General features: G+C 72.2%; 180 protein-coding genes and 6 pseudogenes (2 of these 186 running past the window's edge). 97 read left to right on the top strand and 89 right to left on the bottom strand.

Going from position 1 to position 230686, the window contains the following annotated elements; all coding sequences use genetic code 11:
* Both ACF1BN_RS03545 and ACF1BN_RS03540 read right to left on the bottom strand, forming a co-directional pair.
* On the bottom strand, nucleotides 1-990 hold the 5' portion of the coding sequence (locus ACF1BN_RS03545; RefSeq protein ID WP_392329907.1) for a hypothetical protein. Its footprint begins 120 nt before the window's first position; only the first 990 of its 1110 coding nucleotides appear in the window; the start codon lies at nucleotides 988-990; its stop codon lies beyond the left edge, outside the window.
* Between the two features lie 205 nt (nucleotides 991-1195).
* Entirely contained in the window at nucleotides 1196-1594 is a 399-nt protein-coding gene (locus ACF1BN_RS03540; RefSeq protein WP_392329906.1) for a hypothetical protein, read from the bottom strand.
* 232 nt (nucleotides 1595-1826) lie between these two features.
* Here ACF1BN_RS03540 and ACF1BN_RS03535 point away from each other — a divergent pair, with 232 nt between their 5' ends.
* Complete coding sequence (locus ACF1BN_RS03535; protein ID WP_392329905.1) at nucleotides 1827-2510, top strand: hypothetical protein; 684 nt, start codon at nucleotides 1827-1829, stop codon at nucleotides 2508-2510.
* Nucleotides 2511-2859: 349 nt separating this feature from the next.
* Nucleotides 2860-3249 (top strand): annotated as a pseudogene (locus ACF1BN_RS03530) (HNH endonuclease); the annotation flags it as partial.
* 537 nt (nucleotides 3250-3786) lie between these two features.
* Here the strand turns inward: ACF1BN_RS03530 and ACF1BN_RS03525 are convergent.
* Complete coding sequence (locus ACF1BN_RS03525) at nucleotides 3787-4206, bottom strand: hypothetical protein (RefSeq protein ID WP_392329904.1); 420 nt, start codon at nucleotides 4204-4206, stop codon at nucleotides 3787-3789.
* A gap of 367 nt (nucleotides 4207-4573) precedes the next feature.
* Between ACF1BN_RS03525 and ACF1BN_RS03520 the strand changes: the two genes are divergently transcribed.
* From ACF1BN_RS03520 to ACF1BN_RS03475, 10 genes are all read left to right on the top strand, one after another.
* Nucleotides 4574-4771: a DUF6207 family protein gene (locus ACF1BN_RS03520; protein ID WP_392329903.1), complete on the top strand. Its 198-nt coding sequence runs from the start codon at nucleotides 4574-4576 to the stop codon at nucleotides 4769-4771.
* Between the two features lie 1062 nt (nucleotides 4772-5833).
* Nucleotides 5834-6052 (top strand): hypothetical protein, encoded by a 219-nt coding sequence (locus ACF1BN_RS03515; RefSeq protein WP_392329902.1) that lies wholly within the window; start codon nucleotides 5834-5836, stop codon nucleotides 6050-6052.
* Nucleotides 6053-6057: 5 nt separating this feature from the next.
* Nucleotides 6058-6951 (top strand): sigma-70 family RNA polymerase sigma factor, encoded by an 894-nt coding sequence (locus ACF1BN_RS03510; RefSeq protein ID WP_392329985.1) that lies wholly within the window; start codon nucleotides 6058-6060, stop codon nucleotides 6949-6951.
* On the top strand, nucleotides 6948-7778 hold the full coding sequence (locus ACF1BN_RS03505; protein ID WP_392329901.1) for a hypothetical protein: 831 nt from the start codon (nucleotides 6948-6950) through the stop codon (nucleotides 7776-7778). The genes ACF1BN_RS03510 and ACF1BN_RS03505 overlap by 4 nt, the downstream gene beginning before the upstream one ends.
* Nucleotides 7779-8952: 1174 nt before the next feature.
* Entirely contained in the window at nucleotides 8953-9627 is a 675-nt protein-coding gene (locus tag ACF1BN_RS03500; protein WP_392329900.1) for a hypothetical protein, read from the top strand.
* 90 nt (nucleotides 9628-9717) lie between these two features.
* The gene (locus ACF1BN_RS03495) at nucleotides 9718-10353 is read left to right on the top strand and encodes a hypothetical protein (protein ID WP_392329899.1); all 636 of its coding nucleotides are present in this window, start codon (nucleotides 9718-9720) and stop codon (nucleotides 10351-10353) included.
* Nucleotides 10350-10877 (top strand): hypothetical protein, encoded by a 528-nt coding sequence (locus ACF1BN_RS03490; RefSeq protein ID WP_392329898.1) that lies wholly within the window; start codon nucleotides 10350-10352, stop codon nucleotides 10875-10877. Before ACF1BN_RS03495 ends, ACF1BN_RS03490 begins: the two co-directional genes overlap by 4 nt.
* A 260-nt stretch (nucleotides 10878-11137) precedes the next feature.
* Nucleotides 11138-11949, top strand: a protein-coding gene (locus tag ACF1BN_RS03485; RefSeq protein ID WP_392329984.1) for an IS5 family transposase whose coding sequence is annotated in 2 segments (ribosomal slippage) — nucleotides 11138-11477 and nucleotides 11477-11949 — 813 coding nt in all. Because the reading frame shifts where the segments join, the coding sequence is not laid out codon by codon here.
* Between the two features lie 4 nt (nucleotides 11950-11953).
* Nucleotides 11954-12583: a DUF4291 domain-containing protein gene (locus ACF1BN_RS03480; protein ID WP_392329897.1), complete on the top strand. Its 630-nt coding sequence runs from the start codon at nucleotides 11954-11956 to the stop codon at nucleotides 12581-12583.
* A gap of 199 nt (nucleotides 12584-12782) precedes the next feature.
* Nucleotides 12783-14171: a hypothetical protein gene (locus tag ACF1BN_RS03475; protein WP_392329896.1), complete on the top strand. Its 1389-nt coding sequence runs from the start codon at nucleotides 12783-12785 to the stop codon at nucleotides 14169-14171.
* A gap of 367 nt (nucleotides 14172-14538) precedes the next feature.
* On the opposite strand, the gene ACF1BN_RS03470 is transcribed toward ACF1BN_RS03475, so the two are convergent.
* Nucleotides 14539-14667, bottom strand: a complete 129-nt coding sequence (locus ACF1BN_RS03470; protein WP_392329895.1) for a hypothetical protein — start codon at nucleotides 14665-14667, stop codon at nucleotides 14539-14541.
* A 1211-nt stretch (nucleotides 14668-15878) separates the two neighbouring features.
* Here ACF1BN_RS03470 and ACF1BN_RS03465 point away from each other — a divergent pair.
* The 4 genes from ACF1BN_RS03465 to ACF1BN_RS03450 are packed head-to-tail and all read left to right on the top strand — an operon-like array spanning nucleotide 15879 to nucleotide 24989.
* A complete protein-coding gene (locus ACF1BN_RS03465; protein ID WP_392329894.1) occupies nucleotides 15879-17411 on the top strand; it encodes a DUF2397 family protein in 1533 nt (510 codons plus the stop codon).
* On the top strand, nucleotides 17408-18730 hold the full coding sequence (locus tag ACF1BN_RS03460) for a DUF2398 family protein (protein ID WP_392329893.1): 1323 nt from the start codon (nucleotides 17408-17410) through the stop codon (nucleotides 18728-18730). Before ACF1BN_RS03465 ends, ACF1BN_RS03460 begins: the two co-directional genes overlap by 4 nt.
* On the top strand, nucleotides 18727-23724 hold the full coding sequence (locus tag ACF1BN_RS03455; protein ID WP_392329892.1) for an SbcC/MukB-like Walker B domain-containing protein: 4998 nt from the start codon (nucleotides 18727-18729) through the stop codon (nucleotides 23722-23724). The genes ACF1BN_RS03460 and ACF1BN_RS03455 overlap by 4 nt, the downstream gene beginning before the upstream one ends.
* Nucleotides 23721-24989 (top strand): DUF2399 domain-containing protein, encoded by a 1269-nt coding sequence (locus tag ACF1BN_RS03450; RefSeq protein WP_392329891.1) that lies wholly within the window; start codon nucleotides 23721-23723, stop codon nucleotides 24987-24989. Before ACF1BN_RS03455 ends, ACF1BN_RS03450 begins: the two co-directional genes overlap by 4 nt.
* Nucleotides 24990-25525: 536 nt before the next feature.
* On the opposite strand, the gene ACF1BN_RS03445 is transcribed toward ACF1BN_RS03450, so the two are convergent.
* The 8 genes from ACF1BN_RS03445 to ACF1BN_RS03410 form a co-directional block, all read right to left on the bottom strand.
* Entirely contained in the window at nucleotides 25526-26569 is a 1044-nt protein-coding gene (locus ACF1BN_RS03445) for a serine hydrolase domain-containing protein (RefSeq protein WP_392329890.1), read from the bottom strand.
* 107 nt (nucleotides 26570-26676) lie between these two features.
* A complete protein-coding gene (locus tag ACF1BN_RS03440; RefSeq protein WP_392329889.1) occupies nucleotides 26677-27798 on the bottom strand; it encodes a glycosyltransferase family 4 protein in 1122 nt (373 codons plus the stop codon).
* On the bottom strand, nucleotides 27795-28331 hold the full coding sequence (locus ACF1BN_RS03435) for a deoxycytidine triphosphate deaminase (protein WP_392329888.1): 537 nt from the start codon (nucleotides 28329-28331) through the stop codon (nucleotides 27795-27797). The genes ACF1BN_RS03440 and ACF1BN_RS03435 overlap by 4 nt, the downstream gene beginning before the upstream one ends.
* A complete protein-coding gene (dcd, locus tag ACF1BN_RS03430) occupies nucleotides 28328-28867 on the bottom strand; it encodes a dCTP deaminase (RefSeq protein WP_392329887.1) in 540 nt (179 codons plus the stop codon). The genes ACF1BN_RS03435 and dcd overlap by 4 nt, the downstream gene beginning before the upstream one ends.
* Nucleotides 28864-30084 (bottom strand): metallophosphoesterase, encoded by a 1221-nt coding sequence (locus ACF1BN_RS03425; protein ID WP_392329886.1) that lies wholly within the window; start codon nucleotides 30082-30084, stop codon nucleotides 28864-28866. The genes dcd and ACF1BN_RS03425 overlap by 4 nt, the downstream gene beginning before the upstream one ends.
* Nucleotides 30084-31397 carry a UDP-N-acetylglucosamine 1-carboxyvinyltransferase gene (locus tag ACF1BN_RS03420; RefSeq protein WP_392329885.1) on the bottom strand — a complete coding sequence of 438 codons (1314 nt, stop codon included), beginning with the start codon at nucleotides 31395-31397 and terminating at the stop codon, nucleotides 30084-30086. The genes ACF1BN_RS03425 and ACF1BN_RS03420 overlap by 1 nt, the downstream gene beginning before the upstream one ends.
* Before the next feature lie 297 nt (nucleotides 31398-31694).
* The gene (locus tag ACF1BN_RS03415; protein ID WP_392329884.1) at nucleotides 31695-32141 is read right to left on the bottom strand and encodes a hypothetical protein; all 447 of its coding nucleotides are present in this window, start codon (nucleotides 32139-32141) and stop codon (nucleotides 31695-31697) included.
* Nucleotides 32142-32196: 55 nt separating this feature from the next.
* Nucleotides 32197-33426: a helix-turn-helix domain-containing protein gene (locus ACF1BN_RS03410; protein ID WP_392329883.1), complete on the bottom strand. Its 1230-nt coding sequence runs from the start codon at nucleotides 33424-33426 to the stop codon at nucleotides 32197-32199.
* Between the two features lie 44 nt (nucleotides 33427-33470).
* Between ACF1BN_RS03410 and ACF1BN_RS03405 the strand changes: the two genes are divergently transcribed.
* Nucleotides 33471-33854: an SDR family NAD(P)-dependent oxidoreductase gene (locus tag ACF1BN_RS03405; RefSeq protein ID WP_392329882.1), complete on the top strand. Its 384-nt coding sequence runs from the start codon at nucleotides 33471-33473 to the stop codon at nucleotides 33852-33854.
* Here ACF1BN_RS03405 and ACF1BN_RS03400 read toward each other — a convergent pair.
* A complete protein-coding gene (locus ACF1BN_RS03400) occupies nucleotides 33748-37311 on the bottom strand; it encodes an NACHT domain-containing protein (protein ID WP_392329881.1) in 3564 nt (1187 codons plus the stop codon). The two genes, ACF1BN_RS03405 and ACF1BN_RS03400, sit on opposite strands and share 107 nt — an antisense overlap.
* Before the next feature lie 570 nt (nucleotides 37312-37881).
* On the bottom strand, nucleotides 37882-38085 hold the full coding sequence (locus ACF1BN_RS03395; RefSeq protein WP_392329880.1) for a hypothetical protein: 204 nt from the start codon (nucleotides 38083-38085) through the stop codon (nucleotides 37882-37884).
* Between the two features lie 292 nt (nucleotides 38086-38377).
* Here ACF1BN_RS03395 and ACF1BN_RS03390 point away from each other — a divergent pair, with 292 nt between their 5' ends.
* Together ACF1BN_RS03390 and ACF1BN_RS03385 are read left to right on the top strand one after the other, a co-directional pair.
* Entirely contained in the window at nucleotides 38378-38917 is a 540-nt protein-coding gene (locus tag ACF1BN_RS03390) for a hypothetical protein (protein WP_392329879.1), read from the top strand.
* 414 nt (nucleotides 38918-39331) lie between these two features.
* Nucleotides 39332-40015, top strand: coding sequence for a hypothetical protein (locus tag ACF1BN_RS03385; RefSeq protein ID WP_389167944.1), 684 nt, complete (start codon nucleotides 39332-39334; stop codon nucleotides 40013-40015).
* A 157-nt stretch (nucleotides 40016-40172) separates the two neighbouring features.
* On the opposite strand, the gene ACF1BN_RS03380 is transcribed toward ACF1BN_RS03385, so the two are convergent.
* The 3 genes from ACF1BN_RS03380 to ACF1BN_RS03370 all read right to left on the bottom strand — a co-directional run bounded on the left by ACF1BN_RS03380 (nucleotide 40173) and on the right by ACF1BN_RS03370 (nucleotide 42139).
* Nucleotides 40173-40550 (bottom strand): hypothetical protein, encoded by a 378-nt coding sequence (locus tag ACF1BN_RS03380; protein ID WP_392329878.1) that lies wholly within the window; start codon nucleotides 40548-40550, stop codon nucleotides 40173-40175.
* A gap of 321 nt (nucleotides 40551-40871) precedes the next feature.
* Entirely contained in the window at nucleotides 40872-41513 is a 642-nt protein-coding gene (locus ACF1BN_RS03375; protein ID WP_392329877.1) for a hypothetical protein, read from the bottom strand.
* Nucleotides 41510-42139, bottom strand: a complete 630-nt coding sequence (locus ACF1BN_RS03370; protein ID WP_392329876.1) for a DUF6907 domain-containing protein — start codon at nucleotides 42137-42139, stop codon at nucleotides 41510-41512. The genes ACF1BN_RS03375 and ACF1BN_RS03370 overlap by 4 nt, the downstream gene beginning before the upstream one ends.
* 710 nt (nucleotides 42140-42849) lie before the next feature.
* On the opposite strand from ACF1BN_RS03370, the gene ACF1BN_RS03365 reads away from it, so the two are divergent.
* From ACF1BN_RS03365 to ACF1BN_RS03355, 3 genes are read left to right on the top strand one after another with little or no spacing between them, the layout of a single operon-like run.
* Complete coding sequence (locus ACF1BN_RS03365; RefSeq protein ID WP_392329875.1) at nucleotides 42850-43536, top strand: response regulator; 687 nt, start codon at nucleotides 42850-42852, stop codon at nucleotides 43534-43536.
* 44 nt (nucleotides 43537-43580) lie between these two features.
* Nucleotides 43581-43979, top strand: coding sequence for an OB-fold nucleic acid binding domain-containing protein (locus ACF1BN_RS03360; protein ID WP_376605653.1), 399 nt, complete (start codon nucleotides 43581-43583; stop codon nucleotides 43977-43979).
* Nucleotides 43980-43982: 3 nt separating this feature from the next.
* The gene (locus ACF1BN_RS03355; RefSeq protein ID WP_392329874.1) at nucleotides 43983-44738 is read left to right on the top strand and encodes a DUF3159 domain-containing protein; all 756 of its coding nucleotides are present in this window, start codon (nucleotides 43983-43985) and stop codon (nucleotides 44736-44738) included.
* 129 nt (nucleotides 44739-44867) lie between these two features.
* Here the strand turns inward: ACF1BN_RS03355 and ACF1BN_RS03350 are convergent, their stop codons facing one another.
* Nucleotides 44868-45542 carry a potassium channel family protein gene (locus tag ACF1BN_RS03350; RefSeq protein ID WP_392329873.1) on the bottom strand — a complete coding sequence of 225 codons (675 nt, stop codon included), beginning with the start codon at nucleotides 45540-45542 and terminating at the stop codon, nucleotides 44868-44870.
* The gene (locus ACF1BN_RS03345) at nucleotides 45542-46210 is read right to left on the bottom strand and encodes a TrkA family potassium uptake protein (RefSeq protein ID WP_189852669.1); all 669 of its coding nucleotides are present in this window, start codon (nucleotides 46208-46210) and stop codon (nucleotides 45542-45544) included. Before ACF1BN_RS03345 ends, ACF1BN_RS03350 begins: the two co-directional genes overlap by 1 nt.
* Before the next feature lie 235 nt (nucleotides 46211-46445).
* On the opposite strand from ACF1BN_RS03345, the gene ACF1BN_RS03340 reads away from it, so the two are divergent.
* Both ACF1BN_RS03340 and ACF1BN_RS03335 read left to right on the top strand, forming a co-directional pair.
* Nucleotides 46446-48497 carry an APC family permease gene (locus ACF1BN_RS03340; RefSeq protein ID WP_392329872.1) on the top strand — a complete coding sequence of 684 codons (2052 nt, stop codon included), beginning with the start codon at nucleotides 46446-46448 and terminating at the stop codon, nucleotides 48495-48497.
* A 141-nt stretch (nucleotides 48498-48638) separates the two neighbouring features.
* Nucleotides 48639-49967 carry a class I SAM-dependent RNA methyltransferase gene (locus ACF1BN_RS03335; protein WP_392329871.1) on the top strand — a complete coding sequence of 443 codons (1329 nt, stop codon included), beginning with the start codon at nucleotides 48639-48641 and terminating at the stop codon, nucleotides 49965-49967.
* A gap of 255 nt (nucleotides 49968-50222) precedes the next feature.
* Here the strand turns inward: ACF1BN_RS03335 and ACF1BN_RS03330 are convergent, their stop codons facing one another.
* Nucleotides 50223-51671 (bottom strand): hypothetical protein, encoded by a 1449-nt coding sequence (locus ACF1BN_RS03330; protein WP_392329870.1) that lies wholly within the window; start codon nucleotides 51669-51671, stop codon nucleotides 50223-50225.
* A gap of 358 nt (nucleotides 51672-52029) precedes the next feature.
* Here ACF1BN_RS03330 and ACF1BN_RS03325 point away from each other — a divergent pair, with 358 nt between their 5' ends.
* From ACF1BN_RS03325 to ACF1BN_RS03315, 3 genes are all read left to right on the top strand, one after another.
* Entirely contained in the window at nucleotides 52030-53157 is a 1128-nt protein-coding gene (locus ACF1BN_RS03325; protein WP_392329869.1) for a serine/threonine-protein kinase, read from the top strand.
* 120 nt (nucleotides 53158-53277) lie between these two features.
* Nucleotides 53278-56277: an SNF2-related protein gene (locus ACF1BN_RS03320; protein ID WP_392329983.1), complete on the top strand. Its 3000-nt coding sequence runs from the start codon at nucleotides 53278-53280 to the stop codon at nucleotides 56275-56277.
* A 1-nt stretch (nucleotide 56278) separates the two neighbouring features.
* The gene (locus ACF1BN_RS03315) at nucleotides 56279-61840 is read left to right on the top strand and encodes a class I SAM-dependent DNA methyltransferase (RefSeq protein ID WP_392329868.1); all 5562 of its coding nucleotides are present in this window, start codon (nucleotides 56279-56281) and stop codon (nucleotides 61838-61840) included.
* 50 nt (nucleotides 61841-61890) lie between these two features.
* On the opposite strand, the gene ACF1BN_RS03310 is transcribed toward ACF1BN_RS03315, so the two are convergent.
* Together ACF1BN_RS03310 and ACF1BN_RS03305 are read right to left on the bottom strand one after the other, a co-directional pair.
* Nucleotides 61891-62076 carry a DUF397 domain-containing protein gene (locus ACF1BN_RS03310; RefSeq protein ID WP_392329867.1) on the bottom strand — a complete coding sequence of 62 codons (186 nt, stop codon included), beginning with the start codon at nucleotides 62074-62076 and terminating at the stop codon, nucleotides 61891-61893.
* Nucleotides 62073-62198 (bottom strand): annotated as a pseudogene (locus ACF1BN_RS03305) (transcriptional regulator); the annotation flags it as partial. The pseudogene ACF1BN_RS03305 and the gene ACF1BN_RS03310, both read right to left, overlap by 4 nt.
* 33 nt (nucleotides 62199-62231) lie before the next feature.
* Between ACF1BN_RS03305 and ACF1BN_RS03300 the strand changes: the two are divergent.
* The 6 genes and pseudogenes from ACF1BN_RS03300 (at nucleotide 62232) to ACF1BN_RS03275 (ending at nucleotide 75475) form a co-directional block, all read left to right on the top strand.
* A pseudogene (locus tag ACF1BN_RS03300) lies at nucleotides 62232-62689 on the top strand (ATP-binding protein).
* A 134-nt stretch (nucleotides 62690-62823) separates the two neighbouring features.
* On the top strand, nucleotides 62824-64119 hold the full coding sequence (locus ACF1BN_RS03295) for a DUF262 domain-containing protein (RefSeq protein ID WP_392329866.1): 1296 nt from the start codon (nucleotides 62824-62826) through the stop codon (nucleotides 64117-64119).
* Nucleotides 64116-65306, top strand: coding sequence for a DUF3696 domain-containing protein (locus ACF1BN_RS03290; protein ID WP_392329865.1), 1191 nt, complete (start codon nucleotides 64116-64118; stop codon nucleotides 65304-65306). The genes ACF1BN_RS03295 and ACF1BN_RS03290 overlap by 4 nt, the downstream gene beginning before the upstream one ends.
* Nucleotides 65307-65358: 52 nt before the next feature.
* Nucleotides 65359-66306 carry a hypothetical protein gene (locus tag ACF1BN_RS03285; protein ID WP_392329864.1) on the top strand — a complete coding sequence of 316 codons (948 nt, stop codon included), beginning with the start codon at nucleotides 65359-65361 and terminating at the stop codon, nucleotides 66304-66306.
* Nucleotides 66307-66395: 89 nt separating this feature from the next.
* A complete protein-coding gene (locus ACF1BN_RS03280) occupies nucleotides 66396-73184 on the top strand; it encodes a DEAD/DEAH box helicase (protein WP_392329863.1) in 6789 nt (2262 codons plus the stop codon).
* Nucleotides 73181-75475: a UvrD-helicase domain-containing protein gene (locus tag ACF1BN_RS03275; protein WP_392329862.1), complete on the top strand. Its 2295-nt coding sequence runs from the start codon at nucleotides 73181-73183 to the stop codon at nucleotides 75473-75475. The genes ACF1BN_RS03280 and ACF1BN_RS03275 overlap by 4 nt, the downstream gene beginning before the upstream one ends.
* A gap of 456 nt (nucleotides 75476-75931) precedes the next feature.
* Here the strand turns inward: ACF1BN_RS03275 and ACF1BN_RS03270 are convergent, their stop codons facing one another.
* Nucleotides 75932-77497 carry a CBS domain-containing protein gene (locus ACF1BN_RS03270; protein ID WP_392329861.1) on the bottom strand — a complete coding sequence of 522 codons (1566 nt, stop codon included), beginning with the start codon at nucleotides 77495-77497 and terminating at the stop codon, nucleotides 75932-75934.
* Between the two features lie 740 nt (nucleotides 77498-78237).
* Between ACF1BN_RS03270 and ACF1BN_RS03265 the strand changes: the two genes are divergently transcribed.
* Nucleotides 78238-78507 carry a hypothetical protein gene (locus ACF1BN_RS03265; RefSeq protein ID WP_392329860.1) on the top strand — a complete coding sequence of 90 codons (270 nt, stop codon included), beginning with the start codon at nucleotides 78238-78240 and terminating at the stop codon, nucleotides 78505-78507.
* Nucleotides 78508-78616: 109 nt separating this feature from the next.
* Here ACF1BN_RS03265 and ACF1BN_RS03260 read toward each other — a convergent pair whose 3' ends face one another.
* Nucleotides 78617-79375 (bottom strand): MerR family DNA-binding transcriptional regulator, encoded by a 759-nt coding sequence (locus tag ACF1BN_RS03260; protein WP_392329859.1) that lies wholly within the window; start codon nucleotides 79373-79375, stop codon nucleotides 78617-78619.
* Nucleotides 79376-79512: 137 nt separating this feature from the next.
* On the opposite strand from ACF1BN_RS03260, the gene ACF1BN_RS03255 reads away from it, so the two are divergent.
* The 7 genes and pseudogenes from ACF1BN_RS03255 to ACF1BN_RS03225 form a co-directional block, all read left to right on the top strand.
* A complete protein-coding gene (locus ACF1BN_RS03255; protein WP_392329858.1) occupies nucleotides 79513-80739 on the top strand; it encodes an erythromycin esterase family protein in 1227 nt (408 codons plus the stop codon).
* A gap of 323 nt (nucleotides 80740-81062) precedes the next feature.
* The gene (locus ACF1BN_RS03250; RefSeq protein ID WP_392329857.1) at nucleotides 81063-82115 is read left to right on the top strand and encodes a GHMP kinase; all 1053 of its coding nucleotides are present in this window, start codon (nucleotides 81063-81065) and stop codon (nucleotides 82113-82115) included.
* An 86-nt stretch (nucleotides 82116-82201) separates the two neighbouring features.
* On the top strand, nucleotides 82202-83434 hold the full coding sequence (locus tag ACF1BN_RS03245; protein WP_392329856.1) for a PLP-dependent aminotransferase family protein: 1233 nt from the start codon (nucleotides 82202-82204) through the stop codon (nucleotides 83432-83434).
* A gap of 96 nt (nucleotides 83435-83530) precedes the next feature.
* Complete coding sequence (locus ACF1BN_RS03240) at nucleotides 83531-83974, top strand: cell division protein SepF (protein ID WP_392329855.1); 444 nt, start codon at nucleotides 83531-83533, stop codon at nucleotides 83972-83974.
* A 913-nt stretch (nucleotides 83975-84887) separates the two neighbouring features.
* Nucleotides 84888-86003, top strand: coding sequence for an ATP-binding protein (locus ACF1BN_RS03235; protein WP_392329854.1), 1116 nt, complete (start codon nucleotides 84888-84890; stop codon nucleotides 86001-86003).
* 56 nt (nucleotides 86004-86059) lie between these two features.
* Nucleotides 86060-86452 carry a nucleotide pyrophosphohydrolase gene (locus tag ACF1BN_RS03230; protein ID WP_392329982.1) on the top strand — a complete coding sequence of 131 codons (393 nt, stop codon included), beginning with the start codon at nucleotides 86060-86062 and terminating at the stop codon, nucleotides 86450-86452.
* Nucleotides 86453-86579: 127 nt separating this feature from the next.
* Nucleotides 86580-87050, top strand: a pseudogene (locus ACF1BN_RS03225) (DUF6099 family protein); the annotation flags it as partial.
* Between the two features lie 634 nt (nucleotides 87051-87684).
* On the opposite strand, the pseudogene ACF1BN_RS03220 reads toward ACF1BN_RS03225, so the two are convergent.
* A pseudogene (locus tag ACF1BN_RS03220) lies at nucleotides 87685-87891 on the bottom strand (hypothetical protein); the annotation flags it as partial.
* Between the two features lie 251 nt (nucleotides 87892-88142).
* Between ACF1BN_RS03220 and ACF1BN_RS03215 the strand changes: the two are divergent.
* Entirely contained in the window at nucleotides 88143-89066 is a 924-nt protein-coding gene (locus ACF1BN_RS03215) for an LLM class F420-dependent oxidoreductase (RefSeq protein ID WP_392329853.1), read from the top strand.
* A 7-nt stretch (nucleotides 89067-89073) separates the two neighbouring features.
* A complete protein-coding gene (gene mmuM, locus ACF1BN_RS03210; protein WP_392329852.1) occupies nucleotides 89074-90015 on the top strand; it encodes a homocysteine S-methyltransferase in 942 nt (313 codons plus the stop codon).
* Nucleotides 90016-90019: 4 nt separating this feature from the next.
* Here mmuM and ACF1BN_RS03205 read toward each other — a convergent pair whose 3' ends face one another.
* A complete protein-coding gene (locus tag ACF1BN_RS03205) occupies nucleotides 90020-90538 on the bottom strand; it encodes a hypothetical protein (RefSeq protein ID WP_392329851.1) in 519 nt (172 codons plus the stop codon).
* Between the two features lie 76 nt (nucleotides 90539-90614).
* Between ACF1BN_RS03205 and ACF1BN_RS03200 the strand changes: the two genes are divergently transcribed.
* The 5 genes from ACF1BN_RS03200 (at nucleotide 90615) to ACF1BN_RS03180 (ending at nucleotide 99076) form a co-directional block, all read left to right on the top strand.
* Nucleotides 90615-92096, top strand: a complete 1482-nt coding sequence (locus tag ACF1BN_RS03200; protein WP_392329850.1) for a 3' terminal RNA ribose 2'-O-methyltransferase Hen1 — start codon at nucleotides 90615-90617, stop codon at nucleotides 92094-92096.
* On the top strand, nucleotides 92093-94786 hold the full coding sequence (locus tag ACF1BN_RS03195) for a polynucleotide kinase-phosphatase (protein WP_392329849.1): 2694 nt from the start codon (nucleotides 92093-92095) through the stop codon (nucleotides 94784-94786). The genes ACF1BN_RS03200 and ACF1BN_RS03195 overlap by 4 nt, the downstream gene beginning before the upstream one ends.
* A 402-nt stretch (nucleotides 94787-95188) precedes the next feature.
* The gene (locus ACF1BN_RS03190) at nucleotides 95189-96421 is read left to right on the top strand and encodes an arginine deiminase (protein WP_392329848.1); all 1233 of its coding nucleotides are present in this window, start codon (nucleotides 95189-95191) and stop codon (nucleotides 96419-96421) included.
* 101 nt (nucleotides 96422-96522) lie between these two features.
* Nucleotides 96523-97536, top strand: coding sequence for an ornithine carbamoyltransferase (gene argF / locus ACF1BN_RS03185; protein ID WP_392329847.1), 1014 nt, complete (start codon nucleotides 96523-96525; stop codon nucleotides 97534-97536).
* Between the two features lie 91 nt (nucleotides 97537-97627).
* Nucleotides 97628-99076 (top strand): amino acid permease, encoded by a 1449-nt coding sequence (locus tag ACF1BN_RS03180; protein WP_392329846.1) that lies wholly within the window; start codon nucleotides 97628-97630, stop codon nucleotides 99074-99076.
* On the opposite strand, the gene ACF1BN_RS03175 is transcribed toward ACF1BN_RS03180, so the two are convergent.
* The 3 genes from ACF1BN_RS03175 to ACF1BN_RS03165 form a co-directional block, all read right to left on the bottom strand.
* Entirely contained in the window at nucleotides 99030-99509 is a 480-nt protein-coding gene (locus ACF1BN_RS03175) for an ATP-binding protein (RefSeq protein WP_392329845.1), read from the bottom strand. The genes ACF1BN_RS03180 and ACF1BN_RS03175 overlap by 47 nt on opposite strands.
* A gap of 409 nt (nucleotides 99510-99918) precedes the next feature.
* Entirely contained in the window at nucleotides 99919-100743 is an 825-nt protein-coding gene (locus ACF1BN_RS03170; RefSeq protein WP_392329844.1) for a PaaX family transcriptional regulator C-terminal domain-containing protein, read from the bottom strand.
* A 4-nt stretch (nucleotides 100744-100747) separates the two neighbouring features.
* On the bottom strand, nucleotides 100748-102580 hold the full coding sequence (locus ACF1BN_RS03165) for an AMP-binding protein (protein ID WP_392329843.1): 1833 nt from the start codon (nucleotides 102578-102580) through the stop codon (nucleotides 100748-100750).
* A 673-nt stretch (nucleotides 102581-103253) separates the two neighbouring features.
* Here ACF1BN_RS03165 and ACF1BN_RS03160 point away from each other — a divergent pair.
* The gene (locus ACF1BN_RS03160) at nucleotides 103254-104810 is read left to right on the top strand and encodes an MFS transporter (RefSeq protein WP_392329842.1); all 1557 of its coding nucleotides are present in this window, start codon (nucleotides 103254-103256) and stop codon (nucleotides 104808-104810) included.
* Between the two features lie 152 nt (nucleotides 104811-104962).
* Here ACF1BN_RS03160 and ACF1BN_RS03155 read toward each other — a convergent pair whose 3' ends face one another.
* The 9 genes from ACF1BN_RS03155 to ACF1BN_RS03115 all read right to left on the bottom strand — a co-directional run bounded on the left by ACF1BN_RS03155 (nucleotide 104963) and on the right by ACF1BN_RS03115 (nucleotide 117905).
* Nucleotides 104963-107467 carry an Hsp70 family protein gene (locus ACF1BN_RS03155; protein ID WP_392329841.1) on the bottom strand — a complete coding sequence of 835 codons (2505 nt, stop codon included), beginning with the start codon at nucleotides 107465-107467 and terminating at the stop codon, nucleotides 104963-104965.
* A gap of 102 nt (nucleotides 107468-107569) precedes the next feature.
* Nucleotides 107570-108277 carry a nucleotide exchange factor GrpE gene (grpE, locus tag ACF1BN_RS03150; protein ID WP_392329840.1) on the bottom strand — a complete coding sequence of 236 codons (708 nt, stop codon included), beginning with the start codon at nucleotides 108275-108277 and terminating at the stop codon, nucleotides 107570-107572.
* Nucleotides 108274-108618, bottom strand: a complete 345-nt coding sequence (locus ACF1BN_RS03145; protein ID WP_392329839.1) for a hypothetical protein — start codon at nucleotides 108616-108618, stop codon at nucleotides 108274-108276. The genes grpE and ACF1BN_RS03145 overlap by 4 nt, the downstream gene beginning before the upstream one ends.
* Complete coding sequence (locus tag ACF1BN_RS03140; RefSeq protein ID WP_392329838.1) at nucleotides 108615-110627, bottom strand: hypothetical protein; 2013 nt, start codon at nucleotides 110625-110627, stop codon at nucleotides 108615-108617. Before ACF1BN_RS03140 ends, ACF1BN_RS03145 begins: the two co-directional genes overlap by 4 nt.
* Before the next feature lie 134 nt (nucleotides 110628-110761).
* Entirely contained in the window at nucleotides 110762-111571 is an 810-nt protein-coding gene (gene xdhC / locus ACF1BN_RS03135) for a xanthine dehydrogenase accessory protein XdhC (protein WP_392329837.1), read from the bottom strand.
* A gap of 1 nt (nucleotide 111572) precedes the next feature.
* Nucleotides 111573-113960 carry a xanthine dehydrogenase molybdopterin binding subunit gene (gene xdhB, locus ACF1BN_RS03130; protein WP_392329836.1) on the bottom strand — a complete coding sequence of 796 codons (2388 nt, stop codon included), beginning with the start codon at nucleotides 113958-113960 and terminating at the stop codon, nucleotides 111573-111575.
* The gene (locus ACF1BN_RS03125) at nucleotides 113957-115462 is read right to left on the bottom strand and encodes a xanthine dehydrogenase small subunit (RefSeq protein ID WP_392329835.1); all 1506 of its coding nucleotides are present in this window, start codon (nucleotides 115460-115462) and stop codon (nucleotides 113957-113959) included. Before ACF1BN_RS03125 ends, xdhB begins: the two co-directional genes overlap by 4 nt.
* Before the next feature lie 460 nt (nucleotides 115463-115922).
* Complete coding sequence (locus tag ACF1BN_RS03120; protein ID WP_376598986.1) at nucleotides 115923-117452, bottom strand: helix-turn-helix domain-containing protein; 1530 nt, start codon at nucleotides 117450-117452, stop codon at nucleotides 115923-115925.
* A gap of 72 nt (nucleotides 117453-117524) precedes the next feature.
* Nucleotides 117525-117905, bottom strand: coding sequence for a VOC family protein (locus ACF1BN_RS03115; RefSeq protein ID WP_392329834.1), 381 nt, complete (start codon nucleotides 117903-117905; stop codon nucleotides 117525-117527).
* 549 nt (nucleotides 117906-118454) lie between these two features.
* Here ACF1BN_RS03115 and acnA point away from each other — a divergent pair.
* Nucleotides 118455-121169, top strand: a complete 2715-nt coding sequence (acnA, locus tag ACF1BN_RS03110) for an aconitate hydratase AcnA (protein ID WP_392329833.1) — start codon at nucleotides 118455-118457, stop codon at nucleotides 121167-121169.
* 82 nt (nucleotides 121170-121251) lie between these two features.
* On the opposite strand, the gene ACF1BN_RS03105 is transcribed toward acnA, so the two are convergent.
* Complete coding sequence (locus ACF1BN_RS03105; RefSeq protein WP_392329832.1) at nucleotides 121252-122205, bottom strand: FG-GAP repeat domain-containing protein; 954 nt, start codon at nucleotides 122203-122205, stop codon at nucleotides 121252-121254.
* Between the two features lie 525 nt (nucleotides 122206-122730).
* Here ACF1BN_RS03105 and ngcE point away from each other — a divergent pair.
* The 10 genes from ngcE (at nucleotide 122731) to ACF1BN_RS03055 (ending at nucleotide 136071) form a co-directional block, all read left to right on the top strand.
* The gene (gene ngcE / locus ACF1BN_RS03100) at nucleotides 122731-124179 is read left to right on the top strand and encodes an N-acetylglucosamine/diacetylchitobiose ABC transporter substrate-binding protein (RefSeq protein ID WP_392329831.1); all 1449 of its coding nucleotides are present in this window, start codon (nucleotides 122731-122733) and stop codon (nucleotides 124177-124179) included.
* A gap of 102 nt (nucleotides 124180-124281) precedes the next feature.
* Nucleotides 124282-125211, top strand: coding sequence for a carbohydrate ABC transporter permease (locus ACF1BN_RS03095; RefSeq protein WP_392329830.1), 930 nt, complete (start codon nucleotides 124282-124284; stop codon nucleotides 125209-125211).
* Nucleotides 125211-126143: a carbohydrate ABC transporter permease gene (locus ACF1BN_RS03090; RefSeq protein ID WP_392329829.1), complete on the top strand. Its 933-nt coding sequence runs from the start codon at nucleotides 125211-125213 to the stop codon at nucleotides 126141-126143. Before ACF1BN_RS03095 ends, ACF1BN_RS03090 begins: the two co-directional genes overlap by 1 nt.
* Nucleotides 126144-126301: 158 nt before the next feature.
* On the top strand, nucleotides 126302-127522 hold the full coding sequence (locus tag ACF1BN_RS03085) for an ROK family protein (protein ID WP_392329828.1): 1221 nt from the start codon (nucleotides 126302-126304) through the stop codon (nucleotides 127520-127522).
* Nucleotides 127523-127643: 121 nt separating this feature from the next.
* Nucleotides 127644-128708, top strand: a complete 1065-nt coding sequence (locus tag ACF1BN_RS03080; RefSeq protein WP_392329827.1) for a sugar ABC transporter substrate-binding protein — start codon at nucleotides 127644-127646, stop codon at nucleotides 128706-128708.
* Nucleotides 128709-128942: 234 nt separating this feature from the next.
* A complete protein-coding gene (locus tag ACF1BN_RS03075; RefSeq protein ID WP_392329826.1) occupies nucleotides 128943-129722 on the top strand; it encodes an ATP-binding cassette domain-containing protein in 780 nt (259 codons plus the stop codon).
* The gene (locus ACF1BN_RS03070) at nucleotides 129719-131029 is read left to right on the top strand and encodes a sugar ABC transporter permease (RefSeq protein WP_392329825.1); all 1311 of its coding nucleotides are present in this window, start codon (nucleotides 129719-129721) and stop codon (nucleotides 131027-131029) included. The genes ACF1BN_RS03075 and ACF1BN_RS03070 overlap by 4 nt, the downstream gene beginning before the upstream one ends.
* A 222-nt stretch (nucleotides 131030-131251) precedes the next feature.
* The gene (gene dxs, locus ACF1BN_RS03065) at nucleotides 131252-133174 is read left to right on the top strand and encodes a 1-deoxy-D-xylulose-5-phosphate synthase (protein WP_392329824.1); all 1923 of its coding nucleotides are present in this window, start codon (nucleotides 131252-131254) and stop codon (nucleotides 133172-133174) included.
* 223 nt (nucleotides 133175-133397) lie between these two features.
* Nucleotides 133398-134876: an amino acid permease gene (locus ACF1BN_RS03060; protein WP_392329981.1), complete on the top strand. Its 1479-nt coding sequence runs from the start codon at nucleotides 133398-133400 to the stop codon at nucleotides 134874-134876.
* Nucleotides 134877-134982: 106 nt separating this feature from the next.
* Nucleotides 134983-136071, top strand: coding sequence for a hypothetical protein (locus ACF1BN_RS03055; protein WP_392329823.1), 1089 nt, complete (start codon nucleotides 134983-134985; stop codon nucleotides 136069-136071).
* A gap of 103 nt (nucleotides 136072-136174) precedes the next feature.
* On the opposite strand, the gene ACF1BN_RS03050 is transcribed toward ACF1BN_RS03055, so the two are convergent.
* The 5 genes from ACF1BN_RS03050 to ACF1BN_RS03030 form a co-directional block, all read right to left on the bottom strand.
* A complete protein-coding gene (locus tag ACF1BN_RS03050; RefSeq protein ID WP_392329822.1) occupies nucleotides 136175-138313 on the bottom strand; it encodes a 3-hydroxyacyl-CoA dehydrogenase NAD-binding domain-containing protein in 2139 nt (712 codons plus the stop codon).
* Nucleotides 138310-139524: an acetyl-CoA C-acyltransferase gene (locus ACF1BN_RS03045; protein ID WP_364944522.1), complete on the bottom strand. Its 1215-nt coding sequence runs from the start codon at nucleotides 139522-139524 to the stop codon at nucleotides 138310-138312. The genes ACF1BN_RS03050 and ACF1BN_RS03045 overlap by 4 nt, the downstream gene beginning before the upstream one ends.
* Nucleotides 139525-139721: 197 nt before the next feature.
* Complete coding sequence (locus tag ACF1BN_RS03040) at nucleotides 139722-141005, bottom strand: HRDC domain-containing protein (RefSeq protein ID WP_392329821.1); 1284 nt, start codon at nucleotides 141003-141005, stop codon at nucleotides 139722-139724.
* Between the two features lie 81 nt (nucleotides 141006-141086).
* Complete coding sequence (locus ACF1BN_RS03035; protein WP_015037008.1) at nucleotides 141087-141752, bottom strand: response regulator transcription factor; 666 nt, start codon at nucleotides 141750-141752, stop codon at nucleotides 141087-141089.
* A gap of 274 nt (nucleotides 141753-142026) precedes the next feature.
* The gene (locus tag ACF1BN_RS03030) at nucleotides 142027-142758 is read right to left on the bottom strand and encodes a DUF3000 domain-containing protein (protein ID WP_392329820.1); all 732 of its coding nucleotides are present in this window, start codon (nucleotides 142756-142758) and stop codon (nucleotides 142027-142029) included.
* Between the two features lie 90 nt (nucleotides 142759-142848).
* Between ACF1BN_RS03030 and hemE the strand changes: the two genes are divergently transcribed.
* Nucleotides 142849-143925 (top strand): uroporphyrinogen decarboxylase, encoded by a 1077-nt coding sequence (gene hemE / locus ACF1BN_RS03025; RefSeq protein ID WP_392329819.1) that lies wholly within the window; start codon nucleotides 142849-142851, stop codon nucleotides 143923-143925.
* Between the two features lie 30 nt (nucleotides 143926-143955).
* Here hemE and ACF1BN_RS03020 read toward each other — a convergent pair whose 3' ends face one another.
* The gene (locus tag ACF1BN_RS03020; RefSeq protein WP_392329818.1) at nucleotides 143956-145329 is read right to left on the bottom strand and encodes an FAD-dependent oxidoreductase; all 1374 of its coding nucleotides are present in this window, start codon (nucleotides 145327-145329) and stop codon (nucleotides 143956-143958) included.
* Nucleotides 145330-145339: 10 nt separating this feature from the next.
* Entirely contained in the window at nucleotides 145340-146428 is a 1089-nt protein-coding gene (locus ACF1BN_RS03015; RefSeq protein ID WP_392329817.1) for a DUF4349 domain-containing protein, read from the bottom strand.
* Nucleotides 146429-146563: 135 nt separating this feature from the next.
* Here ACF1BN_RS03015 and hemG point away from each other — a divergent pair, with 135 nt between their 5' ends.
* Nucleotides 146564-148036 (top strand): protoporphyrinogen oxidase, encoded by a 1473-nt coding sequence (gene hemG, locus ACF1BN_RS03010; protein ID WP_392329816.1) that lies wholly within the window; start codon nucleotides 146564-146566, stop codon nucleotides 148034-148036.
* Nucleotides 148037-148053: 17 nt separating this feature from the next.
* Nucleotides 148054-148767: a hydrogen peroxide-dependent heme synthase gene (hemQ, locus tag ACF1BN_RS03005; protein WP_387280172.1), complete on the top strand. Its 714-nt coding sequence runs from the start codon at nucleotides 148054-148056 to the stop codon at nucleotides 148765-148767.
* A gap of 163 nt (nucleotides 148768-148930) precedes the next feature.
* Here the strand turns inward: hemQ and ACF1BN_RS03000 are convergent, their stop codons facing one another.
* The 4 genes from ACF1BN_RS03000 to ACF1BN_RS02985 all read right to left on the bottom strand — a co-directional run bounded on the left by ACF1BN_RS03000 (nucleotide 148931) and on the right by ACF1BN_RS02985 (nucleotide 153184).
* A complete protein-coding gene (locus tag ACF1BN_RS03000) occupies nucleotides 148931-149692 on the bottom strand; it encodes a TIGR04222 domain-containing membrane protein (RefSeq protein WP_392329815.1) in 762 nt (253 codons plus the stop codon).
* 129 nt (nucleotides 149693-149821) lie between these two features.
* Entirely contained in the window at nucleotides 149822-150838 is a 1017-nt protein-coding gene (locus ACF1BN_RS02995; RefSeq protein ID WP_392329814.1) for a TIGR04222 domain-containing membrane protein, read from the bottom strand.
* Nucleotides 150839-150843: 5 nt separating this feature from the next.
* The gene (locus ACF1BN_RS02990) at nucleotides 150844-152382 is read right to left on the bottom strand and encodes a DUF692 domain-containing protein (RefSeq protein ID WP_392329813.1); all 1539 of its coding nucleotides are present in this window, start codon (nucleotides 152380-152382) and stop codon (nucleotides 150844-150846) included.
* Between the two features lie 82 nt (nucleotides 152383-152464).
* Nucleotides 152465-153184, bottom strand: coding sequence for a peptidyl-tRNA hydrolase (locus tag ACF1BN_RS02985; protein WP_392329812.1), 720 nt, complete (start codon nucleotides 153182-153184; stop codon nucleotides 152465-152467).
* Between the two features lie 72 nt (nucleotides 153185-153256).
* Between ACF1BN_RS02985 and ACF1BN_RS02980 the strand changes: the two genes are divergently transcribed.
* From ACF1BN_RS02980 to ACF1BN_RS02965, 4 genes and pseudogenes are all read left to right on the top strand, one after another.
* Nucleotides 153257-154159 (top strand): ATP-binding cassette domain-containing protein, encoded by a 903-nt coding sequence (locus ACF1BN_RS02980; RefSeq protein ID WP_392329811.1) that lies wholly within the window; start codon nucleotides 153257-153259, stop codon nucleotides 154157-154159.
* A complete protein-coding gene (locus tag ACF1BN_RS02975) occupies nucleotides 154156-154800 on the top strand; it encodes an ABC transporter (RefSeq protein ID WP_392329810.1) in 645 nt (214 codons plus the stop codon). The genes ACF1BN_RS02980 and ACF1BN_RS02975 overlap by 4 nt, the downstream gene beginning before the upstream one ends.
* Before the next feature lie 40 nt (nucleotides 154801-154840).
* Nucleotides 154841-155029, top strand: coding sequence for a hypothetical protein (locus ACF1BN_RS02970; RefSeq protein WP_389163188.1), 189 nt, complete (start codon nucleotides 154841-154843; stop codon nucleotides 155027-155029).
* Between the two features lie 72 nt (nucleotides 155030-155101).
* Nucleotides 155102-155836, top strand: a pseudogene (locus ACF1BN_RS02965) (bleomycin resistance protein).
* On the opposite strand, the gene ACF1BN_RS02960 reads toward ACF1BN_RS02965, so the two are convergent.
* The 5 genes from ACF1BN_RS02960 to zapE all read right to left on the bottom strand — a co-directional run bounded on the left by ACF1BN_RS02960 (nucleotide 155794) and on the right by zapE (nucleotide 160850).
* Nucleotides 155794-156639, bottom strand: coding sequence for a polysaccharide deacetylase family protein (locus ACF1BN_RS02960; RefSeq protein ID WP_392329980.1), 846 nt, complete (start codon nucleotides 156637-156639; stop codon nucleotides 155794-155796). The pseudogene ACF1BN_RS02965 and the gene ACF1BN_RS02960 sit on opposite strands and share 43 nt — an antisense overlap.
* A gap of 99 nt (nucleotides 156640-156738) precedes the next feature.
* Complete coding sequence (locus ACF1BN_RS02955) at nucleotides 156739-157710, bottom strand: PPK2 family polyphosphate kinase (protein WP_392329809.1); 972 nt, start codon at nucleotides 157708-157710, stop codon at nucleotides 156739-156741.
* Nucleotides 157711-157794: 84 nt separating this feature from the next.
* A complete protein-coding gene (locus ACF1BN_RS02950) occupies nucleotides 157795-159168 on the bottom strand; it encodes an alkaline phosphatase PhoX (RefSeq protein ID WP_392329808.1) in 1374 nt (457 codons plus the stop codon).
* Between the two features lie 136 nt (nucleotides 159169-159304).
* The gene (locus ACF1BN_RS02945; protein WP_376600629.1) at nucleotides 159305-159730 is read right to left on the bottom strand and encodes an OsmC family protein; all 426 of its coding nucleotides are present in this window, start codon (nucleotides 159728-159730) and stop codon (nucleotides 159305-159307) included.
* A 34-nt stretch (nucleotides 159731-159764) separates the two neighbouring features.
* Complete coding sequence (gene zapE, locus ACF1BN_RS02940) at nucleotides 159765-160850, bottom strand: cell division protein ZapE (protein ID WP_392329807.1); 1086 nt, start codon at nucleotides 160848-160850, stop codon at nucleotides 159765-159767.
* Nucleotides 160851-160886: 36 nt separating this feature from the next.
* Here zapE and ACF1BN_RS02935 point away from each other — a divergent pair, with 36 nt between their 5' ends.
* The 4 genes from ACF1BN_RS02935 (at nucleotide 160887) to msrB (ending at nucleotide 164191) form a co-directional block, all read left to right on the top strand.
* Entirely contained in the window at nucleotides 160887-161666 is a 780-nt protein-coding gene (locus tag ACF1BN_RS02935; RefSeq protein ID WP_392329806.1) for a pyrimidine reductase family protein, read from the top strand.
* A gap of 106 nt (nucleotides 161667-161772) precedes the next feature.
* Nucleotides 161773-162243, top strand: coding sequence for an indole-3-glycerol phosphate synthase (locus ACF1BN_RS02930; RefSeq protein WP_387280023.1), 471 nt, complete (start codon nucleotides 161773-161775; stop codon nucleotides 162241-162243).
* Nucleotides 162244-162370: 127 nt separating this feature from the next.
* On the top strand, nucleotides 162371-163768 hold the full coding sequence (gene murC, locus ACF1BN_RS02925; RefSeq protein ID WP_392329805.1) for a UDP-N-acetylmuramate--L-alanine ligase: 1398 nt from the start codon (nucleotides 162371-162373) through the stop codon (nucleotides 163766-163768).
* 15 nt (nucleotides 163769-163783) lie between these two features.
* Nucleotides 163784-164191 carry a peptide-methionine (R)-S-oxide reductase MsrB gene (gene msrB, locus ACF1BN_RS02920; RefSeq protein ID WP_387280019.1) on the top strand — a complete coding sequence of 136 codons (408 nt, stop codon included), beginning with the start codon at nucleotides 163784-163786 and terminating at the stop codon, nucleotides 164189-164191.
* Nucleotides 164192-164262: 71 nt separating this feature from the next.
* Here msrB and ACF1BN_RS02915 read toward each other — a convergent pair whose 3' ends face one another.
* Nucleotides 164263-165399 (bottom strand): hypothetical protein, encoded by a 1137-nt coding sequence (locus tag ACF1BN_RS02915; RefSeq protein ID WP_392329804.1) that lies wholly within the window; start codon nucleotides 165397-165399, stop codon nucleotides 164263-164265.
* A gap of 150 nt (nucleotides 165400-165549) precedes the next feature.
* Here ACF1BN_RS02915 and ACF1BN_RS02910 point away from each other — a divergent pair, with 150 nt between their 5' ends.
* Nucleotides 165550-166023: a hypothetical protein gene (locus ACF1BN_RS02910; RefSeq protein WP_392329803.1), complete on the top strand. Its 474-nt coding sequence runs from the start codon at nucleotides 165550-165552 to the stop codon at nucleotides 166021-166023.
* A gap of 37 nt (nucleotides 166024-166060) precedes the next feature.
* Here ACF1BN_RS02910 and ACF1BN_RS02905 read toward each other — a convergent pair whose 3' ends face one another.
* The 5 genes from ACF1BN_RS02905 to ACF1BN_RS02885 form a co-directional block, all read right to left on the bottom strand.
* Nucleotides 166061-166579 carry a hypothetical protein gene (locus ACF1BN_RS02905; RefSeq protein WP_392329802.1) on the bottom strand — a complete coding sequence of 173 codons (519 nt, stop codon included), beginning with the start codon at nucleotides 166577-166579 and terminating at the stop codon, nucleotides 166061-166063.
* A 137-nt stretch (nucleotides 166580-166716) separates the two neighbouring features.
* The gene (locus ACF1BN_RS02900) at nucleotides 166717-167109 is read right to left on the bottom strand and encodes an ankyrin repeat domain-containing protein (protein WP_392329801.1); all 393 of its coding nucleotides are present in this window, start codon (nucleotides 167107-167109) and stop codon (nucleotides 166717-166719) included.
* A gap of 49 nt (nucleotides 167110-167158) precedes the next feature.
* The gene (locus ACF1BN_RS02895; protein WP_392329800.1) at nucleotides 167159-167944 is read right to left on the bottom strand and encodes an SDR family NAD(P)-dependent oxidoreductase; all 786 of its coding nucleotides are present in this window, start codon (nucleotides 167942-167944) and stop codon (nucleotides 167159-167161) included.
* Nucleotides 167945-168013: 69 nt separating this feature from the next.
* Nucleotides 168014-168253 (bottom strand): DUF397 domain-containing protein, encoded by a 240-nt coding sequence (locus tag ACF1BN_RS02890; RefSeq protein WP_392329799.1) that lies wholly within the window; start codon nucleotides 168251-168253, stop codon nucleotides 168014-168016.
* The gene (locus tag ACF1BN_RS02885) at nucleotides 168250-169083 is read right to left on the bottom strand and encodes a Scr1 family TA system antitoxin-like transcriptional regulator (protein ID WP_392329798.1); all 834 of its coding nucleotides are present in this window, start codon (nucleotides 169081-169083) and stop codon (nucleotides 168250-168252) included. The genes ACF1BN_RS02890 and ACF1BN_RS02885 overlap by 4 nt, the downstream gene beginning before the upstream one ends.
* 149 nt (nucleotides 169084-169232) lie before the next feature.
* On the opposite strand from ACF1BN_RS02885, the gene ACF1BN_RS02880 reads away from it, so the two are divergent.
* On the top strand, nucleotides 169233-169670 hold the full coding sequence (locus tag ACF1BN_RS02880; RefSeq protein ID WP_392329797.1) for an ATP-binding protein: 438 nt from the start codon (nucleotides 169233-169235) through the stop codon (nucleotides 169668-169670).
* A gap of 25 nt (nucleotides 169671-169695) precedes the next feature.
* On the opposite strand, the gene fusA is transcribed toward ACF1BN_RS02880, so the two are convergent.
* Nucleotides 169696-171702 (bottom strand): elongation factor G, encoded by a 2007-nt coding sequence (gene fusA / locus ACF1BN_RS02875; RefSeq protein ID WP_392329796.1) that lies wholly within the window; start codon nucleotides 171700-171702, stop codon nucleotides 169696-169698.
* A 394-nt stretch (nucleotides 171703-172096) separates the two neighbouring features.
* On the bottom strand, nucleotides 172097-172513 hold the full coding sequence (locus ACF1BN_RS02870; protein ID WP_392329795.1) for a VOC family protein: 417 nt from the start codon (nucleotides 172511-172513) through the stop codon (nucleotides 172097-172099).
* Between the two features lie 155 nt (nucleotides 172514-172668).
* Between ACF1BN_RS02870 and ACF1BN_RS02865 the strand changes: the two genes are divergently transcribed.
* From ACF1BN_RS02865 to ACF1BN_RS02845, 5 genes are all read left to right on the top strand, one after another.
* Nucleotides 172669-173304: a nucleoside/nucleotide kinase family protein gene (locus tag ACF1BN_RS02865; protein ID WP_392329794.1), complete on the top strand. Its 636-nt coding sequence runs from the start codon at nucleotides 172669-172671 to the stop codon at nucleotides 173302-173304.
* A gap of 141 nt (nucleotides 173305-173445) precedes the next feature.
* Nucleotides 173446-174531, top strand: a complete 1086-nt coding sequence (locus ACF1BN_RS02860; RefSeq protein ID WP_392329793.1) for a hypothetical protein — start codon at nucleotides 173446-173448, stop codon at nucleotides 174529-174531.
* A gap of 331 nt (nucleotides 174532-174862) precedes the next feature.
* Complete coding sequence (locus ACF1BN_RS02855; RefSeq protein WP_392329792.1) at nucleotides 174863-175387, top strand: tetratricopeptide repeat protein; 525 nt, start codon at nucleotides 174863-174865, stop codon at nucleotides 175385-175387.
* Between the two features lie 74 nt (nucleotides 175388-175461).
* Nucleotides 175462-176421, top strand: a complete 960-nt coding sequence (locus ACF1BN_RS02850) for a hypothetical protein (RefSeq protein WP_392329791.1) — start codon at nucleotides 175462-175464, stop codon at nucleotides 176419-176421.
* A 99-nt stretch (nucleotides 176422-176520) separates the two neighbouring features.
* Entirely contained in the window at nucleotides 176521-177669 is a 1149-nt protein-coding gene (locus tag ACF1BN_RS02845) for an aminopeptidase P family protein (RefSeq protein WP_392329790.1), read from the top strand.
* 29 nt (nucleotides 177670-177698) lie between these two features.
* Here ACF1BN_RS02845 and ACF1BN_RS02840 read toward each other — a convergent pair whose 3' ends face one another.
* Entirely contained in the window at nucleotides 177699-178964 is a 1266-nt protein-coding gene (locus ACF1BN_RS02840) for a serine hydrolase domain-containing protein (protein ID WP_392329789.1), read from the bottom strand.
* Between the two features lie 183 nt (nucleotides 178965-179147).
* Nucleotides 179148-180899, bottom strand: coding sequence for a malto-oligosyltrehalose trehalohydrolase (treZ, locus tag ACF1BN_RS02835; RefSeq protein WP_392329788.1), 1752 nt, complete (start codon nucleotides 180897-180899; stop codon nucleotides 179148-179150).
* 172 nt (nucleotides 180900-181071) lie between these two features.
* Between treZ and ACF1BN_RS02830 the strand changes: the two genes are divergently transcribed.
* The 3 genes from ACF1BN_RS02830 (at nucleotide 181072) to ACF1BN_RS02820 (ending at nucleotide 183624) form a co-directional block, all read left to right on the top strand.
* The gene (locus ACF1BN_RS02830) at nucleotides 181072-181620 is read left to right on the top strand and encodes an FHA domain-containing protein (protein ID WP_392329787.1); all 549 of its coding nucleotides are present in this window, start codon (nucleotides 181072-181074) and stop codon (nucleotides 181618-181620) included.
* Nucleotides 181621-181969: 349 nt separating this feature from the next.
* Complete coding sequence (locus tag ACF1BN_RS02825; RefSeq protein WP_392329786.1) at nucleotides 181970-183034, top strand: cytochrome P450; 1065 nt, start codon at nucleotides 181970-181972, stop codon at nucleotides 183032-183034.
* Between the two features lie 89 nt (nucleotides 183035-183123).
* A complete protein-coding gene (locus ACF1BN_RS02820; protein WP_392329785.1) occupies nucleotides 183124-183624 on the top strand; it encodes a hypothetical protein in 501 nt (166 codons plus the stop codon).
* Nucleotides 183625-183718: 94 nt separating this feature from the next.
* Here the strand turns inward: ACF1BN_RS02820 and treY are convergent, their stop codons facing one another.
* A complete protein-coding gene (gene treY, locus ACF1BN_RS02815; RefSeq protein WP_392329784.1) occupies nucleotides 183719-186070 on the bottom strand; it encodes a malto-oligosyltrehalose synthase in 2352 nt (783 codons plus the stop codon).
* Between the two features lie 114 nt (nucleotides 186071-186184).
* Between treY and ACF1BN_RS02810 the strand changes: the two genes are divergently transcribed.
* Nucleotides 186185-187438: an MFS transporter gene (locus ACF1BN_RS02810; protein ID WP_392329783.1), complete on the top strand. Its 1254-nt coding sequence runs from the start codon at nucleotides 186185-186187 to the stop codon at nucleotides 187436-187438.
* On the opposite strand, the gene glgX is transcribed toward ACF1BN_RS02810, so the two are convergent.
* Nucleotides 187392-189512: a glycogen debranching protein GlgX gene (gene glgX / locus ACF1BN_RS02805; protein WP_392329782.1), complete on the bottom strand. Its 2121-nt coding sequence runs from the start codon at nucleotides 189510-189512 to the stop codon at nucleotides 187392-187394. The two genes, ACF1BN_RS02810 and glgX, sit on opposite strands and share 47 nt — an antisense overlap.
* 188 nt (nucleotides 189513-189700) lie before the next feature.
* Between glgX and ACF1BN_RS02800 the strand changes: the two genes are divergently transcribed.
* The 4 genes from ACF1BN_RS02800 to ACF1BN_RS02785 all read left to right on the top strand — a co-directional run bounded on the left by ACF1BN_RS02800 (nucleotide 189701) and on the right by ACF1BN_RS02785 (nucleotide 194160).
* Complete coding sequence (locus ACF1BN_RS02800) at nucleotides 189701-190546, top strand: Tat pathway signal sequence domain protein (protein ID WP_392329781.1); 846 nt, start codon at nucleotides 189701-189703, stop codon at nucleotides 190544-190546.
* 68 nt (nucleotides 190547-190614) lie between these two features.
* Complete coding sequence (locus ACF1BN_RS02795) at nucleotides 190615-191952, top strand: copper amine oxidase (RefSeq protein WP_392329780.1); 1338 nt, start codon at nucleotides 190615-190617, stop codon at nucleotides 191950-191952.
* Nucleotides 191953-192060: 108 nt separating this feature from the next.
* The gene (locus ACF1BN_RS02790) at nucleotides 192061-193347 is read left to right on the top strand and encodes an SAV2148 family HEPN domain-containing protein (RefSeq protein WP_392329779.1); all 1287 of its coding nucleotides are present in this window, start codon (nucleotides 192061-192063) and stop codon (nucleotides 193345-193347) included.
* A gap of 87 nt (nucleotides 193348-193434) precedes the next feature.
* On the top strand, nucleotides 193435-194160 hold the full coding sequence (locus ACF1BN_RS02785; protein WP_392329778.1) for a 3'-5' exonuclease: 726 nt from the start codon (nucleotides 193435-193437) through the stop codon (nucleotides 194158-194160).
* Between the two features lie 15 nt (nucleotides 194161-194175).
* Here the strand turns inward: ACF1BN_RS02785 and ACF1BN_RS02780 are convergent, their stop codons facing one another.
* Both ACF1BN_RS02780 and ACF1BN_RS02775 read right to left on the bottom strand, forming a co-directional pair.
* Entirely contained in the window at nucleotides 194176-195006 is an 831-nt protein-coding gene (locus ACF1BN_RS02780) for an alpha/beta fold hydrolase (protein ID WP_392329777.1), read from the bottom strand.
* Between the two features lie 53 nt (nucleotides 195007-195059).
* On the bottom strand, nucleotides 195060-195917 hold the full coding sequence (locus tag ACF1BN_RS02775; protein WP_392329776.1) for a phosphotransferase: 858 nt from the start codon (nucleotides 195915-195917) through the stop codon (nucleotides 195060-195062).
* A gap of 197 nt (nucleotides 195918-196114) precedes the next feature.
* Here ACF1BN_RS02775 and ACF1BN_RS02770 point away from each other — a divergent pair, with 197 nt between their 5' ends.
* Complete coding sequence (locus ACF1BN_RS02770; protein WP_392329775.1) at nucleotides 196115-196663, top strand: DUF1697 domain-containing protein; 549 nt, start codon at nucleotides 196115-196117, stop codon at nucleotides 196661-196663.
* Nucleotides 196664-196698: 35 nt separating this feature from the next.
* Here ACF1BN_RS02770 and ACF1BN_RS02765 read toward each other — a convergent pair whose 3' ends face one another.
* The 14 genes from ACF1BN_RS02765 to ACF1BN_RS02700 all read right to left on the bottom strand — a co-directional run bounded on the left by ACF1BN_RS02765 (nucleotide 196699) and on the right by ACF1BN_RS02700 (nucleotide 210679).
* A complete protein-coding gene (locus ACF1BN_RS02765; RefSeq protein ID WP_392329774.1) occupies nucleotides 196699-197493 on the bottom strand; it encodes a sirohydrochlorin chelatase in 795 nt (264 codons plus the stop codon).
* Between the two features lie 10 nt (nucleotides 197494-197503).
* Nucleotides 197504-198391, bottom strand: a complete 888-nt coding sequence (locus ACF1BN_RS02760; RefSeq protein ID WP_392329773.1) for an ABC transporter permease — start codon at nucleotides 198389-198391, stop codon at nucleotides 197504-197506.
* Nucleotides 198378-199172 (bottom strand): ABC transporter ATP-binding protein, encoded by a 795-nt coding sequence (locus ACF1BN_RS02755; RefSeq protein ID WP_392329772.1) that lies wholly within the window; start codon nucleotides 199170-199172, stop codon nucleotides 198378-198380. The genes ACF1BN_RS02760 and ACF1BN_RS02755 overlap by 14 nt, the downstream gene beginning before the upstream one ends.
* A 34-nt stretch (nucleotides 199173-199206) precedes the next feature.
* Nucleotides 199207-200328, bottom strand: a complete 1122-nt coding sequence (locus ACF1BN_RS02750) for an ABC transporter substrate-binding protein (protein WP_392329771.1) — start codon at nucleotides 200326-200328, stop codon at nucleotides 199207-199209.
* Between the two features lie 206 nt (nucleotides 200329-200534).
* Entirely contained in the window at nucleotides 200535-201878 is a 1344-nt protein-coding gene (locus ACF1BN_RS02745; RefSeq protein WP_392329770.1) for a sulfate adenylyltransferase subunit 1, read from the bottom strand.
* Nucleotides 201879-201880: 2 nt separating this feature from the next.
* Nucleotides 201881-202816 (bottom strand): sulfate adenylyltransferase subunit CysD, encoded by a 936-nt coding sequence (gene cysD / locus ACF1BN_RS02740; RefSeq protein ID WP_392329769.1) that lies wholly within the window; start codon nucleotides 202814-202816, stop codon nucleotides 201881-201883.
* A complete protein-coding gene (cysC, locus tag ACF1BN_RS02735) occupies nucleotides 202813-203379 on the bottom strand; it encodes an adenylyl-sulfate kinase (RefSeq protein ID WP_392329768.1) in 567 nt (188 codons plus the stop codon). Before cysC ends, cysD begins: the two co-directional genes overlap by 4 nt.
* Nucleotides 203379-204122, bottom strand: coding sequence for a phosphoadenylyl-sulfate reductase (locus tag ACF1BN_RS02730; protein WP_392329767.1), 744 nt, complete (start codon nucleotides 204120-204122; stop codon nucleotides 203379-203381). The genes cysC and ACF1BN_RS02730 overlap by 1 nt, the downstream gene beginning before the upstream one ends.
* Complete coding sequence (locus ACF1BN_RS02725) at nucleotides 204119-204298, bottom strand: hypothetical protein (RefSeq protein WP_392329766.1); 180 nt, start codon at nucleotides 204296-204298, stop codon at nucleotides 204119-204121. Before ACF1BN_RS02725 ends, ACF1BN_RS02730 begins: the two co-directional genes overlap by 4 nt.
* Nucleotides 204299-204326: 28 nt before the next feature.
* On the bottom strand, nucleotides 204327-206024 hold the full coding sequence (locus ACF1BN_RS02720) for a nitrite/sulfite reductase (RefSeq protein WP_392329765.1): 1698 nt from the start codon (nucleotides 206022-206024) through the stop codon (nucleotides 204327-204329).
* A 126-nt stretch (nucleotides 206025-206150) separates the two neighbouring features.
* Nucleotides 206151-206234, bottom strand: coding sequence for a putative leader peptide (locus ACF1BN_RS02715; protein ID WP_311136957.1), 84 nt, complete (start codon nucleotides 206232-206234; stop codon nucleotides 206151-206153).
* Nucleotides 206235-206379: 145 nt separating this feature from the next.
* Entirely contained in the window at nucleotides 206380-206949 is a 570-nt protein-coding gene (locus ACF1BN_RS02710) for a GNAT family N-acetyltransferase (RefSeq protein ID WP_392329764.1), read from the bottom strand.
* 346 nt (nucleotides 206950-207295) lie between these two features.
* Entirely contained in the window at nucleotides 207296-208588 is a 1293-nt protein-coding gene (locus ACF1BN_RS02705) for a GAF domain-containing protein (RefSeq protein WP_392329763.1), read from the bottom strand.
* Nucleotides 208589-209041: 453 nt separating this feature from the next.
* Complete coding sequence (locus tag ACF1BN_RS02700; protein WP_392329762.1) at nucleotides 209042-210679, bottom strand: acyl-CoA dehydrogenase family protein; 1638 nt, start codon at nucleotides 210677-210679, stop codon at nucleotides 209042-209044.
* Nucleotides 210680-210696: 17 nt separating this feature from the next.
* On the opposite strand from ACF1BN_RS02700, the gene ACF1BN_RS02695 reads away from it, so the two are divergent.
* Entirely contained in the window at nucleotides 210697-211821 is a 1125-nt protein-coding gene (locus tag ACF1BN_RS02695; protein WP_376596124.1) for a YihY/virulence factor BrkB family protein, read from the top strand.
* Nucleotides 211818-212603 (top strand): helix-turn-helix domain-containing protein, encoded by a 786-nt coding sequence (locus tag ACF1BN_RS02690; RefSeq protein ID WP_392329761.1) that lies wholly within the window; start codon nucleotides 211818-211820, stop codon nucleotides 212601-212603. Before ACF1BN_RS02695 ends, ACF1BN_RS02690 begins: the two co-directional genes overlap by 4 nt.
* Here ACF1BN_RS02690 and ACF1BN_RS02685 read toward each other — a convergent pair.
* The gene (locus tag ACF1BN_RS02685; RefSeq protein ID WP_392329760.1) at nucleotides 212543-212962 is read right to left on the bottom strand and encodes a VOC family protein; all 420 of its coding nucleotides are present in this window, start codon (nucleotides 212960-212962) and stop codon (nucleotides 212543-212545) included. The genes ACF1BN_RS02690 and ACF1BN_RS02685 overlap by 61 nt on opposite strands.
* 18 nt (nucleotides 212963-212980) lie before the next feature.
* The gene (locus ACF1BN_RS02680) at nucleotides 212981-214954 is read right to left on the bottom strand and encodes a BTAD domain-containing putative transcriptional regulator (RefSeq protein WP_392329759.1); all 1974 of its coding nucleotides are present in this window, start codon (nucleotides 214952-214954) and stop codon (nucleotides 212981-212983) included.
* Between the two features lie 294 nt (nucleotides 214955-215248).
* Between ACF1BN_RS02680 and ACF1BN_RS02675 the strand changes: the two genes are divergently transcribed.
* The 3 genes from ACF1BN_RS02675 (at nucleotide 215249) to ACF1BN_RS02665 (ending at nucleotide 218473) form a co-directional block, all read left to right on the top strand.
* Nucleotides 215249-215710 (top strand): phospholipase, encoded by a 462-nt coding sequence (locus ACF1BN_RS02675; RefSeq protein ID WP_392329758.1) that lies wholly within the window; start codon nucleotides 215249-215251, stop codon nucleotides 215708-215710.
* A gap of 237 nt (nucleotides 215711-215947) precedes the next feature.
* The gene (rsgA, locus tag ACF1BN_RS02670) at nucleotides 215948-217060 is read left to right on the top strand and encodes a ribosome small subunit-dependent GTPase A (RefSeq protein WP_392329757.1); all 1113 of its coding nucleotides are present in this window, start codon (nucleotides 215948-215950) and stop codon (nucleotides 217058-217060) included.
* A 60-nt stretch (nucleotides 217061-217120) separates the two neighbouring features.
* Nucleotides 217121-218473, top strand: coding sequence for a DNA-3-methyladenine glycosylase 2 family protein (locus ACF1BN_RS02665; RefSeq protein ID WP_392329756.1), 1353 nt, complete (start codon nucleotides 217121-217123; stop codon nucleotides 218471-218473).
* Here the strand turns inward: ACF1BN_RS02665 and ACF1BN_RS02660 are convergent.
* Together ACF1BN_RS02660 and ACF1BN_RS02655 are read right to left on the bottom strand one after the other, a co-directional pair.
* Nucleotides 218460-218942, bottom strand: a complete 483-nt coding sequence (locus ACF1BN_RS02660; protein ID WP_392329755.1) for a DUF456 domain-containing protein — start codon at nucleotides 218940-218942, stop codon at nucleotides 218460-218462. The genes ACF1BN_RS02665 and ACF1BN_RS02660 overlap by 14 nt on opposite strands.
* Before the next feature lie 106 nt (nucleotides 218943-219048).
* Entirely contained in the window at nucleotides 219049-220029 is a 981-nt protein-coding gene (locus tag ACF1BN_RS02655; RefSeq protein WP_392329754.1) for a helix-turn-helix domain-containing protein, read from the bottom strand.
* A gap of 232 nt (nucleotides 220030-220261) precedes the next feature.
* Between ACF1BN_RS02655 and ACF1BN_RS02650 the strand changes: the two genes are divergently transcribed.
* From ACF1BN_RS02650 to ACF1BN_RS02635, 4 genes are all read left to right on the top strand, one after another.
* The gene (locus ACF1BN_RS02650; RefSeq protein WP_392329753.1) at nucleotides 220262-224068 is read left to right on the top strand and encodes a S8 family serine peptidase; all 3807 of its coding nucleotides are present in this window, start codon (nucleotides 220262-220264) and stop codon (nucleotides 224066-224068) included.
* Between the two features lie 123 nt (nucleotides 224069-224191).
* Nucleotides 224192-225814 carry a protein phosphatase 2C domain-containing protein gene (locus tag ACF1BN_RS02645; RefSeq protein WP_392329752.1) on the top strand — a complete coding sequence of 541 codons (1623 nt, stop codon included), beginning with the start codon at nucleotides 224192-224194 and terminating at the stop codon, nucleotides 225812-225814.
* Between the two features lie 27 nt (nucleotides 225815-225841).
* Complete coding sequence (locus tag ACF1BN_RS02640) at nucleotides 225842-227584, top strand: pyruvate dehydrogenase (protein ID WP_392329751.1); 1743 nt, start codon at nucleotides 225842-225844, stop codon at nucleotides 227582-227584.
* A gap of 115 nt (nucleotides 227585-227699) precedes the next feature.
* A complete protein-coding gene (locus tag ACF1BN_RS02635) occupies nucleotides 227700-228074 on the top strand; it encodes an ATP-binding protein (protein WP_392329750.1) in 375 nt (124 codons plus the stop codon).
* 36 nt (nucleotides 228075-228110) lie between these two features.
* On the opposite strand, the gene ACF1BN_RS02630 is transcribed toward ACF1BN_RS02635, so the two are convergent.
* Together ACF1BN_RS02630 and ACF1BN_RS02625 are read right to left on the bottom strand one after the other, a co-directional pair.
* Complete coding sequence (locus ACF1BN_RS02630) at nucleotides 228111-229223, bottom strand: DUF2637 domain-containing protein (protein WP_392329749.1); 1113 nt, start codon at nucleotides 229221-229223, stop codon at nucleotides 228111-228113.
* 213 nt (nucleotides 229224-229436) lie between these two features.
* Complete coding sequence (locus tag ACF1BN_RS02625; RefSeq protein WP_392329748.1) at nucleotides 229437-230306, bottom strand: (2Fe-2S)-binding protein; 870 nt, start codon at nucleotides 230304-230306, stop codon at nucleotides 229437-229439.
* Between the two features lie 194 nt (nucleotides 230307-230500).
* On the opposite strand from ACF1BN_RS02625, the gene ACF1BN_RS02620 reads away from it, so the two are divergent.
* Nucleotides 230501-230686, top strand: partial view of a GntR family transcriptional regulator gene (locus tag ACF1BN_RS02620; protein WP_392329747.1) — the 5' end (the start) only. The gene runs 687 nt beyond the window's last position; the window shows 186 of its 873 coding nt (coding positions 1-186); it begins with the start codon at nucleotides 230501-230503; the stop codon falls past the right edge of the window.

Genomic DNA, 230686 nt, shown 5'->3' with positions numbered 1-230686 from the left:
GGCGCTGGACGTCAGGAGGTCGGCTGCTCCTGCCTCGCGCAGGCGCCCGCGCAGCACCGCGGCCGCTATCGGCATGAGCTGTGCGTTCGGCAGGTCGGTGGAGTCCAGCCAACCGGCGAGACGGATATGGGCCTGTGCAGCCGTGGAGGGTTCCTCGATGGCGGCCTGCCAGCCGCGGATGAAGAGGTTCTCGATCCCGGTCGCAGCGGGGCCTTCGACGCGTTGTCGCGTAGAGAACAAAGGGAGGGCACTGGTGTCGGTGAGGTCGGTCAGAGCAAGGCAGGTGCTCGCCCCAGCCTTGCGTGTCGCACGGTCCGCCGATTCGGCCCACTGGGCGAGCTCCAGCAGGTGCCGCTCCGGCGCATTCGCCAGGGTCCGCACGGCATCGGCAACCGCCTTGCCAGCCAGGTCATCGTTGCGTTCGGCGAGGATACGCAGCCGTGTCAGAGCGATGCGCGGGTACTTCTCGACCAGCCGTCCGGCGCAGATCTCGGCTACCGCAGCGACCAGTTTCCCGTTGCCGGTTGTCTTCTTCGCCCAGTCGTACAGCCACCTGCGCACACCAGGGCCCGTTTCCGGATGCAGGGCCATGTTCTCCAGAACGCCGATGGCCAGCTGCCGGTGTTGCGTGCGGCCGGTTTCGATCCACTCGCTCATCACGCTCTGTACAGTCGAGCCGCTAGGCAGCAGGGACAGCTGCTCCAGACGGTCGGCGATGCGGCCTATGTGGCGTACAGCGATTCCCTTCGGGGCGCTGAGCTGTGATGCCCACTCCAACAGTGCCTTGCGCAGTTGCGGCCGCTGCTGCCAGACATACTTCAGAACCGCCTCGGCCAGCCCGTGCCGCTCTTCGTCCAGGGAGATGCACTCCTTGCCCACGACGGAGGCCTGGACGGCCTGCAGGCGTGCCCGCAGGTCCCGGCCGGCCAGCGGCCCGCCGGGCGGCAGCTCACCGCCGACCCTCTCGAACAGCTTGTCGGCGGCTTCCACACAATGTCGGCGGGCGAGTCCTCCAGTAGGGCTGCAGCCACCAGCAGCGCCCGCTCACGCAAGTCATCTGGGGACGAGTGCGTCGTGAACCAGTCCTCGAGGTGCTTGCGCCAGTCGGTGAATTGTTGCTTGACCGTGGCTCGTGCTCGGCATGTTCGCCGACACGACCCTCGGACTCGACCCGGACTCCGGAACCGTCTACAGGTCAGCCCGTATGCGGACCAGTGGAGGGCTCCTCACCGCCCGGCCGCTCCGGGCTCGCGGGATCGCTCGGGGTGAACTGCTCGGAGATGTTGTTCCACATGAAGCTGTCCTGCCAGGACGGCGCCGCACCGGCCCAGCCGAGCAGGGCCCCGAGGACCTTCTTCTGGGAGATCGTCTGCGTCTGGAAGTGCAGCTCGGGCACGCCGTCCCGGTATTCGAGCTGGAAGGTGTTGTTCTCGCGGAGCAGGACCTGGATGTACCAGCTTCCGGGCCGTTCCGTGTCCAGCCGCTCCAAGACCAGGTGAGCGTTCCCGCGTTTCAGGTCGGCCAGCATCTTCCCGATGGCAGGCTTGGAGGGCTGCTTCACTACGTGGCCGCGTTCGTTGGTCGCAATCAGCATGGCCCGATCATTCAGCAAGGTTCTGACACCGCTCAGCGGGGGCCTGACCTGGTCAGTCAAGGTTCGATGGCACGAACCGCACAGTGGTCAAACTTCAGTGGCAATCGGTCAAGCTTCGATGGCACAGGGCAGTTGACCTGTCTCACCGAAGTTTGATGAGTCTCATCGGAGTTTGACCACCTGGGATTCGTCTCATCCGACTTTGACGTTGCAGGTCAAGTACGGTGCGGGCATGACCGAGGGTCTTCCTTCCGAAGTTGACGTGCCGGACGAGATGCTGCTCGCCGGCTACTTCGTCGCGGTGCCCAAGCGGCTCACGGGCGAGGGTTTGCCCCGTACGGAGCGGCTGACCACGGCGTCCGACTGCCTGATCGACCGGCTTCCGCAGGATGGCTGCTGGTTCGGCACGGCGCAGGAGGCACTCGCGGCCTGCCTGCCTCTCCAGCTGCCGGTGGAGGCACGCCTGTACGCCCTGCTGGTGCCCGCCGAACATGTCGGCGGCTTCGTCGCCGACATCCGCGCGGCCGGGACGGACGAGCCGGTGCTGCTCGCCCACCTCGACGTTCGGGGCGCTGGCGAGTCCGCCTGGGAGGTGGCCGAAGACGGGCACAAGATCGGCTGGGAGGTACTCGGCTACGACCACGGTCTGCTCCACACCTGGCTCTGCAACGACCTGTACGAGGACGGCAAGCTCGACCTCGGAGTAGGTACCGATGAACGCGGTCTGCTGCCCGACCGGCAGGCCGCCCTACGAGTCGCAGCCTGGGCCAACGCGCGTGGTGACACCAAGCCGGCCACCTGGTTTCCCGGTGCCCTGATCGAGTGGGATACCCCGATCGAGAGCCGCCTCGGCCCCGTCACCACCGAGCCCCCGACGCCCTCGGCATTGCAGCCCTGGTGGCGCCGGATCCTCTAGGGCGCCTGAAACTCAGGCCGAGCTGCGAGTCAGACTTCGATGAGACGGGTCAGCGGTCACACCGACGGCGCACCCCAGGCGCCCGGACGACCGATCCCTACCGTCGCCGCAGCGAGCCATACCCGACGCTCGGCCCGCACATCCGCGGGCTCCCCGGCTCACTCGGGGGTGTGGTGCGCGCGGTGAGGGCGTCCCCCGCACGGGGCGCCGGCCGGTTGTCTCCGTGCGTCAACCTGCGGTGCTGTCGGATCGTTTCGGCGGTGAACCCGCCACCCGGATGACGAACCTGTTTGGTGCGATCCCGCACGTCGCGCGGGCTCCTGGTCGGGCAGGCTCTGCGCTCGTGATCATGAATCTCGCGCGCCGCAGTGCCGCGCTCCTCCTCGTTCTTGCTCCTCTCGCCGTCTCCGTCCCGGCCGCGGCCGCCCCGTCCGCCGCTCCGGCCGCGGGGGTTCTGGCGCTGGCCGATGCCGCTGCACTCCTCCCGGTTGCGGACGAGTCCCGCACGGGCTACAACCGCGACTCCTTCAGGCACTGGAACAAGGGACTCGACCCCGCCGACGGCTGCAACACCCGCGCGGAGGTTCTGCTGGACGAGGCGGTCGAGGCGCCGGCGGTCGAAGCGGGCTGCAAGCTGTCCGCCGGCCGCTGGATCAGCTATTACGACGGGGCCGAGGTCACCGACCCGGGGAAGCTCGACATCGACCACATGGTCCCGCTCGCCGAGGCGTGGGACTCCAAGTAGGCGGAGTTGGCCAGGAACTGCAGCCGTACGCGAGGAAGACCCGTCACCGCAGGTACCGGCCTATAGCTCGTTCGTATGGTCTCTGCCGAGAGTGGCCTGTTCCGCTGGTCACCTGCGGCTACGGTGGATCTTGTCGGGGGAGAGCCGACTGGTCGTTTACTCCTTCCCTGAGTGCCCCCGCCCTGGCGGGGGCACTGTGCGTTTCCCGGTGTATGGCACGGTCCGGTCGCGGTGGTGCCAGTGTCGGTGCAGGCGGGGCCGGAATGCGGGGCCTGCTGTGTGACTGCGGCGGTCTACTGCTACGCGGTGGCCGCGGGGACGGCGTCGGCAATGGTGGCGAGCCGGACCAGACCACCACCGTCGTCGTAGTCCGCGTCGACATGGCTGGTGCACCGCTGTGCTGAACCTTCCGCCCCGCCGCAGGCCCTGAGCACCAGCGTCTTCGGCTGCTGCCAGTTCCGAGGTGGCCGGCGGGAAAGACCCGCAGTCCCTCCCGCTCATGGCCTGCGGGGGAAGACAGGTTGTCTTCGGCTACGGCGTGTACCGGGTGTCGTGGCAGCCGGGATCGACGCGCTTCGGGTTCTGGTGGGCGACGGCGTCCGTCCAGCGCTTGCGCGCGGTCTCGAGCTCGGTGCCGTCGGCGCCGGTGGCGAAGAACGCCCAGCGGCCCGCGACCGGTGAGCCGTCCTCGGCGTGCGAGTTGGGAATGCCGAGGACGTACCGGTGGCCGGGGACGAGCGGCTGCTGCTCGACTTCCGGTCGCGTGGTGTCGCCAGCGGTCTGGTCGATGGGCAGGGTCCCCGGCAGAGAACCTTTGAGGATCCCCACGATCTTGACCTGCACGGTGCCCCGCTGCTCGCCGTCGCTGCCCCGGGCGGGTGCGGACTGCTCTTCGGCCGTCACGACGGCGATGTGGTCGGCGATGCCGGCCTTGTCCCGGTCGGTGTCCATGATCGGCACGCAGACAAAGGCCGAGCCGGCAGGGCCCGCAAGATCGGCGTCAGCTCACGGCCGGCTCGCTGCAGGCCGGGCGTGAGTGAGGACGGATCATCTCCCGCGCAGCGGGTAGCCGGCGACACCACAAGGCAACTGCTTGTCCAAGAAGTAAGCCGCGGGCCCGGCTCCGTGCGCCGACCGTCCCTGGCGAGCTGCTGCACGCCACCCTGACCGAACTCCCGGCCGGCATCAGCGAGGGCCCTGGCCGTGTCCGCGGCCACCGGGGCGCCCTGCAGCGTCAAAGCCGCCGAACGTGCCGCTCATCCTGGTGATCAGGCCGCCATCCCAGAACCCCCCACCTCCACGGGACGTTCAGGCGGGCATGGAAGCCATCGAACCCATCCATCTGACCGAACCCGGCCTCGTCGTCGTGGACATCACCGCCGCCGACGAGGAAACTCTGCAGGCTGCAGCCGAACAGCTCGTTCGGCGCTGGACGACTTCAGGAACCCCGAAGCCGCGCCGTATCCCCGGCGAGCCAGGCGTGACCGTCAGGCTCTACGCGGACCTGCGCCGCTGACATTCATCAAGCGCGGACTGCGTCCAAGATTCGGATGCAGGAGCGGCAGGGGGAGGGGAACCGAAGTGAAGGCGGAGCACCGTTGTCGGTCATGCCGGCATCGGCGACAAACTCATCATGGCCCACTGCTGTGACAGCCCGATCGGTGGGAGCCGCACGGCGCCGAACCTCCGGTTCCTAAGCTCTGGTTGCTGTACCGAGTCTCGACCTCCTCGATCGAAAGGTCGCAGTACGGCAGCGTGAAGCCCGCCGGGGGTCTGATTCCGCTGGCGGCCTCGACCGGGGCCGTCAGCCGACTCTGCGGACGTTCACCATCAAGATCGAAGGCGCCGGTGCGCTGCTACGCCTTGTGATCGATGGCGGGATCATAGATATTCCGAAGATGTCGGGAGTAGGTCGCCCTCTGCAGTGACCGTCAGGTTCGAATCGCTTGCGCAGCAGCAGTCCGACACCCTGGGGTGCGGCAGGTCTTCACGACGAAGTCCGCAAGGTCATCATCGGCAGGGGAGGCGCCGGATGTCGCGCCCTCCGCCAGTCGACCAGCGCGTGATGATCGCCCCCGGCAGCGCACACAGGGGCGCACGGAAGCAACAGCCGGTGGTGCAGGGGCTGTTGTCAGGGTGCTGCGCTACGGTCATGGTCCCCGTCATCGGGGCGTTTCGTCCCGCCCGGCCTCTATCTCAGGCCGGGCGGGAGCGAGTGGCACGTGCTCCCTGGTGGTTCTCGGCACGGGAGCCGGGCCCCTTCCGGATGGAAGGACGACACCAAGGTGTCCTGACTCCAATTTGGGGGTCAGGCCGGTGGGATTGCAAGGAAAATCGGGAACTTCACCCCGCGCAGCAGCGTCAGCAGGCTCGACGTGCACAGGAACGGTCATCTCCGACCGCATGGCGCACCTTCCATGCACCGCAATGTTCCGTAATTCCATGATCACGTGGCGTTAGTGGCATCCATCGGTACATGCTGATGCTCCTTCAGAAGCGGATCGGCACCCGCGAGTTGAAGGGGTCACCTCTGTGTGGCCTTCCGGATGCACAGCACGACGACACGCAAGGAATCACGATGAACAGCAAGCTGATAGCGGCGGCCATGGTGCTGTCGCTGGGAGTCCTCGGCTGGAGCGTGGCGATGGCGGCGATGGGGCACGCCGCCATCATCGCCACGCTGGCCCCGGTCCTCGGTCTCACCGTCACCCACGTCCTGGCCGGCTTCCGCAACAGGACCGCGGCCGTCCCCGGCACCGTCACGACCGTGGCCGACGAGGAGGACAGCGCCCCGTGACCCCCATGCACAACGCGACGGGGTCGGCTTCCGAGCCGGCCCCGCTCCGCCCCGGCCGCAAGCTCGGCCCCATCGCCTCCACCGTCGGCAGTGCCCACCGCGCATGGCTCACCCCCACCCGCGAGCACTACCTCCTCAGCGGCCGCACCCTCGCCGACCTCAGCGCACGCGTACTCGCAAAATCGAAGCTCTCCGAGCTCCTGCGCGGAGTCGGCCACTACCCCCGCTGGGAAGTCATCCACCGCCTGGCCGAAGAACTGAACATCCCCACCTGGCCCCTCCACCGGCTCTGGAAGCAGGCAGCCATGGACGCTGGCAAAAGCCGCGACTGGGTCGACCGCTCCACCGCAGGCCGGCTCACCGTCACCACCCAGCCCGGACCGCCCATCGAACACGGCGCCCTGCGCTCCATGGTCGAAGACGGCTACCGCCGCTACGCCGGCGTCTTCCTGACCGACACCGTCCTCGACGCCGCCGTCGAGGAAACCTTCGCCATCCTGTGGCTCTCCTTCGACGACGCCCTGGCCAGCCCCGACATCCGCCGCTACGCCTGGAACATCCTCAGCGCCACCGTCAAGGCCAAGGCCGACCACCGCGACCAGCGGCCCGTCCTCGCCGACGCCGCCTTCGACACCGCCGCCCTGCACGCCCAGGACTCCCTCGACCACCAGGCGGCCCAGCTGGCCGAGTCCCTGGAGATGTTCGCCGCCATCAGCAAACTGCCTCTCACCCAGCTCGACGTCATGGTGCTCAGGCGCCTGTGCGGCTTCACCACCGAGAAGGTCTCCGACCTCCTCGGCATCCCGCTGGCCCACGTACGGTCCAGCGAACGCCACGCCGACCGGTTCCTCGCCGACACCGTCGAGCCGCCGGCCCACACCGGGGGAACCACCTCATGAACAAGACCCACCTCGACAACCTCCTCGCCCGAACCCTCCTCGTCTTCGAACGAACCGTGCCACGAGACACCGTCCCCGCCCGCGACCCGGACCCGAAAACCCCCAGGCCCGTCGCCCCTCGCACCCCCACCGACCAGAACACCGCATCGGCCGCCGAGGACCTGCGCACCTTGTGCGAGGCCCTCGTCACCCACACCCCCGCCGACGCCGTCGCCGACTTCCTCACCGACCAGGTCCCTGAGCCCCGCAGCGCCATGGTCCTAGCCTGCGTCCTCCAGCTCACCGACACCGACGACGGCGCCCGGTTCTGGTGGCAGTACGCCGCCGGCGCCGGGCACGCCGCGGCCGCCTACTGCCTCTACCTCCACCACCTCGCCCTCGGCGAGACCCACGCCGCCCGCTGGTGGCACAAGCAGACCGACGACGACACCCCCGCAGCGAAGATCGTCCGCACCACAGTCCACCGCGACAACAAAACCGTCGCCCTCTTTCACGAGGAGGAGGCCTCCGCCGCCACCCTCCTGAGGCTCCTCCGCCGCCTGGGCAGGCCCACCCCCCGGCCCCGCTCCGCCGCCCTCACCGAACTGATGGCCTACATGCCCACCGCCGTCGCCGTCGGCTACCTCCGCGAACCCGACAGCGAAATCCCCCTGCCAGGAGACAAATTCGCCCACGAAATCCACACCCTGCTCACTGCCAGCGCCAGCGGGCCCGACCACCCCAGCAATCTCCCCGCCCGCATCCGCACCCGCACCGGACCACGCCATGCAACAGTCGCCACCGGAGCGAGGATCCTGCAGGCCCTCGACGAAGCTGCGTCGCGCTGACAACCCTGAACTCTGTAGATCGTCGCCCGATCCGACGATCACGGGAGTCCGTCGTAGGCGGGCAAGGCAGACGATGCGGAGCGCGTGGCCCGTGAAGCCGCGGCCCACCTCTACCTATTCCCTCTGGCAGCCCTGGCTGGCATGCGGGAGAAGGCCGGGCAGCGCGCTGACGCCGAGCGGTTGGCCTGGGAACTGGCCCGTAACGGAAACGCCGAGACTCTCTCCGACCTGACCCTGAGCCGGCAGACAGCCCAGACCAGCCGACTGGCACGTGAGGCTGCAGCCCGGGGCTGCCCCGCGCGCTTAAGGAGTTGGCCCTGCAGGCAGAGGATCACCAGTTACTTGCCTATGGATTGGACAGCGACGGAACTCCGTCCCTGCCCTGGACGGTAGCCGACATCATTTCCGAGTGCGAAAGGCGTCGGGCCCGGTGACTGACGTCGATCCGGTCCCCACACCGCCGTGCCCTTGTCCAGACCCTGTGTCGCCGATGAGACCGAGCCCTCGAGCGGCCATCCGTGCCCGCAGGGCCGCCCGCGGCGGCCCCACCCACAGGCTCCGCATCGGCGGAGCCGACCGTATGTGGGCGCCTTGGCCGTCTGGCCGCCCCGGGAGGGCGGGCCGGCATCTCAGCCGCGTCCGCGTCATCTGCTGACCATCCTGGCCAGCCGCCGATTTACACCGCCGGCCCTGAACTCCGTTACCCGTGGGGCTTGATGCTGCAGCGGCCCTGCCCGGTTGTTCGGATCTTGCATTGCTTGCCCCCGGGTATCCTGGGCGCTATCTCGGCTACCGTCGGCGCGGTGACGCTCCAGCCATCTTCCATGAGCCGGCCGCTCTGGACATCTGGCGGAACCCGATGTCGACCGGATCGGCGGCTGATCGCCGTGACGCCCGCCCGCACGTGCCTCGACGCCGGGGGACTGGCATGGATCGACCGCCACCTTTACTTCTGCAACGGCACCACTCCCGCCGGAGCACGCCCTCATCCGTATGAAGCAACTACACGATCCTCCCCGGTCTCACCCCAACGCGTGCTGGAACCATGACAGAGCGGAGAGTCATACGGTGCGCTGCTGCGATAGATCTGTCTCCATTTGGGATGAGAGACTGAACACTGCGGGTGGGCATCAAGCGCGGCCTCCAGGGGGCGTGCGGGGGACGGAGGCACTCGGTGAGCCGCTGGTATCAGCCGGAAGAGCGGTGGCCCAGGCACTCAAAACCGTGGTGGAGAGAAACCCTCGACATGGCGCGGTCCGCAGGCTGGCGCCTGCTGGCCATCGAGGGACATACCTGGGGTCGCCTCGTCTGCGACCCGGACATTGACGAGCCGTGCAGCATCCCGATCTTCAGCACGGGGATCGGTGGAGAGTCCGTGGCGAAGACCGCGCGGAGGACCGTTCACCGCTGCGCCCACCTCAAGGCCGACGAAGCCGGCCAGATTCTTCTCAGGGCCACCGCCTTGCTTGACCTCGCAGAAGCCCAGCTGGAGGCAGCGAGCCGCTGTCTGGAAGCAGCGGACAAGCGAGCCGAAGCAGAGGAGCTGCTCCGCAGTGCGGCATCGGCGGCCGATGAAGCCGAGAAGCAGCTGCAGGAGGCTCTCGGGTGCGAGGAGCACAGCGAAAAGCTGGTTGTATCTGCTTTCGAGGTCCTCCCCGAGGGCAGCGAGCTGGGTTTTCCACCCACGGATGCGCAGGTCGTCACCCTGATCGGCGGTGCTGCAGCGCACGTCGACCAGGCCCACGAGCTCGTCGGTGATCTTCCCGCAGGAGACGACGGGGATGCTTTGCGGCAAAGAATCGAGCAGGTCAGGGTACGTGTGACAGATCTCTCCGGTCGCTTCGGGTGAGGCTGGAATGCAGACGACTCACCCTGTGCTTAATCTGTTGGAGACGTCCAACAAGCGGGTATGGTGATTCTAAGGAGGAGGGGGCATTCCGTGGAGACGCACATTCCGCTCGTCGTACGCAACGTCAGTCTCGATGACGACGCGATCCTCGAGCAGCTTGCACTGAACCTGTCCGACCTCGGATGGCACGAGACCGGCGGACAGGTCATCGCAACCTTCTACACGAAGTCCAATGATCCGGTGGCCGCTGCCGCGGCAGCAGTCGCCAGCATCAAGCGCGCTCTACCTCAGGCGTGTGTAGAGCGCGTGGACGAGCAGTTCGTCTCGCTGGCCGACATCGCCACGCGTACAGGCATGAGCCATGAGGCCGTGCGGCTGTGGGCAGGTGGCAAGAGGCGAACCGACGGTGAACCGTTCCCCGCGCCCCGTGCCCAGGTAGGGCAGGGACGCACGCCGATCAAGATCTGGGCGTGGCCCGACGTGCTTGCCTGGCTCCGGGAGCACTACTGCCTGGACCTGGAACCCGGCACCGCCTACCTCACTGCGCCGCAGGTCGCGCACCTCAATGCACTCCTGCAGAAGCGTCGCCAGTCTTCCTGGCAGCCCCTGGTGGTTGCCGGCGTCCCGCGGGTCCTCGCTTCGGTGGCCGCAGTGCTGGAGCTGGAAGAATCGATCTCTTCCACTCCAGCAGGACGGCGCTTCACAACTACCGGCGGATCGCAGTGAACACAGGCGACGACCTCAACCTGCCATCAGACACTTCGCAGGACGACCTGATGAAGCAGGTCACGGACTTCCACAACCGACTTCACCTGGCCAACGTTCGCCTCCAGCGGCTGCGCGCGGAGACGATGGAAGAACCCCCGCTCGACGTCCACAGCATCCAGATCCAGGGCGGGCCCTGCGAAATTCTCGTCGAGCCTCCCCGTTTCGCTGTACGCGTGAACCAAGCCGTTGCGTTGCGCGACGCGGACGGGACAACCACCGCTGAAGTCGATGCCACATTCGTCATCGACTACACCCTGGACGAGGGCCCCGAGCCCTCCGAGGAAGCCGTCACCACCTACGTGGAGAACAACACCTACTTCACCGCCCACCCCTACCTGCGTGAAGTCCTCCAGAACGCTACTCTCCGACTTGGGCTGGAGCCCGTCGTTCTTGGCGTTTTGAGCAGGGACCAGCCCAGACCTACAGAGGTCACTCTGGTGCGCCGCGCTCCTGCGCCGGAGCCGGAAACGGCGAGTGACTGACACAGCTGTGAAGCCTCGGTCGCGACAGCCCGAAGTTCCGGATTCCGACGACGGACAGCACCTCAAACGGATCACACAGGGTGCATCCTCCAGCGACAAGTTCCGGCCGCATGAGGTGCCCGCTTTCTCCCGGTCCACGAGCATGCGTCGTGGACCGGCTTCGGCCTGCCGGACCTGATGGCTGACGCCAAGTCTTTCCTCGACAACCTTTAGAGGTCATCTCATTTGGTTGAGTAGGTAGCCTGTCGGTCGTGGCGGGAATTGTTGAGCGGCTGGTGCCCGACGAGTTGTGGGAGCTGTTCCAGCGGGTGGTGCCGGAGGCGCCGTCGCGGCCTCAGGGCGGTGGCCGACGGCGACATGGTGACCGAGAGGTGCTGGCCGCGATCGTGTTCGTGGCCACGTCGGGCTGCACGTGGCAGCAGTTGCCGTCCGCGTCGTTCGGGCCGTCGGGAGCGACAGCCCACCGGCGCTTCTCGGAGTGGACGAAGGCCCGCGTGTGGGCCAAGCTCTACCGCCTGGTCCTCGACGAGCTCGGCTCCCGGGGTGAGCTGGACTGGTCTCGCTGCGCGATCGACTCGGTGAACATGCGGGCCATGAAAAGGGGGACCTGACAGGCCCGAATCCTGTCGACCGGGGCAAGTACGGCTCGAAAATCCACTTGATCACCGAGCGGACCGGTCTGCCCATCTCTGTCGGAATCTCGGCAGCGAACCTGCACGACAGCCGGGCCCTGATCCCGCTGGTGAAAGGCATACCGCCGATCCGGTCCCGCCGCGGGCCCCGGCGGCGCAAGCCGGGCAAGCTCCACGGCGACAAAGGCTACGACTACTCCCACCTGCGGCGATGGTTACGCGAACGCGGTATCACCCACCGCATCGCCCGCAAGGGCGTCGAGTCCTCGCAGCGGCTGGGCCGTCATCGCTGGACCGTCGAACGCACCATGGCCTGGCTCGCCGGCTGCCGCCGGCTCCACCGACGCTACGAGCGCAAGGCCGACCACTTCCTGGCCTTCGCCGCCATCGCATGCACCCTCATCTGCTACCGCAGACTCGGCGGTCTCCCGTCTCGGTAATTCGATGGCGCCCGTGAAGTGGGGTGATCACCCTGATCCAGTGACAGAACCCAAGCATCAGATCCGAGCCCTTCACACGGACGCCACGGTCACTGTCTACCAGGCGTACTCGCCGGAGATCGGTCTGGCGGCGGCCCGGGACGGCCGCTTCCCAGCAGTGTGGCAGCGGGACCGGATGACGTGGATCAAGCCGTCATTCCTGTGGATGATGTACCGCTGCGGTTGGGGCACCAAGGAAGGTCAGGAACACGTCCTCGCCGTCGAGATCGCCCGGGAAGGCTTCGAGTGGGCGCTGCGGCACTCCTGCCTGTCGCACTACGAGCGCGGACTCCACACCGACCGCAACACATGGAGACGCCAGCTGAAGCGGGCCCCCGCCCGCGTGCAATGGGACCCGGAACGCGACCTGCACCTTCAGCCGCTTCCCCACCGAACACTCCAGCTGGGCCTGGCTGATGAAGCCGCCCACCTTTACGCCGACGAGTGGATCGTCTCCATCACCGATGTCACAGCGTTGGCCCGCCTGGTGCATGCCCGTGTGCAGGGCGGAGAGCTGGACGCTGCCCAGCAACTTCTACCGCCTGAACGTCCCTACCCTGTGAGTGATGAGGTTCTGGCTCACCTATACCGGTAGCTACAAACCACCAAATGAGATGACCTCTTAGCCCTTGTGTACTGCGGCTTCGTCGTGAGATCACGCGCACGGGGTTCTTCCGCGTCTCCGCAGAACAGAAGAGGCTGATTCTCGCGGAAGGAGGGTGTCGTTGCTGTCGTGCCACTCGTTGTCAGTGCCTGCCCCGCAGAGCGGGGAACTGACACAGGAAGGCAGCGGAGTGGCGGACATGACGGCGCAAGTGCGCGAGGCGTGGCCCCAGGTTCTTGAAGCCGTCAGAGCGCGACGTCGGTTCACCTGGATCCTGCTGAACCACAATGCGCGTGTCCGCTTCTACGGCGGCGACGCGGTGACGCTGTGCTGGGGAAACCATGGAGCCCTGGACAACTTTGTCAGCTCGGGTTCCGTCGGCTTGCTCGAACAGGCGTTGAAAGACGTCCTCGCCCATCCCGTCTCAGTCGAGTCGGTCGTCGAGTGCGCACCACCTGGCTCAAGCTCTGAGACGGGAGAGCCGGCGGAGCAGGGCCAAACTACCGGCACCATCCCCTACAGCCTGCCCCTCCAGCCGGAAGAGACGATGCCTCCTTTGCAGCGGGTGCTCGGCCAGACGGCGTTTTTGGCCCACGAGCAGGGGGACGACCAGGCGGCAGCCCTCCTGGGAGCGGTGGAAGACGTGGAACTGAGAACGAAGGACCATCCTGGACAGGGGCATGAGGCTCTCCTGGTTACTCCTTCTCATCTTGTTCCCAGGTTCACCGAGGACGTCATTGCGACCATCCGGCCCGTCTTCGAGAACGTGGCGAGGCGCCATGGCCTGAGAATTCATGGTGTCACCGCCGTCCCCGCGCTTCCTGCCATCGGCCACGACTGGCGCCAGACTCTGCAGACGAAGCTGTCCCAGCGAACAGAAGACGGTCCGGCATCTCCGGCCGAACCCGCGGGGAACGCCCTGCACCTGAACGAAGACTCCTCTGCACAGGACACGAGGTCATGGTGTACCCGCCAGGGAAAGAGCACAGGCCGGCGCTGCCGCCGTGAAACTGCCGTATGGCCCGCCTACGACGACTTGCCTCCCCCAGTGCAGGCTTGTGCCGGTCACCTCACTCCCCAGGAATGGTCGGACTGCAAGAAAGCGCGTGACCGGTCCAGAACAGAACTTGTGTCCGCCCAGGAGAAACCACGCACCACACGCGATGTTCTCAGCGGCATGCCGAAGCCTGCGTCCCTGACTGAACGGGTGACCAGGCCGTGCACCGGAGCCTGCGTGAGGCCGGCAGCCCAAGTTCACAATGCCGACCAAGCCTCGACTGCGTGTGCGAGCTGCAGCGGATACGTATGCCTGCGCTGTGGCATTCAACGGGCCGATCAAAGCATGGAGTTGTGCGAAGGATGCGAGGAACGCGAAGTACAGGGGGAGGACGTCCCGGATCCTCGCACTCGGCTGCTGTCCATGGTCAACGCACTGGTCAAGGCGACCGGAACCACGCACCGACAGGTGAATGCGGAACTCAACCGAACCATTGGCGTAGCCAGCAGGTCCGGGGCCGGCGAGCAGGTAATCCTTCGTGCTGCAGATGCGGCACAGGCGTGGCTTGACCAACTTGGCTGACCGAAGCCGGCGAGCCCGGATCTGAGACGTCAGCATCCCAGGACGGGCAGTTTTCATGCCTTACTTGTCACCGCGGGCGGCACGATGCGAGTGATTTCCCCGCTCCAGCCTCGGCACCCCCGAGTGTTCGGCTCGACCAGCGGCGGCGATGAACCTGGCAACGCGGAAACGTCCATGCCGAAACCCACCTTGGCACATCAGCACAACACCGCAGCCGGCTCTGAGACGAGCCGGCCCCGGCATACCACGGGCTGCGGCTGTGCGGCCGGCGATCAGTGAGGCTTGCGCCGCCTGCCACTGGAACGTGGCCGCATGCTGGAAGAGGTACCGAAGGCTTTCAGGAACGCAGCTTCCCACTCGTCCTTCTTCACCCCACAGCGTCGTCCGTGACCAGCAGGAGCCCGCGCGAGCCGCCGTCGCCCTCAAGGGCGCCATGCTCGGGGTACCAGGCCTTCTTCTTCTCCCGTTTCGAGGCATAGCCGGGATCGCCGAGCATGCCCAGGTGCTCCCAGATGATGGGACGGGCGGGGGACGTCGGTTGTGATGGCGAAGTCGGGGAACTTGCTCTGGCCATCCGTGCCGACCACTGCTGCTCATCCAGCGCTGACTCACGCTGCCGTAGCTGCTTGCAGAGACCTGTCGTCAAGGCAGGCAGCCTGGCGCCACAGAGAGCCAGCCCGGCCCGCGCCCAGCAAGGGTTATCACGCCGGCATGAACGCAATCGCAAGCTGAGCGGCCCCCCTCGTGCGCCTGTCGCCCAGAGCTCAGCTGCGGCCACTGAGGGATTCGTGTGCGTGATCGTGGCGCATGTAGGCACTGAGAAGAATGTGGTGGGGACGCAGCCTCCAACGAGTGCGTCGGAGCTGGCGAACTCGGCCACGGGCAGCAGCAGCTTGCCCGGGTCGATCGGCTGGCGGGCCTGTGACGGCACGTTGCCTCGGCCAACGGGCTGGGCCTCTGCTCGGACACGGCCGCACCTGCGGGAGGCCTTGGTGGTGAAGCCGTCAGGGACCGACCCAGGCGTCATCGTCCCGCTCAGTGTGGATGTCGGCGTGCCTAGTCTGCCGACGGCACGGTTTCAGCACCAAAGGCAGTGGCGGGCAGGATGCTGTCGGGTCGGGCGAGCCGTCATGGCGCCGCGTATCCCTACGGCTGCACCAGTCCCGGCCTTGCTTCCCCGTCGCAACCCTCTCGGTCATGGATCGCATGGTCCACAAGACTCCCGCAAAATATCGAACGAGAATCGAATGCCTGGCCCTTGCCGTTACAGAAAGTGTGCGACCCTGCGTCTCTTTCCTAGCCTCATCAAACTGTCTTGAACTGGATATCCGAAGACGGCGAGCAGCATAGGGAGGAAGCCCGCCCTCAGTACGTCTCTCGCGATCTTTCCAGGTGACGTTTTCCCAGCCTGTGCGCCTGTCGCAGGGCCTCTCCGCTGATCGGAAGTCGGCTCGCGGAACGTCGTGATCAGCTTCAAACACAGGGGGCACAAACTCGGCAGACGGACGGTATTTCGCCACTCAGATCTGGATAACTGACCCAGAATCCGGAGTTCCCGCAGGCTGTTGTCAGTGGCGGTCTCTAACTTTTCGAGCGTGAGTGGGTGGAGCGTCCTTGAGCAGGATGCCTGTGCCCTGGCTGCTGCTGTGGCGCCCGAGGCGCAGGGAGGGGAACGGGTTGCGTTTGCAGATGTGGTGGCAGGAGGTCATGCCCGACGACTGGTCCGTGTTCGGCACGTCCGAGGATCTGACGCGTGAGCGGTACCTCGCACTGCTGGCCGCCCTCGAAGAGCTTTCCACGCGCGGACCGATGTCGACACTCTCCGACATCACCCTCCAACTGAAGGCAGTCGGCTACCACGACCCGCTGCCTCCAACCGAACTCCGCACATCATTGGACGAGTTGGCAAAGCGAGGCTTCGTCGAGCCGTTCCATGACTACGCGGCTCCGCTGCGTACTCTCCACGGCCTGACGGCGCGAGAGGAGGCATGGGCGCTCACCCGCCGCGGACGCGGCATCGTGGCCGCCGTCCGGACCGCCGTTGTCGACGTAGTACGTGCACTGCAACTGCCCAGCCGACTGCTCGACGGAGTGGAACGAACCCTGCGAGACATTCTCGCCCACCTCAGCCAGGACCCCGGCCTGCTGCCGGGTGACCTGGAAGACGTGCGCACCCGTATCGACGAACTGCAAAGGGTGACGGCCGACTTCTACGCGGCGCTCGCGAAGATGGTGCAGGCAGACGTCACCGACAACGAGGTGTTCGGCGAGAACCGGGACCGTGTCGTGGAGGCCTTGCGGCAGTTCCCCCGCGAATACGGCCGGGGCCTGCCAAGAGTCGAGACCGCCATGACAGAGCTGCGCGAGGCCGGCTTCGCCCGCACCGTAGAAGCCGCCGCCGAACACGCCGGTCTCGTCGACGCGGCCGACCAGCAGCGCTGGATCGACGAACGCATGCGCCGCCTGGCCGACCTGGAGTCGTGGTTCCAGCCAGACGGCAGCGTCCACCGGCTGATCGACTCAGCCAGCGGCGCTGTACACACGCTGCTCGTCGCCATCGACCGCCGCTACATGGCCCGCCGACGCGGAAGCGACCTCGGAGTCGACTTCAGGACCCTGGCTCGCAGCCTCCACCAGCAGCCGGACGAGAACGACGCCCGCCGTGTCTACGCGGCTGCCTTCGGAGACTGGCCGTCCTGGCACGCCGTCATCGGAGCCGGGGAAGAGGACGTCGCCCATGGCACCGCCGCCGAGGCCGGCGTCGCCCGCCACCATGTCGAGGTGACCCTGCGGGAACACGAACGGCACGGGCCCGTGACCGGAAGACCCCGCAAAGTGCCCGACACCACCGCAGAGCGTGCCGCCGCCCACGCGGAAGCCCGAGCTGCCGCACAGCACCGCCGCCACCTTCTCGCGGTACTGGCCACCGACGGCGAAGTCGGCCTCGAGCACTTCGCCGGACTGCCCTCGCAGGCCGCCTCCGTCCTGCTGAACGCCATCGAGATCGCCCTCAGTCAGTACCAGCCAGGTCGCGGATCAGGACAGGCCGTCATCGACGACGCCGGCCTCCAGGTGACCGTCCGCCCTGGGCGGCCCCGCACCACAGTCACGGTCGAGCTTGCCGAAGGCAGGCTCACCGGACCCGATCTGCGGGTGTCCGTCGCCGCCATCGGCCAGACACCCGCCCTGCCCCGCCAAGCCGCCGGCAATACGGCGGGATCGACCTGGAGCGTCGCGTGAACGAGCCCCTGCTGCTTGACGCCGATCTACGCGAGAGCGCCCAGCTGCTCATGGCATCGGGCCGCCTGAGACTGGAGAGCGACCCAGAACAGTACCGAGCGGCTCTCAAAGACCATCAGGCCCTTGCCGAATTCTTCCGGACGGAACTGAACTGGCCGCTGGAGGTCCACGAGGTCGCAGGACTCATCCGGCTGCACAAACGCCGCAGCGACGCTCCCGCCGACCGCGGCCCCCGGCTCGTCCGCGACCGAAAGCCACTGGCCGGCACCCTCGTGATGATCCTCATCTCTCTGGCCTGCGAACAGCTTTGGCGACGCCCGCGGATGGGAGTACGCGAACTCATGCAAGCCATCGCCCAAGTCTGCGCCGCTGAGTCCGCCGACGGCCGCCTGCCCCGATTCCCGGTCGTCACCTCCCAGGAAGTCAGCAAGAAGGAAGCCCGCCACAATCGGCAGAGCCTGGCCGACGCCCTGAAAGTCCTCGTGGCAGAAGGCACGATCACCGTCGACGCCGACCTGGACCGGGCCTTGGCCGACGACGAAGCCGGCGACCTCGTCGTCACCGCCTCCCGCGACCGCCTGGCCACCAAGTTCTCCTCCCTGTCGCCGACCCTCCTTCAGCTGGATGACCTGCCCCCCGACCAACACACCGCTGCACTGTCCGCAGACTCCCTCCTCGACCACGAGCCCTCCTCCAGCGCGCCCACGCTCGAACAACGACGTCTGAACGCCATACGCCGTCTGGTCGACGACCCAGGCAGTGACCCACTCGAGGACCCCACCGACACCACCGCCTACCTGCACACCCTCACCGGCCGCGAACGAGCACTCAACGTCGTCGCCGCCATCGGACTGACCGCGACCGTACGCCGGGACTGGTGGCAGGTCACCGATCCCACCGGCCAGGCCAGCGGCATCGACTTTCCCCATGGCCGCCGCATGGAACGCCAGGCCGCACTCGCTCTGCTGGCCACGCTGCCCGACCGGGACGACCCCGTCGCCGCAGTGACCCTCACCGACATCGCTGACCTGTTCACCCAGCTCCGCGCCCGCCAGCCCCGCTGGGCCGCCTCCTACGACCGCATGACGACCCTGGCCCGTGCTGCGACCCGCGAACTCACCAGCGCAGGCCTGCTGAAGGCCGATCCCAGCGCCCGTGACCAATGGTGGCCCACCCCGGGCGTGCACCTCTGGCGCATCCGCGTCCACCAGCCCGACCCGCCACCCGGCTCTCAAACACCACTGCCCCAGCAGCCCGCCGCCGACCACCCCGGCGAGCAGCCTTCCCCGCACACCCCCTCCCCGGGAGAGCACGCATGAGCCTCATCGAACACCCCGCCCGGCATCTGACCCCCGCCGCGGCAGACGAACTGGACCTGGGAACGCCCACCGCGAGCGGCCGCTGGCAGCCCACCCGCGCCGGCATCGTCAACTCCTGGGCCTGGGCCAGCGAACAACTGTTCTTCTCCGGCGGCTGGCTTGCGCTGGTCGGCCCCAACGGATCCGGCAAGTCCCTCACCGCCTCCATGCTGATCACGGTGCTACTGGACGCCGACACCTCCCAGACCGCCCTGTCAGTGTCCGGGAAAGCAGCCGGAACCCTCACCAGCCGCCACACCGACTTCAAGGACCGCGAAGACCGCACCGGCATCTGGTGGCTCGAATACGGCCTGCGCAACGAAACCGACGGCAGCATCACCTACCTGACAACCGGCCTGTGGCTGCGAGCCACCGCAGGCCACCTCCACCGCGTGTTCTTCATCGCTCCCGGCCGGGTGGGCAGCGAACTGACCCTGGAGAACGACCGGGAACCCGTACGCCTGGACGCCCTGGCCAAGCAACTCGCCGCCTGCCACGGCGAAGTGTTCACCAACTCCAAAACCCTGCACAGCTCTCTCGCCCAGCTCACCGTCCAAGACGAGCGCTCCTACAGCCAGGCCGTCCGCACCCGGCTGTTCGCCCCGCTCAACGAGGTCCAGTTCGACGCACTGCTCGCCGTGCTGCGCTCACTGCGTTCCCTGCGCACCGCCGAAGCCATCTCCCTCACCCGGATGCGGCAGGTCCTCACCGACGCCCTGCCCGCCCTGGACACCGAGAACCTCACCCAGATCGCCGACGCGATGGAACGCATCGCCGAACTCGAAGACAAACTGCAACGCACCCGCCAGGAAACCAAGCTCCTGGAAACCACCGACCGCAGCTACCGCCGCTACCTGCGTACCCTCGCCCAGACAGAGGCCGCCGCCCTGACCGCGGCCAACACCGACTTCGACAACCAGGCACGCCATACCAAGCAGGCCACCGACCAACTCGACACCGCCCAGAAAACGTCCGAGGAAGCAGGCGAGCAGTACGCCCAGAACCAGGACGAGATCTCCCGCATCGAGGGACGCCTGTCCGCAGAAGAGACACTGCTTCGCGACCACGCCGGAGCCGAACTCCACCTCCGAGAAGAACGTGCCCGAGACCTTGCTACCGAAGCACACGCCGCTGCCGAGCGGGCCGAAGTAGCCGAAACCGACGCCGACGAGGCCGCCCGCAAGGCCGCCGACAGCCTCAGCAACGCCCACGCCGCACAACAGCAGCTCACCAGGGTCGCCACCGACATGCAGGCCGGCGTCACCGACCTGGAAGCCCAAGCCGCGTTCGAACACCTCCTGACTGCCACCAGCACCCTCGCCGCGGCCCGCACCGGAACCGATTGCGCACTCGAGCCGCAGCAACTGCTCAGCCACCCCCTGGCTTGGACGGAGGACCGCCTGAGCCAGATCCAAGCCGTCGAACACGCCCTCACCACACACCGGCACGCCCAGGAATCCGAGCGTGCCGTCATGGACGAGCGCCGCACCACCGAGAATCAGGAGGACATCCGTCGCGACGCGGCCCACCAGGCCACCGGCCACCGCCGCGCCGCAGAGCAGGAACTGGCCACCCGCCTGCAGCACTGGCAGGACCAAGCCCCCCTCCTCGGCCCGATGCCCCAGGACCTGACCGACACCAGCGGCAGCGCGGACCGTACCGATACAGGTCGGATGATCGGCTGGCTCACGTCGGCCGCCGCTGCGGCCAGCTCACGCATCGACCTTCCCGGCCACCAGCAGACCGCAGCCGCCGATTCCGCGCGAGCCAAGGACGCCGCCTACCGGGCAGACCAGGCCCACGCAGAACACACCACCGCCGCAGCCGCCCAGGCCGAAGCCGCCGCCACACACGACGCCGCCCGCGCCCAGGCGGACGCCGAAGCAGCCGCCGACGAACAACAACGCGCCGATGCCCACCACACCTACGAGAAGGCCCGGCACCACGCCCAATCTGTACTCGACGCCGCCGAACAGGCCCGCAGCGAAGCCGAAGCCACCGCCGTCGAGACAGCCCGCGACTGGCTCGGTGAACTTCATCACTGGCGCGACGGCCTGACCCACCTGGACGCCGCGGACATCCCACTGCCCGACACGACCACCCCTGCGTCCAGCCTCGACACCCTCCAGCCCGCCGACCTCATCGCCGCAGCGGCCCACGCGCACTCCAAGGCCCTGCCGCGACTGCAGCACCACGCCGAAGCCGCCGCCCACCAGGTGACCACCGCAACCGACAACGTCACCACCCTGGAAAACGCCCTGGACGAAAGCCGCCGCGCCGCGCCGGTGCCACAGCCACCCGCCTGGCGTACCCGCGCCCACCCCGACGGTGCACCCCTGTGGGCCCTGGTCGACTTCCACCCCAGCCTGACGGACACCGAGGCAGACCACATCGAGGGAGCACTGCTGGTCGCCGGCCTGCTCGACGCCCGGGTCACCTCCGACGGCCGCCTGTGCGACGGCGACCTCACCTTCACCCCCGCCGCCCCGGCCACAGGCCGCACCCTGGCCGACCTGCTGGTCGTTGATCCCGCCCCGGCCATCGACGCCCACCGCGTACGCCAGGTGCTCGCCGCCATCCCCGTCGACGGCCCCGGCAGCGACATGACGGCCGGGCACCTGTCACACGGAGTCCTCACCGCCAGCGCCCCTGACGGCTACCAGGCAGCCTTCATCGGCCGCACCAACCGGGAGCGGGCCCGCCAGGAGCGCGTCGCCCGCCTCGAACAGAACCTGCATGCCGCCCGCTGCATCAGGAACGAGGCACAACAGCAACTGGCCCAATGCCACCAGAACCTCACGGACGCGACCACAGAACGAGACAGCCTGCCCACCGCCAATCACGTGAAGACCGCCCGAGCCCAGGCCGCACACCGACGTGAGCAAGCCCAGGCCCAGCACCGCCACACCGCGACCCTCCTGGCCGACGCCCAGCTGGTCCTGCACCAGGCGCTGGCCGGTCTTGAGGCCGCCGCGGCCACCCGCACCCAGCGCCTCGAAACCGCCGCCCTCACTCATCAGCACGCTCAGCAGACCACCGCCCGAGCCGCTCATGCAGCCGACGCCGCCAAGGCTGTCGCCGCCGACCTGACGGCCACAGCCCTCGCCAGCCAGGAACAACGGGCACGGGCCGTCGCCGCCCAGCATGCCGCCGACGACGAACACGCGGCCTTCCCTCGCGATGCGATCGAAACGGTCCAGGCGGCCCAGCAGGCCGAGAACACAGCCGAAGAGGACCTGACCCGGGCACAGACGGACGTCATCAAAGTCACCCGCCGCCACGAGGCAGCCGGCCAGGCCGTCAGCGAGGCCCTGCGCGCACTCAACCGGGCTGCAACCCTTCCCACAGGAGGCCTGCTGCCCACCGAGCCACGCCAGCTGAAGACGCACCGCGCCGTCTTGTCCCAGCTCGCCGGACATCTCCAGGCATGGCAGCCCGCCGCACTGCGGGTCACCGACCTCCTTACCCGGGCGGACGGCGACCAGCACTCTGCCGACGTCCGTCGCCAGCGCCATGAACGCGCAACGAAGGACGCCGACAAGGCGCGGCGGCGAGCCGATAAGGAAGCCACCTCGGTCGCCGAGATCCGCGCGCTGCACGGAGCCGAATACCAGCAGCTCGTGGCGCGGCACGACGCCACGAAACAGCAGCGGCGGCAAGCCGAGGAAAACGCCGAGCGGCTCCGGATCCGCGAGCGGGACGCCGACAACGCCGCCAGCGCCGCCCGCGCCGTGCTGGAGACGGTCACCCCGCTGCGAGAAGCCGCCGAAGGCAAACGGGATTCCTGCCTGGGCCGACTCGGCCGACTGGTCGACGAGCGCCTGGCCGTCCTTCCTGACGACCTCCCGGCAGACACCGCAGGCCGTCCCGCCAACCTCACCGCAGGCCTCACCTGGGCCCGCCGGCTGCTCACCGACGTGGCAGGCGGCGACCGCCTCACCACCTTGGCCCGCCAGCGCGACCGGGACCTGCAGACACTGGAGAACACCGCCCGCAAGGCGAGCACCGCCCTGGCCCGCTTCGACCGGCAGGTCACCCTCCTCGGCATCGAAGACACCCCCTGGCGGCGAGCCGTCGTCGCCGACCCCGCCGCCCTGCGCGGCGAAGACCTCCCCACCGTCCTCCAAGACCTGACCGCCACGGCCACACAACTCGAAGACGACCTCCGAGCCGACGTCAAGCAGACCCTCAAAACCAGCCTGTTCACCCGCCTTCAGCGGGACATCCAGCTCCGCCGACAAGCAGCCTACGAACTCGTCAGCAAGATCAGCTCCACACTCAACGGCGTCCGCACCGGCGTGGCCGACGTCGGCGTGCAGGTCGAGTGGAACGTCCGGGAAGAACCCGACGCCCAGCACATGATGAACCTCATCGACCAGCCCGCCTCCGACGACACCTTCGAGCAGATGTATGACGCCCTGCGGCAGCGCATGAACGAAAAGGCCGGTGAGCCCTGGCCCGACCGCGTCGCCCACACCTTCGACTACCGCGCCTGGCACGACTGGAAAATCTACGTCACCCACGCCTCCTTCGAGGCCGCCGGCAAGGCGAAATTCCGCGAAGTCTCCGCCCGCGCCAATCCCCTCGAAGCCCTCTCTACCGGAGAACGACGCCTGGCCACCATGCTCCCGCTGCTCGCCGCAGCGTGGTCGACCTACTCCACCCCCAACTACGCCGGACCCCGCCTGCTGTCCATCGACGAGATTGACGCCGCCTTCGACGACCCCAACCTGCGCCAGATCCTCACCCTCCTGCGCTCCTGGGACTTCGACGTGCTGGCCACCGCCCCCTTCATGACCCCCCTGATCAAGAAAGAGACCCAGCGCGCCATGGTCCACCAGGTCATCACCACCGGCCGCCACCGGGTCACCGTCCCCTGGCTGTGGCAGGGCCGCGGAGAACCCCAGCCCCTCACCCTCGACTTCACCCCCACCCCGACACAGGACACACCGTGACCGCCGACGTCGACATCCTCGCCACCGACCCCGACCTCACCCCGCTCTGGCAGGCCATCCACGACCGCCTCAGCGCCGGCACCGACCCAGCCCACATCACCAACATCACCGTGCCCACCCCCACCCCCGGCACGGTGGCCGCACTGCGGTCGTGGCTCGACACCACCGCCCAGCGCCGCCAGAACCGCACATCAGTCCCCCACACCCCCAAGGGCCTCAAAGTCCCCCTGGCCCCCCTCCTCAAAGCCCTCGGCCTGCCCGAACGCGACCTGCAGCCCCTGGCCGAGCGCGCCGTCGGCCACCCCGTCATCAACCGCAAAGAGCGCCGCCTCACCACAGCCCAGCTGCGCCAGGACCTCAAGGACTACAGCGCCCACCGACTGCCCCACCTGCCAGGGCTGCAAGCCCGGCTGGCCATCGGCGCCGACCACGACACAGCATCCGACACGCGCAGACTCATCGACACCATCGCCTCCCTCACCCGCCAACTGCCCCACCAGCCGCCCCGCACCCTGGCCAAACTCGCCCACGACCACGCAGGCGACCCCCACTACTTCGACCTCGCGACCCTGCCCGGACAACGCCTCGTCGCCGCCGTCGCCGAATTGGCCGGCCGCCCCGAACCCACCCGCCCCGACCACATCCGCGCCCTCCTCACCGAGCAAGGCATCATCGCCGACCGGCTCTGGGCCACCGTCCTGCTTCACCAGGTCCGTGCCACCGGCGATGGCCCCATCGACCGCCGCCTCAACGAAGCCAACAGCCCCGTAGCACTCAACCTCCGCGACCTCACCCACAGCCCACCCCGCCTGGGCCCCGAGCCGCTCATCGTCGTCGAGAACCCCTCCGTCCTCGAAGCGGCGATGGAGCACGCCACCACACAGCCGATGGCCTGCACCAGCGGCCAACTCCGCGCTGTCGACCACGCACTTCTCCAGCTCGCCGTCGACCAGGGCATCCCTCTCTACTACGCAGGCGACCTCGATGCCGCCGGCATCCAGATCGCTGCCACCGTGAGACAGCTGTACGGAGCCGAACTCATTGCCATGGACCAGGAAATTGTCCAAACCACAGGCAGCGATCCCTCTGTCACCCCCCTCAGCATTCTCCCCGAAGGATGCGACCCCACCCTCGCCGACGCCCTGCGCGCAGGCGGGCGGGCCATCTACCAGGAGCACGACGCCATCCTCGCCCGCCTACTCCGCCACCAGTGCCGAGAACCGTATGAGAGACGGGGCAACAGAATGCCGCCGATCTCGACGTGATCTGCACAGACGCAGCAGCGCATGCCGGTTGGTCACTGCGAAAGCCGGTAATCACGGCACCGCGTCCACGCCGGGTCAACATGGGGATGAGGGTGAGCTTGCGCCAGTGGACCACATGCCTGCGGAGGACTCTCGTCCTTCTCGCTGCCCCAACGCCGGTCCTAGTCGTACGGCAGGAAGCCCTCGGTGTCGGCCGCCCGCAGAAACGTCCTCGCAGACCCTGACGGGCAGGGCGTCGGGATGGACAGGACCGCGAGTCGGCACGATCGGCGCGTTCAGGTGGGGCCGGAGTCAGTCCCAGCGGAAGAACATGAGCGGCTCGGGCTCGTAAAGGACTCGGCTGCGCAGGTCATCCGCGCGGGAGCTCGGGGTACCGGTTGTAGGCGGGATCGCCGGGGGACACGTGGACTCGATCCGCTGGGGCGGGATCGGCGATGTGTAGAAGACATCAGCGTCGGCCGGCTCGTGCCCCAGGGCCAGGTACGGCTGCACCCTGATCAACGGCTCGGTGAGGGGCGGAGGCGGCGCCAGGTGCGTCAGGTGAACGCCAGCTCTCGGAAGGCGTTGCGGACGTCGGTGAGAGGCTGGCGGTCGCGGGTGTAGTAGAGCTTGTTGGTCAGCAGCACCGCCCACCTGTCCTGGGTGGGGGAGATCCACATGCCGGTGCCGGTGAAGCCGTAGTGGACCCAGAGGTCTTGTTCGGCGGTGGTGCCGGGGGCCGGGTGCCAGAACAGGCCGCGTTCGGGTTGGAGGCCGCCGGTCTGCACGGTGAGGGAGTGGGTGCTCCACTCGGCTCCGAAGCCGGCCTGGGCGGGGGCTGTGGTGGGGGCGAGCATGTAGCGCAGGAAGACGGCCAGGTCGTTGAGGACGGTGAAGGTGCCGGCGATGCCGCACACTCCGCCGAGGAGCCGGGCGGAGAAGTCGTGGGCGGTGCCTTTGAGGTGGGTGCCGGTGTCCTGGTCGAGCTCGGTGGGAGCGCAGCGGGACGCGATGTTGGCGGGCAGCGGGCCGAAGCGGGTCGAGTCCATGCCGAGTGGGCGCCAGGTCCTCGTCTCGCAGAGCTGGTCGAGGGGCAGGCCGGAGAGGTGTTCGGCGAGGTAGCCGAGGATGAGGGCGGCGCGGTCGGTGTACTCGACGGCTTCGCCGGGCGGTCGGTTGAGGGCCTCGTGCAGGACTCCGCGGCGGATGGCGGCGGGGTCGGTGCCGTAGAGGTCCTTCAGCTGGGCCCGGAGGGGGAGGCCGGCGGTGTGGGTCAGGAGCTGCCGGGCGGTCACGGTGCCGAGGGGGTGGCCGGTGACCTCGTCCCAGAAGGTGCCGAGCGGGGCGTCGAGGTCGAGGACGCTGTCCTCCCACAGGGCTCCGATGGATGCCCAGACCGCGAGGATCTTGGTGAGGCTGGCGGCGTCGAAGACGGTGTCCGGCCGCATCCTCACGTCCGGCTCGTCGGGGTCGAGGACGCCGGTGGTGCCCGTCGCCCGTACGCCTGCGGAGTCGCCGACGGCCCACACCGCGCCCGGGTAGACCTTGTCGCGGACGCCTTCGCTCAGCAGGTTCTCGATGTGCTCGGTGCGGTACGGCATGGTCTCCCTCTTCGTGTGGGCATCCCAGCGGCCAGCGTAGTGACGTGGGCCGGTCGGGCCGAGCAACGGCGTGCCGGTGGTCGCGGAGGGCTCGGCCCGGGTGGTCCTCAGGTGAGCTGGCTGCCTAGGCCGGCCAGTTCTCGGGCGGTCTTCGACAGGGGATACCGGGCGGCGTTGGCGTACCCGGCCTGCGTGAAGACCGGGAGGAGACCGGGTTCTGTTCGCAGGCGGTCCAGATCCCGGGTGAGCGCCGAGGGGCGGGTGAAGTCGGTCGCCATACCGGTGCGGGCGAGGGCTTCGCTGAGGCCGGGGACGGGCTGGTAGAGGACGGGGAGGCCGCAGGCTTGGGCTTCCAGGGCGACCAGGCCCATGGCCTCCAGGGTCGTGGAGGGCATGACGAGCACGTCGTGCTCGGCGAACGTCTTCCACAGCTGAGGGCGGCTGAGCCAGCCGAGATAGCGGGCCCTCACCCCGGCCCGTTGCAGCCGGGGGGCCAACGCGCGGAACTGGGCTGTGGGTGCGGCGATCGAGAGTTCGACGCCTTGGAGCGGGGCCACGCTTCGGAGCAGGGCCTCGACGCCCTTCTCTGCGGTCAGGCGGCCCGCGTAGAGCAGGCGGAGGTGGCTCTTGGACGTGCGGGTGGTACGGAGGGGCGGGTGGGTGAGGAGGCGGTCGGGGATGCCCCAGGGGATGTGGGTGATCTTGCGGCGGTCGGTCTGCGGGGCGAGCTTGAGGAGGTGGTCTGCCATGGTGCCGGTGGGGACGACGATGGCGTCGGCGGCCCGGGCGGTCGCCCGCAGGACCTGGAGCTGGTCGCGGTGGGCTTCGGCGAAGAGCAGGTCAGTGCCGTGGACCAGGGCGATTCGGGGGTGCGCGGGCAGGGCCCTCATCAGGGCGGGAGTCGCGCCGAAGGCGAGGTGGTGCAGGTGAAGGACGTCGATCCCGGAGTGAGCGAGCGCGGCCGTCAGGGCTCTGCGCAGCTGAGCGACGTACCGGCTGAAGGCCGGTCCCTCCAGGCACTTGCCGGCCACGCTGAGCAGGTCGAGGCCGGCTGGAGTCCTGGGGCGGGGCCCGGTCGGGGTGAGCATGAAGGCCCTTGCGGGGATGAGGGGTTTCTCGCCGGTGTAGAGGTCGAGGAAGAGTTCGACGCTGCCGCCGGGACTGTCGGCGGGCAGGTCCAGGAAGGTGGCCGTCAGCGGCCCCGGGGCGGGACTGGCGAGGGAGTTCATCGGCTGCCTCCGGCGATCTCCTCGTAGAGGCGGGAGATGTCGATTCCCTCGGTGGTGGCGTACTTCGCCAGCTGCCGCTGGTAGCTGGCCGGTGTGCCCTGGGTGGTCAGGAAGACCAGCTTGCCGAACGTCATGCCCCGATAGACGCGGACAGGCCGGGCGGCCCGGATCTCCAAGGTCCAGCGGATCGCATGCCCCTGGTGCCCGAGCGGGGCGGAGACGTGGACCCAGATGCCCAGGGTGCCGATGGTCCGGTCGCCGTTGAGCATCTGCGCGTACGCCTCAGAGCCGGTGCGCTCGTGGGTGACGCCGAGGTAGAGCACTCCGGGCTGGAGGACCAGACCGGTGCTGGGGATCGTCTGCTCGGTGTAGGGGGTGGGGGCGGCGGCGTCGAGGTCGCCGGCGCAGACGCGGAGGGTGGCGCCGAGGCTCCAGTCGTAGGCGTTCGGGGAGACGCGGTCGGGGTCGTACGGGTCGATGGTGATCTCGCCGGCGCGGACGGCGGCGGTGATCGCGGGGCCGGTGAGGATCACGAGGTGACCGCCCCGATGCAGGCGAGGTCCCGCCAGTAGCGGGAGGGCTGGGGGCCGTCGGCGGCCTGGTACTTGCCCGCGTACAGGTCGATGACTCCGGTGGAGACGAAGAACATGATCTGTCCGATCTTCATGCCCGCGTATACGCGCAGGGGGCGGATCGGGGAGAGCATCAGGGTCCACTGGCCGTGGAAGCCGATGTCGCCGATGGGGGCGGTGATCTCGACGAACAGGCCGAGCCGGCCGACGGAGGAGCGGCCGAACAGCAGCGGGACGAAGGTGTCGGAGCCGACCTGTTCGAGGGTGTGGCCGAGGTAGAGCTCGCCGGGCTGGAGGACGTACCCGTCCTGGCCGATCTCGACCGTGGCGGTCGGGTTGGGCTGGTGGGCGTCGATGACCGAGGCTGTGTAGGTCAGCAGGGTGGGGCCGAGGCGGACGTTGTAGCTGTTGGGGTTGACCTGCCCGGGTTCGAACGGGCTGATCGTCAGGCGGCCGTCGTGGGCGGCGGCGGTGATCTCGGGGCCGGTGAGGATCATCGTGCGCCTTCCTGGTCGGGCAGCGGGGTGGCGAGGGCGCGGCGGACGACCTCACCGAGCCGGAGGCCGGCCTGGTGGGTATGCCCGCCGAGGTAGGTGTCGGCGAGATAGCCGGTCGTCAGTACGGACCGGATGTCCGGTGGCAGAGGCCACGGGGAGATGGCCAGGGGGCCGGTTTGCTTGGTCAGGTGCGAGAGCAGTCCGGCCGGGGTTCGCGTGTGTCGGTCCGCGAGGACGGTGTGAACGAGCTGGTTGCCGAACGGCTCGATGGCCAGCAGGTTTCCGAGCGTCAGAACGTCGCTGAGGTAGGCGGGCCGTAGGGCGGTGTCGTTCAGGACGACAGCATCAGCGCCGAGGCCAGTGTGAAGGCGGGATGCGACGTCCTGGAGAAGCCGGTGACGGTCGAGGACGGCGCCGCGGTAGGGCTCCTTGACGGTACCGAGGGGAGTGCCGAGTGTTCGGCAGATGGAGTCGATCTTCTTGCCCAGGGCGGCGAGCTCGTCCGGGACCATCGCGGGGGCGGGGAAGACGGCGGTACGGGCGGCCCAGCCGGAGCCGACGGGTTCGGCTGCGGCGTATCCGTCGGCCAGCTCACGGCCCTTGACCACGAGGGTGTCGCCGACGTGCACGGGGCCATAGGTGTCGCTGTGGCAGTGGCCGGCGAAAACGACGTCCACGAACGGGCAGGCTTCGGCGAGCTTGAGATCCTCGTCGAAGCCGGAGTGGGACAGCACGATCCAGGAGTCCACGTAATGGTGGTGCGCCAGCATCAGCTCACGCAGCGCTGCCACGGGGTCGGTGACACGATGTCCTACCCGCTGATTGAGGGGGACAGTCAGGAACACGCTGACGCCGATGACTGCGGTGACGGCGACCCGGCGGCCGTGCATCTCTACGACACGGAGGCGGTCGAAGAGCGGCCGCCCGGTGGAATCGATGGCGTTGGCGCAGACCGTCATCTCGCGCAGACCGGGCTCAAAGTAGTGGGGCCAGCCGTGGTTGCCGGGTGCCAGCACGTCGTACAGCGACGTGAGGATCTCCCGCTCGATAGTGCCCTGGCCCAGCTGGTAGTAGCCGGTGCCCTCGAAGAAGTCGCCACAGTCGGCGATGAGCGAGGTCGCCTTGAGCTGGTGCAGGTGCGGCAGGAGCCTGCTGGCCTCGTCGAGAGCGGAGTGCAGGTCGGTGGTGGCCACGATCTGGCCATACGTCCTGCTCATCACGGCACGTCGGTGAGGTCGGCACCGAGGGCACGGAGCTTGGCGGGCAGGTCGGCGTGACCGCGACGCAGCTGATCGAGCCCACTGACAATAGTGGCGCCCCGGGCACCGAGGCCGGCGATCAGAAGAGCGGAGCCGGTGCGGATGTCGGTGGCCTTCACGGTGGTGCCGTTCAGGCGCTGTGGTCCGTCCAAGCGGCACTGCGTGGGAGAGAGTTCCTCGATCACCGCTCCGAGCCGGGCGAGCTGGGAGAGTAGGTTTCCATGGCGGCCAGGGTTGATGCCGTCCGCGAACAGATGGGTGCCCGGCAGAGTAAGGGCCAGGGCCACCAACGCGGGCTCGAAGTCGGCGTCCAAGCCGTCCGGGGCCAAGGAAGCAACCGCCTGCAGCGGCCGTCCGCTCACGGTGCGGGCCCGGTAGACGGTGATCGCGTCGGGGGCGAGGCAGACCGGGATACCGGCCCAGTCCAGCAGGCCGGCCAGCACCTTGAGATCCGCTCCAGCCACGCCTTCGATGCACCCTTCACCACCAGTGGCAGCGATCGCGCAGGCCAGGGTTCCCGCCTCGATCTTGTCGCCGGGAACCGTCCAGGCGACGGTCCCGGCCGGGACGCCCGGCGGCGGGGCCAGCGTGATCGTGCCGCTGTCGGCCTGGGCCGTCCACCCGGCGGACTGTAAGGAGGCGAGCACGCCCGTGGTCTCCGGGGACAGGTTGGGGTTCCCCAGTTCCAGACAGCAGCCGGCCACGACCGCCCGGCAGATCGCGGCGATGCTCGCTCCCCGCGAGCGGAACGGCAGCGCCAGGACGACCTTGTCGCGGGCCCGGTCGGCGGCAAGGATCCGGTATCCGGTGTCATCGAGCAGGACGATGTCACCGAATGCCTCGTAGACGGTGAAGTGCAGCTCCATCCCGCGGTCACCGATCTGACAGCCACCCGGCCAGGGAAGGGCCGCCTGCCCGTAGGCGGCCAGCAGAGGAGCCACCAGGTAGTAGGAGGCCCTGATCTGCCCGGCGTCGGTCAGATCGGGCGCGGCGGCCAGGTGCTCCTTGGGCACCACGATCACGGCTCCCGGTTCGGCGACCGGGCGGGCGACGCGGTAGCCGCATTGTTCCAGTAGGCCGAGCATCCTCTGGACGTCGGCGCTGGCCGGGATGCCGGACAGGCGGACTCCGCGGCCCAGGGACGCGGCGGCGGCTAACAGCGGCAGAGCCGCGTTCTTCGAGCCGTCCACCCGGACCGTCCCGGCGAGCGGACGGCCGGGGCGGACGGTGACGGCGTCGACGCCTCTAGCAGGGGCGGGGACAAGATCCATCAGAACCTCCTGATCGCAGGTGGTCGGGGTGGTGTGGCTGCAAGAGGCGGTACGACCGAGCCGCTGCTCACCACGCGCTTCGCTGTTCAGCGGTCGGTGGTGAGGGCGCCGAGATACGGTTCGGTGTGACCACGACCGGTTGGTGGACCGTGACATCGAGGAGCTGACCGGCGTGGGTACGCAGCGTCCAGATCGGTCCGGCCAGGCTGGCGAAGGCGAGGAACGCCAGGGCGATCCGGCCGCTGTGGTCCGCCCGTACGAAGGACGTGGAGCGAGGAGTACGGTGTCGGGCCCCGCTCACGAGGTCTCCCCGAGGGCGTTCTCGTGTGCGGCGAGGAGGCGGCTGGTCTGCGCGTACAGCCGTTCCAGCTCGGCCGAGGTGAGGACGAGGGCTCCCTCGCGAGACGAGCCGTCCTCGAAGTAGATCTCGACGGGCACCGAACCTTGGCGAGCGCGCGGGTCGTAGACCGCGTCGCGGCCGGGCAGCAGCGTGACGTGGGTGGCCTGCACCGGCACCGGCCGCAGTGTCGTGCCGTCCGCCGGCGCCGACCAGGCGGGCCCGCCGCCGGGCGGCCGCAAGTGGAAGGTGGTGGCGGAGTCCTCACCGGGAAGGTTGACCACGACGCCAACCCGGCCCTCGCGGGCGGTGTCGGCGGCGAGGTCGCCGAGCTGAGGGAAGAAGGGAGCCGCTGTTCCTAACTCGGCTCCCTGCGATGGGAGATGGGCAGAACGTCGTCCGGTCATGCCCCGAAGCTAGGAACCACCGCCACCCCGAATATGAGCCGGAGGAATACGGCCCCTATCCGTCCAGGTGAAAACGGTCGGACATGCGCCGCAACTTCTCCCGCGTGGCTGCCCGTTCGGCGTAGACGATGCTACGGAGCGTGGAGCGGGCGATGGGGTGGTTGCGTACGAGCTGGGGGGCGATCCGCTCGGCGGTCTCCAGCTCGCCGAGGGCCTTGTCCCGGTTGCCATCCCACAGCCACGCCCGCGCGATGTCCATGTGATGGTGACCCTGACGCGAGTTGGGAAGAGCGCCCACCAGCTCGGGGCTGGTGCGACGGTTGATCTCCAGAGCCTTGCCCTGCTCGCCCATCTCCAGGGCCACGCTGATCGCGTGGATCTGCACGTTCCCCGCGGAGAACGTCAACGAGTGCCGGTCGTACACCGGCACCCCGGTGTACGCGTCCATCCGCTCGGCGGCATCCTTCGCGTACCCGATCCGGTCCTCCGCCTCAGACGCCCGGCCGGCGCGGGCAGCCGAGACCGCCGCCCGGAGCTGGAGCGTTCCCCAGGCCCGTACAGCCAGCGGGTCACCGTCCTCGTACGCCTGCTGCACCGAGCCGAGGGCCTTGTCCGAGAGCGTGAGCGCGTCCGACCAGTCGGCCGTGGCCCACATGTCCCACACCCGCATCCAGTCCGCGACCGCGGGCAGCACCGGGTCCCCGGAAAGGCGGGCCGACCACGCGGCCCGCTCGCAGGCCATCGCGACCAGTTCGGGGTGGCCGAGAGAGTGGGCGGCCGTGTGGGCGAACTTGCAGCACACCGCGTAGATCGCGTACGCCTCCTCCCGCTCGTGCCCCTCCGACACCTCGGCCAGAGCCCGCGCCTCGCGGAACAGGTCCGGCAGGACCCGCAGGATCGCCACGTTCGACGCAGTGTCGCGCAGCCGATGCAGGCGGGTCACCTCACCCCACAGCTGTGGGGCCGCCCGCGGCGTCCCGTCGAAGACCGGTGTGAGGTCGTAGCGGCGCAGCTCCCGCAGGATCGAAGAGGCGGCCACCCGCCACTGGTTGTCGTCCGGGGAGCTGCTGTACGGGCGCCCGATCAGGTCGTTCGGGTGGACGTGCAGCTCCGCAGCCATTTGGTTGAGCAGTCCGACTCGGTCCAGCTCGATCAGGCCCCGCTCCATCTTCGACACCCAGCCCTGCGACTTCCCCAGGGCCGTCGCGAGATCCGCCTGGGGCATACAGAGGCGCAGCCTCGCCCTGCGGACGCGTCGGCCGATCTCCTCGGCTTCCTCCAGCATCAGGACACCTCCCAAACCGTCGGACCACCGGGCTGATCACCGGGGTGTCCGTACGGTGTTCGTCAGCAGCACGGTACCCAGGAGACTGCGTGAGTGGGGGCAGTTATGGTTCCGACCGAACGCCGTTGGGGCCCCGGATCGTGAACATCGACAGCGTCAATATCTGCCCCGGCTGGCTGAACCTCGTCACCTACAGCACCGCGAAGGCCGGACTGCTGGGTCTGCCCCGCTCTCTCGCCCGGGAACTGGACCCGTACGGCATCATCCCTGTGCGTGCTGGGAGCACCCCTGCTGACGGGAGAGACAACGTAGACCACCCACTCAAGCCTGCGGCCGTGCGCCGTCGTCACATCCGCGACACTCCTCGATATCGAGGTCCTGGACCGTTCGGCAATGATCGCAACTCCAGTGTGCCGGGGCGGGCGTGACCTGATGCGCGTCCTTTGGACGGACGGACAGGTCGATGTCCTGGCGCAGGGCCTTCCTGATCGAACCGTTGGGGTCGAGATGCGGCGCGATGGAGGTCAGCATCATCGCTGCCCACCGGTGATCCGCCGATGCCGAGGAAGCGGCTCGTGCCAGGAGCGAAGGGCTGTCGCCTGAGGTCATGATGGCGACGGCGTGGAACAGACCGGCCCGGGGGCGAAACCAATGCGTCCGGTCCCTGTCGAACAGTTCCTGCCCGTCCCACGGAACGCAACCTCCGTCCAGGTTGATCAGCACTTTCGCTGCCGACCACGCCACCCACGAGGACTTGGCTTCCAGGCATGTCAGCAACGCCGTCTTCTGGGCATCGGTGAGGACTTGTGTCACTCCTGGCAGCAGCGAGGGTGTGACCAGCGGCGGTGTGCTTGCAACGAGCCATTCGTCCGTCAGTGAATCGGGCGCGATGGTCTTCTCTAGACGATGGGCCTGGGCAGCCACGGCCGCCTTGCCGATGCCGTATGCGTCCGCCGTCGCGTCAAGCCATGCCCGGCGTTCCGCAGGGCCGTCGTGGGCGAGTGCGCGAGCGATCTCGCTGACTGAAGAACTTGAGTACTCGGTCGCTGCGAGAAGGTCGCCGAGGGCGGTGAGCGACCAGTAGTCGTCCTCCGCAGACTCCGGACACGGGTCGTGAAGGGACACAAAGTCGGAGAGGAACGCAGCCCTGTCGTCCCGCACGCTGGAGGTCCAGTCCCACAGCGAGGCGAGATACTCCCAACGTCGACGCACGTCGAATCCCGCGCGCGCGAGCGCGATGTAGATCCTCTCGGCCATGCGCCCTGGCGCGTGCATCGCCAAGGCGAACAGACGCTCACCCGCATCCTCGGGAAGCTCATCAAGGCGCTCTGCCGCACGCAGGGCGATGTGTTCCAAACCCAAAGCGAGACGTACCCCGCCGATTATCTCTATGTTATGCCGTCTCCTACGAACGACTTCGGGGTCCTGCGGCAGGGGGAGGGCCAACACTGCGCGGAGCGCTTCCATCTCTGCCTCGCCCAGGGGAGACGCGTCCGTTCGTGCGTCCGTCAGCGCGCACAGGGCCCGGGCAATCGACTGCGCCCTGCCATTGAGCTTGGCCAGCCCCACGAGGTCCTCACGGTGCTGCCGCGATTCCGACGGCAGGGCCAACAGGCAGGCGGCCTCGACGAAGGGCCAGGGGCCCGCGGCGCGCGTCTTATCCCACAACGCCGGGAGGAATTCCAGCGGCTTGCCTGGGCCGCGTGGGGGGATCGGCTCGCCCGCGAGCGCGCCGAGGACTCCGTCCCTCAATTGGCCCAAGGCTCGTGCTGCCTCGCTGCCGGAAAGAGTTACGACACCGCGCTCTGCGAGGTCGGCCACCATAAGGGTGGCCTCCCGCTGTGTCTCGCCGACATCGAGCAGAGCCCCGACCGTGCGGGGATCGAGTCCGGCAGCGAGCGCGATGGCTCCGTCCGAGTCCGTGTGGACGAGGGCGTTGCCCAGCCAGTCCCGCAGGTCCTCGGCCCCGCACGACCGCGCCCACATCGCCGTGGCGATCTCGGCGAACACCTTGCTTCGGGTGGTGAGTTCACCCGCCCCGTTCACTACGAACACGGCAACGTGCTCGTCCCAGAATCGGAGCACGTGCTTCGCCGCCTCCCCGGCCGCGGCCGGGGACATGGCCCAGCGCACAGGGTCTTGCAGCATGCCTGTCAGCGACTCGAGGGCACGTTCGGCGGACGGGGTCGCCTCGCCGTCGAGGAGCCGGCCGAGCGTGACGAACCCGTTGAGGAGCATGCCCGTCGTGAGTGCGGGTGCCCAGGGCCGGGACGGCGTCAGCGTCCCGCGCAGCCGCTCCTGCTCCCAGCGGTCCACGGACTGTTCCACCGCGCGGTGCAACAGCGCTGCGCGGCCTTTGGGGAGGTCGTCGTCGCGCGCGTTCGCGCAGACGAGGGCAAGCAGAGCGGCAAGCAACGGCACCTCGAGAAGGTGTGCGTGCTCATCCTTCGCATGCCTGATCCAGGCGCGTCGCGTGGTGAGGAAGGCCGCTCGGTCAGGTTCGGGAATCCGCGCCTCGGCACAGGCGACCAGGATGGTGTCGACCGTCGCGCCAAGATCCCGTGGAGGAGCGAGCTCGACGCGGGGCAGGCCGAGCCGCTTCGCGGCCCCTTGCCTGTTTGCCCGGGTCGTCACCACGAACCCGCAGGAGGCAGGCAGTGACGTGAGGATCTCTTCGAGCTGCTGCGCGACCCAAGCGGCGCGGTCCCCGCATTCGTCGAGCCCGTCGCAGAGGATCAGCGCGCGGCCCCGGTCGATCTCCTCGTGGAGAAACGCGGCGAGTGGCGCCCGGTCCGTGTCCGGCGCATAGCAGGTTGCGGCGTTGTCGACCAGGCCGTCGACAGTCAGGCGTTCCGGTTGTGCCTTCACCAGACGCGGCAGCGACACGAGGACCGGGATGGGGGCGGCGGTGTTGCCGGCGCAGTGGGCTGCGATTTCCCGCACTGCTACTGACTTTCCCGAGCCTGGTTGTCCCACGATGAGCATGCGGCGCCAGCGTCGCAGGCGGGGGAGGAGGAAATGGGAAGTCCGCTCGCCCTCCATGTCGATCTGGAGGCCGCCGATGAGGTCGTCGACAACAAGGGGTGGGAGGTCATCGGCGAGCAGGCTGAGGTCGATCCGCCCGGTCTCCGCCGTGAGCCGGGTGCGGTACACGCTGACGGCGTTTCGACGGGAAACCAGACGCATGGCCGTCGGACCTCCCGGGTTCGGGAGCACGGTCACCTCAGCGGCGGCCAGGGCTGCGACCCACTCCTCGGCGGAACTTCCGAGCGCTTCGCCTGCCTGCCGGTGGAAGAAGTCAGCCAGGGCACTTACAGCCTGAGGTCCTTGCGCGTCCGCGACCACGAAGTCCATCAGAGCGGCCAGCAGGGCCCGGTGCAGTGCCGGTCCGGTCGATCCGGGCAGATGAAGGACACGCGCCCGGTCGAGGACGATCCCACTGACCTCCGGTGCAAGCCGGGCGGTGAGGAGTGCGAGGGCGTCGATCTCGTCAGCGGTCTCCATGGGCAGGCCCGCACGATGGCGTCGCAGAGCCCGGTCGAGGTTCTTTACATCGCCGACGAGTTCCTCACCGGCGATGACCAGCAGATCGTCAGGACCGAGCGTCGGGACCTGGCCTACCCACCCCTTCAGTGTCTCCTCCAGCGGACGCCCTCGGTCGATCTTCCGCTTCGCGGACACGTAGGCACGACGCCCGTCGGAGAAGGTGACACGGATGTCGTCGGTCGGGTCTCTGGTCTCGAAGTCCAGCCGGACGGGCCATACTTCTGGCGGCAGACCCAGCCCTGGCACCGTACGGCTGCGGAGCCCGTGCACGGCCAGGTGCGTGGCCAGCTCGCACCGAAAGACACTGCCGACCTCTCCGGCCTGCCCTGCCCTGCTCACTCCGACCGCACCCCCGCCCGCCCCGTATTGCCTGCCCCGGACCTCCGACAGAGCACCGCCTCATGCTAAGGCGTCACACGGAGAAGCCAGGACGATGCGCGGCCGAGCGATTGAGCCCTCATGGCCTTGCTCGGGGACAGTCCGCCACCACGTTCAGGAGCGATGACTCCCGCCGTCCTGCCGGCCCAAGTACAGTCTGCGTACTGCACGATGCCGTGCCCCCACTCCAGGCCGTAGCCCTCACCGCCAGGAACGCCGCCAGTTAGCCGGGACGTCTTCCCGGCCGACCAGCCCCTCAGCCGGACCGCCACAGTTCCCGCCGATCCGCCCCCGCTCATGGTGCCGCGGTTTCCAGGTGGGCGCGGGTGGTCGGCGTGTCAGGGATGCTGAGGCAGGTGCCGCTGATAGCTACCACCAGAAGGCCAAAGCGCCCCGGCAGGAGGGACCGCGCTCGAAGAGCACGAAGTAGGTCGAACAAGGCAGGGAGCGGCCGTACACCGATTCGGCACTGGGCATGACACAGTCCGGTTGAAGTGCGTTTCGGCACCGGCAGGTCTCCCCGTGCCCCGGTCAGCGTGGCGTCCGTGAGCCGGTTGAGCTGCTCGGTCGGCGCCGCTCCGCGATAAGCAGCGCCGGCAGCAGTGGAGGGAGCGCCCACTCGTCGCCCTCGGAGTACTCCTCGTAGACGCGGATGACGGAGTCGGAGAGCACTGCGTCGAGGTCGTCCATGGTCAGCCGCAGGAGGACGGCGTCGGCCTGGGTGAGCGCGAGCACACCCCGCTCATCGGACTCCTCTCGGACTCCTCGCGGACCTCCATCAGGACGTCCTCCACGCTCCCCGGCGCTGTCGCCATCCAAGAGACGGTGAACGCGATCCACCCCTCAATCCGCACCAGGACATCGCGCCGGCACCTACCGCACATCTTTCCCACTCGAAACTGCCTCCTGCTGAGGCATCGCAGCGACGATGACATGCGCAGAAGCACCTGCGAAGCGCCGTCAAGGGGCGCAGGCAGCCAGCACCGCCCCGGAACGCCAGGACCGACCAGAATGAAGGAGCTCATACATGTACGACTGCGCGGAATGCGGTCAGCCCCGGCACGGCGGGCTGTTCTTCGGCGCCTGTATCGGAGACGCACAATGGTGTTGCCTACGCTGCCAGAGCCCCAGTCACAGGAACCTGATCACCGACCTGGACAACCGGGCACGGGACATCCTCAGGCGCGACACCGACGGGGTGCACTGGCCCTACGGGCCGAACATCTACGTGCAGATGCGCGCTGACCTACTGGACTGGGCTGACCAGCACAAGCTCCGCAGCGGTGACACACGCTGCTCCTCCGGACTTCACTGGCTGGACAAAGGCCGCTGCGCCAAACGGGACTGTCACAGCAAACCGGACTTCTACGACCACACGACGATGTGGCTTTCGCGGAACACCGGCCGGCCAGCTCTGGTCTTCACCCAGCCCTACCGCTCCGTCGACCCTGCCGAGATCGACCCGGCCATCAGCGACCACCCCTCTCTCACAGCGGAGATCAGCCCGGAGAGCTGGTACGGCGGAGGCACCACCGGCGTCTACATCTGGAACGACAACAACCGCTGAGTGGCCTCCTGTGTCCGTCTCTCGTCTCAGCAGACCCGTAGGAGACGGACTGCCACCTGCGCCGGTACTTCCACCACGCGAGATGCGTCCCACGATCGACAAACCCGCCCAATCGAAGGACTTGGTGCGCCCCTACGTCTTAATATCGAAACCAGAGAGGAAAAATATCCATTGAGATGAAGGCAAAGGATGCTGTTGAAGACACTGAGAGAGGCCATGAAGCCTCCCTTGACCAGACGTGCGCCAGCGCCGCTATGAGGTAGGCGCCCATCAAGCCGTCACTGTCGACGGCTACGCCTACCTGCGGACTGGTCCAGGCCGTGCAAAGTCGCGGTCCGGACCACGCGACAGCAGGGCGCCGAACGCGCGGGACGTACGGACCCCGCTGTCAGACGCTGTCGGTAGCGTCAACGCATGGACCACCTCAGAGCCCTCAGCACCGACGGCTGGACAGTCATCGTCGCCGTCGTCGCCGCCCTCATCGCCGTATGGCAGGCGTCTATCGCCCGTGGCACCGCCAAGAGGCAACTGAAGCTCTCTGAACGCATTCACCGGGAACAGAACGAACCGTACGTCATCGTGGACATCCAGCCGGATCCCCTGCACGGGGCCCTGCTGCTCGTCATCGAGAACACCGGCCCCACTGTCGCGCGTGATGTCCGCATCTCCTGCGACCCGCCCCTGGAGTCCGGATGGGCCCCCAGACAGGGAGAACCAGACCTGACCCAGGTCATGCAGGAGGTTCTCGGCCGGCGCATCCCCATCCTGCCGCCGCATCGCCGGCTCACCTTCCTCTTCGACAACAACGATCGATTCCAGAACGACCTCCTGCCCCGCGTCTACACCTTCACGGTCGACGCGAACGGCCCGGAAGGCAAAGTCGAGACGGCGCAGTACATCGTCGACCTGGATGCAGTGAAGTGGATCCTCATCGAGGCCCGGCCCACCAAGCACCTCGAAGACAAGCTGGTCAAGATCGAAAAGGCGATCCGCGGACCAGGTCACACGGCCCGGCGAAGTCCCCTTCCCGGAGGATCCCCGCTTCCAGACGGAGTCCCGGTACAGGTCCAGCAGCCGACGCCCGCCAGCCAAGAGTGATCCGATCTCAGGCTCGGGCCGTCAGCCCCCGTACCCCATGGCATCGACAGACCAGCCGATACAGAGATGGCGCCGCACGACCAGGACGCCACTGCAGAGAAGCAGGGCAACCGCACAGGCAGCAGACACCGCGAGGGGCCGCGGCCGCTGCGCCTTATCAGGCAGCCAGAAGTCTGCCGGGCCGGCCGAAGACGTCCTCGAACGGCATGGACTGGCCGGCGGGGACGAGGAGGTAGGGCGTGCCGGAGCCGGCAGTGGTCCGTGGGCCTTCCTGCCCGTAGCTGAGGGCGTCATAGGGGGTGAGGAGGTCGAGGTTGTCGAAGATGTAGTACAGGGGGAGCTGGGTCCAGGCGACGAGCTGAAGGTGGGCGGTGATGGCAGCCCGTTCGATCACGTGCCGCCGGCTGGCCCGGCTGGTCATCCGGCTCTTGCAGTCGATCAGCACGACCTGCCGTCCCTGTGCGGCGATGAGGTCGGGCATCCAGCGCAGCGAGCTGCTGGTGTGGTGCAGGGCGAGCCGTACGGGCTCGCCCATGACTCCTTGCCCCCAGGGGCTGACGTGCCATCCGCGGCGGTTGAGTTCCTGGGCGACGCGTTGTTCGTGAGCGTCACCGATAGCCTTCCTTGTCTGAAAGCTCGGCATACGGGGGAGTGTGGCGCACCCCGGCCTGGATGAAACAACGACCGCTCCCAGGCCCCGTATGGTTCGGCCACACCCCTCCCACGTACGCGGACGTCCGTCCTTGTCCGTGAGTGTCCGACCACGTCCGCCGGTGTCCGACCAGGTCCGGCTGTCACCGGCTGGAACTTGGCCGGATCACCACCCCGCTGCAATCCGCCGGCACGAGCCCCGGGGTCAGGCCCCCCCCGGCGGCGCTGGCGCCCCGACCGTAGCCGTGACAGCCGTCCTGTCCTCCAGGCCGTCCAGGCGCGCTGCCAGGACATCGGCGTCATCTGCCATCCGGCGCAGCCGCCTGGCGAACGCCCGAGTCTGATCAGCGTCCAGATCCGCCGAGAATCCCGGGCAGAAGAACGAGACGACAGGCCCGCACGACGGGCTGTCCCCCCAAAACAGCTGCGCCGTCACGACTCCGGCGCCATCACCCGGTGCCCGGGCACAGTGCTCCTGGCCGAAGAATCGAGCCCCCCAGTTCGCATCCCGCATCGGGTCCGAGCCGGCCTGCATGTCTGCCAGCCGCGCAGCCAGGGGCGCCAGCCCCTGGAGGAACGCGTGCACCTGTTCCTGAAGCCCAGCGATCTCACCGGGGCTCGTCAGTTCCAGGCACGAGCCGGCGATGTCCGCCCAGACCTCCCACGCCCGCGGGTACTTCTCCTCAGGATCCAGCTCCACCAGCTCGGCACCCGCCTGCACCCCGCCACGCTCATCGAGCGTCACCGCGAACCCGAACGCACGATGTGGAGCTCCCGGGAACTTCACGTGATCAACCACGCAGGCACCCTCCAGCCCCACACAGCCGTCGCCTACCTCACTGCTCACGCCCCCGCTCCCTTGTACACGCGCCGGGCCTCGGCAAGCCGCCCGCACAGACCGTCCAGTACGTCCAGGTGCGCCCGCAAGGTCTGAATCACGTTCGCGCGCTCGCCGGGGCCGAGGCACTCCATCCACTCGTCCATGAATACCTCCAGACTCACGTAGGGCACTCGGCGTGAGGCCTGACTGGAATGCGGTTCAACGCGGATTGAGCCCGACAGCACCCGCGAGTCGGCGGTTCCCTCCTTGGCATCCCAGACGGGAAGCTCAAGGGCCGCACCTGCACCGATGTCGTGGGAGATGTCCTCGAGCATGGTCCCCTCCCGCATGGCGCTGGTGTGGTCGCTCACGCACCCTTGCGGGCACCAGGTGAGGAAGGGCTCCTTGGAGTGCCGATCTCGCCGCAGCACGACGAGGGGCCGCTCCGCGGGGACACCAAGCTCCCGGGCGAAGAGAGCGGACACGATCCGCTCACGTTCGGCCGTGGCCAGCCCCGACGGAAGCGAAATCACCCACTGGCTGTCCCCGATGTGCAGCACCCGGCTCACCGCGCCGTCACCCAGGGCCGCTTCACGTGCCAGGTGGACGCCAGACCGAAGAGAGCACACCCACCAACCGGCGAGCAGGTACAAGTCTCAAGACGTCCGGCAGCACCACGAGTCCGCCAGGACGAGAAGAAGAGAAGCGACAGGGACTCTCCCGAGCAGCAAAGCAACCCTGCCTCATCAAGCGTGAGCCCACCACACCCCGCCACGCACAGAGCCGGCCTCAACACCATCCATTAGACGGAAGCCAGACACCACCACGTTTGAAACAACCAGGCCCACCCCACCACCCAAGCAACCCACCACTCCCCGCCAGGGGAGGAGGTGGCAGCCAATCAAATCACTGCCCAAAAAACCCACATGACATCAAGGCGCCGGCAGGCGCCCCCACAAGCCACCCCTTCCCGCCAGGGAAGGGCAACACCCAACCCCCTCATGCCGCCAGGCATGACACCCCATCAACCCTCCGGCCGCCAGGCCGGAGCTGACAACCACCCCACGTTGGGCCGCCAGGCCCAACCCCCCCCCCCCCCCGTGCCCCCCCCCGCGGGGGGGGGGCCCCCCCGGCCGCCGCCGGGGGGGGGGGGGGGGGGGGCCCCCCCCCCCCCGCCGCCGACCTGCCGGCCCACGTGGTGAGCTGAACCCCCGCCCCGCGCCCGTGCCGCCCCCGCCGTACCGCCGCCCACCGCTTGCCCTGCCGCCCCCGCCGTACCGCCGCCTCCGCCGTACCGCCGCCCGCCGCTCGCCCCGCCAGCTCCCCGCATCCGCTCCCGTACAGCAGAAGGAAGGCCCCCGACATGACCCGGGTCCTCGTGGTCGACGACGAGCCGCAGATCGTCCGCGCCCTGGTGATCAACCTCAAGGCGCGGAAGTACGAGGTCGACTCCGCCCCCGACGGCGCCACCGCCCTCAAGCTGGCCGCCGAACGCCATCCCGACGTCGTCGTCCTCGACCTCGGCCTGCCCGACATCGACGGCGTCGACGTCATCAAGGGACTGCGCGGCTGGACCCGGGTCCCGATCATCGTCCTCTCCGCGCGGCACACCTCCGACGAGAAGGTCGAGGCGCTCGACGCCGGCGCCGACGACTACGTCACCAAGCCCTTCGGCATGGACGAGCTCCTCGCCCGGCTGCGCGCCGCCGTCCGCCGTGCCGAGCCCGTCGGCGGCGCCGAGGACGGCGTCGTCGTGGTCGAGACCGAGGACTTCACCGTCGACCTGGCCGCCAAGAAGGTCCACCGCGACGGCAGGGACGTCCGCCTCACCCCCACCGAGTGGCACCTCCTGGAGGTCCTGGTGCGCAACGGCGGCCGCCTGGTGAGCCAGAAGCAGCTCCTCCAGGAGGTCTGGGGCCCCTCGTACGGCACCGAGACCAACTACCTCCGGGTCTACATGGCGCAGCTGCGCCGCAAGCTGGAGACCGACCCCTCGCACCCGCGCCACTTCGTCACCGAACCCGGCATGGGGTACCGCTTCGAACGTTGAACCGGGGATCTTCCGGCCGGAGCGGTGACCGGTACGCTTTCGGTATGAGTGCTGCACCCCGTACCGACAAGCCGGCGGGCCGGTTCCGCCGGATGCTCGACCGGCTCTCCTCCTCGCCGGAGGACCTGGAGTCGGAGGAGCTCCAGGAGGACTCGGCGGCCTCGGGCTGCACGCGGATCTGCGACTGTTCCGACCGCCAGATAGTCAAGGTGACTGGTACCTTGCGCACGGTCACCCTGCGCCCCCGGGCCGGTGTCCCCGCCCTGGAGGCCGAGCTCTTCGACGGCACCGCGCCGCTCGACGTGGTCTGGCTGGGACGGCGCTCCATCGTGGGCATCGAACCCGGCCGCAAGCTGATCGCCTCCGGCCGGATCTCCATGAGCCACGGCCGGCGGGTCCTCTTCAACCCCAAATACGAGCTCCGACCGCTCGGACAGGAGTAGCCGGTGACGTCCGTCGACAAGCCGACCACCGCACCGCCGACCCCGGACCAGGACGCCCGGACCGACAAGGCGGTGACCGAGGCCGCGCTCTTCGAGGCGTTCGGCGGCATCCGGGGCATGGTCGAGACCGTCCTGCCCGGACTGCTCTTCGTCACGATCTACACGATCAACAAGAACCTGCAGCTCTCGGCCATCGCCGCGCTCGCCGTCTCCCTCGTGCTCGTCGCCGTCCGGCTGCTGCGCCGCGACACCGTCAAGCACGCCTTCAGCGGCGTCTTTGGCGTCGGCTTCGGCGTCGTCTTCGCGATGATGACCGGCAACGCCAAGGACTTCTACCTCCCCGGCATGATCTACACGCTCGGCCTCGGCCTCGCGTACATCATCACCACGCTCGCCGGCGTCCCGCTGATCGGCCTCATCCTCGGCCCGGTCTTCAAGGAGAACCTCTCCTGGCGGACCCGGAACCCGGGACGGAAGAAGGCGTACGCGAAGGCCAGCTGGGCCTGGGGCCTGATCCTGCTCGCCAAGTGCGCGATCCTCTTCCCGCTCTACTGGTGGGCCGACACCACCCAGCTCGGCTGGGTCCTCGTTGCGCTGAAGATCCCCCCCTTCCTGCTCGCCGTCTACCTGACCTGGGTCTTCCTCGCCAAGGCGCCGCCGCCGATCGACGTCTTCGCCGAGATGGAGGCGGAGGAGAAGGCCGAGAAGGAGCGCGAGGCAGCTGCCCGCGCCGCCGGCGGACAGGACGCCTCCTCCTAGAGGAGCGCCGGCCCACGGCGAAGGGCCCGGGACCTGTGAGGTCCCGCGGCAAACTGCAAACGGCGAACGGCAGACCGAGAAGGGCCCGGGACCTCAAAGGTCCCGGGCCCTTCCGCGTACCGTACGGCTCTACTCCGCCGGCTCCCGGCGGACCTGGAGCAGATCCTCCAGCTGCTCCTCGCGGGCCTGCGCCGCCACGAACAGCAGCTCGTCGCCGGCCTCCAGGGTCTCCTCCGGGCTCGGCGTCAGCACCCGCGAACCGCGGATGATCGTCACCAGGGAGGTGTCCTGCGGCCAGTCGACCTCGCCCACCTGCGTACCGGCCACCGCCGACTCCGGCGGCAGCGTCAGCTCCACCAGGTTGGCGTCGCCGTGGCTGAAGCGGAGCAGCCGGACCAGATCGCCGACGCTCACCGCCTCCTCCACCAGGGCCGACATCAGACGCGGCGTCGAGACGGCGACGTCCACGCCCCACGCCTCGTTGAACAGCCACTCGTTCTTCGGGTTGTTCACCCGGGCGACCACCCGCGGCACGCCGTACTCGGTCTTCGCCAGCAGCGAGACGACCAGGTTCACCTTGTCGTCACCGGTGGCCGCGATGACCACGTTGCAGCGCTGCAGCGCCGCCTCGTCCAGCGAGGTGATCTCACAGGCGTCGGCCAGCAGCCACTCCGCCTGCGGCACCCGCTCCACCGAGATGGCCGTCGGCGCCTTGTCGACCAGCAGGACCTCGTGGCCGTTCTCCAGGAGCTCGCCCGCGATGGAACGGCCCACCGCACCCGCGCCCGCGATCGCGACACGCATCAGTGACCGCCCTCCTCAGGACCCTCGGCGAAGGCCGCCTCGACCTTCGCGATCTCGTCCGTCCGCATCATCACGTGCACCAGATCCCCCTCCTGGAGCACCGTCTGCGAGGACGGGATGACCGCCTCGCCCAGCCGGGTGAGGAAGGCGACCCGCACGCCGGTCTCGTCCTGGAGCCGGCTGATCTTGTGTCCGATCCACGCCGGGGAGGTGTGCACCTCGGCGAGCTGGACGCCACCGCTCGGATCGCTCCACAGCGGCTCCGCGCCCGAGGGCAGCAGCCGGCGCAGCATCTGGTCGGCGGTCCAGCGGACCGTCGCCACGGTCGGGATGCCCAGACGCTGGTAGACCTCGGCGCGCCGGGGGTCGTAGATCCGTGCCGCCACGTTTTCGATGCCGAACATCTCGCGGGCCACCCGGGCGGCGATGATGTTCGAGTTGTCGCCGCTGCTCACCGCGGCGAAGGCACCGGCCTCCTCGATCCCCGCCTCACGGAGCGTGTCCTGGTCGAAGCCCACACCGGTGACACGCCGACCACCGAAACCGGAGCCCAGACGGCGGAAAGCCGTCGGGTCCTGGTCGACGACGGCGACCGTGTGCCCCTGCTGCTCCAGGGTCTGCGCGAGAGCGGCTCCCACTCGCCCGCAGCCCATGATGACGATGTGCACGTCCCCGCTACCCCGCACTCCTGATCGCCTTGCTGACCTGCGAAAACACCCTGCTCACAACTTTCCTCGCCCGATCGGCCCGGGCCGTGGCGGACAACACCCTGCCGGGTTGTCCGGTCCGAGCTTAAGCGGCAACGCTGGCGGGGACCGCATCCGAGGTGATACCCAGGGAGATTCGGTGCCTATCGGGGGTGCCGGTGCGCGTGGCTCTTTTCGAACGCTTACGATCCTCTGCGTGTCCAAACTGACCGACGTGCCCAAACGGATCCTGATCGGGCGGGCCCTGCGCAGCGACAAGCTGGGGGAGACCCTCCTCCCCAAGCGGGTCGCCCTCCCCGTCTTCGCCTCCGACCCGCTCTCCTCGGTGGCGTACGCACCGGGCGAGGTCCTCCTCGTCCTCTCCGTCGCCGGTCTGTCGGCCTACCACTTCAGCCCGTGGATCGCGCTGGCCGTCGTCGTCCTGATGTTCACCGTCGTCGCCTCGTACCGGCAGAACGTGCACGCGTACCCCAGCGGCGGCGGCGACTACGAGGTCGCGACGACCAACCTCGGGCCGAGGGCCGGACTCACCGTCGCGAGCGCCCTGCTCGTCGACTACGTCCTCACCGTCGCCGTGTCGATCTCCTCCGGCATCGAGAACCTCGGCTCCGCGATCCCCTTCGTCGTCGAGCACAAGGTCGCCTGCGCCGTCGCCGTGATCATCCTCCTCACCGTGATGAACCTCCGCGGCGTCAAGGAGTCCGGCAGCCTCTTCGCCATCCCGACGTACGTCTTCGTCTTCGGCGTCTTCTGCATGATCGCCTGGGGCGCCTGGCGCGGCCTCGTCCTCGACGACACCATGAAGGCCCCCACGGCCGACTTCGAGATCAAGCCCGAACACCCGGGACTCGCCGGCTTCGCCCTGATCTTCCTGCTGCTGCGCGCCTTCTCCTCCGGCTGCGCCGCCCTCACCGGCGTCGAGGCCATCTCCAACGGCGTCCCCGCCTTCCGCAAGCCGAAGTCGAGGAACGCCGCCACCACCCTCGCGCTCATGGGCGGCCTCGCCGTCACCATGTTCTGCGGCATCATCTTCCTCGCCGAGGCCACCGACGTCCGGATGGCCGAGAAGCCCGCCCAGGACCTGCTGCTCAACGGCGTCCCCGTCGGCGAGGGCTACGTCCAGGACCCGGTCATCTCCCAGGTCGCGGCCGCCGTCTTCGGCGACGGGACCTTCTTCTTCATCCTTCTCGCCGCCGCCACCGCGCTCGTCCTCTTCCTGGCCGCCAACACGGCGTACAACGGCTTCCCGCTCCTCGGCTCGATCCTCGCCCAGGACCGCTACCTGCCGCGCCAGCTGCACACCCGCGGAGACCGCCTCGCCTTCTCCAACGGCATCGTGCTCCTCGCCGGCGCCGCCGCCCTGCTCGTCGTGGTCTACGGCGCGGACTCCACCCGCCTCATCCAGCTGTACATCGTCGGAGTCTTCGTCTCCTTCACGCTCAGCCAGATCGGCATGGTCCGGCACTGGAACCGGCACCTGAAGACCCAGAAGGACCCCGCCAAGCGCCGCCACATGATCCGCTCCCGCGCGATCAACGCCTTCGGCGCCTTCTTCACCGGCCTCGTCCTCGTCGTCGTCCTCGCCACCAAGTTCACCCACGGCGCCTGGGTCGCGCTCCTAGGCATGGTGATCTTCTACGTGACGATGACCGCGATCCGCCGCCACTACGACTCCGTCGCCGAGGAGATCGCCGCCGCCGAGCAGCGCCCCGACGAGTACGTGCGCCCCTCCCGCGTCCGCTCGATCGTCCTCGTCTCCAAGCTCCACAAGCCCACCCTCCGGGCCCTCGCCTACGCGAAGCTCCTCCACGCCAGCGAGCTGGAGGCGCTCACCGTCAACGTCGACCCGGCGGAGACCAAGGCGCTCAAGGAGGAGTGGGAGCGGCGCGGCATCAACGTGCCGCTGAAGATCCTCGACTCGCCGTACCGCGAGATCACCCGCCCGGTCATCGAGTACGTGAAGAACCTCCGCAAGGAGAGCCCCCGCGACGCCGTCTCGGTCTACATCCCCGAGTACGTCGTCGGCCACTGGTACGAGCACCTGCTCCACAACCAGTCCGCGCTCCGCCTCAAGGGCCGGCTCCTCTTCACCCCCGGCGTCATGGTGACCTCCGTCCCGTACCAGCTCCAGTCCTCCGAGGCCGCGAAGAAGCGGGCACGGAAGCGCCAGGACTGGAACGCGCCGGGCTCGGTGCGCCGCGGCCCGGTCGAGAAGGCCAAGAAGGAACCGTCCGCGAAGAGCGACTGAAGGAACCGCTCGCGAAGAGCGACTGAAGGAACCGCCCGCGAAGAGCGACGGGCGGAGAGTGTCCGGCGAAGTGCAACTAGACTGGTGGGCTGCTGTGCGAACAGCGGCCCATCTCTCTTCTTCGCTACGGAGCCCCCGATCATGCAGAACACCCCTGTGACGTCACTGATCGGGGAGGAGTACGAGGTCGAGGTCGGCCCGGTGGCCCACGGCGGCCACTGCATCGCGCGTACGGAGGAGGGCCGGGTCCTCTTCGTCCGCCACGCCCTGCCGGGCGAGCGCGTCACGGCCCGCGTCACCGAGGGTGACGAGACCAGCCGCTTCCTGCGCGCGGACGCCGTCGCGATCCTGGACGCCTCCAAGGACCGCGTCGAGGCCCCGTGCCCCTTCGCCGGCCCCGGCAAATGCGGCGGCTGCGACTGGCAGCACGCCAAGCCCGGCGCCCAGCGCCGCCTCAAGGGCGAGGTCGTCGCCGAGCAGCTGAAGCGGCTCGCCGGTCTCACCCCCGAGGAGGCCGGCTGGGACGGCACCGTCGTCCCCGCGGAGGGCGACAAGCTCCCCGCGGGCGAGGTCCCGCAGTGGCGCACCCGCGTCCAGTACGCCGTCGACACCGAGGGCCGCGCCGGACTGCGCAAGCACCGCTCGCACGACGTCGAGGTCGTCGACCACTGCATGATCGCGGCCCAGGGCGTCTCCGAGCTCGGCATCGAGGCCCGTACGTGGGAGGGCATGGCGACCGTCGAGGCGATCGCCGCCTCCGGCTCGAACGACCGCCAGGTCATCCTGACCCCCCGCCCCGGCGCCCGCCTCCCGCTCGTCGAGCTCGACAAGCCGGTCTCCGTGATGCGCGTCGACGAGAAGGACGGCGGCGTCCACCGCGTCCACGGCCGCGCCTTCGTCCGCGAGCGCGCCGACGAGCGCACCCACCGCGTCGGCAGCGGCGGCTTCTGGCAGGTCCACCCGAAGGCCGCCGACACCCTGATGAAGGCCGTCATGCAGGGCCTCCTCCCGCGCAAGGGCGACACCGCCCTCGACCTCTACTGCGGCGTCGGCCTCTTCGCGGGCGCACTCGCGGACCGGGTCGGCGAACAGGGTGCCGTCCTCGGCATCGAGTCCGGCAAGCGCGCCGTCGAGGACGCCCGCCACAACCTCGCCGACTTCCCCCGCGTCCGCGTCGAGCAGGGCAAGGTCGAGTCCGTCCTCCCGCGCACCGGCATCACCGAGGTCGACCTCATCGTCCTCGACCCCCCGCGCGCCGGCGCCGGCAAGCAGACCGTCCACCACCTCGCCGGCCTCGGCGCCCGCCGCATCGCCTACGTCGCCTGCGACCCGGCCGCCCTCGCCCGCGACATCTCCTACTTCGCGGATCGCGGCTACCGGGTACGGACGCTGCGGGCGTTCGATCTGTTCCCGATGACCCACCACGTGGAGTGCGTGGCGATCCTTGAGCCCGTTGGGAAGGGCCTCTGACCTGCAGGTTAGGCCAGTGTGCGTTATGGGCGATATCTTGACGCTGATTCGACGCTCGTGACGCACGTTTTACGCACGCCGTCGGTGAATCCTGACGTGCCGTCAGTAATGGATTGGAGCCTCCCGCGGCAGTTTGTGATCTTGCCGAGGGAGGCGCCTTTCTTGGTGTTGGGGAGGCGAGTCGGTCCGTGTTGGAACAAGATTCCGGCCGACCTCGCCGAACACACTCCGTGACAACGTCAGGGCGTCTCGGTTCTAGAAGCCGGGCCCGTAGGGGTTCCATCCGTGCAGGAACGGCTGGAGATCATCGGGGCGGGGTTCGGGAATATCCGGAAGGCGGAGCGCCCCGTTGAGTGGGTTGAGCCGCCGCACGTGGCCCGACGCCCACGCGATCCATGCCTCGGCTCCGTCCCTCTCCGTGCCAGCCGGCAGGTTCTTTGTGTGGAGGCGGAGGGCATCGATGTACTCGGCCAGGTCCGCTGAGCGACGCCATGCCTTTTCTTGCGCTTCGAGTCGCTGGACACGGACTGCCTCGGCGTAGTCGCTCTTTGCCTGTTCCATTGCGGCTTCCCACCGGTGCCGCTTCTCTCGTGTGGCCTCCAGGTCGACCAGCCGTTTCCGTTCGGCAGCTTCGCCGCGGAGTCCCACTTCCTGCACGATCTCGGGGAGCTGGCGCTCAAGAGGGCGTGCGGCTGTGTCGGCCCACTCGTCGGCCCTGTGTCGTGACCCGCCGCTGATGCAGATCCTCAGGCGTTCAGTAGGGGAGTAGTCGTACCGAGGGATCCGGACCCAGGAGTGCTTCTCAGCTTCCGAGAGCTCCTTCTTCGTGGGAATGTGGTCGGCCCGGTCCTGTTCCTGCAGGATGAGGAAATCGCATCGCTGGCCCTGGGCTGTGATGGTGAAGTGGAGAGAGCCGCCGCGCCGGCGATGAGGGGCGGGTGCACTCTCGGCCGTACCGAACGCGCTGGCATACCCCAGCTTCTGCGTTGCGGTGAGCAGCGCGTGGATGAGGCGGAAGGCTCTGCCTTGCACGGCTTTGGTCAGTGCGATGGGCTGGGGGTGCGCCTGCAGAGCTCTGACCACGGGGTGCGGCGTGGGGAGCCGTGCCGGTACGGGAACGGGTGACAGCACGGCCAACCGCCAGGCTGGGGTGTCGACAAGCCGGATTTCGTATCCGTCGCGGCACCAGCCTGCGTGCAATTCCTTGGTTGCAGGGATCTTTCCCGACCGCCGTGCTGCGGCAACACGGATCGGCCATTTCTCGGTCTCCCGACCGTTGGCTTCGCGTTTCACGATTCGGCCACCGGCTTCGGCGAGCTCCTCCAGGAGCTGCTCGGTGACGGTTTTGGCCTTCTTCCGCGGGACGGGGCTGGTTCCCGACGATGGCACAGGCGCGGCTGCCTGGACGCTGGACTTCTTGCCCTCGGCTACATCAGGTGACTGGGTTCCAGCCCGTGGCGCGGACACGGTGTCTCCACTGCGAGGCTGATCGAGGGGAGGGGATCTGTGGTCCAGGTATTGCTGGCCGGCCTTGGTGAGGGCGACGGACCATTGCCCCTGGCGCCTGGAGACTTTGACCAGTCCCCGGCTTTGAAGGGCTTGGCAGCTGAGTTTGTGCGCGGTCCCCTCCCACACGCCATCAGGGCAGCCTTGACCAACCCATTGCAGCACCAGTTGCTGCCGTTCGTTTAGCTCTCGCTTCACCTGAACTCCCCACCGTGCGGGCGTTCCTGCCCTTGCCGTACTCCGGCAGCCATGTACGGGGGTCGGCGAAGGCCTCTTCCCGGTAGCCCTGGTTCTCGTTGTGGATCCCTGTCCACATTTTGTGGCAAGCGTGGCCGTCGACCATGACGACCGTCGCGCCTGTGGGCGCCTCCGGGGAAGCCGGTACAGCAAGATAGGGGACCTGCATAGACTGCCTCCCGGTCCAAATTGGTCCACCGCGTGGAATCGTGGGGTGCGGACCGCAAGGGGGAGGCGTGACACCGTGGAACCACTGAGGGATGACGACCCGAAGGAGATCGGGGGTTTCGCCCTCGTATGCCGGATCGGCTCCGGCGGCATGGGACAGGTGTTTCTGGGCGAGTCCGCGGCCGGCCACCAGGCCGCGGTGAAGGTCATCAAGCCCTCCGTGCTCGACGAGGACACCCGGGCGCGCTTCCTGTCCGAGGTGGAGAGCCTGCGCACCGTCTACGGGCCTTTCGTCGCAGCCTTCGTCGGCGCCGACGCGACAGCCGAGCAGCCGTGGCTCGCAGTCGAGTACGTCCCCGGACCCGATCTGCGCACCCTGGTCGCCGGTCAGGGGCCCCTGCCGCTCGCCGAGACCGCCAGCCTCGGAGCGCTGCTGGCCGAGGGCCTCGGCACCGTCCACGAGGCAGGGCTGCTCCACCGCGACCTGAAGCCGCAGAACATCCTGCTCTCCCCCTACGGCCCCAAGGTGATCGACTTCGGACTCGCCGTGCTCGCGGAACGCCGCACCGCCCTGACGGCCACCGGCTTCGTCGTCGGCAGCGTGCTCTGCATGCCTCCGGAGCAGGCCCGGGGCGAGCAACAGCTGGACCGGTCCGCCGACGTGTACGCGCTGGGCGCGGTGCTGCTCTTCGCTGCGACCGGGCACTACCCGTACGAGGGACCGACGTGGCAGGCCGTCGCCCTGAAGATCGAGGACCCGGCGACCCCTCCCGATCTGACGGGCGCCCCACCGGAACTCGTGCCGCTGATTACGGACATGCTGGCACTGGATCCGGATGCCAGGCCGGTACTGCCCGAAGTCACCGAGCGGCTGGTGCGCGTCATCCGTGAACAGGGTCTGACCGCCCTCCAGGCCAAGCGCCGCCTCGCAGACCTGACGCCCGAGATCAGCGTGCCCCAGCTTCCTGCGCCGGCTCCCGAACCTCCGGCGGGAGCCGACGCACCCGCCTACACACCCGCCGTCATCGACCAGGCGGCGGTCGAGGACGACGAGCAGGCGGGTCCGGCTGGTCTCACAGGGGCCAGGCAGCACACCTCGGAAGGAGAGCCCGACGCAGATGATCCGGACAACGGCACCTCCACCCCAGTAGAGTCCTCGCCCGCGCCGGAGGAAGCCCATCCGCGCCCGCGAGGCAGGACGACCGCTGTCCGGCCCTCCGCGCCCTTGAGGATCGCCGAGCAGATTCGTGCCGGCTACGCCCGCGAGGCTCGCTTCTGAGCAGGCGCGGCCCCGTGCCCGATCTCGTACGTCCCGTTTCCTGCCCGTGACACACTTGCGGATGGCGAGAGCGACGACACACGCAAGACGAAGGGGCCGTGAGTGACCGACCAGGGGGCGATGCAGGAGGGGACCCGGTTCCCGCCGGGCGCGCAGATCCTCGTACGGGACGAGGAGTGGCTGGTCCGCAACACCACCACGACCGATCACGACGGGGAGAGGATCGAGGCGGTCGGCATCTCCGAGTTCGTGCGGGACGAGGAGGCCGTCTTCTTCAGCGGCATCGACACGGTGGAGCTCCTGGACCCGGAGAAGACCGTCCCCGTACCGGACACCTCCTCGTACTTCCGGCGCAGCCGCCTGTTCCTCGAAGCCGTCCTGCGCAAGACGCCGCTGCCCCAGTCGGAGCGGGGCCTCGCCCTCGCGGACCGCTTCCTCCTGGACCCGCTCGTCTACCAGCAGCGCCCGGCCGAGCTCGCCCTTTCCATGCGCAACCTCCGCCCTCGGGTCCTCATCGCCGATGTCGTCGGTCTCGGCAAGACCCTGGAGATCGGCCTGACCCTTGCCGAGCTCATCCGGCGAGGCCGCGGCGAGCGCATCCTGGTCGTGACCCCACAGAGCATCCTGGAGCAGTTCCAGCACGAGCTGTGGACGCGCTTCTCGATCCCGCTCGTACGGCTCGACTCGCTCGGCATCCAGCGTGTGCAGCGCGAGCTTCCGGCCGGGCGGAACCCGTTCACGCACTACAAGCGCGTGATCATCTCTGTAGACACCCTCAAGAACATCGGCCAGTACCGGCACCACCTGGAGCGGATCCGCTGGGACGCCGTCGTCATCGACGAGTCCCACAACCTGATCAACCCCGGCAGCCAGCGCCGCGCCCTCGCCGAGATCCTCGCGCCGCGCACGGACGCGCTGCTGCTCGCCAGCGCCACGCCGCACAACGGCGACAAGCGGTCCTTCGCCGACCTCATCTCCCTGCTCGACCCGGCTGCCATCGCCGACCGCGACCACTACGACCCGGCGGTGGATCTCGGCCACCTCTTCATCCGGCGCACCAAGATCAGCCCAGAGGTCCGGGACGAGATGGGCACCGAATGGCCGGACCGGGGTCCCACTGTCTCCCTTCACTGTTCGGCCACCGAGGCGGAGGAGCGGGTCTTCGCCGAACTGGCCGAGCACTGGATTCCCGCCCCGTCGACGAGCACGGAGTTCGGCACCGCGGGTCAGGACCCCGTCTCGGTCGCCGTCGAGCCGGTATTCGCCTACAACCTGCTCAAGACGTTCCTGTCCTCGCACGTCGCCCTGGGCGAGACGGTCGCGAACCGCATCGCCTCCCTGACGGACCGGGTCCGCAAGGCAGAGGAGAAGGGGCTGCGGCCCGACCCCGCCATCGCCACCGAGCAGGCCGCCCTCGCCCGGCTCCGGGAGATCGTGTCCGGCATGGGCGACGGCACCGCGCCCGGCGACTCCGCCAAGCTGGACGCCCTCGTCGCCCAGCTCAAGGAGATCGGTGTCGGCCCCCGGTCCACCACGCGGGCCGTGGTCTTCTCCGAACGCGTCCGCACCCTGACCTGGCTGGCCGAGGTCGTGCCCGCCCGCTTGGGCTTCCCGGTCGGGGCGGACGGCACGTCGAAGGCCGTGGCCGTGATGCACGGCGGCCTCAGTGACGAGGAGCAGGGCAAGGTCATCGAGGCGTTCGGCCTCGCCGACACCCCTGTTCGGCTGCTGTTCACCGGAGACGTGGCCTCCGAGGGCGTCAACCTGCACCGCCAGTGCCACCACCTCGTCCACTACGACATCCCGTGGTCCCTGATCCGCATCGAGCAGCGCAACGGCCGTATCGACCGGTACGGGCAGAAGCACGAGCCCCGGTTCCACGCGCTGATCATCAACTCGGCCGTCCCGGGCGCCAAGGACGACCGCACGGTCGCCGAGAAGCTGCTCCTGCGGGAGGAGGAGGCACACAAGCTGGACGGCACGGCCGAGGCCGTCTCCGGTCTCTACCGGGCCGAGGAGGAAGAGCGCCGGCTCATCAGGGAACTGGTCAGGGGCGGCACGGTCGAGGAGTTCCTGGACTCCGCCCCCGCCGACGACACGGCACTCGCCGACCTGTTCGGCCAGGTGGACACGATCACCGAGCAGGAGCTGCCCGCGCGCGCCGAGCTGATCTCGCTGTTCGACGGCGACACCGCCGACTTCGTCGCCACCGCCCTCGACGAGGTGTACGAGGAGCACGCCGAGGACCAGATCGGCCTGTCCTCCGGCACCGACGCCCAGGGCGGGGCCTACTTCTCCCTCTCCCCGGCCCTGGCGCCCGACCTGCTCCACCGCCTCAAGGCGCTGCCCCCGTCCTACCTCAAGGAACAGCGTGTCGCCGAACGGATGCTGGTCACCTTCGACCGGGCTCTCGCGCAGCGCAAGCTCACCGAGGCCAGGGACAGCAGCACCACGATGTGGCCGGACGTCTCTTTCCTGACCGACATCCATCCGGTGGTGGAGTGGCTGACGGACAAGGTCCTGGTCGAGTTCGGCCGGCAGGAGGCCCCGGTCATCACCACGCCGCACGTCGACGGCCCGGTCTTCCTCGTCCAGGGCATCCACTCCAACGCCCTCGGCCGCCCGACCGTGGTCCGCTGGATGGCCGTGACCGGGATCCGGCCCGACGGCACCGGGACGCCCGAGGTGCGCCCCATGGCCGACGCGCTGCGCGACGCGAAGGTCGGCCCGAGGCTCGCCCGGACCGGAGACCCGCAGGACCTGGACCGGCTCCAGAGGCTCGTCCCGGCCGCCGTCGCCGCCGCCCGGCAGCACCTGGACGCGGGCAGGGCCGCGTGGGAGGAGCAGATCAGCGGGCCACTCGCCGCCTACCGCGAGCATGTGGCCCGATGGCGTGCCGACTCCCTGCTGCCCGGCGCCACCGGCCGTCCCGAGCGCGACGTCGAGCGAACCGCCGACGAACTGGCCCGGCTCCTCGACCAACTCCACACCACCGGACGCCCGTTGCTGCGGGTCCTCGCCGTCCTGGACCGCCCCGGCACCCCGGACGCCTCAGGATCCCGGGAGCCGGCCCCCGCATCCGGCGCCGCCCACCCGTCCGACGCCCAGGCGGAGAACTGACGTGACGTACGACTCGCTGATCAACCACGGCGACTACCTCTCGCCGCACTATCTCGCCGAAGTCCTCCCCAAGGACCTCAAGGCGAAGGACGGTCTCCTCACCCGCTGGGCGGCCTTCGAGGAGACCGAACGCCGCCGCCACGCCGACGCCGTCGCCGACGCCGCCCGCCAGGGCCTCGGCCCCGACTCCGTCCCGCCGCGCGTCCGCACTCCCCGCGAGGGACTGCGTGCCCTGTACGGCCCCTACTTCGCGGGCCGCGCTGCGCTCGCCGAGGACGCGGCGGTGCTCGCGGGCCCCGACGCCCTCGAACCCGAGGGATGGCGGAAGCGCTGCACCGAAAGCCACCTCGACACGCTGCGCGCTCTCGGCTACGCCGACGCCCACGAGCAGACGGTGACGGTCCACCGCGCCGACCGCGAGTACGCCGTCCGGGTCCTCCACGCCGAACCCGGCCTGTACGCGGTCGCCTGCGGCTGGACCACGGAACCCGACGCCGCCCTCGACCCGGACGGCGCCGGCCGCCTGCTCCACCCGATGGAGACCGAAACCTCGGCGCCGGACCTCTTGGACGCGAAGGCCCTCACCGATTTCCTCTTCACCTGCGACGCACCGCCGCGCCACGTCCTGCTCCTCGTCGGCGGCGTCATCGTCCTCGCCGACCGTCTCGCCTGGCCCGAGGGCCGCTATCTGTCCGCCGACCTCGACGCGGCCCTGCACCGCCGCGACGACCGCCACGGCGGCGAACTCGACATCCTGGCCGCGCTGTTCGGCGCCGACGCGCTCCGGGTCCCCGCCGAGGGCGGCACCGCCCCGCTCGTCGCCTTCCTCGACCGGTCCTCCAAGCACGCCGTCGGCGTCTCGACCGAACTCCGCGAGGGCCTGCGCCTGAGCGTCGAGTGGATCGCCAACGAGGTCCTGGACCGTCTGCGTGAACCGGAGAACGGCATCACCCCGGCCGATCTGGACGACCCGGCCCGCCTCGCCAAGGAACTCAGCCGCGAGTCGCTGCGCTACCTGTACCGCATCCTGTTCCTCCTGTACGCGGAGGCCAGCCCCACCCTCGGCATCCTGCCCTCCGACTACCCCGAGTACGAGCAGGGCTACGGCCTCCAGCGCCTCGGCGACCTCGTCCTGCGCGACCTCGTCGGCGAGCGCTCCCGGAAGGGCTTCCACCTGTACGAGTCCCTCGACCTGCTCTTCGAGAAGGTCGAGAAGGGGCACCGCCGTTACGGCACCGAGCCCGAGGACCTCGTGGCGGAGGCGGCGGCCCGGGAGGCGACGGACGCCGAGAACGAGGCGGCGAGGCTGCTCGCCGACGGCGAGATCACCCAGGCCGAGTACACCGAACGGGTCCGCGAGGCCGACCGCGCCCGCCGCGCCGCCGCCCGCAGCACGAGCGCCGGCCTGCGCTTCGAGGCCCTGCACTCCGAGCTGTTCACCAAGGACGCCGTCCGGCTCATCTCGGACGACCAGATCGAGAACCCGGCGTACGAGGGCGGAAAGGGCGAGAAGCGTCGCCCCTTCCTGGACACCCGGCTGCGCAACGAGACCCTGCACAAGGTGCTGCGCCGCCTGATGCTCACCAAGGGCAAGGGGCGCGAGCGCGGCGGCTTCATCTCGTACGCCCAGCTCGGCATCAACCAGCTCGGCGCGGTGTACGAGGGCCTGATGTCCTACACCGGTTTCATCGCCGATGAGGAGCTGTACGAGGTCGCCAAGGGCGGCGACCCGTCGGGCGGCAGCTGGATGGTCCCCGAATCCCGTGTCCGCACCGGGGACTACGACGACGCCCTCTTCGTGAAGCGGACGAACGAGGAGACGGGCCGCCTGGAGCGGGTGCCCCACCCCAAGGGCTCGTTCGTCTACCGCCTGGCGGGCCGCGACCGCCAGACCTCCGCCTCCTACTACACCCCCAAGTCCCTCACCGAGGTCACCGTCGAACTCGCCCTCAGGTACCGCCTCGACCAGGACGGCACCACCACTCCGGCGAGGGAGCTCCTGGAGTGGAAGATCTGCGAACCCGCCCTCGGCTCGGGCGCGTTCCTCAACGAGGCCATCGACCAGGTGGCCGCCGAGTACCTGCGGCGCCGCGAACGCGAGCTGGGCCGCCGGATCGACCCCGAACTGCGGCAGGTCGAGCTCCAGAAGGCTAAGGCGTACATCGCCCTGCACAACGCCTACGGGGTGGACCTCAACGCCACGGCGGTGGAACTCGCCGAGGTCTCCCTCTGGCTCAACTCCATGCACCCCGGCATGCGGGCCCCCTGGTTCGGCCTTCACCTGCGGCGCGGCAACTCGCTGATCGGCGCGGGCCGCAAGGTCTACGCGGCGGACGTTCTGCCGGGCGGGGGATGGCTGGCCAAGAAGAACACCCTCCCGCCGAAGGACCTGCCCTTCCGGGACGGGCCCCTGCCCGAGGGCGCGGTGCACCAGTTCCTGCTGCCCGCGATCGGCTGGGGCGCGGTCGCCGGCGAGCCGGAGGCGAAGAAGCTCGCCGAGGACGAAGCCAAGGCGCTGGGCCAGTGGCGCAAGGGCGTCCAGAAGGCCCCGAAGGGACCGAAGCCGTTCCAGGAGCGCGGCGACGAGACCGCCGAGGCACGGCAGAAGCGCTATGACCGCTGGCGCAAGGCGGCCGACAAGACCGAACTGGGCCGCCTCCAGGGCGTGGCCCGGCGCGCCGAGTTCCTGTGGTCGCTGGTCGCGACCCGCCTCGAACTCTCCGAACGGGCGGTGTCCCGCCGCGTCGACGTGTGGGGTGCGGACTGGCTGGAGCAGTCCACGGAGGCGGAGGACAAGCAGAAGGTCCTCGACGACCTGACCCGGCACGGCACGCCGTACTGGCGGCTGAAGACGGTCATGGACGCCTGGTGCGCCCTGTGGTTCTGGCCGCTGGACAAGACCGGCGAACTCGACGGTACGGACCCGGTATACGGCACGGGCGGCGCGCTCGTCGACGAGTCGTCGGTGCCGGGAATGCTGCGCGGCGGGCCGCTGGAGTCCGTCGCCCCGGTCACGTCGGCGGCGCCCGTGGAGCCGCCGTCCGGCCCGGCGCCGGGGGACCAGCTGTGGCGGACGGCCGGCCTGTTCGACGACCCGGACGGGGAGCAGGAGGAGCTGGGCGAGGGCCTGAGCGCCGACGCCTCCCAGCGGAGCGTCCCGGCCGGCGCCCGCAAGGCGGTCAGCCGCGAGCCTGAGCGGACGACGGTTCCGCTCCAGAACCTCGGCGACTGGCTGGACTTCCTGGAGGGCCTGCTGGGCAAGGCCGACATGCCCGAGCAGTCACTGCTCTCAGGCATCGAGAACCTCAGCCCCGACGAGGCGCTGGAACTCCTCGCCGACGTGGAGGACCGCCTGGAGGGCTTCCTCGGCATGCGCCCGGCGACGCAACTCCCATTCCGCTACCCGTGGCTGAACACGGTTGAGGACATCGCGGGGACGACGGAGAAGGACATAAAGGCGGAGGACGGCCACGGCTTTTTCCACTGGGAACTGCACTTCGCGCATGTGTTCCGGGGGCCGGGGGGCGGGTTCGATCTGCAGGTGGGGAATCCACCGTGGGTGCGGCCGGACTGGGACGAGGCCATGGTGCTGGCCGAGTTCGACCCAAGGTTCAAATTGAGCGATAAGCTGTCGGCGGAGCAGTGGCGGGAGCGTAAGGCCGCGGTATTGGCGGAAGCGTCTAGCCATATGTCGTACTTCATGGAACTGTCGGCGACAGTTGGCGTGGCGACGTTCTTGAGTGAGTCGGCTACTTACCCGCTGATTGCGGGGACGCGGCCGGACCTTTATCGAGCGTTCATGTGTCGGGTGTGGGGCCATCTAGGAAGGGCGGGGTCGGCGGGTCTCATTCATCCGGATACCCACTTCGGCGGTGTCAAAGAGGGACGGCTCCGTGAATCGGCATATCGGCATCTGCGCCTGCATGCCGGGTTCATCAACGTAGGTAACTGGGCTTTCGAGGCCAGCCGGAATGCAGAGTTCGGCGTGCACATCTACAGCACCCCTCAAGATTCTATCCAATTTAGCAATCTCAGTCGCCTTTACGGGGTGGAGCCGCTCGTGGCGTCCCTCGACCATGATGGGTCCGGCGAAGTTCCAGGGATGCGGCATGCCGGGGAATGGGATCTCCGTCCTCATCGCGCACGCGTAGTCGAGGTGGACGAAGAAGTACTCTCGGAATGGAGGCGGCTGACCGGCCAGCTGGATGTTTCGCCTCAGCAATCAGTCCTGCTCTACCCTGCTACCACGGAGGAGCAGGGGGCCATCACCGCCCTGTCGGGCGTCAGTGAGCGCCTGGGTTCCTACGAGCCAAGAATCACCATCGGCATGTTCGAGAACCTGGCGACGAAGAAGCTCGGGCTCTACCGCTGGAATACGAGCACACCCGAAGACATCTCTGAAGTGATCCTCCAGGGGCCGCACTTCGGAATTGCGACCCCCTTCAGTAAGCAGCCAAAGGTTCCATGCAGGACTAACCAGGATTGGGTGAAGTGGGACCTGACTGCGGTGCCTGTGAATGCGGTGCCGCGCACGAATTACGTTCGGGATTGCGAATTGGGTCGTTACAAGGGTGTCCAGGACCGCTGGTTGGACTATGCGAGAGTGAATAGCGACTGGCAGCCCACTGCGGAGGAGTGGGATAGTCGGGGTGACCTGCTCTCCGGGGTTGAGCTGCAACTTGCCGATGATGAGCAGCGGGAACTGATGCGGCAACGAGTGTGGCTATCTCGACCGTATACAGCGTTCTATCGACTGGCTTGGCGGGCCATGATTCCTTTCAATACGGAACGGAGTTTGTTCGCTGCTCTCGTTCCTCCGGGGCCGGCCCACCTGCACACGGTGCAATCCATGGCGCTGAAAGATAACACTGCCACGGCTTTGAATGCTGGCTTTTGGGCATCCTTGCCGTTCGATTATCTGCTACGTATTACCGGCCGTTCACACTTGCAGGTCGCCGAAGCGCACAAGATGCCCTACGCCGACCCTGCCCACCCCCTCGCTGGCCCGCTTCTCCTCCGCACCCTGCGCCTCAACTGCCTTACCAACGCCTACGCGCCGCTCTGGGCAGAGCTGTACGACATGACCTGGCCGGGTTACGAGGACTGGGCCGTGAGGTGGCCCGGCCTTTCGCCACTCGCCAGCGGAATCCAAAAGACCTGGGAGTGCGGCACCCCGCTCCGTACCGAGTATGAGCGCCGTGCCGCCCTCGTGGAGATCGACGCCCTGGTGGCGGTATGGCTCGGCATGAGCGCCGACGAGCTCATCGCCATTCACAAGGCGCGGTACGCGATCCTCGCGGACCGCGAGTCGAACATGTGGTTCGACGTCAAGGGGCGGCAGTTGGCACAGGACTCGTACGCGCACGGGCACGGCCAGACCAAGGAGCACTATGAGCACTTCCTCGCCTACCTGAAGAAGGAGCGGCCCGAGCCCCCCGAGGGCTACACCGCGCCCTTCTACAAGGCGAACCGTGAGGAGGAGATGTGTGCGGCGCATGTGTACTTCTCGGCGCGGCTCCACGAGGCCATCGACAAGGGGAAGTGGACGCCTCCCACAGCATGAACGACAGCGCCCCGCGCCGGATCCGACCGGCGCGGGGCGCTGTGTGAGGCTCAGCCTCGGGCGGCGTACGTGATGAAGTCGCTCCACGCGGTGGGGGAAAGGGCGAGTTCGGGGCTGCGCTGGTCCTTGGAGTCCCGGACGTGGATTGCCTGCGTGCCCCTGGCCACCTCGACGCAGTCGTCACCGTCGGAACCGCTGTAGCTGCTCTTGAACCCTCGTTCGTCGATGCTGCTCATAGCGCTCCTCGAAGTTGCTTCAGCAGGCTCCTGGAGTCCTCGGAGGTGAGAGTCTGTGAGCGCAGTTTCGCATACCGCTGGAGCATGATGCTGACCTCCTTCGGGTCCACGATCAGCATCCCGTGAACCCGACGTGCCACCGGCACCCTGGGCATATGGCAGCACCGTCCACCCCCACCGCCCACGCGGCACTCGTCACCGTACGTGTGTTCACCCAGCGTTTCAGCTCCACCCCGCGCGGCGCCCGGCTCGCCCGCCGGCTGGCTCTGTAGCAGCTCGACGCCTGGGGTGTGCCGTACGGCAGCCTGACGTCCGACATCGCTGCCCTGCTCGTCGCTGAACTCGCCGCCAACGCCGTCACGCACGGCCGCGTCCCCGGCCGGGACTTCGAGCTCGCCGTCAAGCTCCTCGGCCGGACCCTGCGCGTCGAGGTCTCCGACACCCGGGGCGAGCGGCGGCCCCCGGCCCTGGAGCATCCTGACCCGTACTCCGACCCCTTGCCGAGAACGGCCGGGGCCTGATCCTGGTCGAGGCGCTCGCCGACCGGTGGGACGTGCTCGACCGCGTCCCCGTCGGCAAGACTGTCATCGCAGAGCTGGACCTGACCCACTGACCGCACCGACGGCAGGACACGTCGGACACCCCGAGCGGCCGTCGGGTGCGAGCGCTGACAGCCGCCCGTGCCGTCTATAGGCTGAGCCGGGCATGGCATCGGGCCGTGGCAGGCGACGGAGGGTGACGGGCGGCATGGCGGAGGCCGAGGAGGACGGGGGCGGCCGGGGCCCCGGAGAGAGCCGTTCGGCGGAACCGCGGGGCTACGCCGTGGCGGAGGACATCGACCAGTTGGACTCGCTCTTCCTGCCACTGGGGCCGCCGCTCGAAATCGGGTCCGACGGCCGGCCGACCGGAGTCGAGCTGGAACTCCCCGCCGACGAGGAAGACGAGGGGTACGACCAGTACCGGGACGCGGACGGAATCTCCGCCCCCTTCCGGCCCGAGAGCATCAGCATCCGCACCGAGACCACCACGGTGGACCTGCTGCTGTCCCGGCTGCGGGAGGGCATGCTCGACCTCGCGCCGGACTTCCAGCGCCGGTCCGGCATCTGGAGTGACCGCGCGCAGAGCCGGCTCATCGAGTCGCTGCTGCTGCGCATCCCGATCTCCAACTTCCACATGGCGCAGGGCGACGAGGACAAGTGGGCCGTGGTGGACGGAGTCCAGCGGCTCACCGCCATCGCCCGGTTCATGGAGCCCAAGCTCACCGGCCTGGCGCCGCTGGCGCTCCGGGGCATGGACTACCTCTGGCGGCTCGACGGCAACACGTACCAGGACCTCACCGGCCGACTGAAGATCCGGCTGCGCGAGACCCAGCTCACCGTCCACATCATGCAGCAGGGCACTCCGGAGGCGGTCAAGTACAACGTCTTCTCCCGGATCAACACCGGTGGCATGCCGCTGAAGCCGCAGGAGCTGCGGCACGCTCTGGTGAGCGGAGCCGTACGGACCTTCCTCGCGGACCTGGCCGAGGACCCGGCGTTCGGCGAGGCCACCCGGCGGAGCGTGTCCGACGAACGCATGGACGACCGGGAGATGGTGCTGCGCTTCCTCGCCTTCCGCCTGACCAACCCGGCCGAGCACACCGAGAAGGACTTCGGTAAGTTCCTCATCGACGCCATGTACCGGATCAACTCGCTCACCGAGGAACGGCGGGAGCAGCTGGCACGGGAGTTCCGGGTGGCCATGAGATGCGCGTGGGACCTGTTCGGCGAGCACGCCTTCCGTAAGTGGCGTGGAGGGAAGCGCAGCTCTTCCGTCATCAACAAGGCGCTGTTCGAGACCATCTCCGTCAATCTCGCGCTACTCGACGATCATGAGCGGAACAGACTGGTAGCGTCGCGGGCGAGGGTGCACGACCGCTTCTTCGACCTCATGGCCGACTGGGACTTCGACCGTTCGATCTCCGTGGGCACCGGGGCCCCGGCAAGGGTCCGCACCCGTTTCCAGGAAGTGGCACGACTGTTCCGAGGGGTGGCCGAACAGTGATCGACCGGTTGACGCTGCACAACTACAAGGCGTTCCAGCACGCGGAGCTCCCGCTCGGGCCCCTCACTCTCCTCACCGGGCTCAACTCGTCCGGCAAGAGCAGCGTCCTTCAGTCCCTCGCACTGCTTCGCCAGTCCTACGAGGCGGGCGGCCTTAAGGCCGCCGAGCTGCTGCGCGAGGCGCAACGCCTCGGACTCCGCGATGCCCTGGTGAACCAGGGCTTCCTGCTCAACGGCGAGCTCGTGCGCCTCGGCACCGGAGAGGACGTCCTCCACGAGGACTTCGCGGAGGACGAGCCCCGGATCGGCTTTGCCGTCGATGAGGGGCCGTATCACTACGGGTGGAGCGCCGTGTACGAGCCAGAGCAGAACCTCCTGCCGCTGCTCGACGTGGAGCTTCCCGATACCTCCGAGGGCGGACGGGAGCGGCCTACCGGGCCCGAGGCGGTGACCCCGGCGTTCCTCACCGCCCCCTTCCAGTATCTGCACGCCGACCGAATCTCGCCCGCCGAGTTCTACCCGCGCGACCATCAGGCGGCCGTCGGCCGAGGCTTTCTCGGCGTGAGGGGCGAACACGCCGTCAACTTCCTTCGCCATCACCGCGAGGACCCGGTTCCGGCCGGCCCGTTGCGCCACCCGAAGGCTGCCTCGGACCTCCTGATCGACCAGGCCGCCGCCTGGATGGGCGACCTTTGCCCAGGGGTGGACATCCAGGCCGAGGCCATCAAGGGCGCGGACGCTGTGAGTCTTTCGTACGGCTTCCAGGGCACGCTGGGGCCCACGCGGCGTCGTCGCCCCAGCAACGTCGGCTTCGGCCTCACCTACGTCCTGCCCATCGTCGTGGCTTGCCTGAGCGCCCGCCCCGGTTCCCTGATCCTCCTGGAGAACCCGGAGGCGCACCTGCACCCGCAGGGGCAGACCCGGATGGCCACGCTCGCCGCCTCGGCCGCCGCCCAGGGCGCGCAGGTGATCATGGAGACGCACAGCGACCACGTCATCAACGGGGCGCGGCTCGCCGTCAAGAAGGAGCTGCTCGCTCCGGAGCAGACGGTCTTCCACTACTTCCGGGGCGATGGCACGGGCGTGGACTTCGTTAGTCCCCGGATCGACGCGGACGGCATGCTCGATCAGTGGCCCTCGGGCTTCTTCGACGAGCTGGAGAACACGCTCGAACAGCTCATCGACTGAGGCTCGCCTGGGGAGGCGGGGGAGACGCACAGTTCGTCGCGGAGGGGGAGACATGCCACAGCTTTTCCTTAACCAGAAGTCCTGCGAGACGACGGCTGATCCGGAAAGGGTCAACCGCGCCATGACCGAGCTGGCGAAGGCCATCATGGCCGTTGCCAAGTTGGACCGACCAGGTACGGAACTCGTCATGCGGGAGTCCCTGAAGGCGCTGCAGCTGGCCCAAGGGCACCACGTGAGCAAGTGGGCGGGGACGCCCAGCGCCAAGAACGGTCTGTGGGCGTTCCTGCTCAAGATGCAGACGAAGTGGCCCCACCAGAAGGTGTTTCCCGACGGGGAGACGTTCTCCGACGTCGCGCACAGCCACGAGGGTGTGCCCACGCCCGAGCTGGGCTTCGCCCATCTGATGGGCGGTGTCGGCATCTCCCTGCCCGTGGAGGAACGTTGGGACGCCGACCGTCTCACCCTGGTCCAGGAACAACTCGTGGACGAGGACGACGTCGGCATCGTGACCACCGAGGTCGAACTCCGGCACGTGGCGTCTCGGGAGCATGCGGAGAAGCACCGCCCGTGGATCCGCGAGCAGGCCGAAGCAGCGCTGCGCGGCGACCTGAGCTCCATCCGGACCGGGGCCGAGCTGTGGGAACGGTGCGCCGATCTCTTCCCTCATCTCCTCTTCCTGCCTCACGTCGAAACGCAGCTGCGGCAGCTGAGGCAGTACTGGGTTCATCCCGTCCGCAAGCGGCTCGCGGAGATGGAACGCGCGGTCCTGGTCTGGGACGCCGCGACCCAGCCGGACGGGCCGCAGTGGGAATCGAAGGTGACGCCGGAGCACTCGGGCCGCAAGCGCGACTACTGCAAGTTCATCGACCTCGACGGCACGGAGCAGTACTTCGACACCCACCTGCGCTTCACGCCTGGCGTTGGACGGCTGCACTTCCGGTTCCTGAAAGAGATCCGCAGGGTCCACATCGCCCACATCGGATTCAAGCTCGGCGAGTGAGGTGCACGGAGCCCTCCCGGCCGCCCCGGCTAACGTAGGCCAGTGACCGGTCACTCACCGGCTCCACCAGCACCAAGGAGGAACCGCGCGTGCGTCCCACCCTCGCCGCCGAGCAGGTACGGGCCAGTCTGAGCCAGTACCTCGCGACGACGTACGCGCTGGCCGACGAGTCCACCCGCCGCGCCCTGGAGGGCTTCCTCGGCGACGCCGAGGACGGCATCTTCCGAGGCCCCTACCTCCGAGTCCGCACGCCATTCAGGACAGCCGCGGGCGAGGACTGGAAATGGCACCTGGCCTGGCACCCGGACATCACCCCGTACCGCCACCAGGAGCGGGCCTGGGAGCGGCTGTCCACCCTGCACGGCCCGGCACGGCCCACCCTCGTCACCACCGGAACCGGATCGGGCAAGACCGAGTCGTTCCTGGTCCCTATCCTCGACCACTGCCTCCGGGAGCGCGCGGCCGGCCGGGAGGGCGTCAAGGCGATCCTGCTCTACCCCATGAACGCCCTCGCCACCGACCAGGCCCACCGGATCGGCAAGCGCCTCGACGACCGCAAGGACACCCGGCTGCGCGACGCCGGCGTGCGGGCCGCGCTCTACATCGGCGACAAGCCGTCCCAGGAGTTCAAGCAGGCCAACCCCGCGATCGCCGTCGACCGGGACGAGATCCGCCGCACCCGGCCCGACATCCTGATCACCAACTACAAGATGCTCGACCTGCTCCTCCAGCGGCCCGAGGACCAGCGGCTGTGGCAGGACTCCCCGCTCGCGTACGTCGTACTCGACGAGTTCCACACCTACGACGGCGCCCAGGGCACGGACGTCGCCATGCTGCTGCGCCGCCTCGGATCGGTCACCGGCCTGGCCGAACCCGGCCGGCCCCTGGGGCCTGTCTGCCCCGTCGCCACCTCCGCCACCCTCGGCGAGAGCGGTCCCGACGACAGCGGTTCCGCGGCGGCCAGGAGGGGCGAAGCCGGGCGGCCCGGCATGCTGGAGGTCGCCGAGCAGGTCTTCGGCGTGCCGTTCCCGCCCGACGCGGTCGTCGGCGAGGACCGGCGCTCGGCGAAGGACTTCACCGGCGAGAGCGACTTCTCCCTGCCGTTCCCCTCGCCGCAGGAGGTCGACATCCTCGGCGACCCCACCCGCGACCCGGGAGCCATGGACGACCTCGTCGCCGCGTTCACCGGTCTGAGCGGACCCACCCCCGAGGAGCTCGGGGACGTCCTGCGCCGCCACCGGCTCACCTCCGCCGTCCTGGAGATCCTCGACGGCACCCCCAGGACCCTCGCCGAGATCACCGAGGTGCTGCCCCGCTACGCCTACCACTGGGGCATGGACGTACAGCGGCGGCCGGGTCTCGCCGCCCGGGCTCTCGCCCGCTACCTCGCCCTCCTATCGCACGCCCGCGACCCGGAGCACCCCGGGCGGCCCCTGCTGTCCATCGAGATCCACCACTGGGTCCGCTCGGTCTCCCGTGTGCTGCGCGGCATCAGCGCCGCACGTGCCGAGTTCCGCTGGGATGACGAACGGGTGACCTCCGGCGGAGCGCTGGCCCGTGCGGGTCGGACCCCCGAGGCCAGGCCGTCGCCGTACGACGGGGAGGGCCCGTCCGTGCCGCTCGACGCCGCCGGGCAGGCTCCCGCCCCGGCCGACGACAGCGCGCCGCCGCCGGCGCAGGTCTTCCTGCCCGCCGTGTTCTGCCGCGAATGCGGACGCTCCGGATGGGCCGCGTACTCGCCGGAAGTCGACCCCACCCACCTCGACCTGAACGCTACGAAGATCCGCCGGGCCTCCGTCGGCCGCGACAAGCGCCGGGTGCGCAACATGATCGCCGCGACCCCCCGGGAGGTGTACGAGGCCGCCTTCGCCGCCGGACCGGACCGCCGGCGCGGCGGACCCGCCGTCATGGTCCTGGAAGGCATGGCAGGACAGCTCCGGCCGCTGGCGCCCGAAACCGACTTCACCGCCCCCGACGACGGCGACGGAACGAGCAGGCCCAAACCCCTGCACAACGCTGCCTTCGTCCACGCCGACCTCGACGGTGACCGGGCGGCCGAACGCGACCAGTGCCCGGCCTGCCGCACCTTCAACTCCATCCGCTACCTCGGAACCGGCCTCGCCGCGCTCGCCGCCGCCGCCGTCACCCAGCTCTTCACCGGCGGTGAACTGGACAAGATCCTGGGGGAGGACAAGACCCTCCTCTTCAACGACTCCGTCCAGGACGCCGCCCATCGCGCCGGATACGTCGCCAGCCGTTCGTACACCTTCTCCCTGCGCGCCCTGCTCGCCAGCCGCATCGGCGAGGACGAGCCGGTCGGCCTGAACGACCTCGCCGCCGACCTCATTGCGGACGTCGTTGACAGCAAGGCCGTGCAAGCCGCCGTCATCCCGCCGGACCTCCACCTCGTCCGGGGTGTGGACACCCTGCTCTCCGGGCGCAGCCGCGGGTCCCGCGCCACCTGGGAACTGATCGCGCAGCGGCTGGCGTTCGCCACGGTCATGGAGTTCGGCCTCCGCTCCCGGCAGGGCCGCACCCTGGAACTCACCCGCACCGTCGCCGCCGACGTGCCGCTCCAGGACCCGGACGCCGTGGCCGATCTCGTACGGGAGATCCTCCTCACCACCCCCGGCGAGATCGCGTTGCCCGACGGCTCGGCGCCCGGACCCGACCAGTACACCGGATTCGTCCGGGGCCTGCTGGAGCGGATGCGGATCCGGGGAGCCGTCCGGCACGCCTGGCTGGACCCCTGGCTGGACCAGGCCGGCGTGCGCCGGTGGGCCATCTGGGGCGGGCGGGATACCGGGATGCCGGCCTTCCCCCGCGGCGTTTCCGCCCCCGCCTTCCTGCTCGGCACCCCCAAACAGGGCAGCGAGGACTTCGACGTCCTCACCGGCCGGCTTGGCTGGTACCAGGACTGGGCCGTACGCTCCCTCGGACTGCGCCCCGAGGCGGCCGGCATCTTCCTGACCCGGCTGCTGCCCGAGCTCGCCGACACGGGCGTCGTCTCCGCACGCACGGCGCTCGACGGAGCCACCCGCGTGTACGGACTCCAGCCCGGCCACATCCAGGTCCGTGCCCTCACCGACGACACGCTGCCCGACGCCACCGCGCACTGCCCCCGGTGCTTCTGGGAACAGACCATCCACCCCGATCTCGCCGACCAGTGGCACGGGCAGCCGTGCCCCCGCTACCGGTGCGGCGGCACCCTCGGCACCGGCCGCGACCTGGACAGCGGACTGCGGCAGCGGGACTTCACGGACGACTTCTACCGCCGCATGTACCGTGGGGCCGGCGTCTTCACCATCAACACCGCCGAGCACACCGGAACCCTCAGCCGCGCCAAGCGGGAGGCAGTGGAGAAGGCGTTCCGCGAGGGCACCCGCGTCCACTACGCCAACCCGCAGGTGCTGTCCTGCACCCCCACCCTCGAACTCGGCATCGACATCGGCGACCTGTCGGCCGTCGTCCTCGCCTCGCTGCCGAAGGGACCGGCCAACTACATCCAGCGGGTGGGCCGTGCGGGGCGTTCCACCGGCAACGCCTACCTGCTCACGATGGTCGACCGCGGCCCGCGCGACCGGTACTACCTCGAAGAACCCCGGCTCATGATCGCCGGAGAGGTCCTGCCCCCCGGCTGCTACCTGTCCGCCGCCGAGATCCTGCGACGCCAGTACCTGGCCCACCTCCTCGACCTCGCCGGCGCCGGACGACTGACCGCGCCCGACGGGACACCCCTGCGGCCCCTGCCGGGACGTGCCACCGAACTCTTCGGCGCCTCGGCGTGGCAGGCCGAGTTCGCCGAAGCCGCGCTCGCCTCCGGCCCACAGCTCGTGCAGGGCTTCCTGGACCTGTTCCCTCCCCACGACGAGAGCCGGGGCACCGGAGTCAGCCCCCAGGCCCGCGCCGCCCTCGTCGCCTACGCGACCGACTCCGGCGAGGACGGACTCGGCGCGGCCCTCGACGCGGCACGCAGGCGCTGGGAGGACCGCCGTACCGAACTCCAGGGCCGTATCGAAGCCATCGACCGGGCCCACGGGCTGCTCGTCGCCGGCGACCCCGACCACGAGCGGCAGGGACGCGAGCTGCGGGCCGAGCGCCGGGACGTGTCACGCGTGTCCCGAGAGATCAGCCGCACCACCGCCCACGGGGCCCTGGTCGACCTCGGCCTGCTGCCGAACTACAGCCTGATCGACTCGACCACCGAACTGGAGGCCACGCTCACCTGGACGGAGAAGGCGGCCGACGACGGCCGCACCAACCACAGCAAGACGCTGCGGCACAGCCGCCCCGCCCGCCTCGCCCTCTCCGAGTTCGCCCCCGGCAACCACTACTACGTCCAGGGATACAAACACCGCGTCACCGGACTCGACATCGGCAGCCCCGGACGGCCGGCCTGGCTCTGGTGGCGCGTCTGCCCCGACTGCGGACACGTTCGCACCCACCGCGCCGAAAACGACCCCTCCCCGTGCCCCCGCTGCCGGTCCGCGGCCATCGGCGACATCGGCTGCCTGCACAAGGTCCTCGTACCGCGCCGCGTCACCTCCCGCGACGAACGCGACGACGTCCGCGTACGCGACGACAGTGACGAGCGCGAGAGACGGCACTACACCGTCGTCCCGGCCGTCGACATCGCCGCGCACGACATCGAACAGGCCTGGAAGCACGAACACGCCACCTTCGGATGGGAGTTCACCCGTCAGGCGCTGGTCCGGCACATCAACGTCGGAGCCACCCGGGTGGACGGGGGAACCGACTCGACCTTTGCCGGGCAGGAAGTCCGCCTCAACCCGTTCTGGGTCTGCGACGCGTGCGGCTTCGCCGACCCGGACGGCGGCCCCACCGCCCACGACGCCTCCGACACGACGGCCCATGCCCGGTACCACCGGCCCTGGTGCCCCCGGCGACGAGCAGGAGCCGACGTCGCACGCCGAGGAGAGCGGGTGCTGCTCGCCCACGAGCTGCGCACCGACGCGCTGCGCATCCTCATCCCCGCCGTCACCGCCCACACCAGGGAACGGCTCGCGTCCTTCAAGGCACTGCTGCTGGCAGGAATCGCCCGCAGTTACGGCGGCGACCCCGACCACCTCGCGGTCGTCACCGACTCCATGCCCGAGGAAGGCGGCGAGAGCCCGCTCCGCCGTCACTTCCTCGTCCTGTACGACACGCTGCCCGGCGGCACCGGATACCTGCACCGCCTAGCCGGCCGTGACGGTCTGCGGAGCGTCTTGGAGGACGCACGGCAGGTGATCGAGACCTGCGTGTGCGCGGGCCAGGGTCGGCCCGCCTGCCACCGCTGCCTGCTCCGCCACGTCACCGACGGAGAGTACGAACTCGTGAGCCGGGAGCACGCCCTCGACATGCTCGGCGAGCTGTTCGGCCGCACGGCCGACCGCTGGAGCACCGAACCCGTGGCCACCACGGGGGACATCACCCTCGTGCACCAGGTGGAGAGCGAACTGGAGGCCCTCTTCCGGCGCGGGCTGCTGGAATGGGCCGAGCGCGTGGACGACGTCAGCGTCCGCACCGCGCTCACCGCCGACGGCACCAGGGACACCAACCTGCGCTTCACCGCGCCCGACGGGACCGTCCGCGGCTGGGAGATGGAGACCCAGACCCCGCTCGGCTACACCCGGCCGGACGTGGTCTTCCGTAGCACGGACGACGACCGCAAGGCGGCCGTCTACCTCGACGGCTACCGCTACCACGCGAGCCCCGTCCACCTCACCGCCGAGGAGGACGCGGCGAAGCGCACCCGGCTGCGCGCCGACGGGTGGCAGGTCTTCCAGCTCACGTGGGACGACGTACAGGCCTGGACGGGACGCTCCGGTCCGCAGGCCGACCCGGTGTGGAAGCCCTACCCGAACACCGCGCAGAAGACCGCCATGGACGTCCACCGGCGCATGCACGCGGGCGACACCCGCGACCTGACACGCCTGGTATGGGCCAACCCAGTCGAGACGCTGATCGGATACCTCACCGACCCGGACCCCGACGCCTGGCGGCGCCGTGTCCAGAGCGCCCTCGCGGGCTTCGCGGCCGTTTCGGCGACCAGCCGGGCGCTGGCCGACGGCGCGGAGATCGGGCGCAGGATCAGCGAGGCCCTGCACGGGCGACGGCTGGCAGGCGGGCAGGGAGCCGTCCAGGTCATGGCGACCCGGGACGCCTCGGGATGCCCGCTCACGATCGCGCTCGACCTGAGGAGGGGGCAGAGCGGAGCGGTCTGGACGGCTCTGACCGTCCTCGACGACAGCCCCGACACGGTCGCGTCCGACGAGACCGCCCATCGCCGGCGCTGGCAGGCGTGGCTCTACTGGAGCAACCTGATCCAGTTCCTCGACGCGGGGGAGGGGGACGGGGTCCAGCTCACGACCGGCATGCTGCCCGGATTCGAACCGGCCGAACTGGCGGTCACCGGCGGAGCCGGATGGCTCACCTCCCAGCGGCGCGCGCACACGCCGGCACCGGAGGCCCCCGAGCCGACGGTGGACCGGCAGGAGACCGCTGCCGCCTCGCTCGCCCGTGATCCCGGCTGGGACGAGGTCATCGAGTTCCTCGTCGAGGATCCGGGGCTCGACGGGCTCGCCCGCGTTCTGGCCGACCGGGGGGTTCCCGCTCCCGAGGCCGGCTACGAGCTCGGAGCGGGCGCCTGGCCCGCCGAACTCGCCTGGCCCGCCCGGCGTGTGGGCGTCGTCCTCGCCCACCGCCCGGCCCCAGGGAGCAGCCGGGACATCGATGCGGAACAACGGGACGAGGCCTACCGCGACGCGGGCTGGCAGGTCCGCACAGCCACAGAATGGAACGCCGACGAGCTCGCCACGCTGGTGCGGGGCGACGCGGCCGGAACCACGAACGACCCTGGGGAGAACGAGCGATGACGGTCACCAGCACGCCGCGGACGGGCGTGACCCTGCGCCTGCTCGACAAGGCGGACAAGGAGATCGTCAAGCTGGACCGCGCGGTCCTCGGGGCGTTCTACAAGTTCCAGCACGACTTCCGCCGCAATCCCGACGCCGGAGGCTTTCACCTCAAGCAGCTGGAGGGCCACGACCGCCTCTGGTCGGCGCGCGTCAACCGGGAGTGGCGGGCGCTGATGATCCGCCTCGGCGGTGACGACTGGCTGCTCGTCTCGGTCAAGCACCGCGGGCATGTCCACAAGAACCTGGACCGGTTCAACTACGGCATCAACCACATCACCGGCGCCATCGAGTACGTAGACCTCCAGGTCGTCGAGGAGAGCCTGCTGCGCCGCGGCCTCACACCGCCCGCCGCGCCCGCGCCGGTGTCGGCGCCGCCCTCTGTTCCCACCCCCGAACCGGTCGGATCACAGCCGCCGGAGGAGCCGCTCTTCGGTGCCTACACCGACCGGCAGCTCTCCGACCTCGGCGTTACCGAGCCACTCATCCCCATCGTCCGCAAGCTCACCACGGACGACGAACTGCTCGGCCTGGCCGAGTACGCGCCCCGCCACACCGGGGAGGTCCTCCTCCGGCTGCGCGACGGTGTCCCGTACGAAGAGGTCATGGAGCAAGTGACCGCGCCCGTCGCGGTGACCGAGCCCGAACGGAACCTCGACGCAGGCGACTGGCAGGCGGCCGTCGACCGCTCCCAGACCGTGGTGATCACCGACGACGAGTCCCTGCAGAGCATCCTGGAGGAGCGCGATTTCGGCCGCTGGAAGATCTTCCTCCACCCCACCCAGGAAAAACTCGTCCGACGGCGGTACTCCGGTCCCGCCCGGGTCGGCGGTGGGCCCGGAACGGGCAAGACGATCGTCGCCCTCCACCGCGTCTGCCATCTGGTGAGCCAACTTCCCCCAGGCCACACCAAGCCCGTCCTCCTCACCACCTTCAACCGGAACCTCGCTGTCGACCTGCGGGCCCGGCTGCTCTCCCTGGGCGGACCCGACGTCCTGGCGCGGGTCGACATCGCTCATGTCGACCAGCTCGCCACCCGCATCGTCAGCGAGGCCGATCCGGGCAGCACGAAGCGACGGATCGACGACACGGCGGCCCTCCGTGAGTGGCGTGAACTGCTGGTGGAGACGGGGGAGACCCGCTGGAGCGCCGAGTTTCTCAGCGACGAGTGGAACCAGGTCATCCTCGGCCAGGCCGTGACCTCCCGGAGCGACTACTTCCAGGCCCGCCGCGCGGGGCGCGGTCGCAGCGTCACCCGCGCCGAACGGGCCGGGATCTGGCAGCTGACCGAGCGCTTCACCCAGCGGCTGGAGACCAAGGGACTGGAGACCCACCGCCAAGTCGCCGAGCGGGCCGCGCGGTTGGAGATCGCCCGCAAGGCCCGCATCGACCGGCGTGCGGAGGAGCGTGAGGAGCGGGGCGGCCTGCACAACCTCCACGTCGAGGCCGGCTCCGGTGCCTGGCTGCGCTACAGGTACCGGCACATCGTGGTCGACGAAGCGCAGGACCTCAGCGCCGCCCACTGGAAGATGCTGCGGGCCATGGTGCCGTCCGAGCCCGACGACATCTTCCTCGTCGGCGACACCCACCAGCGGATCTACGACAACCAGGTCACCCTCGGCAGCCTCGGCGTCCACATCCGGGGCAGGTCCTCCCGGCTGACCCTCAGCTACCGTACGACCCGGGAGATCCTGAGCGACGCCGTCCGGGTTCTGGGTGACGCTGACTACGACGACCTCGACGGTGACACCGACACTCTCGCCGGCTACCGCTCGGTCCTCCACGGCACGGAGCCATCGCTCCGCGGCGCACGCAGCTGGGACGAGGAGATGGACCTCGTTGTCGAGCAGTTGCGAGCCTGGCACGACGTGCCCCGGGAGGCCACGGCGATCTGCGTCCCGACCAACGACATGGTCACCCAGCTCGGCGACCGTCTCGCGCGAAGCGGGATCACGTCTTCGGAGATCACCCAGGACGGGCCGCGCGGCGACCAGGGCGTCCACATCGGCACCATGTACCGCTTCAAGGGGCTGGAATACCGCTGCCTGATCATCGCCGGAGCGGCCGAGGGGCTTGTACCCCGGGCCTCTGTCGATGCGTGGAAGCACACGGATCCGAGCCGCCACCGGCGAGAACTGCACCGAGCTCGGTCGCTGCTCTTCGTCGCGGCGACCCGCGCCCGCGACGCGCTCGCGATCACCTGGCACGGTGAGCCGAGCCGCTTCCTCGCACCTCTTCTCCCACCGAAGTGAGAAGAGGCCTTGTCTGTCTCGCTTCAGGCTGGGCAGGTCGGCGGCGTCGAAGCAGTGCATCAGGGACGGGTGACCGGGGTGGTTCGCGCGCGGCGCGCCGCCCGGTCCTCGCAGGCGCTGCGCTTCCCTCACGGGAGTGGATCTCGTGCAGGTCGGTGAGCAGGGCTACCGCGAGGGCGTGCGGGTTGGCCTTCTTATCCACGATCGCCGGTCGCTGTCCTGCTGTGCCCGCTCGACGTGCTGGACGATCTCGCAACCGAGTCGAAGAGAGGCCCTGACGGTAGGCCACCGGCCCCTACGAGGTGGCGCCGGTTGTGCCCCCTGGGTGTGAGATGACCTTGGTGTAGGCCACCGACGCGGTTTCCGGGAAGTGCCCTGCCGCCACCGCCTGACGAGGAGCGGACTGGCGGTCCCACGTGTTCCCCGTGGAGCCGCCCGAGCATGCCGGGAGAGGCATCAGACGGCCGGGTCGTGATCCACGAGCTTCAGGAGTTTGAGCAACCCGCCTGTAGCGGCCAGAGCCGCGGCATCCTCGGCAGGCGCGTCCACCGCCCAGTGGGCGAGGTCATTGCGGTAGTCCCGCACGGTGGCCAGCCGCTGGCTGATGTCCTGCTGCTCGAAGGGCCACCGCAACTTGTTCCAGCAATGGGCGTCTTCCACGAGGAAGACGTACTGGCCGAGGCTGAGATGCTGACCGCGTTCCATCGTCCTGCGGATCTCTCTCGGCAGTTCGTCGGGGGAGAAGTGTCTGATCAGGCGGCGCAGCCGCCGTTCCAGCTCCTCCAGGAGAATGAACGGCTCGATGCGCTGCTTCAGTTGCCCCGCGAGGTCGGTCGAGGTCAGAATCCCGATCACCACGTTCTCGCCATCCACGATAATCGTGAAGCCACTCCGCTGGATCCGGTCCATCCGGTCGAAAAGAGCATGCTCCACCCGGGCGGTCTCGGGATGCGGATCCAGGGCGTTGGCCACTGTGGCAGCCCTGCCGCCGAGCTGCGCCCGTGCGATTCCCTCCCAGGTCACGACCCCACGCAGCACGTTGTTGTGGTCCACGACCGGAAGCTGGGAGAAGTCGCTCTCGATCATCGGGGTGATCGCCCGGCTCAGCGCATCGCCCATCCGCACCGTCACAACCTCCCGAACGAACGGAAGGTTGCCGATCCGCCAGGTCAGGTCACGGTCACGCGGGCCATCGGCCTTCGAATGCGCCTGCTGCTGCTCGTCCCCTCGGACCTGGTCATGGGTACCTTCTCCAAGGCCGGTGGACCCTGCCGCGGACACGGTCACGAGGCCGTCCAACTGCACGTCGTTGAAGTGAGGATCCACCCGCAGACCGAGCTCCGCGAGGTTCTGGTCCACCAGGTCGATGACATCAGAGGTCCGCCGCTTCCACCCCCACAAGCCGATCAGGTCACGGGCGGTCAACTGCCTGGTGCCGCTGTCCCGGACATCGCTCACCAAGCCCTCCGGGCCGTTGGGCGGCTCGCCGTCACCCACGTAACCCGGGTCCGCACCCGTCTCTGCGAGAGCCTGCACGCGTACCGCGGCGTCGCGCCGACTCAACTCGCTGACCGTGAGGAAGGCCCCCATGCTGTCCCGCAGATCACCCCGAACAGCAGCTCGCTCCAGGGCCGGGCGTACCCAGTCCGTCCTCCTCACGTGTCGGAAGCCAGGCGGCGCCGCGGCCCGGTACTCGTACGGCCCGGTCAGCAGGCCCAGGGCCACGACCGACAGATGCTTGCGCGGCATGACGACGTAGTCGCCGATCTCCATCGCGATGAAGCGCCAGAGCTGGCGCTTCCAGTTATCGATGGTGCCAACCGCCTCACCGGGGTACGCCTTGGCCAGCAGATCACCGATGTCGTCGGATGAAGAGCAGTCGCTGAGGTCGCCGAGCTCCTCCCAGCCCACGATCGCCAGCCCCTCGGAGAGTGCGGCCTGCTCCCGTTCTCCTGACTGTCCGCCCCGTACCGTCCATGCCCGCACCATGCCCGCCCCCTCGTCAACCATCCAGATGCGCATCCGAGTTTTCCTGGTCAGCGGACTTGGTACAAGCGAGATCACAGCCAGACGTCCGCGCATGAGCCTTACCGAGAGGCTTCCAAGCCGGCCGGGGCATCGCCGACGGGCGATGCCGCAGGGGAACTCGACCCTGGGAGACCGTCTGTGCAAGGCACGACTCGCACCCGGGGACTCGAGGGGAGCTCGACATACGAGGTGCGCTGTGAGATTCCGCGCGGGACGCGGGGCTCTGTACCTGTGCCGCGTTCCGAGCCCTCGTCGGCGCCTCGGCGGGACGGCTACAGCAGCATCAGACCTTGATCACGGTGGCGCTACCGCCACATCGGCGGCCGGTCTGGGAGCCCCCGGGGATGCTGCGACGTGCGTCAAGACCCGCCCGTAGTGCCCGTAACGCACGCAGTGCACATTGATCTTGAGTCCGATTTGCGCCATGCGTGGCTCTGACCTGCGAATTTATTCCACATGTTTTCTGTTGACGTGTTTCCGATGACTCACCACGTGGAGTGCGTGGCGATTCTGGAGCGGGTGAAGTAGAGGCTCTCTGACCTGCGAATTTTGGGGCGGGCCGGTGGCGGGTGGGGCGGGGTCGTCGCTGCTCGTTTGCACGGCGGCTGTCGGGTGGTCGAGGCCCGGGCCCGGGCCTGGGGCGGGGCTTCGACCGGGGCCTGGGGGACGTGAGAGGGCTTCAAGTGAGTGAGGCAGGGCGCGGGTCCGGTGCGGGTCGCGGGTCGTGGACGGTCGTGCTCGCCCTGGTGAACCTGATCGGCTGTTACCTGGGCTACGGCGCCCTGTTCATCCGGCCCGAGGGCGATGGGGACTCGGCCGCGATCGACGGGATCGCTGCGGCCGCCGTGTTCCTGTGCGTCCTCGGCGCGGTCGGTCTTCTCGTTTCGGCCATGCTTGTGCGGCGCGGTGGCCTCACCCGCTGGTGGCTGGTGACCCCCGCGGTGTTTCTGCTGTGCGGTGTCGCGCGGCTGGTTCGTATCACTTACGCCTATCCGGTCTCCTGACGATGGGACGATGGGACGACGGGACGACGGGGTGTGAGGGGCTCGATCGCCGCTGCACAGTGCTGATCGCCGGCCGCTATGCGGCTCCCGGCTGTTGTAGGGCCTCCGGTCAGGGCCGGACGTCATCGCCCTCCTTGTCGGGGGTGTCGTCGGGGTCGTCCGTCATGGCGAGGTAGTCGGACAGGAGGGCCGCCGCCCGCAGCATCGCCGTGCCTCTCGCCGTGACGCGGTGGCGCCAGTCCTCCAGGGCCGCCTCCAGGGCCTGCGTGTCGCCGGCCGTCCGGACCTGCCGTACGACGGTGGCGATCAGTTCCAGCGGGTAGCGGCCGCGGCGCAGGAAGTGGGCCAGTTCGGCGTCGCGCACGTCGTCGGCGTCGTAGGTGCGGTGGTTGGTGTCGGGGCGGCGGCCGGGTACGAGGACGCCTGCCTGCTCCCACTTGCGGATGGTCGCCACGCTGACGCCGAGCCGGTGGGCCAGTTCGCCGCTGCTGAAGGGCTGGGTGCTTCGCGGGGCCCGCCAGGCGGAGCCGCCCGCGCGTTTCCTGAGGTGGGCCAGGACCTCGCCCACCGCGTCCAGGGTGCCCCGGTCCCGGAGGAGTTCCGCGTGGCTCCGGTCGACAGCCGCGAGGGCGTCGTCCAGGCGGCCCTCGGTCATCGCCCGCATGATCGTGCCGCCCTCGGCGTATCCGTGGGCCGGGACCACGGCGAGGTACGCCCGCAGGGCCGCCGCGTGGCGGTCGGTGTAGCGGCGGTACCCGGTCGCGGTGCGCTCGGCCGGCGGCAGGAAACCGTCGCGCTCGTAGTTGCGCACCGTCTGCGGAGAGATGCCGTGCTCCTGGGCGAGATCGACCGGTCGCAGATGAGCCATGTTTGAGACTATAGGGCGCCGGATGGCAGCTGGGATGGGGTGATTGATGTCTGAAGTTTCAACCGTGTGTTCAGGTATAGCTTCCACCCCACGGAGCCCAGGGGGTCACCCCTCCCAGCCCGAGGAAGGTGGATCGCATGACCGTCACCCTCAAGGACGCCGTCCGGACGATCGGCGCGGCAAGCATCGTCGAACTGCTCGGGAGCCGGCCGCGGGTCCTCGCCCTCGGAGAGCCCACCCACGGCGAGGACTCCCTGCTCGACGTGCGCAACGACCTCTTCCGCCGACTCGTCGAGGAGGACGGGTACCGCTTCATCGCGCTCGAGAGCGACTGTCTGGCGGGTCTGATCGTCGACGATCACGTCACCTCCGGGGCCGGCGAACTCGATGACGTGATGGCCCGCGGATTCAGTCACGGCTTCGGCGCTGCCCCCGCGAATCGTGCGCTGGTGCGTTGGATGCGCGCGTTCAACGAGGGCCGGCCCGCGGCGGACCAGGTGCGGTTCGCCGGGTTCGACGGCCCGCTGGAGACGGCCGGGGCGTACAGCCCCCGGCAGGCCCTCACCGCACTCCACGCCCACCTCGCCGCCCGGTGCGACACCGCTTCGATGCTGCCCTGCACCGCCGCCACCCTCGACGGACTCCTCGGCGACGACGCCCGCTGGACCGAACCCGCCGCGATGCGCGACCCGTCCCGCTCCGTGGGGCGGACCCCCGACGCCGAGCGGCTGCGGCGGATCACCGACGACCTGACCGTCCTGCTCGACGCGCAAGCCCCTGACCTGCGGGAACCGGGCGAGCGTGAGACATGGGAGCGAGCGCGGCTCCACGCCCGTACCGCAGCCGGCCTGCTGCGGTACCACTCCTGGACGGCCGACACCTCGCCCGCCCGCCTGACCGGCCTGCTCACCCTCCGCGCCGCCATGATGGCCGCCAACCTGCTCGCGCTCGCCGAGCGCGGTCCCGTCCTCGCCCACGGCCACAACGCCCACCTCCAGCGCGTCCGGGGGACCATAAAGATGGGCGGGGAGCAGGCCGAGTGGTGGCCCACCGGGGCGATCGTCGGCTCCCGCCTCGGCGAGGAGTACGCCTTCGCCGCCACCGCCCTCGGCACGATCCGCCACCGTGGGGTGCAGGCCCCACCCCCGGACACCCTCGAAGGGCTCCTCTACGGGCTCCCCGAGGACCGGTACGTGGTCGACGTACGCCTGCTGGCCGAAGCCCTCAGGGACGCACCGCCCGCTCCCCGGGAATCCCCCTGGTTCGGCTACGCGCCCCTCGACCCCGCACAGCTGGCGGACCAGGACGCGCTCGTCTTCGTGAGGGACGCCCCTGAGGGGCCGAGGTGGTGGCCCTTCGGCTGAGGGGCGGACGGGCTGACGGGCGGAGGACGGGCGGGCTGACGGCGGAGGTCAGACGGGTGATGGGTGGAGGTCAGGCGGGCTGATGGGCGGGCGGGCGGGCGGACAGGCAGGTGCACGGCCGGTGAGGGAGGGGCTCGGTCTCCCGCAGGTCCGTACGGGTACGGGTTGCTGGGCCCCGCACTCGTATCCGCTCCCGTACCCGCTCCCGTACCCGCACCCTTCCCCGCACCCTTCCCCGTACGCCTCCGGCCGCCCTCACGCCTCCGTACCGTTCCCCACCCCGCCGCCGCGGCGCCCCCACCCCTGAAGCCACAATCTCCCCCGTGACCACCAGCACCCCGACCCTGCCCACCACTCCCCGTAAGGGCATCGGCTGCGGCACCGGTCACGCCCCCTCCCACCACGGCGAACTCCTCCAGGGCTTCTTCCGCGGGGCCGACGGGCGTCCGCGTGCCGGCCTCGTCACCCTCCCCGTCGCCACCCCCGGCACCCGCGCCGACTTCACCCTCTGGCCCGGCACCCCGCCCGGCGCCGTCACCGTCGTACCCGACGGCCGCGCCAAGGCCGCCCGCGCCGCCCGGCTCGCCATCGCCGCCTGCGCGGCCCGCACCGGCCGGCCCGCCCACGGCGGCATCCTGCACCTGACCGGCGCGATCCCGATCGGGCTCGGCATGGGCAGCTCCACCAGCGACGTCCTCGCCGCCGTGCGTGCCGTCGCCGACGCGTACGGGCTCCGCCTCGATCCCGGCACCACCGCCCGGCTCGCCGTCCGCGCCGAACGCGCCAGCGACCCGCTCATGCTCGACGCCGACGCCCGGCCCGTCCTCTTCGCCCAGCGCGAGGGACGCGTCCTCGAAGTCCTCGGACCCGCCCTGCCCCCGCTCCTCGTCGTCGGCTGCCTCCTCGGCGGCGGCGCCCCGGTCGACACCCTGGCGCTGGCCGTGCCCGCGCCCACCGAGGCCGACCTCCGTGCCTACGGCCTTCTCCGCGACCAGCTCCGCCGTGCCGTCACCGACGGCGACACCGCGCTCCTCGGCCGGGTGGCCACGGCCAGCGCCCGACGCGCCCAACGCGTCCTGTGTCACCCGGAGTTCGATGAACTCATCACCCTCGCCCGCGAGACCGGCGCCGTCGGCGTGCAGATCGCCCACAGCGGCTCCGTCGCCGGCGTCCTCCACGACCCGGCCATCCCCGGAGCCGAGGCGCGCGCCGACGCCACCCGCCGAGCCCTCGACGCCCACCGCATCCCCTGCACCCGCACGTTCGCCGCGGGCGGCTCCGATCCGTACACCCGCACGCCGCCCCCACCGCCTCCGCAACCCCCGTCCGATGTCCATGACACCGACCCCAACTCTGCCCGATCGCAAGGCCTTTGAGTCAGGAGTCAGACCAGGAGTCAGACCATGAGCCGGACCATGAGACAACCCTGGACAGAGGACGGTTGCTCCCTACACTGATCCGCATGCCTTCTGCCGCCGTCCCGGTCTCCGCGTCCGCCGCTCCGGTCTCCGCGTCCGCCGCCCCCACGCCCCCCGTCGCCTCCCGGCTGGGGAACGTCGCCTCCTCCCCGGTACGCGAGATCCTGGCGCTCACGGCACGGCCCGAGGTCATCTCGTTCGCCGGTGGTCTGCCCGCCCCCGAACTCTTCGACATCGAAGGCATCAAGGCCGCCTACGAGGCCGTCCTGACGGACAACCCGCGTGCCGCCCTCCAGTACTCCACCACCGAGGGCGACCCCGCGCTCCGACGCGCCGTCGCCGCCCGGCTCGACGCCCGCGGACTGCCCACCGACCCCGACGACCTCCTCGTCACCACCGGCTCCCAGCAGGCGCTCACCCTCCTCGCGACCGCGCTCCTCGAACCCGGCAGTGTCGTCCTCGTCGAGGACCCCTGCTACCTCGCCGCGCTCCAGACCTTCGGTTTCGCCGGCGCCCGCGTCGTCCCGGTGCCCACCGACGACGACGGCATCGTCCCGGAGGCCCTGGACGAGATCGCCGCCCGCGAGAAGCCCGCCCTGCTCTACATCATCCCCACCTTCCAGAACCCCACCGGCCGCACGCTCCCCGCCGGGCGCCGCGCCGCCGTCGCCGAAGCCGCCGCCCGGCACGGCTTCTGGATCGCCGAGGACGACCCGTACGGCGAACTGCGCTTCGAGGGCGAACCCGTCCCGAACCTCGCCCGCCACCCCGCCGCCGCCGATCGCACCGTGCTCCTCGGCTCCTTCTCCAAGGTCATGGCCCCCGGCCTGCGCCTCGGGTACCTCCGCGCCCCGGCCGCCCTCCGCCGCGCCTGCGTGATCGCCAAGCAGGCCGCCGACCTGCACACCTCCACCGTCGACCAGGCCGCGGCGGCCCGCTACCTCCGTGACAGCGACCTCGACGCCCACGTCGCCGGCATGCGCGCCGCCTACCGGGCCCGCCGGGACGCGATGCTCGGCGGTCTGCCCGCCGCCCTCCCCGAAGGCAGCCGCTGGAACCGGCCCGAGGGCGGCATGTTCGTCTGGGCCACCCTCCCCGACGGCCACGACGCCACCGCACTCCTCGCCACCGCCATCGGTCACGACGTCGCCTACGTCCCCGGCGCCCCCTTCTTCTCCGGCACCCCCGACCAGGCCTCCCTCCGCCTCTCGTTCACCACCCACGCTCCCGACGAGATCGCCGAGGGGCTGCGCCGCCTGGCCAAGACCTTCGCGTGAGGCCCGGGGCGCGCGGACGGCCCGTCCCCGACCGGTTCACCCGTGTCGCTCGTGTCGTTGTTGGGCCGAACGGGTGAGGAGCGGGAGGATGGGTCCATGAGTAGGTACGAGAGGTACGACGTCACCGACGAGCAGTGGGAGGGCCTGGCCCAGGTCCTGCCGCTGCGCGGGCGTGACGAATGGCCGTCCAGGGTCGATCACCGCATGATCCCCGAGCAGTACGAATCCGTCGAACAGCGCCGCATGGTCGTGCTGCGGGTCCAGGTCTTCGCCGACGCCCGCGAGGTCGCCGAGTACCTCATCGCCCAGATCCCGGTCCTGCTCGACCTGACCAGCGCCGACCCCGAAGTGGCCAAGCGCGTTCTCGACTTCAGCAGCGGCGTCGTCTTCGGGCTCGGCAGCGGCATGCACCGCGTCGACCGCAACGTCTTCCTGCTCGCCCCGCCCGGGACCGAGGTCGAGAGCACCGGCGACGGCCCGGCGGGCGAGGAGGACGACGAGCCCGTCGGCGCCCCCCGCGCGAGCGTCCCCCGATCGTAGGAAGGTCATCTCGCCGTAACGGTTCGTCAGCGTCACCCCCGCGTACGTTCCGATCATGGACCTCACCGGCGGCCCCGCCCTCGCCCGCACCCCCGGCCCCCGCACCCCTGACGCCCACGCGTCCGACCCTCGTACGCCCGGCGTGCGCACCCCCGAAACCCGTACGTCCGACCCTGGTGGCCCTGACAGCCACACGCCCGACCCCCGCACGTCCGACCCTCGTGTTCCTGACACCCGTACGCCTGAGACCCACACGCCCGATCCCCGTGTCCCTGACACCCGTACGTCCGACCCTCGCATGTCCGACCCTCGTGTCCCTGGCACCCGTACGCCCGACACCCGTACACCCGACACCCGTTTGTCGGGCCTCCGTACCCCAGTCGCTCGCGTACCGCGCCCGGACACCGTCCCTCACCCCCGCCCGACGCCGGCGGCCCCGGGTGAGGGGCCCGGCTCGGGCGGTGGCTTCGGTGTGAGGTCGGGCGAGGGGTCCGGGGCGGGTTCCGGGACCCGCCCCGGGTCCTGGGCGAGCGCCGGGGTGGGGACTGAGGCGGGGGCCCGAGCGGGGGCCGGAGCGGGGGCCGGAGCGAGGTCCGGTACGGGATCCACTGCGGGCTCGGGTGAGGGTTCCCGTACGGGATCCACTGCGGGGTCGGGTGCGGGATCCGGGAGGGAGGCGGGATCCGGGACGAGGGCGGGTGCGGGATCCGGTACGGGCGTTGCCGGCGCCGGAGCCCGTACGAGCGTGCCCACCCGTACTCCCACCACCCCTGCCCCCACCACCCCTGCCTCCACCACCCCTGCCTCCACCACCCCTACCCTCACCCGCACTCCAGCCTCGGCATCGGCCCCGACGCCCGCCCCCACGCCTCCTGGCCGGGGAGCCCCGTCCGGGGCCGAGGCGCAGGTCGTCGTGCGGCCCGTCGTGAGCGAGCTGCGCCTCTCGGCCTACGCCGGGCTCCGGCGTGCCGTCCACCCGCTGGGTCCCGTCACCCTCTTCGCCGGACCGAGCGGCAGCGGCAAGTCCACCGTCCTCGGCGCGTACGAGGCGCTGGCCCGGCTCGGCGCGGGGGAGCCACTCGGGGAGGTGTTCCCCGACCCTGCCTCCTGCGTCCCCGAGAGCGCGCAGCCCGACGCGCAGGGGCGCCGTGGCTTCCGCATCGGCTGCACGGTCGACGGACCTGTCGGCCCCGTTCGGCTCGACCTCGCCGTCCAGGCCGAACCCGAACTCCGCATCGTCGGCGAACGCCTCACCCGCCACGGCCGCACCCTCCTCACCACCGCTCTCAGGGATCCGGGCCGTACCACCGTCCAGGCCGCCTGGCTGACCGCCGGCAGCACCCCCGTCACCCGCGCCCCGTTCCCCGACGACCTCCTCGGCACCGCTCTCCTTCCGCTGCGCGTCGCGGGCGCCACCGAGGGGCAGCGCGAAGTGCTCGCCGCCGCCGAACAGACCTTGGTCGGCCTCCGCTCGCTCTTCCCCTGCGTCCCCGCGCCGGGCAGGATGCGTGCTCCCGTCCTCCCCGGTGAGGGCCGGCTGCTGCGCGACTGCTCGAACCTCGCCGGGGTCCTGCACCGCACCCACAACGCCTGCCCGCGCCGTCATCAGCGCCTGGCGGGCGTCGCCTCGGCGGGCTGCGCCGGTCCGGTCACCGGCATCGGCGTGCGGGAGCTGCCCGACGGAACCGTCCAGGCACTCCTCGCCCGTGGCGAGCGCCCCGCCACCCCGCTCGACCGGCTCGGCGACGGTGAACTCCGGTATCTCGCACTCGCGTTGACGCTACTCACCGGTCCGGGCGTCTACGCCATGGACCGGATCGCCGAGGTCCCGGACGCCATGCAGTGCCTCACCCTCCTCACCGACGACCTCGACAGGGGACTCGACTCCCGTCAGGTCGCCGCCCTCCTCGAGCTCACCGCGACCATCGCGGCCGACGGCCACATCCGGCTTGTTGGCTCGGTCGGGGAGAACGCGGCGGCGCAGGGCAGGCGGACGGCCGGGGTCGCGGTGGTAGACCTGACGTCGTGACGGACACCGAGCACGAGCACAGGCATGAGGACGTCGGCGGGCGCGAGGGCGGCTGCGTGGACGAGGGCGGTGGCGGGCACGACGTCGCCGGGCTCCAGCGTCGGCTCGCCGACTTCGCGGCGGCGCGCGACTGGCAGCCGTACCACACGCCCAAGAACCTGGCGGCGGCGCTCAGCGTCGAGGCGGCCGAACTCCTGGAGATCTTCCAGTGGTTGACGCCCGAGGAGGCGGAGAAGGTGATGGAGGACCCGGACTCCGCGTACCGGGTCGCCGACGAGGTCGCCGATGTCCTCGCCTACCTCCTCCAGTTCTGTCAGGGGCTGGGGATCGATCCGCTCGCCGCTCTCGCCGCCAAGATCGACCGGAACGAGCTCCGTTTCCCGGCCCGCAGAAGGGGCGGAACGGACGAGTCGGACAGGAATAGCGTTGATCGTCACTCTTCGGAGTGATCGCTTTCGCTCGATCGAGCTGCCTGTCCACAGATTTCCGAATTCCTCTGGTGCGGGGGCTCAGGCGGCCTCACTCTGGGTAGTGGACTGAAGGGAACAGCAAGTCGCACGAACGGGGCCGGAGTTGATGGAAGCGGAGCGACTCGTCCTGGCCGGCCTGCACGCGCTGGCCGAGAGCGGGACAGCACACGACATCGTGGCGGAGGCCTGGCAGGCGCGGGCCCTCGCCCAGGCGATAGGAAGTCACCTCGCGCTCTGCGGACCGCTGGAGCTGCGCGGTGAGGCACGGGGGCTCAGCGAGGCCGGGGAGTACCCGGCGTGGGGCACGGCCGGGCCCCGCGCCGCCCGGCTCACAGAGGTCGGTGACCCGCGCTCGGCGCTCACCGCTCTCGGTGAGCTCCTGGGGGAGGTCGGCATCGCCCTCGTCGGCGTGGCCTCGGTCACCGACGACGAGGGCCTGTACTGGCAGTGCATGGAGGCCATCGACGCGGCGGACGAAGCGGGCGACCGTGTCCGCGGCATGCTCCGGCGCCTCGAGGTCCGAGAACAGGGCCGGGCCCGCCCTCCCGACCCGCCCCCGAGCCGCGTCGGCCCCCCGTCGACCACCTCACACCCGAGGAACCCGACACCCCGCACGGCCCCCGAGCCCGAGCGGGACCCGTATCCATATCCGGATCCGAATACGGGTGCCGGCCTGGGGCCGGGGTCGGGGCGGAGACCGGGATCGGACCTCGGCCCGGCCTTGGGGACGGGCCCAGACCCGGACCCGCACCCGTCCTCGTCCCCCTACTCAGGCCCGTCCTCGTCCTCGTCCCCGTACTCAGACCCGTCCTCGTCCCCGGGCTCCGGGACGGATCCGGATCCGGATCGGCAGACCGGTGGAGCGAGGCAGACGGAGCGGGACGGGGCCCGAGACCAGGAGGAGGAGCGGGAGCGGGAGCGGGGACGCGACCGGGCCCGGGACCGTTGAGGGTCCCGGGCCCGGGCAGCGAGGGAGGGGAGGATCAGCGCTGCGGCTCGCCGTATCCTCCGGGGGCGCGGCCCTCACGACTGTCGCGGCCCTCATGACCATCGCGGTCCGCATGATTGCCACGGACCGCACCACGGTCACGGTCCTCGTGGCCGGCACGGCCTTCACGGACCTCATGGCCTTCACGGACCTCACGGCCCTCGTCGTCGGCGGGACGGCCGAGGGTCGCCTCCGGCTCGGGAGAGGCCTCAGGTTCGGGCGCCGCCTCCGGCTCCAGTCGGTCGACCGAGGACTGGAGGTCGGCGTCCAGCTGGGAGAGGTCGGCGGAGAGCGCCGCCATCAGCTCCTCCATCTGCTGGAGCAGTCCCTTCGGGGCTCCGGTCGGGGTTCCGGGGCCCGGCTGGTCGGGCACGGACTGCGGCACCGGCTGCTCGGGCAGCGCCTGCTCCGGCGCGGCTTCCTGGGACATCGCGGCCTCCTCGCCCCGGGCCCCGGCCGGCGTGGGCGGGAACACGGGAGAAGAACGACGCACCGGCTGCTGCCGCCGGCACGCGGGCCGGGCGGTCCGGCTCCGCCCCGGCAAACGACGAGCCCCGGTCACGGTCACTGGCCAGCGGTGACGCGTCCCGCCAGGGGGGACGGATATTCACCCGACCGAGCCGGACGGCACCGCGCGCTGACGCGCGGCTTGACACGCACCCTTCGGTGCAGGATGGAGGTATGGATCTTCGCATCTTCACGGAACCCCAGCAGGGCGCCGACTACGACACCCTCCTCCGGGTGGCCCGCGCCACGGAGGAGCTCGGCTTCGACGCCTTCTTCCGCTCCGACCACTACCTGCGCATGGGCTCGTCCGACGGGCTGCCCGGCCCCACCGACGCCTGGATCACGCTGGCGGGCCTCGCCCGCGAGACCCGGCGGATCCGTCTCGGCACCCTGATGACCGCCGGCACCTTCCGACTGCCGGGCGTCCTCGCCATCCAGGTCGCCCAGGTCGACCAGATGTCCGGCGGACGGATCGAACTCGGCCTCGGCGCCGGCTGGTTCGAGGAGGAGCACACCGCGTACGGCATCCCGTTCCCGAAGGAGAAGTTCGGCCGGCTGGAGGAGCAGCTGGCGATCGTCACGGGCCTGTGGGAGACCGAGGTCGGCAAGACCTTCTCCTACGAGGGGAAGCACTACCGCCTCACCGACTCGCCCGCCCTGCCCAAGCCCGCCCAGAACAAGATCCCGGTCCTCGTCGGAGGCCACGGCGCGACCCGCACGCCCCGGCTGGCGGCGCGGTACGCGGACGAGTTCAACATCCCGTTCGCCTCCCTGGAGGACACCCGGCGGCAGTTCGGACGCGTCCGGGCCGCCGCCGAGGAGGCCGGCCGGCGCGCCGACGACCTCGTGTACTCCAACGCTCTGGTCGTCTGCGTCGGCAAGGACGACGCCGAGGTGGCGCGCAGGGCCGCCGCCATCGGCCGGGAGGTGGAGGAACTCAAGGCCAACGGCCTCGCGGGCTCGCCCGCCGAGGTCGCCGACAAGCTCGGGCGGTACGCGGCGGTCGGCTCCTCCCGGGTCTACCTCCAGGTCCTCGACCTGGACGACCTGGACCACCTGGAGCTGATCTCCGCGCAGGTCGCGCCGCAGCTGGGGTGAGCAGCCGATGACACCGGCCCGGACGTTCACGCAGGCGCTCGCCGACGGCGTGCTCGTCCTCGACGGCGGGCTCTCCAACCAACTGGAGGCCCAGGGCCGCGACCTGTCGGACGCGCTCTGGTCGGCGCGGCTGCTGGCCGACGCGCCCGACCAGATCGAGGCGGCCCACACCGCCTACGTCCGGGCCGGTGCCCAGGTGCTGATCACCTCCAGCTACCAGGCCACCTACGAGGGCTTCGCCCGCCGGGGCCTCGGCCGCGAGGCCACGACGGCGCTCCTGCGCCGGAGCGTGTCGCTGGCTCGCGTGGCGGGGCGGGGCGAGGTCTGGGTGGCGGCCTCCGTCGGGCCGTACGGGGCGATGCGGGCCGACGGGAGCGAGTACCGGGGACGGTACGGGCTGTCGGTGCGGGCGCTGGAGCGCTTCCACCGTCCGAGGGTGGCGGCGCTCGCGGAGGCGGGGCCGGACGTCCTGGCCCTGGAGACGGTGCCGGACGCCGACGAAGCGGAGGCGCTGCTGCGGGCGGTCGCCGGGTGCGGGGTGCCGGTGTGGCTCTCGTACACGGTGGAAGGCGGTCGTACGAGGGCCGGCCAGGACCTGGCCGAGGCCTTCGCGGTGGCGGCCGGGAACGATCAGGTGGCGGCGGTCGGCGTCAACTGCTGCGACCCGGCCGAGGCCGCGGAGGCGGTGGCCCTCGGGGTCGCGGTCAGTGGCAAACCAGGGCTCGCCTACCCGAACAGCGGCGAGTTCTGGGACGCCCGGGCCGGCGGCTGGCGCGGCCCGGCGGTCTTCGGCCCGGCCGAGGCCCCCGCCCTCGCCGCCACGTGGGTCACGGCCGGCGCCAGGCTCGTGGGCGGCTGCTGTCGGGTCGGGCCGGAGACGATCGCCGCCCTCGCCGGAGCGAGGGGAGAGGGGGAGGGGGAGGCGGGAGAGGGTGGGGGTGGGGGGTGAACGGCTAGGGCCTCGGCGCCGGGGTGGGTGCCTGGACGTGGGTTCCCGGGGGGCACGGGCAGGGCCTGGGGGTGATCGTCGCGTTGTCGATGTGGAGGAGGACGGTGCCGTCGTCCGCGCAGCGGAGGGCCAGGGAGAGACGGCGGGGTTCGTCGGGCGGGGTGGTGGTGAGGGCGAGGGCGGCCTCGAAGAGGTCGTGGCCGTCGGGGCAGGTGAGGACAGGGGAGGGCTGGGAGGAGGAGGGGTGGGCGGAGGAGGGGTGGGCCGGGGAGGTGGGGGAGGGGTGGGGGTGGGCGGGGGAGAGGCGCCAGGGGTAGCCGTTCGGGTGGACGCCGCCGTCCTCGATGCCGAGAGGGAGGCAGCAGCCCTCGCAGAAGCATTCGTCGGCGACGACCTCGAAGCGGTTCCAGTCGCAGGCCGGGCAGACGAGGGGCGTGATCGCGGTCCGCTCGTCGGGGTGGCGGGCGGTGATCGTCGCCCGCAGGAGGGCCAAGAGCTCGTCGTCCGTCGCGGTGTCGTCCATGCAGGCATCCTCGCAGTCGCCGAGACCCCGGAAAATGCCTGGTGGGCGGGGTGGGGGCGTGTTCATACTCGGAAGCGTGTTCCTGACGATCAGTACCACCGGCACCCCGGAGCGACCCGCGACCGATCTCGGATTCCTGCTGCACAAGCATCCCGAGCGGGCACAGGCGTTCTCGACCTCGCACGGCACCGCGCACGTGCTCTACCCCGAGGCCACCGCGGAGCATTGCACCGCGGCGCTGCTCCTGGAGGTGGACCCCGTGGCGCTGGTGCGCCGCGGCAAGGGCAAGGGCCGGGGCGGCGCCCCGGACGCGGCCCTCGCGCAGTACGTGAACGACCGGCCCTACGCGGCGTCCTCGCTGCTCGCGGTCGCCCTCGCGCAGGTCTTCAAGACGGCGCTGCACGGCGTGTGCCGGGCGCTGCCCGAGCGGGCGGCGGAACCTCTGCCGCTGCGGATCGAGGTGCCGGTGCTGCCCGCGCGGGGTGGCGCGGAGCTGGTCCGGGCGCTCTTCGGGCCGCTGGGCTGGTCGACGGTGGAGGCCGAACCGGTCGTGCTGGACGCGGAGTTCCCCGAGTGGGGCGACTCGCGGTACGTGCGGCTGGTGCTGGAGGGCGACGGACTGCGGCTCGCGGACGCGTTGAACCAGCTCTACGTCCTGCTGCCGGTCCTCGACGACGCCAAGCACTACTGGGTGGCGCCCGACGAGGTGGACAAGCTGCTGCGGGCCGGCGAGGGCTGGCTGGCGGCGCACCCCCGGCGGGAGCTGATCACCACCCGCTACCTGTCGCGCCGCCGAGGTCTCGCGCGGGAGGCGTCGGAGCGGCTGGAGCTGCTCCGGCTGGCCGAGGTCGACGGGCTCGACGTCGAGGACGTCGACAACGCTGTGGACGAGACGAGTGACACGGAGGAGCGGCCGGTGCCGCTCGCCGAGCAGCGGCGTACCGCGATCCTGGCCGCCCTGCGGTCGGCCGGTGCCGCCCGGGTCCTCGATCTGGGCTGCGGGCAGGGGCAGTTGGTGCAGGCGCTGCTGAAGGACGTCCGGTTCACGGAGATCGTGGGCGTGGACGTGTCGGTACGGGCCTTGACCGTGGCCGCGCGCCGGATGCGGCTGGACCGGATGGGGGAGCGGCAGGCCGCCCGGGTCTCACTGGTGCAGGGCTCGCTCGCGTACACGGACAAGCGGTTGACCGGGTACGACGCGGCCGTGCTGAGCGAGGTGATCGAGCACCTGGATCTGCCGAGGCTGCCGGCCCTGGAGTTCGCGGTGTTCGGTTCGGCCCGGCCCCGGACGGTCGTCGTGACCACGCCGAACGTCGAGTACAACGTGCGCTGGGAATCGCTGCCCGCCGGGCACGTCCGGCACGGCGACCACCGCTTCGAGTGGACCCGGGCGGAGTTCCGGGAGTGGGCCGAGGGCGTGGCCGGACGGTACGGGTACGGCGTGGCGTACGCGCCGGTCGGGCCGGACGACCCCGAGGTCGGTCCGCCGACGCAGATGGCCGTGTTCACGCGCACGGGAACGGAAGACGACGAGAAGGCGAAGGGGGACCGGGCATGAGCGCCGACACGACCGACACGACCGACACGACCGACACGGGCGATGTGATCGACACGGGTGATGCGATCGACGGGGCTGATGCCGCCGAGACGGCCGGTACGAGCGGCGGAGCCGGTGCGGCCGGCGCGACCGGCGCGGCCGAGGGTGACGCCGTCGGCGGGAGGCGGCGGGTGCTGCCCGTCACCGATCTGTCCCTCGTCGTGCTCGTCGGCGCGACCGGCTCCGGCAAGTCGTCCTTCGCGCGGCGGCACTTCAAGCCGACCGAGGTGGTGTCCTCGGACTTCTGCCGAGGGCTCGTCGCGGACGACGAGAACGACCAGTCGGCGTCCCGCGATGCCTTCGACGTGCTGCACTACATCGTCGGCAAGCGGCTCGCGGCCGGCCGGCTGACCGTCGTCGACGCCACCAACGTGCAGCGCGAGGCGCGCCGGCAGCTGGTGGAGCTGGCGCGGGCGCACGACGTGCTGCCGATCGCGATCGTGCTCGACCTGCCCGAGTCGGTCTGCCGGGCGCGGAACGCGCTGCGGCCCGACCGGGCCGGCCTGCCCGATCACGTGATCCCCCGTCACCGCCGCGAACTGCACCGCGGGTTGAAGGGTCTTGAGCGGGAGGGGTTCCGCAAGGTCCACGTGCTGCGCTCGGCCGAGGAGGTGGACGCGGCGGAGGTGCGTACGGAGCGCCGGTTCAACGACCTGCGGCACCTGGCCGGTCCGTTCGACATCATCGGTGACATCCACGGCTGCCGGAGCGAGCTGGAGACGCTGCTCGGCCGGCTCGGCTACGTGGACGGCGCGCACCCGGAGGGGCGTACGGCGGTCTTCGTCGGCGACCTCGTCGACCGGGGGCCGGACTCGCCGGGCGTGCTGCGCCGGGTGATGGGCATGGTGGCGGCCGGGAACGCGCTCTGCGTGCCGGGCAACCACGAGAACAAGCTCGGGCGCTGGTTGAAGGGCAGGAAGGTCCAGCTGACCCACGGGCTCGCCGAGACCGTCGAGCAGCTGGAGCGCGAGCCCGCCGAATTCCACGACGAGGTGCGGAAGTTCATCGACGGACTGGTGAGCCACTACGTCCTGGACGACGGGAGGCTGGTGGTCTGCCACGCGGGTCTGCCGGAGAAGTACCACGGGCGTACGTCGGGCCGGGTCCGTTCCCACGCGCTGTACGGTGACACCACCGGCGAGACGGACGAGTTCGGGCTTCCGGTGCGGTACCCGTGGGCGGAGGAGTACCGGGGCCGGGCCACGGTCGTGTACGGGCACACGCCGGTGCCGACGACGTCCTGGATCAACAACACGATCTGCCTGGACACGGGTGCCGTGTTCGGCGGGCGGATGACCGCGCTGCGGTGGCCGGAGCGCGAGCTCGTCGACGTGCCCGCGGAGAAGGTCTGGTACGAGCCGGCCCGCCCCCTGACGTCGGACGCGCCGGGCGGGCACGAGGGCCGGCCGCTCGACCTGGCCGACGTCCACGGGCGGCGGACGGTGGAGACCCGGCACATGGGCCGCGTGGCGGTGCGGGAGGAGAACGCGGCGGCGGCCCTGGAGGTCATGAGCCGGTTCGCGGTCGATCCCCGGCTGCTCGCCTACCTGCCGCCGACGATGGCGCCGACTCCGACCGCGAGCGCGGAGGGCTACCTGGAGCACCCCGCGGAGGCCTTCGCGCAGTACCGGGCGGACGGTGTCGGGCGGGTCGTGTGCGAGGAGAAGCACATGGGTTCGCGGGCGGTGGCGCTGGTCTGCCGGGACGCGGACGCGGCCCGGGAGCGGTTCGGCGTCGACGGGCCGACGGGCGCGCTGCACACCCGTACCGGACGCCCGTTCTTCGACGACGGGGACGCCACCGAGCAGGTCCTCGCCCGGCTGCGGACGGCTGTCGGCGCGGCGGGGCTGTGGGAGGAGCTCGACACGGACTGGCTGCTGCTCGACGGCGAACTCATGCCGTGGTCGCTGAAGTCGGGCGGGCTGCTGCGCCACCAGTACGCGGCGGTCGGCGCGGCGTCCGGGGCCGTGCTCCCGCAGGCCGTACGGGCGCTGGAGGCGGCGGTCGCGCGCGGGGTCGAGGGGCTCGACGTCCTGCTGGCCGCGCAGCGCGAACGGGCGGTGGACGCGGGGGCGTTCACCGAGGCGTACCGGCGCTACTGCTGGCCGACGAAGGGCCTGGAGGGGGTGCGGTTCGCGCCGTTCCAGGTGCTCGCGGGGCGCGGGCGGTCGCTCGCGGACGTACCGCACGACACGCAGCTGGGGTGGCTGGACCGGCTGGTGGAGCACGATCCGACCGGACTGCTCCAGGTGACGCGGCGGATCGTGGTCGACACCGGCGACGAGGCGTCCGTCCGAGCGGGCACCGACTGGTGGCTCGGGCTGACCGGCGCAGGCGGCGAGGGCATGGTCGTGAAGCCGCTGGCCGCGCTCGTCCAGGACGGCTCGGGCCGCCCGGTGCAGCCGGGAGTGAAGGTGCGGGGCCGGGAGTACCTGCGGATCGTGTACGGCCCCGAGTACACCCGTCCGGAGAACCTGGCGCGGCTGCGGCAGCGCCACCTCGGCCACAAGCGTTCGCTGGCCCTGCGCGAGTACGCGCTCGGCCTTGAGGCGCTGGACCGGCTGGCGGCCGGCGAGCCGCTGTGGCGCGTGCACGAGGCGGTCTTCGCGGTGCTGGCGCTGGAGTCGGAGCCGGTGGACCCGAGGCTGTAGGCCCCCGGCGGCCGGGCGCCCGGCCTCGGGCCCGGCCTCGGGCCCGGCCTCGGGCCTCGGGCCCCGGGCCCGGCTCCGGGCTCCGGGCTCCGGCCCACGGCCCCTCGGGCCCCGGGCCACAGCCCCCGGGCCGCGGCCCCCGGCCCCGGGCCCCGGCCTCGGGCCTCGGGCCCCGGCCTTGGGCCCCGGCCTTGGGCCCCGGCCTCGGGCCCCGCCCCCCGGGCCCCCGGCCCCGGGCCCCGCCCCCCGGGCCCCCGCCCCCGGCCACGGGCCCCGCTCCCCGTAGGTGCGTGACAGGTCCCCGATGCCGGGGGAGGAGAAGGGTCACGGCCCGGGCGGTTCGCCGGAATTCGGTCGTGCGTGGGTCACGCGTCCGGCGGTTCGCTCCGTCAGGATGGGGCCATGGGATTCCATGTCGACTCCGAGACCGGCCGGCTCCGCCGCGTGATCCTCCACCGCCCCGATCTGGAGCTCAAGCGGCTGACCCCGACCAACAAGGACGCCCTGCTCTTCGACGACGTGCTGTGGGTGCGGAGGGCCCGTCAGGAGCACGACGGGTTCGCGGACGTGCTGCGCGACCGGGGGGTCGAGGTGCACCTCTTCGGCGATCTGCTGAGGGAGGTGCTCGACGTGCCGGCGGCGCGGGCGCTGGTCCTGGACCGGGTCTTCGACGAGAAGGAGTACGGGCCGCTCGCCGCCGACCATCTGCGGGCGGCGTTCGACTCGCTCGACACCGGGGTCCTGGTGGAGGCCCTGGTCGGCGGGATGACGAAGCGGGAGTTCCTGGCGGAGCACCGGGAGCCGACGTCGGTCCGGTTCCACGCGCTGGACCTCGACGACTTCGTGCTCGGTCCGCTGCCGAACCACCTGTTCACCCGGGACACCTCGGCGTGGATCTACGACGGGGTGTCGATCAACGCGATGCGGTGGCCGGCGCGGCAGCGGGAGACGGTCCACTTCGAGGCGATCTACAAGCACCATCCGCTCTTCACGGGCCCGGAGGCGGGGCCGTTCCACCACTGGTCGGAGGGGCAGGCGGACTATCCGTCGACGATCGAGGGCGGTGACGTGCTGGTCATCGGCAACGGCGCGGTGCTGATCGGGATGAGCGAGCGGACCACCCCGCAGGCGGTGGAGATGCTGGCGCGGGGGCTGTTCGCGGCGGGTTCGGCGCGGTCGATCGTGGCCCTGGACATGCCGAAGCGGCGGGCCTTCATGCATCTGGACACGGTGATGACGATGGTGGACGGCGACACGTTCACCCAGTACGCGGGGCTCGGGATGCTGCGCTCGTACACGATCGAGCCGGGTGACGAGGGGCAGGCACTGCGGGTGACCGACCATCCGCCGGAGCAGATGCACAGCGCCATCGCGGCGGCGCTGGGGCTCCAGGACGTGCGGGTGCTGACGGCGACGCAGGACGTGCACGCGGCGGAGCGTGAGCAGTGGGACGACGGCTGCAACGTGCTGGCGGTGGAGCCGGGGGTGGTGGTGGCGTACGAGCGGAACGTGACGACCAACACGCATCTGCGGAAGCGGGGCATCGAGGTGATCGAGATCCCGGGGAGCGAACTGGGGCGCGGGAGGGGCGGTCCGCGCTGCATGAGCTGCCCGGTGGTGCGGGATCCGGTGTGAGCGGAGGGACACCCGGAGGGCTGTATAAGCATGCTGTGTTATGTATACACTTCCAAGGTCTCTCCCCGTACCCGCCCGACCGCATCTCAGGAGCGCCCCTCATGGCCCTTCACCTCTCCGGCCGCCACTTCCTCAAGGAGCTGGACTTCACCGCCGAGGAGTTCCGCGGCCTGGTCGACCTCGCCGCCGAGCTGAAGGCCGCGAAGAAGGCGGGGAACGAGACGCAGCGGCTGCGCGGCAGGAACATCGCCCTGATCTTCGAGAAGACCTCCACCCGCACCCGCTGCGCCTTCGAGGTCGCCGCCGCCGACCAGGGGGCCACCACCACCTACCTCGACCCCTCCGGCTCCCAGATGGGGCACAAGGAGTCGGTGAAGGACACCGCCCGGGTGCTCGGCCGCATGTTCGACGGCATCGAGTACCGGGGCGACAGCCAGGCCACCGTGGAGGAGCTGGCCGCCTTCGCCGGCGTCCCCGTCTTCAACGGTCTGACCGACGACTGGCACCCCACCCAGATGCTCGCCGACGTGCTCACCATGGCCGAGCACACGGAGAAGCCGCTGGACGGCATCACCTTCGCCTACCTCGGCGACGCCCGCTTCAACATGGGCAACTCCTACCTCGTCACCGGCGCCCTGCTCGGCATGGACGTGCGGATCGTCGCCCCCGAGGCGTACTGGCCGGCCGAGGAGGTCGTCGCCGCCGCCCGCGAGCTCGCCGACGCGAGCGGCGCCACGCTCACCCTCACCGAGTCCGTCGCCGACGGTGTCCGGGGCGCCGACTTCGTCGTCACCGACGTGTGGGTCTCGATGGGCGAGCCCAAGGAGGTGTGGGACGAGCGGATCGCCGCCCTCGCCCCGTACTCCGTCACCATGGACGTCCTGCGTGCCACCGGGAACCCGGACGTGAAGTTCCTGCACTGCCTGCCCGCCTTCCACGACCTGGGCACGAAGGTCGCCCGCGAGGTGCACGACCGGCACGGGCTGACCGAGCTGGAGGTCTCCGACGAGGTCTTCGAGTCGGAGCACTCCGTCGTCTTCGACGAGGCCGAGAACCGGCTCCACACCATCAAGGCCGTCCTCGTCGCGACCATGGCGGGGTCCGCTGGAGCGTAGGATCGTCCTGCTTCAGGGGGGTCCGGGCACATATGCCCGGACCCCCCTGACGCATGTACGGCCAAGAACGGCACCACCGGCAAGACCAGAGATGAGAGCAGTGCCGATGTTCTCGCGGATCAAGTCCCCCCAGCAGCTGATCGCCGAATCCGGCGGTGACCTCGAAGGCCACAGCCTCAGACGCACCATGGGCCTCTTCCAGCTCGTGTGCTTCGGCGTGGGGGCGATCGTCGGCACCGGCATCTTCGTCGGCCTCGCCGACAGCGTCGCCGAGGCCGGACCCGCGGTCGTCGTCTCCTTCGTCCTCGCCGCGATCACCTGCGTGTTCACCGCCTTCTCCTTCGCGGAACTCGGCGGCGCGATCCCCGTCTCGGGCTCCTCCTACTCCTTCGCCTACGCGAGCCTCGGCGAGCGGGCCGCCTTCCTCGTCGGCTGGTGCCTGCTCCTGGAGTACGGCGTCTCCGTCTCCGCGGTCGCCGTCGGCTGGAGCCAGTACCTCGACGAGCTCCTCCACAGCCTCACCGGCCTCCGGCTGCCCGACGCGCTGGCCGCCGGCCCCACCGAGGGCGGGGTGGTCAACCTCCCGGCCGTCGTCGTCATCCTGATGGCCGCGACCCTCCTGGTCAGGGGCGTGCGCGAGAGCGCCCGCGCCACCGCCGCCATGTCGGTCCTCAAGATCGGCATCCTGATCGCCTTCTGCGCGATCGGCTTCTCCGCCTTCCAGGCCGGGCACCTCTCGCCGTTCGCCACCGAGGGCGTCGGCGGCATCACCGCCGGAGCCTCGGTCGCCTTCTTCTCGTACATCGGCTTCGACGCCATCACCACCGCCGGCGAGGAGGTGAAGAACCCGCGCCGGAACATCCCGCTCGCCATCCTCGTCTGCATCGGCGTCGTCACCGTGCTCTACTGCGCGGTCGCCCTCGCCGCGATCGGCGCGCTCGGCGCCGACGAGGTCGCGGACAAGCCGGCCGCGCTCTCCCTCGTCGTCGACCAGGTCACCGGTTCCTCGGTCGGCGGCGGGATCATCGCCTTCGGCGCGGTCGTCGCCATCGCCTCCGTCGTCCTCGCCGTCATGTACGGCCAGACCCGCATCCTGATGGCGATGTCCCGCGACGGCCTGATGCCCCGGGTCCTCGAACGGGTCTCCCCGAAGACCTCCACCCCCGTCGCCAACACGTGGATCGTGGCCGGGGTCTTCGCCGTCCCGGCCGCCTTCGCCCCGCTCGACGTGGTCGTCGGCCTCACCACCATCGGCACCCTCGCGATCATGGCCGTGGTCAACCTCGCGGTGATGGTGCTGCGCCGCCGCGAGCCCGGCCTCGCCCGCTCGTTCAAGGTGCCGCTGTACCCGCTGAGCCCGGTCCTCGGCATCGGCTTCTGCCTCTACCTCGTCTGGGGCACCGGCTGGCGCACCTGGCTCGTCTTCGCCTGCTTCCTCGTGGCCGGCGCCGTGCTGTACGCCGTCTACGGGCGCCGCCGCTCCCGCCTCGCGCTCACGCCCGCCGAAGGCTCCGCCGGGCGGGCACCCGGGGGAGCGTGAACCACACCGCCTTGCCGCCCGCGGTCGGTCGGTGGCCGCAGTCGCTGCTGAGCGCCCGGATCAGCAGCAGCCCCCGGCCGTGCTCCTGCCAGGGATCCACCTCGGCCTCCGGATCCGGGCAGACCAGCCGGCCGGGTCGGGCGGGATCGGGGTCGTGCACCTCGATCTGGCAGCCGTCCGGCGCGGCCAGCAGCTCCACGACCAGCTCGATGGGCCCGTCGCCCGAGGTGTGCTCGACCGCGTTGGCCACCAGTTCGGCGGTGAGCAGCTCCGCCGTGTCGCGGTCGGGCCGGTCGGCGACGGCGGCGTCGCTCCCGTCGAGGGCGTCGCGGACCAGGGCCCGGGCGAGCGGGACGGCGGCGGTCGTACGGGGCAGCCGGATCCGCCAACAGGCTCCTGGCGCGGCGGGTGAGGCACCGGTGACTTCGGGCATGGGGGCAGGCTCCCTGGGCCGGGGGGCGGACGGGCGACGGGGGAACGGAGCGGGACGACCCGAGACGTCCTGGTTTTAACCTTAGAGGGGGGTCGATTCCCGGCCACAGAGGCCCCCCTCCCGACCTCGCGGGACCCCCCTCCCGGCTCCGCGGGACCCAAGTCACCGCCGGGGCGGGACCTTCGGGGCCGCCCGTGCGGCGCGGGACGCGTGCCGCGGACCGGCGGGTGCGGCTTGCCGGCGGTGCCGCGGGCCGGTGGGTGCCGCTTGCCGGCGGTGCCGCGGGCCGGCGCGTGTCGTGGCCGTGGTTCTGGCCCGTGGCCCGTGCGTCGGGGGTGGTGGGGGCGATCGGGTGACCGGGCGCCGGGCGCCGGAGGCGGTACGTCGTGTGCCGCCGCGACGGTCCGCCCTACAGGTCCTTCTCCACCGCCCGTACGTGCTCCGCGCCCCGCTCCCACAGCAGCGCGTGCAGCTCCGCGAAGACCTCGGCCGACCGCCGCCCCGGCCAGCCGGCGGGCAGCAGCTCGGCCGGCAGCACCGGGTCCGCGTACGGAAGCCGGCGCCACGCGTCCAGGGTGAGGAGGTAGTCCCGGTAGGCGTCCTCCGCCGGGCGCCCCGGCGCCGCCCGCCAGGCCGCGAGGACCGGCTCGTGGCCGGCCAGGAACTCCTCGTGCAGCCGGGCGATCGCCGGCAGGTCCCACCAGCGGGCCACCGCCTCCGCCGTCGCCGTGTACCCCAGGTGCTCGCCGCGGAAGAAGTCCACGTACGCGGAGAGCTCCAGGCGCTCCAGGGCGTTGCGGGTCTCCTCGTACAGCCGGGCCGGCGCGATCCAGACGCCCGGCGCCGCCGTCCCGAAGCCGAGCCGGCCGAGCCGGGAGCGCAGCAGGTGCCGCTTGTGCCGCTCCTGCTCCGGGACCGAGAAGACGGCGAGGACCCAGCCGTCCGCCAGGGAGGGTTCCGTACGGGCGTAGATCCGCCGGTCGCCGTCCTCCAGGAGGCGTCGGGCGTCGTCGGAGAGGGCGTATCCGGCCGAGCCGTCGGGGGTCCGGCGGGGCAGCAGCAGTCCGCGCCGCTTCAGCCGGGACACCGAGGAGCGCACCGAGGGCGCGTCCACGCCGACCGCCGCGAGCAGCCGGATCAGCGCGGCGACCGGCATCGGCGTCTCCTCGGACGGTCGGCCGTAGGCGCCGTAGAGCGAGACGATCAGGGAACGGGGAGTGTGCTGCTCGGCCACGTGATCACTTTAGGCCGTGCGGGGCGGCCCGGCGGCTCCGGTCCGCCCCCGGTTCCGTGCCGCGCGCGTCCGGTTCCGTGCCGCGCCGCCTCGGGTCCGCTTCTCGCCGCCCCGGTTCCGTGCCGCGCGGGTCCGGTTCCGCTCCGCGGTCCGGTTCCGCGTCTCGTCGCCCCGGCTCCGCTCCGCGCCGGTCCGGCTCCGGGCTGGGGCCGGGGGCGTCGTCGCGCAGGCGGTGGCGCTGGAGCTTGCCGGTGGCGGTACGGGGGAGGGCGTCGACGAAGACGACCGCGCGGGGGGACTTGTACGGGGCGAGCCGGGCGCGGACGAAGGCGCGCAGCGCGGCGGCGGTGGCGGCGTCGCGCGCCACCCCCTCGCGTACCACCGCGTAGGCGGTGACGGCCTCGCCCCGCACCGGGTCCGGCCGGCCGACGACCGCCGTCTCGACGACGTCCGGATGGGCGAGCAGGACCTCCTCCACCTGGGGGCCGGCGATGGTGTGCCCGGCCGAGATGATCATGTCGTCGGCGCGGGAGACGTAGCGGAACCGGCCGCCGGGCTCGCGGACGTACCGGTCGCCGGTGAGGTTCCAGCCGTGCCGGACGTACTCGGTCTGGCGGCCGTCGGCCAGATAGCGGCAGCCGACCGGCCCGCGGACGGCGAGCAGTCCCTCCCGCCCGTCCGGCACCGGCCGCCCGTCCGGGCCCAGGACGGCGGCCTGCCAGCCGGGCACCGGCCGGCCGGTGGTGCCGGGGCGGCTGTCGGAGTCGGCGGCGGCGACGAAGATGTGCAGCAGCTCGGTGGCGCCGATGCCGTTGATGAGCCGGAGGCCGGTCCGGGCGTACCAGGCGGTCCACACCGCCTCCGGGAGGTTCTCGCCGGCGGAGACGCAGCGCCGCAGCGAGGAGAGGTCGGCGCCGGACCCCGCGTCGAGGAGGCGGAGCATCAGCCGGTAGACGGTGGGGCCGCTGAAGAGCACCGAGACCCGGTGCCGGCCGATCGCCGCGAGCAGCTGCTGGGGCCCGGCCCGGTCCAGCAGGACGGCGCTGGCCCCGGCGCGCAGCGGGAAGAACAGCAGCCCGCCGAGGCCGAAGGTGAAGGCGAGCTGCGGGGAGCCGGCGAAGACGTCGTCCGGGCGGGGCCGCAGGACGTGCGCGGAGAAGGTGTCGGCGACGGCCAGGACGTCGCGGTGGAAGTGGACACAGCCCTTGGGGCGGCCGGTGGTGCCGGAGGTGAAGGCGATCAGGGCCACGTCGTCGGCGGCGGTGTCGGCCGCCCGGTAGGGGCGGCCGGTCCGGCGGGCGGCGAGGGCGAGGAGGTCGTCGGGGCCGTCGCCGCCGTACGGGACGACGGTCAGGCCCGGTATGCCGGCGGCCCGCAGCTCGTCGAGGGCCTCCGCGGCGCAGAGTGCCAGGGAACAGGCGGCCGTCCCGGCGGCGAAGGCGAGTTCGGCGGCCCGCTGCTGGGGCGGGACGGAGACGGCGATCCCCCCGGCCTTCACGACCGCGAGCCAGCAGGCGGCGAGCCAGGGGGTGGTCGGCCCGCGCAGCAGCACCCGGTTGCCGGGTCGCAGGCCGAGGTCGCCGGTGAGCACGTGGGCGATCCGGTCCACGTGCGCGCGCAGCTCGCCGTAGCTCCAGACGCCGCCGTCCCCGTCGTGGAGGGCCGGCCGGCCGGCGCCGAACCGTTCCGTCGTGGTGTCGAGGAGTTCGGCGGCGCAGTTGAGCCGTTCGGGGTAGGCGAGACCGGGCAGCCCGAAGACCAGCCGGGGCCACTGGGCGGCGGGCGGCAGCCGCTCCCGGGCGAAGGCGTCGGTGTGTCCGGAGGGGGTCAGCTCCATGGTCCCTGCCCTCCGCCGTCGGCCCGGGGGCCGATACCAGGACGTATCGAATGCATGACGTACGTCATCAGTCCGCGACAAGGCGGGGTCGCGGCACCGCCAGGTCCGGGCCGGGGACGGCGACCGGGACGCCCGAGGGCGTCGAAGAGAGCCCACATGCCCGCATTCTCACCCGAACCCGACCGAAGCACCTGGCGGGGGAGGGCCGAGGGCGGGGCGCCGCCGGGGCGCCCCGGGGCGCCGCCGGGTGCGAGGGGTGCGGGGGTGCGAGGGTGCGGGTGCGGGCGGGCAGGGGTGCGGAGGTGCGGGAGTGCGGGCGTGCGGGAGTGCAGGGGTGCAGGGGTGTGGGGGCGTGGAGGCACGGTAGTGCGGAGGTGCGGTCTCGGGCTTCAGGCGTACGATGCGCGGCCGCACGCGTACGGCGTCGAGTGGCGGGGACGAGGCACCGGACCGGCATGGCCGTCGATGGCCGTCGATGGCGGTCGTACGGCTCGAGAACGTCTCTGCGCGGAGGGTCGTACCGGCCGAACTGGGCCCCGTCCGGCGCCTGGTGGCGACGGATGCGGGCGGTGCTTGATCGACTGGTCGTCAGCGGGGGCCGGGCTTAGGGTCGAAAGGTGGACCGACCGGCCCACGGCTCCTGCGGTGAGGGCGCTTGCGCCATGAACGAATCATGAGTAGCACACCGAAGCCGAAGACTCCGGCGGTGAACCCGACTTCCACCGGCTCGGGCGACGGCAAGGGCATCGCGCTCTTCGTCATCGCCTCCTGCCAGCTGATGGTCGTCCTCGACATCACCATCGTCAACATCGCGCTTCCGGACATCCAGCGCTCGTTGGACTTCTCGACCACGAGCCTGGCCTGGGTGGTCAACGCGTACACGCTGACCTTCGGCGGTCTCCTCCTGCTGGGCGGCCGCGCCGGCGACATCCTCGGCAGGCGCCGGGTCTTCATCTTCGGCGTCCTGCTCTTCGGGCTCGCCTCCCTGCTCTGCGGCCTGGCCCAGAGCGAGTGGCAACTCCTCGCCGCCCGGGCCCTCCAGGGTGTCGGCGGCGCCATCTCCTCGCCGACCTCGCTGGCCCTCATCACCTCGAACTTCGACGAAGGCCCCGAGCGCAACCGTGCCTTCGGGGTCTTCGCGGGCGTCTCGGCCGGCGGCGGCGCGATCGGACTGGTCGCCGGCGGCATGCTGGTGGAGTGGCTCGACTGGCGCTGGATCTTCTTCGTCAACGTGCCGATCGCCCTGGTCATCGCACTGCTGACACCTCGTCATGTCAAGGAGTCCGAACGCCATCCCGGCCACTTCGACCTCTTCGGTGCCCTGACGGCCACCCTCGGCATGGTCGCCCTCGTGTACGGCTTCATCCGAGCCGCCCAGGAGGGCTGGCGCGATGTGCTCACGATCGGCTCGTTCGTCGCGGCGGTGGTCCTCCTCACGGCCTTCATCCTGATCGAGCGCCGCTCGCAACAGCCCATCACGCCCCTGCACATGTTCGCCGACCGGAACCGCTCGGGCACCTACGCGATCATGCTCTGCCTCGCGGCGGCGATCTTCGGGATGTTCTTCTTCCTGACCCTCTTCGTCCAACAGGTTCTGGACTTCAGCCCGTTGCGCACGGGCCTCGCCTTCCTGCCGGTCAGCGCGATCATCGCGGTGGGCGCGGGCCTGACCTCCAACCTGCTGCCCCGCTACGGGCCGAAGCCCTTCATGGTGACGGGTTCGCTCCTCGCCGCGGCGGGACTCGCCTGGCTGACCCTCACCGACGTGCACTCGACCTACAGCGGCAGCATCCTCGGGCCGATCCTGGTCTTCGGCCTCGGCATGGGCCTGATGTTCGTCTCGCTGACCATCATGGCGCTGTCCAACGTCGAGCAGCGGGAGGCCGGCGCCGCGTCGGGCATCCTCAACGCGACCCAGCAGGTGGGCGGTTCGCTGGGCCTGTCGATCCTGGTCACCGTCTTCGGCACGTACAGCCGCGACGAGGCCGAGGTGCAGGTGCCCGCCTTCCTGTCCCAGGCGGGCCCCCTGGAGAAGGCCGAGTTCGCCCGTACCGGCGAGCTCCCGCCGCCCTACGCCGACCAGGTCCTCACCTCCGGCGTCTCCGCGGGCTTCGTCACGGCGGCGATCTTCGCCGTCGTCGCCGCCCTGATCGCCCTCTTCGTCATCGAGACCCGCGCATCCGACCTCGAACGCCTCAAGGGCGGCGGGGTCATGCCCGGCGGCGGATAGCGATGCCGGGCGCCTGACCGCCCGCGCCCCCGCGAGGGGACGGCCGGCGGCCCGCGCCCCCCGGCGGCCCGCGCCCTACCCGCTGGGACGGCTGACCGCCCACGCCCCCCGGGGAGCGGGCGGCCGGCGACCCCGCGCCCCCGACGAGCGCCCTACCGCTGGGACGGCAGGACGCTCGTCGGCGTCGTGAGGTCCCGGTCCTCCGCGAACTGGCCGCGACCCTGCTCGCCGAGCCGGCCGAGGCGGACCAGCTGGGTGTCCTGGGCCGCGCGGTCACCGCGGGCCATGGCGCCGCGCAGCGCGTCCCGGGCGGCGAGGACCTCGGTGCGCAGGGTGGCCGGGTAGGAGTTCTGCTCGGCGAAGCGGATCGCGTAGAGCGCGGTGCGGACCGTCGGGTCGATGCCGGGCCACAGGGCCTCCACCCGCTCCGTGGCCTTCCGCATGGCGGGGATGTCCATGGCCTCGCGGGCGTCCTTCACCGCCTCGCCCGCGCTCCGCAGGTCCTCCAGGAGCGCGGCCGGCAGCAGCCCGCGCCCGCCCCGGGAGATGATCCGCGCCCCCGCCTGGGCGCTCCTGGCCCGGGTGCACAGGTCCAGGGTGTCGCGGGCGGTGTCGAGGAAGCCGTCGAGGGACCGGCTCACGGGCTCGCCCCGGCCGAGGGCCGCGAGGTCGTCCGTGATCTCGGTGAGCGCGTCGAGCTCGGCGTGGGTCAGCTCCTGCCGCCAGGTGTCCAGGAAGTCGGCGTAACCGGCCCGCAGTGCCGAGGCCTTCCGGCCGACGGAGGCGGAGACCATGCTGCGCCGCAGCGCCGCCCCCTGCTCCTCACCGCCGCCGATGCGGAACTTGAGCGCGATGGTCCGGTCGCCGTCGAGCCGTACGTACAGGGTCAGCGGCAGCTCGCCCCGCAGCCCTTCGGAGTGCTCGTGGAGGAAGCCGCCGCAGAAGTCGTTGCGCTGTGCGGAGCGCAGGTGCCGCCCCTCCCAGAGGTTGAACCGCACGGACGTGCCGCCGTCGCCGCGGATCGCGAGGTCCTCCACCCGGTGCCACTCGGTCGGGTACGGGGTGCCCCCGGGGAACAGCACCTTCACGGTGCCGTCCTGGAGCTCGATCCCGATGTGCTGGGCGGTGATCTGCTCGGGGAGCGCGGTGCCGAAATCGCTGCCGCAGTTCGAACAACCGCTCAGGCCGGGCGCGTTGACCATGCCGCAGCCCGGGCACTTCAGGCCGCCGGTGTCCAGGGGTGCGTCGCAGTCCCCGCACACCGTCGCGGTCGCCGGGTTGTCGTCCCGACCGCACTCCGGGCAGGTGACGAGCGTGACCGTCGGGGCGGCGGCGCGCAGCCCCGACAGGTCCGCGGCGCACACCGGGCAGGCGGTGGTGGACTCCGGGGCCGGTACGTGGCAGCCCGGGCAGTCGACCGTGGCCGCGCCCAGCAGCGGGGTGGCGCAGCCCGGACAGGCCTCGGAGTCCACGGGGATGCGCTCGACGGTGCAGACGGCCGACGGGCAGTCGAGCGCGTCGAGGAGACCGGCCTCCACGGCGGCGCCGTGGGCGACGGCCGTCATCGGGTCCACCGCGTCGGACACGGTCTCCGCGCCGAAGAGCTCCTGGAGCTCGCGCCGGACGGCCGGGACGAGGGTGGAGCCGCCGACCAGCAGGACCCGCTGGACGTCCTCGGGCATCGCGCTGTAGTCGGTGAGGACGGTCTCGACCGTCTCCCGCATCCGGCGCAGGTGGTCGCCGATGAGCTTCTCGAACTCGGCTCGCCGGACCGTCCCCGACCAGGAGCCGCCCTGCCGCCCGAGCGGCGAGAGGACCACCTCGGAGGCGTCCTGCCCGGACAGTTCGATCTTCGTCCGCTCGGCCGCGCCGCGGATCCGGAAGGCGTCGCCGTCCCCGTCGTGGTCCCGTCCCGCGAACCGCTCCCGCAGGTGCCCGTCGAGCAGCGCGTCGAAGTCGGCGCCGCCGAGGAGGTTGTCCCCGCCGAGCCCCGCCACCGAGAAGTGGCCGGGACCCAGCGTCAGGAGCGACACGTCGAAGGTGCCGCCGCCCAGGTCGAAGACGAGCACCGTGGCGTACTCCTTGAGCCCGTCCTCGCCCGTCCGCACCCCGAACGCGTGCGCGGCGGCGGTCGGTTCCTGCACGATCCGCGCCACGTGGAAACCGGCGAGCCGGCCGGCCTCGCGCACCGCCGCGAACTGCGGCTCGGCGAAGTATGCCGGCACGGTGATCACCGCGCGCCGGAACGACACTCCCGCCGCGTCCTCGGCGTCCTTCCTGAGCCTCCGCAGCAGCACGGCCGAGACCTGCACGGGGGAGAGCCAGTGCGCCCCGAGCCGGACCTGCACCCCGCCGTCGGGGCCCTCCCGGACCGGCGGAGCGTCGGCGGGCCGGGTCTTCAGCGCCTTCTGGACGAGCTCGTCGTCCCAGCGCCGCCCGATCAGCCGCTTCACCTCCGTGATCACCGAACCGGGCTCGCCGGAACGCCAGTTGAGTGCCTCCTGGCCGACGAGCAGGGTGCCGAGGGGGTCGACGCCGACGGCCGACGGGGTCGCCTGCCCGCCGTCGCGGTTGCGCAGGACGACGGGGACGCCGTCACGCATCCAGGCCGCGACGGAGTTGGTGGTGCCGAGATCGATGCCGAGGGTCCGGTGCATGAGGGGTGCTTCCTGATCGTCGGGGCGGAGGCGGAGGCGGAGGCGGGGCGAGGGCAGGGGTGGAGGAGGGGGTGCGGCCGGAGGCTCGGGAGGGTGTACGGGTCAGCCGGCGCGGCGGGGCCGGCGGGCCCGCCGTACCGACGGCTTGCGCAGGAGCCGCCGCTGCGCCCGGGTGGTGCGCCGCGGCTGCTCCCGTACCGATGTGGACGCGGCGCCGGGAGCGTCGTCGCCGCCGGGAGCCGCTTCGGTGTCTGGGGCGGTGTCGGCCTCGGTGCCGGGAGCCGGATCGGTCACGGCGTCGGGTACGCGTGCGTGGTCGGGTACGGGCTCCGGCGCGGGACCCGGCACCGAGACGACCACCTGCGCCGGCCGCAGCGTGGCGGAACCCAGCCGGAAGCCGGTGACCGTCTCCCGCAGCACGGTGCCGTCCGGGCGGCCCGGGTGGGGCTCCGTACCGACGACGCGCATCTCCGCCGGGTCGAGCGCCCGGCCCACGACGTCCATCGGGGTGACGTCGTGCCGCTCGAACTCGACCCGCAGCATCTGGTGGGCCGCCCCGATCTGCTCGCCCAGCGCGAGGGCCGCCGAGGCCGTCTCCCGGGCGGACCGCGCCTCGTGCAGCACACCGGCCCGGAGCCGGGTGTCGGCCAGGACGTCGTCGAGCGAGAGCAGCGAGCCCAGCAGGGCCTGGAGCCGGGCCTCGGCCTCGTCGCGCTTCTCGGACAGGGCGGCGACCCTGCGGCGCAGCTTGTCGAGCTCGGACGGCGGGCCGCCGCCGGCGTCGGCGGGGAGGGGACCAGGACCGGTCACGGACGCTCCTCGGAGTCGGAGTCGGGGTCGGGGTCGGAGTGGGGATCAAGGTCGGGGTCGGGGTGGGGATCGGGGCGCGGCAGGGGCGGGGTGAGCATCTCGGCGACGAGCGCGGCGACGGGCGTGCGCGAGTTCTGGTTGGCCCGGTGGACCAGGGCGTGCCGGACCGGGTCCACCCGGGCCGCGGCGGCCGACAGCTCCGGCGCGGCCCGTCTGCGGAGATCCACGGGCCGGGTCCCGAGCGGAGCGTCGGGCAGGAGCTCGTGGAGCGTGGGGCCGAACCAGGGGAGCGGCGGCGGCTCGGCACCGGTGCTGTCGTCGTCGTTCACGTTCACGTTCACCAGAGGGTGTCCCGTCCCGCGTCGCTGCCGGAGCCGTTACCGGTACCGGCGTCGTGGGAGCCGGTACCCGCACCGGAGCCGGAGCCGGGACCGCCGGGGCGGCTGCCCGGGGGCCGCTGCCGGAAGACGAGCGCCCCCGCCGGCTTCCCCGCGCGGACCGCCTCCGCGCACGCGCGGTCGTGCGCCGCCCCCGCCGCGTCGCCGGCCTCCTCGCGGGCCCCCGCGCGGCACCGGTACGCGAGCTGCACGATCCGGTCGAGGGCGGGGTCGGCGCCGGTCCGTATCCGGCCCCGGAGGAACAGCCCGACGATGTCCGACCAGGCCGCCTCCGCCTGGAGGTAGAGGGCGAGGTGGTGCACCGCCTCGTCGGCCCGCTCGACGAGCCGCTCCGAGGGCGGGCCCGGGATGGCCGCCGCCGCGGCCAGCAGCTCGGCCCGGCGCTCCGCGTCGGCGCGGCGGGCCAGGAGGACCCCGCGGTCCCGGGCGGCGGCGATCTCCAGGGCGACCCGCCGCTCCAGCTCGACGCGGCGCCCCCGCTCCGTGCCGCGTCCCGTGAGCGGCAGCGGTATCCCCGTGCCGACGTCCCCGGCCGCTTCGACGAGCAGGGCCCTGAGCCGGTCGTCGACGCGGTCCGCGTCGTACGCCCCCACCGCGTTCTCCTGGTGCAGCAGCGCGCGGACCGCCCCCCGCGCCTCGTCCGTGCGCCCGCGCACGGCGGCCGTCACGGCGTGCTCCGCGTAGTGGTTCTCCAGCCACCGCCGGGCCGCGGCGTCGCCCGGATGGCGGCCGAGCAGCCCCCGCACCTCGTCGGCGCTGATCGGATCCCCCCGGTACGCACCCCGGTCCGCCCGCTCCAGGTCCGCCCGCACCTGCTCGTCGAGGCCCGCGAGGGCGGCCGGGTCGCCCGGGGTCACGGCCAGGGCGCGCGCGTAGCGCCTCCGGCTCTCCCCGGGGTCGGTGTCGGAGGTCCGCCGGGCCTGGCGGACCAGCTCGGCGGTCAGTTCGGCGGCGAGGTGTCCGTCCTGCGGCAGGAGGACGAGGGCCTGTTCGAGGCCGTCGATGCGGACCAGGGGGGAGTAGTCGCGCCCGGTACGGCTCCGGCCGACGTTCCTCCCCGCCCGCAGGACGTCCGCCCGCTCGTCGGTCACGAGGGTGTGCCCGAGCCGCACCGCCGCGCCGAAGTCGGCCAGCGCCTCGGCCCACGCACCGGCCCGCACCCGGTCCCCGCCCCGGTCCGTGAGCGCCCGCCGCAGGAACGGCGCGCACGCCCGGTGCTCGGCGGAGTCCCCCGTCCAGGCGCCGACCTCGGGGTGGCGGGCGGTCCACACCGCGAGGAGGTCGGCGCCGCGCCCGTGGTGGGCGAGCTGCCGGGCGGCCTCCTCCAGGGAGACCAGGGCGTGCGGCCCGGCGTCCGTGGGCACGTCGTCGACGAAGACGGCGCCGACCTGGCACTCCGCCTCCCACGCCGTGTGCCAGGCGGAGAGGGCGTCCCTCCCGGCCCGCGCGTCCTGCGCGCGCAGCAGATCCGCGACCCGTCCCCGCAGTTGGGCCAGCCCCTGCTCCCAGAGCTCGTCGGGGACCGGCGCGCCCCGCCGCTCGCCGAGCAGGTCGCGGAAGCCGCCCAGGTCCTCCTCCTCCAGGAGGTAGGCCCACAGCACGATCACGACCGCCGCCGTGCCCGCGTCGGTGTGCCGCCCCTCGCGGGCCAGTTCGCGCAGGGCGCTCACCGCGAGGTGGTGGACGATCCCGGTCTCCGCCCCGTAGGGCGCGTCCGGGCACCGCCGTACCGTCTCCCGCCAGTTTCCGGCCCGCGCGGCCAGCGCGCCGAGGAGCACGTCGTACCGCACCCTGGCCGGATCCGCCTCGGGCACCCCGAACTCGCCCCGGAGCCGCTGCAACAGCGGTCGCACGATGTCGAACTCGGCCCGCAGAAAAGCCTCCGCGGCGGCGTCCAGCAGGGATTCCGCCGTGGCGGCCCGCCCCGCTCCCCCGTCCCGCTCCACCCGCACGCGCGTCGCCCCCTCGCTCCCCCGGCGCAGCAGGAACCACGGTAGGGAGGCGGGTGGGAGAGGTCAACGAACGCCTTGCGGAGAGGCCGACGTTGGCGCGATCTCGTCTTGGAGGGGGCGGGACCGGGGCGCCTTCAGCGACCGTCCCGCTCGAAGGCGCGGAGCAGGTCCGCCGCGATGCTCACGGCGATCGTGGCGGGTTCCTTGCCGGTGATCTCACGGATGCCGACCGGGGTCTTGATCCGTTCGACGGCGGTGCTGTCATGCCCGCCCTCGGTGGTCAGACGATGCCGGAACCGGGACCACTTGACGGCCGAGCCGATCAACCCGATCGAGCCCAGACCGTCGGTGCGGAGCGCGGCGTCGCACAGGGCGGCGTCCTCGGCGTGGTCATGAGTCATGATCAGGACGTGGGATCCGGGCGGGAGTTCCGCCAGCACCTCCTCGGGCAGGAGCGGTGTGTGGTGCACGTGGACCTGTGCCACCGCGTCCGCGAGGACTCCGAGCCGCGCGTCGGTGAGCATGTCGGGCCGGCTGTCGACCAGATGCAGGTCGAGGTCGTGGCGGGCCAGGATGCGGGCCAGTTCGAGACCGACGTGCCCGACGCCGAAGACCGCGACCGCCTCGACCACCGGCAGCGGTTCGAGCAGGACCGAGACGGCGCCGCCGCAGCACTGCACCCCGTGCGGGCCGGTGACCTTGTCGTTCAGGGCGAACTCGATGAGTTCCGGCTCCGCTCCCGGCACGCCGTTCAGCTCGCGCGAGCGGTCGATCGCCACGGCCTCGATGTTGCCGCCGCCGATCGAACCCCAGGTCTCGGTCAGGCCCACGACGAGCTTGGCGCCGGCCCGCCGGGGCGCGTGGCCGCGCACGGTCGCGACGGTCACCAGCACGCCGGGTTCCCGGCGTGCCCGCAACCGCGCGACCGCGGAGACCCAGGTCATGTCAGGCATGGCTCAGGGCGCCGGTGTCGAGGGGGCTCCCGTCGCCGCGCCGCACACCGCCCGCGCGGGCGGCCTCGATCGCCCAGTACACCGCCTCCGGGGTGGCGGGGGAGGCGAGTTCCACGCTGACGCCGTCCGGTCCGAACGCGGCGGCGGCCTGGCGCAGGGCCTCCCGTACCGAGAACGCGAGCATCAGCGGAGGCTCGCCCACCGCCTTGGAGCCGTAGACCGCGCCCTCCTCGGTGGCCCGCTCCATCAGCCGGACGTGGAACTCCTCGGGCATCTCCGAGAAGCTCGGCAGCTTGTACGTGCTCGCCGCCTGCGTCAGCAGCCGGCCCCGGTGCGGTCCCTCTCCGGTGTCCCAGCGCAGGTCCTCCAGCGTGAGCCAGCCCGCGCCCTGTACGAATCCGCCCTCGACCTGGCCGATGTCGATCAGCGGGGAGAGGCTGTCGCCGACGTCGTGCACGATGTCGACCCGCCGGATGCGGTACGCGCCGGTGAAGCCGTCCACCTCCACCTCGGTCGCGGCCACGCCGTAGGAGAAGTACTTGAACGGCGAGCCCCGGAACGTCTTCGCGTCCCAGTGCAGACCCTCGGTCCGGTAGAAGCCGGCCGCCGACAGCTGGACCCGCTGGAAGTACGCGGTGCGCACCAGCTCGTCCCAGGCCAGCTCCTGCTCGCCGCCCAGGACGCGGGCGACGCCGTCCACGATCCGCACGTCCGCGGCGCTCGCCCCCAGCCGGGTCGCGGCGACCTGGAGCAGCCGCTCGCGCAACTGCTCGCAGGCGTTCTTCACCGCCCCGCCGTTGAGGTCCGCGCCGGCGCTCGCCGCGGTGGCGGAGGTGTTGGGGACCTTGTCGGTACGGGTCGGGGCCAGCCGCACCTTGTGCAGCGGGATGCCCAGGGTGGTCGCGGCCACCTGGAGCATCTTGGTGTGCAGGCCCTGGCCCATCTCGGTGCCGCCGTGGTTGATCAGGACCGAGCCGTCCTTGTAGATCAGCACCAGTGCGCCGCCCTGGTTGAAGGCGGTGAGGTTGAACGAGATCCCGAACTTGATCCCGGTGACCGCGAGCGCCCGCCTGGTGTGCGGGTGGGCGGTGTTGAAGGCCGCGATCTCGCGCTGCCGGTCGGCGACGCCGGCGTCGTCCTGGACCTGCCGCCAGAGGGCGGAGATCCGTTCGGCCTGGGTGACGGGCTGGCCGTACGGGGTGGTCTGGCCCTGGCCCGGCCGGTAGAAGTTCCGCTCCCGCAGTTCCATCGGGTCCAGGCCGAGCAGGGGCGCGCACCGGCCGAGGATGTCCTCGATCACCAGCATGCCCTGGGGGCCGCCGAAGCCGCGGAAGGCGGTGTTGGACACCTTGTGGGTGCGGGCGACCCGGCCGGCGACGCGCGCGTGGGGGATCCAGTACGTGTTGTCGATGTGGCAGAGCGCGCGGGCGACCACCGGTTCGGACAGGTCCAGGCTCCAGCCGCCGTCGGCGGTCAGGGTCGCGTCCAGGGCCTGGATGCGGCCCTGGGCGTCGAAGCCGATCCTCCACTCGGCGTGGAAGCCGTGGCGCTTGCCGGACATGGTCAGGTCCTGGGTCCGGTTGAGCCGGACCCGGACCGGCCTGCCGGTCAGCCGGGCGCCGAGCGCGGCGACGGCCGCGAAGCCGTGCGGCTGCATCTCCTTGCCGCCGAAGCCGCCGCCCATGCGCAGGCACTGCACGGTGACCTCGTGGCTGTGCAGCCCGAGCACGTGCGCGACGATCTCCTGCGTCTCCGAGGGATGCTGGGTGCTGCTCTGCACGAACAGCTGGCCGTTCTCGTCGACGAGCGCCAGGGCGGCGTGCGTCTCCAGGTAGAAGTGCTCCTGGTCGGAGAAGGTGAACGTGCCGGTGAACACGTGGGCGGAGTCGGCGAATCCGGCGTCGACGTCACCGGTGGTCATCACGGGGCGGGCGCCGTGGAAGCTCTCGGCCGCGATGGCGTCCCGCAGCGAGATCAGGGAAGGCAGCTCGTCGATCTCCACCTCGACGGCCGCGGCGCCGAGCCTGGCCGCCTCCAGGGTCTCGCCCAGCACCCACGCGACCGCGTGGCCGTGGAACATGACCTCGTCGGGGAAGAGCGGCTCGTCGTGCTTCATGCCGGCGTCGTTGACCCCGGGCACGTCCGCCCCGGTGAGCACGCGGACCACACCGGGCACGGCGAGCGCGGCGGCGGTGCGCAGCGCGGTGATCCGGCCGTGCGCCGTCATGGCCTGGACCGGGTAGGCGTGCAGGACGTCCTTGGTGCGGTGGACCAGGTCGTCGGTGTACAGCGCGGCCCCGGTGACGTGCAGGCCGGCGCTCTCGTGCGGCAGCGGGAGGCCGACGACGGGCTTGTGGGGGCGTTCGGACAGGTGACTCATGACGACACCGCCTCGGTGGTCTGGGCGTACAGCTTCGGCAGGCTCCGGCCGAGCATCGCGGCGCGGTACGCGGCGCTGGCGCGGTGGTCGTCCATCGGCGTCCCCTGGGCGGAGAGCACCTCGGCCGCCGCCTCGACGGTCCGCGCCGTCCACGGCCGGCCCTCCAGGGCCGCCTCGGCGGCCAGGGCGCGGATCGGGGTCGCGGCGACGCCTCCGAGGCCGATGCGCGCCGTCCGGACGACGCCGTCCCGGATGTCGAGGGCGAAGGCGACGGCCACGCTGGAGATGTCGTCGAAGCGCCGCTTGGCGATCTTGTGGAAGGCCGTGACCGGCGCCAGGGGCAGCGGGACGCGGACCGAGCGGATCAGCTCGCCGGGGCGGCGCACGCTCTGCCGGTACCCGGTGAAGTAGTCGGCCAGCGGCACCACGCGCTCGCCATCGGCGCCGGCGAGCACCACCGACGCCTCCAGGGCCAGCAGCACCGGCGGGCTGTCGCCGATGGGGGAGCCCGTGCCCAGATTGCCGCCCAGGGTGGCGCTGTTGCGGATGAGCCGGGAGGCGAACTGCGGGAACAGCCCGGCGAGCAGCGGGACCCGGCCGTCGAGGCGCCGCTCGATCTCGGTGAGGGTGAGCCCCGCACCGATCTCGATGTGGTCCGACGCGACGCGCAGCTCCCGCAGTTCGGGCAGGCGGTCGACCGCGATCACGCAGGCCGCCCGGCGGGACCGGATGTTCACCTCGACGCCCCAGTCGGTGCCGCCGGCGACCACCACCGCGTCGGGCCGCTCCCGCAGCGCGCGCAGTGCCCCGTCGAGCGTGTCCGGCCGCAGGAAGGTGCTGCCGTCGCGGGTGTACGAGGTGGCCACCGGCGCGGGCGGCGCCTGATCGCGGCGCAGCGCCAACCGGTCGTCCTCGGCGGGCGATCCGACGGCGTACGCGGCGTCGCGGATCGGGCGGTAGCCGGTGCAGCGGCAGAGGTTCCCGCTGAGGGCGTGCAGGTCGAAGCCGTTGGGCCCGTGCTCGGGGTCCCCGGCCGGAGGGTTCCCGGCCGGAGGGTCCATGGCCGGCGGGTTCCCGGCGGGCGGGTGCGCGGTCGCGCAGCGCTCGGGCCGGTAGTACTCGGCCGCCATGCTGCAGACGAAGCCGGGTGTGCAGTAGCCGCACTGGGAGCCGCCGCGGACGGCCATCTCCTCCTGTACGGGGTGCAGCACGGGCGGCGCGCCGTCCTCGCCGCCGCCGGCGAGGCCCTCGGAGGTGACGACCTCCTGCCCGTCGAGCGCCGCGACCGGCACCAGGCACGCGTTGACCGCCACCCAGTCCGTGGGCCTGGTCACCCCGGGCCTGGCCACGAGCACGGAACACGCCCCGCACTCGCCCTCGGCGCAGCCTTCCTTGGTACCGGTGAGCCCGCGCTCGCGCAGGAAGTCCAGCGCCGTGGTGTGGGGCGCGGCCGGTTCGATCGGCGTCTCTTTCCCATTGACCGTGATCCGTGGCGTCACCATGTCGGTCCCTCGTCTCGGAGCACGGTGGTTGTGATCGTCGCAGTCGCCATGTGCAGGAGCTTTCTCTTTCGGTGGCGCAGCTCGGGAAACCGGCGGTGCGCGGGCGCGCGAGAGGCGCCGGCGGCCGGTGAAGAAGAAAACGAAAGACCCCGGGGCCGGGATTCGGCACACCGGAGAAGGGACGGCCGCGTCAGCAGCCGTGCGCGACACGACCCGGGGTCCAGGCGGTCTCGTGAGCGAGGCGGGGCGTCGCGGAGAGGATGGACATCATCCGGACTTCGCCTCCTTTCAGAACTCTCACCGACCAGTGCGCGCTCGAAGCTACGTCGCCGCAGGTCCCGCGGTCAAGAGCCTTCGCGGACACGCCGGGGGAGACGACGACACCCCTCCCGCCCGGCGGGTGCGCGGGGCGGGAGGGGTGCGGCGGTGCTGTTCCGCGAGGTGTCGCGGAGGGTCTCGGTCAGATGTCGCGGAAGATCTCGATCTGCGCGCCGATCGAGTTCAGCCGCTCGGCCAGGTCCTCGTAACCGCGGTTGATGACATAGACGTTGCGCAGGACGGAGGTGCCTTCGGCGGCCATCATGGCGAGGAGGACGACCACGGCGGGGCGGAGGGCGGGCGGGCACATCATCTCGGCGGCGCGCCAGCGGGTGGGGCCCTCGACCAGGACGCGGTGGGGGTCGAGGAGCTGGAGGCGGCCGCCGAGGCGGTTGAGGTCGGTGAGGTAGATGGCGCGGTTGTCGTAGACCCAGTCGTGGATGAGGGTCTGGCCCTGGGCGGTGGCCGCGATCGCCGCGAAGAAGGGGACGTTGTCGATGTTGAGGCCCGGGAAGGGCATCGGGTGGATCTTGTCGATCGGCGCCTCCAGCTTGGAGGGGCGGACCGTCAGGTCGACGAGGCGGGTGCGGCCGTTGTCGGCGGCGTACTCGGCGGAGCGGTCGTGGTCGAGGCCCATCTCCTCCAGGACCGCCAGCTCGATCTCCAGGAACTCGATCGGGACGCGGCGGATGGTCAGTTCGGACTCGGTGACGACGGCGGCGGCGAGGAGGCTCATCGCCTCGACCGGGTCCTCGGAGGGGGAGTAGTCGACGTCGACGTCGATCTCCGGGACGCCGTGGACGGTGAGGGTGGTGGTGCCGACGCCGTCGACCCGTACGCCGAGGGCCTCCAGGAAGAAGCAGAGGTCCTGGACCATGTAGTTGGAGGAGGCGTTGCGGATGACCGTCACGCCGTCGTGGCGGGCGGCGGCGAGCAGCGCGTTCTCGGTCACGGTGTCGCCGCGCTCGGTCAGCACGATCGGGCGGTCCGGGGCCACCGCCTTCTCGACCTGCGCGTGGTAGAGGCCCTCGGTGGCGGTGATGTCCAGACCGAAGCGGCGCAGCGCGATCATGTGCGGCTCGATCGTGCGCGTGCCGAGGTCGCAGCCGCCGGCGTAGGGCAGCCGGAAGCGGTCCAGGCGGTGCAGCAGCGGGCCGAGGAACATGATGATGGAGCGGGTGCGGATGGCGGCCTCGGCGTCGATGGCCTCCATGTCCAGCTCGGCGGGCGGGACGATCTCCAGGTCCACGCCGTCGTTGATCCAGCGGGTGCGGACGCCGATGGAGTTCAGCACCTCCAGGAGGCGGAAGACCTCCTCGATCCGCGCCACCCGGCGCAGCACCGTGCGGCCCTTGTTGAGGAGGGTGGCGCAGAGCAGGGCGACGCAGGCGTTCTTGCTGGTCTTGACGTCGATGGAGCCGGAGAGCCGGCGGCGGCCGACGACGCGGAGGTGCATGGGTCCGGCGTAGCCGAGGGAGACGATCTCGCTGTCGAGCGCCTCGCCGATGCGGGCGATCATCTCAAGGCTGATGTTCTGGTTGCCGCGCTCGATGCGATTGACGGCGCTCTGGCTGGTGGCCAGGGCTTCGGCGAGCTGCGTCTGGGTCCAGCCGCGATGCTGCCGCGCGTCACGGATGAGCTTGCCGATGCGTACGAGGTAGTCGTCTGCCATGGCGTCACGTTATCTCAGATATGAGATGCGTTGATCACTGGGGTAGGCCGAACGGGTGAGGTGTCGCTACGTTTACGCCCTTGCGCCCGGTTCGGGGCGTTCCGGGAGGTCGAGCGCCGTGGGGTGGCGCGGCTCGTACAGCGGCAGTTCCGTGCCGCTCGGCAGTCGTACCGCCGCGAGCAGTCCCCAGCCCTGGTCGCTGATGGCCCGTGAGATCTCCGCGCCCTTGTCCTCCAGTGCGGTGAGGGTGCGGGTGAGGTCCTCGCACATCAGGTAGAGCTCGTGCTTCGGCTCGTCCTCCGTCGGATGGACCGCGACCTCGGCCGGCGGCAGCCGGAACACCAGCCAGCCCCGCCCCGCGTCCACGTGCGGAAAGCCGGCGACGTCCCGGAGGAAGGCGCGGTCGGCCTCCGCGTCCGGGGTGTACAGGATGACGTGCGCGCCAGTGAACATGCCCCGATCCTCGGCCCGCCCCGGGCCCCCGGCAACGCGTGCGCCGCCGGACGAGTGGGCCGGCGCGGCGCCGGGCAGGCGGGTACGTACCCGCCTGCCCGGCCGCCGGGCGGGGGGCGGGGGGCCCCCCCCGCGCGCCCCGCCCGGGGCGCCGGCGCCCCCGCCCGTCGCCGGGGGCCCCCGGCGGGCCCGGGCCCGGGTCCGCGGCCCGGCCGGGGCCCCCGGCCACGCGGGCGCCGCCCGCCGCCTGGCCCGGCCCGCCGCCGCGCCGGCGGCCCCGGCCCCCCCGGCCCGGCGCCGGGCGGACGGGTACGCACCCGCGCGCGGCGCGCGCGGGTCGCGGGCGCCACGGCAGATCGCGGGGCGCCCGGGCATGACCGACGGCCGGGGATGCACTAGAGTTATCTCGACATCGAGATAACTGCTTACGGCGCACTACGGCCGCCTGAACGGTAAGGGCTACCTAACTTAGCCTTACCTTAGCGGATCGGCGAGGAGCCGTGGCGGCAGCATGACGGTAGTACGCGCACATTGATGAAGGAGACTGTCGTGTCGGCGAACAGCTTCGACGCCCGCAGCACGCTGCGCGTGGGCGACGAGTCGTACGAGATCTTCAAGCTGGACAAGGTCGAGGGCTCCGCGCGCCTCCCTTACAGCCTGAAGGTCCTCCTGGAGAACCTGCTCCGCACCGAGGACGGCGCGAACATCACCGCCGACCACATCCGGGCGCTCGGCAACTGGGACTCGCAGGCCCAGCCGAGCCAGGAGATCCAGTTCACGCCGGCGCGCGTGATCATGCAGGACTTCACCGGTGTGCCCTGTGTCGTCGACCTCGCCACCATGCGCGAGGCCGTCGCGGCGCTCGGCGGCGACCCGGCGAAGATCAACCCCCTCTCCCCGGCCGAGATGGTCATCGACCACTCCGTCATCGCCGACAAGTTCGGCACCAACGACGCGTTCGCGCAGAACGTCGAGCTGGAGTACGGCCGCAACAAGGAGCGCTACCAGTTCCTGCGCTGGGGCCAGACCGCCTTCGACGACTTCAAGGTCGTCCCCCCGGGCACCGGCATCGTCCACCAGGTGAACATCGAGCACCTGGCCCGCACCGTCATGGTCCGCAACGGCCAGGCGTACCCCGACACCCTCGTCGGCACCGACTCCCACACCACCATGGTCAACGGCCTCGGTGTGCTCGGCTGGGGCGTCGGCGGCATCGAGGCCGAGGCCGCCATGCTCGGCCAGCCGGTCTCCATGCTGATCCCGCGCGTCGTCGGCTTCAAGCTGACCGGCGAGCTGCCCACCGGCACCACCGCCACCGACCTCGTGCTGACCATCACCGAGATGCTGCGCAAGCACGGCGTCGTCGGCAAGTTCGTCGAGTTCTACGGCGAGGGCGTCGCCGCCACCTCGCTGGCGAACCGCGCCACCATCGGCAACATGTCGCCGGAGTTCGGCTCCACCGCCGCGGTCTTCCCGATCGACGACGAGACCCTGAACTACCTCAAGCTCACCGGCCGCTCCGCGCAGCAGGTCGCGCTCGTCGAGGCGTACGCCAAGGAGCAGGGCCTCTGGCTGGACCCGAAGGCCGAGCCCGACTTCTCCGAGAAGCTGGAGCTCGACCTCTCCACGGTCGTCCCGTCGATCGCCGGCCCGAAGCGCCCGCAGGACCGCATCATCCTCGCGAACGCCGCCCAGCAGTTCGCCCAGGACGTGCGCAACTACGTCGACTCGGTCGACGAGGCGGGCCAGGAGTCCTTCCCGGCCTCCGACGCCCCGGCCGTCTCCAGCGCGGTCCCGTCGAACCCGGTCGTGGTCACCGCCCCCGACGGCTCGACCTACACCCTCGACCACGGTGCGGTGACGGTCGCGGCCATCACCTCCTGCACCAACACGTCGAACCCGTACGTCATGGTCGCCGCCGCGCTCGTCGCGAAGAAGGCCGTGGAGAAGGGCCTGACCCGCAAGCCGTGGGTCAAGACCACCCTCGCCCCGGGCTCGAAGGTCGTCACCGACTACTTCGACAAGGCGGGCCTCACCCCGTACCTCGACAAGGTCGGCTTCAACCTCGTCGGCTACGGCTGCACCACCTGCATCGGCAACTCCGGCCCGCTGCCGGAGGAGGTCTCCAAGGCGGTCAACGACCACGACCTCGCCGTGACCTCGGTCCTCTCGGGCAACCGCAACTTCGAGGGCCGCATCAACCCCGACGTCAAGATGAACTACCTGGCCTCCCCGCCGCTGGTCGTCGCGTACGCCATCGCGGGCTCCATGAAGGTGGACATCACCACGGAGGCGCTCGGCACCGACACCGAGGGCAACCCGGTCTTCCTCAAGGACATCTGGCCCTCCGAGGCCGAGGTGAACGACGTCGTCGCGCACGCGATCGGCGAGGACATGTTCGCCAAGTCCTACCAGGACGTCTTCGCCGGCGACGCCCAGTGGCAGGCGCTGTCGATCCCGACCGGCAACACCTTCGAGTGGGACACCGAGTCCACCTACGTCCGCAAGCCCCCGTACTTCGAGGGCATGACGATGGAGACCACCCCGGTCACCGACATCACGGGCGCCCGCGTGCTCGCGAAGCTCGGCGACTCGGTCACCACCGACCACATCTCCCCGGCCGGCGCCATCAAGGCCGACACCCCGGCCGGCAAGTACCTCACCGAGCACGGTGTGGAGCGTCGTGACTTCAACTCCTACGGCTCGCGCCGAGGCAACCACGAGGTCATGATCCGCGGCACCTTCGCCAACATCCGCCTGCGCAACCAGATCGCGCCGGGCACCGAGGGCGGCTACACCCGCGACTTCACCGTCGAGGGCGCGCCGGTGTCGTTCATCTACGACGCCTCGCAGAACTACCAGGCCGCCGGCACCCCGCTGGTCATCCTGGGCGGCAAGGAGTACGGCTCCGGCTCGTCCCGCGACTGGGCCGCCAAGGGCACCGCGCTCCTCGGCGTCAAGGCCGTCATCACCGAGTCGTACGAGCGCATCCACCGCTCGAACCTCATCGGCATGGGCGTCCTCCCGCTCCAGTTCCCGGCCGGCCAGTCGGCCGACTCGCTCGGCCTGACCGGCGAGGAGACCTTCTCCATCGCGGGCATCACCGAGCTGAACGAGGGCACCACCCCGAGCACGGTGAAGGTCACCACCGACACCGGTGTCGAGTTCGACGCGGTCGTCCGCATCGACACCCCCGGCGAGGCGGACTACTACCGCAACGGCGGCATCATGCAGTACGTGCTCCGCAACCTGATCCGCGGCTGAACACCCCGCTGATCCGGTGGCAAGCGGGAAGGGCCCCGCTCCTCGTCACGAGGAGCGGGGCCCTTCCGTGTCACCGGGGTGATCAGAACATCATGCGGAAGCCGTTCCAGCCCGACGTGCCGATCTTGCTGCGGGTGGTGTACGGCGAGGACGAGCTGCCCTTGCCCTTGTACAGCCACAGCGCGCCGGCGCCGTCGCGGGCGACGAGGTCCGCGCGGCCGTCACCGGTCAGGTCGCCGGGGGAGAACAGGTAGTTGTACGTGTTCCACCCGGAGCCGACGCGGATACGGGACGAGAAGGGCGCGCGGTAGTTGCCGGTGCCCTTGTACAGCCACAGGGTGCCGCCGCTGTCACGGGCCACGATGTCGGCGCGGCCGTCGCCGGTCACGTCGCCCTTGCCCGCGATCTGGTTGTAGGCGTTCCAGCCGGAGCCCACGCGGTAGCGCTGGGTCAGGGAGGCGTTGCCGTTGCCCAGGTAGTGCCAGAGGACACCGGCGCTGTCGCGGGCCAGGACGTCGTCCGGGGCGCCGCCGCCGGTGTTGCCGGCCGACACGACCTTGTTGTAGATGTTCCAGCCGCCGCCGAGGTCGCGGACCGGGCCGTCGCTCGCGTAGTGCAGGCGGCCGCCGGTGGTGATGCCGTACCAGCCGTCGGAGTGGTACCAGTCGCCCTCCAGGCGGCCGTCCGTGTCCGCCTGGTTCATGTGCTTGTAGTTCACCCAGCCGGTGCCGGACTTGCCGGCGATGCGCTGGATGGCGTCACCGGGGACGGGCGTGTAGCCGATGACGTCACCGTTGCTGTGCACGCCGTACAGGTTGTTGAGCGCCGCCGGAGCGGCCGCGGCGGCCGCTCCGGCCGCCGAGGCGGCACCCGCGGAGGGCGCGAGGCCGCCCGCCTGCTGCGCCGGCTTGAACGTCGGGCCGACCGGCTCCGCCGCCACCGCGGCCGTCGTGGTGCCCACCAGGGCGGCGGTCACCGCGGCGACCGTGACACGGGCGAGGACACCCGTGCGGTTCAGGCCAGAAGTCTTGGCCACGTAAATCTCCAGATCCATATTGAGAACGGGACAGTACGGACAGCCACCGAACTCGGCCCGGTTCGGCGGGATTTCCCCCGTTTCCGCCCACCCGGCGGCGAGTCCGTACATGACAGGAAGACGGTGTCGGTGCCCGGGCGGTTCCGGTCATCCGGAACTTCCTTCGGGAGGCGTCCCGTTCGCCGGATTTCGAATGGACCATTCACTTTGTGAAGGCGGGCCGGAGGGGTGCACTCCGACATGGCCGGGCAGGCTTCCGCGGGAAGCTCCCGGGAAAACCCCGAGGTCTCAACTCGGGAAAGATGCCTGACGAATGCTGCTTTCGATCTTGCTCCGGTCGAGGGAAGTGGACTATACCTGTCGGCGTCCAGCCCGTCGGATTCTTCCGGCGACGGCCCGACGCCTGCACGACCCAGCTGCACCTGCTGCAAATGACCGCGGTGGCGGGGCCCTTCGCCGGTGGCGAGACGAAGTACGGGCGACCGGTACACCGCCTGAGTCCTGAATGAAGGCGAGGACTTGAGCATGGGATCCACCTCCGCCCACTCGAACGAGGGCGGCCTCGGCCGTCGTGATCTGATCAAGCGTTCCGCCGCTCTCGGTCTGGTCTCCGTCCCGGCCATGGGCTTTCTCTCCGCCTGCGCCAGCGGTGGCGGCGAGAGCAACGACAAGGTCGAGAAGGGCGTCAAGTCCGACAAGAACCCGCTCGCGGTGAACGAGTCGGCCGAGCTCGACTTCGTTCTCTTCGACGGCGGTTTCGGCCAGCAGTACGCGAAGGACGCGATCAAGCTCTACGAGCAGGCCTACCCGAAGGCCAAAGTCAAGTTCACCCCGACCCAGAAGATCACCACCGCGCTCCAGCCCCGCTTCAACGGCGGCACCCCGCCGGACCTCATCGACAACTCCGGTGCCGAGCAGATGGACATGGGCGTCCTCGTCGGGCAGAAGCAGCTGACCGACCTGACCCCGCTCCTGGACGCGCCCTCCGTCGACGACCCGAGCAAGAAGGTCCGCGACACCCTGCGCCCGGGCATCGTCGAGATGGGCCAGTTCGACGGCGAGCCCTGCTGGATGATCAACTACGCCTACACGGTCTACGGCGTGTGGTACTCGCAGAAGGCGCTCGACTCGCTCGACGCCGAGTACCCCGAGACCTGGGACCAGATGCTGGCCGTCTGCGAGAAGGCCAAGAAGAAGAACATCGCGCCCTGGACGTACGCGGGCAAGCACCCGTACTACCTCCCCTTCTCGCTCTACCCGATGATCGGCAAGGTCGGCGGCCGCGAGGTCCTCGACGCCATCGACAACCTGGAGCCGAAGGCCTGGGAGCACCCCGCGGTCAAGGCGTGTTTCGAGGCGTACTACGAGCTCTTCAAGAAGGGCTACATCCTCCAGGGCACCACCGGCCTCGACCACATCCAGTCGCAGACCGCCTGGACCGAGGGCAAGGCGCTGTTCCTCCCCAACGGCTCCTGGGTCGAGAACGAGGCCGCGCCGACGATGCCGGACGACTTCGGCCTCGCCGTCTCCGCGCCGACCGGCCTCGACTCCTCCGACAAGATGCCGTTCGGCACCATCTGGGCGGCCGGCGGCGAGCCCTTCATCGTCCCGGCGAAGGCGAAGAACCCCGAGGGCGCCATGGAGCAGCTGCGCATCATGCTCAGCGAGGCGTCCTCCAAGAACTTCACCCAGTCCGTGAAGTCGCTCAGCGCGCTCAACGGCGGCACCGACGGCATCGAGCTCTCCCCGGGCCTCAAGTCCGGTGTCGCGGCCCTGGAGAAGGCCGGCGCCAACGTGGTCAACCCGCGGCTCCAGGACTGGTACGTGGCCCTCCAGAAGGAGAAGATCGGCGTCGCCGGCATCGGCGAGATGATGGCCGGCCGCGCCACCCCGGTCGAGACGATCAAGAAGATCCAGAAGTTCGCCGACGAGGCGGCCAAGGACCCGAACATCAAGCACTACAAGCACCAGTGAGCAGTGCCGGGGCCCCTTCCCGCCGACCGGGAGCGGGCCCCGGCCCCTCGGCGCGCGGCGCCGCGGCGCGCGTCCTTCGCCGGAGATCGGGGTCGGTTCGGAATGCAGCACGGCAAGTACCGTTTCATCGTGGGGTTCCTGGCCGCACCCCTGGCGCTGTACGCGCTCTTCGTCATCTGGCCGTTCATCCAGTCCATCTACTACTCGCTCACGGACTGGACGGGACTGAGTCCCGAATTCGGGTTCGTCGGGTTCGCCAACTACACCAGGCTGTTCGAGGACGAGATCTTCTGGAAATCGCTCCAGCACAGCCTGACCTTCGCCGTCGTGCTTCCGCTGGTGACGGTCGGATTCGCCCTCTTCCTGGCGTTCATGCTGAATGTGGGCGGAAAGCGGCGCAAGGGCGCGGCGATCGCGGGCGTCCGCGGATCCTCGTTCTACAAGATCGTCTATTTCTTCCCGCAGGTGCTGTCGATCGTCATCGTCGCGCTGCTCTTCCAGTTCGCCTACAACCCGAACAGCGGGGCGATCAATTCGTTCCTGAAGGCGATCGGACTCGGCAGTATCCAGCCGGACTGGCTCGGTGACCCGAACCTCGCCCTCATCTGCGTGATGGTGGTCCTCGTCTGGTCCACGGTCGGATTCTTCGTGGTGCTCTTCTCGGCCGGCATGGCGTCCATTCCGCGCGACTTCTACGAGGCCGCGCTGCTCGACGGCGCCAACCGCTTCACCACCTTCTTCAAGATCACCCTGCCGCTGCTCTGGGACACGGTGCAGTCGGGCTGGATCTACATGGGCATCCTCGCGCTCGGCGCGGAGTCCTTCGCGGTCGTGCAGATCATGACCGTCGGCCCCAGCGGCGGCGGGCCCGACTACTCGACCATCGTCATGCCGCTGTACGTGTACCAGAAGGCGTTCCGGGACGGTCAGGCCGCCTACGCCACGACCATCGGTGTCGCGCTCCTCCTCGTCACGCTCGCCTTCGCCGCGGTCGTGATGAAGCTGGGCCGGCGCGAGCGGCTGGAGTTCTGATGAAGACCACCGACACCCCGCCCACCGGGGACGCGCGGATCCCCGCCCCCCGCGCCGGTCAGGCCCCCGAGGTCCGGAAGGCGGCGGCCCCCGTGAAGGAGAAGCGCGAGGGCGGCGTCCTCAACGTCTTCTCGCACGGCGTCCTGATCATCTGGGCGATCATGGTGGTGATGCCGCTGCTCTGGGCGGTGATGACCTCCTTCAAGACCGACCGGGCGATCTTCACCTCGCCCTGGTCGCTGCCGGACGCGCTGCACTTCGAGAACTGGTCGCGCGCCTGGACCCAGGCGCACATGAGCGAGTACTTCCTGAACACGCTCGTGGTGGTCGGCGGCTCGCTCGTCGGCACCCTGCTGTTCGGCTCGATGGCGGCGTACGTGCTGGCCCGCTTCGAGTTCCCGGGGAACCGCTTCCTCTACTTCCTCTTCATCGGAGGGATGAGCTTCCCGATCATCCTGGCGCTGGTGCCGCTCTTCTACGTGATGCAGAACATGGCCCTGCTGAACACCCTGCACGGCCTGATCCTGGTCTACATCGCGTACTCGCTGCCCTTCACCGTCTTCTTCCTGACCGCCTTCTTCCGGACGCTGCCGACCTCCGTGGCGGAGGCGGCCTGCATCGACGGCGCCTCGCACACCCGCACGTTCTTCCAGGTCATGCTGCCGATGGCCCGGCCGGGCCTGATCAGCGTCGGCATCTTCAACTTCCTGGGGCAGTGGAACCAGTACCTGCTGCCGACGGTGCTCAACACCGACCCCGACAACAAGGTGCTCTCCCAGGGCCTGGTGCAGCTCGCGGTCAGCCAGGGCTACAAGGGCGACTGGTCCGGGCTCTTCGCCGGCCTCGTGATGGCGATGCTGCCGGTGCTCGCCGCGTACATCGTCTTCCAGCGGCAGGTGGTGGCCGGCCTTACGGCCGGAGCCGTGAAATAGCCTGAAAGCGCTCCCAAGCCCCCGCACGCCCGCGTGCGGGGGCTTTCGCGTGCCCGCCGCGCATCCCCCGCCCCTGCTCCGGGTCTTGACGGGAGCGAAGCCGAAAGCGTCCCCTTAGAGTTCACATGTTGGAGAAAACGGTGGGAGTGAAAGAGTCGATGGAGACTCCGGGGTCGCAGACGTCTCTGCACAGGGCCAATCTCGAGCGGGTCGTCCGGGCGGTCCGGATGGCCGGTTCGCTGACCCAGGCCGAGATCGCCCGGTCGACGGGGCTGTCCGCCGCGACGGTGTCGAACATCGTTCGGGAGCTGAAGGACGGCGGCACGGTCGATGTCACCCCCACCTCCGCGGGCGGCCGGCGGGCCCGCAGCGTCTCGCTCTCCGGTGACGCCGGCATCGTCATCGGCGTGGACTTCGGCCACACCCACCTGCGGGTCGCCGTGGGCAACCTCGCCCACCAGGTCCTCGCCGAGGAGGCCGAGCCGCTCGACGTGGACGCCTCCGCCGCGGAGGGCTTCGACCGGGCCGAGCAGCTGGTCAACCGGCTGATCGAGGCCACCGGCATCGGCCGCGACAAGGTGATCGGCGTCGGCCTCGGCGTCCCCGGCCCCATCGACGTCTCCTCCGGGACGCTCGGCTCGACGTCGATCCTGCCGGGCTGGAGCGGCATCAACCCGGCCGAGGAACTGTCGGCCCGCCTCGGGGTCCCGGTCCACGTCGACAACGACGCCAACCTCGGCGCGCTCGGCGAACTGGTGTGGGGGAGCGGCAGGGGCGTCAAGGACCTGGCGTACATCAAGGTGGCGAGCGGCGTGGGCGCCGGTCTCGTGATCGACGGGCGGGTCTACCGCGGGCCGGGCGGCACGGCCGGCGAGATCGGCCACATCACCCTCGACGAGTCGGGACCCGTCTGCCGCTGCGGCAACCGCGGCTGCCTGGAGACCTTCACCGCCGCCCGGTACGTGCTGCCGCTGCTCCAGCCGAGCCACGGAGCCGACCTCACCATGGAGCGGGTGGTGCAGCTGGCCCGCGAGGGCGACCCGGGCTGCCGGCGCGTCATCGCCGACGTCGGGCGCCACATCGGCAGCGGTGTCGCCAACCTTTGCAATCTCTTGAACCCGAGCCGGGTCGTGCTCGGCGGCGATCTCGCGGAGGCGGGCGAGCTGGTCCTCGCGCCCATCCGGGACTCGGTCGGCCGGTACGCCATCCCGAGCGCCGCACGCCAGCTCTCCCTTGCGCAGGGGGCCCTCGGGGGCCGTGCGGAGGTGCTGGGGGCGCTCGCGCTGGTGCTCAGCGAGATGGGCGACTCGACGCTGCTCAACGGGACAGAGAGCACATTTCCGGCGGCCGCTCCGGCCTCCGTTCCTGCCTTCACTTAGAGAACGCTAACCACCGTTGTCATCTCGTTAAGTTTTCACTTCTTGACGACGGTGTTGCGGCCGAGTTGACTTCGTGGCACCTCGGCCGCACCGTCGCGGCCTCGTCAGGGAGGCACCTCACATGAACGCAATGACCCGTCGCGTCGTCATAGGCACGGCCGCGGTCTCCATGGCCCTCACCCTCTCCGCCTGCGGCCAGGCCGGCGGCGACGAGAGCGGTGACAAGGGCAGCTCGACCAAGATCGGTCTCCTCCTGCCGGAGAACAAGACCGCGCGGTACGAGGCGCTGGACAAGCCGCAGTTCGAGAAGGCCGTCAAGGACGCCTGCGGCGACTGCGAGGTCGTGTACAACAACGCCGTCTCCGACGTCGTGAAGCAGAAGCAGCAGTTCGACCAGCTCATCGCCGACGGCGTGAAGGTCATCGCGCTCGGCTCGGTCGACGCCGCCAAGTCCGCCGGCTGGGTCAAGGAGGCGCAGGGCAAGGGCGTCAAGGTCGTCGCGTACGACCGCGCGATCGAGGGCGCGGACGCCTACGTCAGCCACGACAACAACAAGGTCGGCGAGCTCCAGGGCCAGGCCCTCCTCGCCGCGCTCGGCGGCAAGGCCGCCTCCGCCCAGATCGTCATGATCAACGGCGACGAGAAGGACCCGAACGCCGGTCTCTTCAAGAAGGGCGCCCACGCCGCCCTCGACGGCAAGGTCGGCAAGATCGCCTACGAGGCGTCCGGCGAGTGGGACCCGAAGGTCGCGGGCGAGAAGATGGCCGCCGCCATCTCCTCCGTCGGCAAGGACAAGATCGGCGCCGTCTACTCCGCCAACGACGGCATGGCGGGCGGCATCATCACCTCCTTGGAGAACGCCGGCATCAAGAACATCCCGGTCGGCGGCCAGGACGCCGAGGTCGCGGGCATCCAGCGGATCGTCGCCGGCACCCAGACCTTCACCATCTACAAGTCGCCGCTCCAGCTGGCCCCCGAGGCCGCCAAGTTCGCGGTCAACCTGCTCCAGGGCAAGGACCTCGGCGCCCAGGGCGAGACCGACGGCGTCAAGTCCACCCTCTTCGCCCCGGTGGTCGTCGACAAGGCCAACATCCAGTCCACGGTGATCAAGGACGGCATCTACGCCGCCGCCGACATCTGCTCCGCGGACCTCGCCGCCAAGTGCGCCGAGCTGGGCATCAAGTAAGCCCTCCGGGGCCGACTCCTCGGCCCCGCCCTCCCTGCCGGACCGTCAGCCCCGGCAGGCAGCGGAACGCGCCGCCCCCCGTGCCGCGGCTCCGCCCCCCTCGCCGTCCGGCCCCGGCCGACCCAGACCCCGCTGTCGGTCCGGGGCCGGACGAGCACAGCCCCCCTCGAACTCGGCGCCGCACGGCGCGACATGCCGCCGTCCCCCGCACGGGCGGCGAAGGAGTTGGTTCACGTGTCCCAGACGCCTGTCCTGGCGTTGCGCGGGATCTTCAAGCGATTCGGAGCGGTCCAGGTCCTCTCCGGTGTCGACCTCGAAGTCCACGCCGGTGAAGTCGTCGCCCTGGTCGGCGACAACGGCGCCGGAAAGTCCACCCTGGTCAAGACGATCGCCGGCGTCCACCCGATCGACGAGGGCGTCATCGAGTGGGAGGGCCGCCAGGTCGAGATCTCCCGCCCGCAGGACTCGCAGGCCCTCGGCGTGGCCACCGTCTACCAGGACCTCGCCCTCTGCGACAACCTCGACGTCGTCGCCAACCTCTTCCTCGGCCGCGAGCTCAAGAAGGGCGGCGTCCTCGACGAGGTCGCCATGGAGAAGCGGGCCAAGGACCTCCTCTCCACGCTCTCCATCCGCATCCCCAGCGTCCGCATCCCCGTCGCCGCCCTCTCCGGCGGTCAGCGGCAGGTCGTCGCGATCGCCCGCGCCCTGGTCGGCGACCCCAAGATCGTGATCCTGGACGAGCCCACCGCCGCCCTCGGCGTCGAGCAGACCGCCCAGGTCCTCGACCTCGTCGAGCGGCTCCGCGAGCAGGGCCTCGGCGTCATCCTCATCAGCCACAACATGGCCGACGTCAAGGCCGTCGCCGACACCGTCGCCGTGCTCCGCCTCGGCCGCAACAACGGCACCTTCCCGGTCGCCACCACCACGCACGAAGAGATCATCGCCGCGATCACCGGTGCCACGGACAACGCCGTGACCCGCCGGCAGGCCCGCACCGCGGAGGTAGCCCAGTGAGCACGACCCCCAAGGCGACCGACGAGGCGCCCGTGCCCGAGCCCCGCACCGCCGAGGACGCCGCCGCCGCGACCCCGGCCGCCGCCGCCGTCCCCGCCGTCGACCCCCGCCTCCTCGTCCGCGAGCAGGGCTTCAAGGGCTACGTCGAGGAGTTCAAGCGCAAGATCCGCTCCGGCGAGATCGGCTCCCTCCCCGTCGTCATCGGCCTGATCGTCATCGGCATCGTCTTCCAGGCGCTGACCGGCAACTTCATCACCTCGTACAACCTCGACCAGATCACCCTGTACGCGGCCGGCCCCGGCATCATGGCCGTCGGCATCGTCTTCGTGCTGCTCCTCGGCGAGATCGACCTCGCCGTCGGCTCCGTCGCCGGCCTCGCGGGCTCCGTCTGGGGCGTCCTCGCCACCGACATGCCGGACTCCCTCGCGATCCTCCTCGGCATCCTCTCCGGCACCCTCCTCGGCGCCTTCCACGGCCTGGTCTTCGCCAAGATCGGCGTCCCCGCCTTCGTCGTCACCCTCGCCGGCTTCCTCGGCTGGGCCGGCCTCCAGACCTGGGTGATGGGCGAGCGGTCCACCATCCCCACCCCCATCGGCAGCTTCGTCGGCGACCTCACCAAGTTCTACTTCTCCGACGTCGCCGCCGCCTACGGCCTCGCCGCGGTCGTGATCGCCGCCTTCTACCTCGCCCAGCTGCGCGACTCCCGCCGCCGCAAGGCCGCCGAGCTGCCGAGCCGCCCGCACAGCGAGATCCTGCTGCGCACCGGTGTCCTCGCGGTCCTCGTCCTCGTCGCCGCGTACGGCTTCAACCAGGAGAAGGGCCTGCCCCTCTCCCTGGTGATCTTCCTGGTGATCCTGCTCGTCACCGACTTCGTGCTGCGCCGCACCACCTACGGCCGCCAGGTCTTCGCGGTCGGCGGTGGCATCGAGGCGGCCCGCCGCGCCGGTATCAACGTGGCCTGGATCCGTACCTCGGTCTTCATGATCTCCGGCACCCTGGGCGCCGTCGGCGGCCTCTTCCTGGCCTCCGCCACCGGCGGCGCCGACCGCTCCCTCGGCGGCGGCAACCAGCTCATGATGTGCATCGCCGCGGCGGTCATCGGCGGCACCAGCCTCTTCGGCGGCCGCGGCAAGGTCTGGTCGGCGCTCCTGGGCATCCTGGTGCTCCAGTCCATCGTCCAGGGCCTCAACCAGCTCAACCTGGAGTCCAACGCCATCCAGTACATGATCACCGGCGCGGTGCTCCTCATCGCCGTGATCATCGACTCCGTCTCCCGCAAGACGCAGAAGTCCGCGGGACGGGCGTGACACGCGCGACGCGTGTGACGCCCTTCGGGTAAGACGCGCCACATTCGCCCGGCACCGGAGAACCGGTGCCGGGCACCGTCGCGTCCGGAGCAGTGTCCGGAGCGGTACATCCCCCGTCCGGGTGATGCCACTCCGCCTGGCCCGATGCCCACGATCCAAGACGGAACATTAGACTCGGCAAAATCGGCAAGCTCGACCAGCTCAGAACGCAAGGAGGCACGGGTGGCCCTGCTGACCCGTATCAGGACACCGCGCGACCTGGACCGGCTCTCCCCGGAACAGCTGGACCAGCTGGCCGCGGAGGTCAGGACCTTCCTCGTCGACGCCGTCTCCAAGACCGGTGGACACCTCGGCCCCAACCTCGGTGTGGTCGAACTGACCATCGCCCTGCACCGCGTCTTCGACTCCCCGAAGGACAAGGTCCTCTGGGACACCGGCCACCAGAGCTACGTCCACAAGCTCCTCACCGGCCGCCAGGACTTCTCCAAGCTGAAGATGAAGGGCGGCCTCTCCGGCTACCCCTCGCAGGCGGAGTCCGAGCACGACGTGATCGAGAACTCGCACGCCTCGACCGTCCTCGGCTGGGCCGACGGCCTCGCCAAGGCCAACCAGATCCTGAAGAAGGACGACCACGTCGTCGCCGTCATCGGCGACGGGGCCCTCACCGGCGGCATGGCCTGGGAGGCGCTCAACAACATCGCCACGGCCAAGGACCGCCCGCTCGTCATCGTCGTCAACGACAACGAGCGCTCCTACGCGCCCACCATCGGCGGCCTCGCCAACCACCTGGCGACCCTGCGCACCACCGACGGCTACGAGCGCTTCCTCGCCCGCGGCAAGGACATCCTGGAGCGCACCCCGGTCGTCGGGAAGCCGCTCTACGAGACCCTGCACGGCGCCAAGAAGGGCCTCAAGGACTTCATCGCCCCCCAGGGCATGTTCGAGGACCTCGGCCTCAAGTACGTCGGCCCCATCGACGGACACGACATCGAGGCCCTGGAGTCCGCGCTCACCCGCGCCAAGCGCTTCGGCGGCCCGGTGATCGTCCACTGCCTCACCGAGAAGGGCCGCGGCTACCAGCCCGCCCTCCAGGACGAGGCCGACCGCTTCCACGCCGTCGGCAAGATCCACCCCGACACCGGCCTCCCGATCGCCACCTCCGGCGCCGACTGGACCGGCGTCTTCGCCGACGAGATGGTCGCGCTCGGCAAGGAGCGCGCCGACATCGTCGCCATCACCGCGGCCATGCTCCAGCCGGTCGGCCTGGACAGGTTCGCCAAGGAGTTCCCGGAGCGCGTCTTCGACGTCGGCATCGCCGAGCAGCACGGCGCCGTCTCCGCCGCCGGCCTCGCCACCGGCGGCCTCCACCCGGTCTTCGCCGTCTACGCGACCTTCCTCAACCGCGCCTTCGACCAGGTCCTGATGGACGTGGCCCTGCACAGGTGCGGCGTCACCTTCGTCCTCGACCGGGCGGGCGTCACCGGCACCGACGGCGCCTCCCACAACGGCATGTGGGACATGTCGATCCTCCAGGTCGTCCCCGGCCTGCGGCTCGCCGCCCCGCGCGACGCCGACCAGGTCCGCGCCCAGCTCCGCGAGGCCGTGGAGGTCACCGACGCGCCCACCGTGGTCCGCTTCTCCAAGGGCGCGGTCGGCCCCGCCGTCCCCGCCGTGGGCCGGATCGGCGGCATGGACGTGCTCCGCGAGCCCGGCACGGACCGGCCGGACGTCCTCCTGGTCTCCGTCGGCGCCCTCGCGCCCATGTGCCTGGAGATCGCCAACCTCCTGGACAACCAGGGCATCTCCACCACCGTGGTCGACCCCCGCTGGGTCAAGCCGGTCGACGAGGCCCTCGCCCCGCTCGCCGCCGACCACCGGGTCGTCGTCACCGTCGAGGACAACAGCCGCGTCGGCGGCGTCGGCTCGGCCGTCGCCCAGGCACTGCGCGACGCGGGCGTCGACGTGCCGCTGCGCGACTTCGGCATCCCGCCGGTCTTCCTCGACCACGCCTCCCGCGGCGAGGTCATGGCCGAGATCGGCCTGACCGCCCCCGACATCGCCCGCCAGGTCACCGGCCTGGTCTCGCGCCTCGACGGACGGTACGAGGCGCCGGCGCGGCCGGCCGCGGAACCCGCCCGCGACTGACACCCCGTGGACCGGCCCACCCGGGCCGCTCACTCCGCGTCACCATTGGGCCGGTCGGCTCACCCTCCCGGGTGCCGACCGGCCCTTTCGCGTGCATTCTGGGCTCACTGCGGGCAGCCGTCCCCTGGGGCCTTCCGGCCGGGGGCCCGAGACCCGACGTCACGGACGACGCGGAGGTACCACGGTGAGTACGGATCAGCGCCCCTCGCGGGGCAACTCCGGGATGTTCCGGACCAAATCGGTCGAGCAGTCGATCCGGGACACCGAGGAGCCGGAGCACGCGCTCCGGAAATCCCTCTCCGCCTGGGACCTCACGGTCTTCGGCGTGGGTGTCATCATCGGCACCGGCATCTTCGTCCTGACCGGCAAGGTCGCGAAGGAGAACGCCGGCCCCGCCACCGCCCTCGCCTTCGTCGCCGCCGGCATCGTCTGCGCCCTGGCCGCCCTGTGCTACGCCGAGTTCGCCTCGACGGTGCCGGTGGCCGGATCGGCGTACACCTTCGCGTACGCCTCCATCGGCGAGCTGCCGGCCTGGATCATCGGCTGGGACCTCGTCCTGGAGTTCGCGCTGGGCACGGCGGTGGTGGCCGTCGGCTGGTCCGGGTACGTGCGCTCGCTGATGGACAACATCGGCTGGCATCTGCCCGCGGCGCTCGAAGGACCCGACGCGCCGGGCGGCACCTTCGACATCCTGGCCTTCCTGCTGGTCCTGGTGCTCACCGTGATCCTCGTCGTCGGCATGAAGCTGTCCGCCCGGATCACCGCCGTCGTGGTCGCCATCAAGGTCACGGTCGTCATGATCGTGATCATCGCGGGCCTCTTCTTCATCGTCGGCGACAACTACTCGCCCTTCATCCCGCCGGCCGTGACCCCGGAGGGCGGCGGCTCCAACTGGGACTCCCCGCTCGTCCAGCTCCTCTTCGGGTACGAGCCCACCAACTTCGGCGTCATGGGCATCTTCACCGCCGCCTCCATCGTCTTCTTCGCCTTCATCGGCTTCGACGTGGTCGCCACCGCCGCGGAGGAGACCAAGCTGCCGCAGCGGGACATGCCCCGCGGCATCCTCGGCTCGCTCCTCATCTGCACCGTGCTGTACGTGGCGGTCGCCCTGGTCGTCACGGGCATGCAGCACTACACCGAACTGTCCGTCAGCGCCCCGCTCGCCGACGCCTTCAAATCCGTCGGCCACCCCTTCTACGCCGGTGTGATCAGCTTCGGCGCGGCCGTCGGCCTCACCACCGTCTGCCTCATCCTGCTGCTCGGCCAGACCCGCGTCTTCTTCGCGATGAGCCGGGACGGACTGCTGCCCCGCTTCTTCTCGGTCACGCACCCGCGCTTCAAGACCCCGTACCGGCCGACCATCCTGCTCGGCGTGATCATCGCGATCGTCGCCGGCTTCACCAGCATCAACGAGCTGGCGACCCTGGTGAACATCGGCACCCTCTTCGCCTTCGTCATGGTCGCCGCCGGCGTCATCGTCCTCCGCCGCACCCGCCCCGACCTGCACCGCGCCTTCCGCACCCCGTGGGTCCCGGTGCTGCCGATCATCTCGATCGCCGCCTCCTTCTGGCTGATGCTCAACCTGCCGGGCGAGACCTGGTTCCGCTTCGCGGTCTGGATGGCGCTCGGCGTCATCGTGTACTTCCTGTACGGACGCGGGCACAGCCGGCTGGGCAAGGAGGGCCGGGAAGCCCGGTACTAGACCCCGCGGCGCGGAAGTACCCACGGGCGCGGGGAAGGCGGCCGGGCCGGGCGGATACAGTCGGTGGGAACCGACCCCCACTCGACCCGGAGCGCTGGATCCCCCCATGGTGAACCGACCGTCCCAGGCCCCCGCCGCCCCCTCCCACGGCTCCCCGAGCGCCCCCAGAATGCACGGCGGCTGGCTGGCCAGGGGCGCCGAAGGACGCTTCAGCGTCTACGTCCCCCGGGACGGCGAGGTGGTCCGCTGGACCGAGGGCCCCGACGGCCGGTTCACCGGACCCGAGCCGCTCGGCGGCGGCGGGCTGCTGCCCTTCCTGGCGGCCGCTCAGGGCCCCGACCGCTATGTCCACCTGATCGGCCTGCGGCCCACCGCGACCGGCGCGGAGGCGGGCGAGGACCACGTCGAGCTGGTGCACAGCGTCCAGTTCCAGACCGGCCGGCCCAACGTGGAGTGGAAGGGCATCGGCCACGCCAACGGCAAGGGCGAGTGGTGCGGCAACCCGGCCCTCGCCGTCGACGGCAAGGGCCGCGCCCACGTCTTCGTCCGCAACCGCGGCGGCGGCGTCAGCGCCCGCGTCCAGAAGGACGCCGGCGGCTGGCACCCCTGGTGGGACCTGAAGGGCGGCCGCACCGACCAGAACCCGGTCGCCGCGGTCAACGGCGACGGACTCGTCGAGCTGTACACCGCCACCGACCGCGGACTGCTCCGCTACGTGCAGAAGGAGCCGGGCGCCCGCCCGGTCGTCGAGCCGCTGCTGACCACCCCCGTCGTCCAGGGCACCCTCGCCGCGGTGACCGGCACCTCCGGGCACGTGACCCTCTTCTACGCCGACGGCGAGGGCCGGATCAGGGCCTGGTCCCCGGGCCGGGGCCTGGAGCCCACCCCCTTCGCCGACGCGGTCGGCTCCGGCCCGCTGACCGCCGGCCGCTGCGTGATCGACGGCTACGACTGCACCCTGCTCGCCCAGTGCGACGACAAGGGCGGCGCCACCCTCGCGGCCTGTCTCACGGAGCGCGAGGACACCGGCTTGCACTGGACCCCGTCCGGCCCGCCGGTGCTCGGCCCGCCGGCCCTGGCGGCCGACACCGAGGGCGCCGCGGCGGTCGCCGCGCTGACCTCCGACGGCGGTGTGGTCGTCACCCGGCAGAAGGACGAGTCCGGCCTCGCCCTGGCCGCCTGGACGCGCCTCTGAGACCGTCCGGGCCCCCGCCGCGCGGCGGGGGCCCGGGAGAACGCCGAAGGCGCTGCCCGGCCCCTGGAGAGGGGGCCGGGCAGCGCCTTTCGTACGGGGTGCGTCAGGCCGGGACGCTCGCCACGCCCTGCGCCAGGAAACGCTTGCCGTTGACGCGCTCGGAGACGCCCTCGCGGTCCAGGTACGGCGTGATGCCGCCCAGGTGGAAGGGCCAGCCGGCACCGGTGATCAGGCAGAGGTCGATGTCCTGCGCCTCGGCGACGACACCCTCCTCCAGCATGAGGCCGATCTCCTGCGCCACCGCGTCGAGGACGCGGTCGCGGACCTGCTGCTCGGTCAGGACGGTGTCGCCCTGCTGGAGCAGCGCGGCGACCTCGGGGTCGAGCTCCGGCTTGAAGCCGTTCTCCGGCTTGTAGACGTAGAAGCCGCGCTTGCCGGCCTCGACGACGGCCTTCAGGTTCGGGGAGACGGTGAAGCGCTCCGGGAAGGCGCGGTTCAGGGTCTCGGAGACGTGCAGGCCGATGGCCGGGCCCACGAGCTCCAGGAGGACGAGCGGTGACATCGGCAGACCGAGGGGCTCGATGGCCTTCTCGGCCGTCTCGACCGAGGTGCCCTCGTCGATGACGTTCTGGATCTCGCCCATGAAGCGGGTCAGGATGCGGTTCACGACGAACGCCGGGGCGTCCTTCGTCAGGACCGCGGTCTTCTTCAGCTTCTTCGCCACGCCGAAGGCGGTGGCGAGCGAGGCGTCGTCCGTCTGCTCGCCTCGGACGATCTCCAGGAGCGGGAGGATCGCGACCGGGTTGAAGAAGTGGAAGCCGACCACGCGCTCCGGGTGCCGGAGCTGGGACGCCATCTCGGAGACCGACAGCGAGGAGGTGTTGGTGGCGAGGATCGCGTGCGCCGGGGCGACCGCCTCGACCTCCGCGAACACCTTCTGCTTGACGGACATCTCCTCGAACACGGCCTCGATGATGAAGTCCGCGTCCGCGAAGCCCTCGGCCTTGTCGAGGACACCGGAGACCAGGCCCTTGAGGCGGTTGGCCTTGTCCTGGTCGATGCGGCCCTTGCCGAGCAGCTTCTCGATCTCGCCGTGGACGTAGCCGACGCCCTTGTCCACGCGCTCCTGGTCGATGTCGGTCAGGACGACCGGCACCTCCAGGCGGCGCAGGAAGAGCAGGGCGAGCTGGGAGGCCATCAGACCGGCGCCGACGACGCCGACCTTGGTGACCGGGCGGGCCAGGGACTTGTCCGGGGCGCCGGCGGGGCGCTTGCCGCGCTTCTGCACCAGGTTGAAGGCGTAGATGCCGGAGCGGAGCTCGCCGCCCATGATCAGGTCCGCGAGGGCCTGGTCCTCGGCGTCGAAGCCCTTCTGCAGGTCGCCGTCCTTGGCGGCCTCGATGATGTCGAGGGCGCGGTAGGCGGCGGGGGCGGCGCCGTGCACCTTGGAGTCGGCGACGGCACGGCCCTTGGCGACGGCGGCGTCCCAGCCCTCGCCGCGGTCGATCTCCGGGCGCTCGACGGCGACGGAGCCGTTGAGCACGCCGGCGGTCCAGATGAGCGACTGCTCCAGGAAGTCGGCGCCCTCGAAGATCGCGTCGGCGATGCCGAGCTCGAAGACCTGCTTGCCCTTGAGCTGACGGTTCTGGTTCAGCGAGTTCTCGATGATGACCTGGACGGCCTTCTCGGCGCCGATCAGGTTCGGGAGGATCGCGCAGCCGCCCCAGCCGGGCACCAGGCCGAGGAAGACCTCGGGGAGCGAGAAGGCCGGGAGGGCCTTCGACACGGTGCGGTAGGTGCAGTGCAGGCCGACCTCGACGCCGCCGCCCATGGCCGCGCCGTTGTAGTACGCGAAGGTCGGCACGGCGAGCGCGGAGAGGCGCTTGAAGACGTCGTGGCCGCCCTTGCCGATGGCGAGGGCCTCGTCGTGCTTCTTCAGCAGCTCGACGCCCTTGAGGTCGGCGCCGACCGCGAAGATGAACGGCTTGCCGGTGAGGCCGGCGGCGACGATCTCGCCGTTGGCGGCCTCGGCCTCGACCTGGTCGATCGCCGTGTTCAGGTTGGCGAGGGACTGCGGGCCGAAGGTGGTCGGCTTGGTGTGGTCGAAGCCGTTGTCCAGGGTGATCAGCGCGAACCGGCCGGCCCCGGAGGGCAGCTCGAAGTGGCGCACGTGGGCCTGGGTGACGACCTCGTCGGGGAAGAGCTCGGCGGCGCCCTTCAGAAGCTCGGCGGTGGTGCTCACTTGCCCTCCCAGTGGGGGTTCTCCCAGATGACCGTCGCGCCCATGCCGAAGCCGACGCACATGGTGTTGAGGCCGTAACGGACCTGCGGGTTCTCCTCGAACTGGCGCGCCAGCTGCGTCATCAGACGGACGCCGGAGGAGGCCAGCGGGTGACCGTAGGCGATGGCGCCGCCGTACTGGTTGACGCGCGCGTCGTCGTCGGCGATGCCGTAGTGCTCGAGGAAGGCGAGGACCTGTACGGCGAAGGCCTCGTTGATCTCGAAGAGGCCGATGTCGTCGATCGAGAGGCCGGCCTGGGCCAGGGCCTTCTCGGTCGCCGGGATCGGGCCGTAGCCCATGACCTCGGGCTCGACGCCGGCGAAGGCGTACGAGACGAGGCGCATCTTGACCGGGAGGTCGTTCTCCCGGGCGAAGTCCTCGGAGGCGATGATCGAGGCGGTGGCGCCGTCGTTCAGGCCGGCCGCGTTGCCCGCGGTGACGTTGCCGTGGACGCGGAAGGGCGTCTTCAGGCCGGCCAGCGACTCCAGGGTGGTGCCCGGGCGCATCGGCTCGTCGGCGGTGACCAGGCCCCAGCCGGTCTCGCCGGCCTCGGCGTTGGTACGGCGGACGGAGATCGGCACCAGATCGGGCTGGATCTTGTTGTCCGCGTAGGCCTTGGCGGCCTTCTCCTGCGAGCGCACGGCGTACTCGTCGGCGCGCTGCTTGGTGATGCTCGGGTAGCGGTCGTGCAGGTTCTCGGCGGTCATGCCCATGAAGAGGGCGGACTCGTCGACCAGCTTCTCGCTGACGAAGCGCGGGTTCGGGTCGACGCCCTCGCCCATGGGGTGGCGGCCCATGTGCTCGACACCGCCGGCGATGACGGCGTCGTAGGCGCCGAAGGCGATGGAGCCGGCGACCGAGGTGACGGCGGTGAGGGCACCGGCGCACATGCGGTCGATGGAGTAGCCGGGCACGGACTGCGGCAGACCGGCGAGGATGCCGGCGGTGCGGCCGAGGGTGAGGCCCTGGTCGCCGATCTGGGTCGTCGCGGCGATCGCGACCTCGTCGATCTTCGCCGGGTCGAGGGCCGGGTTGCGGCGCAGCAGCTCCCGGATGGCCTTCACGACGAGGTCGTCGGCGCGGGTCTCGTGGTAGATGCCCTTCGGGCCCGCCTTGCCGAACGGGGTGCGGACGCCGTCGACGAAGACGACGTCCCTGACGGTACGAGGCACGATGGCTCTCCTCCAGGTGCGGGACGGCACTGCTGCGGCGCACCACTAAGCGTGCGCTTGCTTCCCCCATGCTACTTGTGGGTAACCAAGCTGCCCACCCCCTGACGGCCAAGCGACGGAGGTCACACCCTCACGGACGCGCCGAAGCCCCCGGCGCCGGGGCGCGGGGGGCTTCGGAACGCGGTCGGCCGACGGGCTCAGGCACGGGCGGCCAGGGCCTCGGTGAGGAGCGGGGCGACCAGGCCGATCTGCCAGGACCGGGCGCCGTGGGCGCCCAGCGCCGCGGCGACGGCGTCCCGGTCGGCGGGGGCCGGCGGTTCCCAGCAGATCCGGCGGACGGTGTCCGGGGTGATCAAATTCTCCTGCGGGAGGTTCAGCTCCTCGGCGAGCGCCGAGACGCCGGCCCGGGCGGCCGAGAGGCGGGCGGCGGCCGCCGGGTCCTTGTCCGCCCAGGCGCGCGGCGGGGGCGGGCCGGCCACCTGCGCGCCCGGCTGGGGCAGCTCGTTCTCGGGGAGGGCGCGGGCCCGGTCCACGGCCGCCTGCCACTGCTCCAGCTGGCGCCGGCCCATCCGGTGGCCGAAACCGGGCAGGGCGGTGAGGGCGGCGACGTTCACCGGGACGGCGAGCGCCGCCTCGACGATCGCCGCGTCGCTCAGCACCTTGCCGGGGGAGACGTCCCGCCGCTGGGCGACCCGGTCGCGGGCCGTCCACAGTTCGCGTACGACCGCCATCTGGCGGCGGCGGCGCACCTTGTGCATGCCGGAGGTGCGGCGCCAGGGGTCCTTGCGCGGCGGGGCGGGCGGGGCGAGGGCGATGGACTCGAACTCCTCGTGGGCCCACTCCAGCTTCCCCTGCCGGTCGAGCTCCTTCTCCAGCGCGTCGCGCAGGTCGACGAGGAGCTCGACGTCGAGGGCCGCGTACCGCAGCCAGGGTTCGGGGAGCGGGCGGGTGGACCAGTCGACCGCCGAGTGGCCCTTCTCCAGGGCGAAGCCGAGGACGGACTCGACCATCGCGCCGAGGCCGACGCGCGGGAAGCCGGCGAGCCGCCCGGCCAGCTCGGTGTCGAAGAGCGAGGAGGGGCGCATGCCTATGTCGCGGAGGCAGGGGAGGTCCTGGGTGGCGGCGTGCAGGATCCACTCGGTGCCGTCCAGGGCCTCGCCGAGGCCGGAGAGGTCGGGGCAGCCGACCGGGTCGATCAGCGCGGTGCCCGCGCCCTCGCGGCGCAGCTGGACGAGGTAGGCGCGCTGGCCGTAGCGGTAGCCGGAGGCGCGCTCGGCGTCGACGGCGACGGGGCCGCGTCCGGCGGCGAAGGCGGCGATCACCCCGGCGAGTTCCGGGTCGCTCGCGACGACCGGCGGGACGCCCTCGCGGGGCTCCAGCAATGGGGTCGGAAGCCCATTCGCAGGGACGTTCTCGTCCGGGGGGCCGCCCCCGGTGGTGCGCAGTGCGGTGTCTGCTGCGGTCTCTTGGGCGTCGGTCACCTGTCAAGGGTATCCGCCGACGGCAAGCGCCTGCCGACGGAACGTTCCGTCGACAGGCGCCGCGTTTCCGTCGAGGCCGCGTCAGTGGATGATCCCGGTCCGCAGCGCGACGGCGACCATGCCGGCCCGGTCGCCGGTGCCCAGCTTGCGGGCGATCCGGGCGAGGTGGCTCTTCACGGTGAGCGCCGAGAGCCCCATGGAGACGCCGATGGCCTTGTTGGACTGGCCCTCGGCGACCAGGCGGAGCACCTCGACCTCGCGGCCGGAGAGCTCGCGGTAGCCGCCCGGGTGGCTCGGGGCACCCGGGGGGCGGCGGTGGCCGAGCCGGGCGGCCGCGGCGCCGATGGGCGCGGCGCCGGGACGCGTCGGGTGGCCGATATTGGTCCGCGTGCCGGTGACGACGTAGCCCTTGACGCCGCCGGCGAGCGCGTTGCGCACCGCGCCGATGTCGTCGGCGGCCGAGAGGGCGAGGCCGTTGGGCCAGCCGGCGGCGCGGGTCTCGGACAGCAGGGTGAGGCCGCTGCCGTCGGGAAGGTGGACGTCGGCCACGCAGATGTCGCGCGGGTTGCCGACGCGGGGACGGGCCTCCGCGATGGACGACGCCTCGATCACGTCCCGTACGCCGAGCGCCCACAGGTGGCGGGTGACGGTGGAGCGGACGCGCGGGTCGGCCACGACGACCATGGCGGTCGGCTTGTTCGGGCGGTAGGCGACCAGGCTAGCGGGCTGCTCGAGCAGAACGGACACTCGGCCTCCTGGGGGGAAGGGTGCGGGACGGAGCCGGCTCGGGGAAGAAGCCGGGGGCGAACCCGTGCTCTGAAGGGGGTCAATCACTCCTTCGGCAATTCGGGCGCCCGCCTTTAGGGAAAGATCACGATTTAGTGAGTAACAATTGGGGCAATTCGGACGAGCGATCGATCATCCTACGAGCGGACCCCGTTCCCTCACCCCCACGGGGGACCCCCGTACGAACGTGAGAAGGGGCCCCGAAGGACCCCTCGCGAACAGGTGAGCGGACCGCTCAGGCGCCCTGCGGCCCCCGGCGCTGGGGAAGCGAGACGATCCCCGCGCCCGACACCGTCCCCGTCCCCGTCCCGCCGGGCTCGCCGGCCGGTCCCGCCGTCCCGGAGGACTCCGCCGGCGCCGGCGGCAGCCCCGCGATCTGGCACAGCAGGTCCGACCAGGCCGCCAGGTGCGCCGCCGTGTCCGGCACCCCGCCGATCCCCTCCCGGGGCGTCCACGACGCCCGGATCTCGATCTGGGTGGCCGGACGGCGCTCCGCGAGCCCCCCGAAGTAGTGCGAGCCCGCCATCGTCACCGTCCCGCTCGCCTCCCCGTAGGCGAGCCCGCGCGCCTCCAGCGCGCCGGTCAGCCACGACCAGCACACCTCCGGCAGCAGCGGATCCGCCGCCATCTCCGGCTCCAGCTCCGCCCGCACCAGCGTCACCAGCCGGAAGGAGCCCTTCCAGGCGTCGTGCCCCGCCGGATCGTGCAGCAGCACCAGCCGCCCGTCCGCGAGGTCCTCCTCGCCGTCCACGACGGCCGCCTCCACCGCGTACGCGAACGGGGCGAGCCGCTGCGGCGGCCGGGTCGGCTCGATCTCCATCTCCGACCGCAGCCGCGCCGTCCGCAGGGCGTCCACCGCCCGCCGGAACGCCGTCGGCACCGGGGTCCCCGCCGTACTGTCCGCCTTGTCGCCCGTCCCTCGAATGCCGTCGGAATGATCGGAAAAATGTCCCTGAGCCGCAGCCATGCGGGGAAGAGTAGGCGGAACGGGGCCGCCATGCGGGGAGGGACACCCGCCCGGCACGGGCGGCTTCCGGTCACATGCGAAGATTTGGGCGTGAGCGCCATCAACAGCCCGACGGGCCAGCAGACGAAGCAGCAGTCGCGGACGTACGACTCCGCGTTCCTCAAGGCGTGCCGGCGCGAGCCCGTGCCCCACACCCCCGTCTGGTTCATGCGCCAGGCCGGGCGCTCCCTCCCCGAGTACCTGAAGGTCCGCGAGGGCATCCCCATGCTGGAGTCCTGCATGCGGCCCGAGCTGGTCAAGGAGATCACGCTCCAGCCCGTCCGCCGCCACAAGGTCGACGCCGCGATCTTCTTCAGCGACATCGTCGTCCCGCTCAAGGCCATCGGCGTCGACCTCGACATCAAGCCCGGCGTCGGCCCCGTCGTCGCCGAGCCGATCCGCACCCGCGCCGACCTCGACCGGCTCCGCGACCTCACCCCCGACGACGTCCGGTACGTCACCGAGGCCATCGGCATGCTCACCGAGGAGCTCGGCGACACCCCGCTGATCGGCTTCGCCGGCGCGCCCTTCACCCTCGCGAGCTACCTCGTGGAGGGCGGCCCGTCCCGCAACCACGAGCACACCAAGGCGCTCATGTACGGCGACCCGCAGCTCTGGGCCGACCTGCTCGACCGCCTCGCCGAGATCACCTCCGCCTTCCTCACGGTGCAGATCGAGGCCGGCGCCTCCGCGATCCAGCTCTTCGACTCCTGGGTCGGCGCCCTGGCCCCCGCCGACTACCGCCGCTCGATCCTCCCCGCCTCCGCGAAGGTCTTCGACGCGGTCGCCGGCCACGGCGTCCCCCGCATCCACTTCGGCGTCGGCACCGGCGAGCTCCTCGGCCTCATGGGCGAGGCAGGCGCGGACGTCGTGGGCGTCGACTGGCGCGTCCCGCTCGACGAGGCCGCCCGCCGCGTCGGCCCCGGCAAGGCGCTCCAGGGCAACCTCGACCCCGCCGTCCTCTTCGCCGCCACCGAGGTCGTGGAGGCCAAGACCGACGAGGTCCTGGCCGCCGCCGCGGGCCTGGAGGGCCACATCTTCAACCTGGGCCACGGCGTCATGCCCTCGATGGACCCGGACGCCCTCACCCGCCTCGTCGCCCACGTCCACGAGCGCACCGCCGTCTGACACCACGGGGCGGGCGGTACGGCGGCGGGGTCAGCCCTCCGCCCGTACCGCCGCCACCGCCTTCCGCGCCGCGACGAGCACCGGGTCCCACACCGGCGAGAACGGCGGCGCGTACCCGAGGTCCAGCGCCGCCACCTGCTCCACCGTCATCCGGGCGGTCAGCGCCACCGCCGCGACGTCCACCCGCTTCGCCGCGCCCTCACGGCCCACGATCTGCACGCCCAGCAGCCGCCCGGTCCGCTTCTCGGCCAGCATCTTCACCGTCATCGGCGCCGCCCCGGGGTAGTAGCCGGCCCGGCTCGTCGACTCCACGGTCACCGTCACGAAGCGCAGACCGACCTCCCGGGCGTCCTTCTCCCGCAGCCCCGTCCTGGCGATCTCCAGGTCGCAGACCTTCGACACCGCCGTCCCCACCACCCCGGGGAAGGTCGCGTAGTCGCCGCCCACGTTCGAGCCGATGACCTGGCCCTGCTTGTTGGCGTGGGTGCCGAGCGGCACGTGCCGCTCCCGGCCCGACACCAGGTCCAGGACCTCCACGCAGTCCCCGCCGGCCCACACGTTCCCCTGCCCCCGCACCCGCATCGACAGGTCCGTGAGCAGTCCGCCGTGCGTGCCGAGCGGCAGCCCCGCCGCCTCCGCGAGCGAGGTCTCCGGCACCACGCCCGTCCCGAGGACCACCACGTCCGCCGGATACTCCTCGTCGACCGTCGCCACCGCCCGGACCCGCCCGTCGTCGCCCGTGAGGATCTTCCGCACCTCGGCCGAGCCGACCGTACGGATCCCCAGGCCGTCCATCGCCGCGTGCACGAGCCGGCCCATGTCCGGGTCGAGCGTGGACATCGGCTGCTCGCCCCGGTTGAGGACCGTCACCTCGTAGCCGCGGTTCAGCAGCGCCTCGGCCATCTCCACCCCGATGTACCCGGCGCCGACCACCACCGCCCGCCGCCCGGCCGTCCCGGCCAGCGAGTCCAGCAGCGCCTGCCCGTCCTCCAGGGTCTGCACCCCGTGCACGCCCCGCGCGTCGATCCCCGGCAGCGGCGGGCGGTCCGGGCGCGCCCCGGTCGCGATGACCAGCTTGTCGTAGCCCGTCCACGCCTCCGTACCGGCCGCCAGGTCCCTGGCCAGAACCCTCTGCCCGGCGAGGTCGATCTCCGTCACCTCGGTCCGGGTCCGCAGCCCGATCCCACGTGCCCGGTGCTCCTCGGGGGAGCGGGCGATCAGCTCCTCCCGCCCGCCCACGTCCCCGCCCACCCAGTAGGGGATCCCGCAGGCCGAGTACGAGGAGAACCGGCCCCGCTCGAAGGCCGTGATCTCCAGCTCCCCCGGCCCCTTGAGCCTGCGCGCCTGCGACGCGGCGGACATGCCCGCCGCGTCGCCCCCGATGACCACCAGTCGTTCGCTCATGCGCCCCACGCTACGGCGCCGGGGTCTCCTCGTCAGGCTCCTCCCCGGCCACCGGCAGCCCGGCCGCGTTCGTCCGCCCCCGCTGCGCCGGCACGGCGTCCGGGGCGGGGCCGGGCCCCGGCGCCGCGGCGGCCGCGCGGACGCGGCGGCGCGGACGCACCACCCACCGCCACACCGCGTACGCGCCCAGCGCCACCGCCAGCCACGGGGCGAGCGCCGCGAGGACCACCAGGGCCCAGGCGACGACGGCGGCCAGCGCGCTCCAGCCGCCGGACAGCGCCTCCTGGAGGCCCGGCCGGCTGTCGTCCGTCCGCTCGTCCCCGACGGCCGGCCGCTCCTTCTCGGTGAGGCTCAGCGTGATCGTCGCCAGCGAGGTCCGGTCCTTCAGCGACGACTGCTGGGCCAGCAGCGCCTCCAGGTCCGCCTGCCGCCTGCTCAGCTCCCCCTCCAGCGTCACCACGTCGGCCAGCCGCTCCGCCCGGTCCATCAGCGCCCGCACCCGCGCCACGCTCGCCCGCTGCGTGGCGATCCGGCTCTCCACGTCCACCACCTGATCGGTGACGTCCTGAGCCTCCGCCTTGCGCGCGAGCAGCTTTCCGGTGCCGGCCAGCTCGGAGAGGACCTCGTCGTACCGGTCCTGCGGCACCCGCAGCACCATCGTCGAGTGGCCGTACCGGTCGTCGACGCGCTCGGTCGTCTCCGACTCCACCCGGCCGCCCGCGGACGACGCCACGGCCCGCACCCGGTCGGCGGTCTCCGCCACCCGGTCGACCTCCACCGACAGCGAGGCCGTCCGGATGACGTGCTGCGCGGCCGGGGCCTTCGACCCGCCCGGCTTCGCCGCGTCCGCCTTCGCACCGGCCGAGCCCGCCGTGCCCGAGCCCCCCGTCGTCCCGTCCTGCCGTGCCGCCTCGTCGGCGGCCTCGCCCGCGGCGGGGGCGGCCTTCGACCCCGCCGCGTCGGAGGCGCCGCCGGCGCATCCCGCCGTCAGCGCCAGGGAGGCGGCGAGCAGCAGCGCCGCCCCCGCCCTCCGCCCGACGGCCGCCCTGCCCGCCCTACCCGCTCCGCCCGTTCCGACCGTTCCGCTCGTCGTGCGCACCGAACCCCCCAGGGTCGCCGGAAGTGATGTCCGTAGGACGTACGCCGGCCCCCGCGGGTTTGCGTCCGCCGGTAGCGATGCGGTCACGTTCCGGCCTCGGAACGGGAGCGCGGGGCGATTTGAGAGAGTGGCCCCATGAACGCGGACACCACGGGACCCCCCACCGGACGCCACGCCGTCGTCGTCGGCGGCGGCATCACCGGCCTCGCCGCCGCCCGCCGGCTGCTCGCCGCCGGCGCGCGCGTCACCCTCCTGGAGGCCGGCGGCCGGCTCGGCGGGAAGCTCCTCGCGGGGGAGATCGCCGGCGCCCCCGTGGACCTCGGGGCCGAGTCCCTGCTGGCCCGCCGCCCCGAGGCCGTCGCGCTCGCCGAGGCCGTCGGCCTCGGCGACCGGCTCCAGGCCCCCGGCACCACCACCGCCTCCGTCTGGTCCCGCGACCGGCTCGTCCCGATGCCCAAGGGCCACGTCATGGGCGTCCCCGGCGACGCCGCGGCCGTCGCCGGGCTCCTCTCCGAGGAAGGACTGCGCCGGATCGGCCGGGACGCGGAGCTGCCGCCCACCGAGATCGGCGACGACACCGCCATCGGCGCGTACGTGGCCGAGCGCATGGGCCGCGAGGTCGTCGACCGGCTCGTCGAACCCCTCCTCGGCGGCGTCTACGCCGGCGACGCCTACCGCATCTCGATGCGCGCCGCCGTCCCCGCCCTCTTCGAGGCCGCCCGCCGCCACCCCACCCTCACCGCCGCCGTCCGCGCCGTCCAGGCCGCCGGCGCCGCCGTCCCCGCCGACGCGGCGGGCGCCGCCACCGGACTCGGCGGAGCCGCCTTCGCCGGCATCTCCGGCGGCATCGGCACCCTCCCCGGCGCCGTCGCCGACGCCGTCCGCGCCGCCGGCGGCACGATCCTCACCGGCACCCCCGCGACCGCGCTGCTCCGCGCCGGGACCGGCTGGCGGGTCGTCACCCCGGAGCGGACCCTCGACGCGGACGCCGTCGTCCTCGCCGCGCCCGCCCCCGCCGCCGCCCGCCTCCTCGGCGACCACGCCCCCGAGGCCGCCGCCCTCCTCGGCGAGATCGCGTACGCCTCCATGGCCCTGGTGACGCTCGCCTTCCGCCGCGCCGACCTGCCCGCACTGCCCGGCTCCGGCTTCCTCGTCCCGCCCGTCGACGGGCACACCATCAAGGCGTCCACCTTCTCCAGCCAGAAGTGGCGCTGGGTCGGCGAGGAGGCCCCGGACCTCTTCGTGCTCCGCACCTCCGTCGGCCGGTACGGCGAGGAGGCCTCGCTGCACCGGGACGACGAGGACCTCGTGGCCGCCTCCCTCAAGGACCTCGGCGCCGCCACCGGCCTCGCCGCCCGCCCCGTCGCCACCACCGTCACCCGCTGGACCGACGGCCTGCCCCAGTACCCCGTCGGCCACCCGGACCGCGTCGCCCGGGCCCGGGCCGCCCTCGCCGGCCTGCCCGGACTGCGCCTCGCCGGGGCCGCGTACGACGGCGTCGGCATCCCCGCCTGCGTCGCCTCGGCGCACCGCGCGGCCGACGCCGTCGCGGACGAGATGATCGCCACGCCGGAAACGGGGCACCCCGGTGCGGGGCACTCCTCGTGACGGGCGAGAATAGGCGTATGAGTGCGCCCGAAAAGATCCCGAACGCCGGTAAGAAGGCGAAGGACCTCAACGAGGTCATCCGCTACACCCTGTGGTCCGTCTTCAAGCTGCGCGACGTCCTGCCCGCCGACCGAGCCGGCTACGCCGAAGAGGTCCAGGAGCTGTTCGACAAGCTGGCGGCGGAGGACGTCACCGTCCGCGGCACGTACGACCTGTCCGGTCTGCGCGCCGACGCCGACGTCATGATCTGGTGGCACGCCGAGACGAGCGACGAGCTCCAGACGGCGTACAACCTCTTCCGCCGTACGAAGCTGGGCCGCGCCCTGGAGCCGGTCTGGTCGAACATGGCGCTGCACCGCCCCGCCGAGTTCAACAAGTCGCACATCCCGGCCTTCCTCGCCGACGAGAACCCCCGCGACTACGTCTCGGTCTACCCCTTCGTCCGCTCCTACGACTGGTACCTGCTGCCGGACGAGGACCGCCGCCGGATGCTCGCCGACCACGGCAAGATGGCCCGCGGCTACCCGGACGTCCGCGCCAACACCGTCGCCTCCTTCTCGCTGGGCGACTACGAGTGGCTGCTCGCCTTCGAGGCCGACGAGCTGCACCGCATCGTGGACCTCATGCGCCACCTGCGCGCCTCCGAGGCGCGGATGCACGTCCGCGAGGAGGTCCCCTTCTACACCGGCCGCCGCAAGAGCGTCGCGGAGCTGGTGGCGGGCCTGGCCTGACGGCCGCCCCCCTGCCCGGCGGCTCCCCGGCTCCCCGCCGGGGCGTCCGCCCCTCGACCCGGAAGATCAGACGGCGGCCACGCCATGGCCCGCCGCCCAGCGACACCGGGTCCGGCACCGGGTGCGGCGCGCGCGAGCGCGCCGCACCGGCGTCCTTCCCCCCTCACCCCCGCGCGGTACCCAGCGCCGCCCGCAGCTCCGGCTCCAGGACCGACGGGCCCCGAGTGGCGAGCGCCGTGAGCGGATCGTCCGCCGAGAGCCCCGCGAGCAGCCGCTGACCGGCGTGCGAGGCCCACCGGCCGCGCGGGAGCAGCCCGATCGCCAGGCACAGCCCCGAGGCCGTCAGCGGCAGCGTGAACCCGGCGACCGTCCGCGTCCACTCGGCTTCCGGCACCAGCGGCACCGCGACCACCCCCAGCGCCGCCGTCAGCAGGAACGCGCCCCGCACCGCCCGCAGTCCCGCCGCGACCTCCCGCCGCCCCGCCGCCGGCACCGCGAGCCCCCGCGCCACCAGACCCTCCTCGATCCGCCGTACGCACGCGGCGGCGGCGACCACCGGACGCAGCCGCGGCACCGGCGCCTGCCCGGCGGGCCCGATCGCGCCCAGCACGGCCCGCTCCAGCTCGTCCCCGCCGCCGGAGGCGTCGACGACCGTCGCCCAGCCGGTGCGCGCGAGCAGCAGCCGCCGCGCCCGGTGCATCGAGACCAGCGTCAGATCGGTCACCCGCCCCGGCCCGCCCGAGAGGAACGCGGCCTCGCCCAGGGTGAGTTCCCCCTCCCCGGGCGCCCCGCCGCCGTGCTCGGCCGCGGCGGTCGCGGCCCGGCACAGCCGGGCGCAGGCGACGGCGCTCACGACGCACGCGACGAGCAGGAGCGGGAACCAGACCATGATCGAGTTGTACGGCAGGACCGGCGGTCCCGCCACCCGAACGGCTCAGCCGGAACGGGCCCGGGACGGTCGCACCGCCCCGGGCCCGCCCTCGTCCGCCGGCCCTCGTCCGCCGGCCCTCGTCCGCCGGCCCCCGTCCGCCGGCTCCCGGCCCCCGCCCGCCGGTCAGCCGCTCGATCCGCAGGAGGAGGACGACGAGGAGCCGCAGGACGAGGAGGAGGAACCGCACGAGGAGGACGACGAGGAACCGCACGAGGAGGACGACGAGCCGCAGGACGAGCCGCTCGACCCGCAGCCCGACCCCCCGCCGGAGTCCCAGTTGTCCCCGCCTCCCGGGGCCGCGCCCGCGCACCACATCACGAAGGCCGCGGCGGCCGTGGTGTCCGAGGACGACGAGTGGTGCGTGGAGGAGCCGCGCCGGCCGCCGCCCGACGGGGACGGGCCCTGGAGCCGGGACGCGTTCCGCAGCCGCTCGCGCAGCTCGGGGTCGGGGAGCGCGCGGATCCCGCCGAGTGCCACGGCGTGCGCCGGGCCGCCGCCGCCGAACCCGTACGACCGGCGGAACGCGGCCAGCGCCGTCTGCCCCGCGGAGCCCAGCTGCCGCCCGTAGGCGCTGCCGCAGATGATCGCCGTCAGGAGGCAGGCGAAGAAGAGCGGCAGGACCAACACGACGAACGGGATCATCGCCCCGTCCGGGTCGGAGAACTGCACGACGGTGACCACCACGGCGACCGGCAGCATCAGGATGGCCGCCAGGGCCGTCCCGACGCACCAGCGCCGCACCGCCCTGCGCCGCTCCGGCAGGACCAGCAGACCGCGCGCGGCGAGCCCGTCGCCGATCTCCTGCACCACCGGGTGGGTCATCACCCCGAGGCGCAGGTGGTGCAGGGCCCCGCTGGGGGCGGCGGCGTGGACGTCGAGCACCGCCCGCTCCACCGGGTCGTGGGCGACCGCGCGGACGACGGCGACCACACCGGGCCCGCCGATCGCGAGCCGCCCGTCGACGTGCATGGTGGCGAGCGCCGTGTCGGCGACCCTGCCGGGCCCGCCGCTCAGGAACGCGGCCTCGTAGACGTCCTGGAGAGGACCGGAGCTGCCGGCGCGACCCCGGCGGCCGAGCATGACGGTCCGCGCGATCGCGGCGGCGCCGGCGGCGTAGAAGAGGACGAGCAGGAGGTTCATGCGGGTCACCGCCCCTGGAAGAAGTCTCGTGCGGTCCGCGCGACGCGGCCCGCGAGGGTCGTCGGACGGCTGTCCGACCGTTCCCGCCACCAGCGGGTCAGCTCCCGCCGCTCGGGCCGCCCGTCCAGCAGCAGCCCCTCGACGAAGTCGAGCGCGTCCCGCCGGTAGCTCCCCGGCATCGGCTTCCGGCGCGCGTACGCCAGGAACGCGGGCCGGAACTCCGCGCCGAGGATCTTCGGCAGCTCGGGCGCGATCCGCGCCACCACCGAGGCCCGCTTGGCGGCCAGCGCCCGGCTCTGCACCCCGATCCGCCGCACGTCGAACCCCTCCGGCACCGGGGTCCCCGCCACCAGCGCCGACAGCAGCGCCGCCTGCCCGACCCCGACGCGCTGCCGCACGGAGTCGGGGACGGCGGGGCCGTCGTCCCCGGTGGCGGTGGAGGCGGCGGTCTCCGGCCGGGCCAGGACGGCCACCGGGCCGCCGGGCGCGGCCGTGCCGCCGCCGGCCCGCACGGGCGCCTGTCCGGGCTCCGGAGCCGGGGGCGCCGGCCGGGCGGCCGGCATCGAGCCGCCCGAGACGCGCGCTCCGGCGCCGATGTGCAGCGGGTCGCCGCCCGTGAGGGCGCGGCCCGCCCGCAGCGCGGCGGCGCCGACGCCGTGGCGCGCGGCGAGCCGGTCGGCCGCGTCCGCGCCGCCGGCCGCCGGGGCCGGGCGCGGGGTCCTGCGGGCCGTCGTCAGGGTGGCGCGGATTGTGGCCAGTTCCGCGGCCAGCTCCGTCGCCGCGGGGAAGCGGTCGTCACGCTCCAGGAGGACGCCCGGCGGGGAGACCCGGCCGGCGAGGTCGGCCAGGATGTCCAGGACGGGCTCCGGCACCGGGTGCGCGTGGGTGTCGTGCCAGACGCCGTCGCGCTCGACGCCGCCCGCCACGTGCACGTACGCGATGGCCTCCACCGGCAGTTCGGCCAGGGCCTTCGCCGGGTCCTCGCCCCGGTTGCGGTGGTTGGTGTGCAGGTTCGCGACGTCGATCAGGAGCCGTACCCCCGTACGCTCCACCAGCTCCGCCAGGAACCGCCCCTCGGACAGCTCCTCGCCCGGCCAGGAGAACAGCGCGGCGATGTTCTCCAGTGCCAGCGGCACCGGCAGCGCCTCCTGCGCGATGCGCACGTTCTCGCAGAGCACGTCGAGGGCGTCCCGGGTGCGGGGGACCGGCAGCAGGTGCCCGGCCTCCAGACGCGGGGTCGCCGTCAGCGGCCCGCCGGCCCGGACGAACGCGATGTGCTCGGTGACGAGCGGCGCGCCCAGCGCCTCCGCCTTGGCCGCGAGCGACGCCAGCCGTTCCGGGTCCGGCCGGTCCGCCCCGCCGAGCCCCAGCGACACCCCGTGCGGCACGACCGTGACGCCCCGCGCCCGCAGCCGGTTCAGCGATTCGGGCAGATGGCCGACGCACACGTTCTCCGCGACGACCTCCACCCAGTCGACGGGCAGCTCCTCGACCGCGTCCGCGATCTCGGGACGCCAGCCGATGCCGATGCCGAGTTCCGTCATGTCCCCCTCCTTCGGTCCTCAGTCACCCACGTGATGACCCCGGCGATTCCGGTCGAACCCCTGAAGGAGGAGGTTCAGAGCTTCATTTGAGGTTCCCGGCCACGGGCGCCCCCGGCGCCCCCAGAACACCGGGGAACGCCGACACCACCGTCGCGCTGCCCGGCGCGATCTCCGTGAAGCCGGCGTCGCGGACGACCGGGAGACCGCTCGCGGCCAGCGCGGGCCACTCGGCCTCGCCCGCCGTGCGGACCGCGAGCGGGAAACCGGCCGCCCGCCAGGCCTCGCGGGCGGCCCCGTCGAGCGCCCACCACAGCAGCTGGGCGCCGTGCCCGGCCTGCGCCATCGCCTTGCCGGCCGACATCTCCAGGCCCGGGTTGAGCCAGAGCACGGCCGCCCCGTCGGGGACCGGCCCGGGCGCCGCCGGGTCGTCGAGGTCGGTGCCCGAGACCTGGAGCTTGGCCAGCTCCTTGGGCCAGCCGTCGAGCGGCACGGGCGGGAAGACCCGCACCTCCGCCTTCGCGCCGGTCACGGTGAGGCCGGGCAGCGCCCCGGCGCGCCGCCACTCCGCGCCGCGCGCCCGCCGGACCACCTTGCGGATGCGGGCGTCCTCCCAGTCGGCGACGGCCCGTGCCCATTTCCCCTCGCCGAGCGCGCGCTCGTCGGTCAGGAGGCTGAGCACGGCCCGGGCCGCGGTCTCCAGGGCGTCGGTACGGGCCGGGGGCGCGTCGCGCTCGATGCGCACCACCAGGGGCAGGACGTACTGCGGCTTCTCGTCGCGGGGATCGGTGTCGTTGCTGCTCACCCGGCAAGTCTGCCACCGCCCCCGGGGGCCGGATCTTGCGGCCGGGTCGGCGGCCGGGCGAGGATCGGCGTCATGACGACGAGGGTGGGGGCCCGGGAGCGCGGGCCGGTGCGGCTCGCGGGGGTCGGGCGCCGGTACGGACCGCGCGGCCCGTGGGTGCTGCGCGGTGTCGACCTGGACCTGCCCGCCGGCCGGCTGGTGCGGGCCACCGGCGCCAACGGCACCGGCAAGTCGACGCTGCTGCGGCTGGTCGCCGGGGTCGACGCCCCCGCCGAGGGCCGGATCACCGGCCGCCCGGCCCGGACCGCGTACGTCCCCGAGCGCTTTCCGCCCGCCCTGCCGTTCACAGCCCTCGACTACCTCGTCCACCTCGGCCGCCTCCAGGGCCTCGGTACCGGAGCGGCGCGGGCGAGGGCGGGGGAGTGGCTGGAGCGGTTCGGGGCGTCCGGGTACGCCGGGGCGGCCCTCGCGGGCCTCTCCAAGGGCAGCGCCCAGAAGGTGGCCGTCGCCCAGGCCCTCCTCGCAGAGCCGGAGCTGCTGGTCCTCGACGAGGCGTGGACGGGCCTCGACGCCGGGGCCCGCGCCGAGCTCGACCGGGCGGTGGGGGAGCGGGTCGCCGCCGGCGCCACGGTCCTCTTCGTCGACCACGACCCGCGCCGCCTCGCGGGCGAACCGGTCACGACCGTGTCCGTGGACAACGGCCGACTCCGGACGGAGGAGCCGCAGGCGGCGCCGCCGGACACCGCCCCGGTCCGAGGCGCCGCCCCGCCGGGGGCCGTCACCGTGCGGATCGTCGCCTCGGGGGATCGGACGTTGCCCGGCGGTCTGCCCGGTGGGGCGGCCGGGGTGCCGCGCGCGGACGGTGGCGGTGAGGTGTTCCGGGTCGGGCACGCGGACTCCGACGACCTGCTGCGGGTGCTGCTCGGTGCCGGCTGGCACGTCCACCGGGTCGAGGACGAAGGGGAGCGGGTGTGACGGCGCTCCTGCGGTACCACTCCGCGCTCTTCCTCCGGTCCCAGCGGTGGCTCGCCCCACTGCTCCTGTACGCGGCCGTCGTCGCCGTCGGCGTCCGTCCGGGCGATCCGGTGTCCGGCTCGCTCGGCATCGCGGCGGCCGGGCTGCTTCCGGTCTCCGCCTGGGCGGCGCGGATCTGCCTGACGCAGGAGCCGGCCGCCGCCCGGGCCGTGACCGCCGCCGCCGGCGGCCCGGCCCGCGCCCATCTGGCCGCCCTCCTCACCGGCGCCGGCTGGCCCGTGCTCGCGGGCGCGGTGGCGGCCGGCGCGGTGACGGCGACCGGCGACCTGGCGGGCACGAGCGGCCCGGCCGCCCTGCTCGCCGGAGTCCTGGCCGGCACCGCCTGCGCGCTCACCGGCGTGGCGGTGGGCGCGCTCGTCTCCCGGCCGTTCGTGAGGGCGCCGGGCTGGTCGGTGGCCGCGCTGCTGCTGGGCTCGCTGCTCGCCCTGGTGACCACCGGCTCGCCCGCGAAGCACGCGGTCACCGCCCTGGTCGCGGCCGAGGGCGCGGCCCGCCCGCCCTGGGCCGCCTGCGCCGCCGCCGTCGTCCTCGCCGCCGTGACGGCCGCCGCGTCCTGCCGGGCCGCCGCCCGCCTGGAATGAGGCCCCGGGGACGAGCCCGTACCGGAGTAGCCTCGGTGTCATGACCACGGAATCCGGAGCTCTCTGCGCCCCCGACCCCGCGCCCCGCCCGCCGAAGGCGGCCGAGGGTCCGTACGCGCGCTGCGTCCTGTGCCTGGAGCCGACCGAGTACGCGGAGTCGGCCAAGGGCGTCGTGCTCTGCCCGGTCTGCGAGTGGCAGGAGGCCCAGCGCAACTCCTGCTCCGGCTGAGGGCGGCAAGGGGGGAACGGCGGACGCCGGAAAGCCTCCCCCTGGTAGTCAAATTTGAGTAGCCTGGAGGGCATGACCGAACGGACGATCCCGATCCTGCCCTGCCGGACCCTCCAGCCCGTCCTGGACTTCTACACCGCCCTCGGCTTCGAGGTCACGTTCCGGCAGAAGAGCCCCAACCCTTACGCCTCCGTCGCACGCGGTTCCCTGGAGCTCCAGTTCTTCGGTGTGAAGCACCACGACCCCGACGCCTCCATGAGCACCTGCTACGTCGTCACCGACGACGTCGACCGGCTGTACGCGGCCTTCCGCGCGGGCCTCAAGGAGGCGTACGGCCGGATCCCGACCCGGGGGCTGCCGCGTCTCGGGGCGCTCCGGGACACCACCTACGGGATGCGGTAGTTCCTCCTGACCGACCCCGGAGGCAACTGCGTCCGCGTCGGGCAGCGGATCCGCGAGGACCTGCGCCACGACCCCGCCCCCGCCGGCACCTTCGCCCGAGCCCTTCATCACGCCGCTCTCCTCGCCGACTCGCGCGAGGACCCGGCCGCCGCGGCCAAGGTGATCGACCACGCCCTCGGCCCGCGGGAGGAGCGCCCCGGCCCGGTCGAGCACCTGCGGCTCCTGGTCCTCCGCGCGGACGTCGCGGGACGCCTCGGCGACGAGGCCACCGCCGCGACGGCCCTCGCCGAGGCCGCCGCCGTCCCGCTCGCCCCCGAGGAGCGCGAGGCGGTCCGGGACGACCTCGCGAGGCTGGAGGAGCTTCAGGCCGGCCGCATCAGTGCGGAGACCTTCACGAAGCGGTAGCCGCGGGCGCGGAGTTCGGGGACGATCCGGCGGATCGCGCGCTCGGTGGCGGGGGCGGCGCTGCGGGTGCAGTGGAGGACGACGAGGGAGCCTGGGCGGACGCCGGAGAGGACCTGCTCCGCCACCGCGTCGGGGTCCTTCGCGAAGGCGTCGCCGCCGACCACGTCCCACTGCACGGCGGTGACCCGGGCCGGGGCGAGGGCGTGCAGCGCGGTGTCGTCGTAGCAGCCGCCGGGGAAGCGGAAGTAGGGCACGACGTTGACCGCCCCGGCGTCGCGGAAGGAGTCGAAGGCGCGTTCCACGTCGGAGGCCATGTCCGGCGCGGCGACCTTCGGCAGGCCGTAGCAGGGCTCGGCGAAGGCGTAGTGGCTGTAGGAGTGGTTGGCGATCTCGAAGCGGGGGTCGCCGCCGATCGAGCGGACCTGTTCGGGGTACTCCTCCGCCCAGCGGCCGGTCATGAAGATCGTCGCGTCCACCTCCAGCCGGCGCAGGGTCGCGATGAGCTCGGGGTTGTCGAAGCGCTCGCCGCGTGCGGCGCGGGGGCCCTGGTCGGCGGTCATGTCGGCGTCGAAGGTGAGCGCGACGACCTTCTCGGCGCTCCGGCCGGTCCGCCGCTCGTAGACCGGGGTGCGGCCCTGGGGCCCGGCCGCCATCGTGGGCGCCGCCCCGGGCGCGGGCTTCGCGCCCGGGGCGGCCGTCGGGGCTGCCGTGGGCTTCGCCGGCGGCGCGGGAGGGGGTGAGGCGGTGTCGGCGCCCCCGCCGCAGCCGACGAGAACGGCGCCCAGAAGACCGAGCGCCGCCACTTTGCGTACAGAAATGGTCACAAATGGAAGTTATCTGATCGAATGTGAAGCTCCGTCGTCGCGGCCCGGGGCGGCGCGCGGCGCGTCACCCGTCAGGGCTCAGGTCGCGAGCAGCAGGCGCCGGCACTCCTCCACGTCGAAGCCGCCCGGCGGATAGCGCGGGTCCAGCGCCTCCAGGTGCTCCACGAGCAGCCTGCTGACCGCCCAGTTCCGGTACCACTTGCGGTCCGCCGGGACGACGTACCAGGGCGCCTCGGGCGACGAGCAGCGCTCCAGGGCCAGCTCGTACGCCTCCTGGTAGGCGGGCCAGCGGGCCCGGTCCTCGATGTCGCCCGGGGAGAACTTCCAGTGCTTGTCCGGGTTGTCGAGCCGTTCGAGCAGCCGGGCGCGCTGCTCCTCGTACGACACGTGCAGGAAGACCTTCACGAGCGTCACGCCGTCCTCGGCGAGCGCGCGCTCGAAGCGGCCGATCTCCTCGTACCTCCGCGTCACCTCCTCGCGCGGGACCAGCTCCCTCACCCGGGCGACGAGCACGTCCTCGTAGTGGGAGCGGTCGAAGATGCCGATCTCACCGGCCGCCGGCAGCGCCCGGGTGATCCGCCACAGGAACGGGTGGGCGCTCTCCTCCGGTGTGGGCGCCTTGAAGGCGCGGACCCGGCAGCCGGACGGGTTGAAGTACCGGATGACGTGCTTGACCGTGCCGCCCTTGCCGCTGGTGTCCATGCCCTGGAGGACCAGCAGAAGCCGGCGTCGGTCGCCCGCCGTGCTCGCCGCGTACAGGCGTTCCTGGAGCGCGGCGAGCCGGGGTGCGAGGAGCGCGGTGGCGGCGAGTCCCGCGGCCTTCCCGGCCGGGGCGTCCGGCCCGCCGGGCATCGCGCGGGGGGCGTACGCGGAGAGGTCGACGGGCTCGCCGGGCGGCAGCCGCAGCGCCTCGCCCAGGGACGCCGGGCCCGCCCCGGCGCCCCGGTGCTGCCCGCCGTCCCCGCTCCTCCCGGAGTCGGTGTGCCTCCCGCCGTCCTCCCGCTCCCCGGCGCGCCGCCCGTCGTGCGTCTTCCGTGCCTTCTTCGCCACCGCCCGCGTCCCTTCCGCCGTGCCGCTCGCCTCCCCCGATCCTGCGCCGGATCGGGGCGGCCCGCGAGCGCACGCGGGCGGCGGTCAGCGCCAGGGGCCGGTGACCGCGAACGTGGTGCCGGGGGTGTAGCAGTTCACGAACATCGTGGTGCCGTCGGGGGAGAAGGTGACGCCCGCGAACTCGCCCCACTCGGGCGCGCCGGGCTTCCCGATGTCCTGCCGGCCCCGGGCGACCGCGTACACCTCGCCGGACCGGTTCACCCCGAAGACGTGCTGCGCGCCGGCGCCGTCCTCGCACACCATCAGGCCGCCGGTGGGGGCCAGGCAGATGTTGTCGGGGGACTCGCCGGGCAGCCGGACGTCGGTGTCCGGGCCGAAGACGACGGCGAGGGTGAGCCGCCGGGTGAGCGGCTCGTACTTCCACACCTGCCCGAAGTGGGTGGCGCCGGAGCCGTCGGAGGTGCGGGCGTAGGAGGAGACGAAGTAGACGCAGTCGCCGCCCCAGTAGCAGCCCTCCAGCTTCTGCGCGTGGGTGATCCCGCGCGGCCCGAAGTCCTGGAAGCGGATGGGCGTCCCGGCCGCCTGCGGGTCCGGCACCGGCACCCATTCGACGCGGCGGAAGACCGTCCCGGGCTCCCGCACCACCGACAGGTCGGGGACGCCGGGCACCCGCATCGCCTGGAGGGTGCCGCCCGCGCGCAGGGAGCCGGTGCCGCCGAGCGGCGCCACGGGCAGGAAGCGGTAGAAGAGGCCGAAGGGGTGCTCGAAGGCGTCCTCCGTCTCGTACACGACCCCGGTGTACGGGTCCACGGCGACGGCCTCGTGCGCGAAGCGCCCCAGGGCGGTGAGCGGGACGGCGCCGGTGCGGTGCGGGTCCGTCGGGTCCACCTCGAAGACGAAGCCGTGGTCCTTCTCGTACCCCTTGGTCCCGGCCTTGTCCTCGGTCTCCTCGCAGGTCAGCCAGGTGCCCCAGGGGGTGGGCCCGCCGGCGCAGTTGACCGCCGTGCCCGCGACGCCGACCCGTTCGCCGGCGACGCCGTCCAGGACCTCGCCGTCCGGGCCGAGGCCGAGGACGGTGCAGCCGCCCTTGGCGCCCGGGTCGTAGGTGAGGCCGGGGACGGTGGGGACGCCGAGGCGGGCGTCGGAGCGGTTCTCGTGGTTGCGGACCAGGTGGAGGGCGCCGAGCGCGGCGGGGAAGGCGCTCATGCCGTCGAAGTGGCTCGGGACCCGGCCCTCGCCGGAGCGCAGGGAGTCGCCCTCGCGGGAGAGGACCCGGTAGGAGAAGCCGGCGGGGAGGTCGAGCAGGCCGTCCGGGTCGGGGACGAGCGGGCCGTAGCCGCCGAGGGGTTCGGCGGCGGCGGGGGAGCCGGCGAAGAGGTCGGCCAGCGCGCCGGTGAAGGCGATCCCGGCGACGGACGCGCCGGTGCGGGCCAGGATCTGACGTCGTGTCACGGACATGGGGTCGGCCTTCCCGCCGGAGACAGGTGTGGACCCGCTGTGTGTACCACGCACCGGAGTGCGTGATGCCACGACGCGGGTCCACGACGCCTCGGATGGCGTAATTCCGCCTCCGGGGCGGCCGTCTGGGCGGACGTCAGGCGAGCTCGGCCGTCAGCGTGATCGTCGTGCCGGTGAGGGCCTGGCTGACCGGGCAGTTCTTCTTGGCGCCCTCGGCGGCCTCCTGGAACTGGCCGGCGTCCAGGCCGGGGACCTCGCCGCGCACGGTGAGGTGGATGCCGGTGATGCCCTCGCCCGGCTGGAAGGTGACGTCCGCCTTGGTCTCCAGACGGGTGGGCGGGTTGCCCGCACCGGCCAGGGCGTGCGAGAGCGCCATCGAGAAGCAGGAGGAGTGCGCGGCGGCGATGAGCTCCTCGGGGCTGGTCTTTCCGTTCGGCTCCTCGGAGCGGGCCGGCCAGGAGACGTCGTAGGAGCCGAGACCGGAGGAGTCGAGGCTGACGACGCCGGAGCCCTTGAGGAGGTCGCCCTGCCAGACGGTGTGGGCGTGACGGACGGTGGCCATGGTGGATCCCTTTCGATCGGGTATGGCCCCCAACCTACTGCGCCACGAGCTCCTTTGCGTCCCGCGCCAGGGCGGTGAGCCGGGAGATGGCCCGGAAGTACTTCTTCTTGTAGCCGCCGTTCAGCATCTCGTCGCTGAACAGTTGGTCGAACGGACGTCCGGAGGCGAGCACGGGTATCTCGCGGTCGTAGAGGCGGTCGGCGAGCACGACGAGCCGCAGCGCGGTCGACTGGTCCGGGACCGGGCCCACGTCGGTGAGGCAGACCGCCGTCAGGTCGTCGGTGAGGGCGCCGTACCGGCTCGGGTGGACCTTGGCCAGGTGTTCGAGCAGATGCGGGAAGTCGTCCAGCGAGGAGCCCGGGACGCGGTACGCGGTCTCCGTGACGACCTGGTCGGAGTACGGGGCGGGTGCCTCGGGCAGGCCCCGGTGGCGGTAGTCCTCGCCGTCGATCCGCAGCGGCCGGAAGTGCGCGGAGAGGCCCTGGATCTCGCGGAGGAAGTCGGCGGCGGCGAAGCGGCCCTCGCCGAGCTTGCCCGGCAGGGTGTTCGAGGTGGCGGCGAGCGCCACGCCGGCCTCGACCAGCTTGCCGAGCAGGCTGGAGACGAGGACGGTGTCGCCCGGGTCGTCCAGCTCGAACTCGTCGATGCAGAGGAGGCGGTGCCCGCTCAGCGTCTTCACGGTCTGCTGGAAGCCGAGCGCGCCGACCAGGTTCGTCAGCTCGACGAAGGTGCCGAAGGCCTTCAGCGCGGGCTCGGCGGGCGTGGCGTGCCAGAGCGAGGCGAGCAGGTGGGTCTTGCCGACGCCGTACCCGCCGTCGAGGTAGACCCCGCGCGGGCCGGTCGGGGCGGCCGGCTTGCGGGCGAACCAGCGGCGCTTGCCGGCGCCGCTCGCGTGCGCCCCGCCGAGGCCCCCGGCGAAGCCGGAGAGCACCTTGACCGCCTCGCACTGGCTCGGCTGGTTCGGGTCGGGGAGGTAGGTGTCGAAGCGCACCGAGTCGAAGCGCGGCGGCGGGACCATCTCCGCGACCAGCCGGTCGGCGGGGACGTGGGGCTCGCGCGAGCACAGCGAGAGCGGGGCCGCCGCTGCGGAGGCGGCTTCATTCAGGGCACGGGTCGACACAGTTCCCCACTGTAAGCGCCATGTCAGACTGCGAGAATGCGACGCCTGTTTCCTGTGACGGACATGACAGCCCCGAAGCCCCAGGTCAGCGAGGCCGACCGGGAGTGGTCCCTCGACGAGCTGGCCGACGCCTACGCGTACCCGGAGGGCGAGGAGCGCTGGCTGCGGGCCAACATGGTCTCCTCGCTGGACGGCGCCGGCCAGCACGGGGGCCGCTCCCAGCCGCTCTCCTCCGACACCGACATGCGGATCTTCGGCACCCTCCGGGGGCTCGCCGACGTCGTCGTGGTCGGTGCGGAAACGGTCCGCCTGGAGGGGTACCGGCCCGCCCGCGCCCGGGAGGCCTTCGCCGCCCGCCGGGCCGCCGCCGGCCAGGGTCCGGCCCCCGCGATCGCGGTCGTCACCGCCTCCCTCGACCTGGATCTCGCCCTCCCGCTCTTCACCTCCCCGCTGGTCCCGACGCTGATCGTCACCGGCGCGGGCGCCCCCGCCGACCGGATCACCGCCGCGCGGGACGCCGGTGTCGAGGTGCTGCTCGCCGGGGACGGGGCCGGCGTGGACCCGGCCCGCGCGGTCGCCCTCCTCGCCGGACGCGGGCTGCGCCGCCAGCTCACCGAGGGCGGCCCCCGGCTCCTCGGCCAGTTCACCGCCGCCGGGGTGCTCGACGAGCTGTGCCTGACGGTCTCCCCGACGATGACGGCGGGTGACGCCCAGCGCATCGCCCACGGCCCTTCGCTCGTTGACCCGACACGCTTTGGCCTGGCTTCACTGCTGGAGCAGGACGGGTTCCTCTTCAGCCGCTACCGTCGGATCTGACAATCAGCGGAATTTCCCGTTCCGCTTAGCGTCGGCTGGGCACAATCACAGTCGCAGTCCCCGTGTGAACACGGGGAAGGATGGTTTCCGCAGAAGGGCTCCTGAGGTGTTCACAAGCGTTCTGATGATCGAGAAGCCCCTGACGTCCGTGGACGTGGAATTCGTCACCACCCTGCACGGCGACGAGGCCGTGTCCTTCATCGTGCTGATGCAGCCGCGCGGTGACCAGGCCGATCTGTTGCTGCGCGCCATCGACGACGTGGCCATGGGCGAACTCAAGGAGGCGACCCGCGAGGGCGAGGAACCGGAGGGCAAGGAAGCCCGCGAACCGGCCGAGCTGGCCCTGGAGCACTCGCTCCGGGCCCTGAGAGAAGCCGGCTGCGAAGCGGTCGGACAGGTGGTCGAGGACCACCCCCTCGACAAGATGAAGGCGGTCGTCGAGGAGTCGGCGGCGGACGAGGTGATCGTCCTCACCGCCCCGCACTACGTGGAGGAGTTCTTCCACCGGGACTGGGCCTCCCGCGCCCGCCACAAGGTCGGCGTCCCCGTCCTGAAGCTGTTCGCGCACAGCGAGTGACCCCGGGCGGGCGGCCCGGGGCCGGGGACGCGGGCGGATCCGTGTCCCCGGCCGCGTTCCCGGGCCGCCCCGCCGCAGCCACTACGCTGGGGTGGTCACGACCACGCACACCCGGGGAGAGATCCGCATGGCACCCGCCATCCCTGCCGCCATGGAACGGCCGCACTTCATCGGCATCGGCGGTGCCGGAATGTCGGGCATCGCGAAGATCCTCGCCCAGCGCGGCGCCAAGGTCGCCGGCAGCGACGCCAAGGACTCCCCGACCGTCGAGGCACTCCGCGCCCACGGCGTCACCGTGCACATCGGCCACGCCGCCGACCACCTCGCCGACGACGCCTCCGCCGTCGTCGTCTCCAGCGCCATCCGCGCCGACAACCCCGAGCTGGCCCGCGCCGCCGAGCTCGGCATCCCCGTCGTGCACCGCTCCGACGCCCTCGCCTCCCTCATGGACGGGCTGAACGCGATCGCCGTCGCCGGCACCCACGGCAAGACCACCACCACCTCGATGCTGGCCGTCGCCCTCACCGAGCTCGGCGCCGACCCCTCGTACGCGATCGGCGGCGACCTCTCGGGCCCCGGCACCAACGCCCGGCACGGCGACGGCGAGGTCTTCGTCGCCGAGGCCGACGAGAGCGACCGCAGCTTCCAGAAGTACGACCCCCAGGTCGCGATCGTCCTCAACGTCGAGCTCGACCACCACGCGAACTACGCCTCCATGGACGAGATCTACGAGTCCTTCGAGAAGTTCGCCGCGAAGATCCGCCCCGGCGGCACCCTCGTCGTCGGCGAGCACTCCGGCGCCCGCGAGCTGGCCCGCCGCGTCGCCGCCGTCGGCCGCGACGACCTCGCCGTCGTCACCGTCGGCGAGGGCGAGGACTCCGACGCCCGCATCATCGAGATCGTCCCGAACGGGATGAGGAGCGAGGTCACCGTCGCCCTCGACGGCGCCGAGCACACCTTCACCGTCTCGGTCCCCGGCCGCCACTACGCCCACAACGCCGCCGCGGCCCTCGCCGCCGGCGCCCGCGCGGGACTCGACCCGGCCGCCCTCGCCCAGGCGCTCACCGCCTACACCGGCGTCGGCCGCCGCCTCCAGCTCAAGGGCGAGGCCGCCGGCGTCCAGGTCATCGACTCGTACGCGCACCACCCCACCGAGATGACCGCCGACCTGGAGGCCATGCGCGGCGCCGCCGGAGGCTCCCGCCTCCTCGTCGTCTTCCAGCCGCACCTCTTCTCCCGCACCCAGGAGCTGGGCAAGGAGATGGGCGACGCCCTCGCCCTCGCGGACGCCTCCGTCGTCCTCGACATCTACCCGGCCCGCGAGGACCCGATCCCCGGCGTCACCAGCGAGCTGATCCTCGACGCGGCCCGCGCCGCCGGCGCCGACGTCACCCCCGTCCACGACAAGGCGACCGTCCCCGAGGTGATCGCGGGAATGACCCGCCCCGGCGACTTCGTTCTGACCATGGGCGCGGGAGACGTCACGGACCTCGGTCCGGCGATCCTGGCCCGCCTGGCGAACTGAGGGAGTGGACGGACGATGGCGTACGAGGTCGAGAAGTCGGACGCGGAGTGGCAGGCGCAGCTGACCCCGTCGGAGTACCAGGTGCTCCGGCTGGCCGGCACGGAGCCCGCCTTCCGCGGTGAGTACACGGACACCAAGACGCGGGGCGTGTACTCCTGCCGCGCCTGCGGGGCCGAGCTCTTCACGTCGAACGAGAAGTTCGAGTCGCACTGCGGCTGGCCGTCCTTCTTCGACCCGAAGGACAGCGAGGCCGTCGAGCTGGTCGCGGACACCTCCCACGGCATGGTCCGCACCGAGGTCCTCTGCTCCCGCTGCGGCTCGCACCTGGGCCACGTCTTCGAGGGCGAGGGCTACCCGACCCCCACGGACCAGCGCTACTGCATCAACTCGATCTCGCTCCGGCTGGAGCCGCAGGAGGACTGAGCGGGGCGTGAGCCACGCGGAGACCGTGCCGGTCGCGGCCGTCGAAGGAGGTCGCGACCGGCACGCGCGTCTCAGCGGCGGACGCCCGCGTACGCCGACGGGGAGATGCCGCCCTCGGCGCCCGCCGCGCCGCCGACGGTCCACACCCGGCCGGCCGCGTCGGTCGCGGCGCCGTACAGGAACCCGGCGCCGGGCGGCTCCTCGGTGCGGGTGAGGACGCCCCGCGGGCCGGGGGTCAGGACGTAGCTGCCGCTCGGGTTGACCTCCGGGTTCATGGTCTCGCCCACGACCACCGGGCTCCCGGAGCCGTCGAAGGCGATGTCGAAGAGCTGGCCCGTCTCGGCGGGGGTGCGGACCGTGCGCCAGGCACGCCCGTCGTAGCGCACGATCACGGGCCGCCGCCACAGGTTCTCGTCCCGGATGTGGCCGACGGCCCAGATGTCCTTCGCCGTCCTGAACTCGATGCCGTCGTACATCGCCCCGTCGAGCGCGGGCGGCAGCGTCTGCCGGGTCCACGCGGTGCCGTCGAAGCGGGAGACGCCGTCGCCGATCGCGAGGACCGTGCCGCCGGGGCCGGCCTCCAGCTGGGAGACCCAGGTCAGCCCGGTGTCCGCCGGCAGCGAGGTCCAGCCGCCGCTCCCGTCCGCCTTCCCGCGGAACAGGACCGGGAGGTACGCGCCGGACGCGTCGACGTAGGCGCCGTGCACCCACACCGAGCCGCGCGCGTCGACGTCGACGGCGGAGAGCGACGAGTGCTCCGCCTCCTCCGGGAAGGGCAGGGTGACCTCGCGCCACGCGGTGCCGTTCCAGTGCTGGAGCAGCGCGCGGTCCCTGCTCCAGTCCGTCTCGCCGACGGGGTCGTTCCGGGAGCCGACGGCCCACACCTGGTCGGGGGCGCCGACGGCGAGGTCGTCGAGGCGGCCGTGCTCGGCGGGCTGCGGGGGCGCCTGCCAGCCCCGGCCCGTCCAGCGCATCGCCACCGGCGTGAAGGGGCGGGTGGTCGGGTCGCTGTGCAGGCCGACCGCCCACGTGGCGCCGCCCGCCGTCTCGACGTCGAACAGGACGCTGCCCTCGCTGTGCGACGGGCTGACGTTCCGCCAGCGGGCCGTGTCGGCGGTGGCGGGCGCGGCGGCCAGGGTGACGACCGCCGTTAAGCCCAGGGCCAGGGCCGTCGCGGCCCGGGGGAGGGTGAGAAGCATGAAGGGCATCCTCGGATCGGAGTGGAAGAGCGGGAGCGGCGCCGAGCGCGCTCCTCTCCCTCCGATGCGCCGAACCCCCGGAAATGTTTCACCCACCTCGCGCCGGGGCCCGGAAAACCGGTGGGCGGCGGCTTCCGCGCGGCCCTACTGTCGCCCGTGATGGAGATGACCTTCCGGAAGCTGCCGGACAACCAGCACGAGATCCTGGTCCGGGCCCGCAAGGGTCCCGACGTCCGACTGCCCGCCCAGCCGGTCGGCCCGACGATGCCGCACGACCTCGTCCACGCCGTGGTGGAGACCGCCCTCGGCATCGACGACGGTTTCTGGGGCGCGACGGCGCGCGGCGCCACCTTCGAGGGCTTCGAGCCGGTCACCCCCGGCCGGCACCGCCGCTCGGGGATGAAGGTGCTGCGCCGGGGCGGCGACGCCGTGATGGCCGCCGAGCTCTCCGTGAACTGGGCCTACCGGGCGTGGCGCGGCCTGCCCACCGAGGGCCGGGGCGTCGGCCGGCCGCTCCTGGACGAGGCGGCCCTGGCCCTTACGGGCCCCCGTCTGGACGCCGCCGCCGCCCGCTGGGCCGCCGTCCCCGAGGGCGGCGAGCTCGTGTGGCGCTGGGGCGTCGACGAGGTGTAGGCGACCCCGTCCGCGAGCACGGGGACGGTACGGGCTGTCAGCCGGCCGTCGCGCCGCCGGGCACGTACGCGTCGACGCCGACCGCGTAGGCGGCTCCGGCCGTGAGGTCGGGACGGCTGCCGAGACCGGCCTCCGCGAGGCCCTCGGCGGTGAGGAAGGCGACCGACAGCGCCATGCCGTCCCGGGTGAAGCGCAGGTCGCCGGGCGGGGCTTCGGAGTCCGGCTTCCATCCGTCCCGTACCGCCGCCGTCCGGTAGTGCGCGGCCACTTCGGCCCGTGTGCCGGGGAAGGTGTACGTCCGCTCGGCGTACACCACGACATCACCGCTGTCCGCCCAGCACCCGGCGTCCATCTCCTCGAAGCCCCGGGCGAAGGCGGCCCCCTCGGGCCGGGAGCCGAGGATGCCGAGCGCCGCCACCTCCTTCACCCGGTCGCCGGTCCCCTCGCAGTCCCTGGCGAGTTCCCACGGCACACACCCGGCGAGGGCCGCGAACGCGAGTGCGATCGCGGCCAGGAGCGGGGACAGCGGGCGCGTGGTTCGTGGCCGCAGGGGCAAAGGGGGCTCCGTCGTGAAGGCGGGGGTGGTGGGAGGGCGTGGCCTGTCGGGCGCGGGGGCGGCCGTGACGACTCCAGCGCGGGGTACGGCCCCGATCCACGGGCAGCCACGGTTGTCCGGCCGGTCATCGGCGGAAGCTACCGTCGGCGGCCCCCTCCGAATCGGGCTTTCGGCTTGCCGGCCTGCCGGGTGCTGAACCGGTCCATCAGCCTGATCGCCATGTCGTGGTGGTACTTGCGGGCCCAGGTGTAGGCGGTTTCGCCGTCGACCGCGAGATGCGGATCGGCACCGTACGCCAGGAGGATCGCGGTCAGCGCGCTGTCGAGCGGCTCCCCCGACTGATGGGCGCCGTCGGCCTCCAGGTCGACAGCGTGCATCAGCAGGGTCACGCGGCAGCAGACCTCGTCGGCGTCGGCTCCCTCGTCGAGGATGCGCGTGAGCACGGCGTGGTCGCTCGATTCCACCGCTTGGTGAGCGGGCGTCCAGGGGCTCTCACGATTCAGGGCGTCCCTCATGGTCAGGGCGTTCACCCGGGGCATTCTGCCCGAGGGGACGCGACCTGGACAGGCTGGACAGGCCCTAGTGGACCGAGAAGCCGCCGTCCACGAAGAGGGAGTGGCCCGTGACGTAGGCGGAGGCGGCGCTCGCGAGGAAGACGGCGGCGCCGGCGAAGTCCCCGGGCAGGCCGTTGCGCCCGATCAGGGTGCGCTCGGCGAGCGCGGCGACCTTGTCCGGCGCGGAGGAGAGCCGCTGGTTCAGCGGGGTCATCACGAAGCCCGGCACCAGGGTGTTGGCGGTGACGCCGTACGGGGACCACGCCTCGGCCTGTGAGCGGGCCAGCGACTCCAGGCCGCCCTTGGACACCCCGTACGCCCCGCTCTGCACGAACGCGCGGTGCGCCTGCTGGGAGGTGACGTGGATGAGCCGGCCGAAGCCGCGCTCGGCCATCCCCGGCCCGAACCGCTGCCCGAGCAGGAACGGCGCCTCCAGGTTCACCGTCATCGTCGTGTCCCAGACGTCCTCGCCCAGTTCGCCGAAAGGCGGGCGGAGGTTGATCCCGGCGGAGTTCACCACGATGTCCGGCTCGCCGAACACCCCGGCCGCCGCCTCCGCGCCCGCCTTGATGCCGTCCCGGGTGCTGAGGTCGGCGCTCACCCAGGCCGCCCGGCAGCCCTCGGCCTCCAGCTCCTCGACGGTCGCCGCCAGCTCCGCCTCCTTGCGGGCGAGCACCACCGTGTTCGCCCCGGCGCGGGCGATCGCACCCGCGATGGCCTTGCCGATGCCGGAACTGCCGCCGGTGACGAGGGCGGTGCGGCCCGCGAGGGAGAAGAGGCCGGAGAGGTACGGGGCGGGGTCGGTGTGCATGGCACGCATCCTGGCACACGCGGACGCCCGGCGCCGGGGGCGTCCGGCACCGGGCGTCACGGTCGTCGTTCAGACGAGCCGGCTGACGAACTCCGTCCAGGCGCCGGGCGCCACGGTGAAGTGCGGGCCCTCCGGGACCTTGGAGTCGCGGACGTGGACGGTGGAGGGGCAGGTGGCGACCTCGACGCAGTTGTCGCCGTCGCCGCTGCTGTAGCTGGACTTGTGCCAGGAGAGGGCGACTTCCACACAGTTGTCGCCACTGCCGCTGCTGTAGCTGCTCTTGAACCAGGCCAGGTCAGTGGTGCTCATAGTGCTCCTCGGATCTCCCGCAACAGGCCCACGGATGCCTCGGCAGGCAGAGCCTGTGCTCGCATCCTGGCATACCGTTGCTGGAAGGTGCTGACCTCTTTGGTGTCGGAGATGAGCTGTCCGGTTCCCTGGCCTTCGCAGTAGGCGTACCAGGCGTTCTCATCAGTCTCCAGGAGACACAAAGGGCCGCCGAGTCCCGCGTGGTACCCCCGTGACTGCGGCATGATCTGGATGTCGATGTTGCGACGCCTGCCGAGGTCGAGAATGTGGTCGATCTGCTCGCGCATGACATCCGCGTCGGCCACCTGGCGGCTCAGGGCGTGTTCCTCGACGACGAAGCTGAAGATCGTCTCCGGACGCTCGGTGAGGATGCCCGCCCGGTCCACGCGGGTGACCAGGCTCGACTCGATCTTGTCGTCGCTCATCGCAGGGATCTGCTCCTCGAAGAGCGTCCTGGCGTAAGCCGGCGTCTGGAACAAGCCCGGCACCAGCCGGTTCTCGTACGTGTACAGCGTCACCGCCTGCGGCTCCAGCGCCGCCCACTTCTCGAACCACTTCGCCAGCCCCGCCCTCCGCGTCAGGTGCTTCGCCGCCGCCCGGATCACCCCGAACGCGTCCAGCAGTTCCTCCGCCCGCTCCACGAACTCCTTCGACGGCAGGCGCCTGCCCTGTTCGATGGAGGCGACCATGGGGAGCGAGTAGCCCACCAGCGGTGCGAACTCCTCCTGCGTCAGGCCCGCTCGTCTCCGGAAGACCTTGACCACTTCCCCGAAAGCCTTCAGGCTCTCCGACGTCTCCGGTTCGCTGCCCTTCGGGACCTCGTCCGTCACCCCGCCACCTCCCGCACCCGTGTGCTCGCGCTGAACGCGTCCATGCTTACGGATCGTGACCGGTACCGTCCAGAGAGTGAACCCGTACTGAGCGCAGCGTACGGGTCGCCCACCTGGCAACACGCCCCGGTGGCCGCCACATTGGCCCCATGACCTCCCTCCCGACCCGCCAAAGGCCCGTCACCGTACGTATGTTCGCGCAGCGGTTCAGCTCCACACCGCGCGGCGCCCGGCTCGCCCGCAGACTGGCGCTCCATCGGCTGGACGTGTGGGGGGTTCCGTACGACTCCGGTCTCTCCGAGACCACCGGGCTGCTCGTCGCGGAGCTGGCCGCCAACGCCGTGACCCACGGGCGGGTGCCCGGCCGGGACTGCGAGCTGGCGCTGCTGTACGCGCCGGGGCTGCATCTGCGGATCGACGTCTCCGACACGCGGGGCGAGTGCCGGCCGGTTCCCTCCGCGTCGGGGCCGCTGGACGAGGGCGGGCGGGGGCTGCTGCTCGTCGGCGCGCTGGCCACGCGGTGGGAGGTGCTCGACCGCGTACCGGTCGGGAAGACGGTACGGGCCGAGCTGGACCTCAGGAGGTGAGGTCCGGCCCGGCCCGTCACCGGGCTCAGCCGCGCGCCGGCTCGTAGCCGGCCGGGCGGGTGGTGAAGGTGCCCCGGCCCTGGGTGCGGCCGCGCAGGCGGGTCGCGTAGCCGAAGAGTTCGGCCAGCGGGACCGTCGCCGTCACCACCGACGTACCGCCCCGGACCGAGGAGTCCGTGACCCGGCCCCGGCGGGCCGCGAGGTCGCCGAGGACCGTGCCGACGGACTCGGCGGGGACCGTGACCGTCACCTCGGCCACCGGTTCGAGCAGCGTCATCGCGCTCGACCGGAGCGCCTCGCGCACCGCGAAGCGGCCGGCCGCGCGGAACGCCATCTCCGACGAGTCCTTCGGATGGGTCGCCCCGTCCGTCAGCGTGACCCTGACGCCCGTCACCGGGTGCCCGCCGAGGGGGCCCTCGGCGAGCGCGTCCCGGCAGCCGGCCTCGACCGCCCGCACGTACTCCTGCGGCACCCGCCCGCCGGTGACGACGGACGCGAACGCGAACTCCTCCTCCCCGCCCTCCAGGGGTGCGACGTCGAGGACGACGTGGGCGAACTGGCCCGCGCCGCCGTCCTGTTTGACGTGCCGGTACAGCAGGCCCGTCACGCCCTTCACCACCGTCTCGCGGTACGCGACCCGGGGACGCCCGACCGCGACCTCCAGGCCCCGGTCGCGCCGCAGCCGCTCCACCGCGACCTCCAGGTGCAGCTCGCCGAGGCCCGACAGCACGGTCTGGCCCGTCTCCGGGTCGGTCCGCACCACCAGCGACGGATCCTCCTCGGCGAGCCGGGCGAGGGCCGTCGCCAGCCGGTCCGTGTCGGTGGACCGGCGCGCCTCCACGGCCACCGAGACCACCGGTTCGGCGGTCACCGGCGGTTCGAGGACGACCGGCGCGGACGGAGCGCACAGCGTGGCCCCGGCGCGGACGGCCTTCGGCCCGACGACGGCGACGATCTCCCCGGCGGGACCGGCGGCCACGTCGACCGTGCGGTCCGCCTGCACCCGCAGGATCCGGGAGATCCGCTCCGTGCGGCCGGTGGCGGTGTCCAGGATGGTGGCCCCCGGCACGAGCGTGCCCGCGTAGACGCGGACGTACGTCATGCGGCCGGTGGCCGCCGCGTTCACCTTGAAGGCGAGCGCGACCAGCGGCGCGTCCGGGTCCGCCGGCCGCTCGCCGCCGCCGACCGGAGGCCGGTCGACCGGGGCGGGCAGGTAGGAGACGATCGCGTCCAGGAGCGGTTCCACCCCCCGGTCGCGGTACGCCGAACCGCACAGCACGACCACGGCCGAGCCCGCCAGGGTCAGCGCGCGCAGGGCCCCCGCGAGGCTCGCGTCGGCGAGCGCGCCGTCCGCGCAGAACTCCTCCAGGGCGCCGGGATGCAGCTCCGCCACCGCCTCCTCCAGGGCCCGCCTGCGGCGTACCGCCTCCTCGCGGAGCCCGGCGGGCACGTCGGTCTCGGTGCGCCCGTCGCCGTCCCACACGTACGCCCGCATGCGGACCAGGTCCACGACTCCCCGGAAGCCGTCCTCCCGCCCGACGGGCAGCTGGACGGGGAGCGGGACGGCGCCGAGACGGGTGCGGATCGACTCCACGGCCGCGTCGAGGTCGGCGCCCGCCCGGTCCATCTTGTTGACGAACGCGATCCGCGGCACGCCGTGCCGGTCGGCCTGCCGCCACACCGACTCGCTCTGCGGCTCGACGCCCGCGACCGCGTCGAAGACGGCCACGGCGCCGTCGAGGACGCGGAGCGCCCGCTCGACCTCGTCGGAGAAGTCGACGTGGCCGGGCGTGTCGATCAGGGTGATCCGGTGGTCCGCCCACGCGCAGCTGACGGCGGCCGCGGAGATCGTGATGCCCCGCTCCCGCTCCTGCGGGTCGAAGTCGGTGACGGTGGTGCCGTCGTGGACCTCCCCCTGCTTGTGGACGGCGCCGGTCAGGAAGAGGATCCGCTCGGTGACGGTGGTCTTGCCCGCGTCGACGTGGGCGAGGATGCCGAGGTTGCGGACACGGGAGTTCTGGGAGACGCGCACGGTGTCGTGCCTTTCGCTGCTGCGTGGAGGAACGGGCAGCGCGATTCCCGGACGCGCGAAGGCGTCAGCGGGCCTGCGATGACGGGCGCGCAGCCGTCACCGGCAGGCGGGAGAGGCGAGGATCACGTCGAACCGGCGGGCGCGGGGGAAGTCGGCGACGGCGGCGTACTGGTGACGCACGGTCGGCTCCCCTCCGGTCGGACACGGTGACGGCACCGCACACCCGGTGGTGCGCGGTGCCGCGAGTCTAGGGAGCGGGCCCGGCCGGCCGACAGCGAATTTCGGGGGCGTCCGTCGGGCGGTGAGGTCCGTCGGGCGGTGAGGTCCGTCCGGCGGTGGCGTCCGCCTGAGGGTGGGTCTGTCGGGCGGTGGGTCCGTCGGGCGGTGACGTCCGTCAGGCGGTGGGGTCCGCCGGCTGGAGGAGGTCCCAGCGGTTGCCGTACAGGTCCTCGAAGACGGCGACGGAGCCGTACGGCTCGTGCCGGGGCTCCTCCAGGAACTTCACCCCCGCCTCCGTCATCCGCGCGTGGTCGCGGGCGAAGTCGTCGGTGTGCAGGAAGAAGGCGACCCGGCCGCCGCTCTGGTTGCCGACGGCCTCTTCCTCCTCCTCGTTCTTGGCGCGGGCCAGCAGCAGGCCCGCGTTCCCGATCCCGCCGACGCCGCCGGCGCCGTTCGGGCGGACGACGACCCAGCGGGTGCCGTTGCCCCGGTCGGTGTCCTCGACGAGGTCGAAGCCGAGGGCGTCGGTGTAGAAGGCGAGGGCCTCGTCGTAATCACGGACGACGAGCGTGACGAGTGCGATGGACGGCATCACCCCAACGTAATGCCCGGACCGTCCCCGCCCCACCCGCGTAGACCCGCGTCGTCCCCCGTTCCGACCCTAGAACCGGCCCGGCCCCGGTGAGGGTCGGTACGAGGGTCGGGGGAGGGGCGGGCCCTGGGGGCGCGGGGGCGGGCGGTGGCAGAATGCGGCGCATGGAAGCGCAGGGGCTCGACCGGCTCGCCGCACGCGCCCGGGCGCTCGCCCGGCCCGGCACGCGCCGGCTGCTGGGACTCGCGGGGCCGCCCGGAGCGGGGAAGTCGACGCTCGCCGCGCGGCTCGTGGAGCGGCTGGACGGGCTCGCCGTGCTCGTCCCCATGGACGGCTTCCACCTGGCGGGAGCCGAGCTGGCGCGGCTGGGGCGATCCGACCGCAAGGGCGCCCCCGACACCTTCGACGCCGCCGGGTACGCCGCCCTGCTCGCCCGCCTCCGCGCCCCTGAGCCCGGCACCGTCGTCCGCGCCCCGGCCTTCGACCGGGCCCTGGAGGAGCCCGTCGCCGGCGCGGTCACCGTGCCGCCGGAGATCCCGCTCGTCATCACCGAGGGCAACTACCTCCTCCACGACGAGGACGGCTGGGCGGCGGTCGGGCCGCTCCTCGACGAGGTCTGGTACCTCGACCTCCCCGACGCCGTCCGTGTCCCCCGGCTCGTCGCCCGCCACGTCCGCTTCGGCCGGACCGAGGCCGAGGCCGAGGCGTGGGTGGCGCGCTCCGACGAGGCCAACGCCCGCCTGATCGCCCGGGGCCGGGGGCGTGCCGACCTCGTGGTGCCGGTCGACTGACGCCGGGGGCGCCGGGTGGCGCCGGGTGTGACGCGGGCCGCGGGGCCCGGCCGCCGGACTGGCACAGGACGGTGACACGGGCTCCCTGTCGCCCGGCCGTACCCGTCCGTCACCATGGTCCTGAACACGACAGGGGGATGGATGACGGAGATCCTTTACGCCGAGAGGTCGCGGAACCCGCTGGCCAGGACGGTCGAGCTGACCGAGGACGGCATTCGGAGAGGCGGCCGGACCACGCCGCTGGGCGAACTGAACCTGGCCGCGATCGCGGAGGCGTACCAGCGCGGGCAGTGGCTCGGCGGCGGCGGTTCCGAGCGCCCGCTGGTGTGGCTGGACGAAGGCGCCGGCACGGTGCCGGTCGTCCGCGCCTCCGGCACCAGTACCCCGCTGAAGGTGCGCAGGAGCGGCGAGTTCGCCGAGGCGCTGGGCCGGCTCGCGGTCCGGCTGAGCGGCGGCCCGGAGTGGGTCGCGGAGCTGGGCCGGCGGGCCGGCGTCGAGGGCGTGCCGCTGTGGATCGCCCGGCGGAACGCCCCGGGACCGGCCGGAGACATCACCGTCGCCGTGGACCGGCGGCTCGCGCGCGTCGACGTCTGGGGCCCGCACGCCCCCGTCGTACGGATCCGGGCACCGTACGGCTTCCACGCCGACGAGCCCGACCCGTCCCGCGGTCTCACGCTCACCGTCGGCACCGCGCGGGCTGAGCTCCGGCTCGACCACCGGAAGCTGCGCAGGTCCAAGAGCGTGGTGGAGGCCCGAGTCGGCGGACAGGTCTGGGAGTTGCGTCGCGACAGCGCCACCAGCTCGTGGCTGCTCCGCGACGGCCTGCGGGTCGCCCTGCTGGCCCGGCCGGCGCGCCGCAGGACCTCCGAGGCGCTGACGACGTTCCTGCTGCCGCTCGGCCCGGTCGGGCACGAGACCTCCGACCCGCTGGACGCGGTCATGGCCCACGCCTTCGCCGCCGCGTTCGGCCTCGGCGACACCACGGGCCTCGCCCGCTTCCCGAACCAGTGGCGCCCGAGGGAGGGGTACGAGCCGGCCGCCGGGGACGACGACTGGAACCGCCCCTGGTACACCAACATCGGCACCCGCCGCGACGACAACGAACCCGGCGGCAGTGACGGCTGGGGCTCCGACGGCGGCGACGCCGGCGACTCGGGCGGCGGCGGCGGTGGCGACAGCGGCGGCGGTGGCGGGGACGGCGGCGGTGGCGGAGGTGGCGGCGACTGAGCCCCCCGCGCCTGGGCCGCCCGGCCCGGTACGGCCGTCCGGCCGTCCGGCGCGGCCCGGCTGTCCGGCGCGGCCCGGCTGTCCGGCGCGGCCCGGCTGTCCGGCCCGGTACGGTCGCCCGGTCCGGAGGCGGTCGTGCTCGGCGCCGGGCCGCCGTCCCTGGCTGCCGTCCCGGGCTGCCGTCCCGTGGCGACGTCCCTGGCGGGTGTCCCCGGCCGAGTCCCGGGCCGCGTGCCCGGCCGAGTCCCGGGCCGCGTCCCCGGCCGAGTCCCCGGCCGCGCGCCCGGCGCTTGCCGGGCCCCGGGCGGTGGTGCCTGAGTAGGGTGACGGCATGGACGACGAGCGGGCCGGGAGCGCCGGGTGGGAGGAGCGGGTCGCCGCCCTCTGGGAGACGATCGACGCGTACGGGCCCGAGGACTTCCGGGCCCGGATCGCCGAGCGGGGCGACGGCGACGCCCCCGCCCTCTTCGAGCTGGGCGCGGCCCACGACTCCACCGGGCTGCCCGCCGAGGCCGTCACGTACTACCGGCGGGCGCTGGAGCTCGGACTCACCGGGCTGCGCCGGCGGCGGGCCGTCATCCAGCTGGCGAGCAGTCTGCGCAACCTCGGCCGCCCCGACCGGAGCGTCGAACTCCTCACCACCGAGCGGGACCTCCCCGACGCGCGGCTCGACGCCGACGAGCGGGCGCTCGCCCCCGCCGTGGACGCCTTCCTCGCCCTCGCGCTCGCCGACACCGGCCGCGACCGGGAGGCCGCCTCGCTCGCCCTCGGCGCGCTCGCCCCGCTGCTGCCCCGCTACAACCGCTCCCTCGCCCACTACGCCCGCGCCCTGCTCACCGCCCCCGACGGCTCCTGACTTCGCCGGGCGGCCGGTGCGCGCACCACCCCACTCGCTAGGCTGAACGCAACGGCGACGGAAGGCGGGCTGACGTGGGGTGGCTGCGCAGGAGACCCAAGCGGGACGGCGAGGACGCGCCGAGGGATCCGGAGTTCGCCTACTTCTCCGAGCGCGAGGCCGCGCTCTTCCGGGCCACCGTCCGCGAGGCCTTCGCCGAAGTCGGCCTGGAGGTCACCGTCTTCGCGTCCTCCGTGCAGGATGACAAGCAGCGCCGCTTCGGCCTCGGCAACCTCGCCGCCGTCTGCCACCGGGATCCGCGCGGCTCCCGCGTCTGGCCCGACCTGATCCGCCGTCACGTCACCCTGGTGGTCAGGACCCTGGACGGCCCCTCCGCCCTCGACACGCTGCCGCCCGAGCAGATCAGGTCCCAGCTCTACCCCCGGGTCGTCAACGGCGAGGGCATCGACCCCGGCGCCTTCGGCTACGCCCGGACACTCGCCCCCGGCCTGTACGAGGTGCTGGCGCTCGACCTGCCGGAGAGCGTCATGATGCTCACCGACGACGCCCTCGACCGGCTCGGCGACCCCGCGCAGCTGCGCGACCGCGCGCTCAAGAACCTGCGCGGGCTGCCCGTCGAGGAGCACGAGACCGTCCGGGACGCCGACGGCATGTCCTTCGAGGTCGTCCTCGGCGACTCCTTCTACACCGCCAGCCGGGTCCTCGACCTCGACGCCCTCGCCCAGCGGGTCACCGGGACGCCCCTCGGCGAGCACGGCGCCCTGGTCGCGGTGCCCTTCCGGCACCAGATCGCCTTCCACCCCATCCGGGACACCACGATCATCCCGGCGCTCGGCGCGATGGCCTCCTTCGCCGCCTCCGAGTACGAGGACACCCCGGGTGCCATCAGCCCGTACGTCTTCTGGTGGCGGGGCGGCACCCTCACCCAGCTCAGCGAGCACGACGAGGAGGGCGGCGAGCTGCGGATCGTCGTCGGCGACGACTTCCACGACCTGCTCGAACGGCTGATCGCGCAGGGGCCCGGGCCCCGCTGAAGGGCCCGCGCGCGGTCGCGGCGGCCGGGCCGGGCGGGCAGGATGCTGGAGGACCGCCCCGGAGGTCGTACCGCCCGCGCCGCCGCGAAGGAGAGACCCATGCCGAGCACCCCCGCCGCAGCCGACGACGCCCCCACGCCCTTCACCGCCGACGACTACCGGGCGCGGATGGACCGGGCGGCCTCCGCCGCCGCCGACGCGGGGCTCGCCGGGGTGCTCGTCGCCCCCGGCCCCGATCTGGTGCACCTCACCGGCTACCGGCCGACCGCGATCACCGAACGGCTCACCCTCCTCGTCATCGCCCCCGGCCAGGACCCGGTCCTCGTCGTCCCCAAGCTGGAGGCCCCCGACGCCGAGAAGGCCGTCGGCGCGCCCGCGCTGACCCTCCGCGACTGGACCGACGGCACGGACCCGTACGCCGTCACCGCGCCGCTGCTGGATGTCGCCGGGCGGTTCGGCGTCAGCGACAACGCCTGGGCCATGCACCTGCTCGGGCTCCAGCGGGCCGTGCCGTCCAGCTCGTACGTCTCCCTCACCGACGCCCTGCCGATGCTGCGGGCCGTGAAGGACGCGCACGAGCTGTCGCGGATCGCCGCCGCCGGTGCCGCCGCCGACCGGGCGTACGAGGAGATCCTGAAGGTGCGGTTCGCCGGGCGTCGCGAGACCGAGGTGGCCGCCGACCTCGCCCGGCTGCTGCGGGAGTTCGGCCACTCCCAGGTCGACTTCACCGTCGTCGGCTCGGGACCCAACGGCGCCGATCCGCACCACGAGGCCGGCGAGCGGGTCATCGAGCGCGGCGACATGGTCGTCCTCGACTTCGGCGGGCTCAAGCACGGCTACGGCTCCGACACCACCCGGACCGTCCACGTCGGCGAACCGACCGACGAGGAGCGGCGGGTCCACGACCTGGTCCGCGAGGCCCAGCAGGCCGGGTTCGAGGCGGTGCGGGCCGGCATCGCCTGCCAGGACGTGGACCGCGCCGCGCGCGCGGTGATCACGGACGCCGGGTACGGCGAGTACTTCATCCACCGCACCGGCCACGGCATCGGGGTCACCACCCACGAGCCGCCCTACATGATCGAGGGCGAGGAGCGCCCGGTCGTCCCCGGCATGTGCTTCTCCATCGAACCGGGCGTCTACCTCCCGGGCCGCTTCGGCGTCCGCATCGAGGACATCGTGACGATGACCGAGGACGGCACCGGCCGCCGCTTCAACGCCACCCCGCACGAGATGGCGATCGTCGGGTAGCGGCGGGGCCGGCACCGCCCCGCCGGGCCTCAGGGCACCAGCGGGTCCTCCGGGGCCAGCGCGGCCGCGATCCGGCCCGCGACCACCTGGGCCATGTTCCCCTCGCCGGTCGACGCCGTCTTCGTCGCCGAGACCGCGATCGCGAGCCGCTTCTCCGGCAGGTACGCCTGGAGCGCCGCGTAACCCGAGAAGGACGGGTTCTGGAGCAGCCAGCCGCCGGAGACGATCACCCCGAGCCCGAAGTGCCGCTCCTCGGTCTGCTTCAGACAGATGGTGGCCGGGCAGGTGCTCGTCGGCGTGCCGAGGCCCACCGTGCCGGGGTCGAGCAGGATCCGGTACGAGCGCGGGCCGATCAGCTCGCCGCTGCCGATGCCCTGCGCCGAGCGGGCCATGTCGCAGACGGTGCTGGTGATGACGGCGCCGGGACCGGTGGTCCAGGAGGGGTTCCAGAAGGTGGACTCCTCGTAGAGGCCCCGGTCCGAGGTGAAGGCGTGCAGCACCGGCTCCGGGATCTCGGGCGTGAAGGAGTTCCGGGTCTCCCGCAGGCCCAGCGGGCCGGTCACCAGCTCCCGTACCAGACGGTCGATGGGTGTGCCGGTGATCCGCTCCAGGGCGCGGATCAGCAGCAGGTAGTTGGCGTGCGAATAGCTCCAGTTGGTGCCCGGGTCGTACCAGAAGTCGTGGCTGAACGGGAAGGCGAGCAGCTCGTCCGGGGTCCACTGCTTGAAGGGGTGCGGGGTGAGCTCGGCGCCGAACGCCGGGTCGGTGACGTAGTCGTGCAGGCCCGAGGTGTTGTTCGCCAGCATCCGCAGGGTGATCTCGCGGGCCCTGGGCACCTCCGGCAGCCAGCGCTCCACCGTGTCGTCGAGCCCGACCCGGCGCTGCTCGACCAGCCGCAGCAGGGCCGTCCCGATGTGGGCGAAGGCGACGGAACCGGCCCGGAAGTGCATGTCCGGCCGGGCCGGGACGCCCGTCATGGACTCGCCGAGCGCGCCGGTGACGAGCTCCCGCCCGTCCACGGTGACCCGCAGCAGCACGGCGTTGAGCCTGAGGTCCTTCCTGGCCTTCCGCGCGATGTCCAGGACGCGCCGGGCGTCCCCGGTGAGCGGTCCCGGCGTGCGGTCGCACGTCTCGGCCCCGTGGCGGGTCGCGGCCTCCCGCGGTGCGGCCGGCTTCGGCGCGGCCTCCCGCGGTGCGGCGACGGAGGTCGACGGGAGGGCGAGCGCGAGCAGCGCGGCGCCCAGGGCCGCCGCGCGGGCGCGGGTGCGGCGGCGCGGGGGAGTGGGGGGTGTCATGCGGGGCACTATGGCGCCCCGCCCGGCGTCGGGCGGCGGAACACTCCGCCGCACGCCCATGTGGGTCCCTCCGGTGGCCCGAGCGGCGGAGCCGGACGCCCGACGGGGATCAGCCGTCGGTCAGGACTACCGCGGACCGACGGGGTTCAGCCGTCGGTCAGGACGACCGCCGGGCGACGGGGATCAGCCGTCGGTCAGGACGACCGCCGACTCGGCGCCGAGGCGCAGCAGGCCGTCGCGGCCGGGCGGCTCGACCGGCTCCCAGGCGGCGAGGACCCGGTCGCGGCCGTTCGAGCCCAGCGGGATCTCGGCCGGCTCCTTGCCGAGGTTGACCGCCACCCGGACGTCACCGCGTCGGAAGACCAGCCAGCGGGCCTCCTCGTCGAAGGCCGCCTTCACCGCGCCGAGGTCCGGATCGGTGAGGTCGGGCAGGGTGCGGCGGAGCGCGATCAGCTCGCGGTGCCAGGCGAGGAGCCGCCGGTGCGGGTCGCGCTCGCGCTCCGCGCGGTCGAGGACCGAGCGGTCCCGGGTCGCCGGGTCCTGCGGATCGGGCACGTCGCCCTCCGCCCAGCCGTGCGCCGCGAACTCCCGCCGCCTGCCCCGCCGCACGGCCTCCGCGAGCTCCGTGTCGGTGTGGTCGGTGAAGTACTGCCACGGGGTGCGGGCGCCCCACTCCTCGCCCATGAACAGCATCGGCACCGACGGGCCGGTGAGCACCAGCGTGGCCGCGCAGGCGAGCAGGCCGGGGGAGAGGGAGGCCGAGAGACGGTCGCCCAGCGCCCGGTTGCCGATCTGGTCATGGGTCTGGGCGTAGCCGAGGAAGCGGTGGGCGGGGGTGCGCTCCCGGTCGACGGGCCGGCCGTGGTGGCGGCCCCGGAAGGACGACCAGGTGCCGTCGTGGAAGAAGACCCGGGTCAGGGTCTTGGCGAGCGCGGCCATCGGGGCGCGCGCGAAGTCGGCGTAGTACCCCTGGGCCTCGCCGGTCAGCGCGGTGTGCAGGGCGTGGTGGAAGTCGTCGTTCCACTGGGCGTGCAGGCCGAGGCCGCCGTGGGCGCGGGGGGTGGTGGAGCGCGGGTCGGCCATGTCGGACTCGGCGATCAGGAAGTGCAGACGGCCCTGCTCCCTGGCCAACTCGTCGACGGCCGCCGAGAGTTCCTCCAGGAAGGTGAGGGCCCGGTCGTCGGCGAGCGCGTGCACCGCGTCGAGCCGCAGCCCGTCGATCCGGTAGTCCCGCAGCCAGGCGAGCGCGCTGCCGAGGAAGTACGCCCGCACCTCGTCCGAGCCGGGCGCGTCCAGGTTGACCGCCGCGCCCCACGGGGTGTGGTGGGTGTCGGTGAAGTACGGTCCGAAGACCGGGAGATGGTTGCCGGACGGGCCCAGGTGGTTGTGGACCACGTCGAGCACCACGCCCATGCCCAGGCCGTGCGCGGTGTCGGTGAACCGCTTCAGCGCCTCGGGCCCGCCGTACGGCTCGTGCACCGCCCACGGCGCGACCCCGTCGTACCCCCAGCCCCGGACGCCGGGGAAGGGGCAGAGCGGCATCAGCTCCACATGGGTGATGCCGAGCCCGGCGAGCTCCCCGAGCCGGGCCGCGGCCGCGTCGAGGGTGCCCTCCGGGGTGAAGGTGCCGACGTGCAGCTCGTAGAGGACCGCGCCGCGCAGCCGGAGCCGGGGCGGCTCGTGGCGCCAGGGGTGGGCCGAGTGGTCGACGACGGCGCTGAGCCCGTCCGGCCCGTCCGGCAGCCGGCGGCCGCGCGGATCGGGGCGGACGGGACCGTCGTCGAGGCGGAAGCCGTAGCGGTCGCCGTCGGCGGCCGGCACGGTCCCGGTCCACCAGCCGTCCCGCAGCGGGTCCCGGTCGAGGGGGTGCCCGGCCCCGTTCAGCTCCAGGGTCACCCGGTCGCGGGCGTGCGGCGCCCAGACCTCGAAGAGCACGGCGGTTCTCCTCGCAGACGTCGGTACGTACGGTCGGCTACGTCGTCCCCATCCTGGCAGCCGGGGCGGCGACGCGCCCGGGGGATTCCGTGCCCGAGCCGGTACGTCCCCGCTACGTCCCCGGGACGGCCGCTTCTGGACAGCCCGGCCCGGACACCCGGACAATCACCGTGTGACGACCCCTTACGAGCCCCCGGCGCACTCCCCCCGGCTGACCGACGCCGAGCGGGACCGCGCGCTGGGCATGCTCCGGGAGGGCGCCGCCCAGGGCCGTCTCTCGCACGACACCTTCCTCTTCCGCATGGAGCGCGCGCTCCAGGCCCGCCGGCCCGACGAACTCGCCGTGCTCACCGCCGACCTGCGCGGCGAGGGCGGCTGGACCCGGCGGGTGGTCGGCGCGGTCGAGCGGATGTCGGCCTTCACCGCGCGCGTCGGCCGCGCCTGGCACGCCGAGCGGCTGCCGAAGCTGCTGCTGCCGCAGCCGGGGCCGTACCCGCTGCGGATAGGCCGCGATCCGGTGAACGGGCTGCGGCTCAGCCACGAGACGGCCTCCCGGCTGCACGCCGAGCTCTCCCTCCAGGGCGGGCTGTGGGTGCTGCGCGACCTCGGCTCCACCAACGGCACGACCGTCAACGGGCGCCGGGTCGTCGGCGCGGTCGTGGTCCGCGACGGCGACGTCGTCGGCTTCGGCGAGATGACCTTCCGGCTGTCCCGCGACTGAGCGTCCGGCCCCGGCTCACCGCCCCTCGCCCCCGGCTCACCGCCGATCGCCCCCGGCTCACCGCCCCTCGGCCCCGGCTCACCGCCGATCGCCCCCGGCTCACCGCCCCCGGCCCGCCGCCCGCCCCGCCCGCCCCGTGCGGAGGCACCGGGTCGCTTCCGCCGGTCGGGCTCCGCAGGGCGGCGGCGCGTGTCCCGGCGGGTCCTCCGAGGTCAGCGGCCTGTCCGCTCACCCGTTCGGCGGCATGTGGCGGGCGGGGGGACGACCCCGGTGGTGGGGTGGGGGCACGCGCGCCGCGATCCCCGGCGCGGCCGGCACCGCCGGACCAGCCGAACGACATGGGGGCGCGATGCGCGACGAGCCGAACCGCCGGGCGGGGGACCCCGGGACGAGCGACGACCCCTGGCGGCGCCTGCCCGCCATGACGCCCCTCGGGCCGGCCGCCGCGACCGTGCCCGGACGCGTCAGGACCGTCGCCGAGCCGTCCCCGGCGCCCGGCGGGCGGACGGTCGCCCCCAGCCCGCTCGACCCCGGCGCCGCCCTCGACCCGTACCCCGTCCACCGCCGGCTGCGCGAGGAGTTCCCGCTCACCTACGACCCGCTGCTGCGCGCCTGGGTCCTCAGCCGGTACGCGGACGTGGCCACCGCCCTCACCGACCGGCGCTTCACCCACGGGCACCGGCCCGGCGACCCGGCCTGCGCCCGCGCCCACACCGACGTCGACCTCGCCGAACTCCGGTCCGTCGTGGAGCGCACCGCGCACGTCCTGGCCCGCCGGATCGCCGGCCGGGACCGGGCCGACCTCGTGGCCGACTTCTGCCACTGGCTGCCGGCCGGGACCGTCGCCGCCGCCGTCGGCGTCCCGTACCGGGACATGATGCGGCTGGTGCGGGGCCGGGCCGCGACCGCGCTCGCCGGCGAGTGCGGCGGGCAGATCGCGGTACGGGAGAAGGCGCTGGCCTCCTTCCTCGGCAACGTCCTCGCCGACCCCGACCAGACGGCCGCCCTGCGGCACGCCCCGGCGGGCCTGGTGGCCCGGGCGTGGGCGGAGTCGCTGCGTCTCGACCCGCCCGTGCAGATCGCCGTCCGCCGCACCCGCGAGGACGTGCCGGTGAGCGGCGGGATCCTGCCGGGCGGTTCCTCGGTGGCGCTGCTCATCGGCGCGGCCGGGCGGGACCCGGAGCGGTTCCGCGAGCCGGACCGCTTCGACCCGCTCCGGGACGACCCCGGCCAGCTCACCTACGGGCCCGGCTTCTGCCCGGCGGTGATCCTGGCGGGCCTGGAGGCGGAGTACGCGGTCCGGGCGCTCTTCGAGGCGATGCCCCGGCTGCGTCCGGCCGACGGCTTCCGGCCGGTGCCGGACGGGCTCATCACCCGCGCCCCGAGCTCGCTGCCCGTCCTGCCGAAGGGCTGAGGTCCGGGGTCCCGGCCCGCTGCTAGGGTGACGTGCGCTCGTCAAACGGGCGCTCTCGACACGCACGACACTCAACGGGGATTGAACAAGTGAAGCTTCGTCATGCCCGCGCGATCGCCGTCTTCGGCATCGCCGTCCTCGCCCTCACCGGTGCCCGCGGATCCGGCGGCGGTGGCTGCGACAACAGCAGCAGCGGCTCCAGTTCCTCCAGCTCGTCCAGCTCCGGCGGCAGCGGCCACACCGACAACGACAGCGACGGCAACGGCAGTTCCGGCGGTTCGGTCTCCGGTGGCGGCGGCAGCGCCGACAAGGCGTCCCGGGACGTCACCATCGACAAGTGCGCCTACGACGCGGCGACCAAGAACCTCACCGCCCGCATCACCGTCAGGAACGACAACGCGCTCGACTACGACTACAGCGTCACGATGAGGTTCTCCGGTACGGCCGCGACTCCCGCGACCGCCGTGAAGACCGGCATCGCGGTCGCGGCGGGCGCCTCGGCCTCCGCCGAACTCACCACCCCGTACCCGGGCACCGGCGACGGCTCCGAGTACACCAAGTGCGAGGTCGCGAGCGCCGCCCGCCTCTGATCCGGCGGCGCGGCGAGCGGGCGGCGCGGATCCCACGGATCCGCGCCGCCCGTCGCCGTCGGACCGCGGGGCGGCTTCGGCGGCTCCCGCGCGATCAGCCCCTGATGCGGGCGAGGAGCGCGACCGGGCGGTCCGCGAACAGCTCCGCCAGCTTCAGCTCGCTCTCCGGCCCACCGGTGAACTCCCGCACGCCGTCGAGGACATCGGCCCAACGCCCCTCCGGCAGCACCAGCTCCGTGTCCCGCCAGCCGCCCGCCTCCGCGAGGCGCAGCGACAGCCGGGTCACGGCCGTGACCACCTCGTCCGAGCGGACGAAGGCGAGGCAGTGGGCGGCGGCCGGTCCTTCGGCGGCGAGCGGCAGATGCCCGGCGCCGGGTCCGAAGGCCGCCGGGCGCTCCCGGCGCAGCCGCAGCGCGGCCCGCACCAGTGCCGTCCGCTCGTCGTCCGGACCCGGCGCGAGCGGGGCCCGGTTGTCCGGGTCGACCAGAGCCCGGTACTCCCGCTCGGTGTTCTGGTACAGCTCCGGCACGCCCGGCATGGTCAGCTGGACCAGCGCCGCGCCGTCCGCGTGGGCCCGGATGTGCGGCTCCAGGGCGAACGCGGCCTCGGACGCGGTGCGCAGCGGCACGCGGCCGGGACCGGCGGCCGTGAACTCGGCCACCGCCCGCTCGTACGCCGGATCCTGCTCGGTCCAGGAGGTCCGCAGTCCCTCCTCCCGTACGGCCTTGAGCACGGCCGGGCCGATCCGCTCCGGGTCCGGGGTGCCGAAGCCGAAGGCGGTCTGCCAGGCCGTCCAGGCGAGGTGCGGGTCCGGGGCGGGGACCCCGGCGACCTCGGCCAGCAGGCCGGCCCAGACGTCCGGGCACTGGGCCAGCACCGCGATCGCCGCCCGCACGTCGGCGCTGCGCTTGGTGTCGTGGGTGGTGAGGACCGTGCCGCCGGCCGGCCAGTCGCGGGCCAGCCGGGCGCAGGCGGCGTGGAACTCGGCGACCGTGACGGCGGGCCGGCCCGGGTCGCCGCCGACCTCGTTGGCGGAGAGCAGGGGCGCGTACCGGTAGAAGGCCGTGTCCTCGGTGGACTTGGCCCGCAGCGCCGAGGAGGTCTGGGCGAACCTGGCCCGGAACGCCCGGTGTTCGGGGGAGTCGCCGTGCTCGCCCAGGAGGATCCCCCGCACGGCGTCGACGGCGGTCGCCTCCTCCGGCACCGCGAACGCGGCCCGCGCGCACCGGGCGGCCTCGGGTGTGAGCACCCGCCCGGCGTCACCGGTCCCGTACGGGCGGTAGACCGGCACGCGGACGAGGAGTTCCTCGATCGCGGTCCGCAGGGCCCAGGGCGCGTGGTCCTGGAGCGCGGGATCGGCGGCGCAGAGCGTGACGGCCGCCCGGGTCAGGACGGCGGTCTCGGCCGCCAGGTCGTGGCGCACCACCTCGTACCCGGCGCGCCGGGCGGTCGCCTCCCACTCCCCGCCCCGGTCGGCCGAGCGTCCGGTGAACTCCCGGTAGAGGTCGGCGAGTTCGGCGGAGCCCTCCGGGTCGGTGAGGACCCCGTCGACCAGCCGCAGCGCGTCGTAGCCGGTGGTCCCGGCGACCGGCCAGGCGTCCGGGAGGGTCTCGGGCCCGGTGAGGATCTTCTCCACCACCGTCCAGCACCGGCCGCCGGTCGCCGCCGCCAGGCGCTCCAAGTACCCCTGAGGGTCCGCGAGTCCGTCCGGATGGTCGATGCGCAGTCCCTCGACCACCCCGTCGGCGACCAGCTCCAGGACCTTCGCGTGGGTCGCCGCGAACACCTCCGGGTCCTCGACGCGCACCCCGATCAGGTCCGAGACGGTGAAGAAGCGCCGGTAGTTCAGCTCGGTGCGGGCCAGCCGCCACCAGCCGAGGCGGTACCACTGGGCGGCCAGCAGCTCGTCCAGGGGGAGGTGCGCGGTGCCCTCGCGGAGCGGGAACTCCTGCCCGTCGAGGCGGAGCGTGCCGTCCTCGACCCGCAGCCGGTCCCGTACCTCCGACAGGCGCGCGGGCAGCACCGGCAGCAGCAGCCGGCCGTCCCCGGCCGTCCGGTCCAGGTCGAACCAGCGGCCGTACGGGGAGTCCGGGCCGTGCCGCAGCACCTCCCGCAGGGCGTGGTTGTGGCGCGGTGAGGCCGCCATGTGGTTGGGCACCAGGTCCACCACCAGGCCGAGGCCGTGGGCGCGGGCGGTGGCGGCGAGGGACCGCAGCCCCGCCTCGCCGCCGAGCTCCGCGCGGACCGCGCGGTGGTCGGTGACGTCGTACCCGTGCAGGGAACCGGGCACCGCCTCCAGGACGGGGGAGAGGTGCAGGTGCGAGACGCCGAGCCCGGCGAGGTGCGGCACGGCGCGCTCCGCGGAGGCGAACGGGAACGCGGGCTGGAGCTGGATCCGGTAGGTGGCGGTGGGCACGACGGCGGGCGCGTGGCGGAGGGACGTCATGCGAACGTACGTACCCCGTACGGAAGCTTCCGTGTCATCGCCCGATGCACCCGTTCGGGTGTATCGCGTTATTTTCGGCCGAGTCCCCAGCCGCGCCGGGAGGTGCCCCACCGGATGTACCGCGCCACCTTCTCGCTGCTCGGCCCCGTCCTCCCGGTCCTCTCCTTCCTCGGACGGCTGCCGACGGCGATGTGCCAGCTCGGCAGCGTGCTGCTGGTCGCGGAGACCAGCGGCTCCCTCGCCACGGCGGGGCTCGCCGGAGGCGCGCTGGCCGCCGGGCAGACCGTCGCCGGGCCGCTCCTCGGCCGGCTCGCCGACCGGCGCGGCCAGCGCGGTCCCGTCCTCGCCGCCTCCCTCGCCAACGCCGTCGCGGTCGCCGCCCTCGTCCTCGCCGCCGTCTCCGACGCCCCCACCGGCCTGCTCGTCCCGCTGGCCCTGCTCGCCGGCGCGACCGTCCCGCAGATCGGGCCGCTCGCCCGGACCCGCTCGGTGGCGCTCGCCCGCCGGGCCGGCGCCGACGACCGGACGGTGGGCGCCGTCCTCTCCTTCGAGGGCACCCTCGACGAGGTGTCCTTCGTCCTCGGCCCGGCACTCGTCGGCCTCGCCGCCGCCCTCGCCCACCCCGGCGCCGCCCTGCTCGGCGCGGCCCTGCTGCTCGCCCTCTGCGGCACCGGCTTCGCCCTCCACCCCACCGCCCGCGCCACCGCGACCGGAGCGGACCCGGCCGCCACCCGCACGGGCGCCGCCGAACGGACGCGACTGCCCGGCTCCGCGTACGCCCTCCGGGTGACGATGGTCCTCCAGGGCGCCATGTTCGGCGCCTCCCAGGCCGGGATCACCGCCCTCACCGCCGGCCTCGGCGCCCCCGCCCAGGCCGGGCTCGTCTACGCGGCGATGGGCGTCATGAGCGCCGCCGTCGGGCTCTCGCTCGCCGCCCTGCCCGCCCGGATCGGGCTCACCCTCCGCTGGCGGACCGCGACCGCCGGCCTCGTCCTGCTCTCCCTCCCCCTGCTCGCCGTCGACTCCCTCCTGGGCCTGTACGCGGTGGTGACCGTGCTCGGCGCCGCCTACGCCCCGCACCTCATCACGGTCTTCGCGCTGACCGAGCGGGCCGTCCCGGCGGGCCGGCTCGCCGAGTCCATGGCCTTCCTGACCAGCGGGATCGTCGGCGGCCAGGCGCTGGCCCTGGCGCTGTCGGGCCGGCTCGCCGAACAGCACGGCGCCCCCGCCGCCTTCGCGGTGGCGGTGGGGGCGGCCGTGGGCTGCGCGGCGCTCTCCTGGACCGTGAGGACCGCGCGGACCGGAGTGCCGCGCGGCCCGCTCACGCCGGACGGCGCAGCACCGTCAGACTCAGCGGCGCGAGGGTGACGCGCTCGCCCGCCACGATCTCCGGGCCCGACAGCGGCGGCATCCCCTCCGGCTCGGAGGTGTCCACCACCGTCCGCCAGCACCGCCCGTGGCTGTCCGGCACGGCGAACTCCAGCTCCTGCGAGGAGGCGTTGAACATGAGCAGGAAGGAGTCGTCGGCGATCCGCTCGCCCTGCGTCCCCGGCTCGGAGATCGCGTTGCCGTTGAGGAAGACGGTGAGCGCCCGCGCGTGCGCCGCCTGCCAGTCGCGGGCCGTCATCTCCTCGCCCTCCGGCGTGAACCAGGCGATGTCGGTGAGCTCGTCGTGGGTGCCCTCCACCGGACGGCCGTGGAAGAAGCGGCGCCGCCGGAAGACCGGGTGCTCGCGGCGGAGCCGCACCATCGCCCGGGTGAAGCGCAGCAGCGTCGCCTCCGCCTCGCTGTTCTCCTTCGGCCACCGCACCCAGGACACCTCGTCGTCCTGGCAGTAGGCGTTGTTGTTGCCGCCCTGGGTGCGCCCGAACTCGTCGCCGTGGCTGAGCATCGGCACGCCCTGCGACAGCATCAGCGTGGCGAGGAAGTTCCGCATCTGGCGGGCCCGCAGCTCGGTGATGCCGACGTCCTCGGTCTCGCCCTCCTCACCGCAGTTCCACGACCGATTGTGGCTCTCGCCGTCCCGGTTGCCCTCCCCGTTGGCCTCGTTGTGCTTCTCGTTGTACGAGACGAGGTCGCGGAGGGTGAAACCGTCGTGGCAGGTCACGAAGTTGACCGAGGCGAGCGGGCGTCGTCCGTCGTCCTGGTAGAGGTCCGAGGAACCGGTGAGCCGCGAGGCGAACTCGGCGAGCGTCCGCGGCTCACCCCGCCACAGGTCCCGCACGCAGTCCCGGTACTTGCCGTTCCACTCGGTCCACAGCGGCGGGAAGTTGCCCACCTGGTAGCCGCCCTCGCCGACGTCCCACGGCTCCGCGATCAGCTTCACCTGGCTCACCACCGGGTCCTGCTGCACCAGGTCGAAGAACGACGACAGCCGGTCCACCTCGTGGAACTGACGGGCCAGGGTGGCCGCCAGGTCGAAGCGGAAGCCGTCCACGTGCATCTCGGTCACCCAGTACCGCAGACTGTCCATGATCAGCTGGAGCACGTGCGGGGACCGCATCAGCAGCGAGTTCCCGGTGCCGGTGGTGTCCATGTAGTAGCGGGGGTCGTCCGCGAGCCGGTAGTACGAGGGGTTGTCCAGGCCCCGGAAGGAGAGCGTCGGGCCCAGGTGGTTGCCCTCCGCCGTGTGGTTGTAGACCACGTCGAGGATGACCTCGATGCCGGCCTGGTGCAGCGCCCGCACCGCCGACTTGAACTCCAGCACCTGCTGCCCGCGGTCGCCCCAGGAGGCGTACGCGTTGTGCGGGGCGAAGAAGCCGATGGTGTTGTAGCCCCAGTAGTTCGACAGCCCCGCGTCGACCAGCCGGTGGTCGTTCACGAACTGGTGCACCGGCATCAGTTCCAGCGCGGTGACGCCGAGTTCCTTCAGGTGGCCGATCACCGCCGGGTGCGCGAGGCCCGCGTAGGTGCCGCGCAGCTCCTCCGGAAGGTCCGGGTGGAGCATCGTGAGGCCCTTCACATGCGCCTCGTAGATCACCGTGTGGTGGTACTCGGTGCGCGGCCTGCGGTCGTCGCCCCAGTCGAAGTAGGGATTCACCACCACCGAGGTCATGGTGTGCGGCGCCGAGTCGAGGTCGTTGCGCGCGTCGGGCCGCCCGAAGTGGTACCCGTACACCGCCTCTCCCCAGGCGACCGAGCCCGACATCGCCCGCGCGTACGGGTCGAGGAGGAGCTTCGCCGGGTTGCAGCGCAGTCCGCGCTCCGGCGCGTACGGCCCGTGCACCCGGAAGCCGTACCGCTGCCCCGGCATCACGCCGGGCAGGTACGCGTGGCGGACGAAGGCGTCCGTCTCGCGCAGTTCGACGGACGTCTCCGTGCCGTCGTCGTCGATGAGACACAGTTCGACGCGGTGCGCCGCCTCCGAGAAGACCGCGAAGTTGGTGCCCGCTCCGTCATAGGTGGCGCCCAAGGGGTACGCCTGTCCCGGCCAGACCTGCATGGATACGAATATTCCTCTTCTGTCCGGGTTCATGCGTGCTCTTCGGCCAGATCCTGCCCGAAAGACGGGCAACCACCCGGGAACCCGCCCCGTCCTACCTGGTGTCCGCAGGCCAAGCGGGGGATAGAGGGGGAAACGTGTACGAAATAGTGCGCCGCCACCTGGGGAAGGTGGTAGCGGGAGCGGCCATGGCGGTGACGGGGACCGCCGCCGCGGTCGCGATCAGCCTGCCGGGCGCCGCCGGGGCTCAGGACACTCCGGCCGGCCGCGCCGCCGGCGGTACACCCGGCGCGGTCGCCGTCCCGGGCGTCCCGGACGCCCCACGGGGAGCCGGGGACACCTCCGGCACGGGGCCCGCGGGGGACACGGGGCCCGCGGAGTCGGGCACGGGCGGCCCGGGGGCCGCCGCGCCCGCCCCCGCCACCGTCGCCCCGGCCGCCGCAGAGGGCCCCAGGGGCACCGGCACCGATCCGCTCACCGACGCCGAACTGGCCCGGGCCCGGACGCTCGCCCTCGCCCCCGCGGACACCGCCGCCCGGCAGGACGTCGACGGCGACCGGGGCCGCCCCCAGCACCTCGGCACCGAACTCGCCGACCCCGTCCCCGGACGCGAGACCGCCCGCCGCGCCCAGGTCCGCTTCTACGACTACGCCCGCGACGAGCTCGTCACCCGGACCGTCGACCTGACCACCGGGAAGATCGTGGCCACCGGCACCCGGCGCGGGGTCCAGCCCTCCGCCCACCCCGAGGAACTGCGCACCGCCCTCGGACTCATCCTCGCGAGCCCCCTCGGCAAGGGCGTCGCGGAGGACTACCGGGACGCCACCGGCAAGGAGCTGAAGAGCGCCGACCAGCTCTGGTTCAACGGCGACGTCTACCGCACCCACCGAGAGAAGGACGTCCCCGCCGCGCTCTCCCGCTGCGGCGAGCACCGCTGCGTCCGGCTCGTCACCAAGGTCCGCAACGGCGCCTGGATCGACACCCGGAACCTGATCGTCGACCTCTCCGCGAGGAACGTCGTCCGCGTCGGCTGACCACCGCCGCCCGCCGTTCCCCACCGCCCCCGCCCGGCGGGGGCCCGCGCACGAAGGAGCACGCCCGCATGACCGACCGGCACCACCGGCGCACCAGGGGGATCCTCGCCGCCCTCGCGGCCACCGCCTTCCTCGGCACCGCCACCGCCGCCGCGGCCCCCGCCTCCGGGACGCCCGCCTATCCGAACCCGCCCGGCCCCGGCACCACCGCCGCGCCCCCGCCGCCCGCCGTGCCCGGCGCGCCCGTCTGCTCGGCCGCGTACCGCATCACCAAGAAGCTCGACGGCGGCGCCTCCTGGGACATGTGCTGGCGCTACAGCACCGACGCCGGCCTGATCCTCGACGGGATCACCTACCGGCCCCCCGGCGGCGCGGCCGTCCGGGTCCTCTCCACCGCCCGGCTCGCCCAGATCCACGTGCCGTACGACGACGGCGGCGCCGAGTACGACGACCTGACCGGCGCCGGCTTCGGCTGGGGCCTCCAGGACCTCAAGCCCGCCGAATGCCCCGGCGGCACCCTCGCCACCGTCAAGGTGCCCGAGGTCGGCACCGTCAAGGGCCTCTGCACCACCACCCGTGCCCGCGGCCACGCCTACCGCATGGCCAGCGACACCGGAGCCGGCGCCTACCAGGCCCAGGCCAAGGACCTGCTCGTCTACACCGTCAACAAGGTCGGCTGGTACGAGTACATCTCCGAGTGGCGCTTCTCCTCCGACGGCACCATCGGCGCCAACGTGGGAGCCACCGGCAGCCTCTCGCCGGTCGACTACAACGCCACCGACGGACGCGGCTGGCCCATCGGCAAGGGCGCCCGCGGCTACGCCACCAGCCACGCCCACAACGTCTTCTGGAAGCTCGACTTCGGCCTCGACGGCGGCAAGGACCGCATCGAGCAGTACGACTCCACCGTCACCCCGCCCGCCGGCGACGGCGGCCCCACCGTCAAGACCCGGCGCACCGCCGTCACCAAGGAACTCGCCGGCGACGCCAAGAACATGCGCTGGTGGCGCGTGGTCAGCGGCACCGGCAGGAACGCCGACGGCCACGCCCGCAGCTACGAGATCGTCCCCGGCCGCACCGACACCCACGCCGGCCGCGGCTTCACCCGCCACGACGTCTACTTCACCCAGGCCCGCGCCTGCGAGCAGTACGCCAGCAACAACATCGGCGCCTGCGCGCCCGGCGCCGGCGACAGCGTGGACAAATGGGTCAACGGGGAGACTCTGGCCAAACCGACCGTGTGGGTCAACATCGGGTTCCACCACATCGCCCGGGACGAGGACCAGCAGCCCATGCCCGTCCACTGGCAGGGCTTCCAGCTCGCGCCCAGGGACGTAACCGCTATGAATCCCCTCACTCCGCCCGATCTCGCCTCCCAGAACGGGCAGCCGTCGACCGACAGTTGAGTCGCCGGCCGACCGATCCTGCTGCACCGCCCTCCGCTCGCGGAGTACCCTTCCTTGATCTTGTCGGAAGAATCGGGACGGGCGTCCAGAGCAGAAGGCGGTGCGCGGGTGAGCTCGGGAGGCCTTGAGCTGCCCCCAGGTGACGCGGGTCACGAGGGGGGACCGGCCGACCCCGGGGAGGCGCCGCCCACGGTGATCCTCCCCACCGGCCCGGCCGCACCGCCCGGCACGGTCCCCCTGGTCCGCCCGGTGGAGATCGGCGCCGAGCTCGACTGGGGCGCCGAGGCGTGGAGCGAGGTCCGCACCCGTGCCCAGCGCGCGGGCCGCGCCTACATCTGGCTGAATCTCGTCGAACAGCGGATGCGGGCCGTCGTCGCCGCCGTCCTCCGGCCCGTCTACGAACCGGTCCACGGCGACGAGTGGGTGGTCGCCGCCGCCGGACCGGCCGGCCAGGAATGGGTCCGCAGAGCCGTCGCCGTCCGCGAGGTCTCCCGCCGCAAGGGCTACCTCCTCGACCCCGCCGACGACAACGTCCTCTCCTTCCTCACCCTGCCGCAGCTCCGCGAACTGATGGTCCAGCACTGGCCGTGCTTCGAGCCCTACTTCGACGACCGGCGCGAGGTCGAGCTCGCCCTCGACGAACTGGAGGTGACCCGCAACGTCGTCTCCCGCAACCGCGCCCTCTCGCCCACCGTCCTCGCCCAGGCCGAACGGGCCTCCGCCCGCATCCTGGAGATCCTCGGCAGCGGCGCCGGCGCCCCCTCCGCCGACCGCCTCCCCGTCGACGCCGTCGAGGACCTCGTCGGCGACCGGTACGCCGACGTCGTCTCCGTCCACCCCGACCGCGTCCGGCTCCAGCGCCAGCTCCCCGCCGAGGACCTCTTCGGCGGCGCCCGCCGCCTCGACGCCACCGGCATAGGCCTCAACCTGCTCGTGCAGAACTTCTCCGGCCGCCGCATGGTCCGCCTCGCCGAGTCCGGCTGCCGCATACGGCTCCTCTTCCTCAACCCCGCCAGCAGCGCCGTCAAGCGCCGCGAGCGGGAACTCGGCATCAGGAAGGGCGAGCTCAGCCGGTCCGTCGAGATGAACATCCTGCACATGCGCCGGGTCCGCTCCAAGCTCCGCGACCCCGACGCCTTCCAGATCCACGTCTTCGACGAGACCCCCCGCTTCACCGCCTACCTCGTCGACGGCGACGGGCCCGACGGCGTCGGCGTCGTCCAGTCCTACCTCCGCCGCGCCCGCGGCATGGAGGCCCCCGTCCTCGTCCTGCGCGGCGGCGGCCGGACCGTCGTCCGGCACGACACCCCCGGACGTGACGCGGACCACGGCCTCTTCGAGACCTACCGGGAGGAGTTCGAGTCCGTCTGGCTCGACTCCCGGCCCGTTTCCTGACCCCCGCCCCCCACCCCGCGGCGGCGTTGTCAGTGCCGCGTGCGAGGGTGTCAGCACCAACGGGGGAGATCACGTAAGGAGGACCCGATGGCCTGGCATGGGGAACCACTGGTCGGCTTCGACCTGGAGACGACGGGGACGGACCCGCTCGAATCCCGCATCGTCACCGCGTCGATCGTGGGGGTCCACCGCGGCGCGGTGGTCCGGCAGCGCGACTGGCTCGCCGACCCCGGCGTCCGCATCCCCGAGCAGGCCTCGGCCATCCACGGCATCAGCAGCGAGCGCGCCGCCGCCGAGGGCCGCCCGGTCCGCGAGGTCGCCGACGAGGTCGCCGAGACCCTGACCGGCTACTGGGCCCAGGGCGTCCCCGTCGTCGCGTACAACGCCTCCTTCGACCTCACCCTGCTCTCCGCCGAGCTGCGCCGGCACGGGCTGCCCTCGCTCGCCGAGCGGAGCGGCGGCGCCGGCATCGGACCCGTCCTCGACCCGTACACCATCGACCGGGCCGTCGACCGCTACCGGCGCGGCAAGCGCACCCTGGAAGCGGTCTGCGGCGAGTACGGCGTGGAGCTCACCAGCGCCCACCAGGCCTCCGCCGACGCCCTCGCCGCCGTCCGGGTCGCCCTCGCGATAGCCGCCCGGCACCCGCAGGTCGCCGCCCTCCACCCGGCCGAACTGCACGAGCGGCAGATCGGCTGGTACAGGGCCTGGGCCGAGAACTTCCAGGACTTCCTGCGCCGCAAGGGCGACGAGCACGCCGTCGTCGACCCGGTGTGGCCGCTGCGCGGCGAGCCGGCGGGCGTCACCCCCTGACGGCGGGGGCACCGGTCAGGCGTTCTCCTTCAGGAAGGAGAGCAGCAGGTCGTTCACGGTCTCCGGCCGGTCCAGCTGGAGCCAGTGACCCGCCTCCTCCACCCGCTCGTACCGCCAGGGCCCGGCGACATGGTCTCCCGTCCGCTCCATGGAGCGCTCGGTGAGGAACCGGTCCCCGGTCGACCAGACACCCATCACCGGAACCCGCTCCGGCAGCGGCGCCACCGGCCCGTCCGGAGCGAACTGGGCGTCCGCCGGCAGGCCCGCCCGATAGATGTTCAGCGCCGCCGTCAGCGCGCCCGGGGCCCGCAGCGGCCCGATCACGGACTCCGCGTCCGGATGCTCGGCCAGCATCTCGCGCAGCTGCGCGTGGTCGTCCCGGGAGAGCCACTCCTCCGCGAGCCCGGCCAGCTGGAAGAGCAGCATGTACCAGGAGCGCTGCCTCTGCTCCCAGCCCGCCTCCCGGAAGGCCCCGATGTGACCCACCGAGAGCAGGCTCAGGCTCCGCACCCGGTGCGGCACCACCGAGGCGATCCCCTGCGCGACGCCCGACCCCCAGTCGTGCCCGACCAGATGGAAGCGGCGCACCTCCAGCCGGGTCAGCAGCTCCATCAGGTCGCCGATGTGCTTCGCCGGGTGGTACGCCTCCGGGCCGCCCTCCGGACGGCTCGACCCGCCGAAGCCGCGCAGCGTCGGCGCGACCGTCCGGAAACCGGCCGCGTTCAGCGCCGGGACCTGATGGCGCCACAGCGCGTGGCTGTCGGGGAAGCCGTGGAGCAGCAGGACCACCGGCCCCTCGCCGCTCACCTCGACGTCCAGCGTCACCTCGGAAAGCTCGACCCGCATCACAACACCCCGTCTCCGTCGCCCTGTTCGACGAGATCATGATGGCAGCCCGGTCAGAACGGGTACCAGCGAACCTCCGGATCGCCGTCCCGCAGCGACGTCACCCGCCGCTCGAACTCGGCCAGCGCCTTCGGGTTGTGCGGCGCGTGCTGGGCCACCCAGGCGCAGCTCGCGGTCTCCCGCGCCCCGCGCAGCACCGCGCACCCCTCCCACTCCCGCACGTCCCAGCCGTAGGCCTCGGTGAAGGCGTCGTAGGCCGCCGGGTCCAGGCCGTACCGGTCCCGGGAGAGCGCGAGCACCACCAGATCGTGCTCGCGCAGGTCGGAGGAGAAGGTCTCCAGGTCCATCAGGACCGGGCCGTCCGGACCCACCTGCACATTGCGCGGCAGGGCGTCGCCGTGGATCGGACCGGGGGCCAGGTGCGGGACGAGCGCGGCGGCCGCCGGGGCGAAGGAGTCCCGGCGCTCCCGCAGGAAGGCCGCGTCCGCCGGGTCGATCGCGTCCCCGGCGAGCCGCAGCCAGCGCTCCACCCCGCCCAGCAGCTCGCGCCGGGGCAGGGTGAACCCGACCGGCTCGGGCAGCGCGTGCACGGCCGCGAGCAGCGGCGCCAGGTCCCGCGGCTCGGCCGGACGGACGGCCTCCGGCAGCGGATGCCAGAAGGTGAGCGGATGCCCCTCGACCAGCCGCGGCTCCTTCTCCGCGGCCCGCACCGCCGGCACCCCCGCCTCGGCGAGCCAGCCGGCCAGCGCGAGCTCACGCCCGGCCCGCTCGAACAGCTCGGCGGACCGGCCCACCTTGACGACCGCGCCGGCCACGGCGAAGACCGCGTTCTCACCCAGCGCGAGCAGCCGCGCCCCGTCGGCCGGCAGCCCCGCCGCGGCCAGGATCTCCCGCGCCCTCGCCTCGTCCATCGCTTCTCTCCCTACCCGGTGGTACGTCTGCGGGAGCAGTCTCCCACCCCTGGCGGCGACCCCCGTCATTACGAAACCTTGTTCAATAAGTCACAGATCCGTGACGGCCCTTCCCCTGCCCGCCGTTCATCGGAGAGGGTTCGGACCAGCCACCGCGCCACCCCCCACGAGGCGCGGTGGCCTTCTACCCTGGCCGCATGACGACGACGTACGCGCTCCTCCTCCGCGGCATCAACGTGAGCGGACGCCGTAAGCTCCCCATGGCGGAGCTGCGCGCCCTCCTCGAAGGCCTCGGCCACGGCGAGGTGCGCACCTACCTCCAGAGCGGGAACGCCGTCTTCACCACCGCCTCCGGCGCCTCCGAGGACGCCCTCGCCGCCGCGATCGAGACGGCCGTCGAGGAGCGGTTCGGCTTCCGCGCCGACTGCCTCGTCCGCGACGGCCGCTATCTCGCGGCCGTCGCCGAGGCGTGCCCCTTCCCCGCCGACGAGCTGGAGGGGAAGCAGCTGCACGCCGTGTACTACTCCGAGCAGGTCACCCCGGACCGCTTCGCCCCGGTCGACGCCGAAGCGCTCCTGCCCGAGGCCTTCGCCCTCGGCGACCGGGTGATGTACCTCCACACGCCGGACGGCCTCGGCCGCTCCAGGCTCGCCGAGGCCGTGCTGCGCCCGTCCCTCAACAAGGGCGTGGTGGCCACCGCCCGCAACTGGAACACGGTCCGCAAACTGGTCGAGATGACCGCCTGAGGCAGGCCGGGACGACCGCCCGGCCCTCAGGCCCGTCAGCCGGCCGCGACCGCCGGCCGCTCCCGGACCCGGAGCGCGTCCGTGTACCGCAGCACCAGGAGACGGGCGAGTTCGGGGGAGGGGCCGAGGACGCCGGCCAGGACGTCCGCCTCGGCGGCGCCGGCCGCGATCCGGTCCGGGAGACGGCCCGGCGCGATCACGTACGGGGCCACGGCCACCCGGCGGACACCGGCCTCGGCGCGCAGCGCCCGTACCGCGTCCTCGGTCCGGGGAAGGGATGCGGAGGCGAACGCGGGCCGCACGGAGCACCAACCGGTGCGCCGCAGCTCCCGCGCCGTTTCTGCGATCGCCGCGATCGCCTCCGGGTCGGTGGAGCCCGCCGAGGCCAGGACGACCCCGGTGGTGCTCTGGTCGCCGGGCGTGAGCCCGGCCTCGTACAGGCGCCGTTCCACCGCCGCGAGCAGCAGCGGGGACGGGCCGAGGACCTCCGCCTGCCGGATCCGCAGCCCGGCCGGCGCCCCGCGCAGGACGGCCGGGATGTCGGCCTTGGCATGGAAGGCCCGGGTCAGCAGCAGCGGCAGCGCCACCACGTCCCGTACCCCCTCGGCCGCGAGCCGGTCCAGGACGCCCGCCACCGAGGGCAGGTTGAAGTCCAGGAACGCGGTCTCCACCCGCAGCCCCGGCCGCAGCGCGCCGGCCCGGCGCACCAGCGCCTGGACGGTCGCCGCGTGCCGCGGATCGCGGCTGCCGTGGGCGATGACGAGGAGGACGGGCGCGAAGCGCCCGCTCGCCAGGGTGGAGGCGGGTGACGGGAGGACGGGGCGGTTCATGGTCGGGCGCTCACTTCACCAGCAGGCCGCGGCTGCGGAGCACCCAGCGCTCCAGCGGGCTGAAGATCAGCAGGTCGATGGCGATGCCGACGATCAGGATCAGCAGGATCGCCAGGAAGACGCCGGGCAGGTCGATGTTGTTGCGGCCGTTCTCCAGGAGCTGGCCCAGGCCGAGCCCCAGATCGGGGGAGGAGGCGATGATCTCCGCGGCCATCAGCGAGCGCCAGGAGAAGGCCCAGCCCTGCTTCAGACCGGCCAGATAGCCCGGCAGGGCGGCCGGGAGCACCACGTGCCAGGTGCCCTTGAGGCCGGTGGCGCCCAGGGTGCGGCCGGCCCGCAGGAAGAGCGGCGGCACCTGGTCCACGCCGGAGACCAGGCCGTTGGCGATGGACGGCACGGCGCCCAGCAGGATCACCGTGTACATCATGGCGTCGTTGAGACCGAACCAGAGCACGGCCGGCGGCACCCACGCCACCGACGGCAGCGACTGGAGACCGGACAGGATCGGGCCGATCGCGGCGCGCACGAACTTCACCCGGGCCACCAGCAGACCCAGCGGGGTGCCGATGGCGAGGGCCAGCAGGAAGCCGGAGAGGCCCCGGGAGACGCTGGTCCAGATGACCTCCAGGAGGGTGCCCTGGAGCCACATGTCCGCCAGGCCGTCCCACACCGCGGACGGTGCGGGCAGCTTGGTCTCCTCGGTGATCCTCGCCGAGACGAGGACCTGCCAGACGACGAGGACGAGAGCGACCGCGAGGGTGGGCGGGAGGACCTTCTTGACCAGGACCTCGCGCACCGGCGTGCGGCGGACCTCGACCGCGTCCAGCGCGTCGAGCCCGGCCTCCAGACCGGCGAGGTCCTCGCCCTTGGCCTTCGCGGCGGTGTCAGTGCTGGCCATGGCGGCGGATCTCCCCACGCAGATGTTCAGTGATCTCGACGGACAGCTCGGCCACGTCGGCGTCCTCGATGCGGCGCGGCTGCGGGATGTCCACGGTCCACTCCTTGGCCACCCGGCCGGGCCGGGAGGAGAGCAGGACGACGCGCTCGGCGAGGCGGACCGCCTCGCGCACGTTGTGCGTGACGAAGAGGACCGAGAGGTTGGTCTCCTCCCAGATGCGGGTGAGCTCACCGTGCAGCACGTCGCGGGTGATGGCGTCGAGCGCCGCGAAGGGCTCGTCCATCAGCAGCAGCTGGCTGTCCTGGGCCAGCGCCCGGGCGAGCGCCACGCGCTGCCGCATGCCGCCGGACAGCTCGTGCACCCGCTTGCCGTACGAGCCGCCCAGCCGGACGAGTTCGAGCAGCCGCTCGGCCTCCGGCTTGCGCTCGGCGCGCGGCAGCCCGCGCAGCCGCAGCGCCAGTTCGATGTTCTTGCCCGCGGTCAGCCACGGGAAGAGGGCGTGCTCCTGGAACATCAGGGCCGGCCGGCCGCCCGGGGTCGCGATCGACCCCTGGGTCGGCCGGTCCAGTCCCGCGACCAGGTTCAGCAGGGTGGACTTGCCACACCCCGAGGCCCCCAGGATGGTGACGAACTCGCCGGGCGCGACGTCGAGACTGACGTCGTCCAGGACGAGCTGGGTACCGGCCGGGCCGGAGAAGGACTTCGAGACGTGCTCGATCCGGGCGGCGTGCGTCTGCTCCGCTACGGTGCCCTCGGCAGCCTTGGCGAGCGTCGTGGCCATGGTCGTCACCTCCTGGGTATCAGCTGCGGACTGCTTACTTGACGCCGAGACCGGCGTCGGAGACCTCGGTCTGGCCCTCGGCCTTCAGCACCTTGTTGAGGAGCTTCAGGTCGTAGATGCCGGCCAGGTCGGGCTGGTCGATGAGCTTCGCCTTGACCGCCCACTCGGACTGCGTCTTCAGCGTCGAGGCCAGCGGGTCGTTCGTGATCGCGATGCTCGGCCACGCCGGGTCGATGATCTTGGCGTCCAGGGCCTTGCCGCTGAGCTTCTCCAGGGCCGCGTTGGCCGCGTCCTTCGCCTTGTCCGGGTTGGCGCCGATCCACGCGTTGGTCTTCACCGTGCCCCGCAGCACGGCCTCGACCACGTCCGGGTGCTCGGCGAGGAAGGTCTGCGACACGATGACGTTCGTGATCACGAACTTCTTGTCGGGCCACAGCGCGGTCTCGTCGAGGAGCACGGAGCCGCCCTGGGAGACCAGCTTGGAGGCGGTCGGCTCGGGCACCCACGCGCCGTCGATGGAGCCCGACTTGAAGGCGTCCGGGGTGACCTTGTTGTCGGTGCGGACGACGGAGACGTCACCCTTGCCGGACTCCGGGTCGACCTGCCAGCCCTTCTCGGAGATCCAGTTGAGCAGCGCGACGTCCTGCGTGTTCCCCTTCTGCGGGGTGGCGATGCGCTTGCCCTTGAGGTCGTCCAGGGTCTTGATCTTGTCCGGGTTCACGACCAGCTTCACGCCGCCGGAGGCGGAGCCGGAGATGATCCGCAGGTTCTTGCCCTTGGACTTGACGTAGGCGTTGATGGACGGCGAGGGGCCGATGAAGCCGATGTCGAGAGAGCCGCCGTTGAGCGCCTCGATCTCGGACGGGCCGGCGTTGAAGGTCTGGGGCTTGAGGACCGTGCCCCCCAGCTCCTTCTGGATGTGGCCGTCCTTGACGCCGATCAGCGCGGTGGCGTGCGTCAGGTTGGGGAAGTAGCCGATCCGGACCTCGGGGGCGGAGAGCTTCTTCGCGTCGGCCGCGATCGGGGCCTTGTCCGCGGAAGCGTCCTTCTTCGCGTCGGAGCCGTAGCCGCACGAGGCGAGCGCGCCGATCAGCAGAGGCAGGGCGGCGGCGGCGACCAGGCTGCGGCGCAGGGTGGTACGGGTGGTGGCAGGCACGGGAGGTTTTCCCCTCGATTCAGCGTCTTCGAAGTCTGTGTCTGTGTCGTACGGGGTGGAGCGGGTGGAGCCGTGTCGCACCGCTCACGCGGTGCGTCGAGGTCAGCACGCACATCGCGCGACACCTCCTCTGCCCGCGCCGAGGGCGCCGGAGCCGACCCGGCCGCCTTCCTTCGCGAAGGTCCCGTAGAAGTCCTGAGTCATCGTCAGAAATCCCATCCCTCTTCGTCGTCGGTGGTCCTCACGGCCTTGGAGGTGGCGAAGGACTCGCCCGCCATGCCCGCCGCGAGGGTGGTGCCGTCGGCCGGATCGATCAGCAGGAACGAACCGGTGCGGCGGGAGTCCGCGTACGCGTCCAGCGCGAGCGGCTCCGCGGTGCGGACCTTCACGCGGCCGATGTCGTTGGCGACCAGCTGCCCGGGCTCCGGGTGCTGGGAGAGGTCGTCCAGCGTGAGCCGGGACGGGATCTCCTTGACGATCGCCTTGACCGTACGGGTGGTGTGCTTGAGCAGCACCCGCTGGCCGACGGTCAGCGGGTGGTCCGCCACGTGGCAGACGGTCGCCTCGACGTCCTGGCTGGTGGCCGGGGCGTCGCCGCTCGGGGCGAGCAGGTCGCCGCGCGAGATGTCGATGTCGTCGGCGAGGCGGATGGTGACCGACTGCGGGGCCCAGGCGATGTCCACCGGCTCGCCCAGCGCGTCGATCGCGGTGATCGTGGAGGTCCTCCCCGACGGCAGGACGGTGACCTGCTCGCCGACCCGGAAGGCACCGGCGGCGATCTGGCCCGCGTAGCCGCGGTAGTCGGGGTGCTCGGCGGTCTGCGGACGGATCACGTACTGCACCGGGAAGCGGGCGTGGCAGGCGGTCAGGTCGTGGCTGACCGGGACGGTCTCCAGGTGCTCCAGGACGGTCGGGCCGCCGTACCAGTCCATGTTGGCGGACGGCTCCACGACGTTGTCGCCGGCGAGCGCCGAGATCGGGATCGCGGTGATCTCCGGGACGCCGAGCTCGGAGGCGTACGTGGTGAACTCCTCGGCGATCGAGGCGAAGACGGACTCCCGGTACTCGACGAGGTCCATCTTGTTCACGGCCAGCACCACGTGCGGCACGCGGAGCAGGGCGGCGACGGCGGCGTGCCGGCGGGTCTGCTCGACGACGCCGTTGCGGGCGTCGACGAGGACCACGGCGAGCTCGGCCGTCGAGGCACCGGTGACCATGTTCCGGGTGTACTGCACGTGCCCCGGGGTGTCCGCGAGGATGAACCGGCGGCGCGGGGTCGCGAAGTAGCGGTAGGCCACGTCGATGGTGATGCCCTGCTCCCGCTCGGCCCGCAGGCCGTCGGTGAGCAGCGCCAGGTCGGGGGCCTCCTGGCCGCGCGAGCGGGAGGCGTGCTCCACGGCCTCCAGCTGGTCGGCGAGGACCGACTTGGAGTCGTGCAGGAGCCTGCCGACCAGGGTGGACTTGCCGTCGTCGACGGAGCCGGCGGTGGCGAAGCGCAGCAGGGTGGTGGCGGCCAGCTCGGCGGCCGGCTGCTCGGTGGACGTGCTCATGGTTAGAAGTACCCTTCGCGCTTGCGGTCTTCCATCGCCGCTTCGGAGAGCTTGTCGTCGGCGCGGGTGGCGCCGCGCTCGGTGAGCCGGGAGGCGGCGATCTCGGCGATGACGGCGTCGAGCGTGGTGGCGTCGGAGTCGACGGCGCCGGTGCAGGACATGTCGCCGACCGTGCGGTAGCGGATCAGCCGCGTCTCGACCCGCTCGGTCTCCTTCGGGCCGCCCCACTCGCCGGCGGTCAGCCACATGCCGTTGCGGGCGAACACCGCGCGCTCGTGGGCGAAGTAGATCTGCGGGAGCTCGATCTTCTCGCGCTGGATGTACTGCCAGACGTCCAGCTCGGTCCAGTTGGACAGCGGGAAGACCCGGACGTGCTCGCCGGGGGCGTGCCGGCCGTTGTAGAGCTGCCACAGCTCGGGGCGCTGGCGGCGCGGGTCCCACTGCGAGAACTCGTCGCGCAGGGAGAACACCCGCTCCTTGGCGCGGGCCTTCTCCTCGTCGCGCCGGCCGCCGCCGAAGACCGCGTCGAAGCGGTGCTGCTGGATCGCCTCGGTGAGCGGCACCGTCTGGAGCGGGTTACGGGTGCCGTCCGGGCGCTCCTTGAGGGCGCCGCGGTCGATGTACTCCTGCACGGAGGCGACGTGCAGCCGCAGTCCGTGCTCGGCGACCACGCGGTCGCGGTACTCGATGACCTCGGGGAAGTTGTGGCCCGTGTCGACGTGTAGCAGCGTGAAGGGGACCGGCGCCGGGGCGAAGGCCTTCAGCGCCAGGTGCAGCATGACGATGGAGTCCTTGCCGCCGGAGAAGAGGATCACCGGCCGCTCGAACTCGCCCGCCACCTCACGGAAGATGTGGACGGCCTCGGACTCCAGGGAGTCGAGGTGCGACAGCGCGAACGGGCTGTCGGTGGTGTCGTGGGTGTGCGCGACGGTCGTCATGCGAGACCCCTCTCGGTGAGCAGCGCGTGGAGCTGCGCCGCGGACTCCTGCACGGTCTGGTTCTGGGACTCGATCCGGAGATCGGGCGTCTCGGGGGCCTCGTACGGGTCGTCGACGCCGGTCAGGCCGGAGAGCTCGCCCGCGGCCTGCTTGGCGTAGAGCCCCTTGACGTCGCGGACCGAGCAGACCTCGACCGGGGTGGCCACGTGGACCTCGACGAAGGCGGTGCCCTCGGCCTGGTGCCGCTTGCGGACCGCCTCGCGGCTGTCGGCGTACGGGGCGATGACCGGGACCAGCGCGATCACGCCCTGCGAGGCGAGCAGCTCGGCGACGAAGCCGATCCGCTGCACGTTGGTGAACCGGTCCTCGCGGGAGAAGCCGAGGCCCGCGGAGAGGAACTCGCGGATCTCGTCGCCGTCGAGGATCTCGACGCGGCGGCCCTCCTCGCGCAGCCGGCCGGCCAGCTCGTAGGCGATCGTGGTCTTGCCGGCGCTCGGCAGGCCGGTGAGCCAGACGGTGGCACCGGTCACGTGGGTCTCCAGGGGGGTGTCGGGGGTGGTCATCAGCCGTGCAGCCCGCATTCGGTCTTGGCGCGCCCGGCCCAGCGGCCGGCCCGGGCGTCCTCGCCGGCCTCGACCCGGCGGGTGCAGGGGGCGCAGCCGACGGAGGCGTACCCGTCCATGAGGAGCGGATTGGTCAGGACCCCGTGCTCGGTGACGTAGGCGTCCACGTCGTCCTGGGTCCAGCGGGCGATGGGGGAGACCTTCACCTTGCGCCGCTTCTCGTCCCAGCCGACGACCGGGGTGTTGGCCCGGGTCGGGGACTCGTCGCGGCGCAGTCCGGTCGCCCACGCGGTGTACGCGGTCAGCCCGTCCTGGAGCGGCTTGATCTTGCGCAGCGCGCAGCACAGGTCGGGGTCGCGGTCGTGCAGCTTCGGCCCGTGCTCGGCGTCCTGCTCGGCCACGGTCTGCCGCGGGGTCAGCGTGATGACCTTGACGTCCATGACGGCCTCGACGGCGTCACGGGTGCCGATGGTCTCCTCGAAGTGGTAGCCGGTGTCGAGGAAGACGACGTCCACGCCGGGCATGGCGCGGGAGGCGAGGTGGGCGACGACCGCGTCCTCCATGGAGGAGGTGACGCAGAACCGGGGGCCGAAGACGGCGGCGGCCCACTGGAGGATCTCCAGCGCGGAGGCGTCCTCCAGCTCCCGGCCGGCCTGCTCGGCGAGCGCCTTCAGCTCGGCGTCGGTGGTCGCCTCGGTGATCCGGGCGGCAGTGGTCGCACTGGTGACCTGAGTGTCCGTCATATCGATTCCCCTCCAGTGGTGTTGCCGGAAGTCCCGGGGGCGAGGAGCCCCAGGAACTTCAGCTGGAAGGCTCGACTGCACGCTGCGCATTCCCAGGCGCCGTGGCCCAGCTCGCTCGGACGCAGGTCCTCGTCCCCGCAGTAGGGGCAGAAGAACGGTGCGGCGCGCTCGCTCATGCCGTGCTCCTCGTCTCGCTCGCCGCGCTCACGAAAGGGCCTCCTCGGAGGCGCGGGCCGCCCAGGTGGCGAACCGCTCGCCGTCCTCGCGCTCCGCCTGGAAGCGGGTGAGGACGCGCTCGACGTAGTCGGGCAGCTCGGCGGAGGTGACCTTGAGGCCGCGGACCTTGCGGCCGAAGCCGGCCTCCAGGCCGAGGGCGCCGCCCAGGTGGACCTGGTAGCCCTCGACGCGGTTGCCCTCGTCGTCCAGGACCAGCTGGCCCTTGAGGCCGATGTCCGCGACCTGGATGCGGGCGCAGGCGTTGGGGCAGCCGTTGATGTTGATGGTCAGCGGCTCGTCGAACTCCGGCAGGCGGCGCTCCAGTTCGTCGATGAGCGAGGAGCCGCGGCCCTTCGTCTCGACGATCGCGAGCTTGCAGAACTCGATGCCGGTGCAGGCCATCGTGCCGCGCCGGAAGGGGGACGGGGTGACCCGCAGGTCCAGCGCCTCCAGGGCGGAGACCAGCGACTCGACCTGGGACTCCACGACGTCGAGGACGAGCATCTTCTGCTCGGCGGTGGTGCGGACCCGGCCGGAGCCGTGCGCCTCGGCGATCTCCGCGATCTTGGTGAGGGTGGGGCCGTCCACGCGGCCGACGCGCGGGGCGAAGCCGACGTAGAAGTTGCCGTCCTTCTGGCGGTGCACGCCGACGTGGTCGCGCCAGCGGCCGGCCGGCTGCTCGGGCGCGGGACCGTCGGTGAGCTTCCGCTCCAGGTACTCGTCCTCCAGGACCTGGCGGAACTTCTCCGGGCCCCAGTCGGCGACGAGGAACTTCAGGCGGGCGCGGTTGCGCAGCCGGCGGTAGCCGTAGTCGCGGAAGATCGAGATGACGCCCTCGTAGACGTCGGGGACCTCGTCCAGGGAGACCCAGGTGCCCAGCCGGACGCCGAGCTTGGGGTTGGTGGAGAGACCGCCGCCGACCCAGACGTCGAAGCCCGGACCGTGCTCGGGGTGGACGACGCCGACGAAGGAGATGTCGTTGATCTCGTGCGCCACGTCGAGCAGCGGCGAGCCCGAGACGGCCGACTTGAACTTGCGGGGCAGGTTGGAGAAGTCTTTGTTGCCGACGATCCGGCGGTAGATCTCGTCGATGGCGGGGGTGCCGTCGATGATCTCCTCCTCGGCGATGCCGGCCACCGGCGAGCCGAGGACGACGCGCGGGGTGTCGCCGCACGCCTCGGTGGTGGAGAGACCGACCGCCTCCAGGCGGTTCCAGATCTCCGGGACGTCCTCGATGCGGATCCAGTGGTACTGGACGTTCTGCCGGTCCGTGATGTCGGCGGTGCCGCGCGCGAACTCCTCGGAGATCTCGCCGATCACCCGGAGCTGCTGGGTGGTCAGCCGGCCGCCGTCGATGCGGACGCGGAGCATGAAGTACTCGTCGTCCAGCTCCTCCGGCTCCAGGACGCCGGTCTTGGTGCCGTCCAGGCCCTGCTTGCGCTGGGTGTAGAGACCCCACCAGCGCATGCGTCCGCGCAGGTCGTTGGGGTCGATCGAGTCGAAACCGCGCTTCGAGTAGACCGTCTCAATGCGTGTCCGCACATTGAGACCGTCGTCGTCCTTCTTGAACTGCTCATTGCCGTTCAGCGGGGTGAAGTGCCCCACGGCCCACTGACCCTCGCCACGGTGGCGCCCGGTCTTGCGGCGGGCGGCGGCGGGAGTGGGGTTTTCCGGGGTGGCGGCCATGGCGTCTTGTCCTTCGGGACTGCGGGAGGGCGGCTCTGACCTGCACACTCGCGCGCAGAAAAGAGAGTGGCGCGGCGGTGCGCAGCAGGGTCGGGCAGAGAGGAGGGTGCGGCGGTGCTGGCTTGCTCAGCGCGCCGGACAGATGGCGCTGGACATGCGGCCGAGGTCGACGTGCCGCCGACTCACCAAGGCAGTTCCAGTTCCAGGCATGGCGGAAGCGTGTCACGGGACTTTGGACCCAGTCCAGCATCGTCCGTTATGTGGACATGAAAGTCTCACTGTGCGAGACGGTGTGGTCTGGGTCACGCAAAAGGGGCCCTGACCAGGGCCCCTTTCACGGTGAACTGGCGGAGGGTCAGGCCTGCGCGCCGGGCCACGGGCCGGGCGTCACGGTCTCCTCGGCCTCCTCCGTCCTGGTCTCGAACAGCCGGAAGCCGCGGCGCTCGTAGTTGGCCATGGCGTGCGGGCCGTCCAGCGAGCAGGTGTGCAGCCACACCCGCTTGGTCGGCTCCCGGTCGGGCCAGCGCTCGGCGAGGTCCCAGGCGCGGCGGATCCCCTCGGTGAGCAGGTGGCCGCCGATGCCGCGGCCCCGGAAGGCGCCGATCAGGCCGAAGTAGATGATCTCCACGGCCCCGTCGTCCTGCGGGTCGAACTCCACGTACCCGGCCGGCGTCCCCCGGTCGTACGCCACCCAGACCTCGGCGCCCGGCTTCTCCGCGATCTCCTTCCACTGCGCGTACGTCAGCGGGAGCCGGTCGGCCCAGTGGATGTCGCCGCCGACCGCGGTGTAGAGGTAGCGGCTGAACTCGGGGGAGGGGACCTCGGCCCGGCGGACGACGATGTCGTCGCCCTCGGGGACCCGCGCCGGACGCAGGTCGTCGGGCGAGGTCTGTTCCAGGGACCAGGTGGTGAGAGTGATGCTCATGCCCTCATCGCATCATGCGGAGCCCCGGATTCCCAGGCCGGACGGGCGTGGGCCCCGTCTCCCCGGTCCGCCGGACGCGCTGTCCGGCATGTGGACAGATCCGGGGTCCCGTGGCGGCTTTCCGGCCATGGGGGTGCGACGGACGTACGGCCCCCCGGGCGCCCGGCCCGGGCGGGCGGGGCCAAGGCGGGCGGGGCCAAGGCGGGCGGGGCCGGGCGGGCAGGGCCAGGAGCGTGGGGCCGGCGCGGGCGAGGCCCGGAGCGCCCAGGGGGTGACATGCGCCCGTGGCGGAGCCCGGAGTGCCCAGGGGTGACGTGCGCCTCGGGCGGAGCCGGGAGCGCCCGGGTCAGACGTGGGTGGTCGCGCGGATCGCCGGGGACGTCGAGTGGGGCAGCAGGTCGCCCGGCCGCTCCGGGCGCCGCACCTCGACCGCGATCTCCTCGCGGAAGCGGTACGGGCGGTGCGCGAGGACCCCGGCGAGGGTGCGGCGCACCCGGGACATCTCGGCCCGGACCGTCACCGTCCTCGTCCGGTCCCCGAACACGTCCTCGGCCAGATCGGCCGCCGTCCGCCCCTCCGGATGCAGCGCCAGGAGATAGAGGAGCTCCGCGTGGCGCGGGCTCAGCTCCTGCTGCCAGCTCCCCGCCGCCCCGGAGACCGCCACGGTCCAGCGGCGCGGCCGGGTCAGGTCCAGCACCAGCCGGCTCGCCGCGCCCGACTCCGTACCGGCCGGCGCGGTGTCCTCCTCGACCCGGAGCAGCCAGCCGCCGGGCAGCGGCTCCACCGAGCACAGGCCCAGCGAGGGCAGCCAGACCCGCCCGGCGCCGAAGGACTTCGGCAGCGTGATCCGGTCCACCGGGGCGAGCCCGGTCACCGCGGCCGTCCAGCCGTGCGGATCGACCGCGACGGCCCGGCCGCCCACCCGGCACAGGATGGGCGCGGCCACGGCCCGCAGCCGCTCGACCGTGGACCGGTGCCGCTCGCGCATCTCGGCCTCCGCGAGCCGGGCGACCGAGCCCACCAGGGCCAGCATCGAGGGGTGGAAGGTGGAGGCCGGCCCGCTCACGTCCAGGACGCCGAGCAGCCGCTGGTCGCGCGGGTCGTGGACCGGGGCGGCGGCGCAGGTCCAGTTGTGCAGCGCCTGCACGTAGTGCTCGGCGGAGTGGACCTGCACCGCCCGGTGGGTGGCGAGCGCGGTGCCGACCGCGTTGGTGCCGGCGGTGTGCTCCGTCCAGGCCGCCCCCTCCTCCAGGCAGATCCCGTTCGCCTGCCGCATCACCGAGGGGTGGCCCTCCCGCCACAGCACGCGGCCGTGCTCGTCGGTGACCACCATGATCTGGAGCGAGGTGTCGGCGATCCCGGCCAGGCCGGAGCTGAGGGTCTGCATCACCTCGGCGAGGAGGGTGCTCCGCCGCCGCTGCTCCAGCTCGTCGCGGCGCAGCAGCACGCTGCTGGTGCCCTGGTCGGGGTCGAGGCCGAGCCGGGCCATCCGCCGCCAGGAGGCGTCGATCTCCGGCCGGGGGGCGATCGGCGGTGTCCGGCCGGCCAGGGTCTCCTCGCGGACGCGGTGGAGCAGCCGGGCCGCCTGGACGGCGTCCATGGTGGCCAGCCGCTTCATGTCGAGCCGCGTGTTGTTCATCGGTCCCTCCCCGCCACCCGGTGTGCTGTATCGGTTCTGCAGTGTCCGGGCGGATGACCGGAGTGTCGTGAGCGCCCTGGGGCCCGACCGCGGGGGCGTCCCGGGCCGGGCTCGCAGTGTCGCGGTCCATCGTGCCGTCCGGAAGCCCTCCGTGGAGCCCGGTTCGGGTAATCCTGCAACCCTTTGCAACTCTGGCCCCGCCCCGCCCCCGTGCGCGAGGGTGGTGGACGGCGGGCGGTGGTGCCGTGTCGGCGCAGCACCACCCCCGCCTTCCGCGCGTGCCGACCCCGCGCCCCGTCCGACGGGCCGCGCCGGGGTCCACCCCTGGTACGCGCGGCAGACTTCCCGAGGCATACGCGCCGCGTCCCGAGGACGCCGTACGCCCCGAAGGACGCGCGGGGTGCCCCCGGCGTACGCGCGATGGTCCCGGCGTACGCGCGGGCGTACCGCCCCTCACTCCGCAGGCCGGGCCCGCTCCACCACCGCGCGCAGGTCCAGGGTGTGCGGCAGGGTGCCGAAGCCCGCGCCGCCGTCGCCGCCGAGGCGGCCCGCGCAGAACGCGTCCGCCACCTCCGGCGGGGCCCAGCGGACGAGGAGCGCGCCCTGGAGGACGAGCGCCACCCGCTCCGCGAGCCGGCGGGCCCGCGCCTCGGCGCCCTCCAGATCGGCCAGCTCCGTGAGCAGCCCCCGGATCGCCCGGTCGAGCCGGGGGTCCGCCCCCCGCGCCTCCCCGACCTCCCGCAGATACGCGTCCAGCGCGGCCGGCTCCGTCCGCAGCGCCCGCAGCACGTCCAGCGCCTGGATGTTCCCCGCGCCCTCCCCCACCGAGTTCAGCGGAGACTCGCGCAGCAGCCGCGGCAGCCCGGACTCCTCGACGTACCCGTTCCCGCCCAGGCACTCCAGCGCCTCGGCCACCACCGGCACGCACCGCTTCGTCACCCAGTACTTGGCCGCCGGCACCGCGATCCGCAGCAGCGCCCGCTCCCGCTCCGTACCGGAGTCGTACGCCGCCGCGAGCCGCATTCCGAGGACGGTCGCCGCCTCCGACTCCACGGCCAGGTCCGCCAGCACGTTCCGCATCAGCGGCTTGTCGGCGAGGAGACCGCCGAAGGCCGAGCGGTACGAGGCGTGGTGCACGGCCTGGGCCACCGCCTGCCGCATCAGCGCCGCCGACCCCAGCACGCGGTCCAGCCGGGTCGCCGCCACCATCCCCCTCACGGTCCGGAGCCCGTGCCCCTCCTCGCCGACCCGGCGCGCCCACGTCGTCCCGTCGAACTCCACCTCCGCCGAGGCGTTCGACCGGTTCCCGAGCTTGTCCTTGAGCCGCTGGAGCGCGAACGCGTTCCGCGAGCCGTCGTCGAGGACCCGCGGCACCAGGAAGCAGGTCAGCCCCCCGGGCGCCTGCGCGAGCACCAGGAAGGCGTCCGACATCGGCGCCGAGCAGAACCACTTGTGCCCCGTCAGGACGTACTCGCCGGACCCCGCCAGCGGTCGCGCGGACGTCGTGTTCGCCCCTACGTCGCTGCCGCCCTGCTTCTCCGTCAGCCCCATCCCCAGCAGCACCCCGGCCTTCGACGCCACGGGGGCGAGCTCCCGCTCGTACACCCGGGAGGCGGCCAGGGGCTCCCACACCGCCGCCAGCTCAGGCTCGGCCCGCAGCGCCGGCACCGCCGCGTGCGTCATCGACAGCGGACAGCCGTGCCCGGCCTCCGCCTGTGTGGCCACCAGGAACGCCGCCGCCCGCCGGACGTGCCCGCCCGGCCGCCCCCACGCGTCCGTCAGCCCCGCCGCCACCCCCTTGCCGAGCAGCCGGTGCCAGGCCGGATGGAAGTCCACCTCGTCGATCCGGTGCCCGTACCGGTCGTGCGTCCGCAGCCTCGGCGGGAAGGCGTTCGCCAGCTCCCCCCACTCCCTGACCTGCTCCGAACCGGAGGCCCGGCCGAGCGCGCGCAGCTCCTCCCGAGCCCCCTCCGCGAGCTCCGCGGGCAGGTGCCGGTCGACCGCCTCCGCCAGGGCCCGGTCGGACGTGTAGACGTCGTACCCCACCAGGGGCGGAGCCTGGTTGGTCACTGTGTGGGAGGCCGCTTCCATGCCGATACGGTAAGCAGGTGCAGGCAGCAAGCGAAACACCCGAACGGCCGGAGCGGCGACCCTGGAGCAGGATCCACCGGGCCCGCGTCCTCTACCGCAACGTCTCGAAGCGGAAGATGGTCTGGCTGCTCCTCAAGGACACCGTCAACTCGTGCATCGAGTACCGGATCCTCGGCCTCGCCGCCGAGGCCGCCTTCTTCACCCTGCTGTCCCTGCCACCCCTGCTGCTCGGACTGATCGCCCTCCTCGGCTACGCCGACGACTGGACCAACACCGACACCGTCGCCAGCATCCAGGAGAACATCCTCCGGGCGGCCGGCACGGTCCTCTCCGACCGGGGCGTCGAGGAGATCGCGCAGCCCGTCCTCGACGACATCACCCGGGCCAAACGCCCCGAACTCATCTCCCTCGGCTTCGCCATCGCCCTCTGGTCGGGCTCCCGCGCGGTGAACGTCTTCATCGACACCATCACCGTCATGTACGGCCTGGACGGACACCGGGGCATCGTGAAGACCCGGCTGCTCGCCTTCCTCCTCTACATCGTGGCGCTGCTCATCGGGGCGGTGGTGCTGCCCCTCGCGGTGGTCGGCCCCGACCGGGTCGTCGAACTCGTCGCCTGGGGCACGAACGTCGTCGCCGTCCTCTACTGGCCGGCCGTCATCCTGCTCTCCATCGCCTTCCTGACCACGCTCTACCACGTCTCCGTCCCCGTCCGGTCGCCCTGGATCGAGGACATCCCAGGCGCGCTCGTCGCCCTCGCGATGTGGGCGCTGGGCAGCTTCCTCCTGCGGATCTACCTGACGAGCCAGGTCGAGGGCCCCACCATCTACGGCTCGCTCGCCGCGCCCATCGCCATCCTGCTCTGGATCGGCGTCTCCGCCTTCGCGGTACTGGTCGGCGCGGCCGTGAACGCGGCCATCGACCGCGTCTGGCCGTCCGTCGCCACCGCCGCCGCCCGCGAGGCCAACGAGCGCGCCCGCGCCGTCCAGGCCGCCGAGCTCGTCGCCCGGATCCGCGCGGAGGCCGACGAGGTCGACGAGGACGACCCCGACATGCCGTCCGAGTTCCCCGAGCGCTGGTCCAAGTTCCTCCCGCCCGACGACGTGAAGTCCCGGCTCCACACGGGCTGGGAGAAGGAATGACCCTTCCCGGGGCACAGCCCGGAAGGGGGTACGAGGAGCGCCCCGCACGGCTCGACGGCGCCGTCCTGTGGACCCGGACGGCGTCCGTCCCCGTCCGCTCCGGCACCGCCGTCGTCCCCGACGGGTGCATGGACCTGATCTGGGCCGACGGACGGCTCCTCGTCGCGGGCCCCGACACGCGCGCGTACCGCTCGACGGAGGCCGTCGCCCGCTACGCCGGACTCCGCTTCGCCCCCGGTGACGCCCCGCGCGTCCTCGGAATCCCGGCCCGCGAGCTCCGCGACCGCCGGGTGGACCTCGCCGACCTGTGGACCGACGCGGAGGCCCGCCGCCTCGCCGACCGGATCGGACGGGCCACCGACCGGGCCGCCGCCCTGGAGGCGTACGCGCTCGGCCGCGCGGCCGCCACCGGGCCGCCGGACCCGCTGCTCCGGGAGATCACCGCCCGGCTCGGCGCGGGCCGCCCGGTCGGCGAGACCGCCGACGCCCTCGGCCTCGGCGCCCGCCGGCTCCACCGGCTCTCCCTCGACGCCTTCGGCTACGGCCCCCTGACCCTGGCCCGCGTCCTCCGCCTCCAGCGCGCCCTCGCCCTCCTCCGGGCCGGCCTCCCGCCCGCCGAGGCCGCCACGCGCGCGGGGTACACGGACCAGTCCCATCTGACCCGCGACACCCGCGCTCTGGCGGACACGACACCCGGGGCGTACGCGCGCGTGGCGGCCGATCAGGCGCCGTCCGCGGCCCGGGAGTCGATCGAGGTGTCGGCGAAGAGCGAGATCCCGTGACCGTCCGGGTCGAGCACCACGGCGTACCGCTGCCCCCACACCGCGTCCCACGGCTCCATGTGCCCCGCGTATCCGGCCTCCGTCAGCTCCGCGTACGCCGCGTCCACCTCCTCGGCGGAGTCGCAGCGGAAGGCCAGCTCCCCCCGGCTCCCCTCGGTCCGCCGGTACGACGGATCGAAGGACCGGACGGACTCCTCCGTGTCCCAGGCGAGCCGTAGCCCGCCCGGTAGCACCGCCTCCACGTGCGGCGCCCCCTCCGAACCCTCGGGAAAGCCGAAGCCCAGCCGGCGGTAGAAGGCGAGCGAGGCGGCCATGTCGGCGACCACCAGTCCGATGAGGTCGAGTCGAGGTGTCTTCATGCCCCCGACGCTAGGCCCTCAGGGGAACCGGGTCTTGTACGGATCGGACACCGGTGGCACCGGGGGAGGCGCGGAGAGGGACGTGCGGGCCGGGCGCTGTATCGGGAGGGACTGGAGGTGGAGCAGCAGCAGGGGGTGGAAGCGGAAGGACGGGACGGGCGCTTCCCCCGGGGCGGCGGGCGGAGCGGGCCGCGCTTCCAGGAGACAGGCGTCGGCGAGCCGTTCGACCAGGTCCTCGGCTCGTCGGACGGGCAGGCCGAGCGCGGCCGCGGCGGAGTCCGGGGTGAAGGGCCGCGGGCCGAGAGCCGTGAGACGGGTCAGCACCTCGCGGCTCTCGGTGTCGGTGCGCCGCAGCAGCCGCGCCAGGGCCCTGGCCACGTCCAGGCGGCCGAAGGAGAGCTCCGCGAGCCGCGTCGGCTCGGCCGCGAGCCGCTGCGCGAGGCGCGCCACCGACCAGTGCGGGCGGGCGACGAGCCGGGCCCCGGCGATCCGCAGCGCCAGCGGCAGTCCGGCGCAGAGCTCCACGATCCGTTCCGCGGCGGCCGGCTCGGCGGCGGTGCGGGCACCGCCCGCCGCCGCGGCGAGCAGCGCGAGGGACTCGGCGCGGTTCATGGGGGAGAGGGCGAGCACCGTGGGGCCGGTCTCCGCGGCGAGGTGGACGTGTCCGGTGACCAGGACCGCGCAGTGCGGCCCGGCCGGCAGGAGCGGGGCCAGGGCGGCGCGCTCGGAGGCGTTGTCCAGCAGGACCAGGAGCCGGCGGTCCGCCGTCCGGGTCCGGTAGACGCGCACCAGCTCGTCCAGGTCGCCGGCGACGGAGCGGGGCGGCTCGGTGCCGAGGGCGCGGAGGAACCGCACCAGCACCTCGCGGGGGTCCTCGGGAGTGCCGCACGGGCCGGTCAGGTCGGCGTACAGCTGCCCGTCGGGGAACGCCGCCCCGGCCGCGTGCAGGGCGTGCACGGCGAGGGCCGTCTTGCCGACGCCCGCCATGCCGGTGATCAGGCAGCGGCGCGGACCGGCGGGGGCCTCGGCCGGGCGGGCGGCGAGCAGGCGCCCCAGTACGGCGCGCTCACGGGCGCGTCCGGTGAAGCACGGGGTGTCGGGCGGCGGCATGAACGGCGGCGCGGTCGCCGGTCCCATAGAAGGGGACGGACCGGGCGAGGCGGTGCGGGGCCGGGGCGGTCCGACGGGACCGCCGCCCGGCGGCGGGGCGGACGGAGGCGCACCCACCGGAGCGGGCTGCTCCGCGTGCGGCGGGGCGAGGTCGAGCGTGGCGCACAGCAGGGCCTGGTGCGCGGCCCTCAGCCCGTGGCCGGGGTCCACCCCCAGCTCGTCGGCGAGCACCGCCCGGCCCTCGTCGAAGACCTGGAGCGCCTCGGCCTGCCGCCCGCACCGGTACAGCGCCGTCATCAGCTGGGCCCGCAGCCGCTCGCGCAGCGGGAAATCGGCCACCAGCCGGGCGAGTTCGGCGACGATCCGCTGGTGCCGGCCCAGGGCGAGATCGGCCTCCATCCGGTTCTCCAGGGTGGCGGCGCGCTCCTCCTCCCAGTGCGGGACCTCCTCCTCCGCCAGGAACTCGGTGACATTCACCAGCACGGGGCCCCGCCACAGGTCCAGTGCTTCACGCAGGAGAGTGGCGGCCTCCGCGTGCCGGTGCTCCTGGAGCGCCTGTCGGCCGAGCCGGTCGAGGCGCTCGTACTCCAGGATGTCGACCCGGCTCTCCCCGGTCCTGATGGCGTACCCCGGCGCCCGGCGCTCCAGGGTGACCTCGGGGTCCAGCAGCTTGCGCAGCCGGGAGACGTACGTGTAGATCTGCGCGCTCATCGTGGCGGGCGGGTCCGCGCCCCACAGCAGCCTGCTCAGCCGGGCGTCCGGGACGACCTGCCCGCGGGCCAGCAGGAGGGCGGCGAGGAGCGTGTGCGCCTTCGTCCCCGACAGGGCCACGCGCCGGCCGTCCCGGGTGGCCTCGACCGGACCGAGCAGCTGGAAGTCCATGGGGTCTGGGAGTCCTCTCGACGACCGACGCGGGCTGCGGAACCACCTTGGCCGAACACCCGCCCCCGCGCCGCCGATCCGATCGGCATCCTCCCGGCAACCGGAACCCCGACCGGAACGGCACCGGCAACGGGCGACCGGCACCCGGCCCCCGTACCGGCACCAGGGGCGAGCACCCCCGCGCCGCGTGGAGATTCCGTACAGCTGCGTCAGGGATCCGCTATATCCCGGCCCTCCACGCTCGGGGCAACGGCGCCGGGAGATCCCCGGTCCGCTCCCCGGGGAGGACCCCTGATGCGCAGTCGACTCGCCGCAGTGACGGCCACCGCAGTAGCCGGAATCATCGCCCTCGCCACCCCCGCCTCGGCGGCGCCCGCCGACAAGCCGCAGGTGCTGAGCGGTTGGACCCAGACGAGCGCCGCCAGCTACAACTCCTGGGTGACCGCCCGCGCCAACCAGGGCAACTGGTCCGCCTACGGGTTCGACTGGTCGACCGACTACTGCTCGTCCTCCCCGGACAACCCCTTCGGCTTCCCGTTCCAGACCTCCTGCGCCCGCCACGACTTCGGCTACCGCAACTACAAGAAGGCCGGCACCTTCAGCGCGAACAAGGCCCGCCTCGACGACGCCTTCCACGCCGACCTCAAGCGCGTCTGCACCCGCTACTCCGGCGCGACCCGCACCGCGTGCGACTCCACCGCCTGGACCTACTACCAGGCCGTCAAGGCCTTCGGCAGCAGCCCGGCCGTCCGTTAAAACCGGTGGTGCGCTGACGGAGGGCCGGACTACAGTGCCGTTCATCCGCTCCCGAGGGGGCGGATGTCGGCACGTCGAGAACCGGGAAGCAGGAGGTGAGGACATTGATGACTGTCACGGTGACGGGCTCTGCCCGCATTCAGGAGTTCATCGTTCCCACCCCCGTGGTCTCCGGCTGACACCTTCCCTCCTCGCGCGCGGTGCGCGCGGCCGGGGCCGCCCTGTGAAGGGTTCCCCTTGTCTTCTTCGCTTTCCTCCACCTCCACCTCCTCCGTCCTCGACGCCCACGGCTGGGACGCCGGCTGGGCCGAGGACTTCGCCCCGTACGCCGCCCAGGGTTTCGTCCCGGGCCGGGTCGTCCGGGTCGACCGCGGGCAGTGCGACGTGGCGACGCCGGCCGGCGTCGTCCGTGCGGACACCGCGTTCGTGACGCCGCACGACCCGCTGAGGGTCGTCTGCACCGGCGACTGGGTCGCCGTCGACCCCGAGGGCGCGAGCGACCCCCGGTACGTACGGACGCTGCTGCCGCGGCGTACGGTCTTCGCCCGGTCCACCTCCTCCAAGCGGTCCGAGGGCCAGGTCCTCGCGGCCAACGTCGACCACGCCGTCATCACCGTCTCGCTCGCCGTCGAGCTGGACCTCGGCCGGATCGAGCGGTTCCTCGCCCTCGCCTGGGAGTCCGGAGCGCGGCCCGCCGTCGTCCTGTCCAAGGCCGATCTGGTGCCCGATCCGGTCGTCCTCTCCCATCTGCTGGAGGACGTCCAGGGCGTCGCGCCCGGCGTCGAGGTGCTGCCGATCAGCTCGGCCAGCGGGGACGGCGTCGACGTCCTGCGGGCCGTCGTCTCCGGCGGCACCACCGTCCTCCTCGGCGTCTCCGGCGCCGGCAAGTCCACCCTCGCCAACGCGCTCGTCGGCGAGGACGTCATGACCGTCCAGGCGGCCCGTGACGTGGACGGCAAGGGCCGGCACACCACCACCACCCGCAACCTCTTCGTGCTGCCCGCCGGCGGTGTCCTCATCGACACGCCCGGCCTGCGCGGCGTCGGCCTGTGGGACGCGGAGGCCGGCGTCGGCCAGACCTTCGCGGAGATCGAGGAGCTGGCCGCCGAGTGCCGCTTCCACGACTGCTCCCACGAGTCCGAGCCGGGGTGCGCCGTCCTGGCCGCCCTCGACGAGGGCAGCCTCCCGGTGCGCCGCATGGAGAGCTACCGCAAGCTCGTCCGCGAGAACCAGCGCCTGGTCGCCAAGACCGACGCCCGGCTGCGCAACGAGATCCGCAAGGACTGGAAGCGCAAGGGCGCCGAGGGCCGGGCCGCCATGGCCTTCAAGCGCGAGGGCCGGCTGCGGTAGCGGCAGCGCCCTGTCCGAATCCCGCGCGTGTGCGGCGGTGCGCCGCCGCACACTGGACCCATGACGGACGACGAGGGCGACACCCTCTACCAGGCGGTGAGCAGCAGGGACGCGCGCTTCGACGGCGAGTTCTTCTTCGCCGTGCGGACCACCGGCATCTACTGCCGGCCCAGCTGCCCCGCCGTCACCCCCAAGCGGCGCAACGTCGCCTTCTTCCCGACGGCCGCCGCCGCCCAGGGGCACGGCTTCCGGGCCTGCCGCCGCTGCCGGCCCGACGCGGTGCCCGGCTCCGCCGAGTGGAACGTCCGGGCCGACGTCGTCGGCCGGGCCGTCCGGATGATCGGCGACGGCGTCGTGGACCGCGAGGGCGTGCCAGGACTCGCCGTCCGGCTCGGCTACAGCACCCGCCAGGTCCAGCGCCAGCTCACCGCCGAGCTGGGCGCCGGACCGGTGGCGCTGGCCCGCGCCCAGCGGGCGCACACCGCCCGCGTCCTGCTCCAGACCACCACGCTGCCGGTCACGGAGATCGCCTTCGCCGCCGGTTTCGCCTCGGTCCGCCAGTTCAACGACACCATCAGGGCCGTCTACGCCCGCACCCCGACCGAGCTGCGCGCCGACACGCCCGGCGCCCCCGGGCCCGGGGCCACCCCGGCCACCGGCGTACCGCTGCGGCTCGCCCACCGGGGGCCGTACGCCGCCGGCGAGGTCTTCGACCTGCTGGCCGCCGAGGCCCTGCCGGGCGTCGAGGAGGTCACCGGGCCGCCCGGCGACCGCACCTACCGGCGCACCCTGCGGCTGCCGTACGGCCCCGGGACCGTCGCCGTCGACGAGCGGGCGCCCGGCGACTGGCTGGAGGCCCGGCTGCACCTCACCGAACTGCGCGACCTGACCACCGCCGTGCACCGGCTGCGCCGCCTCCTCGACCTCGACGCCGACCCGTACGCGGTCGCGGAGCGGCTCGGCGCCGATCCGCGCCTCGCGGGCCCGGTTGCGGCCCGGCCGGGCATCCGCTCGCCTGGGGCCGCCGAACCGGAGGAGTACGCCCTGCGGACCGTGCTCGGCCCCGAGGAGTCGGCCCGCGTCCTGGCGGCCTCGGGGACCCCGCTGACCGCCCCCCACGGCACGCTCCGCGCGCTCTTCCCCGCCCCGGCCGACCTCACCGGCCACGCCCTCGCCGGACCGCTGGCCCGCGCCCTCGCCGACGGCTCCCTCCGCCTCGACCCGGGCGCCGACCGCGACGAGGCCGCCCGTGTCCTCACGGGCCTCCCCGGCGTCTCGCCCCGCGCCGCCGCCCGCATCCGGGTGCGCTCCCTCGGCGACCCGGACGTGCCGGACCCGGCCGGACCGGACGTCCCGGAGTGGGCGCCCTGGCGGTCGTACGCCGCGCGGTACCTGGAGGTCACCCGGCGATGACCGCGCCCGCCCACGCGCCCACGATCAGCAGGCAGGCGAAGAGCTCCACCAGGAGGCTGGTGCCGGCGGCGCGCATCAGGGCGCGGGTGGCGGCCCGGGCCTGTCCGTGCCCGCCCAGACGGAGGCGCTCGGAGAGGTAGACGCCGCCGACGAAGCCGGGGACGGCGCCCACGACCGGGAGCAGGACGAAGCCGAGGAGGGCGCCGCCGCCCGCGCAGCCGAGGGTGCGCCGGGTCGGACCCACGCCCCGGAAGCGGCGCGGCGGCAGCTGCCAGACCACCACCTGGGTGAGCAGCATCAGGGCGGTCGAGGAGACGAGCAGGATCCACGCCAGGCCGGTCTGCTCGTTCAGCGACCACCACAGCACGGCGGCCCACACCAGCCAACTGCCCGGCACGCCGGGGGTGAGGACCCCGAACAGGCCGAGGAGCATGACCGCCGCGACCATCAGGAGCTGCCACACACCCACGCGCCCAGCCTCTCCCAGACCGGGCGTTCCCGCAGGTCGCGAGACCCGAACGAGCGGACGACAGGCCCTCGGGCCACCCAGCCCGTACGAGAGGGGCTGGGTGGCCCTAGCGGGCCACCCAGCCCCTCTCGTACGCGTGCCAGCCCAGCTGGAGGCGGGTCGTGACGGCGGCCAGCTCCATCAGGCCCTTCACCCGGCGCTGGACCGTGCGCAGACCCAGGTCCAGCTGCTTGGCCACGCTCGCGTCGGTCATGCCGGCGAGCAGCAGGGAGAGGATCTCCAGGTCGGTGGTGTCCGGGCCGGGGGCCTGCTCCTCGGTGACCTGGGCGCCCGCGCCCAGCCGCAGCGGCAGCGCCTCCCGCCAGACCGCCTCGAAGAGGCCCATCAGCGACTCCAGGAGGCCGCTCGCGTGCACCACCAGTGCGGCCGGCTCCGCGCCGCGGCCGGTCAGCGGGACCATCGCGAGGCTGCGGTCGGCCACCACCAGCTTGGTCGGCACCCGGTCCACCACCCGGATCCGCTCCTCGCGGCCGAGCGCCGCCGACAGTTCGAGGAGGCCGCTGGGGAGGGTCAGCACCTCCCGCTCGACCACCACCCGGTAGCGCACGCCCCGCCCGGCGGCCAGCTCCTCGGCGTCGTTCTCCATGCCGGAGACGGCGATCGGCTTGCCGGTGACGAGCGCGCAGACCTCCTCGGTGGCGCCGAGCTGGAGCTGGAGGAAGCGGTGGGTGACGGCGCTCGCGCCGGTCACCACCTCGACCAGATCGTGCACGGCCGGTTCGGTCGCCTCGGCCCGGTACTCCTCCGCGAGCAGAGCCGCCGCCAGCTCGGCCTGCTCCAGTTCGTGCCGCTGCTGGGTGAGGAGCGCGCCGAGCGCGACCCCGGGCGGCGCGGCCACCCAGCGGCCGGTGCGCGCCGAGGACTGGGCGGCGAGCCCCTGCGCCTCCAGGCGGCGCAGTGCCCGCTCGGTGTCGTGCTCGGGCAGCGAGAGCCGGTGCGCCAGGTCCGTGACCTCGGCCGCCCCGAGCGCGATCAGCGCCCGGTACGCCGACTCCTGCCGCTCGTCCAGTCCTATCGCTCCCAGCATCGGTTCCCGCCCCTCGCCGTGCGTCCGGAGGGCGGCGCGCGATGTTCCGCGCACGGGTTCCGGAGGCATTCGTTCCGTTGGTGACCTGGCGGGAATCGGCCACGGCGTATTCCCGCCTCGCCCATCATCCCTGTACCGCCCCCACCTCTGCCAATGTGGCGCCACCGCAGCACCAACCGCCTCCGGATACAGGTGACTTGCGCTTGTTGTCCGGATTCAGATGGGGAGAGCGATGCGCCCGATTTCGCGTACGGCCCTGGGGGCGGCGACCGCCGCCGTCCTGGCCGTCACCGCGGCCCTGCCGTCCGTCGCGGCCCAGCCGCCGGCCGGCGGCCCCGCCGAACGCCTACCGGTTGGCAGCGAGACCCAGGCCCCCGTCGGGGAGCGTCGCGGGACGGGGATCCTCCCGGCCGACGGCCGGGGGAGGCCCGCCACGGTGACCCTGGTCACCGGCGACCGCGTCCTGGTCGGCAGCGACGAGCGGGGCAACCCCGTCGCCACCGTCCTGCCCCGTGAGGACGGCACCGTGCCGCTCGTCCAGACCCGCCGCTCGGGCCCGGACCTCTACGTCTACCCCGAGGGCGCCACCGAGGCGCTCGCCGCCGACCGGGTCGACGAGGAACTGTTCAACGTCACCGGCCTGGTCCGCCAGGGATACGACGACGCCTCCACCACCACGCTGCCGCTGATCGCCGTCCACGGCTCCGACCTCGGCCGCTCCCCCCTCACCGCCCCGCGCGGCGCCCGCCGCGGCCAGGTCCTCAGGACGATCGGCGGGGTCGCCCTCACGGCCGAGAAGAAGCAGGCCGCCACCTTCTGGGCCGAGGTCTCCGCCCCCACCGCCCGCGCCTCCACCACCGGCCTGGACAAGCTGTGGCTGGACCGCAAGGTCGAGGCCACCCTGGAACGCTCCACCACGCAGGTGCACGCCCCCGAGGCGTGGGCCGCCGGCTACGACGGCACCGGCACCAAGGTCGCCGTCCTCGACACCGGCGCCGACGCCGAACACCCCGACCTCAAGGGCCGGATCGTCGCCTCGGAGAACTTCACCGGCTCCGACACCACCGACGACCGCCAGGGCCACGGCACCCACACCCTCTCCACCGTCGGCGGCTCCGGCGCGGCGAGCGGCGGCAAGAAGAAGGGAGTCGCCCCCGGCGCCCAGCTCCTCAACGGCAAGGTCCTCGACGACTCCGGATCCGGCGCCACCTCGTGGATCATCGCCGGCATGGAGTGGGCCGTCGCCCAGGGCGCCGACGTCGTCTCGATGAGCCTCGGCAACCCCTCCGAGACCGACTGCGACGACCCGATGTCCGCCGCCGCCGAACAACTCGCCCAGAACAAGGGCACCTTGTTCGTCGTCGCCGCCGGGAACACCGGCCCGGCCCTCAACTCCGTCTCCTCGCCCGGCTGCGCGCCCGGTGTCCTCACCGTCGGCGCCACCGACCGCGACGACTCCACCGCCCGGTTCTCCAGCCGCGGCCCGACCGCCAACGAGGCGCACACCCTCAAGCCGGAGATCGCCGCCCCCGGCGTCGGCATCTCCGCCGCCGCGGCCGGCGGCCGGGGCCTCTACGCGTACCAGGCGATGTCCGGTACGTCGATGGCCACCCCGCACGTCGCCGGCGCCGCAGCCGTCCTGAAGCAGCGTCACCCCGACTGGACCGCCCAGCAGTTGAAGGCGGCCCTCGTCTCCTCGGCCGAGACCGGCATCCCCGGCGACGTCCGGGAGACCGGAGGCGGCCGGCTCGACGTCAAGGCCGCGATCGACCAGACGGTGCTCTCCGCCCCCGCCGTCCAGGGCGGCACCTACCACTGGCCGCAGGACAGGAGCGACCGCACCACCGTCACCGTCCCCTACACCAACACCTCCGAGGCCCCGGTCACCCTCGACCTCGCCGTCGAGAAGGTCACCGGCAACGACGGCTCCACCGTCCGGTCCTCCGTCGCCCGCCTCGGCAAGCGCAGGGTCGAGGTCCCGCCCGGCGCGACCGTCGAGGTCCCGCTGGCCCTCGACCCCACCGCACACCTGGAGCGCGCGCAGTACGGCGACGTCACGGGCAGGGTCGTCGCCACCGCCCGCGGTGGCGTCCACGTCTCCACCCCCTTCTCCCTGCATGTCGAGCCCGAGACGGTCACCCTCCGCGTCAAACTGATCGACCGCCTGGGCAGGCCGGCCGGCGGCCCCTCCTCGCTCGACGTCATCGGCACCGACACCGCGACCGGCGAGCGCCGGTTCAACGAGGGCGCCGCCGACCAGGTCTTCCGGGTCCGCCCCGGCGGCTACTTCCTCACCTCCTTCGTCGCCACCCCCGACGCCGGTGAGGGCGCCACGCTGACCGACTCGCTCACCCACCTGGCCCGCCCGCAGCTGGAGGTCAGGAAGGACACCACCGTCGTCCTGGACGCCCGCCGGGCCGCCCGCCTCTCGGTGCGCACCGACCGCCCTTCCGAGGTCCGCGGCGCCACCCTCGCGTTCGCCCGCTCCTGGGACGACGTCTGGATGCACGCCGGCACCGCCATCGGCCCGCGCACCATCCGCTCCTACTTCGCCTCCGTCGAGGGCGAGGCCCGCGACGGCTCCTTCGAGTCCGGCAGCTACTGGCGCGCCGCCGCCCCGCAGCTCTCCTCGCTGCGCACCGGCGACGGCACGGACCTGCACGCGGTGACCGCCTCCACCGGCTCCGACAACCTCGACGGCACCGGGTCCGCCCGGCTCGTCGACGCCGGCACCGGCACCCCGGACGAGCTCAAGGCCGCCGGCGTCCAGGGCCGTCTCGCCCTGGTCCGCGTCCCCGACGACACCACCGGCGTCGCCGCCCTGGCCAGGGACGCCAAGGCCGCCGGCGCGGTCGGTGTCGTCGTCCACCGCGCCTCACCGCACCGCTGGTACCCGGCCGGCGGCTTCACCGGCGCCGGCCTGCCGGTCCTCGCGGTCCCGGCCGCCGAGGCGGGCGTCCTCCTCGGCAAGCTCGCCGCCGGCGAGGTCACCCTGCGCTGGAAGGCCACCGCCAAGCCCTCGTACGTCTACAGCCTCGCCTTCCCCGAGACCGGCGAGGTCGGGCGCGACCGCGAGTACCGGGTCCGCGACTCCCGCCTCGGCCGCTCGGAGGTCTCCTACGGTTCGGCGGGCGTCGCCGCGGACTTCATGAACTTCCCCGCCGCGTACCGCCCGAACGGCACCTCCGCCGGCTTCGCCGGCCTGGAGACCGTCCCCGCCCCGGGCAGCCGCACCGAGTACTACACGCCCGGCGACACCTCCTGGCGGCAGCTGACCGGCAGCAGCTTCCCCTACGGCGAGCTGATGGTCGGCGACCGGCACGCCTACACCGCGGGCGAGCGCCGCACCGAGCGCTGGTACGACGGCGTCGTCGTCCCGACCGCCCCGCGCGACGACTCCGGCGCCCCCGTCCTCGTCTCCGAGCGGCAGGGCGACCTCATCGGCTTCGCCGCCGCGATGTGGGGCGACGGCGTCCACCACGCCGAGCCGGGCTCCTTCGGCGACCTCGGCAACCTGCGGCTGCGCCGCGACGGCGAGCTGATCGGCGAGAACGCCTGGCCCTTCGGAGCCTTCCGGGTGCCCGCCGAGCGCGGCACGTACGAGCTGGAACAGAACACCACGAAGATCGGCAACCGGAACTGGGCCCGCTCCACCTCCGTACAGTCGATCTGGAAATTCACCTCCCAGCTCGACGAGACGGTCTATTCTCAGGGCATCCCGATTCTCTTCCCCCGGTACGACCTGCCGGTGGACGGACTCAAGACCCTCGCCGCCACCGACGGCCAGCGGATCCGCCTCTCCGTGACGGGTCACGCCGGGTACCGGCCGGGCGCACTCACCTCGGCCTCCCTCTCGTACTCCTACGACGAGGGCACCACCTGGACCGAGGCGCCGGTCGCCAAGGCGGGCGGCGAGTGGATCGCGACCGTGAACCACACGGGCGCGACGGGCAGGCCGGTCACCCTGAAGACCGAACTGACGGACGCCAAGGGCAACTCCGTCACCCAGACCGTGGTCCGCGCTTACGACGTGCGCTGACCACGACGGTCCGCCGGACGTCCTTCCCGTGGGGGGTGGGGTCGTCCGGCGGACCACCCATTCGCAGCAACGGTTTTTCCCGTGTCCCGTTCTCCCGGGCCGCCCGCGGTGGACAATAGGGGCATGACGCAGCAGGGGGACAACTGGTGGGACGCGCTCTACGACGAAGCGGCGGAGGACGGCGCCCCGGCGTCTCCGGGTGACACCCTCGACGCCCGCTTCGCCTCCGCCACCCGGGCCACCGCGCCCGAACCCCCCGCCCCACCGCCGGCACCTCCCACCCCCGCGCCCCCGGAGCCCCCGGCCCCGCCGCGCACGGAGGCCCTCACCCCGGCCCCTGTCCCGGCTCCGGTCCCCGCACCGGACCCGCCCGCCCGCCCCGTCGCGCCGCCCGTACCGTCCGCGCCGCCGGCGCCCGCGGTGTTCGGACCGGCGCCCTGGGAGGCGCCCGGCACCGGCCCCCGCACCTTCCCTGCACCGCCCGCACCACCCTCAGCGCCCGCGCCGCCTTCATCGCCCGCGCCCTCCGCATCGCCCGCGCCCCCCGCGCCCTCCGCATCGCCCGCACCGCCCGCGCCCTCCGCGTCGCCATCGCCGACCCGGGAGCCCGAGCACCAGCAAGAGCACCAGCCCGAGCCGGTCGCCGCGACCCGGGCAGGACGGCAGCCGGCCGACGACGCCACCGTGCGGGTGCACCTGCCCGCCGGGCACGAGGCGACGGTCCAGGTGCCGGTGGCCGCGCCGGTCCCCCGGCCCCGTACCGGCTTCGTCGGCAGCCGGCCGCCCACCTACGAGGCCGAGCCGACCGCGCTGCCCACCGCGCGCCCCGGCGAGCTCGGCGACCTGGTCGCCGACACCGTCCTCGACGGTGCCCGCTACGGCACCGCCACCCTCCGCGCCGCCTCCGTGCGCGGCGACTCCGCCCGCTACCGGGGCGAGCCCCGCCGGGACGCGCTGCTCACCGCCCGCTTCGGGCACGACGAGACCGCCCTGGTCCTCGTCGCCGTCGCCGCCGGCTCCCGCGCCGCCGACGAGGCCCACCTCGCCGCCGCCGACGCCTGCCGCTGGATCGGCGAGGCCGTCGGACGCAGCCACGCCCGGCTCGCCGAGGACATCCGCTCGGGCCGCCGCGGCGACCTCAAGTCGGGGCTGCACCGTCTCACCGACCGCACCTACGGACGGCTCCGCGCCCGCGCGATCGAGCGGGGCGTGGCGCCCGACCTGTACACCGCGACCCTGCGTTGCCTCCTCATCCCCGCCGACCCGGACTGCCGCACCCGGGTCTTCTTCGGGGTCGGCGGCGGCGGACTCTTCCGGCTCCGCGACGGGGCCTGGCAGGACATCGAACCGCTGCTGCCCGACCCGGCGTCGGTCACCGGCGCCCCGGTCGTCGGCTTCGGTTCGACCCCGGCGCACGGGACGCCCGAGGCGACCGAGGAGGGCGACCGGCTCACCATGGACCTCGGGATCACCACCGCCCCGGGGCCGCTCGTGGAGGAGCCCGTCCCGCCGCCCGCCGAACCCTTCCGCTTCCGCGCCTCCGTGGCCCGCCCCGGCGACACCCTGCTCCTCGCCTCGCCCGGTCTCGCCGAACCGATGCGCGGCGAGCCCGAGCTCGCCCGCGAGCTGGCGGCCCGCTGGACCGGCGCCGAACCGCCCGGCCTCGCCGCCTTCCTCGCCGACACCCAGCTGCGGGTGACGGGGTACGCCGATGACCGTACGGGGGCCGCCGTCTGGGAGGCGTGACCGGCCGGGCCGTGTGTTGATGGATCCATGGCCAAACAGAACGTAGCGGAACAATTCGTCGACATCCTCGTCCGCGCCGGTGTGCAGCGGCTGTACGGCGTCGTCGGCGACAGCCTGAACCCGGTCGTCGACGCCATCCGGCGCAACCCCGCCATCGACTGGATCCAGGTACGCCACGAGGAGACCGCCGCGTTCGCCGCGGGCGCCGAGGCGCAGATCACCGGGCGCCTCGCGGCCTGCGCGGGCTCCTGCGGCCCGGGCAACCTCCACCTCATCAACGGCCTGTACGACGCCCACCGCTCGATGGCCCCCGTGCTCGCCCTCGCCTCCCACATCCCGTCCAGCGAGATCGGGCTCGGCTACTTCCAGGAGACCCATCCCGACCAGCTGTTCCGCGAGTGCAGCCACTACAGCGAACTCATCTCCAACCCCAAGCAGATGCCCCGGCTGCTGCACACCGCCGTCCAGCACGCCGTCGGCCGCGGCGGCGTCTCGGTGGTCGCCCTCCCCGGCGACATCGCCGACCAGCCCGCGCCCGAGAAGGCCGCCGGATCGGCGCTCGTCACCACGCGCCCCACCGTCCGCCCCGGCGACTCCGAGATCGACGCCCTGGTGCGGATGATCGACGCGGCCGAGCGGGTGACGCTCTTCTGCGGCAGCGGCACCGCGGGCGCCCACGCCGAGGTGATGCAGTTCGCCGAGCGGCTGGCGGCCCCCGTCGGACACGCCCTCCGGGGCAAGGAGTGGATCCAGTACGACAACCCCTTCGACGTCGGCATGAGCGGACTCCTCGGCTACGGCGCCGCCTACGAGGCCACCCACGAGTGCGATCTGCTGATCCTGCTCGGCACCGACTTCCCGTACAACGCCTTCCTCCCCGACGACGTCCGGATCGTGCAGATCGACGTCCGCCCCGAGCACCTGGGCCGCCGCTCCCGGCTCGACCTCGCCGTCTGGGGGGACGTCCGGGAGACCCTCCGGTGCGTGATCCCCCGGATCAGGGCCCGCACCGACCGCCGCTTCCTCGACAAGATGCTGAAGAAGCACGCCGACGCCCTGGAGGGCGTCGTGAAGGCGTACACCCGCAAGGTCGAGAAGCACACCCCGATCCACCCCGAGTACGTCGCCTCCGTCCTCGACGAACTCGCCGACGACGACGCCGTGTTCACCGTCGACACCGGCATGTGCAACGTCTGGGCGGCGCGCTACCTCACCCCCAACGGGCGCCGCAGGATCATCGGTTCCTTCAGTCACGGCTCGATGGCCAACGCGCTGCCGCAGGCGATCGGCGCCCAGTTCACCGACCGGGGCCGACAGGTCGTCACGCTCTCCGGCGACGGCGGCTTCACCATGCTCATGGGCGACTTCCTCACCCTGGTCCAGTACGAACTGCCGGTGAAGATCGTGCTGTTCAACAACTCCGCGCTCGGCATGGTCGAGCTGGAGATGCTGGTCGCGGGACTGCCCTCGTACGGGACGACCAACCGCAACCCGGACTTCGCGGCCGTCGCCCGCGCGGCCGGCGCCTACGGGGTGCGCGTCGAGAAGCCCAAGCACCTGGCGGGCGCCCTCAAGGACGCCTTCCGGCACAAGGGCCCCGCCCTGGTCGACGTCGTCACCGACCCCAACGCCCTCTCCATCCCTCCGAGGATCAGCGCCGAGATGGTCACCGGCTTCGCCCTGTCCGCCGGCAAGATCGTCCTCGACGGGGGAGTGGGCCGGATGCTCCAGATGGCCCGGTCCAACCTGCGCAACGTGCCGAGGCCCTGAGCCGCCCGGGGCTCCGCGCATGCGGGCAGGCTCGCGGGGCAGGCTTCCCCGTGAGCCTGTTCGACACGATCGTGGGTGGGGGGCTATGGCCGGGAAGGCGCGACAGCCGACTCAGATGCTCAGAAAGGTGGGGGGAGCGGACCTGACCGCGGTGCCGGAGCTCCGGCACGCGTTACGCGAACTCCTCGGCGCCTGGGGCGAGCCCGGCGCCGGCGACGTCGCCGAACTGCTCACCAGCGAACTCGTCACCAACGCGCTCGTCCACACCGCGAACGGAGCGGTGGTGACCGCCACGGTCGACCCGGTCCAGCTCCGGGTCGAGGTCCGTGACTTCGAGCGCGGACTCACCGGCCCGCTCGTACCGCCCGCCGACGACGGTACGCACGGCCGGGGGCTCTTCCTCGTCAGGGAACTCGCCGACTCCTGGGGGATCGAGGAGCGCGGCGCCGGCAAGGTCGTCTGGTTCGAACTGAACGGCGGGGCCGCCTGAGAGGCGGCCCCGCCGTCCGGGTCCTGCGCGGTCCCGCTAGCCGAGCTGGCGCTTCATCTCGGAGAGTTCGCGCTCCAGGTTGTCGAACTCCGCGATCCGGGGGAGCGACTGGGTGTCGTCCTCCGCGGTGAGGTCCACCGTGCGGGCGTCGCCGCGGGCGTCACTCCGCCCGACGGCTTGCAGGGAGGGCCGGGGCCGTAGCGGCAGTTGTCCCGGGTCCGGTATGGCGGGTTCCGCGACGGCGGCGGAGACCGCCGGCGTCGCGGAACCCGGCCCGGACCCGGGGGCCTGGCCCCCGCCGGTCCCGGTGGCGGTGCCGAGCGCCGCCACCTCCACCTGGCGTCCGCCGCCGCGCCCGAAGGCCCGGTGCTGGCGGTTGAGCGCCTTGATCTGCGCCCGGTCGAGCTTGGCCTGCTCGCGCCGGCGGATCCGGTTCTGCTCCTTCTCCCGCCGGTCCTCGCGGACCTCGTCCACCGCCTCGTCCAGGGTCCGTACGCCCTCCAGGAGCATCAGCGACCAGGCCGCGAAGGTCTCGCGCGGAGCCCGTATCCACCGCACGATGCGGATCTGCGGCAGCGGGCGGGGCACCAGGCCCTGCTCGCGGAGCGCCGCCCGGCGGGTCTGCTTCAGCGCGCGGTCGAAGAGGACCGCCGCCGAAAGGGACATCCCCGCGAAGAACTGCGGGGCCCCGTCGTGGCCCAGGCCGCGCGGCGCGTGCACCCAGTTGAACCAGGCCGCCGCGCCCGCGAAGAGCCAGACCAGGAGACGCGAGCCGAGGGCCGCGTCGCCGTGGCTGGCCTCGCGGACGGCGAGCACCGAGCAGAACATCGCGGCGCCGTCGAGGCCGAACGGGACCAGGTACTCCCAGCCGCCGGTCAGGTTGAGGTTCTGCCGGCCGAAGCCGACGAGCCCGTGGAAGGAGAGCGCCGCCGCGACCGCGGCGCAGCAGAACAGCAGCCCGTACGAGGCGAAGCCGTAGATGGCCTCCTTGCGTCTGCGCCGCTCCTCGCTGCGCTCCCAGGAGTCCTCGGCCGCGGCCTGGTCACCGGCGCGCTTCCCGCGCGCGAGCACCGCAACCGCCGTCAGGACTCCGGCCACCAGCACGCCGCCCGGAAGCAGCCAGTCCAGCGATATGTCGGTCAGTCTCATGCGGTGTCCCTCGCATCGCAGTGGGGCGTTTGGCCGCCCATACTGTCCGACCGATCGGCGGGCACACGGGGTTTCGGGGCAAGAGCACGCCAACGGGGGCTCAGGGCATACGAATAGGTACCTTCTGGTCGAACGACCGGCCGCGAGGTCGCAGCGGCGTTCGATTCACGTCACTCGTGGGGGTGGTGTGAGCCGTGGGGGGCGGCGGGCGGCTCAGGCGGTCGCGGCGAGGCGGCGGACCCGGTCCGCGTCACAGGTGCGGGGGCAGGTGATGCAGGTGTCCTCGGGGCGCAGCGTGTAGAAGAAGCAGCAGGTGGCCCGGTCCCGGGTGGCGCGCGGCGTCCCGTCCGGCGCCTCGGCCCCCGGCAGCGGACGGAACGCCGCCCCGCCCGCGTACGGCTTCTCCGGCCTGCCCGTCGTCCCCGGCAGCAGCCGCTCGAGCTCGGACATCGCCCGCTCCTCCTCGCCGAGCAGGGCGCCGATGTACCAGAGGCTCTCCACGATCTCGTCCGTCACCATCCCCCACAGGGCGCGCCGGCCACGCCGCATCCGGGGGCCGAAGCCGGTGAGCAGGGCCTCGAAGTGCTCGGCGAGCGAGGCGCGCACCTCCGCGCGCAGCGCGTCCTCGTCGGGGACGACCCGGGCGCCGGGGAGGCCGGCGGCGGGGTCGTCCGGCAGGCAGGCGAACTCCTCGACGCGGACCGTCATCCGGCCCAGGGCCCGCTGGAAGGAGACGGCGTCGACGGGGAGGCGGGGGACCCTGCGGTGCAGGAACCACGGGACGGTGACCAGGAGGCAGGCGGGCCAGGCGTACCGGTGGAGACCGAAGCTGGCCACGACGTCGGGGCGGGCCTGCTGCCCGTAGTCGCGGAGCACCTGCGCGTTGTCCCAGGCGAGGAAGGCGTCGAGGGCGGCACCGCCGGCCGCCAGCTCCGCGGCGCCGACCCAGCCGGCACCGTGCGGCAGCCGTTCGTCCCCGGCCGACTCCTCGATCCGCAGGCCGGAGAAGACCTCGGCGAGTCGGGCGTACGAGGCCGCGACGGGCGAGGCGAGGGGCGAGGACAGCAGGGCGTGGACGGTCATGCGGACCACCGAATCGCGATCGTTAGCAGGTTAGCCTTACCTTACCCGAAACGTCATCGCGTCTCACCACCGGCGCCCCGCGGGCTGCCCGCCACCCGTGGGCGCGATCCCACGGAACGGTCATTTCGCCTATGGTGCACAGGGGACCCCGGTATCGCGAGCCGGGCCCGGCACGAGGCCGCAGGAGGACCCGGGTGGAGCAGGGCGCAGCGCGCGAGCGGGCGACGGAGGGACCGTCCGTGCGATTCGGCGACCCCGGGGACGGACGGCGGGACGACACCTACGGGACCGCCCGCGGAGCCTCCCCCCGGGAGGGGCGCGGAGCGGCGGACGGCGGGTACGGCGCCGCACCGGAGGGCCCGCGCGTCCCCGAGCAGGCC

This window comes from Streptomyces sp. NPDC014861, from assembly GCF_043081625.1.
Taxonomy (GTDB): domain Bacteria; phylum Actinomycetota; class Actinomycetes; order Streptomycetales; family Streptomycetaceae; genus Streptomyces.
Note: the sequence above shows the minus strand (reverse complement) of the source record. Positions and strands in the feature narration are given on the sequence as shown.

Coding starts and splice junctions, on each gene's coding strand:
- ACF1BN_RS02745 (WP_392329770.1), bottom strand. CDS start 201,878: ATGAGCACGTCCACCGAGCAGCCGGCCGCCGAGCTGGCCGCCACCACC.
- ACF1BN_RS03125 (WP_392329835.1), bottom strand. CDS start 115,462: ATGGTGACGCCACGGATCACGGTCAATGGGAAAGAGACGCCGATCGAA.
- ACF1BN_RS02680 (WP_392329759.1), bottom strand. CDS start 214,954: ATGGACTTCCAGCTGCTCGGTCCGGTCGAGGCCACCCGGGACGGCCGG.
- ACF1BN_RS02970 (WP_389163188.1), top strand. CDS start 154,841: ATGACCACGGAATCCGGAGCTCTCTGCGCCCCCGACCCCGCGCCCCGC.
- ACF1BN_RS03115 (WP_392329834.1), bottom strand. CDS start 117,905: ATGTTCACTGGCGCGCACGTCATCCTGTACACCCCGGACGCGGAGGCC.
- ACF1BN_RS02630 (WP_392329749.1), bottom strand. CDS start 229,223: ATGAGACTGACCGACATATCGCTGGACTGGCTGCTTCCGGGCGGCGTG.
- ACF1BN_RS03540 (WP_392329906.1), bottom strand. CDS start 1,594: ATGCTGATTGCGACCAACGAACGCGGCCACGTAGTGAAGCAGCCCTCC.
- ACF1BN_RS02890 (WP_392329799.1), bottom strand. CDS start 168,253: ATGAGCACCACTGACCTGGCCTGGTTCAAGAGCAGCTACAGCAGCGGC.
- ACF1BN_RS03060 (WP_392329981.1), top strand. CDS start 133,398: ATGTTCCGGACCAAATCGGTCGAGCAGTCGATCCGGGACACCGAGGAG.
- ACF1BN_RS03160 (WP_392329842.1), top strand. CDS start 103,254: ATGAGTAGCACACCGAAGCCGAAGACTCCGGCGGTGAACCCGACTTCC.
- ngcE (WP_392329831.1), top strand. CDS start 122,731: ATGGGATCCACCTCCGCCCACTCGAACGAGGGCGGCCTCGGCCGTCGT.
- ACF1BN_RS03165 (WP_392329843.1), bottom strand. CDS start 102,580: ATGGAGCTGACCCCCTCCGGACACACCGACGCCTTCGCCCGGGAGCGG.
- ACF1BN_RS03175 (WP_392329845.1), bottom strand. CDS start 99,509: ATGCCCGAAGTCACCGGTGCCTCACCCGCCGCGCCAGGAGCCTGTTGG.
- ACF1BN_RS02675 (WP_392329758.1), top strand. CDS start 215,249: ATGCGCAGTCGACTCGCCGCAGTGACGGCCACCGCAGTAGCCGGAATC.
- dcd (WP_392329887.1), bottom strand. CDS start 28,867: ATGATCCTCACCGGCCCCGAGATCACCGCCGCCGCCCACGACGGCCGC.
- hemQ (WP_387280172.1), top strand. CDS start 148,054: ATGAGTGCGCCCGAAAAGATCCCGAACGCCGGTAAGAAGGCGAAGGAC.
- ACF1BN_RS02730 (WP_392329767.1), bottom strand. CDS start 204,122: ATGACGGACACTCAGGTCACCAGTGCGACCACTGCCGCCCGGATCACC.
- ACF1BN_RS02690 (WP_392329761.1), top strand. CDS start 211,818: ATGACCCTTCCCGGGGCACAGCCCGGAAGGGGGTACGAGGAGCGCCCC.
- ACF1BN_RS02870 (WP_392329795.1), bottom strand. CDS start 172,513: ATGCCGTCCATCGCACTCGTCACGCTCGTCGTCCGTGATTACGACGAG.
- ACF1BN_RS03285 (WP_392329864.1), top strand. CDS start 65,359: ATGCCACAGCTTTTCCTTAACCAGAAGTCCTGCGAGACGACGGCTGAT.
- ACF1BN_RS02860 (WP_392329793.1), top strand. CDS start 173,446: ATGACGGAGATCCTTTACGCCGAGAGGTCGCGGAACCCGCTGGCCAGG.
- argF (WP_392329847.1), top strand. CDS start 96,523: ATGGCCCTTCACCTCTCCGGCCGCCACTTCCTCAAGGAGCTGGACTTC.
- ACF1BN_RS03180 (WP_392329846.1), top strand. CDS start 97,628: ATGAGAGCAGTGCCGATGTTCTCGCGGATCAAGTCCCCCCAGCAGCTG.
- ACF1BN_RS02685 (WP_392329760.1), bottom strand. CDS start 212,962: ATGAAGACACCTCGACTCGACCTCATCGGACTGGTGGTCGCCGACATG.
- mmuM (WP_392329852.1), top strand. CDS start 89,074: ATGACACCGGCCCGGACGTTCACGCAGGCGCTCGCCGACGGCGTGCTC.
- ACF1BN_RS02650 (WP_392329753.1), top strand. CDS start 220,262: ATGCGCCCGATTTCGCGTACGGCCCTGGGGGCGGCGACCGCCGCCGTC.
- ACF1BN_RS03020 (WP_392329818.1), bottom strand. CDS start 145,329: ATGAGCGAACGACTGGTGGTCATCGGGGGCGACGCGGCGGGCATGTCC.
- ACF1BN_RS03525 (WP_392329904.1), bottom strand. CDS start 4,206: ATGGACACCGACCGGGACAAGGCCGGCATCGCCGACCACATCGCCGTC.
- ACF1BN_RS02770 (WP_392329775.1), top strand. CDS start 196,115: ATGACGACGACGTACGCGCTCCTCCTCCGCGGCATCAACGTGAGCGGA.
- ACF1BN_RS02855 (WP_392329792.1), top strand. CDS start 174,863: ATGGACGACGAGCGGGCCGGGAGCGCCGGGTGGGAGGAGCGGGTCGCC.
- ACF1BN_RS02715 (WP_311136957.1), bottom strand. CDS start 206,234: ATGCCTGGAACTGGAACTGCCTTGGTGAGTCGGCGGCACGTCGACCTC.
- ACF1BN_RS03255 (WP_392329858.1), top strand. CDS start 79,513: ATGACCGTCACCCTCAAGGACGCCGTCCGGACGATCGGCGCGGCAAGC.
- ACF1BN_RS03410 (WP_392329883.1), bottom strand. CDS start 33,426: ATGCTGGAGGAAGCCGAGGAGATCGGCCGACGCGTCCGCAGGGCGAGG.
- ACF1BN_RS02760 (WP_392329773.1), bottom strand. CDS start 198,391: ATGGCCAGCACTGACACCGCCGCGAAGGCCAAGGGCGAGGACCTCGCC.
- ACF1BN_RS02950 (WP_392329808.1), bottom strand. CDS start 159,168: ATGTCCGTGACACGACGTCAGATCCTGGCCCGCACCGGCGCGTCCGTC.
- ACF1BN_RS02800 (WP_392329781.1), top strand. CDS start 189,701: ATGGCGGTGACGGGGACCGCCGCCGCGGTCGCGATCAGCCTGCCGGGC.
- ACF1BN_RS03240 (WP_392329855.1), top strand. CDS start 83,531: ATGAGTAGGTACGAGAGGTACGACGTCACCGACGAGCAGTGGGAGGGC.
- ACF1BN_RS03445 (WP_392329890.1), bottom strand. CDS start 26,569: ATGCCGTACCGCACCGAGCACATCGAGAACCTGCTGAGCGAAGGCGTC.
- ACF1BN_RS03275 (WP_392329862.1), top strand. CDS start 73,181: ATGACGGTCACCAGCACGCCGCGGACGGGCGTGACCCTGCGCCTGCTC.
- treY (WP_392329784.1), bottom strand. CDS start 186,070: ATGACGTCCCTCCGCCACGCGCCCGCCGTCGTGCCCACCGCCACCTAC.
- ACF1BN_RS03535 (WP_392329905.1), top strand. CDS start 1,827: ATGACCGAGGGTCTTCCTTCCGAAGTTGACGTGCCGGACGAGATGCTG.
- ACF1BN_RS02785 (WP_392329778.1), top strand. CDS start 193,435: ATGGCCTGGCATGGGGAACCACTGGTCGGCTTCGACCTGGAGACGACG.
- ACF1BN_RS03350 (WP_392329873.1), bottom strand. CDS start 45,542: ATGCGTGTCGCGATCGCGGGCGCGGGTGCGGTGGGCCGTTCCATCGCG.
- ACF1BN_RS02995 (WP_392329814.1), bottom strand. CDS start 150,838: ATGAACCTCCTGCTCGTCCTCTTCTACGCCGCCGGCGCCGCCGCGATC.
- ACF1BN_RS03090 (WP_392329829.1), top strand. CDS start 125,211: ATGAAGACCACCGACACCCCGCCCACCGGGGACGCGCGGATCCCCGCC.
- ACF1BN_RS02980 (WP_392329811.1), top strand. CDS start 153,257: ATGACGACGAGGGTGGGGGCCCGGGAGCGCGGGCCGGTGCGGCTCGCG.
- ACF1BN_RS03415 (WP_392329884.1), bottom strand. CDS start 32,141: ATGACCGGACGACGTTCTGCCCATCTCCCATCGCAGGGAGCCGAGTTA.
- ACF1BN_RS02880 (WP_392329797.1), top strand. CDS start 169,233: ATGACCTCCCTCCCGACCCGCCAAAGGCCCGTCACCGTACGTATGTTC.
- ACF1BN_RS02845 (WP_392329790.1), top strand. CDS start 176,521: ATGCCGAGCACCCCCGCCGCAGCCGACGACGCCCCCACGCCCTTCACC.
- cysD (WP_392329769.1), bottom strand. CDS start 202,816: ATGACGACCGTCGCGCACACCCACGACACCACCGACAGCCCGTTCGCG.
- ACF1BN_RS03440 (WP_392329889.1), bottom strand. CDS start 27,798: ATGAACTCCCTCGCCAGTCCCGCCCCGGGGCCGCTGACGGCCACCTTC.
- ACF1BN_RS03080 (WP_392329827.1), top strand. CDS start 127,644: ATGAACGCAATGACCCGTCGCGTCGTCATAGGCACGGCCGCGGTCTCC.
- ACF1BN_RS02910 (WP_392329803.1), top strand. CDS start 165,550: ATGGAGATGACCTTCCGGAAGCTGCCGGACAACCAGCACGAGATCCTG.
- murC (WP_392329805.1), top strand. CDS start 162,371: ATGGCACCCGCCATCCCTGCCGCCATGGAACGGCCGCACTTCATCGGC.
- ACF1BN_RS03520 (WP_392329903.1), top strand. CDS start 4,574: ATGGAAGCCATCGAACCCATCCATCTGACCGAACCCGGCCTCGTCGTC.
- ACF1BN_RS03310 (WP_392329867.1), bottom strand. CDS start 62,076: ATGAGCAGCATCGACGAACGAGGGTTCAAGAGCAGCTACAGCGGTTCC.
- ACF1BN_RS03260 (WP_392329859.1), bottom strand. CDS start 79,375: ATGGCTCATCTGCGACCGGTCGATCTCGCCCAGGAGCACGGCATCTCT.
- ACF1BN_RS02990 (WP_392329813.1), bottom strand. CDS start 152,382: ATGACGGAACTCGGCATCGGCATCGGCTGGCGTCCCGAGATCGCGGAC.
- ACF1BN_RS03190 (WP_392329848.1), top strand. CDS start 95,189: ATGGGATTCCATGTCGACTCCGAGACCGGCCGGCTCCGCCGCGTGATC.
- ACF1BN_RS03085 (WP_392329828.1), top strand. CDS start 126,302: ATGGAGACTCCGGGGTCGCAGACGTCTCTGCACAGGGCCAATCTCGAG.
- ACF1BN_RS02780 (WP_392329777.1), bottom strand. CDS start 195,006: ATGCGGGTCGAGCTTTCCGAGGTGACGCTGGACGTCGAGGTGAGCGGC.
- ACF1BN_RS03505 (WP_392329901.1), top strand. CDS start 6,948: ATGAACAAGACCCACCTCGACAACCTCCTCGCCCGAACCCTCCTCGTC.
- ACF1BN_RS02655 (WP_392329754.1), bottom strand. CDS start 220,029: ATGCTGGGAGCGATAGGACTGGACGAGCGGCAGGAGTCGGCGTACCGG.
- xdhC (WP_392329837.1), bottom strand. CDS start 111,571: ATGACCTGGGTCTCCGCGGTCGCGCGGTTGCGGGCACGCCGGGAACCC.
- ACF1BN_RS03325 (WP_392329869.1), top strand. CDS start 52,030: ATGGGACAGGTGTTTCTGGGCGAGTCCGCGGCCGGCCACCAGGCCGCG.
- ACF1BN_RS03385 (WP_389167944.1), top strand. CDS start 39,332: ATGGACCACCTCAGAGCCCTCAGCACCGACGGCTGGACAGTCATCGTC.
- ACF1BN_RS03335 (WP_392329871.1), top strand. CDS start 48,639: ATGCAGAACACCCCTGTGACGTCACTGATCGGGGAGGAGTACGAGGTC.
- ACF1BN_RS02775 (WP_392329776.1), bottom strand. CDS start 195,917: ATGGACGAGGCGAGGGCGCGGGAGATCCTGGCCGCGGCGGGGCTGCCG.
- ACF1BN_RS03380 (WP_392329878.1), bottom strand. CDS start 40,550: ATGGGCGAGCCCGTACGGCTCGCCCTGCACCACACCAGCAGCTCGCTG.
- ACF1BN_RS03205 (WP_392329851.1), bottom strand. CDS start 90,538: ATGGACGACACCGCGACGGACGACGAGCTCTTGGCCCTCCTGCGGGCG.
- ACF1BN_RS02640 (WP_392329751.1), top strand. CDS start 225,842: ATGGCCAAACAGAACGTAGCGGAACAATTCGTCGACATCCTCGTCCGC.
- ACF1BN_RS02795 (WP_392329780.1), top strand. CDS start 190,615: ATGACCGACCGGCACCACCGGCGCACCAGGGGGATCCTCGCCGCCCTC.
- hemG (WP_392329816.1), top strand. CDS start 146,564: ATGAACGCGGACACCACGGGACCCCCCACCGGACGCCACGCCGTCGTC.
- ACF1BN_RS03510 (WP_392329985.1), top strand. CDS start 6,058: ATGCACAACGCGACGGGGTCGGCTTCCGAGCCGGCCCCGCTCCGCCCC.
- ACF1BN_RS03480 (WP_392329897.1), top strand. CDS start 11,954: ATGGCGCCCGTGAAGTGGGGTGATCACCCTGATCCAGTGACAGAACCC.
- ACF1BN_RS02725 (WP_392329766.1), bottom strand. CDS start 204,298: ATGAGCGAGCGCGCCGCACCGTTCTTCTGCCCCTACTGCGGGGACGAG.
- ACF1BN_RS03470 (WP_392329895.1), bottom strand. CDS start 14,667: ATGCTCGGCGATCCCGGCTATGCCTCGAAACGGGAGAAGAAGAAGGCC.
- ACF1BN_RS02935 (WP_392329806.1), top strand. CDS start 160,887: ATGCGACGCCTGTTTCCTGTGACGGACATGACAGCCCCGAAGCCCCAG.
- ACF1BN_RS02915 (WP_392329804.1), bottom strand. CDS start 165,399: ATGCCCTTCATGCTTCTCACCCTCCCCCGGGCCGCGACGGCCCTGGCC.
- ACF1BN_RS03455 (WP_392329892.1), top strand. CDS start 18,727: ATGAGCCTCATCGAACACCCCGCCCGGCATCTGACCCCCGCCGCGGCA.
- ACF1BN_RS02840 (WP_392329789.1), bottom strand. CDS start 178,964: ATGACACCCCCCACTCCCCCGCGCCGCCGCACCCGCGCCCGCGCGGCG.
- ACF1BN_RS02825 (WP_392329786.1), top strand. CDS start 181,970: ATGCGCGACGAGCCGAACCGCCGGGCGGGGGACCCCGGGACGAGCGAC.
- ACF1BN_RS02710 (WP_392329764.1), bottom strand. CDS start 206,949: ATGAGCATCACTCTCACCACCTGGTCCCTGGAACAGACCTCGCCCGAC.
- ACF1BN_RS03055 (WP_392329823.1), top strand. CDS start 134,983: ATGGTGAACCGACCGTCCCAGGCCCCCGCCGCCCCCTCCCACGGCTCC.
- ACF1BN_RS03465 (WP_392329894.1), top strand. CDS start 15,879: ATGCCCGACGACTGGTCCGTGTTCGGCACGTCCGAGGATCTGACGCGT.
- cysC (WP_392329768.1), bottom strand. CDS start 203,379: ATGACCACCCCCGACACCCCCCTGGAGACCCACGTGACCGGTGCCACC.
- ACF1BN_RS02665 (WP_392329756.1), top strand. CDS start 217,121: ATGACGGACGACGAGGGCGACACCCTCTACCAGGCGGTGAGCAGCAGG.
- ACF1BN_RS02810 (WP_392329783.1), top strand. CDS start 186,185: ATGTACCGCGCCACCTTCTCGCTGCTCGGCCCCGTCCTCCCGGTCCTC.
- ACF1BN_RS02645 (WP_392329752.1), top strand. CDS start 224,192: ATGACGCAGCAGGGGGACAACTGGTGGGACGCGCTCTACGACGAAGCG.
- ACF1BN_RS03030 (WP_392329820.1), bottom strand. CDS start 142,758: ATGGCTGCGGCTCAGGGACATTTTTCCGATCATTCCGACGGCATTCGA.
- ACF1BN_RS03320 (WP_392329983.1), top strand. CDS start 53,278: ATGCAGGAGGGGACCCGGTTCCCGCCGGGCGCGCAGATCCTCGTACGG.
- ACF1BN_RS03420 (WP_392329885.1), bottom strand. CDS start 31,397: ATGGATCTTGTCCCCGCCCCTGCTAGAGGCGTCGACGCCGTCACCGTC.
- ACF1BN_RS02765 (WP_392329774.1), bottom strand. CDS start 197,493: ATGAACCGCCCCGTCCTCCCGTCACCCGCCTCCACCCTGGCGAGCGGG.
- ACF1BN_RS03295 (WP_392329866.1), top strand. CDS start 62,824: ATGGCGGAGGCCGAGGAGGACGGGGGCGGCCGGGGCCCCGGAGAGAGC.
- ACF1BN_RS02895 (WP_392329800.1), bottom strand. CDS start 167,944: ATGCACACCGACCCCGCCCCGTACCTCTCCGGCCTCTTCTCCCTCGCG.
- ACF1BN_RS03425 (WP_392329886.1), bottom strand. CDS start 30,084: ATGAGCAGGACGTATGGCCAGATCGTGGCCACCACCGACCTGCACTCC.
- ACF1BN_RS02945 (WP_376600629.1), bottom strand. CDS start 159,730: ATGGCCACCGTCCGTCACGCCCACACCGTCTGGCAGGGCGACCTCCTC.
- ACF1BN_RS02755 (WP_392329772.1), bottom strand. CDS start 199,172: ATGGCCACGACGCTCGCCAAGGCTGCCGAGGGCACCGTAGCGGAGCAG.
- ACF1BN_RS02865 (WP_392329794.1), top strand. CDS start 172,669: ATGCGGCGCATGGAAGCGCAGGGGCTCGACCGGCTCGCCGCACGCGCC.
- ACF1BN_RS03155 (WP_392329841.1), bottom strand. CDS start 107,467: ATGCACCGGACCCTCGGCATCGATCTCGGCACCACCAACTCCGTCGCG.
- ACF1BN_RS03360 (WP_376605653.1), top strand. CDS start 43,581: ATGAGTGCTGCACCCCGTACCGACAAGCCGGCGGGCCGGTTCCGCCGG.
- ACF1BN_RS03245 (WP_392329856.1), top strand. CDS start 82,202: ATGCCTTCTGCCGCCGTCCCGGTCTCCGCGTCCGCCGCTCCGGTCTCC.
- ACF1BN_RS03120 (WP_376598986.1), bottom strand. CDS start 117,452: ATGGCAGACGACTACCTCGTACGCATCGGCAAGCTCATCCGTGACGCG.
- ACF1BN_RS03195 (WP_392329849.1), top strand. CDS start 92,093: ATGAGCGCCGACACGACCGACACGACCGACACGACCGACACGGGCGAT.
- msrB (WP_387280019.1), top strand. CDS start 163,784: ATGGCGTACGAGGTCGAGAAGTCGGACGCGGAGTGGCAGGCGCAGCTG.
- ACF1BN_RS03095 (WP_392329830.1), top strand. CDS start 124,282: ATGCAGCACGGCAAGTACCGTTTCATCGTGGGGTTCCTGGCCGCACCC.
- glgX (WP_392329782.1), bottom strand. CDS start 189,512: ATGCAGGTCTGGCCGGGACAGGCGTACCCCTTGGGCGCCACCTATGAC.
- ACF1BN_RS02625 (WP_392329748.1), bottom strand. CDS start 230,306: ATGACCGTCCACGCCCTGCTGTCCTCGCCCCTCGCCTCGCCCGTCGCG.
- ACF1BN_RS02705 (WP_392329763.1), bottom strand. CDS start 208,588: ATGAACAACACGCGGCTCGACATGAAGCGGCTGGCCACCATGGACGCC.
- ACF1BN_RS02720 (WP_392329765.1), bottom strand. CDS start 206,024: ATGGCCGCCACCCCGGAAAACCCCACTCCCGCCGCCGCCCGCCGCAAG.
- ACF1BN_RS03215 (WP_392329853.1), top strand. CDS start 88,143: ATGGATCTTCGCATCTTCACGGAACCCCAGCAGGGCGCCGACTACGAC.
- ACF1BN_RS02700 (WP_392329762.1), bottom strand. CDS start 210,679: ATGGAAGCGGCCTCCCACACAGTGACCAACCAGGCTCCGCCCCTGGTG.
- xdhB (WP_392329836.1), bottom strand. CDS start 113,960: ATGAGTCACCTGTCCGAACGCCCCCACAAGCCCGTCGTCGGCCTCCCG.
- ACF1BN_RS03390 (WP_392329879.1), top strand. CDS start 38,378: ATGTACGACTGCGCGGAATGCGGTCAGCCCCGGCACGGCGGGCTGTTC.
- ACF1BN_RS03515 (WP_392329902.1), top strand. CDS start 5,834: ATGAACAGCAAGCTGATAGCGGCGGCCATGGTGCTGTCGCTGGGAGTC.
- ACF1BN_RS02635 (WP_392329750.1), top strand. CDS start 227,700: ATGCTCAGAAAGGTGGGGGGAGCGGACCTGACCGCGGTGCCGGAGCTC.
- ACF1BN_RS03270 (WP_392329861.1), bottom strand. CDS start 77,497: ATGCGCATCTGGATGGTTGACGAGGGGGCGGGCATGGTGCGGGCATGG.
- ACF1BN_RS03365 (WP_392329875.1), top strand. CDS start 42,850: ATGACCCGGGTCCTCGTGGTCGACGACGAGCCGCAGATCGTCCGCGCC.